Source organism: Pseudoalteromonas luteoviolacea (genome assembly GCF_001750165.1).
Lineage (GTDB): Bacteria > Pseudomonadota > Gammaproteobacteria > Enterobacterales > Alteromonadaceae > Pseudoalteromonas > Pseudoalteromonas luteoviolacea_G.
The window spans coordinates 2,634,271-2,864,956 of the sequence record NZ_CP015411.1 but is presented as its reverse complement, the minus strand read 5'-3'; the positions used below and the strand labels follow the sequence as shown (position 1 = coordinate 2,864,956).

Below are 230,686 nucleotides of genomic sequence, written 5' to 3'. Positions count from 1 at the left end.
GTTTGGTTATAACGTTACTTATGTAATGAGCTATGACGAAGAGCTGATCCAAAATGATGCGAATGGCAATCCGATTACTGTTATAGAAGATGAAAATGGCGAGTACCAGCACCCAGATATGCGTTGGAATGCCCGAATAGATTGGGCATTAGATGACTGGGTGGCTAATTTTAGTGTGAATTACATTGATTCATATAATGATTTAGCTGATAGCGATGGCAATAAATTTAAAATTGATTCTTGGACAACGATAGACACCAGTGTCACATATATTGGTTATGAACAATTAACCTTGACCGTGGGTGCCTCCAACCTGACTAATGAAGAAGCACCATTTGCACCGTCTGAAACAATGGGTGTAGATAATAAAACCCACAGCGTACTCGGACGTCAGGCTTATTTAAAGTTTGCTTATAAGTTCTAATACACGTTAAGTTTTTATTTTAAGGCCCAGTCGTATTGGGCCTTTATTTTACTTTCTGTTAGAAGTTAAAAACGCTCGATAACCATTCTTTCAGTTCAATTACTTCAATAAACCGCGCATTGATTCTATCCTTTATCACATTACCTTATGGAGTTCATTCTATGAACGCTTACAAATTTATTGTAACGGGTGTTGTTCAGGGTGTTGGCTTTAGATATCACACGAAGATTAAAGCTTGCTCTTTAGGACTAACAGGGTTTGCCAAAAATTTACCAGATAGAAGTGTGGAAGTAGTCGCAATAGGGCAGGAAAAAGACATTTTATCGCTCGAAGCGTGGTTAAAAAAAGGGCCTGTTATGGCAAGAGTTGAGTCCGTAAGCAAAGAAAGTGCCGATGAAGCCTTAGTAAATGGCTTTGAAATATTTTAAATAGTGAAAAATTTTGGATAATTACACAAGAATATTGCTGTAAACTAAATCTTACAGAACAGGAGTGTTTTTAAAAAAATACAAAATTTGACATAAAAAAAGAGGCTATTTAGCCTCTTTTTTCAAATAAAGTGAGCAATTAACGCTCACCTTGATCTTGGTAATCACGCGCCGTGTAGCCAGTGTAAAGCTGACGAGGGCGACCGATTTTGTGACCTGCTTGAGAAAGCATTTCATTCCAGTGAGAAATCCAACCAACTGTACGAGACATAGCAAAAATTACTGTGAACATGCTAGTTGGAATACCGATTGCTTTAAGAATAATACCAGAGTAGAAGTCTACATTCGGGTAAAGCTTCTTCTCGATGAAATACGGGTCTTCTAGTGCTATTTGCTCTAGTTTCATTGCAACATCAAGAAGAGGATCTTGGATATTCAATTCTTTAAGCACTTCGTGACAAGTTTGACGCATTACTGTAGCACGCGGGTCGAAGTTCTTGTAAACACGGTGTCCGAAGCCCATAAGACGGAACGGATCGTTCTTGTCTTTTGCTTTCGCTACATACTCGTCGATACGGTCAACAGAACCGATTTCTTCTAGCATTGTAAGACATGCTTCGTTTGCACCACCGTGTGCAGGGCCCCATAAAGACGCAATACCAGCAGCGATACATGCGTAAGGGTTTGCACCTGAAGAACCAGCTAAACGTACCGTTGACGTCGAAGCGTTTTGCTCGTGGTCAGCATGAAGCATGAAAATACGGTCCATTGCTTTTGCAAGCACAGGACTTACTTTGTATTCTTCTGCTGGTACAGAGAACATCATGTGTAAGAAGTTTTCTGCATAGCTTAGGTCATTACGCGGGTATACAAAAGGTTGGCCTACATTGTATTTGTATGCCATTGCAGCGATAGTTGGCAGTTTAGCAACTAGTTTAGTTGCACAACGCATACGCTGTTCTGAGTCTGAAATATCTAAATCATCGTGGTAGAAAGATGATAGTGCGCCTACTACACCACACAGCATTGCCATTGGGTGTGAATCAACACGGAAGCCTTGGAAGAAAGCAGCAATCTTCTCATGCATCATAGTGTTGCGTGTGATCTCATCAGAGAACGTATGAAGTTGCTCTGCGTTTGGTAGTTCACCGTTTAGTAGTAAGTAGCAAAGCTCGATGTAGTTTGAGTTTTCTGCTAATTGTTCAATCGGGTAGCCGCGGTGAAGAAGCACACCTTTTGCACCATCAATGTAAGTAATAGATGATTCACAAGAGCCAGTCGACATGAAACCAGGGTCATATGTGAAGAAGCCGTGAGCACCTAAAGTACGAACGTCGATAACGTCTTGGCCTGCTGTGCCAGAGTGGATCGGTAGTTCGATTGGATCGTGCCCATCGATATGGACTGTGGCTTTCTTATCTGCCATCTATCTTATCTCCTATGAAATAACAACATTCTGATTGTTATGTTGTGATACTAATGTTAAGCAAATTCAGATCATTGTAACTTATAAATGGGGTGAAAAGTCAATTTTTCTAAGAATTATGCAAAAATGTATAATAAGTATTCTAACCAGATTAAATATTATACCATTGGCTAATTCGCAAGCGTACGAAACTAAACAAGAATTGTAAAAACACGCACAGCCTTATATACTGTCAACGGTTTTATACCGTGTCGTCTGTGGGTAAACCTATTTTTACATCGAAGTTTTACAGGCAAGTGATCTTTTAAGTGTTTAAACAGGTTTATCTAGAGTGTGCCATTTGTGCATGTCGTGCAAGTGGGTTGATAAAAACAAGTAGATGAAGCTCTTATCGAGCAAAGATGGGCAAGTAACTGTGAAAAAGCAAAGACCTGTAAATCTAGATCTTACGACTATATCTATGCCAGCAACGGCAAAGGCGTCGATCTTACATCGTGTCACTGGTGTCGCGTTGTTCTTCGCGCTGACATTTGTCATTTGGGCGTGGTCTGAATCTCTCTCTTCTCCTGAAGGTTTTGAATTTGTTAAAGAGCTTATGACTGGCTTTGTTGCAAAATTCATTGCGTGGGGCACCTTGGCTGTATTGTCTTACCACATCATTGGCGGTATCCGTCACATGATTCAAGACATGGGCCACTGGGAAGAGTTAGAGTCGGGCAATGCAAGTGCTAAAATTGCAATCGCCATTTGGGTAATCGTTGCGATTCTTGGTGGAGTGTGGATATGGTCTTAAATCAAGCAACTCTGAAACGTGATGGTGTACAAGATTATGTATCACTTCGCGCAACAGCATTAATCATTGCAGCATACGCTGTATTTATCGTGGGCTACTTAGCGTTAACTCCTGAATTAACGTATGAAGCATGGACTGGGTTGTTTGACAACTTGGCTATGAAAGCTGCAACTATTATTACACTTGTTTGTATAATGGTTCATACTCGTATTGGTCTTTGGCAAGTTCTTACTGACTACGTCAAGTGTTCAACAATGCGTTCAGTTTTAGGCTTTGTATTAAATCTAATGGCACTTGCATATGTTGCTGTTGGTTTGTTTGTTCTGTGGGGTGTTTAAGTGAAATATAATGTCCGTGAATTTGATGCTGTAGTTGTTGGAGCCGGTGGTGCGGGTATGCGTGCTGCACTTGCTATTTCTGAGTCAGGCAAGACATGTGCTCTTATCTCTAAAGTATTCCCAACTCGTTCTCACACAGTATCTGCGCAAGGTGGTATTACAGTAGCACTTGGCAACTCTCATGAAGATAACTGGGAATGGCACATGTACGATACTGTTAAAGGTTCTGATTACATCGGTGACCAAGACGCTATCGAATATATGACTAAAACGGGTCCTGAAGCTATTACTGAATTAGAAAACATGGGTTTACCATTTTCTCGTTTTGAAAATGGCCGTGTTTATCAACGTCCTTTTGGTGGTCAATCTAAGCATTTTGGCGGCGAGCAGGCTGCACGTACAGCAGCTGCAGCTGACCGTACTGGTCACGCACTTCTTCATTGTTTGTACCAGCAAAACGTTAAAAACAAGACGAACGTTTTTTCTGAATGGTATGCACTAGACCTTGTTAAAAATGACAAAGGCGACGTAGTTGGTGTTACAGCGATCGAGATCGAGACAGGTGAAGTTGTTTACTTCAAGTCTAAAGCTGTTGTACTTGCAACTGGTGGTGCTGGACGTATTTATGCGTCAACAACGAATGCACACATCAACACTGGTGATGGTGTTGGTATGGCTGTACGTGCTGGTATCGGCATGCAAGACATGGAAATGTGGCAGTTCCACCCAACAGGTATTGCAGGCGCTGGTACACTGGTAACTGAAGGTTGTCGTGGTGAAGGTGGTTACCTTCTAAATAAAGACGGCGAGCGCTTCATGGAGCGTTATGCACCTAACGCCAAAGACTTAGCCGGTCGTGATGTTGTTGCACGTGCAATGATGACAGAGATCCGTGAAGGTCGTGGTTGTGAAGGTCCTTGGGGCATTCACATTAAGCTGAAGCTTGACCACTTAGGTGAAGAGATGCTTAACCTACGTCTACCTGGCGTTTGTGACTTATCTAAAACGTTCGCACACGTAGATCCTGCAAAAGAGCCAATCCCAGTAATCCCAACATGTCACTACATGATGGGTGGTGTACCGACAAATGTAAATGGTCAGGTACTAGACGTAGATAACAATGGTAATGAACGTATCGTTGAAGGTCTGTTTGCGGTAGGTGAGATTGCTTGTGTATCTGTACACGGTGCAAATCGCCTAGGTGGCAACTCGCTACTTGACTTAGTTGTATTTGGACGTGCAGCAGGTAACTTCTTAGGTTCTTACTTGAAAGACTTTGAATCAACTGGTGAAGCGTCGAAAGATGACGTTGATCAAGCGTTTGCTCGTTACAATCGCTGGGAAACGTCTGAAGTTGGTAAGGGTGAAGACCCTGTTCAAATCAAAAAAGACTTACAAGAGTGTATGCAGCTTAACTTCTCGGTATTCCGTGAAGGTGATTCAATGGCTGATGGCCTTAAACAGCTTAAAGAAATCCGTGAACGTCTTCAGTATGCACGTCTTGACGACAAGTCAACTGAATTCAACACGCAACGTATTGAGTGTCTAGAACTAGATAACTTGATGGAAACAGCATACTCAACAGCAGTTGCTGCAAACTTCCGTACAGAAAGCCGTGGTGCACACTCAAGATTTGACTTCCCTGAGCGTGATGACGAGAACTGGTTATGCCACTCGATGTATCACCCACAAAGTGAGTCAATGACAAAGCGTGATGTTAACTTTGCGCCGACCACGCGTGAAGCATTCCCACCTAAAGCTCGTACGTACTAGGAGTTAAACGATGGCAACAGCAACTTTAGAATTATCTGTTTATCGTTACAACCCAGATGTTGATACTGCACCTCGTATGCAGGAATACAAACTTGAGGTTGAAGAAGGTCGTGACATGATGGTGCTTGATGCACTACTTATGTTAAAAGAGCAGGACTCGACATTGTCTTTCCGTCGTTCATGTCGTGAAGGTGTATGTGGTTCTGATGGTCTAAACATGAATGGTAAAAATGGCCTTGCATGTATTACTCCATTGTCTGCTCTACAAAAGAATGGCAAAGGTAAAATTATCGTACGTCCACTTCCTGGCTTGCCAGTAATTCGTGACTTGGTAATTGACATGAGTCAGTTCTACACTCAATACGAGAAAGTAAAACCTTTCTTGATCAATGATAAGCCAACTGGTGGTGAAGAGCGTCTTCAATCTGTTGAAGATCGTGAAAAGCTAGATGGCCTTTACGAGTGTATTTTATGTGCATGTTGTTCTACTTCATGCCCATCATTCTGGTGGAACCCAGATAAATTTATCGGTCCTGCTGGACTTCTTCATGCTTATCGTTTCTTGGCGGATAGCCGCGATACAGCAACTGAAGAGCGTTTAGCTGGTCTTGATGACGCGTTCAGCGTATTCCGTTGTCACAGTATCATGAACTGTGTTAGCGTTTGTCCGAAAGGTTTGAATCCAACCAAAGCGATTGGACATATTAAATCTATGCTGTTAAACCGTTCGGTTTAAAGCATATTATTATCTTAAGATGGCATGCTGAGCATGCCATCTTGTTTTCGTTTAAGTTTAAGTTTCTGCGCTAGAGAAAAGGGCTAATAAATGCACGAAGGTGTGATGAAAGCATGGCTGGAATCTTCTCACTTATACGGCGGCAACGTTGCATATGTAGAAGATTTATATGAGGCGTATCTTGACGATGCGGCTTCAGTGCCAGAAGAATGGCGAGAAGTGTTTGATCAACTGCCTAAAGTAGAAGGTGTTGATGTTGATATTAAACATTCCGATGTAAGAACACAATTTGCTGAGCTTGCTAAGAACAAACACAGAGAAGTAGTAGTTTCTGCAGAAGGTGCGGCAGATGCAAAACAAGTGCGTGTGTTGCAGCTTATTAATGCATTTAGATTTAGGGGCCACCAAAATGCCAATTTAGACCCGTTGGGTTTATGGCAACGTGATCGAGTGAGAGAGCTCGAGTTGGCTTACCACGATTTAGATGATGTGGATCACGATAAAGAATTCAACGTTGGCTCTTTTGCCTGTGGCAAAGAGACAATGAAATTAAAAGACTTGTACGCTGCGTTAAAGTCTACCTACTGTGGTTCAGTTGGTGCAGAGTACATGCACATCACATCAACCGAAGAAAAGCGCTGGTTACAACAACGCTTAGAAGCCGGTTTCTCCAAGCCTCAATTTAGCAAAGAAAACAAACTACGTTTATTGCAAGGCTTAATCGCTGCAGATGGTCTTGAAAAATATCTTGGTGCTAAGTTCCCAGGTGCAAAACGTTTCTCACTAGAAGGTGGTGATGCACTAGTACCGATGCTTAAAGAGCTGGTACACAGAGCTGGTGAAAGCGGCCAAGAAGAAGTTGTTATCGGTATGGCTCACCGTGGTCGTCTTAACGTGCTAGTTAACGTCCTTGGTAAGAACCCTCAAGAACTATTCGATGAATTCGCTGGTAAATATGGTGAGTCTGCAGGTTCTGGTGATGTTAAGTACCACATGGGCTTCTCTTCTGATTTCGCGACGCAGGGCGGCGATGTTCACATGGCATTGGCGTTTAACCCGTCTCACTTAGAAATCGTTAACCCAGTGGTAATGGGTTCAGTTAGAGCTCGTCTTGACCGTTTAGATTGCGCAAGTGGCTCTAAGGCACTACCAATCACTATCCATGGTGACTCGGCGATTGCAGGCCAAGGTGTTGTACAAGAGACATTTAACTTATCAAAGACACGTGCATACGGTGTTGGCGGTACTGTTCGTATCGTTGTAAACAACCAAGTTGGTTTCACAACGTCTAAACCAGAAGATACGCGTTCTACAGAATATTGTACTGACATCGCTAAGATGGTTCAGGCGCCAATCTTCCACGTTAACTCTGACGACCCTGAAGCAGTTGCATTTGTAACGCAGGTTGCGCTTGATTTCCGTAACAAGTTTAAGCGTGATGTTGTTATTGATTTAGTGTGTTACCGTCGCCATGGTCACAACGAAGCTGATGAGCCAAATGCAACTCAGCCTCTAATGTATCAAAAGATCAAAAAGCACCCAGTACCGCGTCAGCTATACTCTGACAAGCTTGTAGCTGAAGGGGTATTGTCTGCACAAGAAGCAAAACAGCTTGCTGATGACTACCGAAATGGCTTAGACAATGGTGTGTGTGTGGTTTCTGAAATTCAGCCAGAGACGAAGCATTCATCTGAGTGGTCTAAGTACGTTGGTCATGACTGGGATACACCTTACGAGACAGAAGTTTCTGTTGATAAGCTCAAGGAGCTTGGTGAAAAGGTTGCTAGCTACCCAGAAGATCACAAAGCACAGTCTCGTGTTAAAAAAATATACGATGACCGTAAAGCGATGGCAAAAGGTGATAAGCCGCTCGATTGGGGTATGGCCGAGACACTTGCATACGCGACTATGGTTGACCAAGGCACTGACATTCGTTTAACTGGTCAAGACTCTGGCCGTGGTACTTTCTTCCACCGCCACGCAGTTGTTCATAACCAAAACGATGCTTCTACTTATTTACCACTGCAAAACATCAGCCCAGAGCAGGGTACTTTTGAGGTATATGACTCAGTACTTTCTGAAGAAGCTGTTTTAGCATTTGAATACGGTTACGCGACTGCAGAGCCTACTTCACTGGTTCTTTGGGAAGCACAATTTGGTGACTTCGCGAACGGTGCACAGGTTGTATTTGACCAATTCTTAAGTTCTGGTGAACAAAAGTGGGGCCGTTTGTGTGGCTTGACTTTATTGCTTCCGCACGGTTACGAAGGTCAAGGCCCAGAGCACAGCTCTTCTCGTATGGAGCGTTACCTTCAGCTTTGTGCTGACCACAACATGCAAGTGTGTGTACCAACTACGCCAGCGCAAGTGTATGCAATGTTACGTCGTCAATCAGTGCGTCCATTACGTCGCCCATTGATTGTAATGACACCAAAATCATTGCTACGCCACCCATTAGCGGTTTCTAGTCTTGAAGAACTATCTGATGGTGTTTTCCACAATATGATCGATGAAATCGATGAGATTAAGCCGGAAAACGTAGAGCGCGTTGTATTCTGTAGTGGTAAAGTTTACTACGAACTACTTCAAGAGCGTCGTAAGCTAGAACTAAACAATGTCGCTATCGTTCGTGTTGAGCAGCTATATCCGTTCCCTCACAAAGAGATGGATGAGATCATGGCTCGTTACCAACATGTAAAAGATTTCGTATGGTGTCAGGAAGAACCACAGAACCAAGGCGCTTGGTACTGTTCTCAACACCATTTCTGGGAAGCAATTCCAGCAGGTGCGAACCTAACATATGCTGGTCGTAAAGCATCAGCTGCACCAGCATGTGGCTATATGTCTACCCATACTAAAGAACAAAACGCGTTGATTGCTGACGCATTAACAATTAAAAAATAAGGAATAAGAGATGACAACCGAAATTAAGGTGCCTGTTCTTCCTGAGTCAGTTGCAGACGCAACCGTTGCGACATGGCATGTAAGCGTTGGTGATACGGTAAGCCGTGACCAAAACCTAGTTGACATCGAAACGGATAAAGTCGTTTTAGAAGTTGTAGCACCTGAAGATGGTGTAATTGTTGCTATTTCTGAAGAAGAAGGCGCGACAGTATTAGGTGAGCAAGTAATTGCACAAATCGGTGCTGCGGGTGCGGCACCAGCTCAATCAAATGAACAACCAGCAGCGCCAGCAGCAGCGGCGCCAGCAGCAGAAGGTAAAGAAGTGGACATTAAAGTACCAGTACTTCCAGAGTCAGTAGCAGACGCTACAATCGCAACTTGGCACGTTCAACCAGGTGAGGCTGTAAGCCGTGACCAAAACCTAGTTGACATCGAAACAGACAAAGTTGTTTTAGAGGTTGTTGCACCTGAAGATGGTGTAATGGGTGAGCACTTGCACGCTGAAGGCGATACAGTTCTTGGCGAGCAGGTTATTGGTAAGCTTTCTGCAGGTGGCGCACCAGCAGCGCCAGCACAAGTAGACGCAGCACCAGCAGCTTCTGACGAAAATGCTGACGTACTGACTCCATCAGTTCGTCGTCTAATCGCCGAAAAAGGCCTAGATGCTTCTCAAATCAAAGGCTCTGGTAAAGGCGGTCGCATCACGAAAGAAGATGTTGACGCATTCCTAAAAGCGCCTGCAGCTAAGCCAGCAGCAGCGCCTGCAAAAGCAGCGGCAGCAGCACCAGCTGCGCCTGTAGGTGACCGTACTCAGAAGCGTGTGCCTATGACACGTCTTCGTAAGACAATTGCTAACCGTCTTCTTGAAGCGAAGAATTCAACAGCAATGTTAACCACGTTCAACGAAGTAAACATGAAGCCTATCATGGACCTTCGTAAGCAGTACAAAGATGTATTTGAAGAGCGTCATGGTATTCGTCTTGGTTTCATGTCTTTCTACGTGAAAGCAGTAACAGAAGCGCTTAAGCGATTCCCTGAAGTAAATGCATCAATCGACGGTGATGACATCGTTTATCACAACTACTTCGATATCAGCATCGCTGTTTCTACACCTCGTGGTCTAGTAACACCAGTACTTCGTGACTGTGACAAGCTATCTGTTGCAGAAATCGAAAAGGGGATCCGTGAGCTAGCACTTAAAGGCCGTGACGGTAAACTAACTGTTGATGATATGACAGGTGGTAACTTCACAATCACAAATGGTGGTGTATTCGGTTCACTACTTTCTACGCCTATCATCAACCTACCACAGTCTTCAATTCTTGGTATGCATAAGATCCAAGAACGTCCAATGGCTGTAAACGGTAAGGTAGAAATTCTACCTATGATGTACTTAGCGCTTTCATATGACCACCGCCAGATTGATGGTAAAGAGTCAGTTGGTTTCCTAGTGACAATCAAAGAATTACTAGAGGATCCAACACGTCTACTTCTAGACGTTTAATCAAAAGATTAAATCTTAAGCTGTATGCGTGCAATTAAGCAACATACAGCTTTTTTTTTGCGCCTTTGGTCTAACTGGGGTTTTATTACTACGCCGTGGGATCTATACTATGGGCGCAATTTGGGATAGCTGATTATTTGCATAAATATTCAGCATTTTTAGTATAAAAAATTGGATAAAGCATCATGAATTTGCATGAGTATCAGGCAAAACAACTTTTTGCCGAATATGGTTTACCTGTATCTGAGGGTTTCGCTTGTGACACTCCTCAGGAAGCAGTTGAAGCTGCTGGTAAGATTGGTGGCGACAAGTGGGTCGTTAAATGTCAAGTACACGCGGGTGGCCGTGGTAAAGCTGGCGGTGTTAAGCTAGCTGATAGCAAAGACGAGATCCGCGCATTTGCTGAAAACTGGTTAGGTAAAAACCTAGTAACTTACCAGACTGACGAAAAAGGTCAGCCTGTTGCTAAGATCCTAGTTGAAAGCTGCACTGATATTGCAAATGAGCTATACCTTGGTGCTGTTGTTGACCGTGCTTCACGTAAAATCGTGTTCATGGCTTCAACTGAAGGTGGTGTTGAAATCGAGCAAGTTGCTGAAGAAACTCCAGAACTAATTCACAAAGCAGAAATCGATCCACTAGTAGGCCCTCAGGCATACCAAGGTCGTGAGCTAGGCTTCAAGCTTGGTCTAAACCCAGCTCAGATCAAACAGTTCACTAAGATCTTCCTAGGTCTTGCGAACATGTTCATCGATCACGATTTCGCACTTCTAGAGATCAACCCTCTAGTAATCACTGACGAAAACAACCTACATTGCCTAGACGGCAAGATTGGTGTTGATGGCAACGCGCTATTCCGTCAGCCTAAGATCCGTGAATTCCACGATCCTTCACAAGAAGATGCACGTGAAGCTCACGCTGCAAGCTTCGAGTTAAACTACGTTGCTCTAGACGGTAACGTTGGTTGTATGGTTAACGGTGCAGGCCTAGCGATGGGTACAATGGACATCGTAAACCTACACGGTGGTAAGCCAGCTAACTTCCTAGACGTTGGTGGCGGCGCGACTAAAGAGCGTGTATCTGAAGCATTCAAGATCATCCTTTCAGATGACAACGTGAAAGCAGTACTAGTAAACATCTTCGGTGGTATCGTTCGTTGTGACATGATCGCTGAAGGTATCATTGGTGCAGTTAAAGAAGTTGGTGTAAGCGTACCAGTAGTTGTACGTCTTGAAGGTACTAACGCTGAAGCTGGCCGTGAAGTACTAGCTAACTCTGGTCTTGACATCATCGCTGCTGAATCACTAACTGATGCTGCAGAGAAAGTAGTTGCTGCTGCGGAGGGCAAATAATGTCTGTACTAATTAATAAAGATACTAAAGTAATCTGTCAGGGTTTCACTGGTGGTCAGGGTACTTTCCACTCAGAGCAAGCTATCCAGTACGGTACGCAAATGGTTGGTGGTGTTTCACCTGGTAAAGGTGGTCAAACTCACCTTGGTCTTCCAGTATTCAACACTGTACGTGAAGCTGTAGAAGCAACTGGCGCAACTGCGACAGTAATCTACGTACCAGCTGCATTCTGTAAAGACGCTATCTTAGAAGCTATCGACGGTGGCATCGAGCTAATCGTTTGTATCACTGAAGGCATCCCTACATTAGATATGGTTGATGTTAAAGTGAAGCTAGAAGAAACTGGCGTTCGTATGATCGGTCCTAACTGCCCAGGTGTTATCACTCCGGGTGAGTGTAAGATTGGTATCATGCCTGGTCACATCCACTTACCTGGTAAAGTAGGTATCGTATCTCGTTCAGGTACTCTTACTTATGAAGCAGTTAAGCAAACTACTGACGCTGGCTTCGGTCAATCAACATGTGTTGGTATCGGTGGTGACCCAATCCCAGGTACTAACTTCATCGACGTACTAGAAATGTTCCAGAACGATCCTAAGACTGAAGCAATCGTAATGATTGGTGAGATCGGTGGTACAGCTGAAGAAGAAGCAGCAGAGTACATCAAACACAACGTGACTAAGCCAGTTGTATCTTACATCGCTGGTGTTACTGCTCCTCCGGGCAAGCGTATGGGTCACGCTGGTGCAATCATCTCAGGTGGTAAAGGTACTGCTGATGAGAAGTTCGCAGCTCTAGAAGAAGCAGGCGTTAAGACTGTTCGTTCTCTAGCTGAGATCGGTGCTGCACTTAAAGAAAAAGCTGGTTGGTAATCATTTACCATTCAGGTAAAAAGGCTCCCTAGGGAGCCTTTTTTGTTCTTATTATCTGCTCTCAATAGCAGTTTATACACAGTGTTTAATTAACTTGCCAATACGGCTTGTCATTTCTGTCTACATAAAATACACATACGCTGATTGGCTAAAAACGGTACTCTCATTTTCTGAGGTTTTATAGAGCCTTATATCATAAAATAATGCGTTTATTGTGATTGCCGTGCAGACGCATTCTGTCGAGTTTTATATAGCTGTGTTCAAACTATCTAGGGGAGGCATAGGTGTTGCGTAATGAATTTTAGTCAGAAGCTATACCTATACCAGTCGCGTTTTCAGAGAATAGCTATCAGTATGCTCAGAATGGTTAATCGTATGACGTCGTCTAATGAGGTTACATGAGAGAGCATATAAACTGGTTAGATAGGTGCTATGCATCGTAATTTTCTATAGATACAGACTTTGATGTAGTGGGTAATGTACTACTGTTACTCCAAGCTATTTTAAAGGCGTTTAGTCATATGTTTGAAAATTGGTATTTTGACCAAAGGCTCATTTACTAACTAACAGGTACTAGGTGTAAGTATATGTGCCTGCTTAAATTTCATTTCAATATATTTCATCTCTTATTATTAGTTTTTATTTTAAACTAAGGCCTAATTTATCTTTTAAAGCCACTTGTAATTAAATGTGCTTGAAGTGGTACTATATTCCTTGTTATAAACATCAACTTGATGCGATTAAATATAGGTAACACTATGTCCAAGAAGGACTTTGTTAGTCATTTGCTGACTGAATGCGACGTCATGATCCGTTACGCTTCAGGCGAAGGAAAGACCATGCCAAGCTATATCCCTAATACTGTTTATCAATTACAAAATAAGCAAGAAATGAATGAGGGTGAGAATTATAGCCTGATGTTAGAGCATGAATTGACTGCCTTAACTAAGTGTCATAAAGAGTTATCTTTACTGGTTTATCCAGCTAAACCTTTGACATTAGCAATCATGGACAAAGAGTCTACCTCGGTTAGCTGGTTAAGGTTTTTAGGCCCTGTCAAACTAGTTCGTCATATGTCTTTGCTGGCTCTTTTCTTTTTAATCTCCATCATTGCACTATCTATATCACCTGAAGTAAATCAGAAAACCATAAATGAAGGTTTATTTAATTCAGAGGGTAGGGTACTTTTGTTGAATCAACTTTTCTTGCTCTGTTGCGCGGGACTTGGGGCTACATTTGCGTGTTTGCATAAATCTCGGAGTTTTATTCGGATGTGTAACTATGACCCTAAGTTTGATTCAACATACTGGTCGATGGTAATTATGGGATTTATGGCAGGCTTAATGATTGCCGAACTGATCCCAACCCAAGAAATCACGCAAAACCATTCTTCTTTAGGCGACTTTCATAAGCCGTTGGCAGCATTGCTAGGTGGTTTTTCCGCAGATGTGATATACAGCGTGTTAAGTAGATTGGTTGAAGTGGTTAACCAGCTGATGGGAAGCACAGATCAGAAAACCAAAGAAAAAGTAAAAAGCGGGCTGACACGAGCTGATCTGGCAGAGCAATTACAGCAACAAAATAAAGATATCAAAGACACTATCTCGCAAAGCCAATTATTAAATAAGCAACTCTTGTCTACGATTGGCAAAGAAAATCAAGCCTCGTTATTCAATCAAGAGCAGTTACATCAGGCTTCTCATCATGAGAGTGTAACAAGTGCAAAGCCGGCTAAAGCAACCTCGGCAGATAAGCCTAAACCGGCTTTAATGGAGTCTTAGTATCACGAGAAACAATGTATCATCGTAGCAGGTATAGAACCCGTAATTATTGTACATTTCGTAATAAAGGATTACATTTAAAGCGAGAGAAAAATTACGGGTTTTAATATTTGCTACTAATTATTGTTTTCATAGTTTCGTTGCTTTTTACTTTTCCTGCATTCGGGGTGACAACAGATCAGCTCTTAGAGTACGAGACGGCGGCTGCCACCTCACCATCTACATTGCTTTCTTCTAAAGAGCCTGACGAGTCTATTGATGAGGTTTTATGGCTCACTTTAAAAGCCCGCGCCGCTTTTTTTAGAGGAGATATTGAAACAGCTGAAGCGACTTTTGATTCTGCAAAGTTAAAAGTTCAGGCATTCCCGCTAAAGTTGTCTTCTGGGTATTGGTTTCTGTATCGTGCTTTTTTTTCCATAGAGCAAGGAGAGTTGGACAAAGCAAAGCAGTATATCAAGCAAGCGCGACTGTGTTTCACCCAAAATAAAGCGACTGACTTTCTTATTCGGACTCATGCAATGGAGGCGGTTATTTCGGTTTGGCGTGAAGAATACAGCTTTGCGCTTAAATCACTTCAGTCAGCCCAAGCGTCACTCACACGCAGTGAAAATAAATCTGACAATATTACGAGAATGATGGTTTATGATAGTTCTACGGCTTACTATTCGACATTGAAGTTTTATGTAAAAGCATTGGGCTATGCACATCAGGCATATGATTTAGCTCAGCGGTCTCAAAATTTGTTAGATGGTTTACCTATTAAGTACAATTTATGTTTGACATTGTTACGTGCTCAGCTGATCGAGAAAGCGCAGCAGTGCTATCAGAAAATGTATAATGTTTCTGAGCTACATAACTTACCTAGATATGAGTTTTGGGCTTTGTCTGGGCTGGGGAAAATTGCTCTATCAAATAAAAAATTTGCTGATGCCGTAAAATACTTGCAAGCTGCAAGACAGACACAACATAATGCGATCGTGAATCCTGCACATATCATCGTTTTGCATAACAACTTGGCTTATGCGTTTTCTCAGTTGAAATTGTTCGACTCTGCCTTGGAGCAAATTGCGTTATCAAAGCAGCTCTTAAAATCATACAATAGTGCGCTTAATAACCGATATATTCGCCAAACATTAAAGATTGAAGCTGATGTTTATCAATCTAAACAAGATTTGCCTCAAACAATTTCTACACTGCGCACATACATTCGCTTGCTAGAAGAAAGTGAGTTAAAAACTCAAAGTAAGTTAGAAAATAATACCGGTGCTTCGATTGTGCTAGAACAACCTTCAAGGGCTCTACAACAAGTGAACTCAATCGATAAAGGCAATCATTCAAAAGCGCTTAAACAAGCTCAAATTATTATAGTTTTACTCATCATCGCTCTATGTATTTCTATTATTTACTTTAGGCATTCAAAGAATAATTTGGTGCATACGCTGAATTATACAGATGTGGTGACAGGACTGTACAATCGCAGATACTTTATTGAACAGTTTGAAGGAATATCCAAGAAAAGCCTAGATTATGCGATGGCATTGATTGAAATAACGCCAGAGAAAACTGAGTCATCATATTGTTCAGATGTTGATGAAAGTATAATCAAATTTGCAGCGCACCAGCTATCAATGCAGTTTCGGGATGATGGTGATCTCGTATGTCGAGTCAGCGATCAAGAATTTGTTATTTTGTGTCAAGGCATGAAAAAGCCGATATTACAAAAACGATTAGCAATTTTACAGCATTTATTTGCGACGCATGAAAGCGCGACTTCACTGCAAATTTCAGGAGCCTTGATATGCTCCGAAGAAGGGGATTTTGGCAATATTTTTGCTGAATTAGAAAGCCGCTTAAGTCATGTTAAACGCACCGCGAAAGGGCAGGTGGTCGCATTTTGACCACCGCCATTCAGTCGCTTTTATCTCAATAGGTGTAACTGATATGTTGGAAGAATCGCATCGTTACATCTTGCTTTTCAGGGTTGATAGGCATCTGGGTAATAAATCGCCTAACCATGGTTTCGACATTGTTCATAAATTTTCCATACCCAGCGTCTTTATTATCAGCGTCGCTGGCTACGATGACAAAATGCATAACATCGCACAAATATTGCCCGTCCCATATGGTATGGGTTTGGCCATCTACCAGAGAAGTATCGAAACTTAATTTTTGTAGTTCTCTATTATGTGCAGACTTATCAATTTGACTATTTCGTATAATTGGCATTCTGCCATCGGCTACAAACCCAATATGGGACAGTTGTAGTTGATTACAGGTGGTTAAGAGCTTGTCTTCTATATGTCTATAAAACCCAGAATAGTCTCCAGGGCGTAACAAGTGCTGATATTCAGTTTTAATCGCTCTAGTTATGGGCACTGAAAAGGTGACGTAAGTGATCTCGCTATGCGCTTCTGGTAATGAACAGTTTCTAGCTTGGTAGCGAGGATATAAACTCCTAAGCTTATATCCATATGTTTCTCTGTGACCTTTTACTTTTGAAAATATATCGTAAGTTAGGTGCTGATGGTCCCTAACTTTGAAGTTCATCTTCTCTTTTTCGTATTGTGTTTGTAATGCGTCAAGCGCACGTTTTACTTTATTGTGAAACGCTGCTGCATTTGCTCTTAATTCATCACCCGTCGCTAAAAATAGTAATCTAATTTTTCTCGCTTTGTGTCCTTCATCACGATAGATTTTGTGGGCTTCATGATATTTGGGATTATAAAAGAACAGTATTTGTTTATCAGTTTGTAAGCTATAGGCTTCTTCATGATACCTTACTACTGGCAACTTATCGTTTACGATAAGTTGGACATTGTAGAGTTCATATTCGTCACACAATGCAAATAGTTTTCTCGCAAGCCTCTGATATGCGCTTTCTAAATCATCAAAATGGCTATAGAAAGAGTCTTCAGGTTTAAACTCAGCCAGAATATAGTGATTATTGCGAGCATTGGTCGGAATATAGACGCGATGTAAATTCAATGATGCCATTTTTAATCCTTAACGGTACACCTAGTTTGAGCTCATATTATTGAATTTAAGTGACGATTTTATTGCGCTGGAACAAAAGTTGTCACAAAACTCAACTGGTATTAAATAAATCGCTTAATTTCATAGTTGTGCTTGTACCACTAATTAGGATAACTCATTAGACAAGTAAATGATTCTCGTTTAAAGTTTTTGTGTATTAAACAGGAACGACATAAATGAATCTATTGCCTTTGAGTGACCGTTCACTCAATTTTTTAGCTTTAGCAGAAGCAAATAAAAAAAATGCCAATTCTTGTGACCTAGCAATTTTAGAAGGTCATTATGATATGCAAGTACTTTCAACCAGTATCGATAAAATCGCAAGTTTACACCCCATAATGCAAAGTCGAATAGTCAGAAAAGGGTTAAAGTATTATTGGAAATATGATGAGATGCTTTATCCCGAAAAGCTGGAATTGGATTGGAGCGACTGCTTTCAAGATGCAGAGCAATGGCATGCTGCATTGCGCCAGTACGTAATTGATAACCCAGTCGACCCTTATTCAGGTTCGCCAGTTAAATTCGTGTATATTCGATTTCGACAACGCAGTGCATTGTTATTTATCTCCTCACATACCGCATCCGATGCACGAAGCGGATATATTCTATTTGAACAGTTGAACTCACTCTTGCTCAACCAACCGCTTCCAAGAAAAGACAATAGCTTTTGTGAAGAGCATATGCTTTTTGATAGAGTTAAAGTCAAAGCTTTGCTAAAGGCTAGCGCTAAATTAGCTGTTGATTTATGTAAGTCAAAAAAAGCGATTGCGGTCAAAGGCTCAGAACAGTGGCGAGTTGATTATCATGACTTTGGCTTGGAGGCAACAGAAGCATTGAAAAACTGGTCTAATCAACATCAGGTCTCTGTGAATGTTGCGCTTAATTACATATTAAATAAAGCGTTAAATGATGGTCATAAATACACGGTTCTTGAAACTATGTCACTGAGGGGATTAGCAAAGAAGGATCTCGCTGCCTCATATAATAATTTAATTATGCCATTCGGTTCAGAAATCGGAGGCGAGAGCTATTGGATTAAGGCGTACCAAGCACGTTTGCAGGAGTTGAAACTTGGAGGGTATAAGGTGCACCAAGCAGAGCAGCGGATACAGTCTTATTCAATCAACCTAGTACCAAAGTGTGCACTTAAGCTACTTGTTGAAGGTTATAAAAGGTTGTTTCTAAATGGGAATGTGATTCTGTCGAATTTAGGAAAATTGGAGTTTGATTTAAATTATATTGGATCCCTTAAGATTTTGGACGTTTATAATTTTAGTGTGCCGTTGCCTCCTGCTGGTTTAGCTCTGGTGGCCAGTACATATAATGGTCGATTGCGTATCTCATTTGCTTATAGAAACAAGGCTGAACCATTATTTGTTCAGGCTATTGAACGAGAGCTAGCTGATTTGAATAATTAAATGTCAATTGCGCTTAACATACAGTGTAGTTTTAGGTATGTGTAAGCGCTCTAAAAATTGGGCCTTACATTTTTCACTCCTATGCTAAACATAAATTGATCCACCAAGTTCTATCACTACAATCCGCTTTGACTTCATTTCAAACACTGTGTAAAGCAGAATAAAGTTATACATGAAGTAAACAATGGTTTATATATTGTATTAATTTTGTTTTCACATAAATGTTAATAGTGCGTCTTTCCTCCGATATTAAATTTTTTATTGGAGAAATGATGTTACATACAGGGGAGTTGGTTGCCGTTAAACAAAGGCAGCTAAAAGGACATAGTGAATTTTGGAAAATTTGGCTTGAAAACAAAGATAAATTATTAAGTTGTTGTCATAGGTGGCTGAGAAATGACAGTGATAAGGTAGAAGATGTTCTTGCGCAAACCTGTGAAAAGGCATTTAGAGCTTATAATCAATCTAATTATACTATTGAGAATGAGTTTGCTTGGTTATGTCGTATAGCACATAACCTATGTATGGATGAGCACCGTGCTAAAGCTAAACATCAAGACATTGTCAATCACGTATCTGAATTACCTGACCACTTTTTCTTCGCCGATAATCAATCCACATCATTAGAAAGCGATCATTGGAACTCTAGCTTGTATACCAGGCTAGTAAATGAAATTTCTATCTTGCCAAAAGATTTACGTCTAGTAATGCAATATAAGTTTATATATGAAATGGAATATCCCGAAATCGCAAGACGCCTTCAGCTATCGCTAGAAAATGTCAGAAAGCGTGTCCAACTTGCAAGAAGACAACTGACAAGTTTAAAAGACGAGTACAGAAAGTATAGTTAATTGGTAGTTGAAAGTCTTTCAGTATATTAATTTAATAATATCATTTAATGGCTAATTATAAGAAAAATAAATTCACGAATATCTAAATGTTACGTTTATAACTTGATAGGTTTTTGAACATAAGCCCAACCTGTAAAGTGGTCTCATTATGTGAGGCCGCTTTTTTCAATTATAAAAATTAATTTTCACAAAAAATATCTATTCCCGTCATTTGGGTATTAAGCCAGTAATTAAAGAAGCCATTGCTTTTTATTACTATTGCCAAAAACAAATTACCGTAATGTTGCTTCATATTGGGAGTGATGTGGCGGAGCGTATCTGGGATTTAAGATGTCAACTATAAGAAACTGGTATGTCGTTTACACCAAACCGAATACAGAGAAAAAATTTGCTGAGCAGGTTTCACGTATTAAAAGTGGTTGTGAAGTTTTCTTACCCTTAGTGATTGAGAAAAAACAGTGGAGTGACCGAATTAAATCTATTGCGAAACCTTTATTTAAATCTTATGTATTTATTTATGTAGATGACTTTGAATATCACCATATAAAGCGACTTAGCGGCTTTGTCGATTATATAAAATTTAATGGAAAGCCGAGTGTCGTGAGCAGTACAGAAATTGCAAAAATTAAAACTGTTATGTCATCAGGCTATCAGTATGAGCCTGTACCTTCGCGGCTAGCCATTGGAAGTAGTGTTGAAATCACGGTAGGGGCACTTAAAGGTTATCAGGGGAAATTAATCGCACGAAAGAACGGCTCTGTTTTTGTCATTGAGATAGAAGGCTTGGATCAAAGCTTAATGATTTCAGTGCCCTCAGATTTGTTGCAGCTGAAGGAGGCATCATGACGCACAGTATATCTCGTCAGAGTATGGAGGCATTGAAAGTACAGTTAACTTGCCATGAAGGCCTTACTCTTAAACCTATCAGAAATGAAAAAGGTGTCTTGATAGTTGGAGTGGGCAGAAAAGTAGAGCATATAGGGATCAGTGAACAAGAAGCAGAATATATGCTTGAAAATGACATTGTAGAAATAGCAAATACTTTATCTCTAAAGGTGCCAATTTTTAATAAATTAAGTCAGCCTCGACAGTTAGTGCTTCTCAATATGGCATTCAGTATTGGTGTTGATGGTTTGATTCGTTTAAAAAAACTATTGGCAGCCTTGTGTGTGGAAGACTTCTCATTAGCTGCGAGTGAGGTTTGGCATTGCGGGTGGACCGATGAGGATGGAGATAGAGCCATGGAACTTGCAATTCAAATGAAGCATGGGTGACTACATGGGTATTCATGAAGACTCACTGAAACTCCAGTTTAATGCTGAAAAGCAACTTTCTTTGATGTTTTTCCAGGTAGGCTTAGGGCTTGCAAATGATGAGGAAGATATACAAGAGCGATTGAAGCTATTTGATGAAGCATTAGTAACGTTAATCAATACGCCTAGGTTTAAGTATGTAGAGCGCACTTTTGCATTGACAGAATATGAAATTAGGCTCATTGCCCTTGTTTATATTCAAACACTTGAGCCAGATATCTTGATGCCGTACATAGGATTGAGCTGGTATGAGCAAGGCCCTATGTTAAGCTTTGATAAGCTATTGTTTCTTTGTCAGCAGGGCTCTAAACGAGAGTTAATTTCGCAAGATGTATTGTGTGGCCAATTGTTCGACTGGCACTTATTGCAATGTTCAAAGCAAAAGTTGCTCACTGAAAGTATTAGCTTGCATATGGAACTTAGGCAATTTTTATATACAGGTCGTGTTACATTGAGTGATGATCATCTGGTAAAGCAGGGCACTTCAAGCACACCAGATGTTGTTTTTACATCATGTTTTAATCCTAAACTTGAATTAAGTAGCTCTGAGCTATGTAGGCTTGATACACATGATCCTCGTATAGCACGTTGGTACACTGAGCAACTTGCCTTGCTATCAGGTGGTGAGTTTGGTTATTTGTCAGATGAGCAAACGCAAAACCTGACTTTGTCAGAAGTAGTGTCTGCTTTAGTTGGTGTAATTCTGAATACCAATTCCAAAAGCCTATTCGTATTTATCGACAAACTTCAATCTACCCGTTTTTTTGCACTCAAAAAAATGATTGAGAGCAGATTGGGTGAAGAAACACGTTTGTATTTTTTTACTCTGTCGCCGCAAACTGACCAAGATAATTGCTTACTGCGTGTTTTAGAGTATCAACCTCCTTCAAACGCGTCCTTGGTAGATGCTTGGCTACGGCTGTCACCAGCACCGAACGAAGTGGATGCACAATGTATTTCCAATAGGTATCCAATACCCGTTTATCGTATGTCAGAGTTGGCTCACGCAGCCACAACAAGAGCAAAAAATAATTCAGAATTTTGGGCTGAGTTACAGTTGATATGTTTAGAAGAACTAAATCGAGGCCCCGAGGAACTGGCGAAATTGTCAGAACCGAGGTTCAAGCTGTCTGACATGGTGTTATCTGAAACTATTAACGACCAACTCTATGAGTTAGTGGGCCGAATTGATAGGCAGGTCGAATTGAAATCCTTACTCCACCGATTTACGCCAGGTTGCAAGGCAATTTTCTGGGGGCGGCCCGGTACTGGAAAATCAATGGCTGCAGAAGCTATAGCGGGTGAACTGCAGCTTCCTTTATATGTTGTCAATTTGGCAAATATAGCCAGTAAATGGATTGGAGAAACGGAAAAACACTTGGCAAAACTGTTTGACCAAGCTCAAAAACATAATGCGGTGTTAATGTTTGATGAAGCAGATGCGGTCTTTGCGAAACGCAGTAACGTTGAATCGAGCCAAGATAAAAATGCCAATATGGGGGTGAGTTATCTATTGCAAAAAATGGAGCAATACTCTGGGCTACTGCTGTTAAGTACTAACTTAAAATCGAATCTAGATGATGCTTTTTTAAGACGTTTTCACAATGTTATCGAGTTTACCATGCCTTCAGTTCAACACAGAGAAGAGATTTGGCGCAGAGTGCTCACGGGTATTTCTAACGATGCATTGGCCAAATCTATTGGGAGTTTGGCGCAAAGGTTTGAATTAAGTGCTGCACAAATTATCAACATCACAGAATCAGCGTTGCTGCAACGTTTGATAGAAGAACATAGCTGTATTGACCCAGATTCACTGGCAAGAGCGCTTAAAAGGGAGCTTGCGAAACAGCATGAAGGGTTCATGGCACAGCATGAAATTAAAGCTTGGTTGCAAGGAAATTAAGATGGACCCAAAAATAGTTTATAACACTCAACAAGCTCTGAAAACGTTTTTGACAGAGCGGATTTTATCTATGAGTAAAGGCTTAGATACAGAATTGGAAGGGGAGATTACGCTCAGCTTTGTTGCACCTGATAAGGCCTTTTATGACAAACAGGTAAATGATGAACCGACAGTAAACTGTTACCTCATAGGTGTGGCAGAAGATACGACTAGAAGACAAAGTGAGCCTCCGAGAAGTTATCTAAATACGGCACAAACCCACAGGGTTTACTACAAAGAACCTCGATTCGTGTCGTTAACATACATGCTTACAGTATGGAGCAAAGCAGAGGCGGGAAGTGCAGAGTTAGAACACATGGTTTTGAGTTATTTACTATGTGGTTTAGGGGCTTATGACTTTTTACCGGAAGAAATTCTTGCAATGTACGGCGTGGAAGATAAGCCTTATGGAATAAGAACTCAGTTGTTTGGTAATGAACATAGTGAAAAAGTCAGCGGGCATGTATGGCAAGCATTAGGGTCCACGCCTAAGCCCACATTACTACTTTCATTATCGGTGCCTGTGCCAGTATTTACACCAGATATACTGCCTGTTATTCAAGATATTGAAACGAATATGGATAATAAATCCGTTTAAATATAACTAGTTTTACCCGCAATATTTTCTTGCCACTCCACCTTCCTCCCTTCGAGTGGCAAGCCCCTTAATACACGACTAATTATCAAAGGTTAACTATGAAACACTCAGAACTGAATACCGAGTTACGCGGTTATTTTGAAAATGGAGACATTCCTACCCAAGAGGAATTTCGTAAGCTCATTGATGCTGCAACTGATAATACGACAACATATAGCTTGCTTGCTCACCTGTTTGGTACCACAGTGGATTGTGCTATTAGTGAGTCCAATCTTGATTTGCAATCTGATTTAACTGAAATTTTAGCACCTTATTCATTAGTAACAGGCGAGCGAGTCATCATATACCTTCAGCAAGATGTGACTCAAAATGGTGTGTATATTTATGATGCATCGCCAGCCGTTAATGCTAATACATTGATTAAGCAAGCAGTCAATGAGTATGAAGGCATGTTAATTAAAGCAAATAGGTCATTGGATGACAGTGCGAGTTACTACCAGTACTTAGTGCAAAATGAAACGAGCCAAAGCTTAAACTGGTATAAAGTAGAAAATTTTGATGTGCCAGAATATTACGCCGAGCATATACAAAATGCGCGTTTTCCCTCAGAAGTTGATTTAACTCAGCAAGGAGACATCGCAGATAGTAAGTTGACTGCTAACTACTTAGTTGGCGATGGTCAAGCCATTACCAACCTAAATAATGCGAACCTTCCAGTTCAGATCGATTTGACACAGGTTGCAAATGACTCAAGTATTACCGCGAAAAATATTATTGGAAATGGCAGTGCATTGACTGAATTGGACGCAGGGCAATTGGCCACCGGACAAGTACCGTCTCAGAGGTTGAACTTTGCACAATTAAACGATTTACAATCTGGGGGCGTAGACAAGATACTCAATGCAGATCATGGGCAATGGTTGAATCAAAAGATAGAGTCGTTAGGGGTGTACTCACTCAATGGTACGGTGATTACTTGTGTTGAAACAATAGCTAATATAGATATCTCAATGCCGCTCAATATGTTAGATGATATTGTATTGCAAGTGGGCGATCTGGTTTTATTAACCGCACAGTATGACCCTTCTGAAAATCAAATCTGGCAAGTTCAGCAGGACAACACATTGGCACTGCCTTCATTGAATATCCCGTTACATCAGGGCCTTGCGTTATCAATTTCAGCGGGTACAGCACACCAACATAAAGTATTTGTATTGGCGTCTCAATTTTTAAATTCTTTTGGCAATAATGAAAATCACTGGCTAGAAACGACACAAGTTGCGCTTGTTGGGGCGGGGCTAAAATCATTAAATAATCAGCTATCTGTCGACATTGCAACACCTGCTGATATCGAAGCCGGTTTGACTGACAAATTATTAGACGCAGCTCAGTTTAAAGCACAGCAGTCATCAGGTTCAGATGCGTTAAAAGCAGACTACAACACTAAAATCACTGTTCAAAAAGAGCGCATTGACAGTATTTTAGAAGCCAGTGATGCCGATGCTGATTCATTCAAAGAAATCGTAGATTTAATCAATTCCGTAGATACTGAGTCTGATCAGGCTTTCGCCAATTATGTATTGACCAATGATGCACGCAGTACACAGATAGAAACAGACCTAACTAATGAGTCCAACACTCGAAGTCAGCAAGTCGCTGCGCTACAGAGCGCTCTTCAGCAAGAGGTGACAGATCGCACAGGTGATTCCGCTAATCGCTATACCAAAACAGAATCGGATCAACGCTTTTTAAAATCAGTGAATACTCAGCTGGTTGGTTCCGTTGATATTACTCAAGCTAATTTCTCTGGCAATATGGCTGTAACGGGTGCGATAACAGCGACAGGTGACGTCACTGCATTTTCTGATGCTCGTTTAAAGTCTGAGGTTAAACCGATTGAAAATGCGTTGACAGCGGTGAACAAACTGGAGGGGGTTACTTTTGAGCGAGCAGATGTTCACTCTGGTAGACGTTATACCGGATTAATAGCACAAAATGTAGAGCAAGTTATGCCTGAAGCTGTCTACGAGCAGGACGAGTATCTGTCCGTTGCTTATGGCAATTTAGTTGGATTGTTAGTTGAAAGTATCAAGGAGCTCAATGAGAAAGTAAAAGGTCTTGAGCAAAAAGTAGTGAAATTTGAGTCTAACTAAAGGGAGTGAAGCACAATGACTTTACAAACAAGTGGACCAATATCTCTTAAAGACATCGGTGACGAATACCGTGATGAACAGCCTTTTGAACTTAGCTTTTTTAGTGAACATGTCACCAAAGTGCCTGGGGATACGATTGCAATTAGTGAGTTTTATGGCAAATCTGCTCAAACGATCCGGTTGCAAGATAAAACGTTTGAAGTATATACGCTGCGAACAGCCATCATTCCGATTGCCAATATCTTAGAGGGCAGCTTTGATGAGTATAGTAATGGCCAAGATCCGGTAAGGTTGATCGACGTACAAACCCCCCAGTTTGGCACAGTGCGCATTGACGGGGCTAACGTTGAGTTTACTTCAAACAGCGCGATAGGCAGCGCGGCGCGTTTTGATTTTGTGGTTGAAAATAGTATTGGGATCCGAAAAACACACTTTGTCACAATGTCTGTTTTAGCGGTACCGCCTATCGTGTGTAACCCTGATACGTTTAGTTTACAACAGGGGGAGTCGATATTTATTAGTAAGCAGCAACTTATTGCTAATGATGAGGATGGCTCTGGTACAGGCTTGTCTTTAGTCAGTGTATCAAATGCACAAGGTGGCACAGCTTCACATAGCGGCGATACAATTACTTTTCTCTCTACTGGTCTTGCAGAGCAACCTGCGCAGTTTAATTATAAAGTGCGTAATGGCCATGGCGTTGAGCAAACCGGAACGGTCTATATCAATATTACTCCATTACCAGAGCTAGAATCTTACGTATACCGTACTCAGCAGCAATCTGATCAAGCAAGGCAAAGCTATAGCCCACCAACGATGCAGGATATATTCAACAATTGGGCGAGGTTTAACGGTAATGAGTACTTCTTAAATAAACAAGATGCAGAAGCCCGTAACAGCTCCAATGCAAAAGCGTGGTTCTACCAAGCCTCTACAGACAGTGTTGTCATGCCGCTTAATGTTTCCCCTTCAAACGGATTTGTATCCGCTGAAAAGGTTGATAATTACACATTAGAGGCGACTCTATCTTCTGATAGTTCTGACAATGACACCATTGGTGTTGTTGCAGCGTTTGTAAGGGAAGGAAGCACCAATTACGTACTTACCATCGTGTTGAATACAGGAGGCACACCGCCTAATGCAACAGGATGTGGCGTGTATTTTGGCTATGTGGGTGTTGGCTCTGGATCGGATAAATTATTAGGGCAGTATAATATCGGAACAGGTGGTGGCTGGAGCAATAAGCGGGTACGTGTAAAGGTGCAGCGCCAAGGGGACATTTTTAAATTCTACGTGACACCCTGGAACCAAACCGGAAACTTCCAATCTGCCAGCGAAATTGTGGTTGATTTAAACGACGATACAGATTTGCATCGCTTTAAAGGTAAACAATCATATGGATATATCACTTACTCTCAACCAAATTCAACCTATCTAGATACAGAGTTACGTGGCGGTTTGGATGTGTCAAAAATATATGATGCACAAAATAACTTTGTTTGGGAATACATTGGTGGTGGTTGGCAAAAAGTGTCAGGCAGTATTCAGAGTCATTTGGGTTATATAAGAAAAGTCTTCAATCCACAAAGCCAAGAGCGCTTTTTAATATCTCAATCTACAGTTACGTACTTGGGGAGCATGGTTGCAGACAACGCTTGGGACAATACAAAAATATTGAATGAAAGCCAAAATATTCTGTCAGGGCAAACACTATCGCACAATGGAGCGCCGGCTGGTCGGCGAATGTTGGCGCTTTATACTAAGGGGAAAGAGGAAAAAAATTATCTAAAAGACAAATCCAGTGTCTCGACCATATCAGCCCATGTACACCACAATAGCAATCCTGGTTTCAATAACATAGGAAACCGTAACTGGTTTGCTGATAACCAAATTGATTTGGCAATAACGGATTTTGTTGGCGGCACTGTGGTATTCGACGGTGGAGTTGTTGGCATAATCACAAGTATTGGCAACGACAATGGCACCAGTGCATTTGTGCATTATCAAGTGACAGATTACCGTCTATTTGAATACATTTCTTAAGTTTCATTCTTAATTTCTTCATTTTTTTCAATCACTGGCTTTACCAAAAATACCCTTACCTCAGGTTTGGGTAACTTGGATAGATTCTAACCCGTTGCGTGATTTTATGCGCGCAACAATTATTAAGGAGGCCTTATGGCTCAAAAAACTCTCTCTGGCATTCTCGCAGCAATTGATGCTGAACAAATTGCGGTGAATATGACGGCAACCAAATCACTTTATCGTTACACCGGCATTATTGACCGTGTGAATAGTGTTAAAAAAGATGCGAATGTCGATTTGACTACCGCAAACAATGACAACTATCTAACCAATACGTTGAACCTTGCTGATGGCGATAAAATCTTACTGACCAAACAATCTACCCCTTCTCAAAACGGTGTATACCAACGGATAGCTGACACACTCAATCAAGTGACATATCCAAATATTGAGCTAGGTAATTTAGTAGAGCTACTTGGCACACCGCCGACGTCGTCAACTGTGTTTTATAAACTTATGGAAGGCGATCAATGGAATGAAGTCACGTTGAGTGACGGTGCGATCGTAGTTTAATCGTTAACTGGCCAAGCTACGCCCTTGGCCATTTTGTATAAAAATGAGGGATGCACATGGCTTTTAAGTACTTAAATGTCAACGCTTTACTCAAGAGAATAGATCAGCACCAGCAATACATTGAAAGGTATATCGGTTTTATCAGTATGGTCGATAGTGTATTTGAAGAACCCATATCCTTGTCACAGCCCATGCCCCCAAGCTATTGGCAATCTCTAGTCTTGTTAACAAGCCAACAGCAACAAATCGAAAATGGTCTGTACCAAATTAGCTCAATTGGAATGTGGCAGCGGCTGTCTATAGAGCTTGAACTTGGCAATATTGTGGCTTTAAAGGAGACTCAAAACAGCTCGAATCGCTATTTTAAGTTAGTTGAACATGGCCCACACAAACAAGCTTGGCAAGCGTTCAGCTTAGATGGGTATGGCGCAATCGATAAGTTTCCTGAGTAATCGTGCGACGGAGTTTACGATGGATAACTCTTTAAGAAAAACGCTTAAATCTTTTTTTAAACGCGGTGCAAAGCCGACGGAATCTCAGTTTGCTAAGTGGCTAGATGCATGTTTTTTGAATGGTGAAGATGGCCTCCAAAGGGGTACCTCATCATTGAAAGTGACAACAGATTTGAAAGTGAGTGGTGATCTCATCGTTGATGGTACATTTTGGTTGGCAAATGAAGATAAGACATCAGAGCAATTAAGTATGGTTGAAAATCGGGATTCGATGCCCGTTGGTGCAATCATATTATGGTCTGGTAAACAAATTCCGACTGGCTACGCTTTATGTGATGGTGAGTTTGGTCGCCCACACCTGAGTGCGCCACAAGAAACGATAAACTTATATTACATAATTAAAACAGTGTGAAAGCACTTAACCCTCAGCGGCTACCATATTTATCAATAATTAAATTTTGCTTCTGTTAATTTAGAAATCCTTACTGCTTGTTATGACGATAAAAAATAAATTAGAAAACATGAATGATATGCTTAATTCACCGAGTTTACAGAGGGGGCGGGTAGAGGGGGCGAAAAAACAAGACTGTTCATTTGACACATCACTGTGGCCAGACTCGCCACAGGGTGCAAATACCGTTGAGAGCTGGCTTAATCAGGCATGGTTAAATACATACACTAAAATGATTTTAGCTTGTTGCCATGACATTATTAGGGAGCAGTATCTAGATACATCAAAGTCGTTGTATATTGTTTTTCCTCATACAGCTGCTTATCAATTTGGTCTATCGTTGCTGTATAAATTGCTTGATAGTATGGATTCACAAGGGCTTAAAGAGGTTAATGTATGTTGTCTTTTTGCTTCATACAACTCTAAGTACAGTGATAAATTGTCTCAGCACCCAGATTTTAGTCATTTTTATAAAAATGGTCATGCGAAAATAATCGCGTGGGATTTTTACAGCGACAAAGAGTTTCCTCAAAAGTGTATTGAAGGGGAATTTTTGGATCTATCGGCAAATCCAGGTATTTTTATTGCAAATGGCTTGTTCTCTCAGCTTCCTCAGCATTTATGCAAATTCCATGGTCAAGCCCTGTATCAGGCCGAGTTCCAGTTATTACAGCAGGACAAAGCAATCGAAAAGAGTGAGTTTGAGAGCAAGTCAAATCCTGAGATGCCGATGTTTTGGAATATTCGTAAAGAAAATAAGGCGGCCTTAACCACTACAAACAAAGATGAGACGCAATCGATAGAGTGCAAATGGCAACTACGTGATAAAAGCGAAATAACGAATAATCTGAGTCCCGGCCTTAGTGTGTGTTTAAATGAAGCACTTGAGCAGAGAATGAACGAAGGCGCAATTAAAACATTTTCTTTGCCGCTTGAAGTTGTATCTATACTTGAAACCGTGAATTTAGCTTTTCCAAAAGGCAGCTTAAGTCTATTAAGTGATTTTGCGCAACAACGTGGATTAACATTGACATGCCCTTTGACTGAAAACACAATGGTTTTACCGTTAGATTTTGAACTTGTCGAGCAGCTTACAAGCCATATAGGCCACGGATATACAGTCCAATTCCCATTTGGTCAAAAAGCCCTGCATGTGTTATTTAGTCAAAACTATAAAAATGATGATTTTCTGTTGACTCGATACCAACTCGAGCAGTGCTGTTTATTAAAAAGCCCTGACTCGGCTGAATACGTTATTGATAGTTTGCATGGTGCGGCTAAGGTACTGACAGAGAGGCAAATACGAGCTCATATAGTACAAAGTGAATATGATCCAAAGGTACTGGCCATTTTCCTGTCACGTCTAATCAGTGAGGGGATCACGTTACAGCACCGTCTTGAGTGGTGTGATTTGCTTAACCGAGTATGGGGAAATTATATCATTTTGTTAGATCATGACGCTTTTGGCTTTGATCTCGGTTTACTTGCGATAGATGTAGGCCATTGGGCGCTGGCTAAAAGTTGTTTTTTAACCTGTATGCAAAGTTGCGGGCCAAGCACCGCCTGCTTACATAACTTTGCAGTAGCAGCGTTCGCGACAGGTGAACTTTTAACTGCGAAACAAAGTTTAGATTTGGCATTAACTTTATCTCCTACAGATAAACAATCAAAACGCCTTGCATCTGATATTGACGCTTATGAATTACGTTGGACTAACTTAGATTGGTGTGACCTGAGTGCTGAAATTGAAAAGCACAATGAAACAGTTGCACTCAAGGTGGTACCTTTGGGAGAGCATCATTTAGCTGAATATTATTTGCAGTATCGTAAGCCGGAAATCTCTGAAAGCTTGCGAGGGGATAAATTCGAGTCGTTTGAGCAGCTTCAAGCACGGTGGCTCAGTTGGCTAGAGGAAGGTAATTCAAATAAGAAAGCGCACTTTGCTATTGTACATGAAGCGGTGGGTTTTGTAGGCGGTATAGTTGTCGACTTTCTTCCCTCTAACCATGCAATACAGGACGAAAGCATTGTAAGTTATGAGCACAGCTTGCATTTATCATTTTGGATTGGATGTGACTATCAACAAAAAGGGTTTGGTAAATCAAGTGTAGCGTTAGTTATTCAATACCTTAGAAACTCGATTGTTTATCAGAATTATACGCATATTGTTACGTCTGCCTGGGCACATAATACCGCTTCTAGAAAGATCTTAAGACAGCTGGGTTTTAAAGAGCTTCAAAAAACCCAACATGAAGGCGTTAAAAGGGAAGTATTTTATTCACTGCAATTACAAAGTGAGTAGTTTATTAGTGACGCCTTTCCTATAAAAGTGTTAGTAATAAAGAGTGTTTTAATATGTTAAGCAAGCCCAAAGAAACCCCTATATCACATATGGCACCTCATCCGAAAAGAGATCAAGTTTGGTACATTGATTTGGTTGACCATTCCATCGAGACGCCAAAAAAAGGCAGTAAAAACCAGCGTGTCAAAATTAAACCGAATATGGTGAAAGTTACTCCCAGTTTTCAAAATAAAGTGGTCATTACGACACATAAAGAACGAGGAGATTTTGAGAAAGGCAAATATGCATTGGCACATAGTGACAAAGCGATTGTTGTTTCATTTCCATTTAAAAAAAATGACTCTTCCGATACTGAATTAAATATTGCCCTTAATAAGGCGAATGATATTCGCGCCATAAAGCGAAATAAAGACGTTTGGGTTGTTGGGGTACCAAATGAAGTAAGATTGCAAAAGTTGGATGGGGGGAAATTACATGAACTTGATGCCGATTTTGGAGAAGAGGAAAAGTTAGCGCAATTTAGTGACGATATGAAAAGTGTTTGGCTAAACTGGGTTCACCCAAGAATTATGCATGATCCAAGTTATGAAATTAATAACCAAAAAGTAACTAAAATTCTGAGTAAAATTGACGGCAAGAAAAACTTGGTGCTTTGGAACAATCGTGTTTCCGATAATAAGGCTGAACAAATTCAAAGGTGGAAGAATGATCTCGATAAAAAAGGTCAATTTAACCCTAAAGGTGATAATCGACACAAGACTAGTCAGAGCGTGTATAGAGAAATTTTGTCTGCTGGAGTCATTGAGAAGACTGATAGGATTGTCATTGCTGGAGATAACTCATCACTGGTCAATAAGCTTAAACAAGACAACCGTATAGAAAAGAATAGTGTTGTAGACTTAACTAGGATGCACCAGAGCGCTTTATTCAGACATATAAAAGACGTTGATGTCGACCATTCAAGACACCATGAAGGGCGCAGGCTGCAACCTCGAACTTTACAGCAAGGGTTTTGGTGGGGCTTAAGCAATCGTTCTCAAAAGGTAGTTCATGTAGGGCTACGCAGTGGCAACATAGAAAACTTAATTGTGATGCCAAACTCTGACGTTTTATCTATCGATACTGTACCTCATGAGTATTTTGGTGTGTTAGAGCTGCGAGGAGGGGCACGTGCTCAAGCGCTTCATGACACAACAAAAGGTAACCAAGATCCAGAACGTAAGAAAAAGTTCGGCCGCTTTCATCGCGATGTTTTACCTCACTCACCAACAGTTATGGGGATGGCTGAAGAGTTCATTCAGGTGATTGAACAAAAAAATTATAAACCTGATGGTGCACATAAAGATACAAATCAAGATAACGATACAAATCAAGATAACGTTTTAATAAAAGAGGTTGATCGACTCGTTAAAGGAATTGTAGAAGCTGGCTTAACAGACTTGGCTCGTTCAAAAAGTCTTAAACAGGAGTTAAAAACATTCATACTTAAAGCCTACAAAACATCTGGTGAACGAGCAGAAAACATTACACGTATTGCAAACACTATTCAGTCTTTTCTATCAGGGAAATAATTCATTCATACTGGTATAAATTGCCCAAGTATAAATTCACATCAAACCAAAAGCTTAGATTTTTTACTGAAGTTAATTCGGTTGCTCGATATTTTTACTGTCACTATTTATTGGTGATAATTCCAATTTTTATAACGCAAGTGAAGGGTTAATATGCAACAAATAAGTGATAAAAAACCTAGTGTTTCTGAACTGAAAAAAAAGAACAAAAATAACTGGGTTCATTTTAATATTCAAATGAGTGGTGACTCTAGAATGGCGATTGCCGGAACAGGCTTGGCTCTAAAAAATGAAACAGATGCTCAAGTCTACAATGGTTTGCTTATTTCTGTGCCTAAGGATACAAATGCAGATATACAAAAAATAGATGACCGACTATATGGCTTGCTTAGCACACACAATGTAAAAGGCAATACATATGTTTACGAAACCGAAGCTTCAAATGTACATGAGAGTCGTACGGAATCTATTAAAACTTGGAGCAATAAATATAAGAAAGATAAAAATCCAGGCGAGGTACCACTTAACGTTTTTCAAACGGGTAAGATTGATCCATTTGTTACCTATTATGAGGGAGCCGGAAATAAGACTTCACTAAAAGATTCATTATATGCCGATTATGGCAGAGACGCTGATGAGTCTGAGCTAGGAAAAAAATTGAAGGCGCGTAATAGTGCTGGAAACCCTGTTTTATGGTTTAAGGGGGATCCTGCAAAATCTGGTTCGAAGAACACTCTGCAAACGGCTAAAACTGAGCATTGGCTCGGTACTGGCGCAGGGAATAACATAATTTCAAAGCTAGATAAAAAACAGCATGCGATAGCTGGTTCTTTAACTACAGATCAAGAAGCTGCTCTGGGTACAAATTTATCTGCTGATACAAACTTTACAGTAAATAAACTAAAAGAAGCAGGTTACGTTTCCATGGGACGTCAGTACGCATTTTTTGGTCAATATAGTGATAAAATGACACATTTTGGTGGCCGAAGTGGCAATTTAGAACCTATTGCATCCATGGGTATTAAAACGGTTTACTTTGAAGAAGCTGGCAACAATCAGGCTGGTAGGGATGTTGGCTTAGGTAAACACCATAATATGAATAAGGTCGTAATAGACGGTGTCGGTAGCATGGCAGGAGTGATATCTAAGTCATTGGGCTGGATGGATTTTGACGGGAACTGGCGGGCGACCACCACACCTGAACAGCAGTTATACCTTGAGAACATCATAAAAACCTGGATGGAGCTTGATACGGTTTCTGTCAGCAATCGCAAAACCTTCATTGATGATTATGTAATTGGCCAAGATAAGGATAAAAGTTTAGAAGACAATAGTAAGAAATATTTACAGCAACTTAAAAAGAATAAAACGCCCCTGGCCGATTTGGAAAAACAAGTTATGTCAGACTCTGATGCGTCTAAGATAGTTGCTGCTTTATAATGTAGTAGTGTTTAATCATTCCTAGTTGTTACTCTAAAAAATCGCACTGCCTTTTCCTTACCTCGGCTATATCGATAGCAACTACATCCTTGCCTCATTTTCTATTTCCTATCCTCGGAGTAATCGAACTGTGCATGTAGTTCGATTGCTTTAGATCCATGTCGCTTTTCAATCATAAAAGGAGCTTATCGCATGCAAACTCGCGAAGCTAAAAACGCAAGCAGTTCTAAGGAACTGATGCATAAATCACTCAAGTCACCTTTACTGACAAATATAAACGGGTTACAAAGTGACCCCTCTTTTAAAAAGTCGGAAACAGCCTCCATAGTGAGTGAGGAGTTGGGAAGGCCGCAAATCACAACTCTCAGTGCTGGCGCCGTTAATGTAAACATTTTATCTTCTGGCGTTCATGTAGCTAGAGATTATGCATTGCAAATGCTCTGGAGCGAAGCAAGTATCAAGGAAACAGTCAAGCATACCATTTCAGGTTTACTGACATACGCTATTACATCAATTAAGTCTCTAAGCCCTTGGCTAGCCGCAATAGTGAAAGCAATAGATGTGATTGCATCAATTCCAAAAGGGGTTATTTCGGCGGTATTGTGGGCGTTTGGCAAAATTTGGCTTTGGGCTGCCAATAAATTATACAACGGAGGTTGGATAGCACACCTTCGAGGTGGCGATGTCACGGAGTCGTATATTTTTGGTATTTTAGAGCCTATAGAGTCAGCTCATAGCAAATTAAAAGATTTTGTTGATGCTTTAAAAAATTGGGTTGAAAGTATTCAAAATGCACTCACAAGTAAGCTGACAGGATATATTATAGGTAGTCAGAATGATGATGAGGTAGACAATCAAGGTGATGATTTATCACAAAAAGAAGAAGCACAAAGCCATGCTAACTTGGTTGAAAATCAGTTTATTTCTTTAGGGCTAAACCCGCCCAAATTAGGAGAGTGGGACGAAGTTGGTCACAGTGAAAAAAGAGCTGGCCTCAAAGCGACAGGCTTAGCGCAAGTGTCGCTTATGGGTCAAAAATTGGGCGGGGATATTGAAGTTAATTTGCCGTTTGGAAGTGGCTGGGAGCTGACTATAGCACCTGTATTTGAATCATCATCTATTGACTTATCGGACTATATTCATGTTGATAAAGTGATGGGAGACAAGCTGGTGCTTGATGATGATGGACTGTCTTTCTTTGGAGCAAGTATTCACGGCTTATCAGTTGCAAAGGGGAAAGTAAAATCAGACAAAATTGCACTTAGCTACAATAAAGGTCAAGATGAGGTTCACTTTAATGGTGACGCCCATGTACCACTATGGGCAGAAAAGCAGTTGGATGGTGAGTTTGATTTAAAAATGGATACTACTGGTAAGTTTAAATCCGGTAGAGCAAAAGTATCATCATCAAGCACTTTTAAAGTGATACCTGAGTACTTGTCAATATCCAATCCTGAAGGTGAAGTGAGTATTAAAGAAAATGCGTCTCCTGAATTTGAAATCGGGACTGATGTAAGTTTATATGGTTTGCCAAAAGGTGTTACGGCATCTTTATCAAAAGCAAAAGTCACTTATCATGATGAGCATCTCGGTGGGGAAATCGCTCAAGCTGACGTCACTATTCCTATTAGCCAGCACACTAAAATGACTTTGGCGATGACAAAAGCCAAATTTACGAAAGATAAAATTGAAGCAGAAACCGCTTTTATGGATTTAGAACATGACTCAAGCAAAGTGCTTAATGAGGATGATGTCGTTGAATCTAGTCTATTTACTGAGTCTTCTAGTTTGAAAAAAGTTTTTGATCTAAAACAGCTCACAGTTCATCAGGGATTGTCATCACTGAAGTTTGAAGGTGGTAAGTTTACTTATGAAAAGGATGAAAATAACGGCATTCAAAGCTTAAGAGCGCGAGTGCTCGGTTTAGAAGCTTACTATGACAATAAGAAGAAAAAAGGCGGGATTAGTGGTGAGTGGAAGCAAGGTGTCAGTATACCAGCATTAAACATCGATGTTCCGCTAGTTGCAGGTATAGCAGGTGTTGGCATTGAAGTCACAGGGGGATTTGAAGTCAAAGCAAATGTGGGTTTAGATGTAACTCAGTTGGAGAAAAATGAGCAGGCCTCTTTGTATGAAGTCACTGGTAAAGTGGGGGCTGGGGCATTGGCTAAAGCGAGAATAGACGGTTTTGGATTTATCGGTTTACCTTATCTTGCAAAACTTCAGGCATCTATTTTTGGAGAACTCAGCGGTGAAATTACTGGTGATGTTTCGGTTACAGGTGGGTTGAAGTATACAAATGGTAGAGATGATCAAGCATTTGGCCACTTCGGAATGAACGAAGAAAGTCCTATCGAGGGTAATTTTAAGCTCCATGGAGAAGTGAATGCCGCAGTAGGTGCAGCTTTAAAAGCCAAGGCTTTGTTTTTTGAGAAGCAATTGGCGTCTATGACGTTTGGTAATTGGAAACTTGGCGAATACACGCTAGAAGGGACAATAGAGAAAGATGAGTCAGGAAAAGGCTACCAAATTAAACGTAACGCATCTCAACAGAATGTGTTTACGCAAGCTGAAGTATCTGAATCGGAGGTTAAACCTATTGATCAACCGGTTGATAAATGGATTAGCACACATAAACAAGAGAACAATGATATTGAGTATGAGAATGAAGGGCAGGCACAACGTAAGATCTCGGAAGTTGTAAGAAAAACGTTGTTTGACGTGAACCCACGAGAGAAGAGACCTAAGCTATTGAATGATTACGGAAGCTTACTAAAAGACAAAAAACAGAAGGCCCAGTTTGATAAGTTACGAAGCATGATGGAAACTGATCAAAAAGTCGTTCAAGGAGATTCTTATATCTGGAGCCCTAAAGTTTGGGATAATGCAGTACAAAGAAGAAAGATACTCTACTTCTTTGAACAAAGTGATAGTAAGGCGAAGGTATCTGAACAAATTGAAAAGTATCATAAAACCGATTTGAGTAAAGTAAACTCGCGTCGGGCAATACTTAAAAAAATCGAAGAAATTGTCATTGAATATAAAGATAAAAAGTCTAAATCAGAGTTAAATAAGGCGATTGCAGAAGACTTTTTACAGAGCATTGAGCAGGAGAGGTTCATATATTTATAAAGCTTAAGCTACTAACGTGTATGCGATATGTTCTCGTACCAAAATTAAATAGACGTACATGAACTACTCTAATAGAGAAGACAGAAACTGGCTATTCTTGAAATTATAACAATGCGTGTAATAAAGCGTAATAGATCTTGGTGAGTGAGTTCACTATGTTGCTAGTTAGATTTGAGTGGCTGTGAATACATAACTGCTCGTATCGATACAACATGTAAAAGGAACATTGATTCATGCCAAAGCCTAATTGGCGATACACACACGCGGTCAGAGATGGCCCTTAGAGCTTTAATTCAATGAAAGCAGCCCGACGGCTGCTTTTTTTTTTGATAATTTTTTTAAAAGTGTGTGATTCCAAGATTAATATATTACCTGAAACCCTTAATAACCTTGAGTGGCTCAATTTTAGTGGAGTATAGTTTGTATTAATAACTTAATGTGGCGGTGGCTAATCAAAAAGTGAAGAGAAATATACCTAATTGAAATGCTGTGGGATAAAGTGAATTACGCCTTTATGGCCAATGAAAATAGAGAGGGGGATAGGCTTCATTGACTTTGAATGTTTACTGTAGCGCACTGGTATTAACTAGATTGTGAGAGTGATTAGAATGAAATTGAGAGTTATCCTCAATAAAATTAACGTTTAATGTGGTTAAAGGTAATTAATTAAACTTTCGTCCTTAAAGTGTAAGCCCTCCGCTCACTCTCAAAATGAAAAAATGTTTTTTAAGGTTGGCTTTTAGTAATATAAAAAGGTCAGGGCTCTATTTTTATGAAGTGATTTTTCTAAACTCTTCACAGGTCAAGTTAATTTTTTTATGGTGGGTTGAAATTAAAAAGAGGTATAAATATGGCCGTGTTACTAATTTTCCCTTTAGTAGATTCGGTACATAGTCAAGTTTTTTCTGATGGGAGTATTTCAGTGAGTATAAAACCTGTTCTGTACAACTAAATCAGGACATTTTTCTTAAGGTAGTCTGCTTATTATTTCGCAAGTGTTAAAAATACCTTTAGTACATTCAGTTTTGTCTATGTTCGCATGTTCTTGAGTTCATTTCAGGGCTTTTGACAAATGTGTACTTTATTCCAGCAAGCATTTACATCACACATACTGGCTCGAACATAATGGTTTGCCTATAAACCGTAGAAGCACTGTCTGATATATTGTAAATGCGGAATCTTAATTTTTCTTTCAAATTTTTAGAGGTTCAGCTTGCAATCCCACATGAGATTTGGCCCTGATAACTTCGCGACCAATTTTAATTTAAACTCTATAGCTGCTTATTTCATACTTCTAAAAAGAATCCCACTCTCTATTTCATTAAAGACTCTCGTCAAAGAGTAATGATTTTTCAAAAAAAGCACGCTTAATTTAATACATCTTTATAGCTGCACTTGTTGTTTGGGCACGTTTTTAACAACTCATTTTTGCAGTGCGGTTTAACTTTAACCAAAAAGCTGGGCATATGGTTTTTCATTGTTAAAAAACTAGTTATACCTTTTTGGCCACTATTTTTTATTTCAAAGTATAAGCCTTTTGGATTTCCACCAATATATTTGTGAGCCCAGTTTGGTACTTTTAATATTAAGTCTCCTGTAAAATTAATATCTCCTTCTGATTTTCTGTTCTGACCATAGTTGTAAGATTTATCTATTAGAGTAAAGCTGTAGCCATTACTAATTAAGTTGTCGCTCGGAGGTAAAATACGGGTCTCAATATTTTTTGAAAGCGCTTGTTCTGAAATTGAAAATGGAGAAAAACACTTATCAATAACAATGTTTTCACTGAAAAAGTAACAACCTTGCAGTGAAGTTAAGCTAGTAAATAAAATTATTGATTTTATAGTGCTGTATGTTTTTTTCATGATTAATGATTTCTTTTTTTAATTAATATTGATATTTAATTTTTTGGTTAATATGTTTATTTGTAATAAAAAGGAGTTGCAATATAAATGACTAAAATTATATATAGAAAAAGTTGCGTTTTTCTTATGTTGTCTTCAGTTTTAAGCGTAAATGCAAATGAAGAACCAGTAAAGCGCAATTTTTTTCAACCTGATTATATTCAGTTGGATCCCACTAATCATAATAGTGATATCGATAGTTCTTTATCCGGTCTTGAAGTTGATTCTAGCACGGAGACCGCCTATTCAAGTCGCAGTACAGAAATTAGATCAAGTAAAAAAGATGGCTCCAAGCCTCGCCGAAGAGCATTAATATATCTCAATGGTATGTTGACAGGAGAGGAGGCGCTGAATACAAACAAACCAGCTATTAGAAGTGCATTTGCCAAACATGTGGATGTTATAGATCATGCTTCAAACGAAAATGAAGAACTCATAGATCAGTTAGCAGAGGTTCTCGCTCAAAAAGCGCAAGATGAACAAGATAATTCGGAGGCGAATTTTTGGGGAGATGCTGCGTATGTGATACTAGGGGGGCTGAGTATTGAACTGCTCCAACTTTCTGCCACAATCAAAAACGAAAATACACAACCTACAGATAAAGATCTTGAGAATATGGTCAAAAAGACAATTGATCATATCAACGCAAATTATAATGTGGTGCTTTTTGCGCACTCTCAAGGGAATTTCTATGCTAATTCTGTTTATGATCAAATCTCACTAAGATACGGAAATACATTTCTTAAGCATGTCGAAATAGTTTCTGTTGCGACTCCAGCCATTACAACCAAAGGGGGAGGAGCACATACTACAAATCACAATGATCTTATCATGAATGCTATACGTGCCGTGAAGCCAGCGCATTTGGAGCCTAGGCCAGCCAATATATTAATTCCGTTTCACGGTGATTATACAGGGCACGGGCTGGGCGAAACGTATATTAGACAAGACGCAGTAACTGGACTTCATGTTAACTCAAAGAATAAAATTGTTCGTGATGTGATAAATGCATTCGAAAAAATGGAGAATCAACCAGACAATGAGGATGATGGTGGAGATAGTCCCTCTCGGCCATGTGAGTACCAAGGACGCAATTACTCTATTTCATTTTCGGGTGTTGAACAGCATAGCCCATCACATAGCAAGAATGCGGTATTTAGTGGGTTTAAGCAAACATTCCGGCCTCCACTAGGAAAAAGGTTCAAGTTGGATTTTGAAGTATGGGATGCGTGGCCGGCGAAACTTTATAATAATGTAGAGTTTAATTGGAAATTTGATAGTAGCCCCATAGTTTATAAAAAGAGCGTTTTAAACAATAGTAAGTCTAGCGATAATCAGTTTTATTATAACCCTGAATTTGATGGCAGTTTTACTATAGGTGTGAGGCATTTGGCAACAAACCATAGAGAATATTCCGTAAGATGGCGAGCAACGCTTTCGTGTATTTATTAAGGGACTATCATGAAAATTAAACTGTTATTTGTAATACTTAGCTTTCTATCTTCACAAAGCTTTGCTGTAGACATCTCTAAAATTGAAAAAGACAATGTTGGTGGAATTGCCCCTATTATATCTGGAGGGATCACTATCCCTATACCAGTCGTTTTTCGTCATAACTTACCTCCATTTCCTCAAGACAATGGTAGTTTAGGCAGTACCGACTCAGATGATGATGGCATTCGAGACGATATAGAGTGGTATATCGCAGAACAATACCCATTAGAGAGGGATAAACGGGGTTATCTTTATCATGCGGCAGCTTACGCGCGAAAAGTCATCACTGCTCCGAGCTCTCCTGCAGTCGGTGCTATTCCTGCAGGTAGGTTAACACCTCATCAAGTGTTATTTTCGTATGGTGAAATAGGTAAGGCTACATATTGTATGGATACAGAGGGACGAGACCATATAAGACGAGTGGTTGCAATGAATATGGATTCTAAGGAACGCTTTGTCTCTTATGTAAAAAATGTTGCTCAATTCACAAAGGCTTTTCAGGCCGCTCCTCAAATTGACGAGTGCGAAGTCACTAACAAAGAAGCTCTACGTTCTGATCACTCAGGGTTTCATAGCGACGGTATACTAGATTTACATGGATATGTGACCGAAGGGATTGGTATTACTGCAGTAAACAAAACTCTCTCACGAGGTATTGGTATTAATGCTCCGAAACGTTTTACCATATATAACAAGTCTGGCAGCGATGGTGATTTAACCATTAAGGTCTGGGAATCAGGTACTTTGATAGCTGAAAGGAGAGTTAATAAGGGTCAGCATTCATCTTTTACCTTCACCCACTCAATGTTAAATGACGGTCGGGTTGAGTACGAAGTTTTTAAAGAAAGTGGGGAAACCGTTCTTTTTAATATTATTATTGAGCCACATATTTAGTCTTGATACTTGATGATTTGCATAGTAATAAAATTGTAAAGGAACTTAGCATTCATACAAATAAGTATGCAGGTTGCTCCAACGTTAAGCTAACTTCTCTTTATGTAATAAGAATCCGATAAGATTATTTATCGGATTTTTACGTTTGCATTCGTGAAACATAGCTATATCGATATATGTGAAAATCACTAATCTAAAGCGTCATTAATAAATCTTTGAAAGATACTTTACGACCGAAGTTGCCTTATATATACGAGCCATAGAAAATAGTGAGTAAATATTTAGCGGTTTGTTATTTTGGTATTAATTTTATCATAATTTTTGAGTGGCTAATGGTATTTTCTTATTTGGACTAGTGAAACTATTGATGTTGATTTAAAACTTATTTATTATCCCCTCCGAAATTATATATCCTTTAATTTCGAAAATTTAACATTGCCAAATAACCAAAAATAATGGATTAAAACTCATGATAAAAAAAATCATTCCTACTCTAATGCTTGCTCTATCTCTACCAGCTTTCCAAGCTATGGCTGGTGATCAAAATGATTACAATGCAAAAGTTACGCATGCCTATATTAACTCTTCAGGTGCTTTAATCATGAGAATTGACTCGCATAATCAATGGATTACACTTGGTCAAGTTGGTGATAAGCGAGCTGAAATGATGTATTCAACAGCATTGGCGGCTAAAATTGCCAATGCGAATGTATGGGTAAGATATTGGGACCATTCAGGCGATAAATATAGTGATATCAAAATTATTTCTGTTCAGGGTCAATAATTTAGCTCTATACGATTTTTATAAAAATTGATATGGACTTAGTTAGTTTACCAGAGACTCTTTAACTTAGACTAAACAAGTTGGACAAAGTAATTTAGGTATTACTTTGTCACCTGAGTGCTATTTTCGAGTCACGGTTAAAGCATAAGCTTTTAAATGGCGACAATTTAGTAAGTCAGCGTAGGTCTTCTATTATCAATGAATAGCATGGTATGGTAGCTATGCTTTTTTTGCATGATAAATAGCCATACCTTATCTTCAGCTGATGGGTTTAGATGAGTATATAGAAATCTGAGTAGGTAATTGAAGGTTAGCGATTGAAGTAACCTTTATGATGAATTATTTATTTTAACTACTTGTTGGAAGAGTAGTGGCCATTTCTTATGATATTTGGCTGTGATAAATCTCTTTGGATATTGAGCTTATATTTTTGATCATTACGGTCGCGAATCGCTTGATTACAAGGTTGTGACTTTTTATCTACTGGTATTAGATACAAGTTAAAACTATCTAAACAAATGGCAGCTATTTTAAGCTGCCATTTTTAAACCTTTTTCCGTCACCAATTACTTAACGATAAGTTGGTCTTCGTAAGTGTAGATGCCATTTGGATCTGTTAAGTTGAATACTTTAACAGCCATTGTTTTACCTGCAGCGTTTTCACACTGAACGATTTGGTAAAGAACTGGTTGTGCAGTATCGTTAGTGTAAACTTTGTCTTGAGTGAATACATCTGAGTGGAACGTATTCGAAGTGTCACTACCGTGGAATAGACCTAGAGATAGGCCACGGTTAGCAACTGTGTAGCAGTATGACTGGCTCTTATTTTGGTTGTTTACATTTAGCGTGCTCTTAACACGGAATGCTGAATGGTAACCGAAAGAATAAGGCTGGTTTACAAATTCACCTGCTGGCTCTACTGTGATGTCCCAATTTACAATTGGTGCACCAGGTACGTTTACAAGAACGTTGTACCAAGTGTTGTCTGCATCATAACAGCTTAAATGAAGTGTCTTGTTGTGTGTAAGCTTGTCTTCAGCAATTGCGTTAGTAACACCGATAGTTGCAGCATTTGCATTTGAAGCATTCGCTTGAACGCCAACATTAACAACGTGGCTGTTGTCAACGTTTGAATATAGGTTACCGTTGTCACAACGTGCGCCGTCACGAAGTTCAATGTCCGCAGAGAAGTTATGTGCAAATTCACTGGTGATCACAACGCGACTTACTGGGCCGTATGAATATACAGTGTGACGGTCATAACCATTTGTGTCAGCAACGTTGATAGGCGCAGCAACTGCACTTACTGATGTTAATAGAGCAGCCGCAAGTGTACCTAATTTAAACAGTTTCATTTTTTTTCCTTTGGTAGTTCTTTAGTTCAGTTGTTTATCACTTGTTAGTTTTAGTGTGTTATCACTTGGGCCCAAAGTGTTAACGAGATGCAAAGTAACAAACAAAACGAGGCCTAGCAAATAGTGACAGTTTTGAAGTAAATATGCTTATTGATTAGAAATTATATGTTTTATAAACAATGTATTATGTATTTTTTTCGTGTTTTTCCTTTGCTGATAAATGTGATTGAATATGCAATTCATAAGCTAAAATCAGCTTTGCAGATAACTTCATTGTTTAAAAATAATTAACCATTTTAACTTTGTGTGAATATTTTGACTTTTTTACATCAGGATGTTTTAGATGGAGAGGAAAGAGTATAAATATATTTTATTTTCCGATGAGGTGGAAAAATGTTCTACTGATTAATGTGCTTATTGAATGGTTTTTACAGCATCTTGTAATTTTTTATCTGACCATTTCTCTGGTTCACTTGGCGGTTGTCCTTTCGTTAACGTAGTGCCGAATCCGGATGTTGAGATGTTCACTCGGCCGAATTCATTTTCAATAACAAGAGGGTGCTCACTGTCCAGCAAAATAATATCGATTGTATCTGCGCTATATAAATTTCCTCCCCAAAAGTCTGTGCCTCTAATTCCGATGGAACCCATGGGGGTTTTAATTTTAAAGTTTGGATTTGTCACCTTAGTAATTTTGCCAGTGACTACCCTAAATGCCCCTGTTAAAAAACTAAATCTGGCTTGAGAGCTGTCTTGATGTTCAAACTGGTCGACAATAAATTGCGTTTGTTCACCTAAAGTCAAAATAGTGCCATCAGAAAACCTGAGTTGTGCGCGTGCTTGTTTCCCGGTTTTTAGCGTGTCAGCAATATAAACCGGCGACTTGCGAGTCAAGTTGCGCTCAATAGAATTTGATTTTGCCGAAACTTGCTCCTTAGCAAGAATAACTTGAGCGATCTGCGTATCAGCGAAACAAGCACTTGAAAGAAGAAAGAAACTCAATTGCCGTAATTTCATTCTAAGTTTCCGTTTGTTTTCTTTAAAAGTAGAAGCTCGACGACTGGATGTCGACTTGTTTGAGCTTATCTTAACGAATCGTTCACAAATTTCATGATGATACGTCGGGTCATTGATCTAATTTGAAAGGGTAAAAATTCGTGCAAGTGAGAGCAAACCCCGTATTTACCAGTGAACCTTTGTCAGTTATGCGAGCCGGTTCTTTGCATTGGGCCACAATGCAGCTGAATAAGGCGCCTTATTTTACAAAATCACTATTAAAACAGCTCAGTTATTTCTTTTTACCAGACCCTGATACGCAAAATCGTGTAATCAAAGTACTCAGCAGTGACAAGTCAGGTGTATTTAGTCTTGGAGGAGATTTAGGTAGCTTCGTGACTTGTATGTTGGAGCAAGATGATGTTTGGCTTAAAGAATATGCGTTCATCTATATGACACTATTGCAGCGCATTTTGCACGGCGCAAAACATAACTTAACCAGCATTGCGTTGATTCAAGGTCGAGCATATGGCACTGGTATGGAAGTTGCGTTGTGTGCTGATTGTGTTGTGGCAGAGGAGCAGGCCGAATTTCTATACCCCGCAACCATGTTTAACCACGGCTTAGAACATATTTTGGTCGGCAAATTACAGCACAAATCGTCCCGTAGTGTCTTAATGGAAGTGATGTATTCAAATCGACGGTTTAGTGCCTCTGAGCTTTATGAATTGGGTCTTGTGGATGTGTTAGCCAATCCCGGGGAAGGAGAAAAGGTTGTAAGAAGTCTAGTAGGAAAAGCCCAAGCTTGTGGTATAGGACATTCAATGCTGCAAAAGTATCGATATCAAAAAAATATCAATGCATTGAATCAGCTTAATAATGTTGCTGATACATGGGTAAAAAACGCGATTAAAGTAGATGCGGCACAGCAAAAATATCTGCGCCGATTGGCGAGAATGCAATATTAAATTTTAACAGACATGGCGGTGAGGGCTGCTTTGCGCGCAAGGAAGGGGAAAGCAGCCCTATTTTTGTATGTATAAAATAGCAGTTTGAATTATGCGTCGTTTTGTTTTCGATGTTTCTTAATTGCTTTTGCAATTCGCTTTGCTGCGCGCTGCATAGTCTTTCTGTTTGGATGAAGCCCATCGTCCATTGGTTCAAACCCTTTCCAGATGTCCAAGAAAATCGCATCGGGCACTTCAGCTTTTAAACGGTTTAGTCTAAGTTCGGAAAATAGCTCATAGTTTTCTTTGCTGATTATCCATGGCCAGTTGAATCGACTTCTCAATGTTTCCCAATCAATAGCATCGTAATCAGGCGCTTTAGAAAAAATGGGTGTGATCCCTGCATTTATTGCTCGCTTGGCGACACTGACAAAGGTATCAATGTATGCATTCATTTGTTCTAAGGTGCATTCAGAAGTTTCTGACATCGGAATACCAAATGCATCAGGGTGGTTACAATCGTTACCGCGAATAATGACGATATAGTCAGCAGAAATTTCTCCGGAGAATGAGGTGACTCTGCTCAAAGCTTTGGTAAATAGCTTTTCATAACCTTCCCAGCCAGGTCCGACACATTCAGGCCCAGGAAAGCAAGTCAGTCTGTCAAATGTTGTTGCGCCAGCTTGGCCTTCGTTTATAAGGTGGCCAGACAGTAGAGGCTCTCTGATAAGTGCATTGCCAAGAGATAAGTACTTGCCAGAATTTATGGCTATACCGTTAAGTGGTGCTTGCAAGTTGTCGAAATAAGGCATTTTCGCATTGGCGAATGAGGCACCTATTAAAAGCAAAGGAGCCTCTTCAGATTTAGGGGCTGCATACCCACTTGCGGTGAGCAAAATACCAGCACTGCACAGCAGAGTTTTTAATATATTTGACGTCAACATTAGGGACCTTTTGGTTGAAAAATAAACACCTTTACGATATGACATGAAGTCAAAACAGTAAGTAGGACATTGGTCGACTTTCTAAAGGTTTGTTCGTCCGTTTTTCGAAAATAAAATTCACAAACGAGAGAGAACTCCGTTGTATTTAGAGTCACTAAAGTTTGCCTGTACATATTGGCTAAAGAACGGTGACGTTATAGAAGAGTAGATGCATAGAAGCTCTTGACGTAAATCTGGTTTATCGCACTGTGCTAGGTATTCATAATGATAAAAATTCTCAATGAAAGTACTGTATTTAATTTGCTACTAGATAAAGGCGTTCTTGTTGTTCCAACCGCAGGTCCCTTAGAAGTGGCATCTAAAGGTTTAGTTTGCCATGGCGAGATAGCGGTTCAAGATGATATCGAAAAGTTCTTAACTAAAAAAGTGAATATGTCACCGTATATAAATGGCGCATATGCGGCTGGTGGCACGGTTACATTCAGTGCAATTAACGATATTGTGTTATCTGAAGTGACGTTTAAAGGGGGGGCACCTATTGTACTCAAAGGTGATATCGTTTGCGCATTGAGTGTTATCCCGGCACTCAACCCTCAAGGAGTACCGGACCCAGGCCCTCCTACAGAGCTAACTGTGAAATATGAGCCGACTCAACCTATTGTTATATCAAAATAAAAATTATCCCAAAGTACTTTTTCACTGTTATACATATTTAAATACCGATTATTGGCAAAGAAATAAATCGAATGAATATGGTTAAGCTGTCGTATTTAATTGGCATCAGTTCTTGACTACGGCTTGGGTGTTACATAGTGGGGCAATGGTCAACTTTTGTTAATGTTTAGCTTGTAGAAAAAGTACTATGACTCATGCTTGAGTTATTATTTATGACGCAAATAGTGGGATGATTTGGCAGTCTGTTTAGTGTGAACAAAAACCTGTTTTTTACATTGAAGCCAAGACCACCAACGATACAAAGTGTTTTGTGTCGTTTTCTACGTTTTAAATGTTGCTGCCCTGAGTGATGTTAGACTATGCATTGACTCATAAGGGTCTCTACTGACAAGACTTGTGACTATTTTTAGGTTTTGCTTTTACGATCTGCGTTACCACGTAAATGAACCAGACTAAAAAACAGCAGACAACTTGAACTCAACGTCCCCTTTATTTTTTGAAAAAGCTTTTGATCATAGTAAAAACCTTCACGAGTGAGAGGAGTTTTGAGCTTAATTGTGTGTCAATCGCAACCTATATAGATCACAGGCTTCAGGTATAAGCCGTCAACAATCGTCTTTACTGTGCTTATTGTGAGTTACTTGCAAGCCACTGTGGTTTGTCGGCAAATCAAATTGTCGCGCTTGATATAAACTTATGTCATTGACTGAGAGGTGCTTATTTGACTAATTTTTCATATCACGGCTTTTTAATCTTGCCGCTCTTTCAATGTACAACATTAAAATAATTTCTTATATCAACGCCTATTTTTTAAAAAAGCGATATTTCAGCTCATTCATTTTAAGATAATAAGATCAAAAAAGTTCATATAAATTAATAGATTAAAAAAAGTTAATTTTAATTTTCACACCCTTTTAGCCTCGGCGTCATAGCAGTACAAATTAATTATTAAATACACATCAGTTGGGACTGATGTGGCGGAGCCGTGCAAAGGCTCTTTGTTTTCAGAGGCACAGAGGAAAGGGTGGGTTTGTTCCCATTGATTTGCCACCTGAACTGTTGTGACCGAGCAGCTTTGTGCCTCTTTTCCCCAAAAATTCTTGCCTAATCGGCTCTTTAGAATGTAATTATCAACGTAAGGAAAAACTATGCCTCAATATAAAACCCCAGACGTCTACGTCCAAGAGAAGTCAACTCTGCCTCCGTCAGTAGCAGAAGTGGCGACGGCTATCCCTGCCTTTATCGGTTATACGACAAAGTTAGATGATAACGGTAATGTTGCTTATCTTAATTCACCTACTCGTATAACCAGTATGGTTGAGTTTGAAGCTGTTTTTGGCGGTGCATACCAAGAGAGCTTTAAAGTTGCACCTAAGTCAACAGGTGGCTTCAACGTGACTTCTGACGGCTCAATGCTTTCAGACGCATTTTTCTTTTTACACCAGTCTGTTAGCCACTTTTTCGCTAATGGTGGTGGTGCGTGTTATATCGTTAGTATTGGTCAGGCGAGCTCATCGCTTATCACTAATAACGAGCTACAAAGTGGACAAGCTGCACACTTTACAGCTGCAATCACATTACTTAACAAAGTAGACGAAGTAACACTTATTTCTTGCCCGGAATCGATTGGCTTGAATACAGTTAAACATTACGAAGTCCAAAACAAAGCGCTGGTACATGCTGAAAAAAGAATGGATCGCTTTGCACTTGTTGACGTTCAAATGCAAGCGGATGAAAACAGCATTGACCCAATCTCTGAAGACTCGAAAGCACTTAGAGCTGGCGCGACACTAGGTCTTAAATATGGTGCAGCTTACTACCCATACTTAACAACAACAATGGCACGTACATATGATGCGAAGCAAGTTGTGCTTAGTACACCGTTGACGGCTCAAGCTTGGTGGCCAAAAGCGGCTTCCCATGAACTGGTTTGTGTGGGTGACGACGGCGCTTGGGCTGCAATTGGCCAAGATTACTTATACAACTCGGAAGGTGCGAACGACCCAACGGATGCTGAATATGACCCATCAGGCAATCGTTACTTAGTGCCAGAAACTGTATTTGCAACAGATGGCACTAATTACTATCGTCTGACTGATGGTGAGCAAGTTGACTTAGCAGGCGGTGAAGTAACAGCAACACCAGGCGGTTCTGCGATTACCATTTCGGATGATTTTGAACTCATCGACATCATGCTTCCTAAGCTACAGCTTGCTGCAATCGGTGACCCCGCTTACCCATTCTCATCTGCAGATGTTTACAATCAAGTCAAGGCTGAACTTGGTAAAAACTACCTTGATTTGCCTCCTTCACCAGCAATCGCAGGTGTGATGGCTAAAACAGATAAAGACCGTGGTGTTTGGAAAGCGCCAGCGAATGCTGCACTTGCACAAGTATTAATGCCAAAGCTTGCAATTGATAATGCGGATCAAGAAAACCTCAACGTTGATGCAACCTCAGGTAAGTCAATCAATGCTATCCGTACGTTTGTGGGTAAAGGGACTCTAGTATGGGGTGCGCGTACGCTTGCAGGTAATGATAACGAATGGCGATATGTATCTGTACGACGCCTATTCAATATGGTTGAAGAGTCAGTGCAAAAAGCGACACACTTCGCAGTATTTGAGCCAAATACACCATTCACGTGGCTAAAACTTAAAACCATGATTGAAAGTTATTTAGAGAGCCTTTGGCGCTCAGGTGCATTCTTTGGCGAAACACCAGAGCAAGCATTTTTCGTCAACGTTGGTCTTGGTCAAACAATGACAGAAGATGATATCAACAATGGCTTGATGAATATTGAGATCGGTCTTGCGGCTGTTCGTCCAGCTGAATTCATCGTTCTAACATTCTCTCATAAGAGCCTTGAAGGCTAATTAGTATCGCCTAAATGGCAATTAGCTAATCAAACATTGCTATTTGACGCTGAGCCTTGGCGTCAAATAGATATTAATTTTTACTACAGCATAGCTGTAAATACCGAATTTTTGGAGTTATTACATGGCTACTACTAAAGCAGATATCGCAGCAGAATATCCAATTCCCGTCTATCGATTTGTTGTCAGCTTCGGCGAAGAGAGCATTCCATTTTCAGAAGTGTCAGGTCTAGACATCGGCGTTGAAACAATTACTTATAAAGATGGCTATGGCAAAAAACACATGCCTGGGCAACCAACAGATGTCAACATTACATTGAAGCGTGGCTTGGTTAAGCAGAAGAGCCAATTCTACGATTGGATCTCATCCATCAGCTTAAACCTAGTGGATAAAAAAGACATCACGATTTCATTGACTAATGAAGACAGATCTCAGCCACTGGTAACTTGGAAAGTGATTAATGCGTTTCCTAAAAAGCTCACTGCACCTAGCATTAACGGCGGCTCAAATGAAGCCAGTGTTGAATCATTAGAGATGATGGCAGACGACATTAAGATTGAATTCCATTAATTTTTAAATCTCTTTTAGGGCACGTAAGTGCCCGCTTAGGTGGCTAATATGTTTCAAGACCCTAGAACCCCCATGGTCGGGTATCGATTTTTAGTTGGTATTGTGGCCGCAGGGATCCCTAACCCCATTGATATTTTGTTCAAAGAAGTCAGTGGCCTCAAAATGAACCGAAGTATCGAATATACCAATAACCGTGTCAGTATTGCTAACCAAAAGCAAGCGAAAACATTAACCTTAAAACGTGGCGTTTTCCAAGGCGGTAGCCCTCTAATGTTACAAAACCTTGTATTTGGCGATGCTTGGAATACCTATTTGGTTAAAAATCAGATTTTGATCACCACCTTAGATGATAACTACATACCATCGCAAGCTTGGCTTGTTCAAGATGCATTTTTAGAAAGCTGGGAATGGGAGGGGATTGATGCGAGTAGAAATGATGTACTTATTGAGTCTCTTAGCTTTAGTTATCGCGATTTGGTGGCAGTGCCTATTCCAGGTGTGCCAGTGTAAGGAGCTCAATAGATGGAAGTTAAGTGTAACAATGTTCGAGTTAAAGCACGGATCCGTGCTGATCAACCTTCCCAGTCAACGGTGGCAAACACTGGCGATATGTCCAGCGAAGAGACGCAGCAATCATCACAGTCTGAGTATTATAGCAACACAGTAAGCTGGTCCGAACTACAAGACTTATTACACCAATTAGAGTCAGATTTAAAACGACACATCGAATTTAGATTTGCACGTCAAGGCAAGGAAAAGAGGCCCTAATTATGAATAAAGCAGACGGCATTAACGCAAGTGGCTTACCACTTTGCAAAGTGACTTTTTATAAAAAAATTGAGCGTGGCGATGGCAATAAGTTGGGTGAGTTAACGCTTCCATATGATCCAAAATCACTCAATGTTACTCATCAAAATTGTTTAAAAGATTCAAAGGCCATTGGCTCTGAGAGCGGCTCTGCACGTTATCAAAAATCACCCCCGTCCGTTTTAACGATTACGTTTTTACTCGATAACACGATTATTGAAACACCATCACAGTATGCAATGACTATGAGCGGTGAGACATCGACAGAAGACAGTATCCAGGAAATGCTAAAATATGGCCTCGCTGTTCAAGGTGAAACTCACTTACCTGCATTTGTCACTATTATGCCTTTGAACATGGTACTGAACCATGGTGCTGATGGCGGCTTCCATGGCATGTTTAGCGATATTAATGTAATTACTGAACTGGTTAATTCTAAAGGTAATCGGGTCAAAGCTCAGGTAGTCTGTAATATTTCAGAGTGTCTATCTAGTAAAGAAATTAAGCTTAGAACAGGTAAAAGCTCTCCAGATCTCACGCACGAATTGCAATTTATGGATGGAGACAGCCTAGTATCAAAAGTTACTTCCATATATGGCAAAGCCAATTATGTTCATCAAGTTGCCAGTGTAAATAGAATGCCCTCAATTCGCAGTGCATCGGTGGGTGAATATATTACCTACCCACCATTGGAGCGATGACATGGATATTCGTTATACGATATTAGTTGATGGCAGTGAGAAGAAACTTGAAGTCGGCGTTCGAGAAGTGGTTACTCATCGGGGACTAAATCAGGTTTCTGAGTTGTCTATTATATTCGAAGATGGTGATATGGCAGAAGAAAGCTTTACACTGGATCTGAATAAAGACTTTCAGCCTGGTAAGTCCATCGAAATTAAAGCAGGTTTCGGCGAAGACACACAAATGACATTGTTTGTTGGCGTGATAACAGGTGGCAAGGTTGGCTATTGTAGTGAGCCTTACCTTGCAGTATTCGCTAAAGGTGAAGCGAATAAACTTTGTCAGTCCAAAATAAGTAAGCTCTACAAGTCCGACTCTACTGATACAGATATTATCAACGATTTGCTCAAGCCGTGTGGCGGTAAAAAAACAGTCGCAGATAGCAAAGTCAAACACTATCAATATCTCATGGTTGAGAAAAAACCGTGGGAAGTAATCATGAACCGTATACTGACCAATGGGTTTGCCCTTTATGAAGAGGAGGGGATCCAAGTTGTTGATCTGACGACGCACAAACCTGCTGTGACCGAGTTTAATGTTGCGATGGATGGGTGTACCGAATTTGAGCTTATTATGGACAATAGTTCTTATGCCCAAAAAGTAGATCACAGTGCTTGGGACATAAAAACTCAAGCGATGTTGCTTGAAAACTACGATTCTGGCGAGAAAAAAGAAGGGGCGGCAGAAGACGTTGTGATCAAATCACAGGTGCCCATTGATAAAGTTGAACTTGCGGCAAAAGCAAAAGCGGAGCAAGTATATCGGTTGCTAGATACCAGCCAAGGCCGCATTCAAGTAGATATGTCTGAAGCTACCACTTTACATAACTTGAAATTACTAGATGCGATTAAAGTGTCGGGTGCTGGCGAGAGTAACAAAGCCGATTATATCGTGACAGAAATTCACCACCACTTAAGCAATCAAGGCTGGTTTTGTGAATTTACCTTGGGTCTCTCTCTAACCAAAAGTGGCTGGTCTAAATGGGCTGAATTACCTGCCACTCCGATGCTAGTTGCCACAGTTGCACCGTTTAAAGCAGATAAAGAAAAATTACATCGTATTCCGATCACATTGAATACATTAACCACAGAGCCTATTTGGGCAAGGCTTTTGACAACGTATGTTGGCAAAGAGGAAGGACTGTTTTTACCTCCTAACCCTGACACAGAGGTTTTGATCGATTTTATTGGTGGAGATGCAAGACATCCTGTGATTGTTGGTGCATGCCATAACCCTGTGGCGATCCCACCTCTGGGCGGTTACAAAAAAGAGTATGATGTTCGAGGGTTGCTTTTTAAAGAGCAAGCTACGGCACTTAAGTTCACCTTTAAAAAACCACATATCATCATGGAAGGCAGTAAAGACCACTCAATCTCCTTAGGTGAGAGCTCGGGTTATGCCTTATCTCAAAAAGACAAAGCGGGCATGACAGCAAAAACAGATGTGGTGATTAAAACCCCTGATGATAGTCAGATAAAAATGGACAGTAACATCACTATTGAAAGTGCAAAAGTGGTGGTTGCAACAGACAAGATGGAAATAGGATAACGAGGAGGCAGTTATGAATAATTCTTTTCTAGGAACAGGGTGGGGCTTTCCGCCGAAGTTTACTAGCCCAGATTCAGGCCCTGATATGGAGGAGGGTGAGATGCTGGTAAAGCAGGCTATTTCTATCGCATTAAATACGCTCAAAGGCGAACGCCCTTTCTGGAGTGAGTTGGGCTCTGGTTTATCGAATTTTGTCTTTGAGGATGTTAGTGAATCTGCACTGGTCACGCTTAAGCAAGAAGTTTCTGCGGTGCTTTTAAATTATGAGCCAAGAATTATCTTAGAGGATATTTCTTTTGATATGTCAGATGTGTATGAAGGCGCCTTGTTGATTGAACTGACATATTTGATCAGAAAAACCAACAGTCGCAGCAATATGGTGTTTCCGTTTTATCTCGCCGAGCAATCTGTTTAAACACGCATTGCAAACATTTGGTATTACCCACTGAACCACCTATTTCGTCTTTGCTCGCCAAGCAATATGCAGACCCGCACCGCTTTTTACCTGTTACCAAGGTTTCATTGACCTAGTAGTGCATTGGTATGCTCATAAATAACATTAATAAGGTAATCTCATGACTTTTAAGTCTCGTAGTCAATCACTTATCTCTGGCAATGGTGAAGGGTTAAGTCAAACCGCACGACAGATCCCCGAGCTTTCCAGTGATTTTTTTAGTATCGAACCGCGTACGATTGAGCAATGGCTGTCTTACTTATCATCTGTAGCTCAACACACTCAATTTATCGGTCAAGCAACTTGGCAGCCAGTACAAACTTGGCACAAAGTGTTACCTGAACCAGATAAATTTGCTGCACTGGCAAAATTGATAATGATAGGCAGCGGTGATGAACTGATAGCACGGTTGGCGAGCCGACCAGACCTGTCATTGCTGCTCACCTTTGTTGATTTGTTACAGCACACTCAGCAGCAGTTTAACGACTTTGTTCAACGTCATCTTGATCATTATTACCGCGATGTACTGGGTTTTGAGCAACTCAGTGCCACGCCCGACTCAGCCCATGTTTTAATTACACTTAATGAAGTTGAATCGCTTACTTTGCAACCCGGTACGGAGTTTGATGGTGGTAAAGATGACGATGGCATAGACCGAGTTTATCGATTAGCTGAACCGAGTGCGATTAATCGTGCAGTGGTAGATACGGTGACAACGGTCAATAAAGCTAATTTTGCGGGTGGTGTGAAGGTCTGTCGCAATGTCTTACTTGATACGGAGTTGGGTATTGAGCTTGAAAGCAGTGCACTTACTTTTGGTGACAAACATACGTCAGAAACTCAATTACCGGTTGAGATTGGGTTTAAAGTTGCCTCACAAGACCTGTTTTTGAGTAGTGGCAAACGTATTATTTCACTGCGTTTTTCAACCGATGAATTTGGTGAAACCCCGATTGATTTATCACTTTGGATAGAGAGCTTTGATATTTGGCTAAGTACGGAAGAAGAAGCCGTACTTTTAAGCTCAGATCAGCTGACCCTTAATGGTCAGAATGAGCTGGTGATTCATGTTGATGAGCTATTTGCGCCAATAGTACCTGTGGCCGATTTAATGATCGGCAAGGATATGGTGTTGCCTTATATTGCATTTGTTTTGAAGCAATCAAAGTATGACGCAATGTATGCGTTGGATCCCAATAAAAGGGAAGAAGCGCTGGCGAACTTAGCTGTCAGTGAAATTCAAGAAGTACGTATGACGATTACAGTTCTGGGAGCTGGTGGTCTGGTGGCGAATAATGGCACTGGCTTTTTAGACACCACTAAGCCCTTTGAGCCCTTTGGTTTTGCACCGCAATTGGCTGAAAAATTTGAGTTCACTCACCCAGAACTACTAAGTAAAAGAGTGACAAGGGCAAGTATTGAATTTAACTGGGTTGGTAGACCAGAAGATTTTGATGCGCATTATCAAACATATATGGCTTATCAAAGTGTGATTACGCCACCGACAGACTCGGTGCAGCCGACTAGCGAATCTTGGCCAAGAAACCAAGTATTGATATCGCAATCAGATAGAACTTATACCAGTGAGCAAAGCAAAGTTGTTGCGGATTTATTTTATAATGACTCTGTATGGCAAGCGTCTGATAATGAGTTAACGCCAGATGAACTTATGCTGATAGCACAAGAAAATACTGCCGCATTACCCGATGTTGTTAATAATATTTCGACAAACCGTTTAGTTTTTACCTATGATGACGACAATGGTGATGCTGATTATCTCTCATTGCCATTTAATTTAACCCAAGCGAAACTGTGGCCAAAATGGTACACATTGGCGTTATCAAACCAAGACTTTGGCCATCCACAATATACCAAAGTAACTGAATACTATGCATTTCAAAACAGTGTTAAATTAGCGAATTGGAATCCTGTAGATGGCGACTTTATGCCAACACAGGTACCTGAGCCATATACGCCATTATTGGATTCAATAAAATTACACTACCGAACTCAAAGTATTTCTCGGGCGCAAAGGGCTGCTATAGGAAACTCTATTTGGATTGAGCATATTTCACCTATAGGTAGGCAACTGCAACTATTAGAAAATCAAAATACCGTCCATTTACTACCGCAAATAGACGATTTAGGATATTTGTACATTGCACTTGGAGAGTTAACAACGCCAGGCCAGTGCAGTGTACTTTTCCAATTAGAAGCGGTGGATGGTTACAACTTTGTTGATCCTCCACAGTTTAAGTGGGAATACTATAATCAGGGACAATGGCATCATTTTAGCCGAGAAGATTCACAAGGCAGTGGTGAAGAAGGGCGTATTTTACAAGACAATACCTATGACTTACTTGATTCGGGCATCATCATTTTCTCTTTACCAGAATTTGATCTAGAGGATCAATTTAATCAAGATGGTAAAGTATGGATAAGAGCGGCCATAGATGCAGACGTGTTACATGATGAGTACGTAAACCCCATCTATTCAAAGCTAAAAGGTGTATATGCTCAGGCTGTGCAAGTCACGCTGAACTCTACTGAGCATGCTCAATCTCATTATTTGAAACCGCTGGAAGCCGGCACTATTAATAAATTAACGGTGACTGATCCATCAATTACTTCAATTGAGCAACCGTTTGATAGCTTTGGTGCCAAGGTAAAAGAAGATGATAGCCGATTATATCGTCGCGTAAGTGAGCGCTTAAGGCATCGAGATAGGCTACAAACGGGCTGGGATTATGAACATTTTACATTGCAAACCTTCCCTGAATTACATTCAGTAAATGCATATCAAAATGGAGATGGCGTGAACATAACCGTCATTCCGCTTAATCATGATTTGGATATTTTGCAGCCTAAAGTTCCTCGCTATTTGATGCGTAAAATTCAGGATGAGGTTGAAGCACGATGTGCGCCTTACCTCAATGTAAAAGTTGAAGATCCAACGTATATCGAAGTGCAGTTAGAAATCATTATTCAGATTGATCCCAGGTTTGATATTCAGACGACTGTAGTTGAATTGAATGACTTAATTGTGGACACCTTAACTCCTTGGAATAAGCCAGATGCGGAGTTATCGCAAACCATATATTTGGCGGATGTGGCACAGGCATTAGAGGTTCACCAAGCGGTTAATATGGTGCAGGTAATAAGGGGTAAGCGTATGGATGACCTAGTCCGACAATACTCCCAAATTGCGCCAAATAAAAGCAGCGAGATCTTAGTCCCTACACGCAATCATAAAATCTCTTTAACCAATGTAGATGGCGACGTTTTTGAAGGGATTGGTAAATGGAAAATTCAGCATAACTTCGTTGTGCAATAGGTTATCTACATTCAAATTGACGCTAAATGAATAAAGCGTTTCACAACCTTAATGGTTTGGCGTCATCTCCCATATCGACTTACTTTCCAAAGGAAAATCATGGAAACCAACGCACTGAAAATTGCTTCAGATGCTTCGCTAAACCCTGGGCAAGATCTAGATGGTTTGCGAGCACAGGGGGTTGCAAAGTTACAAAAGCTCGCCCCCGACACTTGGAGTGACCACAATGTATTTGATCCAGGCATTACCTTGCTTGAAGTACTGGCATATGTGCTATCGGACTTAAGCTACAAGCTCAACTATTCCGTTGAGGACCTGATTACTGTTGAGCCAGGCGAGTCGCTTGCACCAACGCAGTTTTTAAACTCAGAGCAGGTGATGTTTAGTCACTGTGTGACGCTTGCTGACTATAGACGCTTGTTCTTGGATATCCCTGAGATTAAGAACATCACTATTTCTGTTCGTGATGAAAGGAGCACAGGTGCAACAGTGTTTGACGTAATAGCACTGGCCTCCCCAGATTCACAGATATCAGAAGACAGCTTGCGTGAAATAATCCACAGTACGTTTGCAGCGTCTCGTTGTGTGACACATCAACTCGGTCATATTGAGTTTTACAAGTCGGTCCCCGTGCACTTAGGTATGCATTTAGTGCTTAAAAATGCCCAAGACTTAGTACAGGTGATGACAGATATTTTAAGTAAAGTTGCGCTTGAAATATCGCCAAATTTGACACGCTATAGTGCCCAAGAGCTATTAGGTAAAGGGATGTATGTAGAGGATATCTACGTTGGTCCTTCATTGCATAACGGTTTCATTTTAGATGAAGACTTAGATAGCACGCCAGTTAAAAAGCACCTGTATAGCTCGGATATTTTAGATGCACTGCGAGTTCATCCGAACATTGAACAGATTGAAGAGTTTAGATTTATCATTGAGCAAGGTGCTCAGCCAGGTTATGAATACTGGCAAGTTGAAGTGCAAGAGTTGGATCCCAATTCAGTTAATCTTGCACCAGAGCTGGGCTTTTTGAGTGAGCAGTTTTTTGATGCCATTTCTTTAGTCATCGAAGGGCAAAGTTATGTGCTTGATGAAGATGAAATTGCGCTGATTAAGTTAGCAATTAGCGAACGAATAGCAGAGCAAACTTTAGAATTGCAAGAACAAGCAGAGCAAGCGCCACTGGCTTTCTTACCTTTAAGTCAATATCGTTCGCTTCAGCATGAACTGCCAAACGTTTATGCGCTAACTGAGCAGTCTTTAAATCGAGACATCGACTCAGAGCAAAAAGCACAATTATTGCAATTTAAAGGGTATTTGCACCTTTTTGATCAAATATTGGCTGATCAACATAAGCAGCTTGATGTACTGCCCCATATTTTGGCTTTGCCCCAATATACGCACTTCGAACGTTTGGGTCAGATTATGGACCGAATGTTATCCAGTGAAGCGCTCTCGCAAGGGCTGCTAGATGAGTTTTGGCACAGAGTAAAAGCGTTACCACATACACAATTGAGCCAGGCCGTCACAGGTATTAGTGGCGTTAATCATTTAGTCAAATTGGCATTGGAAGCGTATCAGCAACAAGGGTTACAGCAGCAATTGGAGAGTGACTTTTCGGTTGCTCAGTTGACGCGCTTAAACGACAGCATCGCACACCTGCTGGCACGTTTTGCCATCAAACTACCCAATGCAAACTTACTTAAATACCGTGAAGTATTTGGCTTTTATATCAATGTGGTTGGCGCCTGTCACAATGATCCTAGCGAACATGAGGATTTACTATTACGTCTGGTATTGCTACGTCAGTATATTGATAAATGTCGATTACTCAATGAAATTGGTTCATTGGGAGAAAACCGTTGTCGCGGGTTCGATTATTTATCGAAAGAGCCGAAAACAGCACATATGGCGAGTTTGAGTCGATTAGTTATGCGCAGCCTAGGTTTTTCGCATCATGGTCAAATGCCGTTGGCGACCCACAACAGAGAGAGCTTGTATTTATTGGAAAGCGACCTACTGGGGAATGACTCGACGGGTAATTTATTCTGCGTTTTACCCAATTGGACGACCCGATTACAAAACACGGCTTTTAGGGTGTTAGTTGAAAGCCAAATAGATAAGCTTAGGCCTCTGCACCTATCTGCTCAATGTGTCTGGTTAACGCGAGAGCAGATGAGTTTATTTGAGCGCTTATATTTTGGTTGGTTGAACTTTTACGGTCAGGCACAGCGTGAGAGGTTTGCAGAAGGTCAAGCTCATATTGCTAATGTCGCAGCAGATATCGGTGGTTTGTTGGAAACTTTGCTGGTATCAGAGCCAGATACCATGATTGAAAACATCATTAATTACGTGCTCGCAAAGCCTCAGGGGATGGAAGTACTCGAAGCATATCTCGTACAAATTTTGTCTGAATACGCCAGTGAACCTTTACCAAATGAAATTGAAATTGATGAACAAAGTTATACGCAAGTACGTAGCGCTGTAACGCAAATTATCAATGAACACAGTGCGCTTTACCCAGAGGGGTTCAGTGAAGACCAAGTGTTGTATTTGGCAACACAATTGTGTATCGACCACATTTGTACACCTAATGCGTTTGCACAATCAAGCAGTACCCGGTTTACAGTTGGATACTCTCCACTGCCATTTCTTAAACCAATATTACCTGTGTCTTTTTCACAAATTAACTCAAATACCGCGGTGGTTTCGAAATTTATCGTGGCAACCAGCGTGCCAAATCGTATAGATCCTGAAGGAAACGAAGAATGAACAAAGTCAGTGACCAAGAAGTGTTAGTCGAATGTGACCAAACATCTATAGTAACTAAGCGCAGCCGCGCAGAATTGATTGAAAAGTTTGACGATCTCAAAACGCCTACTGGGGATGATTTTGAATCTCTAATTCGTTCAGGCTTTAATCAAATAGACGACCCAATTGCGGTAGAGAGAGTCGGAGAAACACAAGAGATTGCGGTCACATCGCCACTTACGGTTAGCCCTGACGGTGAAACACAACGCTTACGTGTTGATACTGACGCTGTCAAAATTGATCATGAAGTGATTATCTCTGCGACTGATACGCAAAGAGAGGTTTTTAGTGCAGATGGGCAAAGTGTTTCTGTTTATGACAAAGTTGAAGTATTACCTGATGCTGAAGAAGTTTTGCGTGTAACAGGCAGTGCTAAGTTGACAGAAGGCTTGAAGTCACAAACTGCGGATATCAATCAGCATTTAAGAGCGGGTGAATTGTCTGTAAGTAAAGGGACGATAAAAACCTTAGAAGCAGGGCTGAATGATGAAGATGCACCGCACGTTACAGTATATGGTGATGTTGAAGCTAAAGAAAATTTGACAGTTGAAGGTTATGCTAACGTAGATTCAATCACCGTGAATAATAACGCCTCTTTTAATGGCGATACATCTGCACATATGTTATCGGTTGAAGAACGCACTATGCTACAAGGTGAGCTCAGTGCGCAAAGTGCTATCTTCGAAGGACACGTAGAAGCACCAATGCTAGGTGTTGGTATTGATCAAAGCAGTACTTTGGCCAAGTTGCATATCGGCAAGCGCTCATCCGATACCAGTGATTTATTTAGGGTTGATGACCTAAACCAAGATAACACGCCGTTTATTATTAACCCTGAAGGGAAGGTGGGTGTGGGCACAAGTGTGCCTAAGGCCAAATTTCATGTCGCTGACGCTATATTAGTTGGTCAGGATAAGGACACTCAACACATATTGTTGAACAATGATGGCGGTGCAAAATTCACAGGCTCAGTGGATATTGAGCAAGAAGCTGACATTGCAGGTAACTTGAGTGTAGGCAGTGATGCCTTCGTAGATGGTAAGCTGTCAGTAGGTGCTCAAACGCCGAGTGCAAAAGTGGATATTCAGGCTGGCAGCGGTGATTTACTCAATATTGGTGATGGTAATATGCCTTTGATGAAAGTGACTAATATGCCACTTTCAGGCGAGCAATCTATTAGTATGTTTGCAGATACACTGGTATCAGAAAACTTAACGGTTGCTAAGCAAGTCCACACAGATTCAGCTCAAGTGGCTCAGACATTAGATGCAGGTAGCACGACGGTTGCAGATCTTACTGTTAGTCAAGATGCCCAAGTTAGCGGTCAAACGCGCACGCGCCAGCTACAAGTCGGTGAAACACCTAGCACACCTGTACAAACCGATGTGGGCGCACTTATTAATACCACCCTTGATGTAACTGCACATGCTACGTTTAAATCATTGCATGCAAGTGAAGATATTTCGACTGATACACTAGTCAAAGCAACAGACGGTGTGGTGAAGCACAACCTTACTGTGGGCGAGCAGGTGGGTAATCAGGAAGCGACGCTCACGGTAAAGAGTACAGCGGCAAATCACCCCTCATTACTGGTCGCTGACAAAGCAGGTAACCCGTTACTGCGTATTGACAATGATCAAGCTGTGATGGGCAGTGCAGGTCAAGCTCAATCTTTGATTGTTAAAGGTGATATCACCACGCCTGATTTAGATGTATCTCATGAGGCGACTATTTACCAGGCGGATTTCAGCGAGCATGTGGTTATTGCATCGAACACGGTTCAAAGTGATTGGACAACGAACGCAAAGTTGGCAGTGCTGGCGCATAATGGCCAACCGCAAAGTGTGGATGTCAGTTTCTTTGATGGTTTGAATACAACGTCTGTCATTAATGCGACGGGTAAGCAAATTGGTTTGTTCCAAAATAACCCGCAACAGAGCTTACATGTAGGTGAAGCTGCATTATTTGATAAAGATATCACGGCCCTTAAAGGGGTTTATGTTGCCAATGAGAGTAGTGAGTTTGGTGGATTTAGTGCGTCATTGACACAGACGCTGGTGGGTACCGAACAGAAGTCGGCAGATTTGCATGTGTATGGTAATACATACTTATTCGATGAGTTTAACATTGTTGAAAACGAACACGTTGCAGTCAACTTTGCTGATAGCCAATTTGGGCTGATGCAGTTATCAGAAAGCCCTGTATTGAGAATAACTAACCAAGCGCAAGACGCCGAAGTTTTGGCTGCTGCTGGCCAGCTAGCAATTAATCAATCTATTCCTGAGGATGGCGTTAACCTAGCGGTTACTGGTTTGGCAGACATCACCGGCCAGTTAAACATTAAAGATACGGGTGTTGCATTAAACGTTGATGGCAAATCCAAGTTAATGGGCCATGCAGAGTTAAAAAATGGCATGCACGTTAGTGTCACTAATAACTCAGGAGATGCGCAAAGAGCTGCTGTGACCGTATCTGGGGAGACTATTTTAGATGGTGAGTTGCATACAACAGGGAATGTACAATTTGATGCTGATCATACCGTTGATGGTAATAGCGAAATTAAATCTAACCTGGAAGTGGGACGCAATGCGCTAATTGGGGAGAACTTAACGGTATCAGGTGAGCATTATGCTGGTGGCAGTGTAGAGATCGAAGGGACTGAAGGCCGCGATGCACTGACAGTAAACAATGATGCGAGCTTTAGAGCCGACGTCAATATCTCGGGTAACCTGTCTTTGGCACCATATCAAGCAACAGCCCGCGTACATATTTGCGAAACTGATCAACAAGCCCTTCGCATTGATGACCCAAGTGGAAAGGCCCAGTTGGTATTTAGCCACGGTAATTTGGGGTTAGGGGTTGAGCGTCCTGACTACATACTTGATGTAGGTGAAGATGCGTGCTTTAGAAGAGATTTGACCGTCAACGGTCGAGTGGAAATTGATGATAGTCTGCATGTCAATGAGTATGCCAGTTTCAGAAGTAATGTGAATATTTATGGTACGTCGGAGTTACAGGGCGAAACCAGAATTGGTCTGGCAATGCACACTCAAGATGAGGAGGCATCTTCAATTCGCCGTAATGCTCAGCTCAGTGTAGATCAAAATCATTTTGAATATGGTTTAGCGGTTTACCATAAAGGGGTTAATCCCATTGTATTCCAAGATGGTAAAGTGGGGATCCGCAATGCACAGCCTGAAGCTGAACTTGATATTCTAGGTGATATTAAAGTTGAAGGAGACATTGAACTCAATGGCGTATTGCGTGGGACAGGTCAGCTTGAGTGTTTAGATGGCGCGAAGATTTTAGGTGACGTAGAGCTGCGTTCTGATTTAACCGTATATGATGATGCATTATTTAAAGACACGGTCACAATTGAAGGCTTAACAACCATTGAGCGTAAATTAAATCTTCTGGCAGATGCTGATTTTGCGAAAAGTTTACATTTAGGTGAAGAGCTTACAGTAAGAGGCAATGCGTTCTTTAAAGAAGCGGTTCATTTTGACAAAGACACAACAGTGCGTGGCAGCTTAGTCGTTGAAGGTTTAGATGCAGCAAATCAGGTGGTGTTTAAACCGCATGTAGATATTCATAGTCATTTAGCTGTGCAAGGTGAAACAAACTTTGGCAATGACACGCATGTGAAAGGGGACTCGTATATTAGCGGTGCAGTCAGTGCTGCAAACTTGGCTATCGAACACGGTGTTAAAGTTGGTACTTCGCACAATGACAGCGCGATGGTGTCGATTAATACCAGTGAAGGTGAGACTGCACTCGATGTCGCTGTACGAGGCCGCTCTGAGTTGGTGGTTGATGGCAACGCGAATGTTGGTATTGGTTGTAAAGCGCCTGAATTCAAGCTAGATGTGCGAGGAGATGCGCGCGTATCAGACATGTTGACTGTTGAAGGTGAGTTAGTACTTGAAAATAGGCTTAACCTACAGCAAGGTGCTGAAATTATTGGTGATTGTGATATTCAAGGCCAGGTTGCACCTCAGCAACTTCAATTACCAGAAGGGCCTCAAATTGACGCAATATCATCAGACTGTGAATTGGGCGGTGAGATGGCATCAGACCATGTACTAGCCACGCAAGCTGCTGTGAAAGCGTATGTAGATGAGCATGCATGGCGCTTTGGTCGCGGTAAAAAGGTTGTTGCTATCCACAATCAAGAAGAGTTTGACGAGATATTCTCGAGAGATTGCTTGAATAATATGACGATCTTACTGTTCCCTCACAATGGCCACCGTCAGGTTTCTAGAGCGTATAAACTGAAAAATGCTGTTGAAGTGGGTTCAAACCTAAGCATCGTAGGCTTTAATGAGCGTGAAACACGTATCGTCAAAGCACACGCAGGGTGTCGCTTTCTGATCCGTGGTGACAGAGATGCCATGGTTAAGCATGTCGAAATGCATGGTTTCACATTTGATGGAGCGATCCACGAAGTCTCTAGAGAGCTAAGTGCCTATGAAGGGAATGGAGGTGCATTTAACTTACGCTATGCTGATCAAATACAGCTTAATTGTGTGATTGAGAATCATGCAGTCAGTGGTGATGGTGGTGCGATTTACGGTGAAGATGTAACTAACATCACCGCGAACAATATCCGCAATTGTCGAGCAGGTCGTCAAGGTGGCGCAGCTTATGGACTAAGGTATGCAAACTTGCAAGCACAGAACTGTCAGGCGGAGCGGGGTGGGGCTGTTGCGCATTGTGATGACAGTGAAGTGGTCGCAATTAATAATACGGCACAGTTACATGGTGGTGGCGCTTACAAATGCCAAAACTTGATCTGTAAAGGGTTCTGGCGACGTAATACAGCACAGCAAGGTGAGGGCGATCATATCTTTAGCATGGGTTGCTACCACCTTGAAGAGCAAGAAGAGCACCATGGTGATTTCTTATGGCATGCTTTGTATTTAGATAAGCCAATGAATCACTCTCGTTTCTTCTGGCGTAATGACCACGTTTAGTCATGAAGTTAGCACTTGGTCAAATAGGGGCTGAATTAGAAGCCCCTGCACATTTAGTGAACTCTGGTCAGCATAGTGTTGCTGAACTGGAGTCACTATTTAAAAACTGGTTGTATAAGGAAATAAATAGACTCGAAATAAGCTGGCCAATACCTGTATCAGATATGGCCCCTGTGATTTTAGATGATATTGAAATAGAGTTGCCAGATGTTGATCTCAACGCTTTAAAGCGTGACCCAAGCAATTACTTTAAAACAGTATTTAGTCCTGCTTTTTACACTGCCGTGGAGCGGCAGCTAATAAAGCATTTGAGTCTCTCGCAAAAACATAATTACCTTTTGGCACCTTGGTTGTTAAGCAATGAGTTACAACTAGAAAAGAGTGAACTAAGGGCGTATGTTTGGCAAAAAGTGATGAAAGCTTGCTGGCATAGTTTGCAGTATCGTCCTGCTCTTTTTTTGAAAATGCTCAAAAGTGCTGAATGGCCAAGTATGCGAGTGCGGTTTATAGAGGCGATATATCAAGATCAAGAATACTTGGTTGCGTCGCTTGCTGTTGTCAGTGATGGGTTTATTTCCAAGCGCTCAGAATCGTTTTTGTCTAAATTATCCAAATCAGAATGTATTGATCTATGGACGGACATAGAAATACTTCAAAGCGTTTATTCATCTGATGTGCATGCAAGACAGCAAAGCTTATCTCTACTGTCAAAAAGCTATCAGCTATATGTTGAGCAATCGGCATTCACAGAGCAGGTAAGAAGATCTGTGATTGCGGCGATAAAAAACAAGGATATCCCTCTTGGCTATTTAACCACTTGGTTTACAGTAAAAGGCGCGTCTGAATTGACACATTCGGACAGTCGATCTCTAGTGCAAATGGTCAGAAAGCTAAGTTCTAAGGTCGGGTGGTTGCAAAGCAAGCACAATTTTGTAGCACAATATCAGCCGAGCGTGCTGTCTAAACTATTGGATAATTACCACGATGCTTATGAACCAGAAACGACATCCATTCAGGCGAGTAAAAAAGAAACCTATTTGCTATTAGCTCAGCTCCATGGAGAGCTTGGTAGCGGTTGTAGAAAGAGTATTCGTGCTTTAGAAGGATTACTGAAGCTTATCCATACACAGGTTACTATTGGTGAGTTGCCTTTTTATAGCCAGATGTTTTGGCGCGAGTTCTTTGCCAAACATGACGTTGAGCAGTGCTTACCAGCACCTCTGCTCTTTTCTTTGAAGCGCCTGTTTAATACACAGCTAAGTGATCAATATACGTTGTCGTCTAAACAACGGTTTGTGGATTACGCGCTGACCTTGAGCACTCGTGAACGTCACTGGATAAAGCATGAAAAATCATCACAAGTGAAACCAGTCTATGCACGCCGTTTGTATGTAGTGCTATGCCATATCAAAAATATACCATGGGAATATATTCAACAGTTTAAGCACCTGTTTGGATCTTCAATACAAGGTTCAACTGACTTTATGACGCCAGTTGACATTCCTACTTATCAGGCGTTGTTACACTCTCTTGAGTGTTGGTTGAGCGATGAACTGATACAGATTAAGCAAAGTTTAATCAGTGAAAGTGATGAGGGAAGCTCGCTGACTTTATCTCCACAAAGCATTCGTCCAAGCGTAAGTGACGCCATTGAAAAAATAGCACCAGCACAAGCTCTTGAGGCATCAGTCACAACACGACTGGCACTTTGCAATGTAACTACTCTTGAGCCTTCACTGCAAGTTATATTTGATAACGCATCTACAAATTATTTTGAGCAGGTTGAAGCTGCGCAGCTTAGGCTAACTTTGTCGGTGTTATCTCAACCATTGAATGATGTCACAAAAACCGTATTGAAAAGGCAAGTGGCAGGTGCGAAATTAGAAAAATTACAGTCACTTTTACGCAAATCTACTGAAGCATTAATTTCACCTATCTGTGAAACAAAACACGATATAGATCCGATTGTCGAGAACGCTCTTTCTCATATTGCTAAAGGCCAATCGTCAGTATTAAGTCTACTTGCTATTAGTGAGCAACTGATTGAAGCGCTAGAGCAGGTGATTTGCCAGAGTCGACTTACTCAAAAATTAAATGTTGAGTCAGCTGGTAAAGCATTATCTCAATTAGATAATACTCTGCGCACTGAGAGGAAAGCAGAGCGCAGACAGAGTGTTGAAGCAGAGTCAGGCATTGTTGAAAAGTTACCTGATGAGGCTAGCCTGCAACATAGACCGTCACAGCTTGAATTAGCAAGAGTGTTGCTCATCGCGACGCAATTGCGGCGTTACTGCGAGGCACTTAACCACACAATTAAGCTTAACCAAGCGAGTATCCAATTACATGATGGGCATGAACTGGTTGTCCACGTGATGACATATCTGCAAAGCTGGCAAAATGTGCTCGTGGTTCATCGTATATCGCCAAGTACGCCATTATTCAGTGATGCCGTGCGTTCAGCAATTTTTAAATTGAACAAATTGCGAGAGGACATCTACCAGTTAAACCCTTATATAAACACTCAAGCACAAAAAGAGCATATGTGGTGGCTAGAGTTGTTGGATATATCGGTAATACCAGATAGCCGCTTGGTTAAGAACGGTTCGAAATCCACTAAAAACGACAGCAATGATAGAACATCAGAAGTATCTCTAAATGAAGTCAAGAATCAACAAGCTCCGCAAGTACGCGCTAAAGATACGCTTATTGCTATTAATGACATGAGTGAGTTTGTTGAAGCTCGAAGTTTTACTGAAGTAGCTAGGCTGCTAGAAAGTCGTAAAGAACAACTTCAAGCCGCTAAAAAGGGCCTAGAGGCTTTGCAGGAGTTGCCTAATTCGGCAGATAACATAGCCGTGAAGCGGATAAGTTCAGCGCCAATTGAAGATATAGAAAACTTACCTCTTGGCACTCACTTGAGTGTGCAGAGCAAGCAAGTAACAGAAGGCGAAATTGATGATGATGCAAGGTTAAGAGTGAATGAAGCATCGCTGTTGCAGCAAGAACAGCATCGAGTTAAACGTATCTCTACGCGTCTTTTAGGACAAGTCAAAGCACACCAAAACAAGCTATCACGCGCAGGCATCGAAAAATTAAAGGCTCACTGTGAACAAGTGTTGACTGAATTGCGACATCAATATCAGCAATCAGTAGAGCACTTAATCAGTATGGATGCTGGCGTGGTATTAGTATGGCCATTTTTAGAAATCTTATTTAATAAGTTAGAGCTACTCATTACTACCGAGGACGGCCAGGTTATGTTTGTAGATTTAACTGCTCAGCAAAAGGCACATTCCTTAATGTGTAGGTTGGTAGGAATCGATGCAGAAAGCGAAGAAACTTACGTGATTAATGCTTTGCTAGGCTTAGAACTTGACCATAAATTTGATGGTGAACCTATTGCCCTAGATAGCGTAGAGCAAGATGAATTAAATACACTCATTGGTGCTGTGATTCATCGCTGGGAGGCTTTGAAAGCTATGCCTATTGATGCGTTCAGAAGTATGTTTTTACAAAGAAGCGGTGAAGTAAAGTTGACCGCCAATGGTGTAAGCATTGTTGTCGAGAGTAAACCTCAAGATGTTCTACTTATGAAACTTCCATGGGGGCTAGGAATAGTTCAGCTACCTTGGTTAGACACAGATCTTATCAATATCGAGTGGGATTACGGCTTTTAGCAAACTGTAGTCACATCTTAACTCTAAATTCACAATAAAACTTAAAAATGAAAGCGCATCTAATGAATAGTGCGCTTCAACGCCCAAAACCAATTATCTAATGGACTTGCAAACAATGAGCTAGTCCCAATTCAATATGGAGAAGTGTATGCCTGTAAATAACCATTCAAATCTACGTGCCTTAATAGAGGAACATCAGGTGCGCCAACAGCAGTATCAAGTTGCAGAAAATAAAGTACAAGCCTATTTGGAGTACAACCGTCGGTATTTACTCCAACATTTGAATAACTTATTTACAAGCAGGGTATTACCACATCTTGAGTTAGTAAAAACATTACTGATTGAGCAGGGGTATACTGCAGATATTGAAATAGAAAAACAAACGTTATACGAAGAAAGTTCAGCGATTGAAGTGATCACCCAAGTCTCTTTATTATTCTCGGGTAATAAAGACGATCAAGATATTGGTCTGACGCAAAATAGGCTGCTGATATTTACAAGACCAAATCATGCGTTTATATATGCAAAATATATTACAGAGCTTGTTACGAGTCAGACTCAACCTTTATTTTTTGCTGATGATTATTATTATCAGAATATGCCTTCAGCAGATTTACAGTTTCCTCATTTACCATTCCCGCCTAATTTTGAGGAACATAGTGAGTTTAAATCTATGGCAACGGACTTTTTAAGCCTTGTTTTCTTACAGATAAGAGGGAAGCTTAGCTAGCGAGGTAAAACGGTTTATCTTGGTTTTTTGTCACAAAACTTAATTGTTCGCGTCAGTGTTTAAACAAACTAAGGAGAGTCATTGTGGCAAATTATCAAGAGGCGTTTGACTATGCCTTTTCTGAAAAAGGCGAAAAATATCGGTGTCTTCACCGTTCAGATGAATTAATTTGTGGGCAAAGTCTACGTAGCCAGGGATTTAGTGAGGTGGAAACTCGGCGGCTATTTAAACAAGTTTATGCATTTGAACTTTGGTTAGAGCTTAAAGGTGAGCAGATCCTTAATCAACAAGCAGCAGGGTTGTTATTATTGCTTAATGCAAGAGGCTACTTGTCAGTGATGCTCAATGAAATGCAAAATTATTTCAATATAAATCTCAGTAGCAAGATGTGCGAGTGCACATTGAATCGAATAAATGCACTGCCTGAAAAGAGGCTAAACGAGTGGCTGGTTGCAGGTTTAGACTATTTTTCACTTGTCGAAAATAAACAACTACAAAGCATGAATCACAATATTAAAGCTTGAATTTTAACAATATTACCCAATATAGGTAGTCACTGTTATACAGTTGATTTAAGCAACCAATCGGAACCATTAAGGAAAGTTCAATGACAATACAAAAACCGCGTGTGGGACAATTTACCTTTGAACAAGAAGGGCAAGAAGGTGGCCGTTACCATAGTCGTGTGTTACATGTTCCTTCCAAATATTCTGGCCTGACAATTGGCCGAGGATTTGATCTTAAACATCGTAGTTCAGAACAGATCCTTAAGGCCCTCAGTGAAGCTGGTGTGGCCTTTGGCGATGCAGAGGTATTGGCAAAAGCATCAGGGTTATATGGTTCTCAGGCGCAGCAATTTATAAAAAAGCATGGTCTTGAAGGCTTTGAAGTGAGTCCAAAAGAGCAAGTGATTTTATTCGAGCAAACGTATGAAGTCATGTCTAAAGACGTAAAGCGAATATGTGATAAAGCAGATTGTGTTGAAGTATATGGACCTGTAGATTGGGAAAACTTACACCCTAAGATTAAGGACATTTTAATTGATTTACGCTACCGAGGTGATTACACCCCAGCAACGCGTAGGCGAATTCAGCGCTATGTAGTACAAAATGACCTTGAAGCGTTTAGTAAGGAGATGTCTGATAGAGAGCTGTGGAATACGGTGCCAAGTGAGCGATTTAAGCAGCGTTTAGCCTATTTGATCACAACATAATAAAAAAGCTGCTTAGGCCGCTTTTTTATTATGTTGTTTTTTTGTTGCGCGTCGTAGGTGTGCGCCATGACCATCGATTTCTGGTGTTGAGAGCAAGTATGCATGGAAAGTAATAATTCCGAGGCCTCGACGAGTTCGCTCTGCCCAGTATAAGCCAACCAACAACCCCAGTAATAAGCAACCTACTATTAAAATTGAAGCAGTAAAGTGGTCAAAATGTAAATATGCAATGGTTCCAAGCAAACCCATAAAGAATATTGGCACAATCACAATTTGTAAATATAAGAGTAGGAATACAAGGTACCCTAAAAAGTATAAATGCCACTCAAATATTTTTTCAAAAAATAATGTGCTGATTTTTAGCAATTAACTTCCTTTGTTTTTAATGAAATATTTATAATTATCAGAGGAAAATATTAACATGAGGTGGGCAAAAAGGGTGGCTTTCCTAAATATTAAAGCCAAGAGTTTATTGGCCAGACTAACTTATCCTACGTATCTGGCCCATTCAAAATGATTTAATTATCCGCCAATATCAACAACTGTAACATGATTTACTCTTTGCTCTTCTATAAAATCAATCATGCCCGGGCGCTTATAGAGAAGGGTTTTTGAGTCATATGAAATTGCCCAAATGGTGTTATCGCGATCGACGTCAATATTATAAAAATGTCCAAACTTTTCTAGCTCATCACCATTGAGTTTGTAAACTTGTTGTGAACCGTGTGTATTTTTAAATATATGTGCGGTGACATAGACTTCACCACCACCAACCGCGACATCTTTGAGCGTGCATGTTTGTAGGCAGCTTAAGTGAATTTGATGCCAATTCCCGTTGATCCGCTGGTAGAGTTCATTGTCATCTGTGATGGCCCAGACAGATCCAGATTCATTCACATCAATTTTTACAATGCGCTTATTGTGGATCCCATAGTTTCCACCAAACTGTTCAGCTACCAAGTTGAATTTCTTCAAATCGCCGGTTTGTGTGACGCAATAAGCATGTTTAGGACTATACGTTGAAACATCTACGGCACCTAAACAACCGAATACATGTTGCCACGTATCGTTTTGATACCTAAAGACCATGCCATACTCTCCAACTGCAAACGTAGCGCCTTCATTGTAAGCGTATCCAGGGGAGCTTTCACTGCTAGGGCGATAATGAAAGTATCCTCCAGAGGCTGCAATCGTTTTTTGGTAGTATGGTAGTGGCATTGCTTGCCATGTGTCACTGCTGTCATCTTGGTGTAGGTAGGGTGTACCTTGCTGATCTATCATTACTCGAATAGCCGAATTTTCATGGCTTTGAGCATAAACCGGCGAAGTGCCTAGTATGGTGATTAAGGCAAAAATATCCATCATTTTGTTTGTATGCTTCATATTAGTTTTCCTTTACATGTGTGTATGTCAAAAAAGTGTAAGCATATTCAGGGAAAAAAAAGCGTACTAAAGTCGCGATATATAATACTATTTAAGCTATTTTTATATTCTGTAAATTCAAAAAATAATGAAATGGTATGGTTTTTTGGTGAGTTACTGACGTGTTTTGAGAAACATAAAATTGTGTAATTAGCGGAATTTTATATTTAACTGTATCGAATGCAAAAACTAATTTAGATGAGCCTTAATGGTATGTAGTATAAAGGTAAATATACACACCAACAGGCTTTTGACCCTTAGATTTAGAAATAGTCCAGCTCATTGGACAATTTTGCCAAGTATACCTTTTTTTTCTTTCCCACAAAGGATATGACAATGCAGTTTTCGCGGCAGTCAGTTTGTAGTGGCAGACTTTATATCTAGCGTTCTGGTTCTCTTTCTCATTACCATGAGCTACAGCACTCAAAAACGCACTGACAAACACAGATACTACGAGTAGGTTTTTCATCATCATACCTCCTTGACCATATATAAATGATTTAATAACCTAAACTATTCCATTTTAGTTCGATTAGACCCTATAACTAGAACACACTATGAATGAGAAGTGAATCATAAATAAAAGGTTTATTTTAATCATTGCACAAATCGTTTCATTTGGGGCTCTCCCTGAGCGTGAGATAAGCGTTTTCGTTTTAATATAACCATATGGGTGGTCGTAATATCGATTGCCTAACATTTGTGTCTTGTATGCGGTGCCTTTACTGTAATTAAAGCTTCATTAATAAATATAGGGAGTCACGAATGATAGGCACACGGTGCTTGCTAAAGTTACCATGCATAATGGGCTATGGCATATGATACGGCTTTTGGTTAAATAGATTGTTTGCAACTCTTTAGCTACATAAGTGGATCAAGATGCAAAGAAGGTAGGGCAGTACATGCCTTTTAAAGTGGTGGTAATGTATACCACTGTACTTTTTCCTCTTGAAAAAGTGATTGAACGACACAACTATTTATGCTGTATGTAATTTGTTCAGCATGCAAAAAACATCAAATAAATCGACTTTAAGGGTCGATAAGCGCTGTAAGTTACCTGATTAATTTGTAATAATGCGTCAGTTAACAAGCTACAAATTCAGAGGAAAGACCTCCTATGGCGGATACAGAGAATCGCCCAACAAACTTCATCAGAAACATCATTGACGGAGATCTGGCAAGTGGCAAACACGCATCGACACATACGCGTTTCCCGCCAGAACCAAATGGTTTTTTACACATTGGTCATGCTAAGTCTATCTGTCTAAATTTCGGCATTGCACAGGACTATAAAGGCCTTTGTAATTTACGTTTCGACGACACTAACCCAGAAAAAGAAGACATCGATTACGTAAACTCAATTCAAGAAGATGTTAAATGGCTAGGCTTTGATTGGGATGGCGAAATTTGCTATTCATCAAACTATTTCGACAAGCTATATGGCTATGCTGTAGAGCTGATTGAAAAAGGCTTAGCTTATGTGTGTTTCTTGTCTCCTGAGCAAGCACGTGAATATCGCGGTACATTGACTGAGCCAGGTAAAAATAGTCCACACAGAGATACATCTCCTGAGGAAAACTTAGCGCTTTTTGAAAAAATGAAAAACGGCGAGTTTAAAGAAGGTGAGTGTGTACTTAGAGCAAAGATCGATATGGCTAGCTCTTTCATGGTACTTCGTGACCCGATTATTTACCGTATCCGTTTTGTTCATCATCACCAGACTGGTGACAAATGGTGTATTTACCCAATGTATGACTTCACGCACTGTATTTCAGATGCGCTAGAAGGGATCACGCATTCATTGTGTACGCTTGAATTCCAAGATAACCGTCGTTTATATGATTGGGTACTTGAGAACATCAGCATTGAGTGTCAACCGCAGCAGATCGAGTTTTCTCGTTTAAATCTAGAATATACTGTGATGTCAAAGCGTAAGCTTAATGACTTAGTCGTTAATGGTCAGGTCGAAGGTTGGGATGACCCTCGTATGCCGACAATTGCAGGTTTACGTCGCCGAGGTTATACACCGGCTTCAATTCGTGAGTTTTGTAAGCGCATTGGTATCACAAAACAAGATAATATGGTTGAAATGGGCATGCTTGAAGCATGTATCCGTGATGACCTAAACGAAAATGCGCCTCGTGCGATGGCTGTGTTAGATCCAGTGAAGATTGTGATCGAAAACTATGACGCAGATAAAGTAGAAATGTTGTCTGCACCAAATCATCCAACATTAGAAATGGGTGAACGTGAACTGCCATTCACTCGTGAAATTTTCATTGAGCGTGAAGATTTCCGCGTTGAAGCGAACAAAAAGTTCAAGCGTTTAGTTTTGGGTAAAGAAGTACGTTTACGTAATGCTTATGTAATTAAAGCTGAGCGCATTGAAGAAGATAGTGCGGGTAATATTACCACTATTTATTGTACATATGATGCCGACACGCTTGGTAAAAACCCAGCAGATGGCCGTAAAGTTAAAGGCGTAATTCATTGGGTTTCAGCGTCACATTGTATCGAAGCGGAAGTACGTCAGTATGACCGTCTATTCAATGTACCAAACCCAGCTGCCGCAGAAGATTTTGCGACGACGCTAAACCCAGAGTCACTAGTAGTGATTGCAAACGCTAAACTTGAGCCTTCACTTGCTAACGCAAATGCTGAACAAGGTTTTCAATTTGAGCGCTTAGGCTACTACAGTCGAGATAACAAGTCTGAGGCTTTAACGTTTAACCAAACGGTAGGTCTGCGTGACTCATGGGCCAAAATTGAAAAAGCATAAAGCCTTTTAATTTAGTGCTATTTTTTATCAAAAAAGGTCGACATTTGTCGGCCTTTTTTTCAATATATTCATCAAATTAGTTTTATTAAGTCGCGCCGTGAGCAAACAGTCAATTCACAATTTCTACATTAATGAACAGCAATCGATTTATTTGCTATCTCACCATGATGCAAAAAAGCATCGTCAATGGCTAAACATATGTAAAAAGCAATTGTCGCTGCTTGGATATCAAGATGTGGAATTAATTGGATCTGGTGCATTTGGGTTTGTCTTTGCGGGAGTTGAGGACAGCGGTGCGCAATGGGTATTTAAATTCTCTCGAATCACGTTGGCACAGAGTGTAAGAGATCGGCTTGAAGATGAAGCCTATATGTTGTCTCAAATTAATAATCCTATGGTGCCTGAGTTTTTTGCATTTGAGCGTGTAAAAAAGCAGGGGATATTAATGATGGCTCGGGCCCAAGGTGAAGACCTTGAGCAAATTTCTTTAAAACAAGGGCGGCTAAAACCACGCGTTTTGGTCCATTTGGCATTGAAGCTTCGCAATGTATTATTAGATTTGAGAGAGCGCAAAAACGGGATGTCGTTGCAGCCTGTCGTTCATGGAGATATCAAGCCCTCAAATATTGTGTGGGATCAGCAATCTGATGCCTTCTCATTGGTCGATTGGGGCAGTTCTGTTTACGCACAAATAGATGTGCATGGAGAACCCGTAGCGAGCAATATCATGGATTTAATGTCTTCTGACATAGCCAGTACCAATGCTCGAATGGGCGATGTATATTTTATTGGGGATGAACAAATGTCAGGTTCGCGTTCTTCTCCGCGCTTTGATGAACAGGGAGTTGCCTCGACTATCTATGCATTGGCAAGTGCGCAATCTTGCCGTTTCGGCGCGCAAGTTATTCCAGCAACCAGCCTAGGGTTACCAATAGAGTTTTCCAGAGTAATAGATGGTATGTTGAGTAAAGATAAAGCAGAGCGTGACGCTGCCGGTGATTACTTTATGCGCAATATGCCTGCAATGGCTAAGGTGTACCTACCCGATATTGAATCACCTCAACTTAAAGCGAATATACCCTTTTGGACTTCTTCACAAATTGATTTACCAGATACAGTGGTGTATAGCTCGAGAAAGCAGTTTCTGCGCCGCGCCGATCACAATCAACAGTTGCTTGATGTGAATGATGCACAGTTAGATCGGTATTATAAAGAGTTCCTATTTGATACGGGTGATACTGAAAAAGCATTTTTAGCTTCTATTAGTCGATTGGCAAAGTATCCAGTCGTTGGGGGGTTGAGTTTCCATTGGCAGCAGGAGTCGTTATTTGTTGAGTCAAGTTTGATGCTGCATGATGACAGTTTACAAAGTGCGTTCACAGATGCTGTAAATGCAACTGTAATGCTAGCACAAGGGATTGAGCAAAAAGGTCTTTTCAAATGTTGTTTATTTGATGCGAGGCAAACCATTCAATTAGAGCGTGACGAAACCGGAGCTTATATCTTTGAGCAACTACCTGAATTACAGTATAGCGTGAGTCATGTAGCGGCCTCAGAAGTGACTCGGCCCCACTCTTATTTTGAAGATGGCAAAGACCCTGATGAGCAGCTTCAACTACCAAAAAAAATCATCCAGTGTGTATTTGAGCTGAATAAAATTCATCACACAGGCTGTATTATTTTCGAGTCACTGAGCGATCGCTTGAAAATCCACTATTACTATCGATTACTCGATGCTGAGCAAGAGTCGGCTTTTGCAGCCCTCTTAAAAGAGATTATTCAGTATACGGTGAGTATTCAAGACTATGGCGTAGCTGGGTTTATGAAACTGCCATATAAAAATACACGTGAATTTGAATTGTGTCCTAAGCAACCGGACAATTACTTTCCTAAAAACCCAAAGTCCTAGGTATTTAAGTTTCTCTGAGTAAAAAAGCCTTTAATCGCAAGTAAAATTTGGACTAGCATATGACGAATTGTCAATTGAAATTTGGCTGAGTCTATAGCAACCTTATGGTTGAGGAGGGAACTATGGACAAACAGAAAAGACAGGAGATCTTAACCTTGAGTTGGGGGATCCATGATGAAGTTGAGCAAGCAATAGTTCATCACACTGCCGTTGAAGGAGATGATAACTGGTCTGAAAAGCAACGATTATTGATAGCCGATATGTCTTTGCATTTACTGCAAACAGCGCTTAAGCCTGAACCAATGTGTAATGAGAAGTTAAAGAATAACCTAAATGCTATCTTAACTTTATCCGATGACTTTGTAAGTGAAGTTGATCTTAAGCGTGTCGCCGATGCACTGTATGGGCTTGAAAAAGCATGAGAAAATAACGACATTAACCTGTACTAGCTCAGACTTGATCTGACAGTTACCCGTTTTTATCGGTGACTGTCAGCTTAGATTTGAGCTAAATTCTTTTCTGCCCAAATACGTTTTCCATCTTCCATGGTCTCAAGTGGCGTTCTACCACAGCACATTTTTCCCTGATGTGTTCGGTCATTATTGTAATAAACCATCCATTCGTCCAGATCCTTTTGCAATTCTTCTAGTGAGCTATACAGCTTCTTACGGAATGTAATCTGATAAAACTCGTTAAGTATCGTTTTGTGGAATCGCTCACAGATACCGTTGGTTTGAGGCGACATGGCTTTAGTTTTCGTATGGTCTATATCGTTAATTGCGAGATAAAGTTGGTAGTCATGATGTTCAACCTTGCCGCAATACTCTGTACCTCGGTCAGTCAGAATTCGTAGCATTGGCAGCTCATGCTGTTCGAAATAAGGTAAAACCTTATCATTGAGTATGTCAGCCGCTGTAATCGGTGTTTTCGTGGTGTACAGCTTTGCAAACGCCACTTTGCTATAGGTATCAACAAATGTCTGCTGATAAATACGGCCTACACCTTTCAGGTTGCCAACATAGAATGTATCTTGTGAGCCTAGATAACCTGGATGCGCTGTTTCAATTTCACCACACGCTTCATCATCACTTTTCTTTTTCTCAAGCGCAGCGATTTGACTGTCAGTTAGGATAATACCTTCGCTAGCTACTTTGTCTTCCAAAGCTTTCAGACGCTTCTTAAAGTTCTCTAAGTCATGGCGTAGCCATATCGAACGAACACCGCTGCCTGATACAAATACACCTTGCTTCCTAAGTTCGTTGCTTGTCCTATGCTGGCCGTGAGCTGGGTAGTCAATAGCGTACTTAACCACTGCTTGTTCAGTTTCTTCATCGACTCTGTTTTTGATGTTTGGAGACCTGCGACTTTTATCAATTAATGCATCCAAGCCACCGTCTTCAACAAGCTCTTGGTATCGATAAAAAGTGTCTCTGGAAACGCCCATGACTTTACAGGCTTTAGAAACATTACCTAATTCTTCAGCAAGATTAAGTAAACCAGTTTTATGTTTAATGATTGGGTTGTTAGTATGTAACATGAGAGTTACCACCTTTTGGTTGTTTTGATTAAAAGATTCGACACCTTTATCAAAACGGGTAACTCTCAATTTTTCAAATCGAAATGTCAGATCAAGTCGAGACTAATTCAATTAACCAAATGTTTTTATGTGAGTTAGACATAAAAAAGCCAGCAAAATGCGCTGGCTTACTGTTAACAAATGAGCTTGTCATTAAGATTCATCAGATTCTGTAAATCTTCTGCACTCTTCTTCATCAACACACTCACCATATAAGTAAAGGGAGTGGTTGGTTAACTTAATACCATTGCTCGTTGCAATTTCCACTTGGCGAGTTTCAATCACTTCGTCTTCGAATTCGATAACTTTACCACACTTCAAACACACTAAGTGGTCATGGTGAGTGCTACCTGATAATTCAAACACTGACTTGCCGCCTTCAAAATGGTGACGTGTCACAATACCGGCGTCGTCAAACTGGTTAAGTACACGGTATACTGTAGCTAAGCCAATTTCTTCGCCTTTATCGAGCAAAATTTTATAAACATCTTCTGCACTGATATGTTGGTTTTCAGGAGATTGCAGAATCTCTAGAATTTTTATACGCGGTAAGGTGACTTTTAAGCCCGCCTTTTTAAGCTCTAAGTTGTGATCAGTCATTTAATCTGTCTCAATCTATTATCTTTTTACTTCAACTCTTAAGAATAAGCACGACCATTTTCTTAAGAATAACGTGCACGGGCAACAAGTCAAAGCTTGTTTGATTAATTCAATGAATTAATCTTCTAACTCGCTTAGACACATTTCGTCATATACCTGTGCACACCAAGCTTTAATACGCTGCTCAGTAAGCTCTGGTTGACGGTCTTCATCAATACCTAAACCAACAAAGTGGTTATCATCTACAAGCGCTTTTGATGCTTCGAACTCGTAGCCTTCAGTTGACCAGTGGCCAACAACAATTGCACCACGCTCTGCTACGATGTCATTTACCATGCCCATCGCATCTAAGAAGTATTCAGCATAGTCTTCTTGGTCACCACAACCAAAGATAGCGACTAGCTTGCCTTCAAAGTTAATTTCTTCAAGCTCAGGGAAAAAGTCATCCCAGTCACATTGTGCTTCACCGTAGTACCAAGTAGGGATACCAAATAGGATAAGATCAAACTCTTCGATGTCTGCTTTGCTACTTTTAGCGATGTCTTTTACATCGATTAGCTTTTTACCTAGCTCTTTTTGGATCTGTTTAGCAACGTGTTCGGTGTTACCCGTATCACTGCCGAAAAAAATACCTACGCTTGCCATTAATTACTTACCTTTATCTATTAATCGCTAATTTCTCTTGCAAAATGGTTTCTATAAGTGCACTACGGCTAATGTTTTGCTCTTCAGCCATATCACTTAACGCTTGGTAAAGTTCAGAAGACACTTTGAACTCTACGCGTTTTAAACCTCTTGCTCTATCTCTTTTAATTTGATTACGCTTGTTGATCTTTAGCTGCATCTCCCTAGGTAAGGGATTTGTTTTGGGCCGACCTGGGCGTTTTTCATTTTCAAATAAGTCGATAGTTGTTCTATCTAATTCAGACTTGGCCATTAACCAACACCCGCACCTTGCCAAAACACTTGTATTACACCTTTGGCTATGAAACCTGAACAACCTAAAAACAACACCAGCCAAACGATGTATCGACCAAATTTAGGCACGTCACCTTTCTTTAGAACATCCTGTATGGCCATTCCAATAAGAAAGAAAATACATGCGAGCGCAAAGTAAAAACCAAGAGTTTCAAACTCATTTATGTATTGACTGATCATCTTTGCACTACTAAAACCTTAAACGGCGGCTACTATAGCATACCTAACTATAATAAATTAAGTTTCGCTATGTAAAAATCTCCGACAATTATTGAATAAAATCAATAATTGAACGATTGACAGCATCTGGCTTTTCAGCGTGTAGCCAATGTCCAGCACCTTGAATGACTTTTGCACGGGCTTTTGAAAATGCGCTCACGATAGCATTTTTGTGCTCTGGCAAAATGTAATCAGAGTTATTACCTTTAATGAATAGCGTATCACACAAACAGGTACGAGGTGTATCTATGTTGGAGATAATCTTAGAATAATTTTTTTCTATAACGGATAAATTGAACCGCCATTCAAGCTTTCCTAGATCATTTTTTGCTAGGCTTTTTAATAAAAACTGTCTAACACCAAGTTCGTTTATCTTTTCAGCCATCACTTTATCGGCTTCACTACGACTAGTCGGTTCATGGAGAGAGACTTGATTTAATGCAGCAATAATTGAGTCATGCCTTGGATGGTAGGCCACTGGTGCTATGTCAAGTACAACCAGTTTATCAACTTTTTGTTCTTCAAGCATTGCCACTTGCATTGCAACCTTGCCACCCATAGAGTGCCCAATAAGCGTGACACTTTCTAATCCTAAGTGGTCAATCAGATTAATAATATCTTGTGCCATGAATTGGTAGTCCATATCGTCACTTTTAAAAGAACGTCCATGGTTTCGCAGATCTACATTGATGACATGAAAATTTGTTTCTAGTGCTCTGGCGATGACATTTAGATTTTCCAATGAACCAAAAAGTCCATGAATTAAGAAGACTGTTTTGGCGTTTTTTTGGTCTAAACCACTTTGTTTAAAATTGAGTAACATACTACCTCCAAGTTTGCGACGCTATTCTGCCAGTCTTAATTCAAAATTCAAAGCCGTAGAGGAAGAAGAAAAATTTAGATATAATCCCCCCAAATGCAGTATATGTATAAAATGACAGGACAAGCATGAAAACAATAGAAATAGATGACGAACTATATCAGTACATTGCAAGCAATACGCAAAGTATTGGTGAGAGCGCCTCACAGATCCTGCGTCGTTTACTAGAGTTAGAGCCAGTTCAGGGCGCTTCGATCGCTGTAAAGGTCGAAGAAAAACAAGTTGAGCCAGTTCAAGCTCAAAGCACGGTTGAAGAGAAAGTAGAGCCAGTACGAGAGTCAGCGAATGTGTTTAACATTCTAAATAAAGAAGAGCTAGCTATGCAAAAAGGTGTAGTAGGGCGCTTTTTATTTATTTTAGCTGCATTCCATCGCACCCATAAAGCTCAATTTAACAAGGTGCTTGACATTAAAGGGCGAGACCGAATTTACTTTGCAACAAGTAAAGAAGCGTTGCTTGAAAGCGGGAGCAGTATGAACCCAAAAAATATTACAGACAGTGAATATTGGGTCATGACGAATTCAAACACCACGCGTAAAAAGATGATGTTGCACGAGGTAGCTTTGATTTTAGGCTACACTCAGCAGCAGGCAGAAACAGTTCGAGACTACCTATAAGGAAATGTGATGGCAAACCATCCAAACGCAGGCAAAAAAGCTCCTAAATCACAGCTCGCAAATATTCCGAAGCTGGTGTCAGCATATTATTTGAATGAACCAGATCTTGAAACAAACCCAGAGCACTGTGTGGCATTTGGAACCTCTGGACACCGTGGTTGTTCATATAATGTCAAGTTTAACGAGTCACATATTTTAGCAATCACACAAGCTATTTGTGATTATCGAAAAGCAAACAATATTTTTGGTCCTCTATATTTAGGTAAAGATACGCATGCGCTGTCTGAAGCCGCCTTTAATTCTGCGATAGAGGTCCTGGTCGCCAACGAAGTTCAAGTGATCACTCAAGACAATGATGATTACACACCGACTCCAGTTGTAAGCCATGCCATCGTATGTCACAACCGAATTAACCCAAATGAGCTTGCAGATGGTATTGTCGTTACACCGTCTCATAACCCACCGGAAGATGGCGGTTTTAAATACAACCCACCAAATGGTGGTCCGGCCGATACAGATGTAACTAATTGGATAGAGCAACGTGCAAATCAGTTGTTGCGTGAAGATTTAGTTGAAGTTCAATTATTCCCTTATGCCAAGGCTAAGCGTTCTGGTTTTATCAAGTATGAAGATTTAATCACGCCATATGTGGAAGATTTAGCAAACGTGATAGATTTGGATGCAATCGCAAAAGCTGGCGTTTCTATCGGTATTGATCCATTGGGTGGTTCAGGTATTAATTTCTGGCCTGTGATCGCTGACAAGTTTGGCCTGAATATGACGGTTGTAAACGATGAAGTGGATCCAAGATTTGCATTCATGCCCCTTGATAAAGATGGCAAAATTAGAATGGACTGTTCTTCACCGTTTGCCATGGCAAATTTAATTGAAATTAAAGATGATTTCGATATTGGTATCGGTAACGACCCAGATTACGATCGCCACGGTATCGTTACAAAAGATGGTTTAATGAATCCGAACCACTTTTTAGCCGTTGCTATTGATTACCTGTTAAAGCACCGAGATTGGGCAAAAGACATCAAAGTCGGTAAAACACTTGTATCAAGCGGCATGATTGACAAAGTCGTTCAAAGCCATGGCAATGAAGTATATGAAGTGCCAGTGGGTTTCAAATGGTTTGTTGAAGGTTTAAGCGATAAGTGGCTTGCATTTGGTGGTGAAGAAAGTGCAGGTGCGTCATTTTTGAGGAAAAATGGTGATGTTTGGAACACCGACAAAGATGGCTTTATTCTTGGCTTACTCGCAGCCGAAATTCTAGCTGTAACAGGCAAAACGCCGTCTGAGCGATACAAAGAGCTTGAGCAGGAGTTTGGTGCGCCAAGTTATAAACGTATAGATGCACCAGCAAATGATGCGCAAAAGGCTAGGCTAAAAGCGCTAAGTGTTGATGATGTAAAAGCGACAACACTTGCTGGTGATGAAATTACCGACATTTTGACGCATGCACCTGGTAATGGTGCAGCTATAGGTGGCTTAAAAGTAGTCACTGCTTCTGGTTGGTTTGCAGCGAGACCGTCTGGCACAGAAGATATCTATAAAATTTACTTAGAATCTTTCAAAGGTGAATCACACCTTGCAGAGCTTGAAAGTGCCGCGAAAGCGTTAGTTGACAGTGTGATCAGCTAATATATCAAATATGAAAGGCCATTTTTTAATGGCCTTTTTCTTTTTTACATCTCTCATAAGGTGACAGTATGTACCTTGATACATTAAAAGCAACAGGGGACTTTTTAACCATTACTCGTGAAAATGAGTTTGAATTAGCACCGAGCCAATTTACATTGGAAAACGGTACTGAGGTTAAAGTAATTGATACCGGTGTAATTCAATTCACCCCAGCGTGTGAAACACAAAAAGATTTTGTCTTTTCAAGTGCAGTACACGGTAACGAAACCGCGCCAATCGAAATCTGTGATGAGCTTATTCAGAAAATCATCACAGGTAAGCTTGAGTTGAAGCAACGTGTTCTGTTTATCTATGGCAATCCAAAATCAATCAATATTGGAAAGCGCTTTGTAGACGAAAACCTAAATCGTTTATTCAATGGCGCACATGAAAACAAAGCCGATAACCCTGAGCAAGTGCGCGCGGCAAACCTTGAAGGCTATGTGCGTGAATTTTTTACCAGTGTTGAGGCTGGTCGTTATCGCGCTCATTATGATCTTCACACTGCGATCCGAGGTTCTAAAAACGAAAAATTTGCAGTTTATCCTTTCTTACATGGTAAACCTTGGAAAAAATCACAGCTACAGTTTTTACTATCTTGTGGCGTCAATACTGTGCTGATGATGCGCTCGTCCGCAACGACTTTCAGCTATTTTTCTTCAAAGCAGTTTGAGGCGGATGCATTTACAGTAGAGCTTGGTCAAGTAAAGCCGTTTGGTGAAAATAACATGGCAAGCTTTGAGGCAACAAAACAAACGCTTAGTGCATTAATTAGCCAAAAAGAAGTGGAATATAAAGAATTCGATGCAACAGACTTTGAGCTGTTTACAGTACATAGAACGATTAATCGTACTTGCGAAGAATTTTCATTTCCATTTCCAGATTCGGCTGTTAACTTTACTGGATTCGCTAAAGGAGAGCTACTTGCTAAAGATGGAGACACTGAGATTTTTGCTGAAGTAGAAGGTGAAGCAATTATCTTCCCAAATGCTAAAGTTGCGCTTGGCCAACGTGCATTATTAACCGTGATACCAATGGAAATAAACGACAGCTTCATTTAACTACCTGAAATAACAGTTCTTTTGTAACCGTATCGAAATCTTTCCAGAATAAAAATGCAAATTACCGGTTATTCATCTAGGATTAGTTGAATAACCGTTTACGTTAACGTAAAGTGGCAAAAGCTTTAATTTAAGTAATTTGCATTTACCGCACTAATTATTCAAAACTCAACTCGCGGGCTTTATGTCAATGCTATTGGCTTCAAGTATTGCAAATTGGCGATGACAACAAGAGAAGGTAGGTTATGACTAACCCCAATAACATATCGTTAAACATAAGCCATGCACTCGAATTTATCGATGGCCATGCGCTTAACATCCCAACATTGAAAATTTTAAGTGAGCAAGGAGACATCTTAGACGGCGCAACTAAGTCTGAGCTAGATAAAGAAACTGCGCTTAAAATATATAGCACGATGAGATTTATCCGTTTGTTGGATGAACGTATGCAAGCTGCTCAGCGCCAAGGTCGTATTAGTTTCTATATGCAATGTTTGGGTGAAGAGGCTGCTATTACGGCAAGTGCTGCAGCGTTGAAGCAAGATGATATGATCATGGCTCAGTACCGTGAGCAAGCTGCGCTTCATTATCGTGGATTTACGCTAGAACAATTCATGAACCAGCTTTTTTCAAACGAAAAAGACTTGGGTAAAGGTCGCCAAATGCCAGTGCATTATGGCTCTAATGAATTACATTACCTCACGATTTCTTCCCCGCTTGGTACACAGATCCCTCAAGCAACAGGGTATGCCTATGGGCAAAAGCTTAAACATATTGATAAAGAGTCAGGAGAATTGAACTCTGAAATCGATAACGTGACTATCTGTTATTTTGGTGAAGGTGCTGCATCAGAAGGTGATTTCCATGCCGGCCTTAACATGGCAGCTGTACACAAAGCGCCTGTTATCTTTTTTGCACGTAATAATGGTTATGCAATCTCTACACCCGCAGATGAGCAGTTTAAAGGCGATGGTATTGCTGCACGTGGCGTTGGTTATGGAATTAAAACTATCCGTGTAGATGGCGCTGACACGTTAGCTGTGTATGAAGCGACTAAAAAAGCACGTGAAATTGCGGTTACAACAGGTGAACCTGTGTTGATTGAATCAATTGCATATCGTCTAGGTGCTCACTCAACCTCAGATGATCCATCAGGGTACCGTACTAAAGATGAAGAGGCAGAATTTAAGAATAACTGTCCAGTTGCCAGATTTAAAGCATGGTTATTGAAGCAAAACTGGCTAGATGAAAAAGAAGACGAAGCAATTAAAGACAAGATCCGCGAAGAGATTTTGGCTGCATTAAAAGTTGCAGAAAAGGTACAAAAACCAGCTCTAGAAGAACTTGTTTCTGATGTTTATGATACACCAATTCCAGCGCTACAAAAACAATACGAAGAATTAAAAGAGCATATCAAACAATATCCAGATGCCTATCCAATTACAGCAGGGAGAATCAAATAATGGCTAAGATGAATATGTTACACGCCATTAATTCGGCGCTTGATATTAGTATGGCGGAGCACCCTCAAGCTTGTATCTTTGGTGAAGATGTGGGTTATTTTGGTGGCGTATTCCGTGCAACATCAGGGTTACAAGAAAAATATGGTAAGCATCGTGTATTTAATACGCCATTGACAGAGCAAGGTATTCTTGGTTTTGCCAATGGTCTTGCGGCATTTGGCGCGCCAGCGCTAGCTGAGATTCAGTTTGCGGATTATATCTTCCCAGCGTTTGACCAAATCGTAAACGAGTCAGCTAAATTCCGCTACCGTTCTGGTAACGAGTTTAATGTTGGTAATTTGACTATTCGTACTCCTTACGGTGGTGGTATTGCAGGAGGTTTGTATCACTCACAATCTCCAGAAGCGTATTTTGCTCACACACCAGGTCTGAAGTTGGTTGTACCGCGTAACCCTTACCAAGCGAAAGGCTTACTAAGAGCTTGCATCAAAGATGATAACCCTGTGATCTTCTTTGAACCCAAACGTTTATACCGCGCATCAGTTGGTGAAGTACCTGAAGAAGATTACACAATCGAAATTGGTAAAGCTGAAGTGGTTAAAGAAGGTTCTGATATCACTTTGCTAGCTTGGGGCGCGCAAATGGAGATCATCGAACAGGCGGCTGTAAAAGCAGAAGAGGCTGGCATTAGTTGTGAAATTATCGATCTTCGTTCAATTTTACCTTGGGATGCTGAAACACTGATTAAGTCTGTAACTAAGACCGGTCGATTAGTTGTCAGTCACGAAGCGCCAATTACAAATGGTTTTGGTGCTGAAATTGCAGCTACCATTCAAAAAGAGTGCTTCTTACATTTAGAATCACCCATTGAACGTGTTTGCGGCCTTGATACGCCATATCCTTTAGCACTTGAAAAAGAATATGTACCAGATGCTTTAAAAGTGTTTGAAGCAATTAAGAAGTCAGTGGAATTTTAAGGATAAGTCATGTCTAAAGAGTTTATTTTACCAGATATCGGCGAAGGTATTGTTGAGTGTGAAGTTGTAGAATGGCTAGTTGCTGTTGGTGATACAGTAAAAGAAGATCAGCCAATCTGTGATGTGATGACAGACAAAGCTTTGGTACAAATCCCAGCGGTACATGACGGTGTTATCACTCAATTACATTATCAAAAAGGTGATATTGCGAAAGTGCATGAGCCTTTATTTGCAATGAATGTAGAAGGCGAAGCGCCAGTACAAGAAGAAGCTGTGACAGCGTCTGCATCTCAAGAGCAACCTGTAGCGACGCAAGGTGAGCATTTAGAGGAATTTATCCTCCCAGATATTGGTGAAGGTATTGTTGAATGTGAAATTGTTGAATGGTTGGTAAGCGAAGGTGAGTCAATCAAAGAAGATCAAGCTGTTTGTGATGTGATGACAGACAAAGCGCTCGTTCAAATTCCAGCAAAGTATGATGGTGTAGTTGAAAAACTGTATTACCAAAAAGGGGATATAGCACAAGTACATAGCCCATTGTTCCAAGTGCGCTTAGCACAGTCAAATGCTGTTCAAACTACACCTGCTAAATCAGTTGAAGAAGAGCTTGCAATCCACAAGCCCCAGCCTGTGTCATCTTCAACGATTTCTTCAGCAGTTACTCAACCAGTCATTAACGGTAAAGCGGTAGCTTCACCTGCTGTAAGACGACGTGCGCGCGAAATGGATATTGATATCCGCCAAGTGCCTGGAAGTGGTAAGAATGGCCGCGTGTATAAAGAAGATCTTGAAAAGTTCTTAAGCGCTGGAGCGAGTCCAGTAGCTCCAGTTGTTAACGAAGCTGTTTCTCAACCTTCAGCAACCTCCGTTAGCACTGTGACTGGTGGCGCAAGAGTTGAGCCAATTCGTGGCATGAAAGCTGCTATGGCCAAGCAAATGGTTGCGTCTGTGTCTACAATTCCTCACTTTACTTACAGTGATGAAATTGACTTGACAGACTTAATTGCACTGCGACTGTCTTTGAAAGAGCAATATGCAAAGCAAGGTATTAAACTTACTATGATGCCTTTCTTTATTAAAGCGCTGTCTTTGGCAATTAAAGAATTCCCAATCTTAAACTCTCAAGTTAATGAAGAGTGTACCGAGCTTACTTATTTTGATGACCATAACATAGGTATGGCTGTTGATAGTAAGTTAGGTCTATTGGTGCCAAATATCAAAGGCTGTCAGAATAAGTCGATTGTTGATGTTGCTGAAGCGGTCACTAAGCTTACGGATGCTGCAAGAGAAGGGCGTGTCTCTCCAGATGATCTGAAAGGTGGCACCATTTCAATTTCTAACATTGGGGCTATTGGCGGGACGACTGCAACACCAATTATCAATAAGCCCGAAGTTGCTATTGTGGCACTTGGTAAGTTGCAACATTTACCGAGGTTTGATGCTGAGGGCAATGTTGTATCGCGATCTATAATGCAAGTGAGTTGGTCAGGTGACCACCGAGTTATTGATGGTGGCACGATTGCTAGATTTAATAATTTGTGGAAATCTTACCTAGAAGAGCCTGCGAAAATGATGATGGCAATGCGCTAAGCATCAATTTGTAAAGGACCTTTACATGCCCCAGAAGCTAGAGCTTTTGGGGTTTTTTTATTTGGATTGAGATTTTTCACATTGTAAATTTTTTATCTACACAGATATATTCCAACCTTGTTTAAAAATCCGTATAATTCACACCTCAAAATTTTTACCCGTAGCAATTAAAAAGCCATCCGTTTTAGGCTTGAGAAGTCGTGATGAACCAAAAAGACGATAGAAAAGAAGTACTTGAATTCAATAAGTTGCAGAAAAAACTGCGCAGAAATGTTGGTAATGCAATCAAAGACTACAACATGATCGAAGAAGGTGATGTTGTTATGGCTTGTATCAGTGGTGGTAAAGACTCTTTTGCTATGCTTGATATATTATTGAACTTGCAAAAAGCTGCACCGATTCAGTTTGAAGTGATCGCAGTAAACTTAGATCAGAAGCAACCCGGTTTTCCAGAGCACATTTTGCCTGAATACTTCGAGAGCTTAAATATTCCTTATTATATCGTTGATAAAGATACTTACTCAGTTGTTCGGGAAAAAGTACCGGAGGGTAAAACAACTTGTGGGTTGTGCTCTCGTTTGAGGCGCGGCACATTATATTCTTTTGCAGAAAAAATTGGCGCCACAAAGCTAGCTTTAGGGCATCATATGGATGATATTGTTGAGACTATGTTCTTAAATATGTTCCATGGTTCTCGCTTGAAAGCTATGCCACCTAAACTAAGATCTGATGACGGTCGTAACGTGGTGATCCGTCCACTCACTTACTGCCGAGAAAAAGATTTAATAAAATATGCAGAGCACAAAGACTTTCCAATCATTCCTTGTAACTTGTGTGGTTCACAGGAAAACTTGCAAAGACAAAATATTAAAGCAATGTTGGTTGACTGGGATAAGAAAACACCAGGGCGTGTTGATAGCATTTTTAAGTCACTTCAAAATGTCAGCCCAAGTCAGCTAGCAGATACAAACTTATTTGATTTTGAAAATTTACCAATTGATAGAGAAAACGAGCGTGATGAGTATCAGTTCAGCGAAGCGACGGTTTCATCTACTAACATCGACGAGTCATTATTTATTGATGTCACAAACATCTAATTGATATTTTACCAAGTATCGCAGCTGCGATACTTGGTGTCTTACTATCTGGCTTCTTTTTTTTTCATTAATTTACTGAGCTTTATTTCCAAATAGCTCGGCAACCATTTTTGCATTACGATTTTAAATTCTTGACTGTTAACCACGGTATGAGCGACAGAATCTATTTCTGTGATGATTTCTCTTCCAAGTTCATTATCAGTGCAGCCAACATAGCCATGTACTATCGGGTCAACGTCTTTAAGTATAAGCTGTACTACTTCTTTAGTGTTGGTTTGTTTATGAAGGTAGAAATGTTCGCTAGGGTATCCAATGACTGCATCGACACGACCTTTTTTGAGCATATAAGTCAAACTTTCAAGCGCATCTTGACCTGGCCGAATAACCACCTGATTTTTTGGAATTGAAGTGATAGCTTGGTCCAACACTCTGCCATATGAGCGCTGCATGACAACACCAAGCACCAACTTATTTTCCTCGATAAAAGGCTTTAATTGTATTTTAGCCGTGTCTTCTAAACCTAACGCTTGAAGTGTTTTAGTTGTGGTTGCGATCGTGGGTGACAAACCTATGGTGGTATAGTTTTGACTAAACCGTATGAATTTTTGTCGCTGAGGCGTTTTATATAATGAAAGCATACAAAACGTATTACGTTTATCGCTGAGGGCTCTAATAGCGCGACTAGCCGGAAAGTAGACTTTATTATTTTCATAGGCAGGTAAATGCTGGTGAAACAAATCAATGATTAATTCATCTCTGCCAGTACCTTCGTCTGCATCATTAATCATGTAGTAAGGAGGGAAGTCAGTGATGATCCAGTCGATACTTTTGCTTTCAGCCACACTGGTTAACAATATTAATAGTAGCAATGCTTTGCGCACACTTACACCTCTTCTAATTGTCACTCTTAAAGCTTAGCAAAGAACGTCAAATTGCCAATGTATGAAGCAGTAAATAAGTTAAAATTGTTGTTTAATAATTGTAATTCATTTTACAATTTATTTCTTTTTGCTACATTGAAATACGAACACCAGCCTTTAAACGAGTAAAGTGGTGGCCAATGTAGTTGAAACAAGGATTGGTCTTTTATCTGTAATTAAAAGTGTTTTAAAGTCGTGCTTGGTATAGTATGCAAGGTTGGCGAGTTAAGTTAATTTCAATAACAAGAGAAAATTATGAATACGCTTATCGTCAGTGATATTTTTGGGCAAACTAAATGCTTGGAAAGTTTCGTCAATGAACTAGACGGAAACACTTCTATTTGTTCTCCCTATCCGTTTAGACAAGGGCATTTAAATCGAGATGAAGATACTGCGTATAAGCAGTATATGGACTCCGTAGGCCATGATAAATACTTCCGAAAAGTAGTTGAAGCGATTTCTGATAAGCAACCTGATTTGATCATTGGGTTTTCAGCCGGCGCGGTCGCTAGTTGGAGAGCGCTTGCGGCGATGCCGATTAAGAGCACTACCAAGCTGATTGCGTTTTATCCAGGTCAGATTAGAAATCATCTACATTTACACCCTCGATGTGATGTTGATATTTATTTCCCATATCAAGAAAGGCACTTTGATATAAAGCCCGTTATACAACATTTATCAGGAGTCGCGGGAGTGAAATGTTACCGTACAAGGTATGAACACGGGTTTATGAACTCACTCTCGGCACACTTTAATGCTTCTGCTTTGCAACATTTTACTGCGTTAATCCAGTTTAATATTGAGGAAGCAATTAAGTTGAAAATAGCCAACCGAAGGATAAAAAGTGGACTAGAATTGACTATGTAAATCATAATGAAAAGGAGTTATGTATGTCAGATCAGCCTCGTATTCCTTATAGACACTTCCCCGGTAACCCAATAGCCAAACCGCCATGCAGAATGCTGAACGCTATGATGTATGGCTTTTTTGTAAAAGGGGAGCTGGATACCATCCAAAAGTACGTTGACTCGACCTTAAATAGTGTTCCCAGTGAATCTATCGCATTTAGAGCTTTATCGTCGTATTGCCTTTTAACCTTCACAGACATCGAGAATATTGCATCTAAAGTACCACCGTTTAGTAACTACGGTTACATGCAAGAAACCGATATTATTGTATGGCTCCCTATTGCACAGATCAGTAAGCAAGAGAATAAGATGACCCATTTGTATTGGTATCCGGCTTTTATTACGGTTAACAATATTAATGCGTTAGTTAATGGACGTGAGACGTGGGGCTATAACAAATACCTATGTCAGTATCAAATGCCCGACAATCAACATAGAGCCGATCACTTCTCGCTCAGTTTAGAGACGTTCCAGCCATTTGAAGCTGATAAAAAAATGGCGTGGTACGAGTTACTATCAATTGATCGTGTTGCAGATGATGACACTTGGTTTGAAGAAGCGATTGAAATAGGTAAAGAAGTTGCCGAACTTATACATGGCAGCGTTCATGACTTAGGAGTCAGCATCGACTTCTTCAAGCAGCTTTTTAGTGGGTTTACTAATCCACAACTTGCGCAAATATTGTTTAAACAGTTTCCTGATGGTTATGCTGAAAATAGTGTATACAGTGCCGTTGTGCATTCGCCCTCTACTGTTAAAAAGGTGCACAAGCTTGGGTTTTTAAAAGATGAATATAAAGTGACCTTTAATCAAGTAGATGCATTTCCATTGGAGGAGATGTTTGGGATTAAGGTGGGTGAGCAGTTCGCTAAATTACCTTACTTTTTATGTATGGATTTTGATCAAGACGGGGCGAAAGAGATCGTCACGGCCGATTTATAAACCGAGTAAGGAAATCACATGACTAAAGAGCGTATTGCTATTTTAGGTGGTGGTGTGTCTGCGATGACGGCTGCCGTCTACTTAACTGAAAAAGAAAATTGGCAAGATCTATATGATATTACTGTATATCAGTTAGGGTGGAGGTTAGGGGGAAAAGGGGCAAGTGGAAGAAACCCTTACTTTGGAGAACGTATTGAAGAGCATGGTTTACATGTTTGGTTTGGCGCATATGTTAATTCATTTCGTGCGATAGAGACGGTGTATGACAAGCTAAATAGACCATCTACTGTACCAATTCACACATGGCAACAAGCGTTAAAGCCACATAGCTTCGTTGTATTGCAAGAGTTTATAGATAATCAATGGGAGACATGGCCTGTTGATTTCCCTTTGATTGATGGTAACCCCGCGGATGGAACCTTAGATTTACACTTTTGGCAATTGATTGAATTAGTCGTTGCGTGGTTGCACAAATGGATTGATGAGTTGGAAGAGGCCATTGAAGTAGCTAACAAAAAAACGCAACTACAAACCACTAAACAGCGAGATCGGAGCTTGTTACAGCATTTAGCCGGTGAAATTTCGGATGCGTTTGATACCGTTGAAGATTCTGTAAAGTCTTTTTTTGATAGTGCCGTCGATGAAGCGCAAGACATATTATCAACACCAAAACTTCTGATTTCGCAACTGCATGATTTAATGAGCTTGCGTGCGACTGATAAAAAGCTATCAAATTCAAAAGATAGACTTGTTACTTGGTATATCGTTAGAAAGCTCAAGCGTTGGCTTCGTTCAGAGGCAATAGAGTTGATTGATGACAACCCGGCAGTTAGACGTGCTTATATTTGCGCAGATCTCGCTATTGCAATGACCGTTGGGATGATCAGAGACAGGGTGCATGCAAATGGTTTTGGGGTACTGAATAAATATGACTTTAAGTTTTGGCTGGCTAGAAATGGTGCGGATAAAGAATACGCAGTAGAGTCGGCTCCTGTGCGCGGATTTTATGATCTCGTTTTTGGTTTTGTGGACGGTGACTTTAAAGAAGGTGATGTTGAAGCTGGGGTAGCTTCGTTAGCGATGTTACGTATTATGCTGTGCTATAAGGGTGGCGTGATGTGGAAGATGCAAGCAGGCATGGGCGATATAATCTTCTCACCGATATATGAACTGCTCAGTCAGCGAGGCGTTCAATTCGAATTTTTCAATCAAGTTGAGTCTCTTAAACCTGGCCAAGATGAAAATGGAAATTATGTGGTAGAAGAGATTAATATCATCGAGCAGGTTGAGCTTAAAAATGATGAATATCGGCCTTTTGTAGATGTTAAAGGTTTGCCTTGTTGGCCTTCACAGCCAAACTTAGACCAAATTGTAGATGAGCAAGCTGAACTAATTAGACAACACAAAGTGAACTTAGAATCATTTTGGACTGATTGGCCAAATATCTATGAGCAGCATTATCAAAAGCCACTGCCTACAAAGACTCTGAAAAGAATGCGAGATTTTGACAAAGTCATATTTGGTATATCGGTTGGATCACTTGAGCATTTATGCCCAGAGTTATTGGCATTAGATTATGGTTTTGAGCAGCAAAGCAACAAAGTAAAAACAGTGGCAACACAGGCGTTTCAGGTTTGGTTGAACAAAACAGATGAGCAGCTTGGATTTAACTATACACCTGCGAGTGAAGAGCGACCTATATTGAGTGCATTTTCTCAGCCGTTTGATACATGGGCAGCCATGTCAAACTTATTAGGCGTAGAGGATTGGCCATCATCTGGTCCATGTAACATCGCGTACTTCTGTAGTGCGTTTACTTGTGATCATTACCCGCCTCCTTCTGAGCATTCATTTCCAATTGAACAAACTGCTAAAGTTAAGGTGAATTCACTTAATAAACTCAATCATGAAATGAAGCCTTTATGGTCGTCCGCTTATAATGAAGCTGAACAGTTTGATTGGAGCGTTGTGTATGATCCTAGCTCTGCACCAACAGAAGAAAGGTTTGATGCCCAATATTGGCGAGTTAATGTTGATCCTAGTGAACGATATGTTCTTTCAGTTACTGGGAGTAGTGCTTTTAGGCTACCGACAGATGGAACTTTGTTCAAAAACTTATTTATAACAGGTGATTGGATTAAAACGGGTGTTAATGCAGGCTGTGTAGAAGCAGCTGTTATGGCTGGTATGCAAACCTCACGTGCCATTTGCGGTTTACCAGAAGAAATAAGTGGTGAAAATGGCTTTGAGCCAGATGGTACATGATAGATAATATTAGGTAAGTAACAGAAAAGACCTGCAATTTTATTGGAGGTCTTTTCTTTTGGACTATACTCAGTAGTGCAAAATGAATACTGCAAACACAATCGAGAACGGACATGTTTAAACTCTCTGCCATTTCAATATCTATATTACCAATAATGTTTAGTCCAACTCTGTCATTTGCCGCGGATGAACCCATGGAGGTCATTGAGGTGTATGCACAGAAACGAAAGCAAAACATTGAGGATGTAAGTGTTTCTATTTCCACAATTGGGGCTAATCGTATTGCTCAGCAAGGTATTAAAGATGCGACTGAACTTGGGCACTTCGTTGCCAACTTAAAGATCAGCCAAAATGCTGCTGAGGGAACGCCACCAGCTATTAATATTCGTGGTATTGGTTTGCTGGATTACAACACGGCGAATACATCTCCTGTTGCCATGTATGTTGATGGACTCTCAGTAGGATCTGCAAATAATCAAATCGCTAACTTGTTTGATATTGAACAAGTAGAGGTTCTAAAAGGGCCGCAAGGTACTTTATTTGGCCGAAATAGCACAGGTGGTGCACTGCTGATAAGGACTAAGCGACCTGATGCGGGTAATTATGGCTATGTTAAGCTTGGCGTTGGCACAGATGATTGGCATAGGGCGCAAGGCGCTTACAATGCCACTATTAATGAAGAGAGTGCGGTCAGGTTCGCGTTCAATCATACTGACTACGAATATACGAGTTACAATTTACTTGAAACCTCCCCAGAGGCAGGATTAACACAAAGTGATCTTAGGCTCAGTTACTTGGGAGAGTGGGACAATTGGAGTGCTTTTGTTAAAGGGTATTATGGTCATTGGGATGGCATCGTTCAGCCGGTTGGAAATATTGGTATTTTTAAAGATCCGAACCCCGCAAGCCCTGTAACGTGCTCTGCCAACGAAGCTGGGAGCTTGGGCTGTGTTGACAGCTTTGGCTTTAACGATGGAAGTGATGATTTTTGGGCTGTGAGTGTTAACAACGACTCTCCGCATTTGAGTATTTATAAGGGATGGGGGCTTGAGCTTCAGTGGGAAGTGCAAGAGGGCGCTTATTTGACCTATTTAAATGGATTTAATCGGTTGGATAGAGATCATGCATTTAATTGTGATGGTAGTCCTGCGAGGTTGTGTGAAGGTGAGCTAGGTTTAAAAAGTGAACTTGTCACTAATGAACTTAGGTATCAAAGCCAGTTTGGTGATGATTACTGGACTGTGGGCGTATTTCAACTTGAAGAGCGCATATTTCAAAACAATCACAATGATATCTTGAGGGATTTAAGAGGTGTATTGGCCCCAGAACTGACAACCACTTTCTTCTACGATAATGAAATTGTAACTAAATCGATTGCATTGTTTTCTCAGTACGAATGGCGCTTAAATGATCAGCATATGATCACAATTGGTGCACGCTATTCGGATGAGTCTGTGAAATACGATTCAATATCAAGACTGAACTTTATTACCACGCCAGGTGAACTCGACGGCACGATTATTCCGTTTTATACCGTAAGTGGAGAAGTGAAAGACGACAGAGTATCAGGTAAACTTGCATGGAATTATACACCAAATGATGAATTGCTCATTTATTATTCGCTTGCAAGCGGCACAAAAAGCGGAGGATATAATGGAGGGTTGCTGTCGTCTCCAGAGCAAGCTGAGCTTGCTGATTATGAGCCTGAAGAAACGTTAGCACATGAGGTTGGATTTAAATTGTCAAACGACGATGCTTATTTTTTATCTGGTGCTATTTTCTACTATGACTATAAAGAGCAGCAAGTTTTCATGAATCAGGCATCATCAACGCCGAATGCTCCGCCACTCCAGCTCTTGGAAAATGTCGGTAAGTCAACAATTTATGGCGCTGAGTTGGAGCTTGTGTACCTGCTAAGTCATAATTTATCCTCACGTTTGGCGATAGGGTATATTCCCGAGGCTAATTTTGAAGAGTTTATAGACCCTGTAGGTGTTACGCTCACCGACAATCGCTTACCTTTTACATCTGAGTGGAATATAGCCGCAGAGCTTACATATACATATTCTTTATATGAAGGTGAATTGAGTTCAGTTGTGGGTGTTGACTATCAGTCAGAGTATTACTTTGATCAAAACCAAAACCCATATGCCATGCAGTCAGGCTATGCTTTGTGGCGAGCAAATATTACTTACGAGTATAAGCAATGGCAATTAGGCGTATGGGGCAAAAACCTTTTCGAAAAAGAGTATAGCCATTTAAAGTTTGATTTAAGTTCGTTTCTTGGCATGTTAGAGGACTTTAAAGGAGAAGGGCAAAGAATTGGCGTTGATATTACGTATAACTTTTAGTGCTTTATTAGCATATAAATATAGGCTCCTAGGTCAACAATGTATCTGATTAGATTCACTTTCGGCTTTATTGTGTTGTGTTTTTCGCTATCTGTGAGCGCTCAACAATATGTGTATAACGGTATAGAAACGGGTGTTAACCTACATGACAAGGGATTGGTCCTTGCTGCAAAAGATGACACTCGTTTCCCCGTTTCATTTGGTGACGTTGAAAGTTGGGCAAGTAAATTAACCCCTCAAAAAGAGCGAGCGTTATTTTCTGGCCGATATTGGCTCGTTACTAAGATTAAAAACATTTCCAACTATGAGCAGTTAGTGCTGTACCCATACAACACGGTCTTATCTAATATAGAAACAAGAATATACTCACCAACGGACGTGAAGCGGTATTATTCAGGCGGTATGGTTCAGAATGAATTCGCTTTTCACTATGGCAATACCATCGAGCTGTTACCAAAACAGGACTATTACGTAGTAACTCTATTTGAGAGTGATTATTTCTACACACCTATCAAACTAGAGCTTGTGCCAGTTAAAGACTTCAAAGAACAGGTCGTGATTGATAATTTAATTATGATCATTTGCTTTAGCGTTGGCATAGTTTTGGGTTTATACAATTTGCTTATCTATATTGGCTCAAAAGACCTAACACATCTATATTACGCAATTTTTGCTGCTACCATGGTTTTTGCATGGAGTCATTTCTTTCATATATCTGACCAGCTTTTTGGGTTTTATTCGGCGCATTTACACTGGCTTGGCTTTACTTTGTCACCAATTAGCAATGCGTTGTTTTACAATTGCTTGCTTAAGCTTAAAGAGGAACACCCAAACTTATCCTCAGCATCTATATGGGTTGGTGTGATTGCGGCGATAGGCACCCCATTTAGTATTTTATTTCCTGGCTTCGGTTTCTTATGGGCAACATTATCAACCGGTGTGGCCTTATGCCTTGGTTTGTATATCGGCATTCTACGGATCTCTGAAGGATTTAAGCCTGCTAGGTATTTTATACTTGCTTATGTCTGTATGGCTGTACCAAACATGATTGGTAATTTTACTAACCTTGGACTCTTGCCGCCCATAGCGGTTAATTTGTATTTGATTGGGTTAGTTGGGGTCGCTTTAGATGCCATGTTCTTAGCTTTTGCAGTCGCTGACAAGGTGAGGTTAACCAGCGAAGAAAATATAGAACTGAATAAGAACTTAGAAGCAAAAGTTTTGAAACGTACTTATGAGCTTGAACAGCTCGCTTCTGAATTACGTGATGCAAGTGAGGCCAAAAGTCGTTTTTTAGCAAATATGAGCCACGAGATAAGAACGCCAATGACTTCAATTATTGGTTATGCAGATGGGATAATTTTAGGAGACATAAAGCCACATGAGCGCAATCATGCGATTACGGTAATACTGCAGAATTCTCGTCATGTTTTGGGTCTTATCAATGACATACTTGATATGTCCAAAATTGAAGCAAACCGGCTTGAAGTCGAATTAATAGAAGCCAACCTGTTTCAGTCAATTGCCCATGTTGAGTCTTTGTTGGGTAAGCAAATACGCGACAAAGGTCTTGAGTTTGACTTGAACTACCAATTCCCCTTACCTGATTTTGTTGTCATTGATCCGACCAGACTGCGCCAAATATTATTAAACTTAACATCAAATGCATTGAAGTTTACTTCAGTGGGTAAAATCTCTATAGAGGTCAGCTGCAAGGGGGATAGGCTATATATTAGCGTTAAAGATACTGGCATAGGGATGACGACCGAAGAGCAGAAAGAGCTATTCAGTGCATTTTATCAAGCTGATTCTTCGACCACGCGAAAATATGGGGGGACGGGTCTTGGCCTAAACATTTCAAAAAGCTTAGCGCAAAAGTTAGATGGTGATATTGAAGTTGAGAGTGAAGTTGGGTCGGGTACATCCTTTACATTGTCACTAAGCTTATTTACCACTGAACGCACTAAGTGGGTCAACTCGTTTGAAGAAATTCATCATCAGCATGACACTTACGTTCAAGCAGACTCTGAGCTAGATTCTGAAGCGTTGAAAGGGGAAGTTTTACTTGCTGAAGACCACAGTGACAACTGTAGATTAATCACCAGAATTTTAGAACGGATGGGACTGAATGTGACTGCGGTTGAGAATGGCCAGCTGGCAGTGCAAGCTGTGTTAGACAATGAATTTGATTTGATCCTCATGGATATTCAAATGCCCGTTATGGATGGGGAGCAGGCGTTTAACTTTATTCAAGCAACTGGCTGTACGGCGCCTGTAATCGCACTGACTGCAAATACAATGAGTCATGAAGTAGAAAGATATATAAAGCTTGGTTTTACAGATCACTTGGCAAAACCAATCGATAGGGCACAGTTTGCAAAGAAAATTTCACATTATTTAAATATCACTGTTGACGATGATTTGAACTTACCGGATGAAGAATTTAAACAGCTGAAAATGCAGTATATTGACGGGTTGCACGAGCAGCTAGTTCAATTGCAAAATCAGCTCAAGTACAAGGATTATGAAGGGCTGGCACGTTCTATCCATGCTTTAAAAGGTACCTCAGCGATGTTTGATTGCCATGATATTTATCAAACGGTTTCGCAGATTGATACTTTGTTAAAACAAGACAATTTTCATGATGTTGAAAAAGCACTATCAAGATTGTTTGACTTAATTAATAAAGTGATAGACGAATCTGATTGCGGCGAAGCTGTATAGCTCAACTTGAAGATTACGCGTTTGTATTTCGAACTTTCAAAACTTTATAATCATGTAAAATAACTAAAATTAAATAGGGATAGGTTATGAAGTATTTATCGATATTGTGTGCATTAGCTAGCCCACTTACCTTAGCTAATCCGTTAATAGGCACTTGGGAGTTTGTTAGTGGAGAATATGCTACGGAAGGCGGACGGGTCAAAGCCTCAGCGCCTGAAGTCACCTCGACTAAAATAATTAATAAAACTCACTTTAGCTATATAACGAGTAGCAATGATAAGTTTCATTATGCCGGTGGCGGGACTTATGTTGTAAAAGATAATCACTTTATTGAGACAGTAACATTGGGCAATGTAGAAAGCTTGATAGGTCGAAAAATGGCATTTACTTATGAAGTTAAGGGTGATCTTTGGCACCATAAGCTTGTTGAAGATGGTAAATTTATTGAATATGAGGTTTGGAAGCGAGTTAAATAAGCTCGTACGTTAACTGCAATATTTAATCTCGATAAAGAGTTTGTTCCATATATAGGTTAGGTTCAGGCTGCAAAGTCTGACTTAGCTCATTAAATACTGCCCACCAACGAAATGTTCTCTACAAAAGTTCACTTTTTGATGTAAGAAATTGTATAAAGCGTGTATTCATGAACTAACATTTAAGACAATTGGAAAGTGTCGTTAATTCTGTGCGTTAGGTATTTTCTTTAACTGATTATCACTTTTTATGAATAATTATTCTCATTTTCTGATTTAAAACTCATTCTAAAGTGGGTGGTTTTTAAACAGTTATTGACAGGTGTTAACACTCACTGTTTTGTCCAATTGTATTTTTTCGCATAAGTTATTTGTACAGGTTAGGCAAAGAAGGTATGCAATTATGAAATCTTACATCCCATTAATTATGGCATCTCTAGTGATAGGTTGCTCATCATCTGAAAGCGACAACTCAAATCAGTTAAACACAGAAACTCAGCAAGATACATCAGCTCAACAATCTGACAGCTCAGATGCAGATAATAGCGCTGACTCTAATATGAATAATGATTCATCTAGTACTGACGATTCAACGGATCAAGATAGTGGTGGAACCAATGATAGTGATGACACTGTGGATAGAGGGGTATATTTTCCCCAGTCCTTGGCAGTGGCCTCTCCATTCTCTGACAGTAGTGATGAACAAGATAGGCAATATACATACAGAGCCCTTGAGTCAAGAGGCCCTGCTTCTCCGACATATTTTTGGGCAACCAGAAGAATTAATGCGCTTTTAAGTGGTGAGACACCTTTGAGAGATGTATTCAGAGTTGGCTCTTTTTATAGAAATAGTTCTAACGCGGATTGTTTTGGTCCGCAAGTAAGCTATCAAGGACACCCTGATGCATCAAGCTCGGCAACGAGTGCTGGTACATTACCAACAGGGGATTTGGGCTTGTGGCTTGCGAGTGCGAGCAATGGCAATGCATGTGCTGTTGCGCAAACAAATGCGCAATTGCGGGCTGTCAGAGAGCGTTCAAGAATGGCATTGATGACCTTGGCGAGCATGGTTTCTGCTGCCATTGATGATGGAACGGGGTTACCTGCAGAGGGCAGCTCAATTGACCTAACCTCACAAATGAATAGCAAAGGGTTGGCTGATATTAGTTTTAATAGTGCGACAATTGAATTGGCATCAGGCGTATGGCAATACAGTGTGAGTTTAGCTTACACGGTATCAGGGTCGGACTATGATATTACTATGTCAATGATGCATACACCTGGCACTGATGCTGTGAACTATACAGGCTTACTGAATTTCACGGTAGAGGGTGAGGTTGGCGTATTAGGCATAGAATTTCCAGGAGGAAATTGCAGTCAAAATGACCGTACTTTAGTGGGTTCTCTCGCATATGAGCGCAGTGGAGAACAAATGTCTTTACAGTCTAGATCTGCGACTAATTGTGGTCATGGCGTTGCGAGTGTATTTAATAGCGACCAGCAAGTGGATGTGGATAACAAATATCATGCTACTGATAACCCGGATGGTTGGAGTGAAAACTTTGCAATTTTTGGTGCTAACTTTAATTTAACCAGCTTAGCAGGCGATTATGCTTATGTATGGCAAGCGGGTGTTAATGATTCCAATAGTCGTATATTAAATATTGGGTTTAATGATGCGTCGTTGGAAAATGGCGAAGCCCACTTTGGCTATGGCACGGATATAGATGAAACAAACGGTTTAGTCCAAGGGTTTATTTGTAATTGGGCTGGGCCTGGCAACAATCATACTCTTCAAGATTATACTCAAAGACAGTTTTTCGAATTCGATTCATCGACGAATGTTTATTTAGGCACTGAGCATCGCGCAAATATTGAATATGCACCGACAAATTCTTGTGACTATGATGGATCGGGCACGTTTATTTTCGATATTGATGCAAGTGGTGTGTTAGGTGATATTGCGAGTGAGTCTGCTTCTGAAGTATTCAACACTGATCTATGGTCTCCTACAGACCCTAGCTTAACTGTTGCCGAGTCAGTATTAGCGAGAGGATTGTCAGTGCCAGTAGTGCCGTTCTCTTGGCCGAGTAATGAATAATAAAGAGAAAGAGAAGGCAATGCCTTCTCTTTTTAAATACATTTAGCGGGTTTAGGGAGTCCCGCAATCTTGGTCGCTTGTTTAGCAGGACCTTTAGGGAAAAGCTTATATAAATAAATACTTTTTCCTTTATCCTCACCAAGCTTTTTAGCAATGGCTTTGACTAACATTCTAATGGCAGGGCTTGTGCCGTACTCTTCATAAAAACTACGAACAAACCGGATAACTTCCCAGTGCGCATCTGTCAAAGTAATATTTTCTTGAGATGCAATAACTGACGCTAGACTCTCCTCCCAATCTAAATGATTTAAAAGGTAGCCTTCTTTGTCTGTTTCAATTGTTTTATCGTTTACTTCTAACATAATTACCACGTTATAGATTTGTCACTGCTTGCAATAAGGTCGACCCAACTTAAATCATCTATCAGTGTAATTGATTCAATAGGTGAAATGCCACGTGCTAGGGCGCATGTCTCCAGCATGAAAAGTGGTGCTGGGCAATTTACCACAAACTTTGATTGATCATAGCAGGCATCTTGTTGCAGCAATACCTTATCGTCTTGGCTAATTAAACCCATATCAAAATTGCGATAGTAACTACTCGGTTTAGAGAAGATATGTATTATTGAACTCATAACTTAACCACATGATCTTGTTTTTTAAGTAAAGCTTGTTGCTGTTTAATATTGACTGTTTCGGTATCAATCGTAAGCTCTTCAGACGACATCGAAAATTCTGCAAGGGCATTTTCGCAAACAAAAATACGATCAATATCGTAAATTTCTAATGTTTTTAGCTGCTTAAAAAAGTCTTTAATACCCAGTTGATTTGGATGTTGAGCCGTTTTTAACGCAAGGACAGATGCGCCTCTAAATAGCCAACTGACTTCTTGATCAACAGCTGCAAAAATGAGAGCCATGTCTAGGCTATCTCGAATAATTTGCGCATCAAATGGCGCGGCGTCACAGACAACTAAAATCTTTTTGGTCATTTGAATTGCACCCACTTGTCAGCTTTACAGGTTTCCATGGCAAACTCAGCAAGTCCTGCAACGGTGAATAAACCTGTATTGGATGTGTCAATACCGCGCTTTTCTGCGGCGGTAACACATAGTTTAATGGGGATCCCCAGATCGTGAAGCCTTTGCCAAACTGCACTGACTTGCAGTTCGTCACTGGCAAGAGAAAAGTGCTGGTTGGCATGCAAAACCGCGTCTTGGTATAAAAAAATACACTTAATTGAATGCTTTTGCTGAAGCACGGCACGTGCGAAGCGCTCTATACATTGCAAAGAATCATGGTCAGCAGGACCCGAGTGTACGGAAATAATAAATTGGCTCAAAGAAAACCCATAAAAAAAGCCCCTAATGGGGCTTATTTTATCAGAATGATAAGATTAGTCATCACTTGACATGACACCTAGTAGCATCAATAAAGAAGTGAATAGGTTGTAGATAGCAACGAAAAGGCCAACAGTCGCTAATACATAATTAGTTTCACCACCATTAACGATTCTGCTTGTTTCAAACAAGATCATTGCTGACATAAGTAATACAAATACAGCGTTAATAGCAATAAACACAATTGGACTACCGATGAAGATATTTACGATAGAAATACCAACAGTCACTAAAATACCAATCGTTAAGAAACCACCCATGAAAGAAAAGTCTTTCTTAGTTGTTAATGCGTAAGCAGATAAACCGAAGAAAATCAACGCAGTTGAACCAAGAGCTTGTGCAATCAGTAACCCACCATTTGGCAAGTTTAGGTATGAGTTAAGCATTGGGCCTAAGCCAAAACCAAGAATACCAGTGAATAAGAATACCAGACCGATTGCTGAAGAAGAGTTTGCCTTCTTTTGGATAACAAAAATTAGACCCATAGCAACAAGAGAGCAGACAAGGCCTGTGAATCTAGGCAATGCCATAGTCATTGAAATTGCAGCAGTTAAGGCACTAAATGCCAAAGTCATTGCTAAAAGAAAGTAAGTGCTTTTAAGCACTTTATTTGTTTCAGTCGTTGACATTACTGCTTTTTCAGTAGTGTACGAATGATTGAACGCCATATTATAGCTCCTTAATAGAAACACGATGTTCCGATAATTAAACTTTCCAAAGATTACCAAGAGTTACATAGTTGAGCAAACCTTTCTCGAATAGTAGACCATTTTTTGTGGTAAATAGTTCAAAGATAACAAAAGATTGTTAAAAAAATCGCCAGACTAGCTGGATTTGTCGTCAAACAAGCTGAATTTTGGACAAATGATAAAAAAAGCAAAAAAAAAGCTTCACATTCTAAAAAGGTTTCCCTATTATTCGCCCCGCTGCGGAGAGATGGCTGAGTGGTTGAAAGCACCGGTCTTGAAAACCGGCATACGTTAATAGCGTATCTAGGGTTCAAATCCCTATCTCTCCGCCACTAATTTCTATGCTTTGCATAGGCAAGTTTCGGAGAGATGGCTGAGTGGTTGAAAGCACCGGTCTTGAAAACCGGCATACGTTAATAGCGTATCTAGGGTTCAAATCCCTATCTCTCCGCCACTAAAACAAACAAAGTGCATTTAATAGTAAGACATTTTGTTTTAAAATTTGGAGAGATGGCTGAGTGGTTGAAAGCACCGGTCTTGAAAACCGGCATACGTTAATAGCGTATCTAGGGTTCAAATCCCTATCTCTCCGCCACTACAATAAGCAATGTGCACTTTATTCATTAAGTCATTTTGTTTTAAAATTTGGAGAGATGGCTGAGTGGTTGAAAGCACCGGTCTTGAAAACCGGCATACGTTAATAGCGTATCTAGGGTTCAAATCCCTATCTCTCCGCCATAATTAAGCCCAAGCTATTATCTAGCTTGGGCTTTTTTATTGGGTTAGAAAATATTTGTTTCAAAAACATGCTAATCAAGTTGAGACTAAAGTCTCATTGATGTGATTTAGCTTAAGCCGAAGACTTGTTTACTGACACAGTTTTGTAAGGTAATTGAAATGAAAAAAGTAGCAACAGCCATTGGGGTCTCAATGTTTTCACCGTTGATAGTTGGTAGTGTCCTAGGTGCTTACTTCTATTTGGTGACAGGACAAGGGCAAGTGTTTTTGCAATTGTTGACTACTGCGATATCAAATGCGCACATAGTTGGCATCGTAATGGCGCTATGTGTGTTACCTACATATCTTTTTTTATATAAATGCAATAAGCTGTCGTATGCCGCACTTACTACAGCTGCTATGTTAGGTGGAGCGATATTTACGTTTCTCTTTTCTGTTCCTGGTGGTCCGATACTTATTGCAAATGCAGTAATGTGCGCATTAGCGTCTGCGCTTTTTTTATACAGCTTGCGTCTCCCGTGATATAACGGCTGCGCGCAAAATGAGCAGTTTGAGTTGTATTGAAGACAAATTGGGACTTTTTGCTCGTAAAAGGTTTCATTTATTTGCATGAAAGAGTACCTTTACTGTTTATATGTAAGAATGTTCAGTATCAACAATGCAAAAGCAAAAATTTTATGAACTGTTGAATCAACAGGCAAAAGGACTAATTGATGGTGAGCGCAATCATGTTGCTAACATGGCTAACTTGAGTGCTTTGCTATTCACCAATATGGAAGACATTAACTGGTCCGGTTTTTATTTAATGGATGGAGACAATGAACTTGTACTTGGTCCATTTCAAGGCAATCCTGCGTGTATCCGCATCCCTGTAGGCAAAGGTGTCTGTGGGACTGCTGTGTCTGAAGAAAAAACACAGCTTGTTGAAGATGTACACGCGTTTGAAGGCCATATTGCCTGTGATGCAGCTTCAAATTCTGAAATTGTGATACCTGTATTTAAGAAAGGTAAAATTTTTGCAGTATTGGACATCGATAGTCCCAGTTTGGCAAGGTTTGACGAACAAGATAAACTGGGCTTAGAAGCGCTGGTTAAAAGCTTCGAGGAAACACTTTAAAATGAAAGATATGCTTAATGTACAAGACTACTTATTTTCTAATTTCGATGTTGGGGATTGGGAAGGCGATGAGGAGCAAGTCGCTGAGACTCTTAACGAGTTGATTCATTTTGCTTGGGAAAAGTTGCCCGAAGATCTTGGAAGTGAGCAAATTGATCAAATTATTAATGGTATTTGGGAACATCTGCGCGGTGATATGGCATTAATTGATACCGAGCTAGATGAACTCTTAGACTGGGTTACACACTATATTAATTCATCTCTTGATGAAGATATTTAAATAGGTTTAGACATGGAAACCACAAACAAGCTAAAAGATATTAACGAGGTATTGGAGTTTTTATACTCAGAATTTCCTCAGTGTTTTAAACAAAAGGATGGTATAAAGCCACTAAAAGTTGGCATCTTCAAAGATATTGCTGAGAAGATTGAAGGCTCTGAAAAAGTAAGTAAAACGCAAGTTAGACAAGCTTTAAGAAAATACACTTCAAGCTGGCGTTATTTAGAAGCCGTAACAAAAAATGAGTTCCGTGTTGATTTGGAAGGTGGTCAAGCTGAAAAGGTTGAGCAGGAGCACGTAGAGCATGCTCAAAAAGCATTGGAAGAAAGTCGTGCGAAAATGGCAAAACGCAAGAAGCCACAAAGACCTCGCAATGACGGCGACACAAAATCTTACAAATCAAAAGGGCAAGGTCACCCACGCCATGCCAATAAAAAGCCTAGAGTTAATAAGAAGCCTGAGCAACAGCAACAACGCAGAAGTTCAGGAAAAGTTGAACCTCTTCCAGCAAATGAGGTCAAGGTAAATAACAAAGTTAAAGTTAAGCTTGGCCAAGCGCTCGTAAACGCAACAATTACTGAAGTTAATAAAGACGAAGTACATGTTGAACTTGTAACGGGTATGCAGGTTAAGACAAAGGCTGAAAGCCTATTTATTCTATAAGGAGTAGTGTATGAGTAAAAATTTACCACTCATAGGGGCCGTTGCATTATTTGTTGCAAATACATGTTTTGCAGCAACTAGCGTTGTAACAGAAAAAGATATACCAGTGCTTAAACCTGAATTACAGCACGCAACAGCTACGAAAAGAGTGACTAGTAAATTTACTCGTGACCACTACAAACGTTTTAAGCTCAACGAGACCCTGTCTGAGGAAATTTTTGATAGATATGTAGAGACGTTAGACTACAACAAATCTGTTTTTCTTCAGTCAGATGTTGACGCATTTAAACAACATAAAGCAAAGTTTGATGAAGCACTTATGAGTGGTAAGTTAGACTTTGCTTTTGAAATGTTCAATATCAGCTTGCAAAGGCGATTTGAACGTTTCCAATATGCTATTTCCTTATTAAACGAAGAAATGAAGTTTGATACTCCCGATGCTTTTTATTACGACCGAGAAGAAGCTGCGTTTGCAAAAAACCAAGCTGAACTTGATGAGTTTTGGCGTCAAAGGGTTAAGTCTGATGCCCTACGGTTGAAGCTAACAGGTAAAGACTGGGAAGGCATTAAAGAAATTCTGACTAAGCGCTACAAGAATGCTCAGAAGCGTTTAGTTCAAACAAATAGCGAAGACGCGTATCAAATTGTAATGAATGCATACGCTAGAAGTATAGAGGCACATACTTCCTACTTATCACCCCGTCGAGCTGAACAATTCAAGATGGATATGGATCTTGAGTTAGAAGGTATCGGTGCCGTTTTAAGCTACGATGAAGATTATACAGTTATCCGTAGTTTAGTACCGGGTGGTCCAGCTGATAAAACTGAAAAAATAAAAGCAGACGATAAAATCATTGGCGTAGCGCAAGACGGCAAAGATTTTGTTGATGTCATTGGCTGGCGATTGGATGATGTAGTAGACCTAATTAAGGGTCCAAAAGGGACCAAAGTTAGACTTCAATACTTAAAAGGAAGCGACTCTCACGGTACGCCCAAGGTCGTGGAAATTGTTCGTGATAAAATTCGACTTGAAGATCGTGCAGCCAAGTCATCTGTATTTAAAGCACAGTACTCAGACTTAACAAGCAAAATCGGTATTATAGAAATACCGAGCTTTTACAACAATTTATCTGAAGACGTATTAAAAGAGATAAATGCACTTAAAGCTGAAAAAGTCGATGGTATCATTATTGACCTTAGACAGAATGGCGGTGGCTCGTTGTATGAGGCTAAAAAGCTGTCAGGTTTATTTATAGATAAAGGCCCGATTGTACAAATTCATACTGCTAAAAATCGTATTGATGTGCAAAAAGACCAAGATGGTAAGACATATTACAGCGGACCGTTAACTGTTTTGGTTGACCGCTACAGTGCTTCTGCATCAGAGATATTTGCAGCTGCAATGCAAGATTATGGCAGAGCGGTTGTTGTCGGTGAGCAAACATTTGGTAAAGGCACTGTTCAGCAGCACAGAGGTTTGAGACGAACCTATGACTTATTCGAAAACCCGCTTGGTAGCATTACTTATACAATAGCAAAGTTTTATCGTATCAATGGTGGAAGCACACAGAATAAAGGTGTTATCCCAGATATCTTGCTGCCTTCTTTCATTGAGCCTGAAGAATGGGGCGAAAGCCAAGAAGATAATGCCCTTCCATGGGATAGTATCGCTAGAGCACAGTACAATACGATTGATGATTTATCGCCTGTAATAGGGCACCTTAATACTAAGCATAACAAACGCGTTGCCTCAGAGCCTGAGTTTTCCTATGTTTACAGTGATATCAAACGTTACAAAGAGCAAGAGAGTGAAACATCCATCTCATTGGTTGAAGCTGAGCGAGAAAAGGAGCGTGAGGAAAGAGACCAAAGAGCACTTGTTCGTACAAACGAAAGATTAAAGCGCCTAGGGTTGGAAGCAATCGAAAACTTAGATGATGTCCCAGATGTAATATCTGATCTAGATCCTTACTTAGAGGAAACTGCGTTGATAACTCAGGATATGATCAATTTTGGCAGGCTCGTTAAAAACGATATTTAGTGTAAGCAAGATAATTAAACTCAGTGGAAAAAAGGCGCGATAGCGCCTTTTTTCGTTACTACTGTGAGCAAATTTGTTATTATCGTCAGCCGCAACAAGACAACATAGACTATGTTTATCAATCCGTTTTGATAATTGAAACAGCCTTTTGGTTCAATCTAATACTGCATCGCAGTATAAAATGAGCCTAGTTTGTCAGGTTTAACTATTGATAATTATCAAACCGGATTGGTAAAAGGGTAGTGATACTCGGTCAAATAATAATACGCACCGAAATGAGTGCGAGGGGTACATGAATTTGAAACAACCAAAAACTGCATCTTCATGGGATGCTTTCATACCAATTATAGTATTAGTGAGTTTATTGGGTGCAGCTGTATATCTGTACGGTGATAGCTCTTCTTCTGGTCCGAACCAAATCGCATTATTATTTGCAACTTTTACAGCTGCTTTAATTGGTTTAAAAAATGGCTTCACATGGAAAACTCTTGAAGAAGCAATGATTAAAGGTATCACAATTTCCTTAGGTGCGATTTTGATCTTACTCATGGTTGGTGCATTAATCGGAACGTGGTTATTGTCCGGCACTGTGCCAACACTCATTTATTATGGGCTACAGATAATCAACCCAGCTTGGTTCTACGCTGCCAGTTGTTTAATCTGCGGTATTGTGGCTATGAGTATAGGCAGTTCTTGGACGACGGCTGCGACTATTGGTGTGGCTTTGTTGGGTGTCGCTAATGGATTAGGTCTGGATCCTGTAGTTACCGCTGGTGCGGTTATTTCGGGTGCATATTTTGGTGATAAGCTAAGTCCATTGTCCGAGACTACGAATTTGGCACCAGCAGTAGCTGGCAGTGATTTGTTTGACCACATACAACATATGCTATGGACAACAGTGCCTAGTTTTGTCATTGCACTGATTATTTTTATTATTATGGGTTTCAACGCAGATGTTGCCAGTGACGCGAGTAAAATTGACGCCATTAGCGCTATTTTGCAAGACAACTTCAATATCAATATTTTTATGCTAGTGCCACTGATTATTCTATTAGGGCTGGCAATTAAGAAAATGCCAGCTTTTCCTGCGATTTCTATTGGTGCTGTCGTCGGCGCTGTATGGGCACTACTTTTCCAAGGAGATTTGATAGCGAGCCAAATAGATGCTTCTCAAGGTGAGCTTGTAGGTCAGTTTAAGCTTATTTGGGCAACGTTCTTTGATGGGTTCAGTGTTCAAACTGGTGATGCGAAAATGGATGATCTGCTAAGTGGTGGCGGTATGTCTAGTATGTTGACAACAACGTGGCTAATTATGACCGCCTTGATGTTTGGGGCCATTATGGAAAAAACGGGTCTGTTAGAAGTGTTTGTGCGCAGTATTTTGCGCATAGCAAAGAGCACAGGTTCGTTAATTGCCTCTACAATTGCTACGTGTTTTGGTACCAATCTTGTTGCCGCGGATCAATATATCGCCATTGTAGTTCCTGGTAGAATGTTCAAAGAGGAATATAAAAAACGTGGCCTGCAGAGCGTAAACTTATCAAGAACGCTTGAAGATGGTGGGACTATTACCAGCCCATTAATCCCGTGGAATACTTGTGGTGCGTATATGCAAAGCGTACTATTAATAAACCCTCTAGACTATGCTGTTTATGCATTTTTCAACCTGATAAATCCACTTTTAGCGATTGTTTATGGTTACCTTGGCGTAAAAGTTTTAAAACTTAAACCAAGAGAGCAAGAATAAAAAACAGGGCCTCAACTGATTGAGGCCTTTTTATTTTTAAACAGTGAGATAACTCGTCTAATCTTATTTGAAAGCTACATTTCCCTAATTTAATATTATAAAATCCTGTCTTATAGAGATACGTGCTTGAATGATCGTTTAATTAAACGTATTGACATTAGCATTTAATAGGCAGCATAAGCTGGTCGACGGGCGTTATTCATCTTATTTGATCATCTTGTGCGACGAAGGAACTTAAATGACTCAAAAACCGCAAGCTAAATTATTAGCAAATTATCAGCCACCAAGCCACCAAGTTGAGCACATAGACTTAGTTTTTGATTTGTCACCTCAACAAACGCGCGTAATAGCGAAATACAATTTAAAAGCCAATATGGACCAATCATATATTGAGTTAGATGGTGTTGATTTAAAACTAATAACATTAAAAGTCGATGGTCAAGTACATACTGATTTTACACTATTAGTCGATGGCATTAAGATTAACTCACTGCCAGAGTCATTTTCCCTTGAAATTGAAACAGAAATATCCCCTGAGCTAAATACCTCGTTAGAGGGCCTATATCTTTCTGATGGCGCTTACTGTACGCAGTGTGAAGCTGAAGGGTTCAGAAAAATAACTTACTTTTTTGATAGGCCTGATGTTTTAGCGACATATAAAGTCACGGTGATAGGAGATAAAAGCTTTCCATTTTTACTGTCTAATGGCAACCAAATAGACGCTGGTGAACTAGCAGAAGGTCGTCATTTTGTAACCTGGGAAGACCCATTCAAAAAACCGTCGTATTTATTCGCGTTGGTTGCAGGAGACTTTGACAAGCTAGAAGATAAGTTTGTGACCAAAAGCGGCAGAGAAGTTAAGTTACAGTTGTTTGTAGATAAAGGTAATTTATCCAAAGCGCCTCATGCAATGACATCATTGCAAAAATCAATGAAGTGGGATGAAGAGCGTTTTAGTTTAGAGTATGACCTAGATATTTATATGATTGTGGCTGTTGATTTTTTCAATATGGGCGCGATGGAAAATAAAGGTCTTAATATTTTCAACAGTGCTTGTGTACTTGCCAACCAAGAAACTGCGACAGATAGAGACTACCACGTCATTGAATCTATTGTGGGCCACGAGTATTTTCATAATTGGACGGGTAATCGTGTTACTTGTCGAGACTGGTTTCAATTGAGTTTAAAAGAAGGATTGACCGTTTTCCGAGATCAGGAGTTTAGCAGTGATTTAGGTTCTAGAGCACTAAACCGTATTGATGCAGTAAATGCGATGAGGACTCATCAGTTTGTTGAAGATGCTGGACCTATGGCGCATCCAATTCGACCTGAAGAAGTAATCGAAATGAATAACTTCTACACCGTGACGGTGTATAACAAAGGTGCAGAAGTGATCCGTATGATGCACACACTGCTTGGCGAGCAAGGCTTCCAAAAGGGGATGCAATTATATTTTGAACGTCATGACGGCCAAGCTGTAACATGCGATGATTTTGTCAATGCGATGGCTGACGCTACACAAACGGATTTAAATCAGTTTAAACTGTGGTATAGCCAATTTGGTACTCCTACAGTGCATGTGAATACTGAGTATGACGCTCAAGCAAGAACTTATCAGCTTGATATTCAGCAAACGCATGCTGAAAATGACCCAGTCAGTGAACCACTTCATATACCCGTTGCAATTGAATTACTTAACGAGCAGGGTCAAACTATTACACTTGAAGGTGTAAAGTTAAAACATGGCAGAGTACTTGAACTGACAGAAGAGAAGCAGAGTTTTGTATTTAGTAATGTCGAATCAGAGCCGACGCCTGTATTGTTGGAAGACTTTTCTGCCCCGTGCCTGTTGGAATACGATTATTCTCTAACTCAGCTTAGCCACATTGCCAAGTATGCAACGAGTTACTATGCAAGGTGGGAAGCGATCCAGATATTATTTACTCAACAAATACGCGCCTATGTAAAAGCTGAAGACCAAAGCGGTGACATGTTCAGCGAGCTATCTTCAGTACTTGAGAGTTTGTTTGTTAATAAACCAGATGACCTCGCTATTTTGGCTGAATATATATCTGTACCGAACTTTGATACTTTATCAAGCGGGTATGAGGTTGTACCTGTTGATGCGTTGTGCCAAGCAATTGAACGTTTAGAGTTACAAATAGCGCAATTGTTAGAAGGTTATTTAACAGAGTTCTATACACTTACCAAAGACTGTGGTGGGCTGAGCGCGCAAGATGTCGCAATTCGCGCATTACGTAACAAAAGCCTTTACTATCTTTCATTAACTCAAGTTGATGTATCTGGCTGGTTGCGAGAGCAAGCTGCTTCATCAAATATGACTACAAAACTTGGTGCGCTAAAAAGTGCATTGAATGCACAGCACAAACTTGCAGGTGCTTTAATGCAAGAGTTTGATGTGCAATGGAATCATGATTTATTGGTTATGGACAAGTGGTTTGCGCTACAAGCGACGAGTCAAACAGACAAGTGTATTGACATTGTTCTGTCCCTATATAAGCATCCTTGTTTCGATAAATCTAACCCAAATAGGGTGAGGGCTTTAGTCGGTACTTTTACAAGGTTAAACCCACAGCAATTCCATAGACGTGATGGTAGAGGTTATGAATTGTTAGGTGACTTAATTGCTGAGCTTAATGAGTTAAATCCGCAAAATGCTTCACGCATAATAACTCCGTTACTTTCATTCAAACGTTTCGATGATGATAGGCAATCAAAAATGCGTGTCCAGTTAGAACGGTTAGCTGCGATTTCGAATTTAAGCGATGATCTATATGAGAAAATTGACAGAGCATTAAACTGATACATGCAAGAATATTACTTTTTTTTAAGACTTACTCACGATCAATGTCTTGCTTACTATGAAGGAGATATTGAATATATTCAGGTAGTGGAAGATGGTGGAAAGCGGATCCGCTTTCCAGCTACCCATATCCGTAGGTTTGTGTCTAGTATCGGCGTGAGTGGTCGATTTCGACTGCAACTTGACGATAGCAATAAATTTATCGCACTTGAAAAGGTGGCTTAACGGTCAAAAAATGCTTTGTGAGATAAAGTATTTTTGTTAATTCGGTTTGTTTTAAACTTAAATTACGTGTTATAACTATTCTGGTAAGACGTCTTACCAAGGTTAAAAGACAGGCTAAAAAGTTAAAAATGCATCGAACGAACGCGTAAAATTTGTAATTTTCGATTTTCGCTTCTATCGTTACGACAACAAAAAACAATAACTTGATTAGATTTACCCGCCAGAGGGGGGAGAAATAATGATAAAAAAAGCGCGCTTTACTAAGAACAAGATCATGCTTGGGCTTGGAGCAGCCATTTTTGGAACTGTTGGTATGCATGCGCAAGCTGCTAATTTCCAAGTCGGTGATTTTGAGATAACGTTTGATTCGACGTTCTCATATGGTCAAAGTATCCGAGTAGAAGACCGAGACTTCGGAATTATCGGTAAGAGTAACCATCCAAGGTTTGACTGGACTGGATACAACGCGTCTACAGGCAATACTTTGTATTCTTCTTCTCAGGTGTGGAGCCAAGAGGGCGCATATTCGAATAATGGTGACGCTGGTAATTTAAATTTTGACTCTGGCGACACTTTTTCTCAGCAGCTAAAAGGCACGCACGAATTTGCAATCACGAAAGACAACTACGGTTTCTTCTCTCGCTTCATGTATTTTTATGACTTTGCCATGGAAGATGGGGATTTTGCATACAGTAACCCAGTCTCTGGTCAAAAAGTTGACCCGTGCGCAGATGATGATACTAAAGAGCAAGTGTGTTCCGATGCGAGACTGCTAGATGCATTTATATGGGCAGATTTTGATTTAAATGACGGGAATAATCCGCTGTCTATTCGTTTGGGCCAGCAAGTTATAAACTGGGGTGAGAGTACCCTTATCTCTCACGGGATAAACGTAAACCCAGTTGATATTGATCGATTGAAAGCGCCTGGTTCTGAGCTTAAAGAAGCATTTATCCCTGTTGGCATGCTTTGGGCTTCTTTGGGAATTACTGAAAATGTAACTTTAGAAGCATTTTATCAGTATCAGTGGCACGAGACCCGCTTACCTGCAACTGGTAGCTACTTCTCTACTAACGATTTTGCATCGGCAAATGGCTATGCACAAAATGTACAGCTTGGCTTTACTTCAAACCCGGATATTGACCTGTATCATTTAACTGAAGCGTTAAACTCACTTCAGACAAATTGGGTTGGTGCACTCGCAGCTCAGGGTTTAGATGTCACTGATGAAAGTGTATTAAGCAGCCCTGATGCGTTACAAATGCTGTCGTCTATGTATCTTGCATATCCAACACGTGTTGCGCTGAAAGGCAAAGGTGATGCTGGTAAAACAGATGCGGATGACAGTGGTCAATTTGGTATTCGTTTAGGTATGTTTGTACCTGAACTGAATGATACTGAGATTGCACTTTATCATATTAACTATCATAGCCGTAGACCACTAATTTCAGGTAAAGCATCTAACTTTACTACGGCTGCAATTATGCAGGATCTTAATTATATCCAAACAAATAAGATCACAGAAGACAATATCACGAACTTGAATGCCTTTACACAAGCTGTAATTGTGTACCCTGAGGACATCAAACTGTACGGTCTGAGTTTTAATACAGCCATTGGTGAGACTGCATTCTCAGGCGAGTTTACCTATCGCCAAGATGAGCCTTTACAAATCGATGACGTGGAGCTGCTATACGCAGGTATGGTTGAGCAATTGGCTGCTGCAGGTATTCGTGAAGATTTTGAAGGGTTCTCTCAGTTAAGCCAAGGCAATGACATAGCGTACGTTGAGCCTGGTGAAGTTGCACAAGGTTTTGTTTTAAAAGATACGATGCAACTACAATTCACAGCAACGCATTTGTTTGGACCATCATTGGGTGCAGATAGTTGGGCAGTTGTGGGTGAAGTCGGCGCTGTAACGATTAAAGATATGCCGTCTTATGATGAATTACGTTTGAATGTTGCTGGTACTGGCCGAAGTGGCACAATCGAGGGGATAGAGGGTCGTAATTACGACTTGATCCACCAGGCAGTTTCGAATGGCCCTGAAGTTAACCCGTTCCCAACGGCTTCTTCATGGGGTTACCGTTTAATCGCTAAAGGTGAATACAACAATTTGTTCTCTGGTGTGAACTTCTCACCACGAGTTGTGTTTTCTCATGACGTAAACGGCACAACACCAGACCCAATGTTCTTATTCGTCGAAGATAGAAAGTCTATGGGTGTCAACCTTAACTTTAGCTATCAGAATGCATGGTCATTCGATTTAGGCTACAACACTTTCTGGGGCGGTGGCGCAACAAACACATTCTCTGATCGTGATTTTGTATCATTTAATATTAAGTATTCAATTTAAGGGCTTTCGATATGTTTAGAAAACCTACACTACTTGCAGCATCAATAATGACAATAATGGCTGCACCAATTGCTTTCGCAAAAATGACGCCTGAGGAAGTGGCTCGTTTAGGGAAGGATTTGTCACCAATCGGCGCTGAGGTTGCAGGCAATGCGGATGGCTCTATTCCAGCATGGACTGGCGGCATCACTAAGCCACCTGCGAACTTTAAACCAGGTATGCATCACCCAGACCCTTATGCTGATGATAAAATTTTATTCACCATCGATAAGAGTAACCTTGATAAGTACAAAGATAACTTGAGCCCTGGTCAGATAGCATTGTTCGAGACTTATCCAGAAACGTTTAAAATGAATGTTTACCAAACTCGACGCAGTGCGGCTTATCCTCAGTTTGTATACGACGCAACAAAAAAATATGCATCGACAGCTGAACTTATTGAGGGCGGTAACGGTATCAAGAATACTGCAATTGGTATCCCGTTTCCGATCCCTGAAAATGGCCTAGAGGCAATTTGGAACCATTTATTACGTTATCGTGGCTTGTCTATTGCTCGTAACGGCGGCCAGGCAATGCCAACCGCTTCTGGTTCTTATAACATTATCGGTTTTGATGAAAAGCTACTGGTTAAGTATTCAGATCCGAGCGCCACGCCAGAAGAGTTACAAAAATCGAATGTTCTATTTAAGTTCAAGCAAAAAGTGACCGAGCCTGCGCGATTAGCGGGTACCGCATTACTTGTGCACGAAACAATGGACCAAATTTTAACACCTCGACAAGCATGGACGTACAACACAGGCCAGCGTCGAGTTCGTCGTGCACCTAACGTTGCGTACGATGCTCCGGGAACTGCGTCTGATAGCTTACGTACAACAGATGACTTTGATATGTTCAACGGTTCTCCTAACCGTTATAACTGGACATTAAAAGGCAAAAAAGAGATGTACATTCCGTACAACAGCTATAAATTACATAGCGATTCTTTGAAGTATGAAGATATTTTGAAAGCCGGTCATATTAACCCAGAGCACGTTCGCTATGAAAAGCACCGTGTATGGGTTGTTGAAGCGAACCTTAAAGAAGGCACACGTCATATTTATAAAAAGCGTGTCTTCTTCATTGATGAAGATAGCTGGCAAATTCATGTAGCGGACTTATATGACAACCGTGACCAAATGTACCGCGTTGCGATGGCACATGGTATTAACTATTACGACGTACCGACACATTGGAGTACACTAGACGTATACCACGACTTAAACTCTCGTCGTTATCTAGCAATCGGCCTAGACAACGAGGAAAAAATGTATGACTTTACACAGTCATTCCAAGACAATGAGTTTACTCAAAGTGCACTTCGTCGAGAGGGAAGACGTTAATATAGCGTCTTTCGGGATCAATTAATTTGATCTTTCTACACTCTATTAAAACTGGACATCACTGTGTCCAGTTTTATCCCCCCAGTCATTCACGACATTTTTATTTGAGTATTCATAATGATTAAGAAGTTAATTGCAACCTCGATTGCAGTGCTCGTTATGCAAAGTGAAGCTATTGGCAGCGCCTCAGAAGCGTTGAGAGTTGCACACCCAGAGAAGACCTTGCTAACTGATATCACCAACAGCGGAAAGAAACTTGTTGCCGTAGGGAAGCATGGGACAATAGTGTACAGTGATGATGGTTCAAATTGGGAGCAAGCGCATGTACCAATCCAATCTCTCTTAACTGCTGTGGAATTTAAATCGGCGAAAAGAGGTTGGGCGTGTGGTCATGACGCTTCGATTTTAAATACCACCGATGGTGGCGTCTCTTGGCAAATCCAACAGTACTTGCCTGATCTAGAAAAACCTTGTTTAGATATTGAGTTTGTAAGTGATAAGCAAGGTTTCGCAATTGGTGCATACGGCATGATGTATCAAACACAAGATGGCGGTAAAAGCTGGACTAAACGCTTTTTAAATGAGTTTGTACACCCTGATGACGTTGAGTATTTAGCTGAACTAAAGCAAGACGATCCGCAAGCATATGAAGAAGAAACGCAATTTATTTTACCTCACTTCAATCGAATGCTGATTGATGGCAACGATATTTTTCTTGTTGGTGAGATGGGTTTATTTGCGGTAAGCCGTGATTTAGGCACAACATGGACAAGAATTGACGAATTTTATTCAGGTTCACTGTTTGCTGTAAACAAAAACAAACAAGAACAGCTTATTGCAGCAGGCTTACGTGGCAACACATTTATTTCTGATAGTAAAGACGTGTCTTTTTCACCTATCAATGTGGACAAGGCCGCGACGATTAACAGTATTGTTTCAACTGATACTGCACAAATTATGCTGGCGAACAGCGGTTTCGTTTTTACTGTAGAGGGTGAAAATGTGAAAACAAAACAGCTGAAAAACGGTAAATCTATTCTTTCAGGTGTGCTTCACAACGGTCAACTGGTGCTGGCTACAGAAGAGGGTATTCAAACAATTGAGGTTGATCGCTAATGCAGTCTATTTTAAATCAACTAGTGTATGTCGTTTTTAGGCATCGTTTTATGGTGATAGCGCTATTTGCGCTAGCGACAGTCTTTTTAGGTTATAAGTCTACACATATCCAGCTTGATGCATCTTTCAATAAAAATATACCTTTAAACCATGATTACATGAAGGTGTATTTAAAGCATGAAAAACAATTTGGTGGTGCGAACAGTATTTTAATATCTGTATGTGATGCGGATGGTGATATTTTTAATCCTGAATTCTTTACACAGTTAAAAGCCGTTCACGACCAACTTTACTTTATCCCGGGCGTGAATCGTCCATTGGTAAACTCTATTTTTGCACCGAGTGCACGATTTGTTGAAGTCGTTGAAGATGGCTTTGCAGGTGGCCCAATCATTCCAGCGAATTTTACCGCTGATACCGCAGGCTTGGCTGTCGTAAAACAAAATATTGAAAAAGCCAAAGTCGTTGGCCGCATGGTTGCAAGTGACTATTCTTGCGCCATGGTATCTGCTCAGCTTATGGAGACAGATCCGCAAACACAGCAAAAGTTGGACACGCTCGCATTTGCAAAAAAATTAGAGTCAGAGATCCGCGAACCTTTAAGCACAGATAAAGTATCAATTCATATCATTGGTTTTGCCAAGATGGCAGGAGATATTGCTGATGGTGCAAAAGATGTTGTGTTCTTTTTCGCGATTGCGATTTTATTTACCTTCATTATGGTATGGCTTTTCTGCAAAAGCTTTAAGCTAACATTGCTCCCAATCGCGTGTTCATTGATCGCTGTTGTATGGCAAATGGGCTTGCTTTCAGTGCTTGGTTTTGGCCTTGATCCAATGTCTATTCTTGTGCCATTTTTAGTGTTCGCTATTGGTGTGAGCCACGGCGTGCAAATGATCAATGCTATTGGTAAAAAAGTATCAGAAGGTGTAAGTAGTAAAGTAGCCGCTGAGGCAAGCTTCAAAGCACTGCTTATTCCTGGCGGCATTGCGTTACTCTCTGACACGATTGGATTCATGACGTTGCTTGCTATTGATATCGGTATCATTCGAGAACTTGCAATCACGGCAAGTTTAGGTGTGGCGGTTATCATTTTTACGAACTTGATTTTATTGCCAGTCCTTGCGTCTTATTATAAGTCGTCAAAAATGCATCGTGTTGATGATGGCAAAGCCAAAGCCAATAATGCGTTCACTAAGCTCAGAGAAAGCCTAGTACTGGCAACAGATAGACGCTACGCAGCAGTTATTCTGCTGGTATCTGCTGGTTTATTTGCGTTTGGTTATTGGCAATCGAAAGATATGCGCATTGGTGACTTACATGCCGGTGCCCCCGCGCTGCATGAGGACGCCCGTTATAATTTAGATACGTTCCTTATTTCAGACCGCTATGAAATATCATCTGACATTTTAAAAGTATTGGTTGAAGCTTATCCAGCTGCTTGTACAGAGCATGACACGATGGATAGGGTAAGCCGATTCCAGTGGCGAATAGAAAATTTAGTAGGGGTACAATCTGCGGTTTCTTTGAGCTCAGTGGCCCAAGCTGTGAATGCCGGCTACAACGAAGGAAATTTAAAATGGCAAACTCTGCCGAGAAATGGCGCTTCTCTTGTTCAAGCAACATCACGCGTTGAGACCAGCACCGGTCTATTAAATGGTGATTGCTCAGTTATGCCGATCATCATTTTTATGGACGATCACAAAGCTGAAACCATTGATCATGTTGTGTCGCAAATTAAGCTGTTTGCTAAAGAAGAAGGGACAGATCGTGTAAGCTTTAAGTTGGCGTCTGGCCCAATCGGTGTAATGGCCGCAACAAATGAATCTGTCGCTGCTGCACAATTGCCAATGATGATCTATGTTTATGGAGCGGTGATTATTCTGTGCCTTATTAGCTTCAGAAGCATACGAGCGACAATCGCAGTTGTATTACCTCTGTACATTGTTTCTACTTTGGCACAAGCGCTGATGGTTAAGCTTGAGATTGGTTTGACTGTATCTACTCTACCAGTCATTGCTCTAGGCGTTGGTATTGGTGTTGACTACGGCATTTATATCTTGTCTTCAATGATGAACCAGTTGAAACAAGGTATGCCATTATCGGCTGCATATCGTAATGCATTAGCTGAACGAGGGAGTGCAGTATTGTTTACTGGAATCACATTAGCTATCGGCGTCAGCACGTGGATTTTTTCTGCGTTAAAGTTCCAAGTAGACATGGGAATACTACTGACATTTATGTTCTTGGTGAATATGCTCGGTGCTGTGTTGCTGTTACCTGCGATAGGTACTTTTATCTGGCCTGACCAGAAAAAAAAGTGTGAATAATTGTGCTCTTAAATGGCCTTAATTGGCCATTTATATCTACAATTTGTGAATATATGACCAACTGGCTGAAAAGCCTCAAATGTTTTTGTCAAAAAAGCTTTTTATTAGCGCCAGAAAGGTTAAAATCCTCTGGACTCCACGCTAATAATTGGCTGTACAAATAATCTACCGTTCAAAGGTGGTATAGATTAAGGAACACATAATGACACAAAGTGAAGGTCCAGCATCGGTTATCCTTGATAACGTTTGCAAGTTGATCCAGAAAAAAGTTCATGCCGATAACGTGTCGCTCGTTGAAACATTTGCCAAAGCCTTGTACAGCAACATGTCTAAAGAGGACTTGGCTCACCGTAACGACAGCGACTTGTACGGCGCTGCTTTAAGTTTATGGAATTCTCTAGAGAAGAATACCTCAGATGAAGCAGTGATCCGTGTATTCAACCCTGAAGTTGCAAAAGATGGCTGGCAATCGTCTCACACGATTGTTGAAATCATTTCAGATGATATGCCATTTTTGGTCGATTCAGTACGTATGGCGCTAAGCCGTAAGAATATTGCTTCGCATTTACTTTTACACTGTCCTCTCAAGATCAACCGCGACCAAGAAGATAAAATCTCAGCTGTTTCAGGTTTAAAAACTGAACAAGAATCTTCATCTACTAAAACTGTTTTCTTTATTGAGATTGACCGTCAAACAGACGAGTCTGTCATTGCGGACTTTACGCAAGAACTAGAATCAGTGTTAAAGGATGTTTCTGTAGCGGTTGAAGACTGGTTGCTTGTCAGAGATAAACTGGTTGCAGTTGGTGAAGATATTCCTAATCGCAAGCACAACTCTTCTGAACAAGAACTCAGTGAAGCGGTTGAATTCCTTGATTGGCTTGCGCGTGATAACTTCACGTTCATGGGATACCGTCAGTATGACCTTGTACCAGTTCAAGGCGACTATGAACTTAAGCCTGTTGCAGGTTCAAGTTTAGGCCTAATGAAAAACTCTTCTGAAAGCAGCCGTCTGCTATCAGAGCTACCAGAAGTTGCTCGCCTTGAAGCACGCAGTAAAAACTTATTAATTTTAACTAAGACAAATTCTCAGTCACGCGTTCATCGCCCAGCGCATATCGATTACGTTGGAATTAAACGCTTTGATGCTGAAGGGAATGTAATTGGTGAAGACCGCTTCATTGGTTTATTTTCATCAAGTTTTTACAACAACAGCGCATCTGATGTTCCAGTATTAAAGAGCAAAATAGCTCGTATCATGGAGCAGTGTGATTTTGCGAAAGGAACACATGCTTATAAAGCTGTCTTAAATATCTTAGAAACGTATCCACGTGACGAGCTAGTGCAGGCTCGTGAATCTGAGCTATTAGATGTTGCTATGGGTGTATTACAAACCCAAGAGCGTGATATGTGTCGTCTATTCGTTAGAAGAGACGTATATGGACGTTTCTTCTCTTGTATGGTCTATGTACCGCGTGAGAGATATAACACCGCGCTTCGTCGCGAAACTCAAAAACTGTTAGGCGATGCCTTTGGGTCTAACGAAAAAGTTGAGTTCACTACATTTTTCTCAGAGTCTACATTAGCAAGAACGCATTACATTGTTCGTGTAGCTGACAACAACATTAAGTACAACGTGAAAGAAATCGAAAATAATTTAGTAGAAGCTGCCCGTACTTGGGAAGATAAACTACAAACAGCTTTACTTGCGGGTGAAGGTGAAGCGCGCGGTAATGACTTAAACCGCAAATATGCTACGGCTTTCCCTCGTGCTTACAAAGACGAAGTACTGCCAAGTGCAGCTGTCGTTGATATCTCAAAACTTGAAAAGTTGAGCGATGAAAATAAACTTGAGATGCTGTTCTACAGACCTCAAGAAGAAGCAAATTCACAAATTGTGCGTTTGAGCTTATTCCACAAAGACGAGCCAATTCATCTATCAGATGTGATGCCAATGCTTGAAAACTTTGGTTTACGTGTAATTGGTGAAACACCTTATGCCGTTAAGACAAGTGATGGTCAAGTAAACTGGATCATGGACTTCTCTATGCTGTTAGACAGCAAAGGGTTAGCAGATTTTGATAAAGTATCAGCGCGTTTCCGTGCTGCACTTATCAACGTTTGGAACAACCGTCTTGAGAATGACGGCTTCAACCGTTTAGTTTTAAAAGCGGGCTCTACTGGCCGTGAAGCATCTATCCTTCGTGCATACGCTAAATACATGCGCCAGATTGGTGTGACTTTCTCACAGTCTTACATCGAAAATACGTTCGAGCATTATCCTCACATCGCAAACCAATTGGTTGAGCTGTTTGAGAAGAAATTCTGCCCACAGAAGAAAGTGGCGCAAAAGTCACTTGATAAGCTAGTGGAGAAAATCTACCACGAGCTGGAAAGTGTAGCGAACCTTGATGATGACCGTATCATTCGCCTTTACGTAGCAATGATTGATGCGACGCTAAGAACGAACTTCTACCAAAAAGAAGCGGATGGTTCTAACAAATCATACGTTTCATTCAAAATTCAGCCAAGCGCAATTCCAGAAATGCCGTTGCCATTACCTGCATTTGAAATCTTCGTATACTCTCCGCGTATCGAAGGTGTTCACTTACGTGGTGGTAAGGTTGCACGTGGTGGTTTACGTTGGTCTGACCGTCGTGAAGACTTCCGCACAGAAGTGTTGGGGTTAGTTAAAGCACAGCAGGTTAAGAACACTGTAATTGTACCTGTTGGCTCTAAAGGCGGCTTCGTATGTAAACAGCTACCAAATGACCGTGAAGGTTTCTTCCGCGAAGGTCAAGAGTGCTACAAGATCTTCATCCGTGGTTTGTTAGACATTACTGATAACATCATTCACGGTGACATTGTGCCGCCTGTAAATGTAGTTCGTCATGATGAAGATGACCCATACCTTGTAGTTGCCGCCGATAAAGGCACAGCGACATTCTCAGATATCGCCAACGGTATTGCTGATGAATACAACTTCTGGCTAGGTGATGCATTTGCATCTGGTGGTTCAATTGGTTATGACCACAAGAAGATGGGTATCACAGCTAAAGGTGCTTGGGAGTCAGTTAAGCGTCACTTCCGTGAAATGGATATTGACTGTCAAACAACTGAATTCACAGCGGTTGCAATCGGTGATATGGCAGGTGACGTATTCGGTAACGGTATGTTACTTTCTGAGCACACGCGCTTAGTTGCTGCATTTAACCACATGCACATCTTCATCGATCCAAACCCAGAGGCAGCGAGCTCTTACAAAGAGCGTGCACGTATGTTTGAATTGCCACGTTCATCTTGGGAAGACTATGATGCAAGCTTAATTTCTCAAGGTGGTGGTATCTTCTCTCGTGCAGCGAAGTCAATCACACTCACACCAGAAATTAAGAAAATGCTTGGTACTAAGAAAGCAAGCATGACGCCAAATGAGTTGATTAAAGCGCTTCTAATGATGCCTGTTGATCTACTTTGGAATGGTGGTATCGGTACTTACATTAAGGCGAAAAACGAAAGTGACGCGGATGTAGGTGACAGAGCGAATGATGCACTACGTATCAATGGCTCTGAGCTTGGTGCTAAGATCTTTGGCGAAGGCGGCAACCTAGGTGCTACGCAACTTGGTCGTATCGAGTTTGCAGCTAAAGGCGGTCGCATTAACACTGACTTTATCGATAACGTTGGTGGTGTTGCGTGTTCAGATAACGAAGTAAACATTAAGATTTTACTTAATGGTCTAGTTGCTGAAGGTGACCTTACGAAGAAACAACGTGACGAATTGCTATATGCAATGACTGACGAAGTGTCTGAACTTGTACTAGCTGATTGCTACCGTCAAACACATACATTGTCTGTAACTAAGTCTAAAGGCCCTGCGACACTTAAAGAAAAGATCCGTTTCATCCATGCACTTGAAAAAGACGGCAAGCTTGATCGAAACATTGAGTTTTTACCAAGTGATGAAGAGCTAGCTGAGCGCGCTGCAGCTGGTCTTGATTTAACTCGTCCAGAATTGTCTGTACTAGTTTCTTACTCTAAGATGGTACTTAAAGAAACATTAGTGGTTGATGAAATCACTGAAAACCCTTATTACCGTCAGTTGCTAGTAAATTCATTCCCAGTGCCTCTACGTGACCGCTTTAATGCGGCAATGGATGAGCACCCACTGAGAAAAGAGATCATTGCGACCAAGCTTGCTAACAATATCGTCAACGATATGGGCTTGAACTTCATGATCCGCATGCATGAAGAAACAGGTGCAACAGAAGCTGAAATTGCACTTTGTTATTCAATCGCATGTGCGACATTCCAAATGTCAGAAACATGGGCCGAAATTTCGTCACTTGATAACAAGATCCCGTCAGCGGTTCAAACAGAGATGTTGTATCAATTACGTCGTACCGTTCGCCGTGTTACTCGTTGGTTCCTACGCCACCGTAACAAAGCTCTGAGCATTGAAGAAACAATTGAGTTCTTCGCACCAACATTTGCTGATTTAAGCACTAACCTGACAACGTATATGGTTGAAGAGGAAAGTGCACGTCTTGCAGAGAAGGCTGCTGAACTAACATCAGAAGGTGTTCCACAAGCGCTAGCGGATCGTATTGTATCGCTATCTAGCTTATTCTCTGTGATGGATCTTGCAGAAGTTGCAAACAACGCGAAGCGTGATATCTCCGTAGTATCTAATACGTACTTCAAGTTAGGTGCAAACATGGGGCTACATTGGTTCCTAGACCAAATCACTGCGCAACCAGTGGCTAACCACTGGCAGGCACTAGCACGTGCTTCATACCGTGAAGAGCTAGACTGGCAGCAGCGTGCATTGTCTGAAGTTGTTCTTAACAGCTTTGAAGGAGACGGTGAAGTTGACGCACTTATCAATCAGTGGATGGATAATCAGTCTTCACTTCTACACCGTTGGCAGCAAATGCTAGCGGAGTTTAAGACTTCTCAGAACCATGACTTTGCGAAGTTCTCAGTAGCGTTAAGAGAATTAATGTTACTAAGTCACAACTGTGACACTTCCAAATAAAAATTAACACGTTAAAATACCCCGGCAATTGCTGGGGTATTTTTTTGCCTCAAACAGTTACCAGGAACTTAAGGAGTCTCGATGTTTTACGATTTAGCACGTCGTTATATGTTTAATAAAGATGCGGAATGGGCCCACGATTTTGCTTTAGGCAACTTGCGCCGTTTCAAAAATACCCCATTAAGTCTTGCTTGGTCACAGTCTCTTCCTAAAAAGCCAGTTAACTTTTTAGGTTTAGAATTTGATAACCCAGTGGGATTGGCGGCTGGTTTAGACAAAAATGCTGAATGTATTGACGCATTTGGCCAAATGGGTTTTGGATTTATTGAAGTAGGTACTGTTACACCAAGGCCTCAAGCTGGTAATGATAAGCCTCGTATTTTCCGTCTACCGGAAGCACATGCTGTGATAAACAGAATGGGCTTTAACAATAAAGGCGTAGATAATTTAGTTGCTAACGTAAAAGCTTCAAATTATACCGGGATCCTTGGGATCAATATTGGTAAAAACAAAGATACACCAAACGAGCAAGGCAAAGATGATTACATTCATTGTATGCGCAAGGTTTTTGAGCATGCATCGTACATCACAGTAAACATCTCTTCACCGAATACCCCTGGTCTTCGTGATCTACAGTATGGTGAAGCGTTAGATGACTTATTACAAAGCCTTAAAAATGAGCAGGTAGACTTGATTGAAAAGCACAAAAAGTCAGTCCCAATGCTTGTTAAAATTGCACCAGATGTCGATGCTGTGCAATTAACGCAAATTGCTGAATCACTTGTAAATAATCGTATCGATGGCGTAATAGCTACGAATACTACGTTGGCAAGAGAAGCTGTGCAAGGTCTAGAGTTTGCTAATGAAGCAGGGGGCTTGTCTGGACGTCCTGTACGTGAAAAGTCAACGCATGTTGTTCAAGAGCTAAAGCGTCTTACAGAAGGCAAGTTACCTATTATTGGCGTGGGTGGAATTGACAGCGCTGAAGCTGCGCAAGAAAAGCTCGATGCGGGCGCAGATCTTGTACAATTGTATACTGGGTTCATCTACGAAGGGCCACAATTGATCAAAAGGATCGTAAATTCTTTATAAGGATCAGTCATATTACGAAATGATCCTAAACAAATTGTTATTATAAATATTTTTACACTTGCAAAAATCGCGATATACTTCGCGTTACTATATGAATTAATTTAATAGTATTGTGGAGGGCGATTTTGCAAGCATCAAAAGAGTGGCGTTGGCTTCAATGTCGTACACAAAACCGTTTGCTTGTTGATTTGGGAGATGAGCTTCAGCTTTGTACGCCATATCGTCTTCGACAGCTTACAGCTGACTCTGATTCTAGCCCCACATTTAGCGTAGAAGAAGCTGCATTTTATCAAAATGTATTTGATTACTTGTGCACCTATTCTGTTTGGTCAGAAGCGCAATGTTGTCAAATCGCATTAAATGCTACCGCTGCTAAATTCCATTTATTGCCAGTACAAGCCAAAAGTTGGTTTTTCCAAGCGTATGTTGGTAATGAAGTACTGTGTAATGCAGTAATTAGTCTTAAATCCAAAGTCATGACAGGTGAATGCTTAATCGTTGATCATGAGCGCGACGCAAGTCTGTGTATCAACCTAACAGCAAACTTCCAATTAGATGAAAACATCAGCTTAGAGCAGTTTCAGGCTATTAAAGTTTTAAACGATCGTATCCACCCGGTATTGATAAATAATAAAGTCAGTAGAAGGGCTTAATCCAATCCCAGTCTTTACGTAGCTGTGTTATACTCGCGTCAATTGAAATTACAGGGTTATCACATTGCAGTTTATTGCGCTTACATCGATTGGCATCGAAAATTTACTAGTCGAAGAACTTCAATCTTTCGAAATTAAAGTTACTAAGCAAAGCATTGGTTCGGTTCGTTTTGAGGCCGACAATCTTACCGCTCAGAAGTTTTGTATGATGACGCGATATTCAACGCGCGTCATGTTGTTAATTGATGAGCATGAAGATATTAAAAATAAAGATGACCTGTATAAGTTTGCTCGTTTTCAAGGTTGGCAAGAGTGGTTTGGTCCGTCGCAAACCTTTGCCGTCGAGTTTAATGGCACGAACAAAGAATTAAAAAATACACAGTTCTCAGGCCTGGTTATTAAAGATGCTGTGGTTGATTATTTCCAAGATCTTTATGAGCAACGTCCCTCTGTAGATAAGCAAGATGCGAATGTACGTATCATTGCTAAGCTTAACAAACAAAAAATAGCACTATATCTTGATTATTCTGGTCCAAGGCTGTCTGACCGAGGTTATAGGACTAAACAGGGTAAAGCCCCAATCCGTGAGCACCTTGCAGCTGCGCTTGTTACTCGAAGTGGCTGGTTAAACGACACATCAAAGCCGCTGTTTGATCCGTGCTGTGGTTCAGGTACATTGTTGATTGAAGCTGCGAGTATGGCTTTAAATTTACCTACAAACTTACATAAAGCATTTGCTTTTAAGCGCCTTCCTAGCTTTAGAGAAGCAAAGTTCAAAGAAATCCAAAAAGAGCTAAAAGCTGAAAAAGTAGACGCTAAACTTTGGTTAATTGGCCATGATATTGATGCAAGAGTGCTAGACACCGCTAAGTCTAACGCAAATCGTGCAGGTGTTGGCGAACTAATTCAGTTTAAAGAAGCTGATGCAGGCAAGTTGCTGTCTGTAGCGAAACGCCCTGGTACAATTCTAAGTAACTTGCCGTATGGTGAACGCTTGGGTTCAATGGCTGAATTAATTAATCTTTATCGTAATATGGGTGTGAGCTTCAAGAAGCATTATCGTGATTGGAATGCGGCACTGCTCGGGACCGACGATGAGCTATTTAGGTTGCTTAAGCTTGCGTCTAAAAAACGCTATAAGTTTAAGAATGGTCCAATTGACGTCACATTGTATATGTATGAGCTGAATGAGAAGCAAGTTGCACAAAATCAACAAACTTCAGAGTTACATTTTGAACAGTCTCGTGCATTTGCGAACAGACTTAAAAAGAATAAGCAGGGCCTAAAAAGCTGGTTGAAGAAAGAGTCTGTTGAAGCCTATCGCTTGTATGATGCAGACATTCCAGAATATAACGTGGCTGTTGATGTATATGGCGACAATGCAGTTATCTTTGAATATGCAGCACCAAAAGAAATCAACGCCGACGTAGCGGATAAACGTTTACAAGATGTGATTTCCCTGACTGCAGAGACCTTAGATATTTCACCAAGTAATTTAGCGGTTAAGGTGCGTAAAAAGCAGCGCGGTGACGAGCAATATACTTCGTACGAGAAGCAAAACCGTTATCAAGTTATTGAAGAGTTTGGCGCAAAATTTAAAGTTAATCTATATGACTATTTAGATACTGGCCTGTTTCTAGATCACCGTCTTGCGCGTCGTTTTATTCAGCAAAATGCGCAAGATAAGCGAGTGTTAAACTTGTTTGCTTATACAGGTTCTGCATCGGTTCACGCGGCGATTGGTGGTGCCAAGTCGGTTACAACCGTTGACATGTCAAAGACTTATCTTAAGTGGGCAGAGGAAAACTTCGCACTTAACAACCTTAAAAATCCACGCTTTAGATTTGAACAAGCGGATTGCTTAAAATGGTTAGAGCATGCTAACGGTCAATATGATTTGATTTTCTTAGATCCGCCTACCTTTTCAAACTCTAAGAGAATGAAAAATGTGTTTGATGTTCAAAGGGACCATATCCAGTTATTAACTTGGGTTAAGAACATTTTAAGTCCAGATGGCGTACTACTGTTCTCTAACAATAAGCGTGGTTTCAAAATGGATGAAGTGGCACTGATGGGATTGGGTTTGAAAGCGGAAAATATCTCAACAGAAACATTATCCCCAGACTTTAAACGCAACAAACAGATCCACAACAGCTGGCTTATTACACATGGCTAGAGTGGTTTTATATCACACAGATGGGTGTCATTTATGTGAGCAGGCGCACGATTTAGCCGTGACAGTCCTTGCACTCGATGACATTCATCATCAAGATATCTTGGATGATGAGCGTTTGATGGCACAATTTCAAACCTCTATTCCAGTACTTAAAAATATAAAGACGGGTAAATTGCTGAATTGGCCATTTACTCAACAACAAATTCAAGAGTTTATACAAGAAGATGGATTTAATAAGAATTGCTAAAGCACAACTTGCTTTTGGTTCTCATCCGTTACTAGACAATGCTGATGCCCTCATCGAAGCTGGCGAACGTGTGTGTATTGTTGGACGAAACGGAGCTGGTAAGTCAACTTTATTAAAAGTACTTGATGGACAGGTAATACTGGATGATGGTGAAATAAACCGTTTAACAGGCCTAAAAGTATCACGCCTTGAGCAAGATCCACCAAAGGGTGCACAGGGTAGTGTTTTTGATTATGTTGCACAGGGCCTACCAGACGTCGCAAGTCTATTAATTGAATACAATCATGTTAGCGAAGCGCTACAGACGGATCAGTCAAATAGTTTGCTAAATAAACTTGAGCGTCTATCTGCCGAAATTGAGGCTGCTGACGCTTGGCGTTTTGAAAGTCGAATTAATTTGGTACTAAGCCAGCTCCAGCTGACTGCGCAAATGCGTTTGGAAAAGCTCTCTGGTGGGTGGCTTAGAAAGGTTGCGCTAGCAAAAGCGCTTGTAAGCGATCCAGACTTATTATTACTTGATGAACCGACTAACCATTTGGATATGGCAAGTGTGGAGTGGTTAGAGTCATTTTTGAAAGATTTCAAAGGTGGCATCGTGTTTATTTCTCACGACCGTGCGTTCATCAGAGCCGTTGCTACACGTATTTTAGATTTAGATAGGGGCAAGTTGGTCTCTTATCCTGGTAATTATGCTAAGTATCTCGAGCAAAAAGCGCATGATTTAAAAGTTGAAGAAGCTCAAAACGCGTTGTTTGATAAAAAACTCGCTGAAGAAGAGACTTGGATAAGACAGGGTATTAAAGCGCGCAGAACACGCAACGAAGGCCGTGTCCGTGCGTTAAAAGCGTTACGTGTTGAGCGAAAACAGCGTATTGAGCAAGTTGGCAAAGCGGACTTTAACATTGAATCTGCTGAACGCTCTGGCAAGTTGGTATTTGAAGCAAACTTCGTAAATCATGCATTCAAAGATAAGCCCATTGTGAAAGATTTTTCTACGTTGGTTATGCGTGGTGATAGAGTTGGCTTAATAGGTCCTAACGGAATAGGTAAAACAACGTTATTAAAGCTGCTTTTCGGTAAGTTGTCTGCAGACAGTGGCAAAATAAAGCAAGGCGTTAACCTAGAAGTTGCCTATTTTGACCAATATCGCGAAAAACTTGATGAAGAGATGACTGTTCAAGACAACGTTGCTGAAGGTAAGCAAGAAGTGTCTATTGGTGGTAGAAGCAGACACGTATTGGGCTATTTGCAAGACTTCTTATTTCCACCAGCACGTGCTCGTACACCGGTTAAGGCGTTATCAGGTGGTGAGAAAAACCGACTACTTTTAGCGAAGCTGTTTTTAAAGCCGTCAAATGTATTGGTACTGGATGAGCCAACCAATGATTTGGATATTGAAACGTTAGAATTGTTAGAGGAAATCATTACTCAATATCAAGGCACAATATTAATTGTTAGCCATGATAGGGAGTTTATTGATAACACTTGTAATAGCGTTTGGGCTTTTGAAGGCGATGGTGTGGTAACTGAGATTGTTGGTGGTTACAGTGATTTTGAGGCGTATCGAGATAACAAACTGGCTCAACAAAAAGAGCTGGAAAAATTAGACAAAGAAAAGTCTGCTGCCACACCCGCTAAACGCGATACAAGCAAAAACAAATCAAGCAAGCTCAGTTACAAATTAAAACTTGAATTAGAGGCCTTGCCAAGTAAAGTAGAGGAACTTGAAACCGCGCTTGAAGAGCAGCAGGCTTTGGTTAACTCCCCCGAGTTTTTCAAACAAGAATCTGATGTAACACAACAAGCATTGAACCAACTAGCGGAATTGGAGTCCAAGCTCGAAACCGCGTTTGAGCGTTGGGAAGAATTAGAAGCTTTACAGAATCAGCAGTAAGGATTGAAATGAGATATACACTTTTAGCCGCCAGTATTGGCTTGTGCTTTTCAGGGCAGCTTTTTGCTGCGACATACCAGCTAACTGAATTGCCATCATTTAGTGCTTCGACAGATAGCACAGTCGTTGATGCAAACGAATCTGGCGACGTAGTTGGTAGAGCAACCGGGTTATTCAATTTAAAAATTGACACTACTTATATTGATTTTAATGACGACAATTTAAAGGCTGATTATAACAACTTTAAAGAGGCGCAAGAAAAAATCGATGACCCAATAGAGTTTACTTTGGATGACATCGAAAATAATAATGCGACAGCAACAGATGTTGATGCACACGATTTTATGCGTGCTTACCTTAATCAACGAAGTGGAAACGCAGAATTTCAGAAACTGAATTCGAGTGCGGGCTTAATATATTCAACGACAACTGCAGACGAGAAAGTCATTTTTGATGTTGAGCGAGCATATACCAACAATGAATTATCGCGTTCAGTGGTAACTTATATCAATGGTGTTGCCTCAGATGGTTCGATGGTCGGCTGGGGCAGTGCGCCTTATTCAAAAAGAACTGACTTCGTTAAAAATGATGAAAGTGAGCCAACGGTATTTTTTGAAAGAGCGTTTTCATCACGCGGTGTATTCATCTCCCCAGGTGGTGAGGTTATCGAGCTGCCACCAGCCTTTGTCGGTGAATACGGTGGTTTCAGTGTTGCGAATCATGTTGAAAGACTTGATGATGGCACGTATTTAGTTGTTGGACAAAGTTCAATAGATGTTGCGATAGATGGTCAACAGCGTTTTGACGATTTGTGTAAAGGAGAGAATGAGCCGGTCAATGTGTGTGTATGGGAGTTGCAAAATGGCTCGATATACTACAACCGCCATGCATATCAATGGAAGCTAGACGCTAATTTCAATATCATTGAAGGCGAGTCAAAATTATTAGGCTTGGGTATTGAGCGAGAAGAAAATGAAGAGAGAGTTCATTTAGGTACTGCTTTGGCGGTTAATCAATCAGGATATGCGGTAGGCCACTCTCAGACTCGCAAAGACGGTAATTTCATCAGTCGACAAAGAGCTGGTTACTACAAAGATGACAAGTTCACACAAATTATTGAACATAATGAGGGCTATGAAGCGAGCCGAAGTCTTGATATCAACAACAATAATATTGTTATTGGTTATAGATTTAATGAACTTAGTACGTTTCAGCAAGTAAAAGGCTATTACTATAATATCGACAGCAAGACTGTAACTGAAATGGAGTCTTTCTCTAACGGTTCTGGTATGTATCCTCGTGATATTAACGATGCGGGTTATATTGTTGGCCAAGCAGAAGTCGAAGACATTGGAGATTCTCCAAGAAGAGAAGCTTTTATATATAACACGGCGAATGCTGAATTACTTAATCTGAATGACCTTATCCCTTGTAAAAGGGATGACTTCACATATCGTGTCGGGGACGCTGTTAAAATTACTGAAGACAACAGAATTTATGCAGTCGCTACAAAGACAGTCAAACGCAGAGACAGTTTGGGTAATGTAACAAAAAATAGTGCGGGTGAAGATGAATTTGAGTCTGTGTCAGTACCAGTACTGTTAACGCCAATAAATGGAGAGCCAGAGCAGTGCCCAGCAGAAGAAGCAGAGACTTATGAACGAAGCTCGGCATCTTTCGGTATGTTAGGCTTTTTAGCATTGCCATTATTAATGCTTAGAAGACGCAGAAAATAAACATTAAAAAAGGGCCGAAAGGCCCTTTTTTAATTACACATTGACGACTTATTTATTGGTTCCTTGCTTGCCACGCTTTGTTTACTGAGCGGCGCCAGAGGTAGTCGATACCAAAAAAGCCAATAACAGCGGCAATAGATGCACAAATTAATGAGCCAACGATAAAAGCAGGACCAATTGTTGATATGCTCTGTGTGAGCCACTCCCAAGTGGGCTCAAACTGGAATGGCTGAATTTCTTGACCAAGTGCGAAAACCCCGACAAGATAAGAACAATAAAATATAGGTGGCATTGTTAATGGGTTGGTGATCCACACCAATGCAATAGATAACGGTAGGTTGACTCGAAAAGGGATTGCGAGTGCAGCTGCTAATACCATTTGAAAAGGGACAGGGATGAACGCAAAAAATAGTCCAACGGAAAAGGCACCTCTGGCTGAACGCCGATTAAGATGCCAAAGATTTGCATCGTGCAGTAAACTTCCAAAAATTCTTAACGATTTTTGTTCTTTGATCTTATTGTGATCGGGTAAAAAGCGTTGGATCGTTTTTTTTGCCATATAGAGCAACCATTTACTTCAATATTGATTTGCTGCGGCATCATTTTAGGAAGCCTAATATCCGTATTCTTCATGGATACATGGCAGTTACCCGTCAGTTTTGCCTTGCTCGTTTTTGTTAGTTGCTATTTTAAGCTTTTTTCGAACGTTTTGGCAGGTTTTATTTTAGGTATTTTTGTTACAAGTCTTAATTACATGCTGTTCTATCAACTTTCATGGAAAAGTTTGGTTATTGATAAGCCGGTTCAGATTACCGCCAAGGTTGTTCAAATTATTAAAAAGGGCGATAGGCCTTACATCCAAGTAAAAATAAATGCACTCGATCAATTTCAAGTAAACCCATGGCAAACTGTGCACGCTAATTTATCAGTTGCAGAAGGGGGAAGCTTGCTTCGTGAGGGAGATATCATTAACGGGGTTGTTACGCTTAAAACATTCCGCTCACGAAAAAATCAATATGTTTTTGATAGTGAGTTGTATGCATTTCGTAATCATATCTTCTTCAAAGGAAAGCTAAAAGTCGGCACAGTAAGTCGATATAACGCATCTTGGCGTCATAGTTATCAACTTTATATATTAGATGCCTTTCAAGACTATCATTTTGGTTGGCTTTACTATGTTTTGATGACAGGAGACAAATCAAAAATCCCAAAAAGCGAAAAAGAACAATTTCGTGTGCTAGGTTTGAGCCATTTATTGGCTATTTCAGGCTTACACATCGCAATCTTCTTTTCATTGAGTCTGGTGGTGACAAAGATAATCCTTTTTCCATTCAGAACCCTCTTAAAGCAAGGTGTAAATATACATTCAGTAGGGCTCATCGTCGCACTAGTGTGTGCTGGCTTGTATGTTGTTATGAGCGGTATGCAGATATCGGCTCAACGAGCGTGGCTGATGGCATGTGCAGGTGTTTGCTGCTATTTGATAGGAACACGGCTGAGCTTCATTCGGTTGTTACTTTACACGTTAACCATAGTGACGGTGATATCCCCATTTGCACTTTTAAACTTAGGACTGTATTTTTCTTTTACGGCTGTGGCTGGTATTTTTTGGTTAGTTTCGAAGCGTCAATTACGTCAAAAAATCAAACTAACTTGGTTAGACAAATGTGTTTGGCTGGGCAAAATACAAGTTTTGCTGTTCATCGTGTTATGCCCATTGGGGATTTATTCATTTCATGGTGTTAGTGTCAGCAGCCTAATTGTAAACTTAATTTTTATTCCTTTGTTATCTTTGGTCATTTTTCCACTTATGTTGGTGCAGAGTGTTTTGCACGCAGTAAGTGAATTCAATTTGATGACGGGTTTAGATAACTTGCTCGCAAGTTCCTACAAAACATTAACGTCTTATCACTTCCATTGGTTAGATGTGCAACCAATTTCAATCAGCCAACTGTGTCTAGTTATGCTATCAATTATGTTGTTGGCACATGCTTTAACACGGATCTATGCGCTTATACCGTTAACTTTATTATTCATACATTGGTTGTGGTTACCCAAACCCATATGGCAAATCAACGTATTCGATGTGGGTCATGGCAGTGCAGTACTTATTTCACAAGGCAAGAAAGCTTTTTTATACGATTTAGGCGCGAATTATTTTGGCACATACTCCATGTTTAAGTATGTTGTGTTGCCATACTTGAAGGCACAAAATCTTGAGTTAATACATACTATTGTAAGTCATGATGATGGAGATCATGCCGGTGGGCTATCGGACCTGCAAAGTTTGGGGTTTGGTGATTCATTAAAAACTTTTCACCGCAGTGATTATGCTCAGCCCTGTTTATTAAAAGATATTGTAATGGGTAAACTCACAATCAGCGCTATATGGCCTAACGAATTACAAAATAATGATAATAATAGTTCCTGTGTGGTTTTGGTTAGCGACGGTAAATTCAAGCTTTTACTACCTGGAGATATTGAAGCTGATGTGGAGTCTGAGGTTGTGTCAAAGTATAGGGATTCATTGAGAGCAAATTTTTTGTTGGCTCCACATCATGGAAGCCGGACTTCTTCAAGTACAGAATTTATAAAAGCGGTGTCTGGCGAAGTTACCGTTTTTTCCAGAAGTCGAAATACGGCTTGGCAACTGCCTCATGATGCAGTTTTACAGCGTTATTTAAAGTCTGGTTATAAAGCATACGACACCGCACTGGATGGACAGGTTGAAATTCGAATTTTTAGTGATCACTTTGAGGTGTACACAGCAAGAAACGCGAAAAATCTATGGTTTTTAAGATAATGCATTCAGTTTTTGCTTGATGGCAGATACAATAAAGGGGTTTTGAAGTTTTAGAGTAATACTATGCAACAGTCTGGAAAGCAAATATATAAAAGGCTTTTGACTTACACGTACGAATTTAAGGCAGCTGCAGCATTTGCGATTATCGGTATGCTCGGCTATGCGGCAATGGACGCGTTATTCATTCAGCTGATGAAACCCTTTATGGATGAAGGTCTTTCACAAGGCAACCAAGATGTACTTGCGATGGCGCCGATTGTGGTTATTTTATTGGTCTTGGGTCGAGGCATATTTAATTATATGTCTTCTTATTGTCTGAGTTATGTTGGCTCTCAAGTTGTAAGAAAGCTAAGGCAACAACTATTCGAGCATATGTTGTTGATGCCAGTGTCTTTCCATGACAAACATTCTAATGGTGAGCTGGTTTCAAAAATTACTTTTGATACTGAACAAGTCCAGCAGGCGGTGACTCGTGCACTTCAAGTGGCAATTAGAGAAGGGGCGTTTGTGGTCTTTTTGCTATGGGGCATGTTTGCGATCAGTTGGAAGCTGTCACTTTTGTTTCTAGTAATCGTGCCATTTGTCGCCATTGTTGTCAGTATCGTATCTAAGCGTTTCAGAAAAATATCAAAAAATATTCAGGATGCGATGGGTGCGGTGACAAGAGGTTCAGAGCAAATGCTGTCTGGTCACAAAGAAATTCATGGTTTTGGTGGTCAGGATAAAGAAATTACGCAATTTGCTAAAGTAAACAACCACAATCGTCAGCAACGAGTGAAAATGGATGCGACAAGAGCGCTGAGTGTATCTGTCATTCAGCTGATTGCTGCTAGTGCGATGGCCGTGGTTTTGGCCATTATTGCTATGCCAGAAGTACATGAATCTCTGACGCCAGGTGTAGTTGCTTCGTTGATCACTGCAATGGTGATGATGCTGCGCCCTTTGAAACAATTGGCAAACGTCAATAGTGACTTCCAGCGCGGTATTGCCGCAGCTAAGAGCATTTTTCAAGTGCTTGATGAAGAGAAAGAAAAAGATACCGGTACATATTCTGCAAATACGGTAACCGGCGCAATTTCTATCAAGGGTGCAACATTTACATATCCAACAAAGGATGAGCCTGTGATTGAAAATTTGTCTATTGAGATCCCAGCAGGTAAAAATATTGCGCTAGTGGGTAGAAGTGGGTCAGGCAAATCGACACTGTCTAGCTTATTACCTAGGTTTTACGATTTGGATAGTGGCTCAATCACATTAGATGGTGTCGAGTTAAGTGAATACACTTTAGCTAGCCTCAGAAATCAATTTGCGCTTGTGTCGCAGCACGTTACTTTATTTAACGACACCATAGCGAACAACATTATGTACGGTTTGGATGAAAAACTCACCGAAGATGAACTCATAGAAGTTGCTAAAAAAGCGCATGTTTGGGAGTTCGTCAAAGATCTGCCGCAAGGGCTGAATACTGAAGTTGGTGAAAATGGTGTCATGCTTTCTGGTGGGCAAAGGCAGCGTATCGCGATAGCCCGAGCGATTGTTAAAGACGCACCAGTATTGATATTAGATGAAGCAACCTCGGCATTAGACACTGAGTCTGAACGGTTAATCCAAGAAGAATTAGACAAGCTGATGGTCAACAAAACTTCTATTGTCATTGCACATCGTTTATCAACTATTGAAAAGTCAGATCAAATTTACGTAATGGAAAAAGGCCGAGTACTTGAGCAGGGTAAACATGAAGAGTTACTTGCTAATGATGGAGCGTATTCTGCACTGTGCAAGATGCAATATGGTGAATGACAATGAATAAAGTAGAACAAAGTTGGTATAAGCCAATTAGTCTAATTAATATTGTACTATTACCATTAAGCGCTCTTTTTTGGTTGGTGAGTACTGTTAGACGTTTACTGTTTCGTGTCGGCATAAAGTCATCATATAAGGCGTCTGTACCGGTTATGATCGTGGGTAACATTGGTATTGGTGGTAACGGCAAAACACCATTTGTACTTTGGCTTGTCCCTTATTTACAATCACTGGGGCTGAAAGTCGGTGTTATTAGCAGGGGGTACGGTGCAAAGCCGCCGCATACGCCTTATCAAGTTACAAATGAAAGCACCGCAGAGCTGGCTGGTGATGAGCCGTTATTGATTTATAAACGATTAGGCTGTGACGTCGTTATCGGTGGCGATCGCAAGGCGAGTATTGAATACCTAATCTCGCATAATGAACCTGATATCATTGTAAGTGATGACGGTTTGCAACATTACCAGCTTGATAGAGATATTGAGATCTGTATTGTTGATAACGAACGTCGATTTGGTAACGGGTTTTTGTTACCAGCAGGGCCACTGAGAGAAACTCCAAAGCGTTTAAAGTCAGTTGACCTTACTGTGTTTAATGGCTCTATCAAAGAAGATGGTTACTCACTTAATACAACAGGTATTTACAGTGTGAAAACCGGTGAGCGAGTCACCAGCTTTGAGCCAAGAGGCATTGCAGTGAGTGCGATTGGTAACCCATCACGGTTTGAGAAATCGCTGGCGGCAAACGGGGTGACTATCACGCAAAGTAAACACTTTGTAGACCATCATATGTTTACTGCACAAGATTTTGAAATATACAACAAAAGCAATGTATTTATGACAGAAAAAGACGCGGTAAAGTGCCAGTCTTTTGCAAAAGATAACTGGTACTTCTTACGCGTAGATGCTGTTCCGTCAGAGGGGCTTGTAAGCAAGCTTCACAACTTATTAGATAAAAAGGGGATAATCACCCATGGCGTTTGATACTAAACTACTTGAAATTATTGCGTGTCCAGTATGCAAAGGCAAATTGGCGTATGACAAGGATAACAAAGAGCTCATTAGCACAGCAGCTAAGCTTGCGTATCCAGTGAGAGATGATATTCCTGTTTTGTTAGAAAATGAGGCACGAGAGCTGTCTCTTGAAGAGGTAGAAAAGTGGAATTCATAGTTGTCATACCAGCGAGGTATGCATCCACACGTTTGCCTGGCAAGCCTTTGGTTGATATCTGCGGTAAAACGATGATCCAGAGAGTATTTGAGCAAGCTCAGAAGTCAGGTGCAAAAGCGGTTTATATCGCCACTGATCACCAATTGGTTTTCGATGAAGCAAAGCGTTTTACAGACAATGTCTTAATGACCCGTGAAGATCATCAGTCAGGCACAGAGCGCCTTGCTGAAGTAGTGGAATTGCTCAATTTAGATGATGATACTTTGATGGTGAATGTGCAGGGTGATGAGCCACTACTCGAGCCAGAAAATATCACGCAGGTTGCGGAATTACTTTTTGACTCATCGGCACCTATGGCGACATTGAGTGTTGATATTGAAGATGTGGAAGAAGTGCTCAACCCGAATGCAGTAAAAGTTGTCAGTGACATCAAGAATAATGCACTTTATTTTTCGCGCTCGCCAATTCCATTTCAGCGTGACAGTATGATGACGATGGACAAAGCGCTTATTCCATTGACGCATTTTAAGCGTCATGTCGGTATTTATGCTTATCGCGCAGGGTTTATTAAAACCTATTTGGATCTCAGTGTGTCTCCGTTGGAGGTGCAAGAGTCTTTGGAGCAGCTTCGAGTGTTATATCACGGTCATTCAATAAAAGTGACCAAGGCGTGTAAACCTGTACATGCAGGTGTTGATACACCTGAAGATTTAGATAGAGTGATTGAGTTTCTTAATGGCTGATATTAAAGTCATTACACAGCATGAAGATTTTGTTGTTGCTTACAAACCCTGTGGTATGAGCTTCCATAGTGAAGAGCAAGCGGGGTTTGTCGCTTTGTTGGAGCAGCAGCTGGAAGTGAGCTTATTTCCAGTACATCGATTGGATAAGGTCACATCCGGTTTATTGGTGCTTGCCAAATCTAGTCAAGCTGCAGCAAAACTGACTGAGCTATTCACAAGTCGTGAGGTAAATAAATTTTATCTTGCGTTGATAACGGATAAACCCAAGAAAAAGCAAGGGTGGGTAAAAGGGGATATGGCCAAGTCTCGACGTGGCACATATAAACTTTTAAAAAGCCAAGATAGCCCAGCGATAACCCGGTTTTATTCTGCCAGCATTGAATCTGGATTGAGAGCCTGTTTACTTAAACCTTATAGTGGTAAGACTCATCAATTGCGAGTTGCCATGAAAAGTTTATCGGCACCCATATTAGGTGACGATAGCTATGGTGGTAAGCAGTCCGATAGAGTGTACTTACATGCGTACTATCTCTCGTTTAATTGGAATGACGAGTGTGTGGCCTTTAGTATTGAGCCTGAAGAGGGCAGCAAATTCATGCAGTTAATTGAGCATGAAGTATTTTTATCATGGCGTCAGCCTGAGCAGTTAGAGTGGTAATATGACAGATCAAGATACATCACTTCGATTTGGTGGCATCGGTAGATTATATGGTGACCAACAATTAGCGTGGTTAAGTGAAGCGCATTTTTGCGTTATAGGCATTGGCGGTGTGGGCAGTTGGGCTGCTGAAGCATTGGCAAGAACTGGTATCGGACATATTACACTGATAGATCTTGATGATATTTGTGTGACGAATGTCAACCGTCAATTACATGCAGTGACGCAAACGGTAGGTGAGATTAAAGCTGAGGCAATGAAGTCTCGCCTTGAAAACATTAATCCAAATTGCCAGGTTACTGTTATAGATGACTTTATAACGCAACAGAATATCAGAGAGTACATTCAAGGCTTTGATTATGTCATTGACTGTATTGATGCAGTAAAAGAAAAAGCGGCCCTGATAGCCCATTGTAAGCGCAATAAAATACCTGTGATTACTACAGGTGGAGCAGGTGGCCAAACTGACCCAAGTCAAATAAGCTTTGGTGATGTTGCTAAAACGACTCATGATCCGTTACTTGCAAAAGTTCGATATTTATTGCGTAAGCAATATAATTTCACTGCTAATCCAAAACGTAAATTTGCGGTAGATTGTGTGTATTCCACAGAGCAACTTGTTTACCCAACAGGGGATGGTGAAGTCTGTAAAGCGAAACAACAAGCCGGTGGGAGTAAGAATATGGACTGCGCCACGGGCTTTGGCTCTGCAACCATGGTGACTGGCAGTTTTGGTTTTTTTGCTGCTGCAAAGTCTATTCGGAAGTACCTAGATAAAAAGGGACGAGATAGTAAGTAGCTCCAATTACTGGAGCATATTTACTTGTTGTTGAATACGCTCAACAATTGCTTTGACACCATTTCCTCTCGAAGGGCTTAAATGTTTGATTAGGCCCATATCTTCAAATAATTGATAAGCGTCGATGTTTTTTGCATCGTTTGGCAGCTGGTGGTTGTAGCAAGCCAAAATAATTGCCAATAATCCTTTTACGATACGTGTATCTGAGTCAGCGATAAGCACAAGACGTTGCCTAGACTCGTCAAGGTCGATGTGGAGCCATACATTGCTCTCGCAGCCCTTTACAAGCGCTTCTGAGGTTTTTAGAGGCTCCGGCAGGCTCGGCAGTTGCTTACCAAGTAGCATAATTTCACGATATTTTGCTTGCCAGCCATTTAAACTGTTTATTTTTTCTTGGATTTGATTGATATCCATTATTCTTCCAACATCTCAATGGTTTCTATAAGTGCACTGATAAAAGTGTCTATGTCTTTTTGATTATTATAAAACGCAAGACTTACACGAATTGTGCCGGGAATATTTAAATGTGCCATTAAAGGCTGAGTGCAATGATGGCCACTTCTGACTGCTACGCCATAGGTGTTTAGTAGCGTAGCGATGTCAAAATGGTGTTCGTTTTTATAAGTAAAACTGACAACACCAATATTGTGTATTGTGTCGCCCCAAATTTTAACGCCTGCGATTTTTTGCAGATTTGATACCAGATATTGATACAAAGCATGCTCATGTTCAATTAACGCATCTTGTTCAATATTATTGAGGTAATCAAGTGCCGCTCCAAAGCCGAGTACACCGCTTATATTAGGTGTACCAGGCTCAAACTTTTCAGGTGCTTGTCTAAATGTAGTGCCTGAGAAGCTAACAGTGTCAATCATTTCACCACCGGTCTGGTAGACAGGCAGGCTATTGAGTAGTTCAAAACGACCAAATAGACCGCCAAGGCCAGTTGGCCCAAGTGCTTTATGAGCCGAAAACACGAAAAAATCACAATTAAGTTGTGTTAAGTCTGGTTTTAAATGCATAAATGACTGGGCACCATCAACGACAGTGATTGTTGAATAGGCTTTTGAGGCATCAATAAGCGACTTGATATCATGAATATTGCCAAGTGCATTGGACGCATGACAAATGCTTAAAATTGTTGGTTTGAGCTGGTGTATGAGTTCAATTGACGCATGGTGGTCCAGTACACCTTCATCTGAAGCGGGTAAAACGACAATTTGTGCACCTGTTTTAGCTGCCGCTTGTTGCCAAGGCACGATATTAGCGTGATGCTCAAAAGGGGAGAGCATAATTACGTCATCTTGAGTTAATTTTTCTGATAGACCGTGGGCGACTAAATTGAGAGAGTCAGTGGCACCTTTGGTCCAAACGATTTCATTGCGCTGAACATTTAAGTATTGAGCAAGTTTGTCGCGCACAGCTTCATATTTTGTGGTTGCATCAGCGCTAAGCGTATGTGCACCGCGGTGTACATTGGCATTCTCGAGCTGATAAAAATGGTTTACTGCATCAATTACACTCTGTGGCTTTTGTGTTGTAGCAGCAGAATCAAAATAACAAAGTGGTTGCTCATCCACTAATTGGTGTAATAAAGGAAAATCTTTACGAAGTTGCTCAATCAAGATAGTTGCTCATTAAGAACCGGAAACCGCCGAATTTTACCTAATTGAGCTTGCCTTGCAAGTATGAACATTTAATTCAGTGTGGGTAAGTTAAAAAAGCAGCGTGTTGCTGCCTTTTTTAATATTTAGTGCTCGACCTTTGGTGGAAAGTTGGCCAGAATCTCTTTGACGGTATTGTTAACCGATTCAGTGCGTTTTTCCGGTGATTGCTTTTTGCGTAAGCGACCTTCTTTTGCGCCACGCCAAACTAGTTGATTTGATGCACTGTCGATGATGTCAATCACTAGAGTACCGACTTCATATTCGCGCGCTTGCGTTTGTGTATGCCAACCTAGACCCCAATAGTTCCAACGAGCTGAGTAGCTGGTATTAAATGTATCGACGTCTAATTTCGTATCTACCGCTGCGTGGAAGTTTACCATTACATCTGCTTTAGTACCTTCAACTAGGGTGATGCCATGCTGTGCCATCTCTGTAATAATTGCATTGCGAACACGCTTTTCCATCAGCTCACTGATTTGATAATTGTCCGCACCTTTATCAAAATTGGCAGTATCGGGAGACCATGAAAAGGTTTTGTAATTGGCGAACTCGACAGATTTGTCATAGTCCCAATCTGGCGTGTTAGAACAAGCACTTAATACAATTAAACTTAGCGCTACAAGCAGGTTACGAGTCATTTTTTACTCCTTAATTAAGGCCTCCGGCCTTGAAATACTAACTGGACCAAAGTTGATAAGCAAAGTTGCAAATATACTTTAAGATCCAGTTATTAAGACCATTTTTAGCTACGAATGTTCCACTTCAATCCAGTCTTTTTCGTCTACCCAGTTTTGGCTGCCTTTATTCACACTGCGAATTGGCACCAGGTAATCACAACTGATCTGTGGCTTAACTGAAGCAAAAATCGGCACAAATCCAAAGCTTAATGCGGTTTCTATAATTGCTTTTTGGTTTTGCGGGTCGATATCTGCTGCTTCATCAATATAAATAGGTATACGATACAACGCTTGCTCTTGATCAGAGAGCAGGTAGCGAATAAACAACATACCACACAGTAGTTTAATGGTGATACGCGTACCGTTTGAACCCGCAGAGTCTATTTTATCAAAGTGCTCGGTTTCACCAGCGCGATTGACTACCTCAAAGCGGATGTCGAATAAATCTGTTAGCGTCAGGCCTGCTTTTTCACTCGCCAGCTTGATAATATGATCTTTTGCTTCGTTAACCGCATTTTCATCGGCTTTTGCTTCACTGAGTAAATCAAAGCTTTCCCCTTGCTCGTAGACTTCAGAGGTACTGATGATGGTATCAATACTGTCAACTAGCATTTTGCGAGGAATAACATTTATCTTAAACGCTTTTAAATTAGAAATACGATGTTGGCTAATCCCACGGTTAAAGCTGTTCATTTCGCGGCGTAAGCGATCTAAATCTTCTCTCAAACCTTTAATGGTTGCCGCAACCTCAGTAAGTGCAACACGCGCTTGACGCTCTACCGCATCACGCTCGTTATCAATATTATGATAGGCGCTGATCAATTTAGCGTATTTTGTTGACTCATCGGTTTCGTTATCAAACTTTGTGATGCCCGCATTGTATATGTGCAAATAGGTGTTGCGGACATTCACATCGAGGTTTCTCAGCTCTTGGCAATCTTTATTAAACTGATGCACAATTTCTGAAAGGTTATCATAATCAATTTTAACATCGATAGGGTAAGGGGTTTGCTTACCTTCATAAATCGCCAATGTATGGTCGATACGTTCAGACTTAACTTGCTTTAAACGATCGCTTTGTCTCAGAATAAGATCTTGTTTGCTCTTGATGATCGAGCGACGATCTGAAATAGATCCAGCATTGCGCTGTACATCTTGCAAATAGTCATCAACTTGCTCACGCTCAGCCGTTAATTGATCTTTAAGGGCGAGCTGTGCTTCAGCTGATTGCTGCATTGTTTGGAACTGCTCGAAGCGCTTTAATGCTTCTTCTGTTGCCATCAGCTCTTGATACAGCGCATCGCGTTCCTGCTGCTTGTCGGCGACGTTTGCTGCAACTTCTCTTTGTTGCATAAGCTCTGTAAGTGAGCGTTGTAGGGCTTCAAGCTGAGCTTGCAGCTGTGCCTTGTTTTCTCCACTTTGCATTTGCACAGGGGCGAGTTTTTTCAGCTTAATGCTGACACCCGGTAATTTAAGCTCGCCACCTTTTACAGCGTTTGATAAGAGCGCTAAGAAGTCTGCAAATGCATCTTCATCGTCAATAGTGACTTCACCCTGCGAAGTCGTGGCAAAAGACAGCAGATCTGGATTTAAAATTCGTGAGATCTCTTCAACTTCTTTTAGAGAAAGATCCTCACGCATACGCGTGAATAAGTTAAATTCTAAGTTTTTAAGTTGAAGCTTTAAGCTCTTGATTTGCTTTTGAGTTTCGCCAATACGGTAGTCTAGCGTGTGTAAACTTTGACCCTGCGCGCTGTTAATTGAAAACGACAGTTGCTCATACTCTTTTTTCAATAGTGTGAGGTTGGTTTTCAAAGTAGCATGATTGGTCAGCTCAAACTCAGATTTAAGGGCTTGGTAGTCTGTAAACCATTGCTCAATCTGCGTTTGCTTACGCTCGATGTCACGAGATTGCTGAACAAAAAGCTGCTGTTTTTGCTCAAAATCACGCTTTTCTTGTTCGATGTTTTCAAGTTGCTCGTTGAGCTCATCAATCCGTGTCGTTTGATATTCATCAAATGAGATAATGGCTTGGTCAATCTTAGGCGCATAGGCAGCAAGCTTACCTTTAATGGTTGCTTCGCTCTCGATCATTTGCTCAAGTGCTGCAATAGGCTCTTGCATTGACTCCAGAGCATTCAATTCACGTTTAGAGCGGTTAACCTTGTCAAATGCACGTCGCCATACTTCATAAAAGTCGACTTTTGAATTTGACATATGACGTTCAAAAACACGTAACATAAAGCGTTTAACATCATGAGCACCAAGTTTGTGCAGGTTGAGGATGCGTCGAAAGATCTCTTTGTAGATCGCGGCATCTTGCACATTGTTAAGTGGGATCATTTTAAGGTTAATGTCACCGTCATATGGTGTCGCGCCACCGGTTAATAATGCATTTAATTCAGCGGCTTTGAGTTCAATTGGTTTAAAACCTTTTTCACCAAGGTGGTTAAATAACTTGGTGTATTTGATGATGCTCTTACCTTCTGTAAAGTCATCAAGATTCAACTTACCGTTGTAGCAAAAGAACTGATGCGCATATCCTGCGATTTTACCAAGGCCAGCAACGCCGATCACGACATCACCGTGAGGCAGATTTGCTTCGAGTAAAATATAAGATTGATCACTAGAGAAGTAGAATTTCCTGGTTTCTTCTAAATCGTGGCCATCCCATTCAGTCAAACGTAAGTCATTGACGAGCGGGAATTGTAGCGCGTTGATAACTGAGCTTTTACCCGTGTTGTTTGGCGCACAGATTGAAGCACTTTTATCAAGTGGGATAACACACTTGGCATAGCCTGCTGTGTTTAAAAGTGCCAGTTTGCTTAGTCCATATAATTCGTTCATACTTCTTCCTCTAGCACTTCAAAATTATCTTCATTGACTTCCATTAGGGCGTCAATATATCTGTAAATTGGTGCTAACAATACAAAACCACGCTCGGTTTCTTTGCAAAGCCCTAATCGCAACATTCTTAAAAAGACATCTTTTCTTAGATCTGATCCTGAGAAGATCTCTAACTGATCAAATAGGTGTTTGTTAAGTTGGACGAGAGTTTGCATTAGTTCTAAATCGATTTGCTCATCAAACAACGCACGCAAAGGATCTTTACCTTGGTTTGCGTAATGCTCTATAAGGATAAACACCGTTAGTGCGATGGCGCGGCTGATTTTACCCATGTTAGGTGTGCTTTCGTCACTGGCAAGATAATAAAAGCCGCGAGCATCATGCTGAAGGTCATGACCAAGTGCAGCAAACAGCGCCTGATAAGCTTCAATGTGTTGATCAAGCTCTTGCCAGAGCGTCGTGTCTTGTTCACTAATGTGGTAACCACCAGCAAGCTTTTTATTGATAGCTTGCAACTGGGATAAGTCGTCTAGATTAATTTGTGTCATGATGTTGTACTTATTGCTTTACTTTTTCAGCATCAGATTCAGTGTGCTCTGAAGCGCTAAATGGATACAATTTAATTTTGGTATTTGCCAACTGCATTGATTCTTGAGATTCAGATTGCGTGACCGAGAGGTCAGGGTCGCTAATAAGCTTTTGGTATAAAAACAGCATTTCATCAGCTTCAAGCTTCGGGTAACTATCACTTAAGAAGCTAAGTAGAGCGGTGCGCTTTTTACCAGTACTGGCAAATGATCTTCTAACATCTTGATAATCTGGGATGTTAGGGCTTTGGTATGCGGGTACATCGTCGTGATCAGGCAATTGGTATTCTTCATGTTCAAATTCTGCCAAGCTTGCCATGTAAGCAACCATGTGGCGTTTTTGGCCAAGGTTAAAGCGCTGTATATCAGATACAAAGTCGGGTTGCACGGGACTTAGCATACGGTCAACACCATTTTTACGAATAAGCCCCAAGACTTTGGCCGCTTGACGTGTGATTAAGGTATTGCGTCTAAGTTCTTCACGCAGCGGCATGAGCATATCTGCACTCTTACCTAAGCTTTCTCGACCGATTAGATGCATATCTAAAATACGCGTTCTTAATTGCTCTAACATACGTTTGTCGTGTGCACCACGTCCAAGCTGTTCAATTTGGCTTATCTGCTCACTTATCTGTAATTCAATTTGGCTAAAGCACGCTTGAAAAGGGCCGTGAATGTCGACCATTTCAAGCATTGGCTCAATGTATTCGTCAAAGGCCTCAATGACAGCTTGATAACGTCGTTTGAGTGATAAATTACTATGATCAGACTTTGCTTGCTCAACCAAGTTGAGGATTGCGCTTTCGTTGTGTTGATAAAGCTTTACAATTTTTCTGACGCGCTCGTCCATTATGCGACTGAATCGTCTCAACTCACTGTGGTCACCTTCATTGCCTGCTTGAGAAAGGCGCTCGCCCAAGCGTTGCAAATCTTTCACTAGTACAGTGATTTCTTCAGCCAAACCTAAGTGTTCTTCTTGTAGTAGAAAGCTTGCAAAATCAGCGACTGCACGATTGATCTCAAGTTGAGAAGACTTGGCTAATGGAATAATAATTTCCTGATTTAATAATCTATTGGTCTCTTTATAAACCCGTTCACTGGACCAATTTGGGTTTTTTAATTTTATTAAGTTTTGTACATCTTTTATACTGAAATCGGCCATTTTAAAGCGTTTAAATAACAGCTCTAAAACACTCCAATGTTCATTTAATGTATTAAGAACTTTTTTAGCTGGGATCATAACTTTCCAGTTTGTATCATTTTTGTGACATCACTAGTTCACTAATTTGTCATAAAGTGTAATTAGCGATAGCAGTCACTTGCCCATAGTGTTAGACTCCGCGGCGATTTACATCACCCTTTACAAAAATTACATTTTATTACAGGTTGTTTACGCGTATGGTCACTTCCATAATCCTAACCCTAATAGCGCTAGCTTTTGTGCTTATCGTTATAGAGGATATTATCCATGTAAACAAGGCCAAAACGACGCTTTTTTTTGGCACTTTATGTTGGATTATCGCTTTTATATCTCCAATTCATGGTGAAAGCTCAGAAACTATACAACATCAGCTCGATCACAACATTTTAGAAATCGCGACCTTATGGCTTTTTTTAATGGCTGCAATGACCTTTGTGGCTTATTTAAACTCCAAAGGTTTTATTCAAAATATTGTACATCGGATCATGCCTGAGCAAATCAGCGAGAGAAAGTTAATGTTTCTTGTCGGTGCATTTGCGTTTGTGTTTTCTTCGATTTCAGACAATATTACAGCGACTTTAATTTCGCTAGCGGTTGTCATGTCGTTGAAATTGGATGCTAAAAAGCTTGTTAAGTATGCCACATTAATTATATTTAGCGTAAATTCTGGCGGCGTCTCTTTGATCACCGGTGATGTAACGACCTTAATGATATTTTTGGCTGGTAAAGTTACAATTCCTGATTTGCTGTTATTGGTATTGCCTGCGATTGTGAGTGTATTTGCATTGGCTGCGATGTTATCAATTGGTATGAATGAACAACTTCACTTTGCAAGGCAGGAAGTCAGAAGAATTGAAAAAACAGATATTACAATTGCCGTTATTTTCATGTCGACTGTGCTCGCTACATTATTTTTAAGTGTGCAATATCAAGTGCCGCCGATGCTGACATTTTTGTTTGGTTTGTCTTTTATGTTTTTAGTCGCACAGTTTCTGATGCGTAAAAAAGACGTCAATAAGAAAATTATCGATTACATACGAGAGATAGAATACGACACGTTACTGTTTTTTGTTGGTGTACTTTTACTCGTAGGCGCGCTCAAGGAAGTGGGCGTATTGAACATGTTTACTGAATTGTATCAATTTTTGGCGCCAGAATACGCGAATTACTTAGTTGGGTTGTTGAGTGCAGCGGTGGATAATGTGCCACTTACAGCCGCCTTACTTAAAGCGCAGATAGAAATGACACCTCAACAATGGCTAACGTTTACGTATGCAACGGGAGTCGGTGGTTCGATGCTCATTATTGGCTCGGCAGCAGGGATCATCGCTATGAGTAAAGTCAAGGCACTGACTTTTATGAGCTATTTAAAAATGGTGTTATATTTACTCGTAGCTTACACCATTGGTTATGCAGGTTCATTTTATATGGGACAGCTTATTTAAGTAAATTTTTTAATGTCTAGGTACAAAATTGCTTGACACCTAGACGTCTAAAAGATAGTTTTTAAAAGCCTGCTCCAGTAGCAGGCTTTTATTTTGCTATTGTTCAGCTTAGAACACGCAAAATAGACAGAAGAGGTGCGATGCTTAGGTAGCTTGTTTGAGGACACGACATCCAACGACAGCAAGTGAGGGAAGTATTCGCCGAGGAAAGTGATTGGTCGTCACAATGACTTTTCGGTTTACGGGGTTGAATCCCTGGAACTGTCACCGATTATTGGTGGAGAGCTTCTGGCAGTGGTTTTTCAATGTATTCCTATATCCTCTTGCCAATGAGTTCTCCTTATTTTTTGACAGCACCAATGTTGTCACAAGGAGATAAAATGAATTCCCAGTATGTAGTTGCTAAGTTTGGTGGTACCAGTGTTGCCGACTTCACAGCGATGCATCGTTGCGCGCAAATCATAAATGATGACCCAAATGTTCGAGTAGTCGTAGTGAGTGCTAGTGCAGGCGTCACTAATCACTTAGTTGAGCTGGTGCAACAAAAAGCAAATGAAACTCAGCGACAAGCTTTGGTTGAGGCTGTGATGCAAATTCAGCAACGTATATTGGACCATGTGAAACTCGATGATGATTTGCAGTCTGGGTTTGATGATACAAATGATGAGTTTAGAGAGATAGCATCATTGCCTGCGTTAAATGCCCAGCAGTGCGATGAGGTATTAAGTTTTGGGGAGCGATTTTCATCGTTTATTTTCACTCAAGTGTTGCGTAATTTGGGTGTGAGCTCGGTGCGTTTTGACGTTCGTAAAGTATTAAAAACGGATGGTAATTTTTCTAAAGCAACACCAGACATTAGGTCGACAGAAACGGCGGCTTTAGAGCATTTACAGCCACTACTTGAAAATCATGTTGTTGTGACCCAAGGATTTATTGGTAGTGATAAATATGGCCAAACGACTACGCTTGGTCGCGGTGGTTCTGATTACAGTGCTGCACTGATTGCTGAAGCAATTAATGCACAAAGTGTGCATATTTGGACAGATGTAGTTGGTATCTTTAGCACCGATCCTAGGCTATGCGATAAAGCAAAACCGATAGCGAGGCTGAGTTTTGACGAAGCTGCCGAAATGGCTACTTTTGGGGCAAAGGTATTGCACCCAGCAACTATTTTGCCCGCAAGCCGTAAAGGTATTTCGGTCTTTGTTGGTTCTAGTAAAGCCCCTGATCAGGGTGGAACTTGGATCGAAAAAGAAACGCAGTCGCAATCTGGTATCCGAGCCGTTACACAGCGTAAAAATCAAATATTACTGACGTTGAAGAGCCCTGAAATGCTGCTTGCAAGTGGTTTTTTAGCGAGAATCTTTACCATACTCAGTAACTATAATATCTCCGTTGACCTTGTGACCACGTCTGAAATCAGTGTTGCCCTTACTTTGGACAATGCACCTAATGCATCACGACCTGAGCTTGAACAGGCATGCCTTGATGAATTGGGCGAGTTTTGTCATGTGTCAGTTGAAAATAACCTAACGCTCGTCGCCATGATTGGTTCTGAAATTCAGCTTAAGGGTGGGGATGATTGTTTGGTTGACGTATTGTCTGAGTTTGATATTCGTTTGATTTGTCACGGAGCAAGTCGTCACAATTTATGTTTTCTAGTCGAGCAGTCACATTCAGATTCGGTTGTAAAAGCAATCCATCAAAAGTTACTAGAAGTGGCTTAAATATATTTTTATGGGGAGAGCATCATCATATTCGATATGTTCTCTTCATGTCTCGTAGTAATGAAATAACTTTATAACAAATATTAATGATAAAGTTGCAATAAAAAGCGTAAAGTGACAAGCTTAAGTAAGTGGAGAATATTTACACTAAGGGTTACTTATGCAGTATCAAGATATTTACGAGTTTTGGTTTGTTACATGCTCCGAGCAAGATTGGTGGCAAAAATCTTCGGCATTTGATCAGAAAGTAAAAAGTCAATTTTCTATACTCCATAAAATGGCTTACAACGGTGAGCTAGAAAAGTGGCGTGAAACTCCTGTTGGTTCTTTGTGCGAAATAATCGTGTTAGACCAATTCCCTAGAAATATGTATCGTGATACGCCGCAAGCTTTTGCTAGTGATGCGTTAGCTTTGAGTCTTTCACAGCAGGCTATAGACAAAGGGTTTGATAAAGCACTCAATGATACTGAAGTAGGTTTTTTGTATATGCCCTTTATGCATAGTGAAAGTGCTGTGATCCATCGACAAGCAGAAGTGTTGTTTAGAGATCTGCCAGGTTATGAGTTTGAATTGGCACATAAACGGATCATTGATAGATTTGGACGCTACCCACACAGAAACAATATTCTTGGTCGCGTTTCAACAGATGAAGAGCTGGAATTTTTGCAGCAGCCTGGTTCGAGCTTTTAACTATTGTTTTTAAGTCATCAATTAGCTTTAGGAGTTCCTGTATCAGGGTTGTAGTGCTCGCATTCTTCGTCTAAAAAGGTATAATCGCTGGCCACAACAATAATTATATTTGTGTTCAATTATGGCTCAGGTACGTGATGGTTTTCAAAGCCGACTTGGCTTTGTTCTAGCGGCGGCAGGTGCTGCTGTTGGTTTAGGTAATATTTGGGGCTTCCCTACGCAAGCTGCCAATCATGGTGGTGGTGCATTCTTACTCGCATATTTTATTGTCATCTTTTTGTTGGCGTTGCCAGCTCTATATACCGAGCTTTATCTCGGTCATCAAGCGCAAGCAAATCCTGTGAAAGCACTAAAACAAGCATGGCAAGAGAAACAACCAAGTGTCGGCGCTGCAGCTGGCTATGTTGGTTTAGCTGGCGCGATTGTGATGCTGAGTTTTTATTCTATTGTAGCTGGGTGGATGCTCGCACATTCTATTGAGCCAGTCACATCTATGTTAGGCTTTGACGAAGCGAGCCAATTTTTAACTGGTGATTCTACCCATAGAAACTTTATATTTACGCCTTTAATGCTGTTATTAACTGCGGCTATTATTCTAAAAGGTGTGAAATCGGGCATTGAGACGTGGTCACGTCGTTTAATGCCTTTGTTACTGTTATTGTTATGTTGCTTGATTGCATACATGGCGACCCTAGAAGGCGCTGAAGAAGGCTTTAAAGCATACTTAGTTCCTGATTTTAGTAAAATCACTGACCCTGACTTAATCATCGCGGCAATGGGCCAAGCGTTTTTCTCTTTATCGCTTGGTGTCGGCTGTATGATGATTTACGGCTCATATTTGAAACCCAATGAAAATCTACCAAAACTAACTTTTAGCGTGGCTATGCTAGACACCGGTGTGGCATTTTTAGCAGGCTTATTGATTATCCCAGCTATTTTTGTGGCACAGCAAAATGGCGTAGAAGTTTTTCAAGATGGCAAACTCGCTGGAGAAGGGCGACTCATTTTTGCAATTTTACCTGAACTATTTTCTAGCATGGGACAAATTGGCATTTGGGTTGGATTAACATTTTTCGTATTAATGTCAATTGCCTCTCTGACCTCGACAATTTCGTCGACAGAAATTCCCGTTTCATTTTTAGTTGAAAACCATGGTATGGATAGAAAGCGCGCAACTTGGGTGGTTACCTTGGTTATTTTACTTTGCTCTAGCCTCATCATTATGAATTTTGACTGGTTGTTTGGTTTAGTCATTTCGGTATTTACTCGTTACCAGCTACCCCTTATGGGCTTGTTCTATTTTGTGACAGTTGGCTGGATGTGGAAACGTGGTAACAAACTGATCGAAAATGCAACAGGGCTTCAATATTGGTTTGCGCAATACCTTCGTTTTGTCTGTCCTGTCTTAATGACGGCAGTGTTTGTCAATGTTGTGGTGAACAAATAAATTAAGTTGAAGAAAAAAGCGCAGCCATGCTGCGCTTTTTTATGGCTTGATTCACACAATATTGGGTGTGTGAGTTTTATGTTTTAGTGCGTATAAATTTTTGACTGTTGTCATAGCAATTTCGGTTAGCGCTTCTTGAGTAAAGAAGCCTTGGTGACCTGTAATCAACACATTAGGAAAACCACTAAGTCTCACAAACGTATCATCCTGAATGATTTCTTCACTGCGGTCTTTGAAGAAAAGCTCTGATTCTTGCTCGTACACATCAAGGCCTAAATAACCAATTTTTCTTGCTTTAAGTGCGTTAATGCAAGCTTGTGTATTGATTAACGCACCTCGACTGGTGTTGATCAACATAACACCAGGTTTCATGCTATTGAAGGCTGCTTCATCGATTAAATGGTGTGTCGATTCAGTCAAAGGGCAGTGCAAGGAAATAATGTCGCTTTGTGCTAGCAGCATCTCCAAAGAAACCTGTGTATAAGAGCCTTCCCCAATATTTGGGTCATATACAAGGGGGTGCGCCCCGAACCCATTTAATATAGAAACAAGTGCTTGGCCTATTTTTCCGCATCCAATTAGGCCAACCGTTTTGTTATGGATATTGAACCCCAGCAAACCATTGAGGTCAAAGTTTTCCTCTCTTACACGGTTGTAGGCCTTATGCGTTTTTCTGGATAATGTTAGAATAAGTGCCATACAATGCTCGGCAACCGCTTCAGGGCTATATGAAGGGACTCTGACTACTTGAATCCCCAGAGCGTGTGCCGATTCAATATCAATATTGTTATAACCTGCACACCTTAACGCGACAAACTTAACCCCTAGCTCTGCTAAGTCACCTAATACACAGGCATTGAGATCATCATTCACAAAGACGCACACAGCGTCATAGCCTGATGCCAAAAATACCGTATCTCTATTTAAACTATTTTCAATATACGCTATTTCTATGCCACTGAACTTGGATATAGCGTTTGAAAAAAATGGCTGTTCATACTTTTGCGAACTGAAGAGTGCTACTTTCATCTTGCAACTGACCCTCGATGATCTGCTTTAAAGACTCTGGTTTAGTACGAGGCGCATAGCGAGATAGCAGTTCACCATCCGTACCAATTAAAAACTTGGTGTAATTCCACTTTATCGCACGATTTTGTGCAATGCCACGAGTATGTGACTTAAGATAATTAAATAAAGGGTGGGCATCAGGTCCATTTACTAGGGTTTTTTCAGCAATTTTAAAGCTTAAGTTAAAGTGTGATTGGTAAAACTCTTTTAGCATTTCGTTTTCTAGCGGCTCATTTTTACCAAACTGATTACAGGGGAATGCGATTATCTCTAACCCTTTTTTATTATATTTACGATACATTTTCTCGAGGGCGGTGAGCTGAGGTGTAAAACTGCATTTGCTAGCGATGTTCACCAAAATAACTGGCTGGTCTTTTAACGACTTTAAAGAAAGCGTTTCGCCTGTAAGTAATTTAACACTGTATCTGTAAATATTTTCCATGCTGCAAGGTTCCGTGCATATAAATAGTTTTATTAATCTTCTTCATGTGGCGTTTTTGTAAAGCCCACTGACTGCTTTTGAGGTGAAATCCCCTCCATTCTTAAAGCATAGCAGTGATTTTGGTCAATTTTATGTCAAGTCAGTTTAAAATTAACGGAAAGTACACAATTTTAGGTAGGTATGAGTTTTGGTATAGGGTAATAAGTGCCACGAGCGTGGCACAGAGACTGGTTAAACTAGGCGTTTGAGCAAACTCGAGGTATCCCAGCGGTTTCCTCCCATCTTTTGTACATCGGCATAGAATTGATCAACTAATGCTGTGAGGGGTAGAGTAGAGCCGTTCTTTTTCGCTTCATCTAGCGCAATAGCCAAGTCTTTGCGCATCCAGTCGACTGCAAAGCCATGCTCGTAATGGTCGTCTAACATACTTTTATGACGGTTTTCCATTTGCCAGCTACCTGCTGCCCCTTTTGAAATGACTTCTACGACCGCTTCGCAATCGATATTGGCATTTTGACCAAATTGAAGTGCTTCTGCGAGGCCTTGAACAACACCTGCTATACAAATCTGATTCATCATTTTTGCAATTTGACCAGACCCCACCTCTCCGAGCAGCTTTGAAAAGCGTGCGTATGCAGCCATAACAGGCTCTACCTGCTCGTATGTTTCTGTGTTGCCACCACACATAATGGTGAGCTGGCCATTAACTGCGCCAGCTTCTCCACCAGAGACAGGAGCATCAATAAAGCCAATATTTTGAGCTTTACAAGCTGCAAAAAGTTCTCGGGCAACATCTGCAGATGCTGTGGTGTGGTCAACTAAAATTGTATTGTCTTTCATCGATTTTAGGACACCGTCTGCACCTGAAGTGACTTCTCGTAGGTCATCGTCATTGCCTACACACACAAATACAATATCTGCGTTGATAGCGGCAAGTGCCGGTGTAGTTGCAAGTTGACCTGAGTATGTGTCTAACCAAGCTTGTGCTTTGCTCGTAGTACGGTTATAGACGGTGACGTTATATCCTTGATTTGCTAAGTGCCCAGCCATTGGGAACCCCATTACACCAAGGCCAACAAAAGCAACGTTTTTTTTATTTGAAGTCATATTTTACAATCCAGTTGTGGCGAATGACTCGATTGTAACTTAAGTAGAGGATTTGTGGCTGAATATTTTGCATGAAGATGTGAATTGGTCAAGCTTTTAAATAGAAAAGATAATGCAGAGTGGCTCCAAAAATAAGCTACTCTGCAAGTTTTAGAATTAAGACTTGGTTGTACTTAAACTTTCCTCAAGCTCTTTAGCTGCATCTGGGTCGTTAAACACAGTGTGGTCTAATTCACCTTCAGACTTGGCTACTACACAAGTTACCATACAGTCACCGGTGACATTCACAGCGGTACGGGTCATATCTAATAATCTATCTACGCCCATGATGATCGCAATACCTTCAACAGGTAGGCCAACTTGGTTTAATACCATAGCCAGCATGATCAACCCAACACCAGGGACACCTGCGGTGCCAACAGATGCTAATGTAGCAGTTAAAATAACCATGAGGTAGTCACTTAAAGTTAAGTCCACCGCGAATACCTGCGCAATAAATACAGTTGCCACACCTTGCATAATCGCAGTGCCATCCATATTAATAGTTGCTCCGAGAGGAACGGTGAAAGAAGCAACTGTATTATTCGCCCCGAGTTTCTTCGTTGCTGTTTCTAATGTGACAGGCATAGTTGCACTTGAACTCGAAGTGCTGAACGCAAACATGCAAGCATCCTTCATTTTTGTCAAGAAAATGAGAGGGTTTAGACCAGTTAAGGTTTTAAGTAGAACAGTGTAATTTACAAGTGCATGGAAAAACAGTGCCGCAACAACCACTAAGAAGTACTTACCTAGCTCGACAATTAAACCCATTTGAATATCGGTAAATAGCTTAGCCATTAAACAAAATACACCGTACGGTGCTAAGTTCATGAGTAAAGTAACCAGCTTAAGAATAACCGTGTTTAAGTCATCAAAGATGGCTGCAACACGTTTACCAGGCTCACCACTTAAGGCCATGGCAATACCAAATAATAGTGCAAACACAATGACTTGCAACATATTGCCACTTGCCATCGCGTCAATTGGGTTGGTTGGGAACATCCCAATAATGACTTGGGCAAGCGTAGGAGCTTCTTTAGCATCAAAGCTGCTTGTCGTTGGCATATCAATACCTGCCCCAGGGCTGACAAGCAGTGCTAATGATATTGCAACTGTGATGGCAATTGCTGTGGTCGTTAGATAAAGCAGAATTGATTTTCCACCTAAACGGCCTAATTTTTTTGGATCGCTGAGACTACACGTTCCGCATACCAGTGATATAAATACCAAAGGCACTACAAGCATCTTTAAACTTGCTATAAAAATCTGTCCGCCAACGTGGAATATCCCATCGACGAAAAAGCCTCTGACAGGAAATTCTGCAAACCCTAATGGGATTAGAAACTCCGGTTCACCTGCAAGGATTTGCTGCAGAATTATACCGACACCAATACCCGCGATCATGGCTATCATGATACGGGTTGTGAGGCTAAATTTATTATTATCAGTCATTGTTTTGGAGACGCCCTAAAACTTCTTGTTGTTAAAATGGTTATAGCCTAACAGGATGGCTCAAAATGAACAAAAAAAATTGTCTTCTACTACGAAAAAATTGTGATGTTTTGTCTGGTTTTGAGTTAACATTGTGCAAATAACTCTAATTTTAAATTGTGCGAGGGAGAACTGCGGATGTTTTCAATGCGTTGGTTTAGCACCATATTTATGATATTCCTTCTAACAGCCTGTGGCGGAGGTGGCTCAATTGAGAAAAGCTCCTCTGGTGACGGCGGTACTGATACAGACGATTATGCACTGGCATTAAGTCTTAACTCTCCAAGTGGTTCTTCCGAGCTAAGTGTTTCAAATCCGATTCAAGTTCAGGCCAAAGTAACTAAAGATGGTCAAGCGCAAGCTGATAGGTTAGTCAAATTTGTTGGGGATGAATTCTCTGAATTTAATGGCTCGTCATCAGTTTTAACCAATAGTGAAGGTATTGCTATTGTTGGTATTGTTGCAAACAGTAACCAAGGGGCGGGTGCCATAACTGCATCTTTTGATGTGAATAGTCAAACTCTTACTCAAAGTATCGAATACGCAGCGATGGGCGATGGGGGCATTCAAATTGCACTTGAGTTCAAAGATGCCAGTGGTAATGAAATCAATACTGAAAACAAACTGGCCGGAGAAGATGCGGCAACAGTAATGGCGACTTTGACAAATAATGGTGTCGCTCTATCTAACCAGTTATTAACCTTCACATTTGACGAACTGATAAGCACATCCAGTAATGGTAAAATCGTCACGAATGCCAATGGTCAAGCCAGTGTGCAAGTGAATGCCACGCAGCAAGTCGGTGCGGGGACTATTTCTGTCACTTATGAAGATGCGTCAACAGCCTTAAATTTTGCGTCTGAAGGTTATGAGTTCTTCAATCGTCAAGTTTATGATTTGTCTGTTGTGGGATTAGACGCGCAAGGCCAAGAAACCAGTGAGCTATCGCTTAATACACCAATCGCAATTCGTGCCACGTTGACACTTAATGGTAAGCCTGTAGCTGATGAGCCACTCACGTTTAGTGTTGATAAAGCACTTATCGGCACTGTGACAAACGTATTGAAGACTGACAGTAACGGTTCTGTGACATTCAACTTAATTGATAACAATGAATCTGGTGTAGGGATATTAAATGTATCCTTTGATGCGCCTGGCGATGTTGAAGATGTGTCTTCTGCATTTAGCTTTGAAAGTGAAGGGGATGGCGGTTTACAGCTGAGTGTATCTATTGCAGATTCAACCGGTGCGCTTATCTCTGATCAAAACAGGCTTGGTACAGGAAAAAATGGTTCTGTAACAATCTTGCTTGAAGATAACGGCCAGCCTTTGTCCGATGTGATAGTGACTGTAAATGGAGGCACTAAAGCGGTAACAATTCCTTCAGATGGCAAAGTGGCGACTAATCAACAGGGGCAAGCGATTTTGACACTTGTGCCTAATACGTTGTCTGGCGTTGATACACTGACTGTAACTTATGCGACTGAGTCAGAAACGGTGACTCGTACTGTAAATTATCATTCTAATGGTGATGAATTTTTCGGTATAGAAAAGTATGAAATTGCACTTACTGGTGAAACCGCAAGCGGTGCAACTTCAAATCAGTTGTCATTTTCGAATCCACTTACAGTCCGTGCTTTATTGACGCTCAACGGCTCACCTGTATCTGGTCAAAACATCAATTTCACGGTTAATGATAAAGGCTTGTTATCGAGCAGTGTTTTGGAAACTGGTACGGACGGCTTTGCTGCGGTGGTTTTAAGTGAAAACAATGTTGATGGTGCGGGGGTTGTCACTGCAACTTATACGACAGAAGATAATGTCGTTATCACGAAGGCGTTTAATTTTATCAGCGCCGGTGACGGTGGACTGCAAATGACGTTGACGGTTAACGACCAAACCACTGATAAAAACCCGATAAGTCAACAAAATCCGCTTAACGGCACGACTCGAGGAATGATTGAAGTTACGCTTTCTAATAATGGCACTTTGGTGAGCGGTGCAATTGTCAACGTTTCCGCTGGTGGAAAAGCAGTAACGGTACCTTCAGATGGGCAAGCCGTGACCCAATCCAATGGGCAAGCATCGTTAGAGCTTGTTGCTAATAAAGAGACTGGTATAGGTCAACTGTCTGCGACTTATACAGATCCTGTTACCTCGGAGACTGTAACTGAGCAGTATATCTACTATTCAGAGGGGGATCCTGACTTCAGCGACTCTGAGTTCGAGTTATCAATTGTTGCACGTAACGCCTCGGGCATTGAATCTAACGAGCTATCAGGTGACTCTGAATTGACGCTAAGTGCGACTCTATTACAAAACGGTTCTGCGTTTGAAAATCAGCTCATCCAATTTTCAGTCAATGAATTTGGTACTTTAGACCCTCAATCTGGCTCTGTTTTAACAAATTCATCTGGCGTTGCTGTTATTAAGTTAAAAGACAACTCGGTACAAGGGGCGGGCAGAGTAACTGCCACGTTTACCTCAAGCAGTGGCGTGAATGTATCGCGCAGTTTCAACTTTAATAGTCAAGGCGATGGCGGCTTACTATTGGTTATTGAGTCAATCATAGGTAGTAACGGCCAGGCAATTTCACAAGATAATGTGATTAGTAAAGACCAAATAGGCGTAGTCACAGCACGGTTGACTGAAGATGGGCAACCGGTGACCAAGTCATTGGTTACGTTCACGGTAGATGACGTTGCAACTATGGATCCGGAAAGTGGACGTGCAGAGACTGATAGTGAAGGTAGGGCTCAGGTTAATTTATTGACAACACGTGTTGCGGGTGTCGGTGAAGTCTTTGCCGAGTATGAAGGACTTAGAACGAACAATGCCTTGTTCCACTCTAAAGGTGATGCTGAAACGATAGATGGCAATTACAGTTTTGATATTCAGTTGCTGACAGGTTGTAACGACGATTGGGATTCGGTTCGAAATGATATCAATAACCCGATAGATCCCATTACTGGCGGTTGTACTATTGTGACAAGTGTAGATTCCAGTGTGATCCCTGAGTTATTTATCCGTATAACACCTGTAACAGATGATGCAGAAGACGTTGACAATCAAATCATTGAAATCACCACTGATAAAGGGCAGGTGTTGCCTAGTTCAGGTAAAGTACTTACAGATGTCAATGGAATTGCATTACTGAAATTGCAGCCCGGTGACAGTGACGGTGCTGGGACAATTAGTGTGAGTTTTGATAATGAAACAGCTACGGAGAACTTCTCTGTGGGTATACAAGAATTGTATTTGCAGCTGACAGCAGAATTACCATCTTCACCAACGTCTGAGCAACCTCTGCCTGAATTAGATTCAGGTGACAGTTTCATTATTACGGCGCAAGTTTATACGGATGAAGCATTGACTGAACTTTATCAACAACCTGTTGATATTGGCTTTTCGTCAATTTGTGCAAGCCAACAGCCAGCCGGCACATTAGCTACTATTGACAGTCCAGTTCGTTCGCAAGCAGGTGTAGCAACTTCAACGTACAGAGCAAGTGGTTGTAATGGTAATGATACAATCACAGCGAGTATCTCAGCTGCTGATCCAGCCAGTTATGCATTCTTCGTTAATACCGCGCCAGTGCAGTCATTGAAGTTTATAAGTGCAAGTAACCGCTTTATCGGCCTACCACCTGCAACAGGCGGTGTACCGGTAACATCTACGATTACATTCCAGTTGATTGATACTGACGATAACCCGTTGCGTCAAAAGCAAATTGAATTTAGATTTGCAGATTTGACTGGGGAAGCGACTTTAAATACGTATAAAGGCAACACCGATAGCAATGGTGAAGCAAAGACCTTAATCGAAGGCGGTGTGGTCCCTGGTGGGCTGGTTGTTGAAGCGTGTTACCTGCCAGATGATGCTATCGAAGCCGCAGCGCAAAACCTGCAATTTCCTACCTGCTGGCAGTCGAAGATTGACCAATGTACAGCCAATCCTAGCTTAGAGTTTTGTGAGCTACCAGATAACTTATCTAACGGGTTTACGCTTATCCCAGCTGGAGATCAAGTCAATGCGGTTTCTTCTGGTGTTATATTATCGTCGGGTGTGCCTGACCAAGATAGTTTTGATGCAGCGCCGGAGAAGTTTATTCTTAATACTCAAAACTATATAGGTGTCACGGCAAATATTAGCGTTTTCTTTGGCGATCAGTTTAATCAACTATCTAAAGATGACCTAGTTGCGAATGTGCAAGCTGAAGCAGGGGTTATCGGCAATATTGACGGTTCAGGTGGTGATGAATCTTATCAATGCTTTGCGGATAAAGGGCGTTGCCAAGTACAATGGCGCTCTCAAGGTGAATTGCCATTTACGGACCCTAAATGGCTTAACCGAATCGGTGATGTATGTGACACTTATAAAGGTGCCCCTGTGCCATGTATAGGAGACTATCCAGAGACGGTGACCGACGGTGGTGTAACTAGAACAGTGGTGCGCGGTGCCCGTGTGACGATACTTGCGACAGCAAAAGGGCAGGAAAATTTCCACGATAAGCCGTCTACAGATACGATACAACGCAAGAATGGCCTATTTGATATTGGTGAGTTTCAGCCGCTGAATGATGATTTACCAGAAGCGTTTGCTGACTTTAATGGTAATAACCAATTTGATGCGGTTGACTGTGTAGCAAATAATGACGACCCAGCTACAGATCCTTGTGAGCCAACACTCAGTAACGGTGGGCACAACGAATTTTATTTAGATGCCAACAATAATGGCGTGTACGATGGGCTCCCAGATGATCCTACAACGGGCATATACAATGGTTTACTGTGTGGTCAGGCTGCAGAAGAAGCTGGACAGTGCAGTAAGGATTTAGTCGATATTAGGAAACAATTTGAAATTGTTGCGTCAAGCGATGTGGTTTATACGCGTTTTGTCGTTAATAAATCTCATATTAACGGTGGAACCTGTAGCAACGATGTCGGTAGAATTGATCCTGGAGATCTAGATTCAGACATTGTGACTTTCCCTAAGGAAGGTTTATTTGGGCTAGAGGACACTGAAAATGCCGATTACTGTGATATTGATGGCATTATGCTCGGCGACTTTGATAATGATAATGAAAATGAAACTGACTCAGTCATGGTTGAAATTTACTTTTCAGATTTATATGGCAACTCATTGCCTGAAGGAACTGAAATTAACATCGCTACAACCAACGGCGTAGTAAATATCATTGAATTATCTAGTACTGTTTACTTTAGTGGCGGTTTTGATCGCGGTAAAGCGGTTGTTCAAGTGACGCCAGAGACGTCAGCGAATAGCCAAGATACTGGTAACTTAACTATCACGTTTGAAATTCCCAGTCCATCGGATGATGGAGAAACTATCACAAGAACCAAGTCAATAATTATCCAAGACAACGGTTAAGATTGTGAGTGAAAAGGGCCTTTTTTAAGGCCCTTTTTTATTAACGCTTGAATTTCCTCATATATCCGCTATATTCGCCTTTTTAATGAGTCCAGAGATGCAATTGAGCAAAATAGCAGCAAATATTGCTTAATAAATCGCTGTTCAGATAAAAGTTAGAATGAAAAGCTTGTAACAATAGGTGTTTGTGGATATACCTATAAATAATAACGCCCAATGGGGCACAACAGACAGAATTAGTCAAAATAGGCAAATATGGGCAAATCGCTAGTAATCGTAGAGTCTCCCGCAAAGGCCAAAACTATTAATAAGTATTTGGGAAAAGACTACATTGTGAAATCCAGTGTGGGTCATGTTCGTGATCTACCAACGTCAGGTGCGGGCAAAACTAAAGGTGTTGCTACTAAGTCTCCGGCTGAAGTACGTAAAATGTCACCTGAAGAAAAGGCGGCATATCGCAAACAAAAGGACTACGCTAATTTAGTTGCAAGAATGGGTATAGACCCAGAGAAAGGCTGGGAACCGCACTATGAAGTGTTACCAGGCAAAGAAAAAGTTGTTCAAGAGCTCACTAAGCTTGCACAGGATGCTGACCATATCTATCTCGCAACCGATTTGGATAGAGAGGGAGAAGCAATTGCATGGCACCTTGAAGAGATCATTGGTGGTGATGCATCAAAGTATAAGCGTGTGGTATTCAATGAGATAACAAAAAATGCTATTCAGCAGGCGTTTGAAGCACCAGGACAACTCAATACTGATATGGTTTATGCACAACAGGCGCGTCGATTCTTAGACCGTGTTGTTGGTTTCATGGTTTCACCATTGCTGTGGCAAAAAGTTGCAAGAGGCTTATCTGCGGGCCGTGTACAGTCAGTTGCTGTTCGTTTGTTGGTTGAGCGTGAGCGCGAAATTAAAGCATTTATTCCTGAAGAGTTCTGGGATATCCATGCAGATACTAAGTTGGCGGCGACGGATGTAAGATTTGCTGTTACTAAATACCAAGGCCAAGCATTTAAGCCTGTAAACGAGAAAGAAGCGCTCAAAGCGGTTTCAGAAATTGAAAACGCGAGCCTGTCTGTTGTTAAAGTAGAAGAAAAGCCAAGTAAAAGTAAGCCGAGTGCGCCTTTTATTACTTCAACAATGCAGCAAGCAGCAAGTACACGTTTAGGTTATGGCGTAAAGAAAACCATGATGTTGGCTCAGCGCTTGTACGAAGCCGGCTTCATAACGTATATGCGTACTGACTCAACAAACTTGTCTAATGACGCTGTTGAAATGTGTCGTGATTATATTCAGGGCAACTTTGGCGATAAGTATTTACCAAAGACACCAATTAAGTACAGTGCGAAAGGCAATGCACAAGAAGCGCACGAAGCAATTCGTCCTTCTGATGTTAATGTGTTGTCTGGACATGTTGAAGGTGTAGATGCCGACGCTAAAAAGCTATATGAATTAATCTGGCGTCAGTTTGTTGCTTGTCAAATGACACCTGCGGAATATGATCTAACCAACATTACATTAGGTGCCAATGATTACACGTTAAAAGCGCGTGGTCGTGTACTTAGATTTGATGGTTGGACAAAGGTACAACCGGCTGTTCGTAAGAAGAGTGAAGAGGAACAAGCTCTGCCAGCTGTGGCTGTTGGTGACAGCGTTGACCTTGTAAACCTTGATCCAAAACAGCACTTTACGAAGCCACCAGCGAGATACAGCGAAGCAAGTTTAGTTAAAGAGTTAGAAAAGCGTGGTATCGGTCGTCCATCGACTTACGCTGCTATTATTTCGACAATTCAAGAGCGCGGCTATGTGCGTGTTGAGAATAGACGATTCTTTGCAGAAAAAATGGGTGAGATTGTCACAGATCGGTTAGTCGAGAATTTTAACGATCTAATGAACTTTGACTTTACCGCAAAAATGGAGGGTCGCCTTGATGATATCGCTGAGGGTGAGCGAGAGTGGACACAAGTATTAGATAAGTTTTATGCGGACTTTTCAAATCAACTTGAGTTAGCTGGTCAAGATGAAGCCGACGGCGGCATGCGTCAAAATGTGATGGTTGAAACAGATATTGACTGTACTACCTGTGGTAGAAAAATGGGTATTCGTACCGCGTCTACAGGGGTATTCCTAGGGTGTACTGGTTATAGCTTGCCGCCCAAAGAGCGCTGTACGACAACCATGAATCTGATTTCTGGTGATGAAGCAATCGATGCTGATGTGGAAGACGCTGAAACAGAAAGCCTTAGACAAAAGAAACGTTGCCCAATCTGCGAAACAGCGATGGACTCATATTTAATTGATGAAACTCGCAAGATCCATGTTTGTGGTAATAACCCTGCATGTGGTGGTTATGTCGTAGAGCAAGGTACATTCAAGATTAAAGGCTATGATGGCCCGGTCATTGAGTGTGACAAGTGCGGTGCGGATATGCAGCTTAAGTCAGGCCGTTTTGGTAAATACTTTGGTTGTACAAAAGAAGATTGTAAAAACACGCGTAAATTACTGAAAAATGGTGAGCCTGCGCCACCGAAAGAAGATCCGGTTCCATTACCTGAACTAGAGTGTGAGAAGTCGGATGCACATTTTGTGCTTCGTGATGGCGCTTCTGGTATTTTCTTAGCGGCACATACTTTCCCTAAATCAAGGGAGACACGTGCACCTAAAGTTGCTGAGCTGAAGAGATTTAGAGATAGAATTTCTCCTAAGTTTTATTATTTAGCTGATGCACCAGAAAAAGATGGGGATGGTAATTTAGCGGTCGTGAGATATTCTCGCAAAACGAAAACTCAGTATGTTATGACGGAAGTTGAAGGGAAAGCCACTGGCTGGAAGGCAACTTTTGTTGAAGGCAAGTGGGTTGAAGAAGAGAAAAAGCGCAAAAAGTAAATAGAAAAGGCCAGCAAATGCTGGCCTTTTATTTTATATCTGATTTGTTCTAAATAGCGTTGATACTTTTCAAACTCACTTTGGTGAGTGTCGCAATCAATAGTAAAGCGTCAGCAGCGCGATTATTGCTTAGCCTTTGAATTAGCCGCAATGTAGACACACCTCAATATATCTAAATTGGAAACGCTTCCAGTTGACTTGCTAATGCCTGCCCTCTATCCTAACGCCGACTGTATTAATCGGTTAATGCAGGAAGTTATCAGCAAAATTATAACAATACTTGCTGATTAGAATAAGGAAAACAGTAATGAATAAGTACGGCAATCATTTTGTTAAGTTGATTGGTCAAAGCTTAACATCCCTTGCCATTGTCTATTCTGGGATATCCTTCGCACAACAAAACAGCACGCTTGAAGCGTGTTATGTGGAAGGCCTTGCAGATCGCTTAATGTGTGGCTCTGTGAGCCAACCACTGTCGAATAAGTCACCTTCCGAGAATATTGATATCCATTTTGCTGTCATCCCAGCGATAAAACAATTACACCCCAAAGAGGCGGTTCTTGCGTTCGCTGGTGGTCCTGGGCAGTCAGCTATTGAAGTTGCAGCAATTTTTGCTCGAAATTTAAAATATGTTCGAGAGAATCGAGATATTATTCTCGTAGATCAACGAGGGACAGGAAAATCACAACTCCTGCAATGTGACACAGGGACAATTGAAGAGCAATTTGCGTTTAACGATCAAGCATTGTCATTTGTATCATTCACAAAAGAAGAAACCAGCGCATGTAAAGCGCAGTTAGCAGTGGATCTGTCACACTTTACTACTGTAGCCGCGGCCAGCGACTTTGAAGCAGTCAGGGTTGCATTAGGCTATGATAAATTGCATTTATACGGCGCATCATATGGCACCCGTATCGCGCAGGAGTATTTGCGTCAATATCCGAACTCTGTATTGAGTGCAACATTAGATGGGGTTGTACCTATGCAACAAAGCCTTGTTGCGATAGGTGATGCAATAGACAGTGCACTTAACGAAGTGTTCTTAGATTGTATGGCGAATAAAGCGTGCTTAAAACAATTCCCCACTTTGGCTGATGATTATCAAGATCTGTTGGTAAAACTAAAAAATGAGCCAATAAAGCTAACGGTTAGGCATCCGAGAACGCATGAAGAGATCACACTTGTGCTCACAGAAAGTAAATTACGTGGCGCTATTAGAATGGCTTTATATGGTCATACATCTCGTTCTCTGATCCCGTTAGTCATTGATTCTGCCAAAAAAGGGAACTACAGCCCTTTAGTCGGTTTACTTGGCAATGAGCAAACCATAGGCAACATTGCCATGGGTATGCACAGTGCGATTACTTGTGGTGAGGACTGGCCAGTTTTAACCCAGTCTGACAGGCAGAAATATAGCCAATCTTACTTTGGTAAGATGATGATCGAATCACTTGATATGGTCTGTCCCATTTGGCAAGTGGAGCCTGTTGAACACGATTTTTACAAACCAGTGAAGACTAATATTCCTATTCTATTGTTATCCGGTGGGCTTGACCCTGCAACGCCTCCTAGCTGGGCGGATCTTGCGATGGTGAGCTTTAGTAATGCAAAACATTTGGTTGCGCCTTCTGCGACACATGGGGTTGCGTCACAGACATGCGCCAATAAAGTCATTGGACAATTCATTAATACTTTGGCGTTTTCTGAACTCACCACTGATTGTCTCGATAAGGATAACAGGAAACAGTATTTCTTGAATATTAATGGACCTGTAGCTAACCATAGCCATGAGCAAAAATAATGATTGAAGTATTCGAATTAGAAAAGAAAATCGGCTCAGTACAAGCGCTCAATAAACTAAGCTTTCGTGCTGAAGATGGCAAAATCACTGGCCTACTGGGTCCAAACGGGGCGGGGAAAACAACTTGCCTTAGAACGGTCTTTGGGCTACTTCAAGCTGATAGCGGTTATGCAAAAATAGACGATATTAATGTGGTTAAAGACCCTATGGCTGCAAAGCAGCAGCTCGGGTTATTTCCTGATCCATGTGGGTTATATGAACGTCTGACGCCTAGAGAGTATGTACAGTTTTTTGCTGAGTTAAGTGGTTTGGGAAAACAAGCTGCTGCAGATGCAACTCAAAGTGTGCTTGAAAAGCTGCAAATGATAGATATTGCTGATAGGAAATGTAAGGGGTTTTCGCAAGGTCAGCGGATGAAGACAGCATTGGCACAAGCGATTGTGCACCAGCCTACCAATATAATTTTGGATGAGCCAACTCGTGGGCTTGATGTCATGAGTACTCGTATCCTACGAGATTTACTTCTTATGCTCAAAGAGCAGGGGCACTGTGTATTGTTCTCCAGCCATGTGATGCAAGAAGTAGCAGCACTGTGTGATCATGTTGTGGTCATGGCAAATGGTAAAGTAGTGGCAGAAGGTTCCCCTCAGGCTTTGTGTGAACAGACTCAAAAGGACACGTTAGAGGAAGCTTTTATCACATTGATAGGCTCAGATGAGGGGCTTGCAGCATGATGAGGCTAGTACAGGTTTTATACAAAAAAGAGATGCTAGATGCGAGCCGTGATAAACGCTCGGTGATGGCGGGTTTATATTATGCTATTGGTGCTCCCATAGTAATGTGTTTGCTGTTTACGATTTTACTTAAACAGTTGAGCTCTCCAGACGCGCTAAAAATTAGCATTGAAAACGCAGACGCTGCGCCTAATCTCGTCGCTTACTTAGATGGACTCGATATAAGTCATGGTGATGGTGAAAATGTTAAGCCGATTGAACTGGTTATAGATTTAAATTACACAGAAGATATGTCTGAGGGGCGAAGTGCATTAGTCACAATAATTGCAGATAAGTCTGACAATAAGCTCATTAAATCAGTGCGTAGGCTAGAGAGGGCACTTGCTCGATATAACTCAGAAATCGCAGGATTGCGACTCATCAGTCGCGGAATTGATCCCAGTATTATGCGTGCGGTTAATGTACAAACTCAAGATCAAGCAACGCCTGACTCAAAAGGGGGCATGTTTCTTGGCATTGCGACTTTATCTATAATTATTGCGTTATTTTACTCTGCTATGAATTTGGCGATTGATACAAGTGCTGGAGAAAGAGAGCGAAACTCACTGGCACTGCTACTAAGCCACCCTTTGAGTAGCACGCAGATTGTACTAGCAAAAGTTGCTGCGATTGCAAGCTATTCAATGATAGGTCTTGTGTTAGTGCTTATCGTGTCAAAATTTGCTTATAGTATGGTGCCATGGGAACAGCTTGGTTTTAGTATTAACTTGGATGTGATGTTCATTCTCTTCTGCACGCTTATTGGTCTTCCAATTGCTTTAATGTCCGCCAGTTTATTGGTTTTTGTGTCATTTATGGCGAAGTCATTTAAAGAAGCACAGTCGTACGTCGCGTTTGTACTATTTGTACCAATTGGCTTGAGTATGATGACGACCTATGACATCGCTACCGAATATGTTCAATGGGCACCTATTGCGGCTCAGCAGTACGCCATGATTGAAGTGATAAAAGGGAATGAATTACCGCTCTTACAAGTGCTTTTATCATCGTTCAGTACTTTAGGGCTATTTGTGGTATTCACAATGCTGAGCAGTAAGATGCTGAAAAGTGAGAAGGTTGTTTTTGGGCTTTAAGGGCGCTTTGGTTGGGCATAGTTTATGCTCAACCAGCTTTGCAAAAAAACAAATCGCATGGCTTTACTACAACTTCGTACTGTCTTCCCATAAAGCTTAAAATACTATCAAACAGCACATACCACTCGATTTCTGCCTGACTTTTTGGCTTGGTATAGTGCGACATCTAACTTGCTGTATATTTTATCTAGGCTTTGTGGCGATGTTTTATAGTAATAAGTTGAGAAGCTTGCGGTAATATGAATCGTTTCTCCTGACTCTGTTTCAATCGGAAGCTTGCTTAGTTCTACTCTGAATTTCTCAATCACGTTTTCATTGTTTGATTGCATTAAATTGGGTAAAAACAACATAAACTCTTCGCCACCAAAGCGTGATAAAAGGGCGCTTTTACCGAAAAAGTGCTTGGCGAGCAATGCTGCTTGTTTTAATGCTATATCACCAGTAGGATGGCCATATACATCGTTAACTTGTTTGAAATGATCTAAGTCAAACAACACCAAGCAATGTTGTTTTCCTATTGCAGGGACCGCGGTTCTTGAAACAACCTTGAGAAAAGTACTTCTCGTAAGCGCACCAGTTAAATTGTCATGCTGAGCCCGATATTTGTGTTTAGAATAACCTCTAAGACTGATGAATAGCAGCAGCAATGAGAAGAGTATAATGATGGCTTGAAACTGTTGTCGCTCTTCAAGCTGGGAAATGTGGGCAAGCTGTTTGTTGTTATGTTTTTCCAAGCGAATGTTTTCTAATTGTTGCGCGGTGACTTCAAGTTCAGATTCGAGTGCCAACATCGCTTGCATGGTTTTATGAGTATTGAACTGCTCTTTTTGTGCAACTAACTCGCTTTGCAATTTATAAGCTTGCTCATAGTTAGATCGCATCGCGTAAAGTTCAGATAGTAGCTCTAAGCTGTGAATTAAGTGAGTTTTATCACTGACGTTGCTCGATAGGTTATAGGCCAAAGTTGCTTGGCTAATGGCATCCTCATATTGGCCAATAGCACGCATATTTTCAGCCGCTTGCAGGCGAATGTCTGTGATCAAATTAATATTATTCGTTAAACTTATTTTAGATAAAGCGCGTTCAAGAGCGATCGTTGCAAGATCTATCTTTTGTGTATTGGTATACACTTTTGCTTTTTGCACTAGAGTGTACGCTTGGCGATAAGTGTTATCGAATTTAACATAGTATTGATGTGCTTGATTAAGCCATTGTAGAGCCGTGTCATATTTCTCAGCTTTGTTGGCAACTATACCCAGATTTAACATGGTCAGTGCCACCTTAAACTCATTATTTTGTACTTTTCTCAAGGCCAAAGATTTTTCTAGGTATTTGACTGCATCGGTGTAATTACCAATTTCTAAATATGTCAGTGCTAAATTATTATAATAAGGCGCTTTGTTACCTTCATATTGTGAGTTGGCGATGGCTTGTTTGTACGTTTCAATAGCCTGAGCATGATCTCCTAAAAAGTTAGCATTCAAAGCTTTGGCATTGTGTAAAGAGTTTAGACCCCAAAATGGTTTTTTAAGGATATTTGCGTTGCGCTCTACTTCTTTAATATGGTGATCGAGTTGTATGTAATTTGCTAAAGTGATTTTGGCATTAATGAAAAATAACTCAACGGTTGCTGTTAAAGCCGGATCTTCGATGGTATAAGCAAGCGTAATGGCCTGTTTAAAGCCTTGCATCGTTTGTTCATACTCATTGTTATGCGCACTGTTTAAAGCGCTAACAAGGTTTTTTAAAATTTTGTCATACTCGCTGTTATCGTAATTTATTAATGCGCTTAAATTGTGCTCTTTATTCAATGCAAGCGCAGTTCTTACTAGCGTAGCACCAATATAGACACGTTTGGCACTGGGTTGTGTCGATTCAACTTCTTTAATTAAAAATTCAAATGCATCATGTGTATCTTGCGCGCGTAACATGTCATAGGTTTGCTGCCATGAATTCTGTGTGCTACTAAATACGGGAAAATTGATTACTAATGCGAGTGCAAGTACGACAAATAAACGCAAAGATTTAGCCTTTGTAGGAAAATAATTGCAAATAGTAACATAATGGCTTGGTGCTTTTACAGCCAAAACCTTGTTATCATTTGTAACTGATGAGTCGTAAAACAATAAACGCCAGTTTACTGGCGTTTATTGTGCAGCGTTAAGCTAGATCTTCTGGTGTATCTGTGTGGTCATGCTTATGATGTTCTGCAATTTCTTTTGCCAGCTCTTGTTTTGAGCGTTTCTCGGTAAACTTTCTTGTAGTTAACCAATAGAAAAACAGGGGTACGAAAAATACCGCTAAGAATGTTGCAGCCATCATGCCGCCCATCACACCAGTGCCAACGCTGTGCCTTGCGCCAGCTCCAGCTCCAGAGCTGAGAACGAGCGGCACGACGCCTAAAATAAACGCCAGTGATGTCATTATGATAGGTCGGAACCTCAATCTGGCAGCCTCAAGCGCCGCAGTACTTGCACTCCAGCCTTGTTGGTGTTTCATCAAAGCGTATTCAACAATTAAAATTGCATTTTTACTTGCAAGACCGAGCAGGGTAACCAGACCAATTTGGAAATATACGTCATTGGTAAGGCCTGCTATCCAAATTGAGACAAGCGCGCCAAAAGTGCCAAAAGGCAGTGCTAGTAAAACTGATACTGGTAAAGACCATCGTTCATACAAAGCGGCAAGGATCAAAAACACCATCACAACAGCTAGTCCAAGAGCAAGTCCGGTGGTGCCAGAACTGCGCTTTTCTTGGAATGCAGAAGCAGTCCATTCGAACGTCATATCTGGTGGAAGAACTTCAGCTGCAATACGTTCGATTTCTGCAATTGCTTGCCCTGAACTATAACCTGGCGCTGCATTGCCCATCAATTTGACTGCTGATAGGTTGTTGTATCGATGCAAGCTTTCAGGGCCGCGAGAAAACTCTATGTCTGTAAACGCAGAGATAGGTACCATATCTCCTTGGTTGTTCTTTACATAAATACGGCCTACATCTTGTGGAGACATTCTAAATTGAGCTTCTGCAGACATAATAACCTGCCAAGAGCGACCAAATTTATTAAAATCATTCACATAGTAATTACCCAGATTTGCAGCAAGGGCGTTAAATGCAGAGTTAATATTGACGCCCATTGCTCTGGCTTGTTCTCTATCCATATGAACTTGAAGTTGCGGTGCGTCAGGTCGCCATAGAGTCTGTAACCCCCCCAATATAGGGCTTTGCTGCGCAGCATTCATCATTAACTGCATACCTTGTTTTAGCTTTTCAGGGTCTGCACCAGTTTTGTTTTGTAGGTAAAATTCAAATCCGCCAGTAGAACCTAACCCGAAGATAGCTGGGGGGTTGAAAGCGAGAACCAATGCTTCTTTGATGTGTGCTGTTTTCATAAACAGTTCTCCAACAAGGGCTTTTGAGTCAACTTCACGTTCATCCCAATGCTTCTGCGTGATAAATAAGGTCGCTGCGTTGTTTTTATAGCCACCTCCTAAAAAGTCAAAACCGGTGAAAGCAACAACATTTTCGTTTGCGGGGTTGGATTGAGCAGCTTCAATAACTTGGTTTGTCACTTCTGTTGTTCGCTCTAGAGATGTCCCATCCGGTAAGAAAACAGCACTGATGTAGAATCCTTGGTCTTCATCTGGCACGAGTGAGCCCGGTGTTTTTTGCCACATAAAGATGGTTGTCGCGACCATTGCTGACATAAGTACAAAACCTAGCGCACCACGGCGGATCATAAAGCTCACTGAGCCAACATATTTACCTGTGATGCGGGTAAACCAATCGTTAAACCACAAGAAAAAGCGTGCGGTCTGTTTATCTTCATGTTTTAAAATTAAGACGCATAGGGCAGGGGTCATTGTTAACGCGACTACACCCGATAAACTAACTGAGATTGAGATGGTAATCGCAAATTGTCGGAAAAGTTCGCCTGTTAACCCACCTAAAAAGGCAATAGGAATAAACACTGAGCATAACACGAGTACAATTGCGACAACTGGCCCACTGACTTCTTCCATTGCTTTATAAGCAGCTTCTCTAGCGCTGACATGCTGCTCATGCATAATACGTTCGACATTTTCCAAAACAACGATAGCGTCGTCAACGACAATACCTATTGAGAGCACCATACCAAATAGAGTTAAAGTATTAATTGAATAACCTAACATATAAAGGCCTGCAAAGGTCCCAAGTAAAGATACAGGTACTGCGAGCGTTGGAATTAAAGTTGCGCGCCAATTTTGTAAAAATAGGTATACCACTAAAAAAACCAGCACCATGGCTTCACCAAGTGTGATCAATACTTCACGTATAGAAACCTCAACAAATCGCGTTGTATCGTAAGAGTTTAAATGTGCTAGGCCTTGCGGAAATTGCACTTTTAGCTTTTCAATTTCAGCTTCAACTTCATTAGCGACATCTAACGCATTTGCACCGGGTTGCAAGAAGATACCCAGTAGTACGGCATCTTTTCCATTGATTGTACCGTTGAAGTTATAATCTTTTGAACCGAGTTCAACACGGGCAATGTCTTTGAGTCTTAACGTTGAGCCATCAGCATTCGCACGAATGATGATATTGTCAAATTCTTCAGGGGTAGAGAGTCGACCTTGAGCGGTGACACTGTAAACCAATTCTTGTGGGCTGGTTGATGTTGGTGTCGCGCCAATACTACCCGCTGCATATTGTGAGTTTTGCTCTCGGATCGCATTGGTGACTTCTTCTACCGTGACTTTGAGTTGGCTCATAATGTCAGGTCTCAGCCATATTCGCATCGCGTAATCGCGCGCGCCGAATATCTGAACATTGGTCGTCCCAGGAATACGCTTAATATTGTCCAATATATTCATTGTGACATAGTTAGACGTCCATAAACTTGAACGACTGTTATCAGGCGAGTAGAAGGCGTGAACCTGTAAAAAGCTTGATGAACCTTTTGCAACAACAACGCCTTGACGCCGGGTTTCTTCAGGTAGCCGGGCTTCTACTTGCTTTACCCTGTTATTCACATCAACCGCGGCTTGGTCAACGTCGGTCCCAATCTCAAAGGTCACAGTGATGGTTGTTGCACCTGCGCTACTGCTAATTGACTCCATATACATCATGCCTTCAACACCGGTGATAGCGTTTTCAATGGGCGCAGCAACGGTTTGTTCTAGTACGTCAGCGGACGCCCCAGGGTATACAGCGGTGACTTGCACTTGAGGTGGTGATATTTCTGGATATTGGGCAACTGGCAATGTCCGCATGGCGGCAAGGCCTGCAAGCACTATTACAATTGAGATCACGAAGGCAAAAATAGGCCTATCAATAAAATATTTAGAAAACATAGGGCTTATTCTCCTTGAGCCGCTACGTTAACGGGCATACCTGGGAAGAAAATACGTGCCATGCCTTCAACTATCACGGGTTGATTTGGCGCAAGCCCTGAACGAATGACCCACATATTTTGACCATTTAATTGTACCCATTCACCAACAGTGACCGGTGCAGGTAAAGCAACGGTCATACCTTGTTCGTTCTCCGTTGCGACATAAACGAATTTTCCGGTACCGCTATCTAAAACAGCCCGTTGAGGCACAACGATTGCTTGGTTTCTAACTGCGCCACTTAGCTGCACACGCACAAATTGACCAGGCCTTAACTCACCATTGGAGTTTGCTATACGAGCTTGCAACTCAGAGGTACCTGTAAAGCGATTAACTCGAACATCTGAGAAGTTCACTTTTCCTTGCTCAGAATAGACCGAACCATCTTGTAAAATGATGGTGGCATCAAACTCGTTATTTTTTGGTAGGGTTAATGTGCCAAGTTCGACGTCTTTTCGCATGGCCAATTGTTCACGCTCAGAGAAACCAAAGCGAGCTCGCATGACACTGGTGTCTGTGAGCTCAGTTAACAGCACTGTTGGACCTGAGATATAACTGCCTTGAGATTCTTTCTCTCGGCCAATAATACCAGATACAGGTGCTTTCACTTGCGCGTACTCTAAATCGAGTTTAGCCTCACTTAACGCTACTTTGGCTGACTCTAAGTTTGCCAATGAAATATCGTATGCCGAAACGGCATTGTCGAAATCACGCTTTGAAACTGAGCGTTCGTCTTTGAGCTTTTCTAATCGATCTCGTTCGCGTTTCGCTTGTGCTACATTTGCTTCTGCGGCGTGCAAATCAGCTTGCGCTTTTTCAAGTTCAAGTTCAAATGGTTTTAATTCGATGGTAAATAATGAATGGCCTGCTTTTACGTATTGTCCTTCGTCGAAATTTCTTGACTCAATTAACCCTGACACACGGGCGCGAATTTCTACTTCTTTGTCGCCAAGTAGAGTAGCAGGCAATTCGATTTTAAATGGTACGCTTTGTGTTGTAACGTGAGTTACACTGACTTGAGCAGGTTGCATACCAAACCCTGCTTGTTGTTGTGGTGCTTCTGAGCAAGCACTTAAAGTACCTACTGCAAAAAGAGCTAGAGAAAGGTGTTTAACTTTGCTTTTGAATGATGCCGGATACATGAACACTCCAAATCCTATTTACTATCGCGCTTTCCAAACTGCCGCAGCAATCGCTAATAACAGTTTAGCTTACTACCTTGTATAAATTATTCCGAAGAGGGAATTATTGGGCATATTGTCATTTGATACCTTCCTCACACCAAAGTAAAGGTTATAAACTCGACAATTATACAAGTAAACGCTAGTGTATACTTGTTTTCTTGAAAGGTAAACGATGTCGTGTACTTTTATTTATTGTGAATAAACGTAACCGTATACTTTTTATTGTCCCGATTATTGATTAAACTTATGTTAATTGTTAAAAGCGAGAGAAATTGATGACACAATTGTCAGCCAAACAGCAAGCAATCGTTAGCGCAGCGATTGAGCAATTTGCATTAAATGGGTTGCAAGCCACAACGATGGAGGCGATTTGCCAAAAGGCTGAAGTATCTAAAAGGACATTATATAAACATTATCCAAATAAAGAGGCATTGTTTGATGCAGTTGTTATTTTACTCATCGAGCGCATTGAACCTTTGACTGCAATTCAGTTTATTCCGAATTATGATTTTGAAGTTCAGTTAAAGCATTTGGCTTCTAGTGTGGTGAGTTTATTGTCTGATCCTGATTACATCAGGTTATCTCGTATTGTGATGATTGAGTCAATGCGCAGTGAAGCCCAGGCACAACGTCTAAACGAAAAGTTTAGCCATTGTGAGCAGTCTATGGTCGTATGGTTTGAGGAAGCCGCTCACGCTGGGTGTCTCGGCGATCACGATGCACACTTTGCTGCGGCTTTCTTTTGGGGAGGATTAAAAAGGCTGACATTTTGGGAAATGGCCATCAGGTGGCAACCTCCCGTCGATGAAGAACAACTTGAGTCATTTATTGAACAAGCTTGTAGGCTGTTTTGCAATGGTGTCAGTCCACACCAATAAAACCGCCCGTTTGGTGCGCCCATAGTTTTGCATAAATACCATTTTGTTCGAGTAATTGTTGATGTGTGCCTTGTTCGACAATGGCGCCTCTTTCAAGGACAATCAAACGGTCCATTTGCGCAATGGTTGATAATCTATGGGCTATCGCAATGACCGTTTTATCGTGCATTAACTCATCTAAACTGGCTTGGATTGCTTGCTCTGATTCAGAGTCGAGGGCCGATGTCGCTTCATCAAGTACCAAAATGGGAGCGTCTTTTAGCAAAACACGGGCAATGGCAATGCGCTGCCTCTGACCACCAGAAAGCTTAACGCCTCGCTCACCAACTTGAGCATCTAATCCTTGATTTCCATGGCTGTCCTCTAGGTCCCATATAAATGAACTCGCTTGTGCTTTATTGATCGCTAGTAGTAACTCTTCTTCACTTGCTTCAGGTCGGCCGTACAGGACATTATCTCGGATACTGCGGTGTAACAAAGCGGTATCTTGAGTAACCATAGCAATCTGTTTTCTTAGGCTCTCTTGTGTTACATGGCCAATATTTTGTCCATCTATTGAAATATCGCCTTGCTGAATATCGTAAAATCTAAGCAACAGATTCACCAGTGTTGATTTCCCAGAGCCGGAACGTCCTACAATGCCTATTTTTTCACCGCTCTTTATGTCTAAAGATAATCCATCAAACACGGGGGGAGATAGATTTTTATCCATACGCTTGTAAGCAAAAGTGACATCTTTAAAGTTGATACGTCCACTGGTTACTATGAGGTCGTTTGCATTGGGCGTGTCGGCGACTTCGACGGGCTTCGATAGTGTATTCATACCATCCACGACAGTGCCAATATTTTCAAATAAACTGCTTATTTCCCACATAATCCATTGGGACATACCATTGAGTCTTAATGAAAGACTGATGGCGATAGCTATTTCACCTGCTGAAATCACATTCTTTGACCAAAGGAATAGGGATAGGGCGGCAACGGAGAACACCAACAGGTAATTTAAGACTTGGATACTCACATTCAGGCTGGTGACTAGTCGCATTTGTTTGTAAACGGGTTGCATAAACACATTCATACTGCTTCTAGCATATTCTTCTTCGCGCTTGGTGTAAGAGAAGAGTTTTACGGTGGATATATTGGTGTAGCTATCTACGATGCGCCCTGTCATTTCTGAACGAGCATTGGCTTGTTCTGAAGACACTTGCTTAAGCCTAGGCAAAAAATAAACTTGCACGCAAACGTAGAAGAATAACCAGACAAATAACGGAATGAGTAAACGTATATCACTGCTACCAATCAGAATCAGTGTGGCACTAAAGTAGACAACGATGTAGACCAATACATCGAGCAGCTTCATCACGGCTTCTCTAATCGCTAATGACGTCTGCATTAATTTAGTTGAAATTCTGCCGGCATAATCGTCTTGATAAAAAGACATACTTTGTTTGAGCAAGTACCTGTGTGCTAGCCAGCGAATTGACATAGGGTAGTTGCCTAGCAAACTTTGATGTAAAAATGCGCTATGTACAAAGACTAATATTGGAATTGCTATTACGGTAATTGCAGCCATGGTCATTAAAGTTTGGCTTTTGCTATCGAAAAGCTGTTCAGGGCTCATGGTTTGCATCCAATCAACCAAGGTACCCATAAAGCTAAATAAGATAACTTCTAGAGTCGCAAGAGAAGCGGCACATATTGACATGATAATGAGTGGGTATTCCATACCACGACTATAATGTCGACAAAAAGCATAGAGGGAGTTAGGAGGTTGCTTTGCGTCTCTTGTGGGAAAAGCATCAGTGAGTTTTTCAAACAGCTTGTACATTAATACATCCTTTTTAATTCCAACATGCGCGAAAAATTTGTTCGAGTTTTCGAGATTAGCAGAAAATGAAGTGTATAAGTTAGCGTTTATATAAATAGTATTGAAGAGAGAAAAATTAGAATAGGGTGACAGTAAAGGTGAGTGATGTGACTCACCTTACAATAAGTGTGCAAAAGAAGCGTATTAAGCTTGTTCGTCTTCTACATCATGTCCATACGTTTTGCGCATGATCAGTACATAAGCATTTGTGAATGCTTGTTCTTGGTACTTTCTTAATCCAGTGTCGGCATAATCTACAGGAACCGGATTGCGTTTTAGTTGTTCTTTCACTTCGGTTGCATTGAGTAAGTGTACCTCAGTGTTCGGGATCAGCTGAAAAGCAGCTTCCATTTTAAAGCCCGCAGCACTACCCGAAAACTTTCCTTTATGCGCTCTTTGACGAATTGCAATGGTATCGATTTGATAATCTTCTACCAGTTTTGATACATCAAAGTGAAACTTGCGCATTGCTTCTTGATCTTGGCCGATGTTTGCCAATGTGAAGCGAGTTTGTCGAATATCCCTAATGTCGAATACGTCGTTCTCTTTTGATAAAAGACAAAGCATCGCTTCGCTACCAGTAATTTCAACACCTAATGTTCTCATTATATTTTCCAATTTATACCTAATGGCTGGGATAATAGCATAGCTTGTTTATTAAATTGTAATTTCTATCGCAATTGCCGCATGATCTGAATATCTTATGTCCTCTTCGTCCCTTTTAGGGTCCAAATGGCTTGCATAATTATGATAAGTTAACGAGTTAACACGTGTATTAGGGTCTCGAGGTGTAAATTCTTTAGACGCCAAAATATAATCTAATACATTACCCTCACCGTGGTAATAATGGGTAGGAGGCTTTACTCCTAACTCGGGTTGATTGTCTGCAATAGCAAAGCTTTCAAATAAACCAACGCTGCCCAATTGAGAGGACTCACTGATAATTGGAAATTGTTCTGTCATAAACGACAGAGCAGGGCTGGTAATGTGGGCATTGAAGTCACCCATCACGAGTGTTGCGGAGTTCTTCTCTCTTTGTGTTTTCAAAGCGTCGTAATACACAATGGACGCTTCTAAAGAGCGGGAAATTTGAGACTGCATTGTGCCTACCGTTTGATTGAGCATGACTAGAAATGGATCTTCTTGGTCTGGATCTCCAAGTAATGGTGCCATTGAATGGACACGTTGAGATTTGAAGTGTACGGCGTAAATCGTTAATAAGCCGAATTCATCTAGGTCAAACGTGCATTTGATTGGGGTGCGATTAAACTTGAAATGCGCGAGGTTATTTAAATATTCTAATAATTCATGGCAAGGTTCTAGCGGCTTGCATTGCTTAAATGGGATTTTTGAAGCGATGGCCACTACTGGGTTAAATAGTACGTTTGGGTAAACGGTATCCTGTTTGGGTGAGTCTACTGTTGCAAAGTAACTTAGGCCTAAGTCTTCGCACAATGAGGCTAATACATCTGGGTTGAACACTTCTTGGAATACGATGACAGTTGGATCAATGTGTTGGATAAGGCCTGTAATAAACTGCGTTTTTGTGGCCCACTGTGTGTCATTGTAAGTTTCTTCAGGCTGATAAAATGCATAAGGAGGCGATGCAAAATTCAAAAGATTGAAAGACGCAAATTTGAAAGTTTTTCGCTGCTCCATAAAAATCCCTCTGTTTTCCATTAAGAATGACTATTTTATCTTAGTCTTTTCCTTGCAACTCGTCACGCATCAGGTCACAATAGCCGCAGGATTGAAAGACCCCAGTCAAATTTAGCATACCACTGAATAACCAATGCTTATTCGTAAAAGCGTTGATGGGCAACACTAACACTTAAAATTGATTATAGATACATGTGACGCGGCGTAGGTGTCACCACTGTAAATAGGATTAAAAATGCCAGTAATTACTCTTCCTGACGGCAGTCAGCGTATTTTCGAAAACCCTGTTTCTACTCTTGATGTTGCTAAAGACATCGGCCCTGGTCTTGCTAAAGCGACCATTGCTGGTCGTGTCAATGGCGAGCGTGTAGATGCATGCGACATCATTGAACAAGATGCCAATCTTGAAATCATTACCGCAAAAGACGAAGACGGTTTAGAGATCATTCGTCACTCATGTGCGCACTTAATTGGCCACGCGGTAAAACAGCTCTTCCCAGAAGCTAAGATGGCGATAGGTCCAACCATCGATAATGGTTTCTACTATGATATCGACATGGAGCATTCATTAACTCAAGAAGATCTTGATGCAATTGAAAAGCGCATGTTGCAGCTTGCTAAAACAAACTATGATGTTGTTAAAAAGAAAGTAAGCTGGCAAGAAGCGAGAGACACGTTTGAATCTCGTGGTGAAACTTACAAGATGGAAATCCTTGACGAAAACGTTGCTAAAGATGATCGTCCAGGCCTATACCACCACGAAGAATACATTGATATGTGTCGTGGTCCTCACGTGCCAAACATGAAATTCTGTCAACACTTCAAAATTATGAAGGTTGCAGGCGCATATTGGCGTGGTAATGCAGATAACAAAATGCTTCAACGTATCTATGGTACAGCTTGGGCAGATAAAAAGCAGTTAAAGGCTTACCTAAAGCGTTTAGAAGAAGCTGAAAAACGTGACCACCGTAAAATTGGTAAAGCGCTAGATTTATGGCATTGGCAAGAAGAAGCGCCAGGCATGGTATTTTGGCATAACGACGGTTGGAGTATTTATCGCGAGCTAGAAGACTTTGTTCGTGAAAAATTACGTGAATACGACTACGAAGAAGTAAAGGGTCCATTGATGATGGACAGAGGGCTTTGGGAAAAGTCTGGTCACTGGGATAAGTATTCAGATGCAATGTTCACAACTGAATCTGAGAAGCGTGAATATGCAATCAAACCAATGAACTGCCCAGGTCACGTACAAATCTTCAACCAAGGCTTGAAATCATACCGTGATCTACCACTGCGTATGGCTGAGTTCGGTTGTTGTCACCGTAATGAGCCGTCAGGCGCTCTACACGGCCTAATGCGTGTCCGTGGATTTACTCAAGATGACGCCCATGTATTCTGTACAGAAGAGCAGATCATGGATGAAGTTTCATCTTGTATTAAAATGGTCTACGATACGTATGAAACATTTGGTTTTGAAAAGATAGTTGTAAAACTGTCTACTCGTCCAGAAAAACGTATCGGTGAAGACGAAATGTGGGACAAAGCTGAAGCTGCACTTGCTGAAGCGCTTAAGTCTAACGACATTGAGTTTGAATACCTGCCGGGCGAAGGTGCGTTCTATGGACCTAAGATTGAGTTCACATTGTACGATTGCCTAGAGCGAGCTTGGCAATGTGGTACAGTACAGCTAGACTTTGCGTTACCGGGTCGTTTGGGCGCGACATATGTCGCTGAAAACAACGAGCGTAAAACGCCTGTTATGATCCACCGTGCGATTTTGGGTTCAATTGAACGTTTCATCGGTATTTTAACTGAAGAGTATGCAGGTTTCTTCCCAACATGGTTAGCACCAAAGCAGGTTGTGATCATGAATATCACGGATAAACAGGCAGATTATGTCCAAGAAGTTGTGCAAAAGCTAAATAAACTTGGAATAAGAGCTTGTGCTGACTTGAGAAATGAGAAGATTGGCTTTAAAATTCGCGAGCATACTTTAAAACGTATACCTTATTTACTTGTTGTAGGCGATAAAGAAGTCGAACAACAAGAGCTAGCAGTAAGAACACGCAAGGGTGAAGACCTTGGCAAATTCTCTGTAGATGATTTTGTTGCTAAAATTAGCGAAGAAATTAAAAACAGAGTTTAATTTTTGAAACCCGTGCGGCAAACATATCTACAATAGTGCCGCACGTTTAATTTTGGATTTTTTGGAGGAACGTACCATTAGAGGCGGCAAAAAAGGGCAAACTACTGCTCAAAAGAATCGTATCAATGATGAAATCACAGCGAAAGAAGTTCGCTTAATCGATGCTGAAGGTGAGCAAGCGGGCATTGTCTCTACGAGAGATGCGCTAGCGCAAGCAGAAAGCGCAGGTTTAGACCTTGTTGAAATCAGTCCAAACGCTGAGCCACCAGTGGCTAAGGTAATGGACTATGGTAAGTTCGTTTTTGAAAAAGCAAAATTACAAAAAGAACAGAAGAAAAAGCAAAAACAGATCCAGGTTAAAGAGATTAAATTCCGCCCTGGCACTGACGAAGGTGACTATCAAGTTAAACTTCGTAACTTGCGCAAGTTCTTAGAAGGTGGCGACAAGGCGAAAATCACCATCCGTTTCCGTGGTCGTGAAATGGCTCACCAAGAAATCGCAATCAGCATGCTTAATCGCTTAAAAGCAGATTTGGAAGAAATCGCTCAAGTTGAGTCTTTCCCAAATCGTGTTGAAGGTCGCCAGATGGTTATGATGATGGCACCTATTGCAAAAAAAGCATAAGTCAGGCATAATTCGCGCCGATTTTTGAAAGAATTTGGCACAGGTATAAAAAAGTACTTAGATTTTCAATCTAAAGTCACCTGTGTTGACCGGTAATAAGTAGGCTGTATGTTTACATTCAGCTTCGCCGGAATAGGGTGTAAGTTGGGCCTTAAAAGTGATGTTCGCATCCGCCTACTTGCATATATTAAACGCAATATCATTTGGAGTTATTGCAATGGCTTATAAGCTAAAAACACACAGAGGTGCTGCAAAGCGCTTCAAAAAGACTGCTTCAGGCGGTTACAAGCGTAAACAGTCGCATCTTCGTCACATCCTGACTAAGAAGTCTTCTAAGCGTAAACTACACCTACGTGCTAAGTCTATGGTTCATAAGAATGACCTAGGCCTTATCGATCGTATGTTACCATTCGCTTAATAGAGGATATCAGAAATGGCAAGAGTTAAACGCGGTGTTATCGCACGTGCACGTCACAAAAAAGTATTAAAGCAAGCTAAAGGTTACTACGGAGCACGTTCACGTGTTTACCGCGTAGCGTTCCAAGCTGTAACTAAAGCTGGTCAATATGCATACCGTGACCGTCGCGCTAAGAAACGTACTTTCCGTCAACTATGGATTGCACGTATCAATGCTGCAGCACGTCAAAACGGCCTATCTTACAGCCGCTTCATTAACGGCCTTAAAAAGTCGTCAATTGAAATCGATCGTAAGATCCTAGCTGATATCGCAGTATACGACCAAGTAGCTTTCACTGCTCTAGTAGAGAAAGCAAAAGAAGGTCTTGCAGCTTAATTTTTTTGATTAAGTAAAGCGATGTTAAAAAGGAGCCTATGGCTCCTTTTTTAGTTTTTGCTTGTTAAGTTTATCCCATCGTAGAAACTTATTATTATACACGCCATCATCAGGGATTTTTCAGCAGTAATTTGTCTAACCAATTTGTACTTAAAATGCGTTTCAAGTAACCCATCAAATAAGTTGGAAAAGTAACGTAATATCTTGCTTTAGCATTTGGCGCTTCAATGGCATGTATCAATTTATCGTAAACAGCCTCAGGACCCAGCGTAAATTTTTGCGGCGCGGTTTGCGCTTTGAGCCTGGTTAATTGCGCTTGATATTCATCTTTATGATGACTGGATTCAATATCAATATGTTGTTCAAATGCCTGTCGGGCATTTTTTCTAAAGTCAGATAAGATAGGTCCTGGCTCAATGAGACTAATTTGTATATTGGTATCTACAAGCTCCATTCTGAGGGTGTCGGTAAGGCCTTCCAATGCGAATTTACTGGCGTTGTATGCACCGCGATAAGGCAGCGCAACTAAGCCTAAAACAGAAGAGTTTTGGATGATCCTACCTTGTCCTTGTACTCTCATATGCGCGACAGCGAGGCGGGTTAGAGTATGCCAACCAAAAAAATTAACTTCAAATTGTTGCCTTAACACCTCTGTTGGTAAGTCTTCTACCGCACCCGGTTGACCATATGCTCCGTTGTTAAACAGTATATCGAGTTTTCCGTCACATAAGTCAAGTGCCTGTTGGAATCCTTGGTTTATTGACGCATCGTCAGCTAAATCGAGTAAAATACATGGTATGTTGAGCTTTTCAAATTGTGAGCGGTGTTTTGGGTCTCTAACAGAGGCGATAACTTTGTACCCGGATTTATACAGTGTTTTTGCACAATACAATCCTATACCTGTCGAGCATCCTGTGATTAAAATACTTTTACTCATTGGTTTCGTTAAACTTTCCTTAAGTTGATCGCATTTTAGTGCGTTTAACTGTGAATTTTTGTTGAATCACCGCACATTGTAAGCTGTTAAATAAAATATTGATATAATCATCTTTATACAAAAAAGACACAAAGAATGTTTATGAGTTTAGGTATTGTTCTGCTTTCCGCAACGCTTAATTTGAATAGTCATCTCCCTCCATTGCAACTTTGGCAAGGTCAAAGTGAAAATTTAATGCAACAAGAAGGACCTCTGACAACAGACTTTGAGTTAAGTGGTGGATTGTCGTCTCCGAATTATCAACAAACAAATGCATTTATAAAGCGTTTAGTCGCATCTAACCCTACGCAGTTCAAGTCGGTAAAAATTGGTGTGAGCGATCAGGGCAGAAATATTAATATGCTGTTAGCTGTTGAAGATAGCCAATTTTCACCAGCGATGATGAAAAATAATAATAAACCGACATTATTGATCCAAGCGGGCATCCACGCTGGTGAAATTGACGGTAAAGATGCCATGTTTATGCTACTTAGAGATATTGCTACAGGAAAGCGCCGTGATATCTTGAGTAAAGTAAACATTTTGTTTATTCCAATATTGAACGTAGATGGTCACGAAAGAAGTAGTGAGTTTAATCGTATAAACCAACGTGGCCCCGTGACCATGGGCTTTAGAACAAACTCGAAAAACTTAAATTTAAACCGTGACTACACCAAGCTAGACACACCAGGTGTACGTTCAGTACTACAAGTAATTAATGATTACTCCCCAGCGTTGTACGTAGATGTGCACGTCACAGATGGTGCTGATTACCAGTATGACGTAACCTATGGATTCAATCCGAGTTTTGCCAGTGAATCACCTGCAATAGCACAAGTTTTAGAAGAACAATTTACGCCAACTATTGATCAAAAGCTGACAAAAAATGGTCATATTCCTGGTCCGCTTATATTTGTGATGGATAAACGTGATCTTGAGAAAGGTTTGGCGGGGTGGGTTGCGTCACCGAGATTTTCAAATGGTTGGGGAGATATCAAAGGGTTACCAACTATTTTGGTTGAAAACCACTCCTTGAAGCCATATAAACAGCGTGTATTAGGCACTTATGTCTTTATAGATGGTGTGATTGATGCGCTAGCACATCATCATAAAGATTTACATAACGCAGTGGAAACTGAAAAGCAGTCTCACCCTAAAGAGCTTGTTGTTTCAAGATCTTATAGCCAACAGCCTGATTATGTAAATTTCAAGGGCATTAAGTATAAAAGCTTTGAAAGTGCGCTGTCTGGGCATAAAGAAGTAAAATATCTTGGCGAGCCAATTAACTATGATAAGTTGCCTGTTTATTGGCAGAAAGACGTCAAAACGACTGTGCAAGTTCCTGAGGCGTTTTACATTCCTCCACAATATACTGATTTAGTGGATAAACTAAAACTACATGGTGTCGAGGTTGAAACACTTGCAACAGGCACATCATTAGCCGCTTTAACACAGCTGACGGTCGATAAACACAGCTTCGCTAAAACGCCATTTGAAGGGCGTTTTAGAGTAGAAGCAACATTCAAATCTAGCGTGTTAGATGAAGAAGTTTCTCTTTCTGGGTGGACTAAAGTTTCTACAAAACAAGCATACTCTGAATTAGTAACACATTTGCTTTACCCTGCGGCCCCAGACTCATTTTTCGCATGGGGAGACTTCCATAGTATTTTCCAGCGTACAGAATATGTTGAAAATTATGCACTTGAGCCATATGCTAGGAAGATGTTAAAAGAGAGTCCTAAGCTTGCTTTGGCATTTGATAAAAAGATCCGTGAGGATAAAAACTTTGCTAAAAGTGATAAACAAAGGCTTGAATGGCTGTATGAAAAAACACCATACTATGATAAAGCATATTTGAAGTATCCGATTTTAATGTCGTATACGGGGCAGTAACATGAAAGTTTTAACAATACCTGTAACGCCGTTTATGCAAAACTGTCGAGTTATCGCTTGCGAGTCTACGGGAAAAGCTGCCATAGTAGATCCCGGTGGTGATGCTGACAAAATTATTGCAGTTGTGAAGCAGCATAACCTTGATGTAGATCTAGTTTTGCTTACACATGGTCACTTGGATCATGTGGGTGTCAGTGAGGCACTTGCCAAACAATTTAATGTAGACATTGTTGGCCCTCATATCGATGATACGTTTTGGCTAGATGGTTTACCTATGCAGGCGCAGATGTTTGGATTCGCGCCACATGACTCATTTTTGCCTCACCATTGGTTAAACGAAGGTGATGTTGTTGAGCTTGGCGAGTTGAGATTGCAAGTGCGGCATTGTCCAGGCCATACACCCGGACATGTTGTTTTTTATGAACCTGCAAGTGCGACAGTACTGGTTGGTGATGTGCTGTTTAAAGGTTCAGTGGGGCGTACTGATTTTCCTAAAGGAGATGCCTCACAACTTAAGCACGCTATTAAAACAAAGCTTTTTACCTTGGATGATGAAACTCGGGTATTGAGTGGTCACGGAGAAGATACCACTATAGGGTACGAGAAGCGTAATAACCCATTTATGAGCGGTCGCTTTGGGTAGCGCTACGTGAATAGCGTAAAATTTAACATTAAAATATAAAGAAAAATATGTCATTAAATCAAGTTGATCGTCAGATACTAGCGTTGTTACAGCAAGATGCAAGTTTGTCTACTGCAGAAATTGCAGACAAAGTAGGATTATCACAATCTCCTTGTTGGAGACGCATCGCTAAATTGGAACAAGATGGGTTCATAAAAGGGAAAGTTGCGCTGTTGGACGAAAAGCAACTTGGCTTCGATATGTTAGTGTATGCCCATGTAAAGTTATCGAACCATGGTCGCAGCAATCTTGCTGAATTTGAAAAATTGATCATGAGTTATGATGAAGTCACTGAGTGCTACACTATGGCTGGCACAATGGACTTCATGCTTAGGATCGTTTCTAAGGGAATCGAAGGGTATGAACTATTTGTTCGTGACAATTTATTGAATCTAGAATATGTACAAGAAGTTCACTCTAATGTGACCATGACGTGCGTTAAGCGTTCAACTGCCTTACCAATTATATAGTGTCATACAGGCATCTCAATTTAACACTATAATGTATCATGTTTGTTAAAAGCGCTGGATTTTGATAGGATCCAGCGCTTTTCTGTCGTAGTAAAAACACTTGGGGATATAAATGTTTAATCTTATAGGCAAAGCACCAAGCTCTGCTAAGAACGACGTGCTTTCTGGTTTAACTGTTGCGTTAGCATTGGTACCAGAAGCGGTCGCATTCGCATTTGTTGCACAAGTCGACCCATTGGTTGGTTTGTATGCAGCATTTATCGTTGGATTGATCACGTCGATTTTTGGTGGTCGTCCAGGAATGATTTCAGGTGCAACCGGTGCACTTGCAGTAGTTATGGTAAGCCTTGTGGTTGAACATGGCGTTGAATACCTCTTCGCCACTGTATTATTGATGGGTATTTTACAGATATTAGCGGGTATCTTTAAGTTAGGTAAGTTTATCCGAATGGTTCCGCATCCCGTTATGCTTGGCTTTGTCAATGGCTTGGCTATTGTCATTTTCTTAGCCCAGTTAGGTCAATTCAAGGTTATGGATGAGTCAGGGACACTTCAGTGGATGCAAGGCTCTGAGCTGTATATCATGGCGGGTTTAGTGGCTTTAACTATGGCAATTATTCATTTCCTTCCAAAGCTGACAACGGCCGTGCCGTCAAGCTTAGCGGCTATTCTAGTGGTGACGGGTATTGTAATTGGCTTTGATTTAGATGCACGTAACGTACTTGATTACCTAAAAGATATGAGCGGCAATGCAGATGCAACAATCGCTGGTGGTTTCCCTGCATTCCATATCCCTGATGTACCATGGAATCTTGAGACGCTTAAAATTATCTTTCCGTATGCACTGATCTTGGCTGCCATTGGTCTAATTGAATCACTACTGACATTAACACTGATTGATGAAATCACAGAAACACGCGGTAACAGTAACCGTGAATGTGTTGGCCAAGGTGCTGCAAACGTAACATGTGGTGTGTTTGGTGCAATGGGTGGTTGTGCGATGATTGGTCAATCTATGATTAACATTAATTCTGGTGGTCGTAGCAGACTGTCTGGCATTACCGCAGCATTATTATTACTAGGCTTCATTTTATTTGCGGCAAGTTTAATTGAGATGATCCCACTTGCTGCACTTGTCGGTGTGATGTTTATGGTTGTACTTGGCACATTTGAATGGTCAAGCTTTCGTTTAATGAAGCGTATTCCCAAGAGTGACGCGTTTGTGATTGTATTGGTATCAGGTGTGACTGTGATCACTGACCTGGCCATTGCGGTATGTGTGGGTGTAATTGTCTCAGCGCTTGTATTTGCTTGGGAGCATGCGAAGCACATTTACACTAATAACTATATTGATGATGAAGGTTCTAAAGTATACGAACTACACGGCCCATTATTCTTCGGTTCAGTGAAAAACTTCACAGAATTGTTTGATGTTCCAAACGATCCAGACGACGTAATTGTTGAGTTTAAACATAGCCGCGTTGCGGATCACAGTGCCATTGAGGCCATTGATGCGCTAGCTGAGAAATACACTAAAGCAGGTAAAAAACTGCACTTACGTCACTTAAGTGAGGACTGTAAGCAGTTACTTGATAATGCATCAGACTTGGTTGAAATCAACGTGATTGAAGACCCTAAATACAAAGTGGCTTCAGACAAACTAGCCTAAGTATTAATGGATTAGACTAGCCCGCTATATGCGGGCTTTTTTATTGTTGTTACTTACTATATCGACATTGTTTTGGCAGTTGATAGTAGTTATTACACGTATACATGCTTGAAGCTATGGTCTACAGTAGCGTCTAATCGAATAATAAAAAAGCTCAAGTTATGAAAACGAAACTCACACTCTGTATTTTTGCTTTGACGTGTTTGCTCAGTGGTAATGCCATTGCTGATAGTAACGAAGTGACAGTAAAAACGTTAACTAAAACATCGCAAAGCTGGGATGGCACACCTTTACCCGCATATCCTCAAGGCAAGCCTGAAATTACATTGCTAGACATTCATATTCCATCAGGTACAGAGTTGCCGCTACATCTTCACCCAGTCATTAACGCAGGAGTTGTGTTATCTGGGGAATTACATGTCACCAAAAAAAGTGGTGAGCAGCTCATTCTTAAGTCAGGTGATCCGATCGTTGAGCTTGTAAACCAATGGCATAAGGGTAAAGCTGTGGGCGAAGAAGATGTCCGTATTATCGTATTTTATGCCGGTGAGCAGGGTAAAGAAATCACTGTGAAAAAACACTAACCAACTACATTTGATGGAAGACGAAGCACTCATTCTACGGATAAGTGCTGAGTGTGCGCAACCAAGTACTCATAAAGTGCACGTATTTTAGCATTTTGCTTGAGATCTTTGTGGTAGGTATACCAAAGTGCGCCAACGTTCTCAGTACAAAGGAGTGGGCAACCATCTAATCTCACTAAATTTGGGTACTTGATTGCGTCATTTTCAGATAGCGGCCCTATGCCCATACCGCTGACAACTGCTGATTGTATATCCGAAAATTGATTGCTGGTGTACACAATGCTGTCATTTTTTAAGCGTTTGATCACTTGGTTGATAAACGGAATATGATGTTTTGAGCTATCAGGCATGAGCCAATGAAATTGATTAAACTCATCTTCACATTGTGGCAAGCCATATTCTGACATGTACTCTTTTGATGCAAAGTAAGAAATTTTCAAAGAGATCACATGCTTAGCAATTAAATCAGGCTCTTTTGGCTCAGGGCCTGCCCGTAATGAAACATGAATATTGCCACTTTGCGGCGGGATCACCTCATCGGTGGCCAGGAGTTCTATCCTGACTTTGGGGTATTGTTTTCTGAACTGTTGCATTGCTGGTGCCAACAGTGCAGAGTAAGAAGTCACCGTTGTGATGCGAATTTTGCCGCTAAAGTCTTGCTGAATGCTCTGGAGTTTGTCTTCTAAAGCAATAAACTGGATGTCGAGATCATCGAGTGTTTCACTCATTATTTGGCCTGCGTCAGTAAGCTGATATCCTCTTTGATGGCGGATAAACAAAGTTACATTGAGTGCGTCTTCCAAGCGATTGATATGTCGCAATACGGTAGTATGGTTGCATTTTAAGATAGTCGCAGCCTTTGCAAGTGAGCCTGCTTTGGCAACGGTATGAGCGACTTTAAAATCGTCCCAATTCAATTTCTGCATAAATATAATATTTTTCACTTCGTCTAGATCTTGAGTATATATTTTTTTGCACAATAGTTCTTTAATTTGTGCACTACTCAATGTCACTTAGGCACGGTAACCTAGTCTCAGTTTTTCAAAGGTGTGATTTGTATATGCTAAAAAATAGCGTTCAGGGTTATGGTTGGGTAAGCATCGCCGTGCATTGGCTCATGGCCGTGGCCATCTTTTTTATGTTTGGTCTTGGATTGTATATGGTGGAGCTAACCTATTATGACGCTTGGTATAAAGGGTCATTAGATTTACATAAATCGATGGGTATCATATTGATGGGAGTGTGGTTCTTCAGATTGGTGTGGCGACAGCTAAATACAAAACCAAAAGCGTTACCCGGACCAAAGTTAGAACAGATTGCTGCGAGAGTAGGGCATCAGTTTTTATACATTTTGATGTTACTTCTATTACTCAGTGGTTACTTTATCTCAACCGCAGATGGCAGGCCGATAAGTGTATTTGAATTGTTTGAAATCCCAGCGCTGCCTTGGTCTTTTGACAACCAAGAGGACATTGTAGGTGACATACACTTTTGGTTGGCGTGGAGTTTAATCGGATTTGTGGCAGTGCACGTGTTAGCTGCATTGAAACACCAATTTATCAATAAAGACGGCGGCTTAAGTCGTATTTTAAAAGTATCAAAATAACGTATTTTAAATTATTAATAGAATATTTAAGGGCAAATTATGAAAAAGGGTATCGTGAGTGCGGTGTTAGCGACAGGTCTACTTATGGCTGGAACAGCGAATGCTGCCGAGTACAAAGTAGATAAAGCTGGTGCACATGCATTCATCAATTTTAAAATTAAGCACCTAGGCTACAGCTGGCTAACAGGCAGATTCAATGACTTTGATGGTAAATTTAGCTATGACAAAAATAAGCCAAATGAGTCTAAAATCGATATTGTGATAAACACGGCAAGTATTGACTCAAACCATGCTGAGCGAGATAAGCACCTACGTGGTAAAGACTTTTTAAACGTAAAGAAATTCCCACAAGCAACGTTTGAAAGCACCAAGTATGAGCAAGTAAACGACAAAGAAGCCAAGCTTACAGGCTTATTAGAGTTGAACGGTGTAAAAAGAACCATTACATTCCCAGTTGAAAAAATTGGCGAAGGGCAAGATCCTTGGGGCGGCTACCGTGTTGGTTTTTCTGGTGAAACATCTTTAAAACTGAAAGACTTTGGTATCGACTATAACTTAGGGCCTGCATCGACACACGTCACGCTTGAATTGCATATTGAAGGCATTCGCCTTTAAGTCTAACTTAAGCGCATTAAATAATTTGGATCTGCTGATTTTGACAAGTAGTCACATTTGGTCCCAAAAGTGAGAGAGCCTCAGCAAAAGCTGAGGCTTTTTTGTGCGTTTTTATAGGGGGAGTGAAGTTTATAGACAGTTAAACGATAAGTACAAATATGGCTACGGATATCATCATAATGCGCAGTCACTATCACTTGGCTGTTAAAGTGAATAGATAAGATGCACTGAATTGGTCAGATAACGAGGTAATATCTAAATGGTAAAAGTTCTACAAGGGTAGCCCAATCATTGATAGGAAGCTAAACGGTGATATTCTTAGTGAGGTAGAGCTGTTACTTGTATCTGAATTAATAGAAAAGTGGCGGGTTAAGTTGTACGGCATCGGTTGGTATATGAAAAGCCTCAATGAGTTCATTGCAAAAGCAGCCAATACAGAAGACAACTGCACAGGTAAATACTGGGAAGGACGATATAAATCACAGGCCTTGCTAGATGAAACAGCATTGCTTAGCTGCATGGCCTATGTAGATTTAAACCCAATCAGATCAAACGTGACAAATACGCGAGAAGATAGAGACTTTACATCGATTCAAGAGTGCTTAATACACCTTAAAGACACCAAAAAATCAAGTTTAAATAGGGTAAAGAGCCACACCAAACAGCTCAAATCACTTAAATCGTTTGGCGCAAAAGAGCTTGGAAATACAATCCCCTTTTCGTTATTGGACTACTTTGAATTAATCGATTCATGTTAAACCCAAAAAGAAAGGGTGCATATCAAAGCATATGCCCAGTATCCAAGTATTATTGAAGATTGAATAAGGGAATTGGCTGAATAGGGTGCAAAATCATGGCAACCTCTATGGCAGCTTTGCTGGCCCGCAAAAGGGATTAAGAACGTATACGCGAGAAATGATGTGGGCCGGTATAAGGGGGTCGGTTAGTAAAAATTAGTTTTAGTCTTTCTTTACAACTTAAAGATTACTAGTTTATTAAAATGAAAATATTACTACTTAAAATTGATATTCACTCTAAGGTACTTTTTGATATTTATTAAGACGAGCATAAGCTCATTTTGAAATAATTACATTAATTTGATTTGCCGTTTTAGAGTGTGCCTGTCTTTTTCTCTTCCTTTTCTCTTTTCCCAAACAGAGTATTCTGACCCGCAGTAAACTTCTCAGATGTGTATAAATCGATTGTAAACTTCGATTTAGAGCATGCGGTAATAAAGTGTAATAGTGTTTGTCTCACTTCTTGCTAATAATTCTAGGCGTATCATCACTCAAGATAAGTTATTTACATTTAGTTAAGAATATTACATCAAAACAGAATAAGGATAAGAGAACATGACAAAGGTGCACGACAATAATTTTACCTTCAATCTTGAAGGGCTTTCTAGTGTTTCTTTCGAAGTTAAAGATTACAACATCACTCAAGGGCAACCATTTGATGGTGTTACTTGTGACGGCAGAACGCTTACCGTAAAGGCTGGACGCCATAATTCAAGTGAGGTAGCAGATTGGTTTAAAGCAAGAATCAACATCGGAGGCATAGCTAAAACCTATAGTAGCCACTCGCCATCAAGTCTTAACTTCGCTGTAACAGGTACTTTAACACTTAATATGAAAAATGGAGTCACCTATACTTTTGATGACTTCGTTTTAGGCCAAGGGCATTTTGCAAGTAGTAATAACTGGTGGATTGGATCCAAATACATGGTCGGCGTAACATGGAGTAATGTAGATCAACAGTACGCTATAGACTTAGTCTCGGATACATTAAGTCTTGAGGCTGATATCATTACAGAAGACCCTGTAGGGGCAGTTTTAGACAGCGCCAAGCTTATAGTTGATATTTTAAATAACCGCCAAGTTGGCTCAGGTTCAATCACGGCGAGAACAAGTGAATCAACAACTGCTGTCGAGCTGTTCTTATTCCAGATGGATAATTCTGACACGAATATCAATATGACAGGCCTTTACAAACGGCCATGAATTTTGTCCTCAAAAAAGTCAGTCAGTGAAGTGGGCAACTCAACGTCCGCTTGACTCCCTATTTCAGTTAAAAAATATCATTTTTTTAGATAATTACTTTTCAAACAACTCTTTTTGGACAGCGAGGGTAGAACGTTTATGGCATCTGTAAGCACAAAAAATTGGATGAGTACTCTTAGTGATGATTTAACATTAGATAAAATTTCTATACCAGGTACACATGATTCGGGAACTCAAAAAGCTCCCCCTGGAGCCGCAAGAACACAAAATTTTAATATTTACACTCAGCTAAATGATGGTATTCGGTTTCTTGATATCCGTGTAAAAACAAACAACTCAGAAGAAGAACCCTTGCGAATTTACCATGGAGACGTTACATGTAACCTTTCATTTGGCGCCGTCCTTAATGAATGCAAAAGTTTTCTTTTAGAGAATACGGATGAAACCATTGTCATGTTAATGAATGCAGCGACGAGTAGGGTTAAAAATGTACAAGAAAAGTTTGATTTTTATCTACAAAAAGAAGCTTTTAAAAACTTATTCTACTTGAAAACCAAAATACCAACATTACAAGAGTCGCGAGGAAAAATTATTTTGTTAAGGCGATTTGATGGCGATCTAGGTATAGATTTATCTAATGGTTGGCAAGATAATGCAACTTTTACCTTAATTACACCAGAATGCCAAAAATTTAGGATCGAGGATCAATATAACGAACATAATACGCATAAGAAAATGTCAGCTGTTCAATCCTTGATTGACAGTGCGGTTATGGATCCAGACGATGGTGATATGTATATTACTTACAATAGTATCGCATTTGCATCACATACCCCTTATCAATATGCATGGGGTGGAGGAGTTGGTAAAGTTGACCCGAAAATGAACCCTGGGCTAACAAGCTATCTAAGAGACAAACAAAAGGGCAGTAGGCTAGGTATTGTTGTGTTTGATTTTTATAATAACGAGGTTGGTAAGATTGATAACAAAAATATAGAGCTTATTATCAATAAAAATCATGATGTTTGTCTAAGTTGAGTGCTTGATATGTAAGGGGAAATTAATTAGGGGTAGACAGAAATAGTTTGTTTTTGGGTTTTTTTAACTTTAACTGATATAGGCTTTTATAATATGCCTGTCCCTTTTTATTTTTTGAACTCATAAATAATATAGATTTTTACTAAAATGTTATTTATGAATCTAGGTTTTAAGTTTTTTATCAATCGGGTTTATCATAATATAAAAATTTAATCTGTATTTTTTAATTTTATACATGCGATCCAGAATATTAGCTTAATAGATAAAAATATAAAGAAAACGTAGAGTTATAAAAATGCCCCAATCAGCTCATTTGTTACCTTCGTCAATTATTCACTTAAACGAAAGAGGCGAGCTTTGATTAAATCACAATCAAGTACAATAGAAATTAATTTATGACTAAAATACGTATTGTAGCATCCTGCTACAATACGTATGGGCTAATCGTACAATGCGATCACATCATACTAGTAATAATTACTGTAATAGCTATGTCAATTTCTTTTTTATTAATTTGGTAAAGCAAAGAACTTCGATGGTAAGTAAAGTCAGTATGCGACAAGTTTTTACCGTTGACCGCATAGATTCTATCAAAAGGTGTTGCTACATTTGACAAGTCAAATGCCACATCAGCGTCATTAACGTCTAGCGCCAAAGCACTTTCAGTGGTAATGAAAGTAGGTGTTTTGTTCCATGTCAGTAAATTTGTATGCTTAATAGTTACATTGTCTTTCTCCGACCCATCTGTTTTCCTTAAGAATGAGTTGACCATATGACCATCTATAGCATAAGAACCAGGTGCATTCTCCAATACATAACTAGTATAGTAGAAAGGCGCCTTATAATTCGGTGACGTTGTAGATGCCTTTAAGTCTTGTATCTCAAACGTATATTCTCTTTTCCCATATACTATGTAATTATTTTCAAACTTGGCCATCTCAGTGCCAAGGGGTAGCCCCTGAGAGGTACCTGTATAACTACCGTTTGAAAACGCAACGTTATAAGTGGACGGCATGCCTTGCCTATCTAGATCATTAAGGTAAGTATTGGCGTTGTCGCCAGTAACCAATAGGCTTTTAGCAACACCATCAGTCATATCCTTCAGTAATGCGTCCATCTCCTTTCTTCTTTTACTTACATCACAAGCTAAATCTACAGTCGTACTGCATAAATGATTTACGTCATCTAGACGACTTTTTATACGTGCAACTGTATGTATGAAAGAAGGTGGGATTATGGCCCCTTTATGTGGAGAATCAATAGAAATATAGTTAGCAAATTCGTGCTGATATGTTGAATCTTCAAAACGGTTAAGTGCTTTACGGCCTAAAATTCCCCCGTAACTGTAACCTATCATTGTACTATGGTAGTCACCCTGTTTATGTTGTGTTTCAACATAATGTATTAGCTGGCTTATGGCGTTTTCGATATTTTCATTGTATGTATTATAACCGATAAAGACAATGTCTTTACCTGCTTCTAATAGTGGCTTGAAGACATCTTTAAGTTTGAAAGTGGACCAGTATTTTTCGAGTTCATAAACGCTACTATTAATTCCTCCTGCTGACACACTCAGGCCGGAAATAAAGTATACAGGCTTGTCGAACTTACCATCTTTTGACTTTATTATATTTGCATGGGCAATAGGGTCGGTATCACATATAAGAGTTCCAAAACCACTAATTGGCTGGCAGATCTTTCTGTCAGAAATGTACCACTACATTATTCTCTTTTCCTTTTTATTTTGAATGTGATAAAAATGTTAAAAATAAAATGTGGGCGCCTGGCGTATAGTGCATAGGCTTATGCTCAGCTTATTTTTAGGGGGGTGATGTATCACAAAAGAGCTTTTGGGTTGTTAGTCAATTCATAGTTGCAATTCGAAATTAATACAGGAGGTCAAGGTGGAAAATGTAAATTGGATAGCTATTTCGATAAGTCTTTTATCATCAATGGCAAGCATAGCTATTGCTATTGCTGCTTTGAGAAACTCAAGGATATCTGAAAAGAACAATGAATTAGCAAGAAGTAGTTTCGAGCTCGCTCAGAAAAGCAATGAGCTTGCTAAAAGAAGTAATGACGCAAAAATTTACTTAGATATGATGGATATATACATGTCAAAAGAGTTTAAATATGCGTTAAAGGCCATTAGGACGGCTCAGGAAAAAGAAATTGATACATTCCCAGCTGAATGGTTTAAGTCGCATCAATCCGGTGAGCAATGGGCGAAAGATGTAGATGATGCAAGAAGGAAAGTTAAGTATTTTTATAGGAATGTTGCTCAATTATATAATGAAAACCTAATCAGCTTTGATTTGGTAAAAGCTATTTGTAAACCTCAAGGGTGGCGGGTTCTGATCGAGCTAATTGAGCCTATGGAGCAGATTAGTAACAGTCATTATAATCGAAGTACGTATGAGATAATTAAGCAAGCTGGAGCTGAAAATGAAGCCGAAGGCCTTAAACCACCTTCTAGAATTGGTAAATAAAGATTTTGGTTAAGAAAAACGTTTTATGTTTTTATTTATGTTCATTTTAAATTCATTATTTGTAATTGAATTGGTTTAAAGGGTTTGTTATTAAATTAACAGATTTTTAGTTGTTATAAAGTAATTTTAATTGACATCAAAGAATCTTTGGTTATAGGTTTTTTGGTTGTGTTCTGATAGTTTATTGTTCAATACAAGAATTTTCTGTGACGTAATGCCCTTTAAGGTTAAGGAGAACCATGGATTATATTCGCTTAAAACAAGCCGCAGCAAAAGTAGTTGGGCCTATTTATTCAGAAAACTTAGTTAACTACGTCAGATACCCATATTCACCTTGGGAAGATAAGTATCAATGTATATTTATTCATGTTCCTAAAACTGCTGGTAAATCAGTTGCAAAATGTCTTTTAGGTGCGCCAAACGGTACTGGACATACGAAGCTTAAGTGTTACGAAAGGGATAAAGTTAAGTACCATAGGTATGCAAAAGTGGCTTTTGTTAGAAACCCTTGGGATAGACTTGTATCAGCATTTTTTTATCTGAAACTCAATAAAAGAAAGGATAATGACAGGAAGTTTTTTGATTTTTATATTGGTAAGAACTTAAACTTTAATGATTTCCTTAAATTGCTTGAGGATAAAAAAAGTAGACGCACTGTCTTACGTTGGCAACATTTTACACCGCAAAGAAGGTTTCTCATAAATTCTTCAGGAATGATGGATATTGATTATTTATGTCGTTTTGAAAATATTAGTAATGATTATAATAGTATTAAGAGTGTTATAAACCCTCTGGCACTTGACTTGATAAAAGTGAATGCGACACCAAGGTCAGAGTACAGGAAATATTATAATATAGAACAAGCGAATCTTGTTGGAAATATATATGAAGAAGATGTAAGTGAGTTCCATTATGTTTTTTGAAAAAGTGCTTGCATATAAGGGTAATTCTCCACCTCTATAGATTTTTATATAATACATGTTTTTGTTGGAAGAAGATTAAAGGTTGCAAAATTAGTAAACTTAAAGGTTGAATTTGTATTGGTGATCACCAATATCACCCATTGAATATTGGATTCATTGAGTTGAGGGGAGGAAGGGTTAGAACATCAATCTTTCTTGAATTTTGATTTTGTTCGTAATTAATGCATACTTTTCTAGCTATATGGCACTCAATAAATTAGCTTCATTTTTAAATTTTCGCGTGTATTTTTAAAATTACATATAAGATACTGGCGTTTGTTTTACATTAATTTCCAAAATAGATAAAATAAGTGAAATTTAAGTTTATAGTTTTTGTGTTTTAATCAACATATTTTCTATAAAAATTTGAAGTAGGACCTTGAAGCATGTTTGCAAGATTAATAACAGTTACAACAGCACTCGTAACGTTAAGTGGTTGCGTATCTCACGTATATCAGCCATACAATATTTTAAGTGGAGGCTTTTCGGAAAAAAAAGTTAGTGAGAAGCACTATTCAGTTCAATATAAAGGGAACTCGAATTTAAAACTCCAAGAGACACTCGATTTTACTTTGCTGCGTGCCGCAGTTATAGCGCATAAATCAAGTGCACCAAGCTTTATGTCCAGTCAAGTCAATGCAAAAACGACTTATGTTCATAGCCAATATGGCACCTCAGAAATAACGGATGCAACTCTCGATATTGAGTTATTAAGTAACAGTGTTCGTTCGTCAAAGTTAGGTTGTTGGATAAAGCCTCCTAAAGCAGAACAAAACCGCAGGTATCCAAGGTTTATACATGATACGGCTTCGTGTATTGAAGAGTTGAAAGATAAGTTAGATTTGACTGATGACCAAATTTTCAGGGAAGAGTAAAAGCTGGGTGCTATTGCCTGTATAAAAGAAGAAAACGAGGCCAGATTGAATTATAAACAAAATTGGTTTTAATATTTAATAGTTGGCCATTATCAATGGAGGTAATTTTAAGAACGAATGATAGCTAAATTTTAATATTATAATTTTATTATTAATAATTTAATTTTGTATTTTTATAATTTCATACGTTGTTGTAAATGTTGTTTTTAACTGGTAGGTTATAAAAATTAATGACTTTTGATTTTTACTGAACAGTGTTTCGGGACTTTTTAAAATATTTAATATGAGTTGTTAGCGAAAAGGTCAAGTTTTTGGTTTGAAGTGAAATTATTTTTCTCAGATAAAGAGGGAGTGATATTTTTAAATATTGACTTGTAATTTGTCGGAGTTTTTATAAATAATCGATATGCCATATGTATTCGGTTTTCTGAGGTATTACTATTTCTATAAATAGTATAGTCAGTTGAAAACGATAAGAAGTTCAGGGCCACTCTGTGGCAAACGCATAGGTGGAAATAAGCTAATGAGTGTAATATTTTTTTGAAAAACTGTAGAGGTGTAAAGGTAGCGAAGTACAAGTAATAAAAGCGCTTTAGAAAAAATAATAAAAATATGTCCCATATTTAGTAGGGGGGATGTGTGTAGCTTACAGTAGTCGTCACATTTTTGTACTTCTAACAGCCTGTATCGCTAATAAAGACACAACAATATTACTCCACCGTAATTGCAAATATTATGTTTACAAGGAAGGATTATGAAAAAGTTAACATCAATTATTTTAGCCGGGTTATTTGGACTCAGTGGGTGTGTAGTAACTCAAGAGAATCCAGAAAATTTAAATAAATTTAGCCAAACGACCAAGGTCGCCTTTTTGTCATATAAAAAAGCTGCCAACACACACAAAGCTTTTGCCGTTGCGCGCTTTAGTCTTCGAGATTATTATGGGTTAGGTTATGCATACTCAACTATTGAGGGCGCGGAAAAACGAGCGCTTAAGGAGTGTCATTACCATGCTCATAAAGTGAATAAAAATATAAAGTGCTTTATCTATCATAGTGAGTAGCTTGCTTAACTAAACGTAGTTAAAAATATGATTGGAATGGTTTCACTCATTTCAGTTCCACTAATTATCTGAAATCAGGCTTAAAGTGGAGTATGTTATTCCTAACATCGTTGTAGACCCTAAACTTTGATTCATTCAATTTTTTGATAAAAGCCCAATCAATATGGGCTTTTAAATTCAATAGTTATTGACACATACTTATAAATTGCCAAACTTGCCATTTACCAGAGTATTGCACAGGATGTTGGTTATTTGTGTACCATTTAGCTTCATATAATCGATTTTCTATATGTACTTGGTCGCCGTTTAGATAGACTTCTTCAGCTCGCCATTTGGCAATACCTTTACATGCACCAACGCCGTCGCCAGGGGTCGAGTTTCCAAGCCATTGGTTTCCGACGCCGTAATTCATGGCACTGAGAATGTCGCCATTATCTTGTGCATATTCCCAAGCAAAAATACCACCTAAATTGTTGCTAAGTACATACTGCGCTTTTTTAATGACGCTGGTTGGGTGATCAAACCCGACAAATGCAGCATCACTTTCTCGCCATGCATAGTGGCAATTGCAATCTGTATCATAACGTATGGTAAAGCCATTTATTCCTTGACCATTTTGGCCTATCACTTCGTCTACAATGCGTCGATATGTGCCAACACCTTCCTCATCCCAAGGCTGAACAGCTTTAGGAAATAGCCCTGTTGCATTGCCTCCGATATGAGTGCCTGAGGCACTCGGACTGACCCCGTCAAAGCCGCGAGCATATTTGGCTACACCAACAACCAATTTATTCGCTGGAACGTTTTTATTAAGCAGGTTTTGAACACCTTGAATAACGCCATGCGCCGCAATATTTTCACTGTGTGCATCCAACGAAGTGTGATGACCAATATTGCTTTTTGACCATCCGCCAAAAAAGTCGTAAGTCATCAGAAAAATGTAATCAAGGTAGGGGGCTGCACGCTCGTAGTCTATGTTTTTAACATTATTAGTATGCGTACCTATTGCACTCGTGATTGAGTATTTTCTACCTAACTCTACCTCCAACACATCGAATGCAGATCTCAAATCTTGCATTAGATCGGCATAATGACTGCCTTCTGCTGGTGTATTTGGCCACTCCCAATCTATATCAATACCGTCAAAAGCTCGGTGCGCCCGTAGGTAATCTACAACAGATTGAACAAACACCTGCCTCGCTTGCGGATCTTTAGCCATTGGAGGAAATGTGTCTGAGCCGCCCCAGCCACCCACTGAAGGGAGGATTGTAAGGTGAGGGTGTTTTTGCTTTAGCTGTAGAAATTTTGCCGCAAATTCTTTATCGATTGTGGTGCTGTCTTCTGCAAGTACATAATCAGGTTTATTTGCACATACAGCTTGATCATGGGGAAGTTGGCCCGGCCCACATGCTCTTAAAAATGCGTATAAAATGTGGGTTAAATTATCTCCAGGTACGTCATCAATGGAATTTGGGTTGGACCAATTGGCAATGTATGTGCCTACCACTTTGTTACTGGTTTGCTTAAATGCTTGATGTGTACCTGTAAACTCCTGATACTGGTCTTGAGCCAAAGAGGCATGAGTCGCTGACATCAGCATAAGGCCAAATAGGCCAGTGTTATTAAATTTATTTACTTTCATAATGATCCCTTTACATGTTTTTCTTGGCAGGTCACGTAGTATAAAAGTACGCAACGCCAAGTCGTTGTAGATTCACTTTGCTGACATTAACCGCTCATGAAATCAGCTTTTTGAGAATATTTTATACGCTTTAGTTTGCCAAGTTGAACTATGGTCGAATAAATTATTCCTTAAAGGGACAGGGCCGATATATCTATTAGCAAAATAATGGTGTAGAAATGATGTTGTAGTTACGTTTAACGTAAAAAAATTTAGAGAGAGCGAAGCATGTGAATTATAACGTTAGGCTAGTATGGTTATTAAAATAATATCTTTTAAGTACCCTGGTTTTACTCATGTACTGAAAAGGTATAAGTGTTAACAACACAGCGGTCTGCGGTTTTAAAGCCCGTTTTTAAGGAGTGTAAACATGGATGGTTTAAGATATATTTTTGAAATTATCTGTGTTTCTATGGGGCTATTGGCTTTATCTTAGGTATCCATTTATCTATAGATACTAAAAAGTAAATGGTGGCATTGTTGATATCGTAAGAAAAGTACCATGAAGTTTTAATTTAAAATATATGCTTTCACTGCATCCTAGTAAAGTCAATGTATAGCGGTGGCGTGGTTTGTGCAGTAAGTAATAGAAAGCCCATAAAATTCGTTAACAGGTAGTGAGAATCATGAAAATTATTTCAAAAATATCAGATCCGATCGAAAAAGCAGATTTATACTTTGGTATTAGACCGGATAATTTGTAAAGGCCGTTTGTATTTGGTGCTGAGTGCAATAATCGCAGTATGCCATCGATAGCACGCTGGGGCGCGTCTTCAACATTTGGTCTGGATAACTTGAATAGCATTGATGGAAGTTTTTGGCATGATTGGCGAGCGTCTATGCGTCAACTTAATTGTCACTGGGCTATTCCGATTATTGAGGATGCTCAAAAGACTAAAAACATAAAGGCTGCTATTGCTGAAATAGTACAAAGGTCGAATGATGGCAGAGTGTGAGTGGTAAATTTGATCTCTAGGTGACATATTGCTTTTCATTCAGTTACGTAATCTAAATGGTTTGACAAAAGGAGTTGCGTTCATGTTGAAAATTATTGGTTTAGTTATACTCTTGAGTTTTGCTTTTCACACACAGGCACAGACAACAAGATGTGATTCATTGGGGGCTTTATCTTGGCTGGTCGGTGATTGGAGTTCAAAAAGTAGCAAACTGAAAATAAATGAGTCTTGGAAAAAAATAAGCAATCAAACGTATGAAGGCCATGGCGAAACGTATTCAATAAAAACAGATAGAGTTGTGAGCGCTGAGACGTTGAGGCTCGTGGAAATGTCTGGTGAAGTTTTTTACTTTGCTAAAGTCGCCAGTAACGAACTACCTATCGCTTTTAAATTAATTAGCTGCACGACTGATACCGTCGTTTTTGAAAATTCAAAACATGACTTTCCGAAAAAGCTGCACTATCAACGTTTTGCAAGCAATAAGATGACCGTTACTGTATCTGGGGAGCAGGATAAAGGGTTCTCTATAGACTTCATTACAGAGTAATATATTGAAGTGCGGTAGGACTATTTTTCTCTAAGTATCGGTAAAACAGCATCGTTTAATTAGGCAAAGTTATTTTTAAGTAGGGGTGTAAGCTGTGCACAGGGGCACAGCTTATGACATTGGAGTATGGTCGTATTTAATATTGTATTCTCAGTGTCGTGCCCCATAATCTTGGTGCGTCGATAAATGATTGAGTTGCACCCATTCTAAGTGGGACGTCAAATGTCATACTGCTTGTTTGCTTATCGAACAGGTTGTTTGCCCAAATAGAGATCTCCCAGCCACCGTCATCGGCACTTAAGCCAATACTCAAGTTTGCTTTTGTATTTGCTTCTTGCTGGTTAATCGGCATGAAGTTACCGCTTTGACTATAAGCTTGCACGCTAGTGCGCCTTTTGCTTTCATAGCGAAGTGAACTTCTTACGAAGTAAGATAAGTTTGTATTTTCGAGGGCATATTTATAGTTCATGCCCAATATTGCTGTAAACTTTGGTGCGTTTGTAAGTGGATTTCCACATAGACGAGAGACAGGCTCAAATTGAGTATTCCCGCCATCACATTTATCTGGATATCGCGCATCCAAAAGCGTGGTTGCGAGGTGCCATTGCAGATCATCAGATGCATTGAACGTTAACTCTGTTTCTAAGCCAGAGCTATAGACTGTAGGCACATTAAATGTCTTCATTTGCAGGCCGGTAAATTCTAACACCTGAAAGTCATCTAATTGCTGATGAAATAGGGCGATGTTTAGATTCAGTTTGTCGTCAAAATGGTAGGCTTTGTATCCAAGCTCGAAGGCATGGGTTGTCTCAGCGTCAAATGATGGATCTGCGCCTGCAGCCGCAGCGGAAGGGTCTAAATTGAAACCGCCAGATTTATAACCGCGTGTATATCCCCCATACACGTGTTTGTTTTCATTTAATTCGTACACGGCCTTAAGCGCAAAGGTTAGGTTCTCATCTTCAAAAAATTCGTCAAAGGTTCGTGGAAACAGTGCGCCTTCAATATCTGCTGGAATTGTGTAGGACACACAAGAAAAAGCAACTGCAAAGTTACCAAAATCAGATGGAAGCATTTGGTTTCCAACTTTCTTAGCGGTGTTTAAGCAAGCGCCACTGTTACTGTCACTTTGCATATAACGACCCTCTTTTTGCTCTTTACTCCACCTAAAACCAGCAATTAAATCAAGTGAATTGGTGACAGAGTAAATATTATGCGTGAAGAGTGAAAAAGTTTTACCTTGTTGTTCAAAATCATTACTGGCGAATGAGCCTGCAAAGAGCTCACCGGCAAAGGTTTGAGCCGGATCTGCTGATGAAATGACATCAAACAAAGTGGTGCCGTCATCTGCTACGATAAACCCTCGCAACTGCTCTTCGGAAAACTTTGCTGTAAGTTCAGGTATGATCATCGGATACCATAAACTCGCATTCTGATATGCGCTGAAATCACTTCCAAGTTGCATGGTCCAAGCCGTTTCGATGGTTTCATCAACCATGTACGTCCCAATCATCCAGTCTAACTTATCTGTTTGACCTTGTAATCTGAGCTCTATACTGGCTGTATCAAACGTATTGAAATTCCGCGGGTCAAATGTGTTAAAAACGTCCATGGCAACATAATCGAGGTCGAGTTTGGTATGTGCTTTGTAATCTCTGTAAGACATGACAACACTAAAATCTGCCCACCCGAGATCCCACTCTAAATGCGATGAAATACCACTTTGTTCGGCATCATTATTACTATGTGAGCCATTGGTCTCACGGTTTTTTAATGCATTTTTCCCAAAACTTTTTACACCACCGTCAGCTGGGAGGCCTGCAAGTGCGTATACTCCAGAGGCAGCCAGTGGCGACTCTTCAAGAATGACAGCATCGCAACATTGCTCTTCGCTGTTTGCAAAGTCGGCTGTAAATTTAACTTTAATATCATCATTTACCAACCAAAGCAGTTGACTGCGAAAAGCGTATCTATCTCTTGTAAAGTTGTCGCTGCCTGATGTCTGGCTGATCGTGTAACCATCTCTCTTTCTTGAGGCATAGCTCAGCCTTATGCCAAGTTCATCTTCTATAACAGGAAAGGTGCCACCCATTTGAAGGCTTTTTGCATTGTAGTTCCCAAGGGTAATGTTTGACCAAAACTCAGACCCGTCTACGCTTGGGGCTTTTGTCACAATACTGAGCGCTCCGGCACTGGTATTACGGCCAAATACAGTGCCTTGCGGGCCTCTCAACACCTCGATGCGTTCTACATCCATTAAATCGTTAAGCGCAACGCTTGGGCGGCTTAAATATATGCCATCCAAAAAGACTCCAACTGAACTTTCCATCCCTAAGTTGTCCCCAGTTGTACCAATACCTCGAATACGAAGTGTTGTACCACCTGTTTCACTGTTGGATGAGCTACTATTAAAGCTGCTTGAAAGGTTGCTCAATTCTTTGAGTTCCTGTGTGTTACTTTGTGCCAGTTTATCGCCGGATATTGCGCTTACAGCAATTGCTGTTTCCTGAACAGTAGCCTGGCGTTTTGTCGCAGAAATTTCTATCCGTTCAATTTGAGCTGCGGCGAGTGTAGGTTGTATTAATATTAAACTGGCCAGTGATGGAGTAATCACATTTTTCAAACAATATCTCCTTGAGATGATTTATATTTAATTTTACACTCTGCACATGTAATTTATATTTCCTGAATTATCATAAATTTGAATGTAACAAAATCATGATTACATGTGGTGTATTTTCATCTTAATATATTCACAGGATCATATAAAAGGATTAAATTTTCTATGATGAAAATGAGTTTAGTTATTATTGTATCGGTTGTCTCGCTAGTACCATTGTCAGGTAAAACACAACAATCAAATGATATAATATTTGACTATCCAAGTGAACCCGTAAGTATGCTTGGCCATGCTCCATCAGGGTATATTTCAAATGACATCAAGCTCGTAGGTCGAGACGATGACTTGCCATACCTTGTTATCAGTAATGGAATCGATCTCGTTGCTCAAGACAATATGGTTATCGATATAAGTAATCCAAGTTATCCACTTTGGTTATCTGGCCCATCTGAGCGAAATTTTAACATGGCATTGGGCGATATAGATCTGGATGGTAGGCTTGATATGGCGTCCAGCATAAGTCGGGGGCGTTACGGTCAACAGTATGAAGGTGGGGCGTCTGTTACCTATAATTTCTTATCGTTTGCAGCGCCAAAAAATAATAAAAGTAATATTTCACCAACTTGGAAAACGAGTGATCAATATAATGGTTATGGGATCACGCTAGCAGATATTGATGCAGATGGCGACCTAGATTTAATTACAGGCTCTGTAGTTTATTCGATTGAAGGTCAGCCAGCCCCGAAGGGGCAAGGGTATTCCAGAATTTATTTAAATGAGAGTGGCGCCTTGAATACCAAACCTGTTTGGACATCAGCCGAAGTTTTAAATGCCAATGATATTATCGCCAGAGATATTAACCAAGATGGTTGGATTGATTTAGTATTTGCTGGTGACAATGTGTCTGTATTTTATGGAAGTCAGCCTGATGATAATAAAGTGCCATTCAAACAATCTCCAGATTGGCAGACTAACTACGAAGGTAAATATATCAGGGATGTTGATGCTGGTTTATTTAATGGTTTTGAAACACTGAGCATCGCTGCGTCTATTGGATGTGATTATGCAGTTGATTCACATATCACACCTTGTAAAGATGCAGGATTTGCGATATTCCAGCCAGAAAAATCAACGAAACCTGTTTGGGTGAGCGACACTAATTTTATTCCATCTGGCGTGACCTTAGCTGATTTAAATACTGATGGACATCTTGATTTGGCTGGTGTGAATTGGTTTGTGCCTTCACGCTTAAATCAGGGTGACATGAAACTGCATAGTAACTTATATATGTTTAAAGGATTAGACAAAGGTTGGTTAGATAAAAAGCCCAGCTACACGTCAAAATTAAGTAAGGGTATGCACAATATTTTGGAAGATGTAGCCATAGGGAATTTTCATATAGCGCCAGACTTTACGAAAAATGTCTGTACGCAATCTTTTAGTGTTAACGATGATTGGAGTATTTTTACGCTTCAACATCAACTAATAGAGAAAATTATTTCGGTGCGGGTTAACGACAAGCCTATAACACCTACAACAAAAGTATCCCTATCAGAACCCAAAAATAGACACACATGGCTAACGACGGTAGGCACAAATTGGATCACTATTTCCCCCGCAGTTAAAAAGGGAGATCATGTTGAGGTTAAATACACAACACCGCTATACCAAGACATTGTGATAACCAACTCGAACCCAGGAAGCTATCCAATATTTAAATTTAAAACAGGTTCGCAATCGAATTTTTGCGACAATTAATAAGTAAAGTATGATCATATAAATATTACTTATCCATGTTTTGAAGTGGGTGGGTACTTTTTTTTGAATAAAGATATAATTGCTTAATTGTCATTATTAATAATATAAACATGAAGGAAACACAAAATGATTTCTAAATTTATCTCAGATTACTTAACAGACACACAAGTAGCGACTGAGTTCTCCGCAAATCCTGGCGAGGTAATTGAAAGATACAAACTAACTGATGCTGAGGTTGCTGTTTTACAGTCAAAAGATTTAGATAAAATCTCTGAGCTTGTGGACGACAATGTGAAAGAACTAATTGCTCAATACAAAAGTAACAGTAATGCAGGTACGATAGTGACAGGTTGGACAGATATCAAGCCATTTAATCTAGCGATTAACCCTTCACAGTTAACGACAGGTGGCGCCACTTTTGAAATTGTTGGAGAAAGCCTACCTTCTAAGGCACACATCACATTTGTGAAAGGTGCAAGTGTTGCAGTGAAAGCGACAGATGTGAAAGTTGAAAGTGATAAGCTCATTACGGGTAAAGTCAACTTAGACGCAACCGGTTTGTACGATGTAAAACTGTTTAACGAGTTTGATAAACACGTTGGCACCATTGAGAATGTTGAAGTAGTTTAAAACGTTAGGTATAAAAATGGTTCACGACACATGTGAAGTTATTTCACTCATTCGAGCCCATTATAACGGGGATCTCATAACGCAAGCGGCATGGGATAGGGTGGAGGAGGTATTAAATACCTTACCTACACGTTGGTCCTATGGCTTTCTTGAGTGCCGTTTGTCGTCTCAAAAAAAGGATGTAGATTTACTTCTTAATATTAGGCGGGACAACTTAGAGTGGTTACACACGCCCCAGCTAGTTGAACAGTCGCCCCTGCATTTTTCGAAATCCAGTGAAATACTCCATATGTGGTCAGATGGGCTTTCTGCATTAGCAGATTGCCCAGCATTTTGGTTTGAGTGGGATTTGCCTGAAAGCATGGCAACTCAATGTGAGAACCAGATCCCACCTCCAATGATCTTAACTTGTCTTGACCCAGAGTTATGTGGTGATGAAACGCGGCGACTTTCACGATCAGATAAATTGCGTGTGATGGCAGAGTCAGTAAGCGTAACCACTGGAGCACAAATAAATCATTTTGATTTAGAACGTATTTTAAACGATGTAAATGTGTTTGATGGTATAGTAAAACTTTGCCACATAAGCTCGTTACAAACGCGTGGTTTGGCGCAAATTAAGCTTACCTATATTATTAATCGACATGCGATTTTGTCGTGGCTAGAGCATATTGAGTGGCCAGGTGCAATGCAACAAGTTGAAGATATATTGGCTTTGTTAAGCGACGATATTCATAAATTGGCGATTCAACTGCATTTTGGGGAAAGCTTTTCAAGTTACATCTCCATTGAGTTACCTTTGTGTGACTACGCAAATGTACGAGCTGAAAGCGAACAGCTACTAACTAAACTCTGTGACATTACCCAAGGCGATATAGAGCGATTTTCACAAATGCTGGATTGGTCTGGGGTTATGGAAGTGGTGCCAGAAGGTAAGCGGTGGCCAATTAGAGTGGAGCGAACAAGTTATTGTAAAGCTGTTTTGTCAGATGCCGATAGCCAAATAGAAGTGAAAGGCTACCTTGGATTTCACTCCCGAGCAGCCTCATTTTAACTTGCTTATGAGAAGCCTGGAGTAAATAGTTCGCAGGTTCTCTCAATTGAAACGACGCCTTGTGCCAAAAGTAGCTCGTCCGCTTCTTGAACTAACTTATCATCGGACGTCAGTAAGCCTTTGCGACGTTTTGTATGGGCTAGATAAAGCCCAATATTATTTTTTTCAAATATCTCGATGGCCTCTTCGATATATTTGATTGCATTAGTTAGACTGTCTTCTTTGAATGCCATGGCTGCATAAATTAATTTGGCATGTCCTTGGCAGTCAGTTCTAACTTCTTTCTCTAGTGATTTGGCGATCGCTGGTGCTTGTCGAATAGTTGAATGCTTCGGTATGTCATCCCACAAGGTTACTCTCAGTCGCGCTTCAGCAATCGTCAAATCGATTCTAGATATTGGCGCTCGGTGAGCACCATGGCGCTTTGCTTCAGGTATTAATTTTTCTATTTCGTTGAGTGCCTTAGAGTAGTCACCGTCTAAGTAATGTGCGGTCGACAAATAAATCCCATTATAGAAATGTTGAATTGTAAAATGCTTGAGCCAATTATCTTCTATCCAAGCAACATTATGATATATTTCATCTACTTTCCCTTGAGCAAGCTGACAAAAGCAAATGCTTTGCAAGAACAATACTTGTGAGTATAAATCGCCTCCTCGCCTTGCTTCGCGAAGTTGTGTGTAAGAACTATTGATGGTCTCAGGAAGTAATCCAAGCCATTGGCTGAAATAAGCAGACATAGCTTGTGCTATTTGTCTTTCCCATGGGGTTCCGACTGTGTGCTCGACAAAAAACGAGATAGCTTCGTCGGTCTGTTTTTTAACATGCTTGAAGTTACCACTATATGATTCAGAAAAAGCTTGCCAAACCATAGTCACACCCTTCAAGTAATTATCATCATGTTTTTCTGCAAGTGACTTAGCTTGTACTAAGTATCTTTGACCTACTTTTTCAAGAGGCTTTATCTGAGAAAACATCCCAGCTCCCATCGCAGCTAAACTGCGTCCAACCTGAATTGGATCACCAGATTTAAGTGCATAATGCAGGCTTCGTAACATTAAGTCAGCGCCTTGGAGTGGTTGGACATACAACAACCCTTTACATCCAGCCCAGCATAAATCCGCTTTTTGGCCTGCTAATGACAGCTGTGAGGAAGTAGGTTGACGCTGCAGTTTGCTCCCTTTAATCAATAATAAGACGAGGTTTTTTACGAAACTTAGGCCGGCTGCTAAATTTGTGCCTTTATAGTTAACATTGAGCTGTTTTAGCGCTTGTCGAAGTGCAAAAATGCCTTGTTCGACATTACCACTCACTAATAACGCTTCGATATGGCGCGTGAAAAGTTTATGGCGCTCTGCCACGCTTTTTTCAGGTGTGTTTTGTTGGTCAATGAGTGTTGCCGACTCTAAAAATAGCGGGGCTGCTTTTTGGCATCGACCGGCATTAAAATAGGCATTGGCTTGTGCGCCTATCAACTCACGTACTTTATCCTTTTCAAATGAGCCCCAATCAAGCGCTTTCTCATAGTGAATAGCGGCTTGATCGAATGCCATCGACTTCTCAGCCCGCCGAGCGGCATCGATGGCGTAGTCGGCAGCTTTGGCAAGTTTGTCACCAAGGTGATAATGATAAGCCAACAGATCCGGTTCTGGAAATTGTTGTTCCAGTACTTCGGCCCAGCGCAAATTGAGCTGTTTGGTTTCAGAGGTGTTCATCAAATCTAATACCGCAGTTCTAATACGATCGTGATAGGGCTCAATTATCATGCCTGGACGCGCACCGTATGACCTTACAAGTCTTGCTGATTGAAGTGATGAGAGTAGCTTTTGAGCATCTGAATTGGCATCCACCACGGCTAGCACTAACTTTTTTGATAGAGGTCTGCTTGCTGCGCATATGACCTCCATTAGGCTTTTTGCATCTTTTGACAGTTGATCAAGCCGCATTCCGATTACTGTTTTCGTTGGGATTTTGCCTGAATAGGTATTTTCGCTATAAAAACGGGCAATTTCGGTTGCGAAGAAGGGGTGGCATTGAGCACTTTCAGTAATGGCTTTTATGGTTTCAGAAGGTGTTGTATCTGGAAAATAGCTTGATACCAATTGTTCAGTTTCTGTTTCGGAGAGTTTTGATACTGGCTCATCAATGTATGTGAGATGTTTGAGGTTACCTACATATTGCTTCCAGGTAGATAAAAAAGGGCTATCTAAAGACGCTTTTCTATAACTCACGATACAAAAAATATTGACAGGGTTAGGTGGCGAGAGCAGCTCAGCCAGTAACTCAGCACTATCAACATCTCCCCAGTGAATATCATCAATAAATAAGACAATTTTGACTTTTTGACTCAAATTGTTCAGCAGTGTCTTTAATTCATTAAACGCGGCAATTCGAAGCTCTGTTGGGTTTTTGACTTTCATATGAGCATGCTGCTCATATGAATCAGTTTTTTTGACAAGCGGCTTTAAAATTGGAAATAGCTGAGCAGCAAGACCCAATGACGAGGTAAATATTGATGTCTGCTGTTGTTCGCTCATTTCACGAATATATTGAAATAGCTGATCTACTATCATATCCAATGCGTTAAAGGGAAGCTGATCTGCAGCGAAACAGCGCCCTTGAAAGACCATGACATTGGGTTCATCATAAAGCTGGTGTATGAACTCATTAACAATTGTTGTTTTACCGATGCCTGCTTCGCCGTGTAAGGCAAAGCATACTGGTTGATGGTTTAACCTGGTTTTGTAAGCTTTGAAGAGTTTAGCTAGTAGGTCGTCATGTCCGACGAATTCATTTTTATTTTGTGTTAGCAGTCGCTGCCACTTTTGTAACTGTGGTATGGCCGAAAAATTATCGTTTAACCATTGCTTTAAATCCTGCTCTGTAGCTCGTTGAGCGGGGTCGGTGCATAATAGGCTGCGGCACAAATTGTCATATTGAATATCGATATCACAAATACGACTGGGTAACGTATCTTGCTCATCGATACAATATTCTGCGTTTCGAATGGGGACTTTGCCAGTTAACAATTCAAATATAATGACGCCTAAGGAAAAGTAGTCACTGGCTTTTGAAACCAACTGTGATTGATGATGCTCTGGGGCCATGTAACCCAAAGTGCCGCTGGTCTGTTTTGCAATGTCTGTTTGGCTGCGAGTTAAAGAGAGGGCAATACCAAAATCAAGTACTTTAACTTGGTTTAAATGGTCAACTAAGATATTACTGGGCTTTAAATCGCAGTGAAGCAACGAGTTGCGATGTAATACTGACGTCGCTTCAATAAGTTGCGGTAATACCGTTTGTAGTTTAGTAAGGCCTTCTTTGGTGAGAGGTTGTCCTCTTTTTAACCCTTGTCTCACATAAGTTAGTAGGTCAACGCCATCAACATACTCCATAACAATAAACTGGACCATGTTACCATTAAGGTCTTTGTCGACTCTAAGTTCATGAATATTTACTATATTTTCGTGATATACATAACTTATTTCACGAAATTCTCTTTTCAAATTATATAAATAAGTAGACTCCATTTGACCGATGGTTTTGATGACAACATAGTTGTTGGTCTCTGTATCCCATGCTTGGTATGCACTTCCCATTGCGCCTTTGCCAAGAAGTCTGAGCAAAATAAATGGCCCAAGGTGATCATTATGTTGCAGTGAGCTTGTGGCACTTGAGCGCTTATTGGCCGAAGTCAGCGCTGAAATTGTCACAGTTTTAGTAATATCGGTCACGGGTATACTCGTTAAAAAATGGGTTCAACTTATTCTTATAAATCAGCTGATGCACAGCTAGTAAGATTATATAATATAAACTTATTAAGCTTATATTATTGTAATTTTTACATTTAAGCATCTAATCCCATCAACTTTATTTTTTCACTGGCTTTAAAGCCGAAAGTGATGACCAGTGTTAACTATCTATGTTTTTGTTTTATATGTTTTTTAGGGGGTGAAATCATAGTTTATGATGGATAGCTGCAGTCAAAAAATTAGCTCACCTCAAATTTATCGTCAATTTGTGTGAGCTTTTAGAGCTTACTCTGTGCATTAATCGCCCGCTATTTGGCCATAAATGCATAGTGAGGCTTATTTTTTAGATCGCGTTCAAGGTTTTGACAGGGCAGCAACACCCTGCCAGTCTTCTAAATCTTGGTCTGGTTTCTCCTTTCTAAATTGAGCATATTGATTTACGCCCATTTCGTCCTCAAGTATATCGACTACCAGACCCTTTTCTTTCAATAAGGTTTCATTGCCACTCGCATTGGTTATATCACCTACCACCACTCTATGAAATCCGCGCATATACAGTAAGGTTGCGCAGACATCACATGGACTGAGGCTGGTATATAAAGTCGTGTGAGAAAAGTCGGCTCTACCAGCATCTCGAATGGCAGATGTTTCACCGTGGTTGTATGGGTGGGACTCTTGAACAAGTGTATTGTGGCCTTTGCCAACGATTTTCTTTGTTTTGTCATTGACAATCACAGCTCCAATTGGACAACCGCCTTCGTCATAGCTTTTCTTAGCTAAAAGAGCTGCGACTCTCATGTAGTCTTTGTCAGTTAGTTTTTGATTAAACTCGTCGCTAAGAAGTGCGGGTAAACTGAGCGTGGGCATATGAGCGATGACATTAAGCGTTGTGTCATTGACTTCAGTATCACGATTGAACAGTGGAGATATCATATTTTTATCCAAAAAAGTACAACTGTCTCTTATATAAAAGAACATTAAGGAGCAATTGTGAAGCTTGGAGAAGAATTAATTGTTTTAAATCTCAAATCCATACTTTGCAATAAATAACGGAACGATTAGGTTTGTACTTATAAGGAATCTATTTCAATATGGCCTCACTAATAAAAAGGAGTACGTTATGTCAAAATATGAAATGCTAGTTGGCTTAGAGGTCATTAACGATGATGTTTACAGCGAGTACCGTGCAGCAATGAAGCCTATTTTATCCGCTATGGGCGGAGAGTTTGGGTATGATTTTCGTGTTTCAGAGGTTCTTAAGAGCGAAGTCGAGGACAATATTAATCGGGTATTTACTATACGGTTTCCAAATGAAAGTGTCATGAGTGCATTTTTTGATGATCCAGAATATCAAGCTATCAAAGCTCAGTATTTCTCGCCTTCTGTTGGGAGTTTTACAATTATAAGAGGCTACGATATTTAACAGCTAGCGTAAATATCGTTACTGAGCAATGCATGCTCGATAATATAACAAACGGCCATTTTTTATATTTAGTAAGTAAATAATGAGTGGTTGACAATAGCGCGTTCATCGCTATTTGAGCTTAACGGAAAATGGACCTGTATGGCTTTTGGTCACTTCAACCTTACGAATAGGTATATGAAAACACCCAAAAGATTCGGTTGTTATCAATACAATCGTCTATTGATGAAAGATAGATTAAGTACTGAGCGCTATAAACCCGATATCCATAGGGCTGTTTGTTGTCTAATTACGATGTTTTATCGTGCCTAAATCTTGTTGAGATACAAATGTAGGGTTTTCTTTGCTTTTATTAATATATTGTGCAATGAACGGGTGATTGAAACTTAGCTTCTCATTTACTTTTGTTCAAGTAAAGGTGAAGTTTGCCCTTTTTTGTTTAAGAGTTTAATTGTATCTTACCCACAACTTTAATCGTGCTGATTTACAAGGATAAAAGATGAAAAGATTGGTGTTGTGTATGGATGGAACTTGGAATAAACCTGCGCAATATGATCGAGGAAAAAGAAAGCCAACCAATGTTGTTAAACTGGCTAGAGGGGTAGACCCTGTTTGCCCTGACGGAGTACATCAAGTTGTTTATTACAGTGAAGGCGTTGGAACACATTGGGGGGTGGACAAAATCTTAGGTGGTGGCTTTGGATTTGGTTTGTCGCAAAATGTATTACGTGCTTATCAGTTTTTAGTTTTAAACTATCAGCCTGGTGATGAGATATATGGTTTTGGATTTAGTCGTGGCGCTTATACAATCCGCAGCGTGATTGGACTTATCAATAAAATAGGGTTATTGCCCAAGGACCATGCTTTTTATATGCCTGAAGCTTATAGGCTTTACCGAAATACGGCATCAGATAGCGAGGTTGAGGCATTTAAAGCTGAACATAACTGCACTGATGTATCCATTAAGTTTGTAGGCGTTTGGGATACGGTCGGTGCGTTAGGCGTACCTTTCGATTTTGACTTTATCAATGGTCGATATCGTTTTCACGATGTGAGTTTGACTGAAAATATAGAGCACGCATATCATGCTTTGGCGATTGATGAAAAACGAGGTCCGTTCAAACCTGCTATTTGGACTTTACCTAAAGGCTCTAATCAAACTTTAGAACAGAAGTGGTTTGCGGGCAGTCATAGCAATGTGGGTGGAGGATACTCACAAGATGGATTGGCTAATATTTCTTTGCATTGGATAAAAGATCGCGCAAAAGACCACGGGTTGATCTTCAATGAGAAGTTTTTGTCATATTATCGACCTTATCACTTGGATGAGTACCGAGACTCTATGAGTTGGCTATATAAAATTACCGAACGTGTGCGAAAGCTAGGCATCGGAAAACATACCAATGAGTCTTTACATGAGAGTGTTTATAAACGAATTACAGACAGTGACAACTATCAACCACAAAATGCCATGGAGTTTATGGAAAAGCTTGAAGAAAAGCGGATTGAAAATCCCAACTAGTTAATTTGGATTTTTATCATGCCATGTAGTCTTTAAGCTGCATCAGGCGAACAGTCAGGTTTTTTAGTAAACACCTGACTTTTCGTCAGAACTTAATGTGTTTTCGGAAATAAAAGAAATTGCGCTAGCTCATCTAAATGAACTGAGTAACACGATTTCTTATGTTTGAGCTTGAGTATATTGGTGTTTTGCTCCTCGTCTCCTATAACAATGCAGTAGTTACATTTTTGTTTGTAAGATGCTTTGACTCGATAGCTGATGCTATTATCTGAGTTATCAATGTTACATGCGATACCTATTGAGCGGAGCTTATCGTGTACTGAGTAGCAGTAATTTAGGTGGTCCTTACTGATTGGCAGAAAAATAATTGCATTGGGGTTAAACTGTACGGGTAATCTTCCACTGTAATGCTCTAATAAAATAGCAATGAAACGCTCTATTGAGCCAAGAACAGCTCTGTGTAAAATAACTGGATACTCAGGCGATGCAGATTCATTCTGGTATGTACAGCCAAACTTTTCAGCTAAGAAAAAGTCCAATTGAAACGTACCGCATTGCCATTCTCTTTTTAGTGAATCTTCTAGCGCAAACTCAACTTTTGCACCGTAAAATGCTCCATCTCCATTGATAAGTTGATAGTGTAATCCAAGTTCGTCTAAGCCTGTTTTTAGATACTCTTCTAGTTTGTCCCAAAGGATATCAGAGCCGATTTTGTTATCTGGGCGTAGTGAGATTTTTATTTTTATCTTTTCTTTTTGAAATCCAAAATGTGCATACATTTCAAACAACATATTACAAAACAGCTTGAGCTCACTTTTTATCTGACTTTTTCGACAAAATATATGCCCATCATCTTGGTTAAAAGCGCGCAGTCGGAAAAGGCCGTTGAGTGAACCTGATGTCTCGTTGCGGTGGCAAAGACCAAACTCGGCAATGCGGTAGGGGAGTTGCTTGTATGATTGTACAAGGTTATTGAATATGTTGATGTGAAAGGGGCAGCTCATTGGTCTCACCGCTAAGTTATGTTCTTGCAGGTGAAACATGTTTTGTTGGTATTTATCACTATGACCAGAAGTGTGCCAAATATCGTGGTTGGCAAGAACGGGACTATTGACCTCATGATATCCGTACTTTAACTGCATAGTACGAATATAAGATTGTATACGACGATAGAGCTTGTATCCTTGAGGGTACCAGTCGACCATACCTGATGCACTGTTCGACATATCAAAAAGCTGCAATTGCTTACCTATTTTTCTATGCTCATTTATCATTTTTATCTCACTTTCCTTAATTTAAATGTGTGACATGAGCTGAGCAAAAAAAAAGCTGACAGTTCATGCCAGCTTTTTTCAATCAAATGAATGCCAACACGACAATTAGGTGGTTGTCGTGGTGGTGGTTACTTGTAAAACGAATAGAGTAATTTTCATTTGATAGATAATTTATATTGCCTGTTTTATTGAGTCTATTCTGTTTAAGTTTTAAATGTCAATAGGTAAAAAATTTTAAATAATGCTCGATTTTTAATGTGTGTAATACAATTTATTGTAATTAATAGTGTGTAGAAAATTGCTTTTTCTAAGGTGTTCCACCGAGTTGAAGGGATGTAATAGTACTTTCATAAAAAACGTTCATCTATCATAAAAACTAAAAATTGCTGTTGTACACCTGGTTGTTATGCTTTTAGTGGGGTTGGTTTTTTGATTTTATATCAATGGTTTATTTATATTTGTGTAGGTTTCTAATCACAGGAGCAGAGAAGGTCAGAGCGCTAAACCCGGTAATCACTGTTATAGATAAATGAATTCTGACATTGAAATTTTCATGATGATATTTTTGCATATAAGGCATTAATAATTTTGTTTATTAAAATTTTTATAATATGAATATAGTAATTATGGTTTTAGGCCACATAGGTGTTTATGACACCTTGTTTAACACAACAAAAAGGAAAATAGTTATGTTAAATAAAGTACTAATTACATCTCTTGCTATATTGTCTATTGGAAATATAGAGGTTCTTCATGCTCTGCCTAGTATTACAGCTGATCATGCACGGGTTTCATGTCATAACCCAAGGTATGGAAAGAATTGGAGTGTTTTTGTATCAGGTAACGATCAAATTAACCTGTATGCAAGAAAGTGCATCTATGAAGGCGGCGCCCCAAGCGTTACTAGATACTAAGCTTTTTATTTTTGTACATAAATGAACTCAAATTGTGCAATGTGAGTTTAATAAACATGGCATTACATGTTGCACAATCTATACAGACTCACTCTACTCATAGCTCAGTCCCATAATTGACGAATCTTTCCCAAAAACGGGAATATCAACAAGCGTCTAAAAATATAAAGTTAATTTAAATCAATGACTTAATTTTGGCATGTATTTGGCCTTAGTAATTGAAATAATTATTGAGACTGAATATGAATATTAAAGATTCGCTTGCTAAAAACAAAAAAACTCAGTTTTCGTTAAAAAAAATTGTTCTCGGTATAGGTGGTTGCGCTGTATTTATGGCTATTGTATTGGGAAGTTTTGATGACGATAGGCTAGATATACAAAACTTAGTGATCGCGGAGGTTCAATCTGGCCAACTGAAACTGGCAGTATCTGGGTTCGGTAAATTACGTTCGAAACAAAGCCGATTTATTACGGCAAGCCATCGCTCCCAAGTGGAACAAATTTATCATTTGCCTGGAAGTCGCGTTCAATCAGATACCATCATCATGTTGCTCTCAAACCCCGAATTAGTGCAACTTTTAAATCGTAGCCGCCTTGCGTTGGCCAGGCAAAAAGCCAGCTTTGAAGCGCTCAAACTTAGTCAACATAATGCGCTTTTAACTCAGCAAGGCATGCTGACATTACTAAAAAGTGAGCTTGCCAATGCACAAAACCGTGCAGAAGCCGAGGGTAAATTAATTGAGACAGGGATCGTGTCAGCACTTGATCACAAACGTTCGCAACTCGAAGTTAGTCAGCTTAACGAACGAGTTAAACTGGCAGAGTTGCAGCTAACGCAAACCAAAGCTCTACATGCACAGCGGTTACAAATAGAACAAGAATTAATGCGTGAAGTAGAGCTAAGTTATAGAGCTGCTAAAGACGATGTGGACAATCTACAAGTACGGGCAGGCATCAAAGGCATGCTTCAAGAAGTCAATGTAGAACAGGGGCAATCTGTTCAAATCGGCGCACCTTTGGCATTAGTTGGTAGTGAGTCTTCTTTATTGGCAGATCTTCAGGTGCCTGAAAAACAAGCGAGTAGGGTGCAAGAGGGTCAGACAGGTATTATTAATACATTTAATGGTGAGGTTGAAGCGCGTGTAAATCGTATTGACCCTGTCGTTAGAGATGGGCGCATTGCCATCGAGCTTGAGCTCACAGGAACTCTACCGGATAACGCAAGGCCCGCACTTTCTATCGAAGGTAGAGTCATAACTGAAACAAAGCAAGCAGCCCTTTCTTTACAAAAACCAAGCTATATCGCAGAGCGCAGTATTGCGTCCTTATTTGTTCTCAATTTAAAAACAAATCAACTAGTTAAAACACCCATTGAGTTTGGTACACTCGCAGGCAACGCCATTGAAATTCGATCAGGTGTAAAAGCCGGCGAGCAAGTTGTGATCTCTGATATGTCAGATTTCAAACACCTCGCACAAATAACAATAACGCAATAATAAGGAAAAACATCATGGCTAATACACCCGTTATCGAACTGGTAAATGTCTCGAAAGTATATGTGAGTGAAAATGTAGAGACTCACGCACTTACCGATATTAATTTGAGCATTAACAAAGGTGAGTATATTTCTATAAGTGGCCCTTCAGGTTGCGGAAAATCTACACTCCTTAGCTTAATGGGATTGCTAGATGATATAACTGATGGCACCTATAAAATAGAGGGTGTGGACACGCAGAGCCTAGATGCTGATACACTTGCAGAGCTCAGAAACTTACATATCGGTTTTATTTTTCAGTCATTTAATTTAATTGATGAACTCTCTGTATTTGACAATGTTGCATTGCCACTTATTTATCGAGAGCAACCTTTGAGTCAAGAGGATATCAATACGCGAGTCACCCGCGCTTTGAGTCAAGTGGAAATTGAGCATAGAGCAAATCATAAACCTAACCAGCTATCAGGTGGGCAACAACAGCGTGTCGCGATCGCTCGTGCATTGGCAGGCGAGCCGAGTATTTTATTGGTTGATGAACCTACGGGAAACTTAGACTCCAAAAATGGGGACGCGGTTATGGCCATCCTAGAATCTTTGAATCAACAAGGCACAACAATTTGCATGGTGACCCACGATCCACGATACGCTGGGTATGCAAAAAAACAAATTAAGTTATTTGATGGTTCAGTATTAAATACAAGTGAATTAGGACATGAAGCGTCGAGGAAGATGGCATGAATATAGTTCGCTCTATTAATCAGTTAAAGTTAGCTGTCAATTCTCTTGGTCAAGCAAAAGGGTTCTCCGCTTCCATAATATTAACTTTGTCACTGACGTTAGCATGTTTTTTCGTGGTAATGAGCCTTTTTAGCAGTTACTTTATAAAGCCCCTCAAAGTTGAAAATGAATCACGATTAGTGATTGTCGAACAAGATAATATTTATGAGGATAAAAACAGTTCAGGCTATCAGAGCTTTCAATCGATCGAGCATTGGTATAATACTCAGCAAGTGTTTCAAAAAGCGGCTGCAGTCAGTACCGCACAACGAATTATTACCAGTCTACCAGGACAGCCTAAAATTCATGTGACGTACGCGACAAGTGAATACTACGAGCTATTTAAAGTCCCATTGGTATTGGGCCGCCATATAACCCCTGTTTTTAAACTTGAGGAAAAAGTGCAAGAGGTCGTTATTTCTTATACTTTTTGGCAACGGTATTTTGATGGCGATGACTCTGTTATTGGCCAAACTTTACAAACTGACGGTTTGCGAGAGAATTCATTTAAAGTCGTTGGTGTTGCAGCAAAAGAATTTGTCGACCCATTTATGTTTAACGATGGAAAAGCGCAAGTATGGTTTAACTTTTCTTCAGACGTACGTTATTTCCGTGAAGAAAATCGCAGCCCTTGGTCAAGTTTATACGGCACACTTAAATTAGTGGGGATTTTAAAACACGGGGAAACACACAACAGCGCACAAACGCATCTGTATCAATCTATTCAGCAAGTGAAAGCACAGTGGAAAGAAGACTTTCCTAGCTTAGTAGACTTGAAACCCATTATAACGAGTTTTCGTGAGGCGGAACTGGGTAATAATGATAATTTAGCAATTTTGTTACTGGCTGGAGTCACAGGGTTACTGTGTATCGCATTATTAAATGTGAGTAATTTGTTTATCTCCAGAGCGGTTGTTAAACATAAGCAATTAGCGCTTCAAGCTGTATTGGGAGCTAAACGGCGAATATTGTTTCAGAGTATTTTATTAGAAACAAGTTTGTTAATGGCAGCATCCGTGCTGGTGGCATTGTTTTTAGCTGCATGGGGAATTAAACTTTTTGTCTCTGTAAGTGAAGGGTTTTTACCCTTAATCTCTGATCTTTCTCTTGATATCGCAGTGCTTATAAGTGCATTGGTTGTTTGTCTGTTGCTGTCTTTTTTATTTGCTTCAATAACCAGTCGATTAATTGACTTTGGTAAGCTTCGTAAGCAAATCCAGTCTTCTGGAAAAGGGGCGATTAGTCAGGTGAGTGCTCGCACAATAAAGTGGATGGTCGGGGGGCAGTTATTTTTAGCTACAGTCTTAGTCATCAGTGCAACTATGGTATTAAGCAAAAGTCTAGAAACACTTAACCGGCCACTTGGTAGTGAAACAGAGAATCTGTATACAGTTCAGTTTTTTATACAAGGTATCGAAGAAAGTGTCCCCGAACGTTATCACTATATCGACACTTTTAAGAATGCACTTCTGAATATTGATGGAGTTGAGAAAGTGGCGCATGGAGCAAGCCCTGTTGAAATGAATGTGCTTGCAAGCACAGTGACCGATATGGCAGGGAAAGAGAGTGTGTTTATTCCGCAAGCGTGGGTTGGTCGAGATTATTTTGATGTCACAGGTCTCAAAATCATTGAGGGAAGAACATTTAGTGAGGCAGCAATCCGTGGTGAAAAACATGAGTTTTTGGTTTCAAAAGCGGTTAATGATTTACTTAAACCAAACGGCAGTTTAGTTGGAGAGACTTTTGTTAGCTTTGACCCTGATAATCCCGTAGAGGTAGTGGGTATCACGGAAAACTTTAATCATCCAAAATCTTTTGGTAGGCACCAGGGGCGCCAATTCTGGTGGGCAGCTCAGCCGTATTCTTTTCCTTATATTGTAAAAATGGAAGAAGGAAAAAGCTTAAATCGTGAACTGGTATTTCAAGCTGGGAGGGATATCGATCCCCGTACAGGCGTGTGGAGGCTGACAGATATGCACCATGAGTATGACATGATGACGCATATGGAGCGTATGACGCGGAATATAACTATCTTACTGGCGACATTTACATTATTACTTGCTGGGATCGGTATTTATGGGGTGTTAAGTTACAATTTAGGCTTACGTCGTTATGAGCTTGGGATCCGAATGGCCTTGGGAGCAAAAAGTAAAAGCTTGTATAAACAGTTGGCTAAAGACACTATATTGCCTTTAGTGAGTGCATTTATATTGGCAATATTCATGTGTTTATCAAGCTACCGAATGTTTAGTGAACACGTGAGAGACTATATGTTGCTTAACTCCATTTGGTTAACGGCTGTGTGTACGGGAATTGTATTATTTGCATTGTTTGCGACTTTATATCCAATGAGCAAAATACTAGGCTCGAAGCCGATGGCTTCACTTCGCCAAAATTAGATAGGGTGGTGGGCTAAAGCATCAATGTTTTAGCCCAAAATAAGAATTAGAAAGGCAATATGAAAACAGTATTAGTTGTTGATGATCTTATCGACGTGCGTTTAAGTGCGCGTATTGTGCTAGAAAGTCATGGGTTTCAATGCCTAGAGGCGGATCATCCCAATACAGCTTTGGCTTGCTTGGCTAAAGATAAAGTTGATTTGATTTTATTGGATATGAACTTTAGTCAGGATACGACTTCGGGGCATGAAGGACTGGCTTTTTTATCTCGTTTAACAGCACTTGATTTGGATATTCCAGTTATTGTAATAACGGGGTGGGCGAAAATTGATCTTGCTGTTCAAGCAATGCAAAAGGGGGCGTGTGACTTTATTGAAAAGCCTTGGAAAAATAATAGGCTAATAGAGGCTGTAAAAAATAGTGTGGAGCAGCCCATATCTCCTTCAAGTACTGAAAAACAAGATGTATTTGGTGCCTTTAGCACAAGCAGTCATTTGTTAATTGAAAAAGCCAAGCGTATTGCTAAAACTGATGCAAATATATTGATAACCGGTGAAAACGGCACTGGTAAAAGTATGTTAGCGAAATTCATTCACCAACACAGTCATCGCGCGACTAAAGATATGGTAAGTGTGAATATGGCTGCGATCCCTGACAATTTATTTGAAAGCGAGTTGTTTGGCCATAAAAAAGGCGCATTCACAGATGCAAAGGAACATAGAATAGGTCGGTTTACGTTAGCCAATGACTCTAGTTTGTTTTTAGATGAGGTTGGGTGCTTAACTTTACCGTTGCAAGCTAAACTTTTGCGTGTGTTGGAGAGCGGGGAGTACGAGGAAGTTGGTTGCTCTAAATCTAAGCGCAGTAATGCTCGGGTTATTTCTGCTACAAATGCTGATTTGGATGAGCTTATTGAGGAAGGGAAATTTAGAAGAGATCTCCTATTTCGCCTCAATACGCTCGTTATTGAGCTGCCGCCTCTGAGATCGCGTTTGGATGAGCTTGCGGAGTTTGCAAATCACTTTTTATATCATCATGCAAAGAAGTATGGTCAAGACCCACTGACTTTAACGCAACGTGCCTTCAACAAGCTTAAAGAATACCATTGGCCTGGCAATATCCGCGAGCTTTCCCATGTTTTAGAACGTGCAGTAATTATGGCGCAAGGCAATGTTATAGAAGCTGATGACATTCAAATTACGCAAAGCAGTAAAAAAGAAGTGAACCATGTACCCCTGATGTCTTTAGAGGAAGCTGAACAAAGGCTAATTACCCAAGCGATAAATCATTTTGATGGCAATGTGATAAAAGCGGGAGAATTCTTAGGTCTGAGTAAATCAGCTATTTATCGACGAATTGATAAATTTAGTATTCAGGTGAAAGAGACGCAATGAATGTAAAACCAACCTCGTTAGAACGCAGCTTAGTTTGGCTTTTCAGTGTGCCTCTTTGTTCCTTAGTACTGATGATATCCATTATTTCAACATATTTAGAGTTAGGCTTTCTGGAGACTTTGACTTTATTTTTGGCGGTTATGTTACCGAGCATCATCGCGATCTATAAAATATACGATCGCGTATTTTCCTGTTTAGATGGTATTTCTGTCCAGATCGAAAGCTTGGTACATGAGGAGTTTACTATATGGCAATTAGCCCACTATCGGCAAGGGCGTGTTGCTCAAGTAAAGGCTGATTTGAAGTCTATTGCTTGGCGAATGAGGCATAAGCGCCAAGAATATGCTCAAAATGAGTCATTTATTTTTGACTTTATTAACGAGCTTGATTTACCTATTGTGGTGCTCGATCATCATTTACAAGTTTATCACTACAACATAGCAGCTGGACGCTTTTATCAAGGCGCGCACATTACAGGGTTTAATGTGACACAATTAGCGCTTGAGAAAGTAAATGGCCGCTGGCAAACAACCTCTAGTAGCCAGCGTTATAAAGTCGTTGAGCATGCGCTATTAAGGGGACAAAGACAATATAAATTGATGGTTTACGTGTCAATTGAGCAGCAGCTTCGAAAAAATGAGCAGCAAGCTTGGCAAAAGCTGGTTAGAGTGTTAAACCACGAAGTGAGAAATTCACTCACGCCGATTTATTCAATGGCGCAATCATTAAAAACGCTGCCGGGTAATATAAATAGTGACTTAACACATACCATGTTGGGTGTGATAGAAAAGCGCGCTGAGCATTTACTGGATTTTGTATCTAGTTATTCCAAGTTATCTCAATTGCCTGAGCCTAAAAAACACTTTATTGCAGCGAATGAATTGCATCAGCGGTTACAAGCTTTATTCCCCAACATATTTATAAAACTGATATCTGGACATTATCTTAACGCCTATTGTGATGTAGAACAGGTAGAACAAGCACTAATTAATTTAGTTAAAAATGCTGAGCAAGCCAATGAAACAACTGGCGCGACTGAAATTGTATTAGCGATAAAGCTATCTGAAGTACAAAGTTGTTTTGAGGTAATAGATGGAGGAGAAGGTGTTTCGAATACAGATAATTTGTTCACGCCCTTTTATTCTACAAAAGAGCAGGGTAATGGTATTGGACTAGTACTAAGCCGAGAAATTATTCGAGCGCAAGGTGGCGAGCTTACGTTAAAAAGCAGAGCTGATAGTAATGGCGCTATCGCAACGATTGAGTTACCTAATTTGTCCAAAGATCCAGACTACAATTCGTCTTCTTAGTGAGCGAAACTACATATACAATTTAGCCATTCGGAGCACAAAAGAAGCTTGCAGCCATTAGAATACCTAGCAAAAATCGTCAAAGACGCAGAGACTTTTTATGTAGATAAATTAGGACTCATTACAGCATTCAGCTCGTTATCTGAAGGCTATATCGGCGTGCAATTGCAAAATGCTCAATTAATTTTGGAGCTAGAAGATGAAAGAGAATATGAGTGTGGTAGATATCTGGAATTTAGTATTGCTGTAGAAGACATCAATACCTTTTATCAGCTACGCAGTAAGATTGCGAGTTGATGGCTGCTATATAAATGGGGCATTTTTGCGCCCCATTTATTATATGAGTAAGTGGCATTTCGAGACGATTTTCTATTGAATTATATTGAAGATTTTTATGTGTTTTGCTGTGATTTTAAAGTCAGAACTTTAACTTAATGAAGAGGTCATTTATTTAGAGTTGATATATCGTTTTTACACATCAATTATGTAAAATAAAGTTAAACGACAATATCCCCAATATTGAAGGCTGAAGTGACATAGCTTTGTCGATATTTTCAATATTAAAAAGTATAACAATAAAATGAAGGACAAGTGACAAATGATCATCGAAATTCGACACTACACACTTAAACCGGGAAAAAAGAGAAGCATTTATTCAATTTTTTGAGAGTAAAAACCGTCAAGCACTTCGCGACGCTGGCATGTTGGTATTTGGCCCAATGCGTGACTTGGAAAATCAAGATAAAGTACATTGGATGCGTGCATTTTCATCACTTGAAGAGCAAACTCAGCTAAAAAAAGACTTCTATGAAGGGCCTGTTTGGAATAAGGAAGTTGAACCAGTTGCCATGTCGATGATTGAAGAGTTTTGCGCCGAATTCACTGAAACTACGGATGGATTTGAAGGATTTCAGTCAGAAGCCTTATAAAAAGCGTTTATATTCATTGAAGTAGCTGAATGCTGAATGCTGAATTCCTGTAAATAGAACTGAGAGTACCGAGAGCCAAAGGCAAGGTTATTGCTGGAGGTTTGTCAGCATATAGTTTGCATTTTTAGAAATAACTAGAGGTTGTCCACAAGACAACCTCTTAATAGGTGAGTTACGATAAAGCAACTTAGTAATTACAGCTACAATTTATTCAATTCAAATGAGCCGCTTATCGTTTATAGCGTTGGCGTTGCTTCTATAAATGCTCTCAATTTTGTCGCGACTTCACCTAAGCCGTCATTAATCGCTTTTACTTCGGCGTTTTTGATGGTTTCATGGAAGCTCAATTCATTGTCACTGCGATTGGCTGTATATTTTTTCGTAGATGTGATTGTAAATGGCACGATGCCTGTTCTGGTATCTATTAGAACTGCTTCTGTGTTGCAGGATGCGCGTGCACGGTCTTTTTCAAATACATTCCATTGTTTGAAATTATCACAACTATTTTTGTACACTAAAATAAGATCTGCTTGGTAACGCGCGGCGGCTTCTCTTAAGAATGGCACTGTTTTTTGTTCTGGTAATAACAGGGTGGGCATAAATGAAGCGTCGTATACTCTATGGGAACCAGTGAGCTTACCAATAAAATGAACCAATATATCACTGTTGATTTGAACCAAGTCACTTTTGCTCGAGTTACCTTTATTTGTTAAGTTAACGATAGCGATACGATTAACTTTCGAAAAAGCAACTTTGTGTGCGAGTGCACGTTCGATATCTTCATCACTCATGACCGGTGCGTCACTTGAAAATAGGCTGCTGATAGCTTGTGGCGTACTGGTTTTAACTTGATAGTCAGCAGGCCTGTGGTTTGAGGTCGTGTTGCACCCTGATAACAGCAGTGCACTTAAAAAAGCGGCTAAATATTTCATGTTTGTCCCAAGATTATAATTATCTAAAATAGTGTGCCAAATGCCAGTTTAATATTAAATTAATCAGTAAGTTATATAGGGGTAAATCAGGTGGTTTTATGGCCGTTGTTCTCAATGAGGAAAATGACAGAGCCCCCAATACTGGGATCATAGGGCTCTAGTTATCTCAGCTTTCGTTAATAGTGATTTTATTACTCGATTGATTATCCGAGGATTTTGACGAGTACCTTGTCTTGTTTATCAAATAAATAATGTTTTAATGCACCTAAAATATGTGCACCCAGCACTAGGTAGATTAAATACGGTAATAAGTATTTATGCACCACCCCCCAAATAACTACACCATGTTCACTTGGCTGCCAAAATGGTTGTACTTCCCAACCAAATAGGTAGGTTGGGGCCCCAAAATAACTGGTCATGATGAATCCAGATACAGGTATAGCAAGCAATAAAAAATACAGCACAGTATGCACAGCTTTTGAAAGTAAACGCTCAAAGGCGCTTAGCCCTGATGTTGGTTTTGGCTGGTGGCTGTAGAGCTTCCACGCAAGTCGAACAATGACCAGTATAAAAATTAATGCCCCTATGGTTTTGTGTACGACGTAATACTCAATACGATAGGGCGTTCCTTCAGGGATTATGGTGGCGAAAATGCCCAGAGGTATCATTAAAATAAATAAAAAGGCTGTTGTCCAATGCAGTACTCTTGCAACTAGTCCATATTTGGTGTCGTCATTTGTATTGTTTAAAGGTAAAGGTGTACATGAGCGGCTCTGTTTGTAGGCGATACAAAGTAAGCCTATCCCAACCGCAAGAGCTACTATGGATTGGAACCATAAAAGCGTCGGTTTGAAAGCATCTAGTGGCGTATCATAGGGTTTTGGGTTGGTAAGAAAACCTGTGTTGATAATAAATAAGAAAAACC

General features: G+C 40.5%; 179 protein-coding genes, 4 tRNA genes and 1 riboswitch (2 of these 184 running past the window's edge). Of the genes, 135 read left to right on the top strand and 48 right to left on the bottom strand.

Annotated features, from left to right (window positions below; all coding sequences use genetic code 11):
• Both S4054249_RS12105 and yccX read left to right on the top strand, forming a co-directional pair.
• A protein-coding gene (locus S4054249_RS12105) for a TonB-dependent receptor plug domain-containing protein (protein WP_046356219.1) crosses the window boundary here: on the top strand, window positions 1–424 show its 3' end. The gene continues 2,243 nt to the left of window position 1, outside the view; only the last 424 of its 2,667 coding nucleotides appear in the window; the start codon falls outside the window, past its left edge; the stop codon is at window positions 422–424.
• Between the two features lie 161 nt (window positions 425–585).
• Window positions 586–852, top strand: coding sequence for an acylphosphatase (yccX, locus tag S4054249_RS12100; RefSeq protein WP_046356220.1), 267 nt, complete (start codon window positions 586–588; stop codon window positions 850–852).
• Between the two features lie 139 nt (window positions 853–991).
• On the opposite strand, the gene S4054249_RS12095 is transcribed toward yccX, so the two are convergent.
• Window positions 992–2,278 (bottom strand): citrate synthase, encoded by a 1,287-nt coding sequence (locus S4054249_RS12095; protein WP_046356221.1) that lies wholly within the window; start codon window positions 2,276–2,278, stop codon window positions 992–994.
• Window positions 2,279–2,693: 415 nt separating this feature from the next.
• On the opposite strand from S4054249_RS12095, the gene sdhC reads away from it, so the two are divergent.
• The 10 genes from sdhC to S4054249_RS12045 all read left to right on the top strand — a co-directional run bounded on the left by sdhC (window position 2,694) and on the right by S4054249_RS12045 (window position 16,229).
• Window positions 2,694–3,071 carry a succinate dehydrogenase, cytochrome b556 subunit gene (gene sdhC, locus S4054249_RS12090; RefSeq protein WP_145925080.1) on the top strand — a complete coding sequence of 126 codons (378 nt, stop codon included), beginning with the start codon at window positions 2,694–2,696 and terminating at the stop codon, window positions 3,069–3,071.
• On the top strand, window positions 3,062–3,409 hold the full coding sequence (gene sdhD / locus S4054249_RS12085) for a succinate dehydrogenase, hydrophobic membrane anchor protein (protein ID WP_039609795.1): 348 nt from the start codon (window positions 3,062–3,064) through the stop codon (window positions 3,407–3,409). Before sdhC ends, sdhD begins: the two co-directional genes overlap by 10 nt.
• Window positions 3,410–5,182: a succinate dehydrogenase flavoprotein subunit gene (gene sdhA / locus S4054249_RS12080; RefSeq protein WP_046356222.1), complete on the top strand. Its 1,773-nt coding sequence runs from the start codon at window positions 3,410–3,412 to the stop codon at window positions 5,180–5,182. It begins immediately after the preceding gene.
• A 10-nt stretch (window positions 5,183–5,192) separates the two neighbouring features.
• Complete coding sequence (locus tag S4054249_RS12075) at window positions 5,193–5,918, top strand: succinate dehydrogenase iron-sulfur subunit (protein ID WP_046356223.1); 726 nt, start codon at window positions 5,193–5,195, stop codon at window positions 5,916–5,918.
• A gap of 90 nt (window positions 5,919–6,008) precedes the next feature.
• The gene (gene sucA / locus S4054249_RS12070) at window positions 6,009–8,822 is read left to right on the top strand and encodes a 2-oxoglutarate dehydrogenase E1 component (RefSeq protein ID WP_046356224.1); all 2,814 of its coding nucleotides are present in this window, start codon (window positions 6,009–6,011) and stop codon (window positions 8,820–8,822) included.
• Window positions 8,823–8,832: 10 nt separating this feature from the next.
• Window positions 8,833–10,326, top strand: coding sequence for a 2-oxoglutarate dehydrogenase complex dihydrolipoyllysine-residue succinyltransferase (gene odhB / locus S4054249_RS12065; RefSeq protein WP_046356225.1), 1,494 nt, complete (start codon window positions 8,833–8,835; stop codon window positions 10,324–10,326).
• Between the two features lie 185 nt (window positions 10,327–10,511).
• Window positions 10,512–11,678 carry an ADP-forming succinate--CoA ligase subunit beta gene (gene sucC / locus S4054249_RS12060; RefSeq protein WP_046356226.1) on the top strand — a complete coding sequence of 389 codons (1,167 nt, stop codon included), beginning with the start codon at window positions 10,512–10,514 and terminating at the stop codon, window positions 11,676–11,678.
• Window positions 11,678–12,550, top strand: a complete 873-nt coding sequence (gene sucD / locus S4054249_RS12055) for a succinate--CoA ligase subunit alpha (RefSeq protein WP_046356227.1) — start codon at window positions 11,678–11,680, stop codon at window positions 12,548–12,550. Before sucC ends, sucD begins: the two co-directional genes overlap by 1 nt.
• 758 nt (window positions 12,551–13,308) lie before the next feature.
• Entirely contained in the window at window positions 13,309–14,331 is a 1,023-nt protein-coding gene (locus tag S4054249_RS12050) for a hypothetical protein (RefSeq protein ID WP_145925017.1), read from the top strand.
• A 167-nt stretch (window positions 14,332–14,498) separates the two neighbouring features.
• On the top strand, window positions 14,499–16,229 hold the full coding sequence (locus tag S4054249_RS12045; RefSeq protein WP_145925016.1) for a GGDEF domain-containing protein: 1,731 nt from the start codon (window positions 14,499–14,501) through the stop codon (window positions 16,227–16,229).
• Between the two features lie 25 nt (window positions 16,230–16,254).
• Here the strand turns inward: S4054249_RS12045 and S4054249_RS12040 are convergent, their stop codons facing one another.
• The gene (locus S4054249_RS12040) at window positions 16,255–17,325 is read right to left on the bottom strand and encodes a DUF3083 family protein (RefSeq protein ID WP_046356229.1); all 1,071 of its coding nucleotides are present in this window, start codon (window positions 17,323–17,325) and stop codon (window positions 16,255–16,257) included.
• Window positions 17,326–17,540: 215 nt separating this feature from the next.
• Here S4054249_RS12040 and S4054249_RS12035 point away from each other — a divergent pair, with 215 nt between their 5' ends.
• The 15 genes from S4054249_RS12035 to S4054249_RS11965 all read left to right on the top strand — a co-directional run bounded on the left by S4054249_RS12035 (window position 17,541) and on the right by S4054249_RS11965 (window position 37,585).
• Entirely contained in the window at window positions 17,541–18,782 is a 1,242-nt protein-coding gene (locus tag S4054249_RS12035) for a hypothetical protein (RefSeq protein ID WP_046356230.1), read from the top strand.
• Window positions 18,783–19,051: 269 nt separating this feature from the next.
• Entirely contained in the window at window positions 19,052–19,633 is a 582-nt protein-coding gene (locus S4054249_RS12030; protein ID WP_046356231.1) for an RNA polymerase sigma factor, read from the top strand.
• Between the two features lie 330 nt (window positions 19,634–19,963).
• Window positions 19,964–20,479: a UpxY family transcription antiterminator gene (locus tag S4054249_RS12025; RefSeq protein WP_046356232.1), complete on the top strand. Its 516-nt coding sequence runs from the start codon at window positions 19,964–19,966 to the stop codon at window positions 20,477–20,479.
• Window positions 20,476–20,907, top strand: a complete 432-nt coding sequence (locus tag S4054249_RS12020; RefSeq protein ID WP_052960970.1) for a glycoside hydrolase family protein — start codon at window positions 20,476–20,478, stop codon at window positions 20,905–20,907. Before S4054249_RS12025 ends, S4054249_RS12020 begins: the two co-directional genes overlap by 4 nt.
• 4 nt (window positions 20,908–20,911) lie before the next feature.
• The gene (locus S4054249_RS12015; protein ID WP_046356298.1) at window positions 20,912–22,849 is read left to right on the top strand and encodes an ATP-binding protein; all 1,938 of its coding nucleotides are present in this window, start codon (window positions 20,912–20,914) and stop codon (window positions 22,847–22,849) included.
• Between the two features lies 1 nt (window position 22,850).
• Window positions 22,851–23,486 carry a Pvc16 family protein gene (locus S4054249_RS12010; RefSeq protein ID WP_046356233.1) on the top strand — a complete coding sequence of 212 codons (636 nt, stop codon included), beginning with the start codon at window positions 22,851–22,853 and terminating at the stop codon, window positions 23,484–23,486.
• Window positions 23,487–23,584: 98 nt separating this feature from the next.
• Window positions 23,585–25,639, top strand: coding sequence for a tail fiber domain-containing protein (locus tag S4054249_RS12005; RefSeq protein WP_052960971.1), 2,055 nt, complete (start codon window positions 23,585–23,587; stop codon window positions 25,637–25,639).
• Between the two features lie 15 nt (window positions 25,640–25,654).
• Window positions 25,655–27,682 (top strand): Ig-like domain-containing protein, encoded by a 2,028-nt coding sequence (locus tag S4054249_RS12000; RefSeq protein ID WP_046356234.1) that lies wholly within the window; start codon window positions 25,655–25,657, stop codon window positions 27,680–27,682.
• Between the two features lie 135 nt (window positions 27,683–27,817).
• Window positions 27,818–28,237, top strand: a complete 420-nt coding sequence (locus S4054249_RS11995) for a hypothetical protein (RefSeq protein ID WP_046356235.1) — start codon at window positions 27,818–27,820, stop codon at window positions 28,235–28,237.
• 56 nt (window positions 28,238–28,293) lie between these two features.
• A complete protein-coding gene (locus tag S4054249_RS11990) occupies window positions 28,294–28,689 on the top strand; it encodes a hypothetical protein (RefSeq protein ID WP_046356236.1) in 396 nt (131 codons plus the stop codon).
• Between the two features lie 19 nt (window positions 28,690–28,708).
• The gene (locus S4054249_RS11985) at window positions 28,709–29,101 is read left to right on the top strand and encodes a tail fiber protein (RefSeq protein WP_046356237.1); all 393 of its coding nucleotides are present in this window, start codon (window positions 28,709–28,711) and stop codon (window positions 29,099–29,101) included.
• Between the two features lie 82 nt (window positions 29,102–29,183).
• Window positions 29,184–31,442: a GNAT family N-acetyltransferase gene (locus S4054249_RS11980; protein WP_046356238.1), complete on the top strand. Its 2,259-nt coding sequence runs from the start codon at window positions 29,184–29,186 to the stop codon at window positions 31,440–31,442.
• 53 nt (window positions 31,443–31,495) lie between these two features.
• Window positions 31,496–33,013 carry a hypothetical protein gene (locus S4054249_RS11975; protein WP_046356239.1) on the top strand — a complete coding sequence of 506 codons (1,518 nt, stop codon included), beginning with the start codon at window positions 31,496–31,498 and terminating at the stop codon, window positions 33,011–33,013.
• A 153-nt stretch (window positions 33,014–33,166) separates the two neighbouring features.
• Window positions 33,167–34,453 carry a hypothetical protein gene (locus S4054249_RS11970; protein ID WP_046356240.1) on the top strand — a complete coding sequence of 429 codons (1,287 nt, stop codon included), beginning with the start codon at window positions 33,167–33,169 and terminating at the stop codon, window positions 34,451–34,453.
• A gap of 192 nt (window positions 34,454–34,645) precedes the next feature.
• Window positions 34,646–37,585, top strand: a complete 2,940-nt coding sequence (locus tag S4054249_RS11965) for a hypothetical protein (protein ID WP_046356241.1) — start codon at window positions 34,646–34,648, stop codon at window positions 37,583–37,585.
• Window positions 37,586–38,952: 1,367 nt separating this feature from the next.
• On the opposite strand, the gene S4054249_RS11960 is transcribed toward S4054249_RS11965, so the two are convergent.
• On the bottom strand, window positions 38,953–39,450 hold the full coding sequence (locus S4054249_RS11960; protein ID WP_046356242.1) for a hypothetical protein: 498 nt from the start codon (window positions 39,448–39,450) through the stop codon (window positions 38,953–38,955).
• Between the two features lie 87 nt (window positions 39,451–39,537).
• On the opposite strand from S4054249_RS11960, the gene S4054249_RS11955 reads away from it, so the two are divergent.
• The 3 genes from S4054249_RS11955 (at window position 39,538) to S4054249_RS11945 (ending at window position 42,661) form a co-directional block, all read left to right on the top strand.
• Window positions 39,538–40,941, top strand: a complete 1,404-nt coding sequence (locus S4054249_RS11955; RefSeq protein ID WP_046356243.1) for a hypothetical protein — start codon at window positions 39,538–39,540, stop codon at window positions 40,939–40,941.
• Window positions 40,942–40,950: 9 nt separating this feature from the next.
• Window positions 40,951–41,877 carry a hypothetical protein gene (locus S4054249_RS11950; protein WP_046356244.1) on the top strand — a complete coding sequence of 309 codons (927 nt, stop codon included), beginning with the start codon at window positions 40,951–40,953 and terminating at the stop codon, window positions 41,875–41,877.
• A gap of 469 nt (window positions 41,878–42,346) precedes the next feature.
• On the top strand, window positions 42,347–42,661 hold the full coding sequence (locus S4054249_RS11945) for a hypothetical protein (protein ID WP_046356245.1): 315 nt from the start codon (window positions 42,347–42,349) through the stop codon (window positions 42,659–42,661).
• 566 nt (window positions 42,662–43,227) lie between these two features.
• Here the strand turns inward: S4054249_RS11945 and S4054249_RS11940 are convergent.
• Together S4054249_RS11940 and S4054249_RS11935 are read right to left on the bottom strand one after the other, a co-directional pair.
• Window positions 43,228–44,016: a hypothetical protein gene (locus S4054249_RS11940; RefSeq protein WP_046356246.1), complete on the bottom strand. Its 789-nt coding sequence runs from the start codon at window positions 44,014–44,016 to the stop codon at window positions 43,228–43,230.
• A 414-nt stretch (window positions 44,017–44,430) separates the two neighbouring features.
• Complete coding sequence (locus tag S4054249_RS11935) at window positions 44,431–45,033, bottom strand: FecR family protein (RefSeq protein WP_046356247.1); 603 nt, start codon at window positions 45,031–45,033, stop codon at window positions 44,431–44,433.
• Window positions 45,034–45,173: 140 nt separating this feature from the next.
• Between S4054249_RS11935 and S4054249_RS11930 the strand changes: the two genes are divergently transcribed.
• Window positions 45,174–45,980, top strand: a complete 807-nt coding sequence (locus S4054249_RS11930; RefSeq protein WP_046356248.1) for an enoyl-CoA hydratase-related protein — start codon at window positions 45,174–45,176, stop codon at window positions 45,978–45,980.
• Between the two features lie 89 nt (window positions 45,981–46,069).
• On the opposite strand, the gene S4054249_RS11925 is transcribed toward S4054249_RS11930, so the two are convergent.
• Window positions 46,070–46,903, bottom strand: coding sequence for an SGNH/GDSL hydrolase family protein (locus S4054249_RS11925; RefSeq protein ID WP_046356249.1), 834 nt, complete (start codon window positions 46,901–46,903; stop codon window positions 46,070–46,072).
• A 264-nt stretch (window positions 46,904–47,167) separates the two neighbouring features.
• On the opposite strand from S4054249_RS11925, the gene S4054249_RS11920 reads away from it, so the two are divergent.
• The 15 genes from S4054249_RS11920 to S4054249_RS11850 all read left to right on the top strand — a co-directional run bounded on the left by S4054249_RS11920 (window position 47,168) and on the right by S4054249_RS11850 (window position 71,313).
• Window positions 47,168–47,578 carry a hypothetical protein gene (locus S4054249_RS11920; protein ID WP_046356250.1) on the top strand — a complete coding sequence of 137 codons (411 nt, stop codon included), beginning with the start codon at window positions 47,168–47,170 and terminating at the stop codon, window positions 47,576–47,578.
• Window positions 47,579–48,726: 1,148 nt separating this feature from the next.
• The gene (locus S4054249_RS11915) at window positions 48,727–50,454 is read left to right on the top strand and encodes a phage tail sheath family protein (protein ID WP_046356251.1); all 1,728 of its coding nucleotides are present in this window, start codon (window positions 48,727–48,729) and stop codon (window positions 50,452–50,454) included.
• 124 nt (window positions 50,455–50,578) lie between these two features.
• Entirely contained in the window at window positions 50,579–51,025 is a 447-nt protein-coding gene (locus tag S4054249_RS11910) for a phage tail protein (protein WP_039609825.1), read from the top strand.
• A 48-nt stretch (window positions 51,026–51,073) separates the two neighbouring features.
• Complete coding sequence (locus S4054249_RS11905) at window positions 51,074–51,535, top strand: phage tail protein (protein WP_046356252.1); 462 nt, start codon at window positions 51,074–51,076, stop codon at window positions 51,533–51,535.
• Window positions 51,536–51,547: 12 nt separating this feature from the next.
• Window positions 51,548–51,793 carry a hypothetical protein gene (locus S4054249_RS11900; RefSeq protein ID WP_046356253.1) on the top strand — a complete coding sequence of 82 codons (246 nt, stop codon included), beginning with the start codon at window positions 51,548–51,550 and terminating at the stop codon, window positions 51,791–51,793.
• A 2-nt stretch (window positions 51,794–51,795) separates the two neighbouring features.
• Window positions 51,796–52,533, top strand: a complete 738-nt coding sequence (locus S4054249_RS11895; RefSeq protein WP_046356254.1) for a hypothetical protein — start codon at window positions 51,796–51,798, stop codon at window positions 52,531–52,533.
• Window position 52,534: 1 nt separating this feature from the next.
• Window positions 52,535–54,121 carry a phage baseplate assembly protein V gene (locus tag S4054249_RS11890; RefSeq protein WP_052960972.1) on the top strand — a complete coding sequence of 529 codons (1,587 nt, stop codon included), beginning with the start codon at window positions 52,535–52,537 and terminating at the stop codon, window positions 54,119–54,121.
• A gap of 13 nt (window positions 54,122–54,134) precedes the next feature.
• A complete protein-coding gene (locus S4054249_RS11885; protein ID WP_046356255.1) occupies window positions 54,135–54,536 on the top strand; it encodes a GPW/gp25 family protein in 402 nt (133 codons plus the stop codon).
• 160 nt (window positions 54,537–54,696) lie between these two features.
• Window positions 54,697–57,909 (top strand): hypothetical protein, encoded by a 3,213-nt coding sequence (locus S4054249_RS11880; protein ID WP_046356256.1) that lies wholly within the window; start codon window positions 54,697–54,699, stop codon window positions 57,907–57,909.
• Window positions 57,910–58,008: 99 nt separating this feature from the next.
• Window positions 58,009–60,681, top strand: a complete 2,673-nt coding sequence (locus S4054249_RS11875) for a hypothetical protein (RefSeq protein ID WP_046356257.1) — start codon at window positions 58,009–58,011, stop codon at window positions 60,679–60,681.
• Window positions 60,678–65,693: a hypothetical protein gene (locus S4054249_RS11870; protein ID WP_046356258.1), complete on the top strand. Its 5,016-nt coding sequence runs from the start codon at window positions 60,678–60,680 to the stop codon at window positions 65,691–65,693. The genes S4054249_RS11875 and S4054249_RS11870 overlap by 4 nt, the downstream gene beginning before the upstream one ends.
• A 2-nt stretch (window positions 65,694–65,695) precedes the next feature.
• A complete protein-coding gene (locus S4054249_RS11865) occupies window positions 65,696–69,370 on the top strand; it encodes a contractile injection system tape measure protein (protein ID WP_046356259.1) in 3,675 nt (1,224 codons plus the stop codon).
• Between the two features lie 148 nt (window positions 69,371–69,518).
• Entirely contained in the window at window positions 69,519–70,100 is a 582-nt protein-coding gene (locus tag S4054249_RS11860; protein WP_046356260.1) for a hypothetical protein, read from the top strand.
• Window positions 70,101–70,183: 83 nt separating this feature from the next.
• Complete coding sequence (locus tag S4054249_RS11855; protein WP_046356261.1) at window positions 70,184–70,624, top strand: hypothetical protein; 441 nt, start codon at window positions 70,184–70,186, stop codon at window positions 70,622–70,624.
• Window positions 70,625–70,707: 83 nt separating this feature from the next.
• Window positions 70,708–71,313, top strand: a complete 606-nt coding sequence (locus S4054249_RS11850) for a hypothetical protein (RefSeq protein WP_052960973.1) — start codon at window positions 70,708–70,710, stop codon at window positions 71,311–71,313.
• A 12-nt stretch (window positions 71,314–71,325) separates the two neighbouring features.
• Here S4054249_RS11850 and S4054249_RS11845 read toward each other — a convergent pair whose 3' ends face one another.
• The 3 genes from S4054249_RS11845 to S4054249_RS11835 all read right to left on the bottom strand — a co-directional run bounded on the left by S4054249_RS11845 (window position 71,326) and on the right by S4054249_RS11835 (window position 73,207).
• Window positions 71,326–71,679: a hypothetical protein gene (locus S4054249_RS11845; protein ID WP_046356262.1), complete on the bottom strand. Its 354-nt coding sequence runs from the start codon at window positions 71,677–71,679 to the stop codon at window positions 71,326–71,328.
• Between the two features lie 156 nt (window positions 71,680–71,835).
• Window positions 71,836–72,696 (bottom strand): tectonin domain-containing protein, encoded by an 861-nt coding sequence (locus tag S4054249_RS11840; RefSeq protein WP_046356263.1) that lies wholly within the window; start codon window positions 72,694–72,696, stop codon window positions 71,836–71,838.
• A 244-nt stretch (window positions 72,697–72,940) separates the two neighbouring features.
• Complete coding sequence (locus S4054249_RS11835) at window positions 72,941–73,207, bottom strand: hypothetical protein (protein WP_046356264.1); 267 nt, start codon at window positions 73,205–73,207, stop codon at window positions 72,941–72,943.
• Between the two features lie 645 nt (window positions 73,208–73,852).
• Between S4054249_RS11835 and glnS the strand changes: the two genes are divergently transcribed.
• From glnS to S4054249_RS11820, 3 genes are all read left to right on the top strand, one after another.
• Window positions 73,853–75,514, top strand: coding sequence for a glutamine--tRNA ligase (gene glnS / locus S4054249_RS11830; RefSeq protein ID WP_046356265.1), 1,662 nt, complete (start codon window positions 73,853–73,855; stop codon window positions 75,512–75,514).
• A 97-nt stretch (window positions 75,515–75,611) separates the two neighbouring features.
• Window positions 75,612–77,423 (top strand): protein kinase domain-containing protein, encoded by a 1,812-nt coding sequence (locus S4054249_RS11825; RefSeq protein WP_046356266.1) that lies wholly within the window; start codon window positions 75,612–75,614, stop codon window positions 77,421–77,423.
• A gap of 122 nt (window positions 77,424–77,545) precedes the next feature.
• Window positions 77,546–77,845, top strand: a complete 300-nt coding sequence (locus S4054249_RS11820; RefSeq protein WP_046356267.1) for a hypothetical protein — start codon at window positions 77,546–77,548, stop codon at window positions 77,843–77,845.
• Between the two features lie 74 nt (window positions 77,846–77,919).
• Here the strand turns inward: S4054249_RS11820 and S4054249_RS11815 are convergent, their stop codons facing one another.
• From S4054249_RS11815 to S4054249_RS11790, 6 genes are all read right to left on the bottom strand, one after another.
• Window positions 77,920–78,960: an IS481 family transposase gene (locus tag S4054249_RS11815; protein WP_046356268.1), complete on the bottom strand. Its 1,041-nt coding sequence runs from the start codon at window positions 78,958–78,960 to the stop codon at window positions 77,920–77,922.
• 192 nt (window positions 78,961–79,152) lie between these two features.
• Complete coding sequence (gene fur / locus S4054249_RS11810) at window positions 79,153–79,599, bottom strand: ferric iron uptake transcriptional regulator (protein WP_046356269.1); 447 nt, start codon at window positions 79,597–79,599, stop codon at window positions 79,153–79,155.
• Window positions 79,600–79,716: 117 nt separating this feature from the next.
• Window positions 79,717–80,244, bottom strand: coding sequence for a flavodoxin FldA (fldA, locus tag S4054249_RS11805; protein ID WP_046356270.1), 528 nt, complete (start codon window positions 80,242–80,244; stop codon window positions 79,717–79,719).
• Window positions 80,245–80,257: 13 nt separating this feature from the next.
• A complete protein-coding gene (ybfE, locus tag S4054249_RS11800) occupies window positions 80,258–80,536 on the bottom strand; it encodes a LexA regulated protein (RefSeq protein ID WP_023399385.1) in 279 nt (92 codons plus the stop codon).
• On the bottom strand, window positions 80,536–80,757 hold the full coding sequence (locus S4054249_RS11795; protein WP_023399386.1) for a DUF2788 domain-containing protein: 222 nt from the start codon (window positions 80,755–80,757) through the stop codon (window positions 80,536–80,538). The genes ybfE and S4054249_RS11795 overlap by 1 nt, the downstream gene beginning before the upstream one ends.
• A gap of 88 nt (window positions 80,758–80,845) precedes the next feature.
• Window positions 80,846–81,619 carry an alpha/beta fold hydrolase gene (locus S4054249_RS11790; RefSeq protein WP_046356271.1) on the bottom strand — a complete coding sequence of 258 codons (774 nt, stop codon included), beginning with the start codon at window positions 81,617–81,619 and terminating at the stop codon, window positions 80,846–80,848.
• Between the two features lie 125 nt (window positions 81,620–81,744).
• Here S4054249_RS11790 and seqA point away from each other — a divergent pair, with 125 nt between their 5' ends.
• From seqA to ttcA, 7 genes are all read left to right on the top strand, one after another.
• On the top strand, window positions 81,745–82,293 hold the full coding sequence (gene seqA / locus S4054249_RS11785) for a replication initiation negative regulator SeqA (protein WP_046356272.1): 549 nt from the start codon (window positions 81,745–81,747) through the stop codon (window positions 82,291–82,293).
• Between the two features lie 9 nt (window positions 82,294–82,302).
• Window positions 82,303–83,940 carry a phosphoglucomutase (alpha-D-glucose-1,6-bisphosphate-dependent) gene (gene pgm, locus S4054249_RS11780; RefSeq protein ID WP_046356273.1) on the top strand — a complete coding sequence of 546 codons (1,638 nt, stop codon included), beginning with the start codon at window positions 82,303–82,305 and terminating at the stop codon, window positions 83,938–83,940.
• A 68-nt stretch (window positions 83,941–84,008) separates the two neighbouring features.
• On the top strand, window positions 84,009–85,040 hold the full coding sequence (gene astE / locus S4054249_RS11775; RefSeq protein WP_046356274.1) for a succinylglutamate desuccinylase: 1,032 nt from the start codon (window positions 84,009–84,011) through the stop codon (window positions 85,038–85,040).
• Between the two features lie 245 nt (window positions 85,041–85,285).
• Window positions 85,286–86,503, top strand: a complete 1,218-nt coding sequence (locus S4054249_RS11770; protein WP_046356275.1) for a thiamine pyrophosphate-dependent dehydrogenase E1 component subunit alpha — start codon at window positions 85,286–85,288, stop codon at window positions 86,501–86,503.
• The gene (locus S4054249_RS11765) at window positions 86,503–87,480 is read left to right on the top strand and encodes an alpha-ketoacid dehydrogenase subunit beta (RefSeq protein ID WP_046356276.1); all 978 of its coding nucleotides are present in this window, start codon (window positions 86,503–86,505) and stop codon (window positions 87,478–87,480) included. Before S4054249_RS11770 ends, S4054249_RS11765 begins: the two co-directional genes overlap by 1 nt.
• 9 nt (window positions 87,481–87,489) lie before the next feature.
• Window positions 87,490–89,070: a dihydrolipoyllysine-residue acetyltransferase gene (locus tag S4054249_RS11760; protein WP_046356277.1), complete on the top strand. Its 1,581-nt coding sequence runs from the start codon at window positions 87,490–87,492 to the stop codon at window positions 89,068–89,070.
• Between the two features lie 203 nt (window positions 89,071–89,273).
• The gene (gene ttcA / locus S4054249_RS11755; protein WP_046356278.1) at window positions 89,274–90,167 is read left to right on the top strand and encodes a tRNA 2-thiocytidine(32) synthetase TtcA; all 894 of its coding nucleotides are present in this window, start codon (window positions 89,274–89,276) and stop codon (window positions 90,165–90,167) included.
• 44 nt (window positions 90,168–90,211) lie between these two features.
• On the opposite strand, the gene S4054249_RS11750 is transcribed toward ttcA, so the two are convergent.
• On the bottom strand, window positions 90,212–91,048 hold the full coding sequence (locus tag S4054249_RS11750; RefSeq protein ID WP_046356279.1) for a TIGR02285 family protein: 837 nt from the start codon (window positions 91,046–91,048) through the stop codon (window positions 90,212–90,214).
• Between the two features lie 294 nt (window positions 91,049–91,342).
• Between S4054249_RS11750 and S4054249_RS11745 the strand changes: the two genes are divergently transcribed.
• From S4054249_RS11745 to S4054249_RS11715, 7 genes are all read left to right on the top strand, one after another.
• Window positions 91,343–91,954 carry a hypothetical protein gene (locus S4054249_RS11745; RefSeq protein WP_052960974.1) on the top strand — a complete coding sequence of 204 codons (612 nt, stop codon included), beginning with the start codon at window positions 91,343–91,345 and terminating at the stop codon, window positions 91,952–91,954.
• A 23-nt stretch (window positions 91,955–91,977) separates the two neighbouring features.
• Window positions 91,978–92,937, top strand: coding sequence for a hypothetical protein (locus S4054249_RS11740; RefSeq protein ID WP_046356280.1), 960 nt, complete (start codon window positions 91,978–91,980; stop codon window positions 92,935–92,937).
• A gap of 18 nt (window positions 92,938–92,955) precedes the next feature.
• Window positions 92,956–95,202, top strand: coding sequence for an NAD(P)-binding protein (locus S4054249_RS11735; protein ID WP_046356281.1), 2,247 nt, complete (start codon window positions 92,956–92,958; stop codon window positions 95,200–95,202).
• 113 nt (window positions 95,203–95,315) lie between these two features.
• The gene (locus tag S4054249_RS11730; protein ID WP_046356282.1) at window positions 95,316–97,553 is read left to right on the top strand and encodes a TonB-dependent receptor; all 2,238 of its coding nucleotides are present in this window, start codon (window positions 95,316–95,318) and stop codon (window positions 97,551–97,553) included.
• 39 nt (window positions 97,554–97,592) lie between these two features.
• Window positions 97,593–100,277 carry an ATP-binding protein gene (locus S4054249_RS11725; protein ID WP_046356283.1) on the top strand — a complete coding sequence of 895 codons (2,685 nt, stop codon included), beginning with the start codon at window positions 97,593–97,595 and terminating at the stop codon, window positions 100,275–100,277.
• An 86-nt stretch (window positions 100,278–100,363) separates the two neighbouring features.
• On the top strand, window positions 100,364–100,753 hold the full coding sequence (locus S4054249_RS11720; protein ID WP_046356284.1) for a hypothetical protein: 390 nt from the start codon (window positions 100,364–100,366) through the stop codon (window positions 100,751–100,753).
• Between the two features lie 400 nt (window positions 100,754–101,153).
• Complete coding sequence (locus tag S4054249_RS11715; RefSeq protein WP_046356285.1) at window positions 101,154–102,851, top strand: hypothetical protein; 1,698 nt, start codon at window positions 101,154–101,156, stop codon at window positions 102,849–102,851.
• A 32-nt stretch (window positions 102,852–102,883) separates the two neighbouring features.
• Here S4054249_RS11715 and S4054249_RS11710 read toward each other — a convergent pair whose 3' ends face one another.
• Genes S4054249_RS11710 through S4054249_RS11690 form a run of 5 tightly spaced genes read right to left on the bottom strand, consistent with a single transcriptional unit; the run spans window position 102,884 to window position 104,917 of the window.
• Window positions 102,884–103,213, bottom strand: a complete 330-nt coding sequence (locus tag S4054249_RS11710) for a TusE/DsrC/DsvC family sulfur relay protein (protein WP_046356286.1) — start codon at window positions 103,211–103,213, stop codon at window positions 102,884–102,886.
• 2 nt (window positions 103,214–103,215) lie between these two features.
• A complete protein-coding gene (locus tag S4054249_RS11705; protein ID WP_052960975.1) occupies window positions 103,216–103,485 on the bottom strand; it encodes a DsrH/TusB family sulfur metabolism protein in 270 nt (89 codons plus the stop codon).
• The gene (locus S4054249_RS11700) at window positions 103,482–103,841 is read right to left on the bottom strand and encodes a DsrE family protein (protein ID WP_046356287.1); all 360 of its coding nucleotides are present in this window, start codon (window positions 103,839–103,841) and stop codon (window positions 103,482–103,484) included. The genes S4054249_RS11705 and S4054249_RS11700 overlap by 4 nt, the downstream gene beginning before the upstream one ends.
• Window positions 103,838–104,191 (bottom strand): sulfurtransferase complex subunit TusD, encoded by a 354-nt coding sequence (tusD, locus tag S4054249_RS11695; RefSeq protein ID WP_046356288.1) that lies wholly within the window; start codon window positions 104,189–104,191, stop codon window positions 103,838–103,840. The genes S4054249_RS11700 and tusD overlap by 4 nt, the downstream gene beginning before the upstream one ends.
• Before the next feature lie 54 nt (window positions 104,192–104,245).
• Entirely contained in the window at window positions 104,246–104,917 is a 672-nt protein-coding gene (locus tag S4054249_RS11690) for a Bax inhibitor-1/YccA family protein (RefSeq protein WP_039609861.1), read from the bottom strand.
• Window positions 104,918–105,179: 262 nt separating this feature from the next.
• Between S4054249_RS11690 and S4054249_RS11685 the strand changes: the two genes are divergently transcribed.
• The 23 genes from S4054249_RS11685 to S4054249_RS11575 all read left to right on the top strand — a co-directional run bounded on the left by S4054249_RS11685 (window position 105,180) and on the right by S4054249_RS11575 (window position 134,587).
• Window positions 105,180–105,270: transfer RNA gene (locus S4054249_RS11685), tRNA-Ser, on the top strand.
• A gap of 31 nt (window positions 105,271–105,301) precedes the next feature.
• A tRNA-Ser gene (locus S4054249_RS11680) sits at window positions 105,302–105,392 on the top strand.
• 50 nt (window positions 105,393–105,442) lie between these two features.
• Window positions 105,443–105,533 (top strand) — tRNA-Ser (locus tag S4054249_RS11675).
• Window positions 105,534–105,585: 52 nt separating this feature from the next.
• Window positions 105,586–105,676: transfer RNA gene (locus S4054249_RS11670), tRNA-Ser, on the top strand.
• Between the two features lie 159 nt (window positions 105,677–105,835).
• Window positions 105,836–106,198 (top strand): hypothetical protein, encoded by a 363-nt coding sequence (locus S4054249_RS11665; RefSeq protein WP_046355008.1) that lies wholly within the window; start codon window positions 105,836–105,838, stop codon window positions 106,196–106,198.
• Window positions 106,199–106,334: 136 nt separating this feature from the next.
• Window positions 106,335–106,793 (top strand): GAF domain-containing protein, encoded by a 459-nt coding sequence (locus tag S4054249_RS11660; protein ID WP_046355009.1) that lies wholly within the window; start codon window positions 106,335–106,337, stop codon window positions 106,791–106,793.
• 1 nt (window position 106,794) lies between these two features.
• Window positions 106,795–107,073 carry a hypothetical protein gene (locus S4054249_RS11655; RefSeq protein WP_039609864.1) on the top strand — a complete coding sequence of 93 codons (279 nt, stop codon included), beginning with the start codon at window positions 106,795–106,797 and terminating at the stop codon, window positions 107,071–107,073.
• Between the two features lie 12 nt (window positions 107,074–107,085).
• Entirely contained in the window at window positions 107,086–107,736 is a 651-nt protein-coding gene (proQ, locus tag S4054249_RS11650) for an RNA chaperone ProQ (protein ID WP_046355010.1), read from the top strand.
• A 10-nt stretch (window positions 107,737–107,746) separates the two neighbouring features.
• Complete coding sequence (gene prc, locus S4054249_RS11645; protein WP_046355011.1) at window positions 107,747–109,777, top strand: carboxy terminal-processing peptidase; 2,031 nt, start codon at window positions 107,747–107,749, stop codon at window positions 109,775–109,777.
• A 292-nt stretch (window positions 109,778–110,069) separates the two neighbouring features.
• Window positions 110,070–111,524 (top strand): Na+/H+ antiporter NhaC, encoded by a 1,455-nt coding sequence (nhaC, locus tag S4054249_RS11640; RefSeq protein ID WP_046355012.1) that lies wholly within the window; start codon window positions 110,070–110,072, stop codon window positions 111,522–111,524.
• 238 nt (window positions 111,525–111,762) lie between these two features.
• Window positions 111,763–114,348: an aminopeptidase N gene (gene pepN, locus S4054249_RS11635; RefSeq protein ID WP_046355013.1), complete on the top strand. Its 2,586-nt coding sequence runs from the start codon at window positions 111,763–111,765 to the stop codon at window positions 114,346–114,348.
• A gap of 3 nt (window positions 114,349–114,351) precedes the next feature.
• The gene (locus S4054249_RS11630) at window positions 114,352–114,573 is read left to right on the top strand and encodes a DUF2835 family protein (protein ID WP_046355014.1); all 222 of its coding nucleotides are present in this window, start codon (window positions 114,352–114,354) and stop codon (window positions 114,571–114,573) included.
• 238 nt (window positions 114,574–114,811) lie between these two features.
• Window positions 114,812–116,929, top strand: a complete 2,118-nt coding sequence (locus S4054249_RS11625) for a DUF1302 domain-containing protein (protein ID WP_046355015.1) — start codon at window positions 114,812–114,814, stop codon at window positions 116,927–116,929.
• 11 nt (window positions 116,930–116,940) lie between these two features.
• Entirely contained in the window at window positions 116,941–118,308 is a 1,368-nt protein-coding gene (locus tag S4054249_RS11620) for a DUF1329 domain-containing protein (protein ID WP_046355016.1), read from the top strand.
• Between the two features lie 117 nt (window positions 118,309–118,425).
• Window positions 118,426–119,424, top strand: coding sequence for a YCF48-related protein (locus tag S4054249_RS11615; RefSeq protein WP_046355017.1), 999 nt, complete (start codon window positions 118,426–118,428; stop codon window positions 119,422–119,424).
• Window positions 119,424–121,754 (top strand): efflux RND transporter permease subunit, encoded by a 2,331-nt coding sequence (locus S4054249_RS11610; protein WP_046355018.1) that lies wholly within the window; start codon window positions 119,424–119,426, stop codon window positions 121,752–121,754. Before S4054249_RS11615 ends, S4054249_RS11610 begins: the two co-directional genes overlap by 1 nt.
• Before the next feature lie 202 nt (window positions 121,755–121,956).
• Entirely contained in the window at window positions 121,957–126,789 is a 4,833-nt protein-coding gene (locus S4054249_RS11605; protein ID WP_046355019.1) for an NAD-glutamate dehydrogenase, read from the top strand.
• An 81-nt stretch (window positions 126,790–126,870) separates the two neighbouring features.
• On the top strand, window positions 126,871–127,881 hold the full coding sequence (gene pyrD, locus S4054249_RS11600; RefSeq protein WP_046355020.1) for a quinone-dependent dihydroorotate dehydrogenase: 1,011 nt from the start codon (window positions 126,871–126,873) through the stop codon (window positions 127,879–127,881).
• Between the two features lie 122 nt (window positions 127,882–128,003).
• Window positions 128,004–128,534, top strand: coding sequence for a cell division protein ZapC domain-containing protein (locus tag S4054249_RS11595; RefSeq protein ID WP_046355069.1), 531 nt, complete (start codon window positions 128,004–128,006; stop codon window positions 128,532–128,534).
• A 64-nt stretch (window positions 128,535–128,598) separates the two neighbouring features.
• Window positions 128,599–130,710, top strand: a complete 2,112-nt coding sequence (rlmKL, locus tag S4054249_RS11590) for a bifunctional 23S rRNA (guanine(2069)-N(7))-methyltransferase RlmK/23S rRNA (guanine(2445)-N(2))-methyltransferase RlmL (RefSeq protein ID WP_046355021.1) — start codon at window positions 128,599–128,601, stop codon at window positions 130,708–130,710.
• Window positions 130,703–130,957 (top strand): glutaredoxin family protein, encoded by a 255-nt coding sequence (locus S4054249_RS11585; RefSeq protein WP_046355022.1) that lies wholly within the window; start codon window positions 130,703–130,705, stop codon window positions 130,955–130,957. The genes rlmKL and S4054249_RS11585 overlap by 8 nt, the downstream gene beginning before the upstream one ends.
• On the top strand, window positions 130,935–132,851 hold the full coding sequence (uup, locus tag S4054249_RS11580) for an ATP-binding cassette ATPase Uup (protein ID WP_046355023.1): 1,917 nt from the start codon (window positions 130,935–130,937) through the stop codon (window positions 132,849–132,851). The genes S4054249_RS11585 and uup overlap by 23 nt, the downstream gene beginning before the upstream one ends.
• A gap of 8 nt (window positions 132,852–132,859) precedes the next feature.
• Window positions 132,860–134,587: a DUF3466 family protein gene (locus S4054249_RS11575; protein WP_046355024.1), complete on the top strand. Its 1,728-nt coding sequence runs from the start codon at window positions 132,860–132,862 to the stop codon at window positions 134,585–134,587.
• A 52-nt stretch (window positions 134,588–134,639) separates the two neighbouring features.
• Here S4054249_RS11575 and S4054249_RS11570 read toward each other — a convergent pair whose 3' ends face one another.
• Window positions 134,640–135,146 carry a DUF2062 domain-containing protein gene (locus S4054249_RS11570; protein ID WP_046355025.1) on the bottom strand — a complete coding sequence of 169 codons (507 nt, stop codon included), beginning with the start codon at window positions 135,144–135,146 and terminating at the stop codon, window positions 134,640–134,642.
• Window positions 135,147–135,218: 72 nt separating this feature from the next.
• Between S4054249_RS11570 and S4054249_RS11565 the strand changes: the two genes are divergently transcribed.
• From S4054249_RS11565 to tcdA, 7 genes are all read left to right on the top strand, one after another.
• Window positions 135,219–137,390, top strand: coding sequence for a DNA internalization-related competence protein ComEC/Rec2 (locus S4054249_RS11565; RefSeq protein ID WP_046355026.1), 2,172 nt, complete (start codon window positions 135,219–135,221; stop codon window positions 137,388–137,390).
• 63 nt (window positions 137,391–137,453) lie between these two features.
• Entirely contained in the window at window positions 137,454–139,190 is a 1,737-nt protein-coding gene (msbA, locus tag S4054249_RS11560) for a lipid A export permease/ATP-binding protein MsbA (RefSeq protein ID WP_046355027.1), read from the top strand.
• A gap of 2 nt (window positions 139,191–139,192) precedes the next feature.
• Entirely contained in the window at window positions 139,193–140,176 is a 984-nt protein-coding gene (lpxK, locus tag S4054249_RS11555) for a tetraacyldisaccharide 4'-kinase (RefSeq protein ID WP_046355028.1), read from the top strand.
• Window positions 140,166–140,363, top strand: a complete 198-nt coding sequence (locus S4054249_RS11550) for a Trm112 family protein (RefSeq protein ID WP_046355029.1) — start codon at window positions 140,166–140,168, stop codon at window positions 140,361–140,363. Before lpxK ends, S4054249_RS11550 begins: the two co-directional genes overlap by 11 nt.
• The gene (gene kdsB / locus S4054249_RS11545; protein ID WP_046355030.1) at window positions 140,351–141,106 is read left to right on the top strand and encodes a 3-deoxy-manno-octulosonate cytidylyltransferase; all 756 of its coding nucleotides are present in this window, start codon (window positions 140,351–140,353) and stop codon (window positions 141,104–141,106) included. The genes S4054249_RS11550 and kdsB overlap by 13 nt, the downstream gene beginning before the upstream one ends.
• The gene (locus S4054249_RS11540) at window positions 141,099–141,764 is read left to right on the top strand and encodes a TIGR01621 family pseudouridine synthase (RefSeq protein WP_046355031.1); all 666 of its coding nucleotides are present in this window, start codon (window positions 141,099–141,101) and stop codon (window positions 141,762–141,764) included. The genes kdsB and S4054249_RS11540 overlap by 8 nt, the downstream gene beginning before the upstream one ends.
• A 1-nt stretch (window position 141,765) precedes the next feature.
• Entirely contained in the window at window positions 141,766–142,563 is a 798-nt protein-coding gene (gene tcdA / locus S4054249_RS11535; protein WP_046355032.1) for a tRNA cyclic N6-threonylcarbamoyladenosine(37) synthase TcdA, read from the top strand.
• Between the two features lie 6 nt (window positions 142,564–142,569).
• Here tcdA and S4054249_RS11530 read toward each other — a convergent pair whose 3' ends face one another.
• The 6 genes from S4054249_RS11530 to S4054249_RS11505 all read right to left on the bottom strand — a co-directional run bounded on the left by S4054249_RS11530 (window position 142,570) and on the right by S4054249_RS11505 (window position 149,581).
• On the bottom strand, window positions 142,570–142,977 hold the full coding sequence (locus S4054249_RS11530) for a SufE family protein (RefSeq protein ID WP_046355033.1): 408 nt from the start codon (window positions 142,975–142,977) through the stop codon (window positions 142,570–142,572).
• Entirely contained in the window at window positions 142,977–144,188 is a 1,212-nt protein-coding gene (locus S4054249_RS11525) for an aminotransferase class V-fold PLP-dependent enzyme (protein ID WP_230851847.1), read from the bottom strand. Before S4054249_RS11525 ends, S4054249_RS11530 begins: the two co-directional genes overlap by 1 nt.
• A 125-nt stretch (window positions 144,189–144,313) precedes the next feature.
• On the bottom strand, window positions 144,314–144,868 hold the full coding sequence (locus tag S4054249_RS11520) for a DUF4136 domain-containing protein (RefSeq protein WP_046355035.1): 555 nt from the start codon (window positions 144,866–144,868) through the stop codon (window positions 144,314–144,316).
• 108 nt (window positions 144,869–144,976) lie between these two features.
• Window positions 144,977–147,754 carry a hypothetical protein gene (locus tag S4054249_RS11515; protein WP_046355036.1) on the bottom strand — a complete coding sequence of 926 codons (2,778 nt, stop codon included), beginning with the start codon at window positions 147,752–147,754 and terminating at the stop codon, window positions 144,977–144,979.
• Entirely contained in the window at window positions 147,751–148,302 is a 552-nt protein-coding gene (locus S4054249_RS11510; RefSeq protein ID WP_046355037.1) for a condensin complex protein MksE, read from the bottom strand. The genes S4054249_RS11515 and S4054249_RS11510 overlap by 4 nt, the downstream gene beginning before the upstream one ends.
• Window positions 148,303–148,312: 10 nt before the next feature.
• A complete protein-coding gene (locus tag S4054249_RS11505; RefSeq protein ID WP_046355038.1) occupies window positions 148,313–149,581 on the bottom strand; it encodes a hypothetical protein in 1,269 nt (422 codons plus the stop codon).
• A gap of 158 nt (window positions 149,582–149,739) precedes the next feature.
• Between S4054249_RS11505 and nhaD the strand changes: the two genes are divergently transcribed.
• The 4 genes from nhaD to S4054249_RS11485 all read left to right on the top strand — a co-directional run bounded on the left by nhaD (window position 149,740) and on the right by S4054249_RS11485 (window position 154,852).
• On the top strand, window positions 149,740–150,987 hold the full coding sequence (gene nhaD / locus S4054249_RS11500) for a sodium:proton antiporter NhaD (RefSeq protein ID WP_046355039.1): 1,248 nt from the start codon (window positions 149,740–149,742) through the stop codon (window positions 150,985–150,987).
• Window positions 150,988–151,109: 122 nt separating this feature from the next.
• Window positions 151,110–151,283, top strand: a riboswitch (Lysine riboswitch).
• A gap of 84 nt (window positions 151,284–151,367) precedes the next feature.
• Window positions 151,368–152,714, top strand: coding sequence for a lysine-sensitive aspartokinase 3 (gene lysC / locus S4054249_RS11495; RefSeq protein WP_046355040.1), 1,347 nt, complete (start codon window positions 151,368–151,370; stop codon window positions 152,712–152,714).
• A gap of 160 nt (window positions 152,715–152,874) precedes the next feature.
• Window positions 152,875–153,405 (top strand): DUF924 family protein, encoded by a 531-nt coding sequence (locus S4054249_RS11490; protein WP_046355041.1) that lies wholly within the window; start codon window positions 152,875–152,877, stop codon window positions 153,403–153,405.
• A gap of 121 nt (window positions 153,406–153,526) precedes the next feature.
• Entirely contained in the window at window positions 153,527–154,852 is a 1,326-nt protein-coding gene (locus S4054249_RS11485) for a sodium-dependent transporter (RefSeq protein WP_046355042.1), read from the top strand.
• A gap of 51 nt (window positions 154,853–154,903) precedes the next feature.
• Here the strand turns inward: S4054249_RS11485 and S4054249_RS11480 are convergent, their stop codons facing one another.
• From S4054249_RS11480 to S4054249_RS11465, 4 genes are all read right to left on the bottom strand, one after another.
• The gene (locus S4054249_RS11480) at window positions 154,904–155,881 is read right to left on the bottom strand and encodes a 2-hydroxyacid dehydrogenase (protein ID WP_046355043.1); all 978 of its coding nucleotides are present in this window, start codon (window positions 155,879–155,881) and stop codon (window positions 154,904–154,906) included.
• Window positions 155,847–156,362 carry a glutathione peroxidase gene (locus S4054249_RS11475; RefSeq protein ID WP_046355044.1) on the bottom strand — a complete coding sequence of 172 codons (516 nt, stop codon included), beginning with the start codon at window positions 156,360–156,362 and terminating at the stop codon, window positions 155,847–155,849. The genes S4054249_RS11480 and S4054249_RS11475 overlap by 35 nt, the downstream gene beginning before the upstream one ends.
• 231 nt (window positions 156,363–156,593) lie before the next feature.
• Window positions 156,594–157,469, bottom strand: a complete 876-nt coding sequence (locus tag S4054249_RS11470) for an NAD(P)-dependent oxidoreductase (RefSeq protein ID WP_046355045.1) — start codon at window positions 157,467–157,469, stop codon at window positions 156,594–156,596.
• Between the two features lie 156 nt (window positions 157,470–157,625).
• Window positions 157,626–158,960, bottom strand: coding sequence for a dicarboxylate/amino acid:cation symporter (locus tag S4054249_RS11465; protein ID WP_046355046.1), 1,335 nt, complete (start codon window positions 158,958–158,960; stop codon window positions 157,626–157,628).
• A gap of 177 nt (window positions 158,961–159,137) precedes the next feature.
• On the opposite strand from S4054249_RS11465, the gene S4054249_RS11460 reads away from it, so the two are divergent.
• From S4054249_RS11460 to S4054249_RS11440, 5 genes are all read left to right on the top strand, one after another.
• A complete protein-coding gene (locus S4054249_RS11460; RefSeq protein ID WP_046355047.1) occupies window positions 159,138–164,390 on the top strand; it encodes an Ig-like domain-containing protein in 5,253 nt (1,750 codons plus the stop codon).
• Window positions 164,391–164,645: 255 nt separating this feature from the next.
• Window positions 164,646–167,279, top strand: a complete 2,634-nt coding sequence (topA, locus tag S4054249_RS11455) for a type I DNA topoisomerase (RefSeq protein WP_046355048.1) — start codon at window positions 164,646–164,648, stop codon at window positions 167,277–167,279.
• Between the two features lie 307 nt (window positions 167,280–167,586).
• The gene (locus tag S4054249_RS11450) at window positions 167,587–169,080 is read left to right on the top strand and encodes an alpha/beta hydrolase (protein ID WP_052960887.1); all 1,494 of its coding nucleotides are present in this window, start codon (window positions 167,587–167,589) and stop codon (window positions 169,078–169,080) included.
• The gene (locus S4054249_RS11445; RefSeq protein WP_046355049.1) at window positions 169,080–169,814 is read left to right on the top strand and encodes an ATP-binding cassette domain-containing protein; all 735 of its coding nucleotides are present in this window, start codon (window positions 169,080–169,082) and stop codon (window positions 169,812–169,814) included. Before S4054249_RS11450 ends, S4054249_RS11445 begins: the two co-directional genes overlap by 1 nt.
• Window positions 169,811–170,947: an ABC transporter permease gene (locus S4054249_RS11440; RefSeq protein WP_080928295.1), complete on the top strand. Its 1,137-nt coding sequence runs from the start codon at window positions 169,811–169,813 to the stop codon at window positions 170,945–170,947. Before S4054249_RS11445 ends, S4054249_RS11440 begins: the two co-directional genes overlap by 4 nt.
• 107 nt (window positions 170,948–171,054) lie before the next feature.
• On the opposite strand, the gene S4054249_RS11435 is transcribed toward S4054249_RS11440, so the two are convergent.
• The 3 genes from S4054249_RS11435 to S4054249_RS11425 form a co-directional block, all read right to left on the bottom strand.
• Window positions 171,055–172,968 carry a tetratricopeptide repeat-containing diguanylate cyclase gene (locus tag S4054249_RS11435; RefSeq protein WP_145925013.1) on the bottom strand — a complete coding sequence of 638 codons (1,914 nt, stop codon included), beginning with the start codon at window positions 172,966–172,968 and terminating at the stop codon, window positions 171,055–171,057.
• Window positions 172,969–173,107: 139 nt separating this feature from the next.
• On the bottom strand, window positions 173,108–176,281 hold the full coding sequence (locus tag S4054249_RS11430; protein WP_046355051.1) for an efflux RND transporter permease subunit: 3,174 nt from the start codon (window positions 176,279–176,281) through the stop codon (window positions 173,108–173,110).
• A 5-nt stretch (window positions 176,282–176,286) separates the two neighbouring features.
• The gene (locus S4054249_RS11425) at window positions 176,287–177,462 is read right to left on the bottom strand and encodes an efflux RND transporter periplasmic adaptor subunit (RefSeq protein WP_046355052.1); all 1,176 of its coding nucleotides are present in this window, start codon (window positions 177,460–177,462) and stop codon (window positions 176,287–176,289) included.
• Window positions 177,463–177,779: 317 nt separating this feature from the next.
• Here S4054249_RS11425 and S4054249_RS11420 point away from each other — a divergent pair, with 317 nt between their 5' ends.
• Window positions 177,780–178,382 carry a TetR/AcrR family transcriptional regulator gene (locus S4054249_RS11420; protein ID WP_046355053.1) on the top strand — a complete coding sequence of 201 codons (603 nt, stop codon included), beginning with the start codon at window positions 177,780–177,782 and terminating at the stop codon, window positions 178,380–178,382.
• On the opposite strand, the gene S4054249_RS11415 is transcribed toward S4054249_RS11420, so the two are convergent.
• From S4054249_RS11415 to S4054249_RS11405, 3 genes are all read right to left on the bottom strand, one after another.
• Window positions 178,366–180,210 carry an ABC transporter ATP-binding protein gene (locus S4054249_RS11415; protein WP_046355054.1) on the bottom strand — a complete coding sequence of 615 codons (1,845 nt, stop codon included), beginning with the start codon at window positions 180,208–180,210 and terminating at the stop codon, window positions 178,366–178,368. The two genes, S4054249_RS11420 and S4054249_RS11415, sit on opposite strands and share 17 nt — an antisense overlap.
• A 183-nt stretch (window positions 180,211–180,393) precedes the next feature.
• Window positions 180,394–180,855 carry a DUF3010 family protein gene (locus S4054249_RS11410; protein ID WP_046355055.1) on the bottom strand — a complete coding sequence of 154 codons (462 nt, stop codon included), beginning with the start codon at window positions 180,853–180,855 and terminating at the stop codon, window positions 180,394–180,396.
• Between the two features lie 51 nt (window positions 180,856–180,906).
• Window positions 180,907–181,908, bottom strand: coding sequence for an endonuclease/exonuclease/phosphatase family protein (locus S4054249_RS11405; RefSeq protein WP_046355072.1), 1,002 nt, complete (start codon window positions 181,906–181,908; stop codon window positions 180,907–180,909).
• 235 nt (window positions 181,909–182,143) lie between these two features.
• On the opposite strand from S4054249_RS11405, the gene thrS (S4054249_RS11400) reads away from it, so the two are divergent.
• The 4 genes from thrS (S4054249_RS11400) (at window position 182,144) to rplT (ending at window position 185,472) form a co-directional block, all read left to right on the top strand.
• On the top strand, window positions 182,144–184,054 hold the full coding sequence (thrS, locus tag S4054249_RS11400) for a threonine--tRNA ligase (RefSeq protein WP_039609951.1): 1,911 nt from the start codon (window positions 182,144–182,146) through the stop codon (window positions 184,052–184,054).
• Between the two features lie 61 nt (window positions 184,055–184,115).
• Complete coding sequence (gene infC, locus S4054249_RS11395) at window positions 184,116–184,679, top strand: translation initiation factor IF-3 (protein WP_080928296.1); 564 nt, start codon at window positions 184,116–184,118, stop codon at window positions 184,677–184,679.
• 217 nt (window positions 184,680–184,896) lie between these two features.
• Window positions 184,897–185,097 (top strand): 50S ribosomal protein L35, encoded by a 201-nt coding sequence (rpmI, locus tag S4054249_RS11390; protein ID WP_023398350.1) that lies wholly within the window; start codon window positions 184,897–184,899, stop codon window positions 185,095–185,097.
• Window positions 185,098–185,112: 15 nt separating this feature from the next.
• Window positions 185,113–185,472 carry a 50S ribosomal protein L20 gene (rplT, locus tag S4054249_RS11385; protein WP_023398349.1) on the top strand — a complete coding sequence of 120 codons (360 nt, stop codon included), beginning with the start codon at window positions 185,113–185,115 and terminating at the stop codon, window positions 185,470–185,472.
• A 109-nt stretch (window positions 185,473–185,581) separates the two neighbouring features.
• Here the strand turns inward: rplT and S4054249_RS11380 are convergent, their stop codons facing one another.
• A complete protein-coding gene (locus tag S4054249_RS11380; protein ID WP_046355056.1) occupies window positions 185,582–186,409 on the bottom strand; it encodes an SDR family oxidoreductase in 828 nt (275 codons plus the stop codon).
• Window positions 186,410–186,550: 141 nt separating this feature from the next.
• Between S4054249_RS11380 and S4054249_RS11375 the strand changes: the two genes are divergently transcribed.
• The 5 genes from S4054249_RS11375 (at window position 186,551) to S4054249_RS11355 (ending at window position 191,746) form a co-directional block, all read left to right on the top strand.
• Window positions 186,551–188,341: a M14 family metallopeptidase gene (locus S4054249_RS11375; protein WP_419555180.1), complete on the top strand. Its 1,791-nt coding sequence runs from the start codon at window positions 186,551–186,553 to the stop codon at window positions 188,339–188,341.
• A 1-nt stretch (window position 188,342) separates the two neighbouring features.
• Window positions 188,343–188,984 carry an MBL fold metallo-hydrolase gene (locus tag S4054249_RS11370; protein ID WP_046355058.1) on the top strand — a complete coding sequence of 214 codons (642 nt, stop codon included), beginning with the start codon at window positions 188,343–188,345 and terminating at the stop codon, window positions 188,982–188,984.
• Between the two features lie 47 nt (window positions 188,985–189,031).
• On the top strand, window positions 189,032–189,493 hold the full coding sequence (locus S4054249_RS11365) for an Lrp/AsnC family transcriptional regulator (RefSeq protein ID WP_023398345.1): 462 nt from the start codon (window positions 189,032–189,034) through the stop codon (window positions 189,491–189,493).
• Between the two features lie 112 nt (window positions 189,494–189,605).
• Window positions 189,606–191,162: a SulP family inorganic anion transporter gene (locus S4054249_RS11360; protein WP_046355059.1), complete on the top strand. Its 1,557-nt coding sequence runs from the start codon at window positions 189,606–189,608 to the stop codon at window positions 191,160–191,162.
• A 161-nt stretch (window positions 191,163–191,323) separates the two neighbouring features.
• A complete protein-coding gene (locus S4054249_RS11355; protein ID WP_046355060.1) occupies window positions 191,324–191,746 on the top strand; it encodes a cupin domain-containing protein in 423 nt (140 codons plus the stop codon).
• A 29-nt stretch (window positions 191,747–191,775) separates the two neighbouring features.
• On the opposite strand, the gene S4054249_RS11350 is transcribed toward S4054249_RS11355, so the two are convergent.
• Window positions 191,776–192,672 (bottom strand): LysR family transcriptional regulator, encoded by an 897-nt coding sequence (locus S4054249_RS11350; RefSeq protein ID WP_046355074.1) that lies wholly within the window; start codon window positions 192,670–192,672, stop codon window positions 191,776–191,778.
• A 134-nt stretch (window positions 192,673–192,806) separates the two neighbouring features.
• Here S4054249_RS11350 and S4054249_RS11345 point away from each other — a divergent pair, with 134 nt between their 5' ends.
• The 5 genes from S4054249_RS11345 to S4054249_RS11325 all read left to right on the top strand — a co-directional run bounded on the left by S4054249_RS11345 (window position 192,807) and on the right by S4054249_RS11325 (window position 197,005).
• Window positions 192,807–193,352: a cytochrome b gene (locus S4054249_RS11345; RefSeq protein WP_046355061.1), complete on the top strand. Its 546-nt coding sequence runs from the start codon at window positions 192,807–192,809 to the stop codon at window positions 193,350–193,352.
• A gap of 39 nt (window positions 193,353–193,391) precedes the next feature.
• Entirely contained in the window at window positions 193,392–193,967 is a 576-nt protein-coding gene (locus S4054249_RS11340; protein WP_046355062.1) for a YceI family protein, read from the top strand.
• Between the two features lie 395 nt (window positions 193,968–194,362).
• On the top strand, window positions 194,363–194,725 hold the full coding sequence (locus S4054249_RS11335) for a hypothetical protein (protein WP_052960889.1): 363 nt from the start codon (window positions 194,363–194,365) through the stop codon (window positions 194,723–194,725).
• A gap of 594 nt (window positions 194,726–195,319) precedes the next feature.
• On the top strand, window positions 195,320–195,967 hold the full coding sequence (locus S4054249_RS11330; RefSeq protein ID WP_046355063.1) for a hypothetical protein: 648 nt from the start codon (window positions 195,320–195,322) through the stop codon (window positions 195,965–195,967).
• A 138-nt stretch (window positions 195,968–196,105) separates the two neighbouring features.
• Window positions 196,106–197,005 (top strand): phosphatidylinositol-specific phospholipase C, encoded by a 900-nt coding sequence (locus S4054249_RS11325; protein ID WP_046355064.1) that lies wholly within the window; start codon window positions 196,106–196,108, stop codon window positions 197,003–197,005.
• A gap of 457 nt (window positions 197,006–197,462) precedes the next feature.
• On the opposite strand, the gene S4054249_RS11320 is transcribed toward S4054249_RS11325, so the two are convergent.
• Entirely contained in the window at window positions 197,463–198,575 is a 1,113-nt protein-coding gene (locus S4054249_RS11320; RefSeq protein WP_046355065.1) for a hypothetical protein, read from the bottom strand.
• A gap of 334 nt (window positions 198,576–198,909) precedes the next feature.
• Between S4054249_RS11320 and S4054249_RS11315 the strand changes: the two genes are divergently transcribed.
• The 4 genes from S4054249_RS11315 (at window position 198,910) to S4054249_RS11300 (ending at window position 202,394) form a co-directional block, all read left to right on the top strand.
• On the top strand, window positions 198,910–199,494 hold the full coding sequence (locus S4054249_RS11315) for a hypothetical protein (RefSeq protein ID WP_046355066.1): 585 nt from the start codon (window positions 198,910–198,912) through the stop codon (window positions 199,492–199,494).
• A 239-nt stretch (window positions 199,495–199,733) separates the two neighbouring features.
• The gene (locus S4054249_RS11310; RefSeq protein WP_046355067.1) at window positions 199,734–200,417 is read left to right on the top strand and encodes a sulfotransferase family 2 domain-containing protein; all 684 of its coding nucleotides are present in this window, start codon (window positions 199,734–199,736) and stop codon (window positions 200,415–200,417) included.
• A gap of 425 nt (window positions 200,418–200,842) precedes the next feature.
• Window positions 200,843–201,331 (top strand): CC0125/CC1285 family lipoprotein, encoded by a 489-nt coding sequence (locus S4054249_RS11305; RefSeq protein ID WP_046355068.1) that lies wholly within the window; start codon window positions 200,843–200,845, stop codon window positions 201,329–201,331.
• 754 nt (window positions 201,332–202,085) lie between these two features.
• Window positions 202,086–202,394 (top strand): hypothetical protein, encoded by a 309-nt coding sequence (locus tag S4054249_RS11300; protein ID WP_046355591.1) that lies wholly within the window; start codon window positions 202,086–202,088, stop codon window positions 202,392–202,394.
• Between the two features lie 184 nt (window positions 202,395–202,578).
• Here S4054249_RS11300 and S4054249_RS11295 read toward each other — a convergent pair whose 3' ends face one another.
• Window positions 202,579–204,036 carry a glycosyl hydrolase family 18 protein gene (locus S4054249_RS11295; protein WP_052960933.1) on the bottom strand — a complete coding sequence of 486 codons (1,458 nt, stop codon included), beginning with the start codon at window positions 204,034–204,036 and terminating at the stop codon, window positions 202,579–202,581.
• Window positions 204,037–204,818: 782 nt separating this feature from the next.
• Between S4054249_RS11295 and S4054249_RS25885 the strand changes: the two genes are divergently transcribed.
• Complete coding sequence (locus tag S4054249_RS25885) at window positions 204,819–205,031, top strand: hypothetical protein (RefSeq protein WP_052960932.1); 213 nt, start codon at window positions 204,819–204,821, stop codon at window positions 205,029–205,031.
• Between the two features lie 82 nt (window positions 205,032–205,113).
• Window positions 205,114–205,578 (top strand): DUF6265 family protein, encoded by a 465-nt coding sequence (locus S4054249_RS11285; RefSeq protein WP_046355590.1) that lies wholly within the window; start codon window positions 205,114–205,116, stop codon window positions 205,576–205,578.
• 136 nt (window positions 205,579–205,714) lie between these two features.
• On the opposite strand, the gene S4054249_RS11280 is transcribed toward S4054249_RS11285, so the two are convergent.
• Complete coding sequence (locus S4054249_RS11280; protein ID WP_230851917.1) at window positions 205,715–208,192, bottom strand: TonB-dependent receptor; 2,478 nt, start codon at window positions 208,190–208,192, stop codon at window positions 205,715–205,717.
• A 171-nt stretch (window positions 208,193–208,363) separates the two neighbouring features.
• Here S4054249_RS11280 and S4054249_RS11275 point away from each other — a divergent pair, with 171 nt between their 5' ends.
• The 3 genes from S4054249_RS11275 to S4054249_RS11265 all read left to right on the top strand — a co-directional run bounded on the left by S4054249_RS11275 (window position 208,364) and on the right by S4054249_RS11265 (window position 211,640).
• Window positions 208,364–209,956: an FG-GAP repeat domain-containing protein gene (locus tag S4054249_RS11275; protein WP_046355588.1), complete on the top strand. Its 1,593-nt coding sequence runs from the start codon at window positions 208,364–208,366 to the stop codon at window positions 209,954–209,956.
• A gap of 126 nt (window positions 209,957–210,082) precedes the next feature.
• Complete coding sequence (locus S4054249_RS11270) at window positions 210,083–210,586, top strand: hypothetical protein (protein WP_046355587.1); 504 nt, start codon at window positions 210,083–210,085, stop codon at window positions 210,584–210,586.
• A gap of 16 nt (window positions 210,587–210,602) precedes the next feature.
• A complete protein-coding gene (locus S4054249_RS11265; protein ID WP_069949067.1) occupies window positions 210,603–211,640 on the top strand; it encodes a hypothetical protein in 1,038 nt (345 codons plus the stop codon).
• Window positions 211,641–211,645: 5 nt separating this feature from the next.
• Here the strand turns inward: S4054249_RS11265 and S4054249_RS11260 are convergent, their stop codons facing one another.
• Both S4054249_RS11260 and S4054249_RS11255 read right to left on the bottom strand, forming a co-directional pair.
• The gene (locus S4054249_RS11260) at window positions 211,646–215,374 is read right to left on the bottom strand and encodes a serine/threonine-protein kinase PknK (protein WP_046355585.1); all 3,729 of its coding nucleotides are present in this window, start codon (window positions 215,372–215,374) and stop codon (window positions 211,646–211,648) included.
• A gap of 372 nt (window positions 215,375–215,746) precedes the next feature.
• Window positions 215,747–216,325 carry a nucleoside deaminase gene (locus tag S4054249_RS11255; protein WP_419555181.1) on the bottom strand — a complete coding sequence of 193 codons (579 nt, stop codon included), beginning with the start codon at window positions 216,323–216,325 and terminating at the stop codon, window positions 215,747–215,749.
• 187 nt (window positions 216,326–216,512) lie between these two features.
• Here S4054249_RS11255 and S4054249_RS11250 point away from each other — a divergent pair, with 187 nt between their 5' ends.
• Together S4054249_RS11250 and S4054249_RS11245 are read left to right on the top strand one after the other, a co-directional pair.
• A complete protein-coding gene (locus S4054249_RS11250) occupies window positions 216,513–216,815 on the top strand; it encodes a DUF1330 domain-containing protein (protein ID WP_046355584.1) in 303 nt (100 codons plus the stop codon).
• Between the two features lie 499 nt (window positions 216,816–217,314).
• Window positions 217,315–218,337, top strand: coding sequence for a DUF2235 domain-containing protein (locus tag S4054249_RS11245; RefSeq protein WP_046355583.1), 1,023 nt, complete (start codon window positions 217,315–217,317; stop codon window positions 218,335–218,337).
• A gap of 92 nt (window positions 218,338–218,429) precedes the next feature.
• Here the strand turns inward: S4054249_RS11245 and thrS (S4054249_RS11240) are convergent, their stop codons facing one another.
• The gene (gene thrS, locus S4054249_RS11240) at window positions 218,430–219,611 is read right to left on the bottom strand and encodes a threonine--tRNA ligase (protein ID WP_052960931.1); all 1,182 of its coding nucleotides are present in this window, start codon (window positions 219,609–219,611) and stop codon (window positions 218,430–218,432) included.
• A 1,156-nt stretch (window positions 219,612–220,767) separates the two neighbouring features.
• Here thrS (S4054249_RS11240) and S4054249_RS11230 point away from each other — a divergent pair.
• The 7 genes from S4054249_RS11230 (at window position 220,768) to S4054249_RS26815 (ending at window position 228,829) form a co-directional block, all read left to right on the top strand.
• On the top strand, window positions 220,768–222,021 hold the full coding sequence (locus S4054249_RS11230; protein WP_046355581.1) for an efflux RND transporter periplasmic adaptor subunit: 1,254 nt from the start codon (window positions 220,768–220,770) through the stop codon (window positions 222,019–222,021).
• 14 nt (window positions 222,022–222,035) lie between these two features.
• Window positions 222,036–222,758 (top strand): ABC transporter ATP-binding protein, encoded by a 723-nt coding sequence (locus S4054249_RS11225; protein WP_046355580.1) that lies wholly within the window; start codon window positions 222,036–222,038, stop codon window positions 222,756–222,758.
• The gene (locus S4054249_RS11220; protein ID WP_046355579.1) at window positions 222,755–225,196 is read left to right on the top strand and encodes an ABC transporter permease; all 2,442 of its coding nucleotides are present in this window, start codon (window positions 222,755–222,757) and stop codon (window positions 225,194–225,196) included. The genes S4054249_RS11225 and S4054249_RS11220 overlap by 4 nt, the downstream gene beginning before the upstream one ends.
• A gap of 59 nt (window positions 225,197–225,255) precedes the next feature.
• Window positions 225,256–226,590 (top strand): sigma-54-dependent transcriptional regulator, encoded by a 1,335-nt coding sequence (locus S4054249_RS11215; RefSeq protein WP_046355578.1) that lies wholly within the window; start codon window positions 225,256–225,258, stop codon window positions 226,588–226,590.
• Window positions 226,587–227,900 carry a sensor histidine kinase gene (locus S4054249_RS11210; RefSeq protein WP_046355577.1) on the top strand — a complete coding sequence of 438 codons (1,314 nt, stop codon included), beginning with the start codon at window positions 226,587–226,589 and terminating at the stop codon, window positions 227,898–227,900. The genes S4054249_RS11215 and S4054249_RS11210 overlap by 4 nt, the downstream gene beginning before the upstream one ends.
• A gap of 48 nt (window positions 227,901–227,948) precedes the next feature.
• Window positions 227,949–228,197: a hypothetical protein gene (locus S4054249_RS11205; protein WP_052960930.1), complete on the top strand. Its 249-nt coding sequence runs from the start codon at window positions 227,949–227,951 to the stop codon at window positions 228,195–228,197.
• A gap of 404 nt (window positions 228,198–228,601) precedes the next feature.
• The gene (locus S4054249_RS26815) at window positions 228,602–228,829 is read left to right on the top strand and encodes a hypothetical protein (RefSeq protein ID WP_235611250.1); all 228 of its coding nucleotides are present in this window, start codon (window positions 228,602–228,604) and stop codon (window positions 228,827–228,829) included.
• A 236-nt stretch (window positions 228,830–229,065) separates the two neighbouring features.
• Here S4054249_RS26815 and S4054249_RS11195 read toward each other — a convergent pair whose 3' ends face one another.
• Window positions 229,066–229,761 carry a hypothetical protein gene (locus S4054249_RS11195; RefSeq protein WP_046355576.1) on the bottom strand — a complete coding sequence of 232 codons (696 nt, stop codon included), beginning with the start codon at window positions 229,759–229,761 and terminating at the stop codon, window positions 229,066–229,068.
• A 203-nt stretch (window positions 229,762–229,964) separates the two neighbouring features.
• Window positions 229,965–230,686 carry the 3' portion of a cytochrome b gene (locus S4054249_RS11190; protein ID WP_046355575.1) on the bottom strand. 238 nt of this gene lie beyond the right edge of the window, so 722 of the gene's 960 nt are visible here — the last part of the coding sequence; its start codon lies off the right edge, out of view; its stop codon occupies window positions 229,965–229,967.

Excerpts from the sequence above, each read along its gene's own strand:
- yccX (WP_046356220.1), top strand. The coding sequence starts at position 586 with ATGAACGCTTACAAATTTATTGTAACGGGTGTTGTTCAGGGTGTTGGC.
- S4054249_RS12095 (WP_046356221.1), bottom strand. The coding sequence starts at position 2,278 with ATGGCAGATAAGAAAGCCACAGTCCATATCGATGGGCACGATCCAATC.
- sdhD (WP_039609795.1), top strand. The coding sequence starts at position 3,062 with ATGGTCTTAAATCAAGCAACTCTGAAACGTGATGGTGTACAAGATTAT.
- S4054249_RS12075 (WP_046356223.1), top strand. The coding sequence starts at position 5,193 with ATGGCAACAGCAACTTTAGAATTATCTGTTTATCGTTACAACCCAGAT.
- sucA (WP_046356224.1), top strand. The coding sequence starts at position 6,009 with ATGCACGAAGGTGTGATGAAAGCATGGCTGGAATCTTCTCACTTATAC.
- odhB (WP_046356225.1), top strand. The coding sequence starts at position 8,833 with ATGACAACCGAAATTAAGGTGCCTGTTCTTCCTGAGTCAGTTGCAGAC.
- sucC (WP_046356226.1), top strand. The coding sequence starts at position 10,512 with ATGAATTTGCATGAGTATCAGGCAAAACAACTTTTTGCCGAATATGGT.
- sucD (WP_046356227.1), top strand. The coding sequence starts at position 11,678 with ATGTCTGTACTAATTAATAAAGATACTAAAGTAATCTGTCAGGGTTTC.
- S4054249_RS12050 (WP_145925017.1), top strand. The coding sequence starts at position 13,309 with ATGTCCAAGAAGGACTTTGTTAGTCATTTGCTGACTGAATGCGACGTC.
- S4054249_RS12040 (WP_046356229.1), bottom strand. The coding sequence starts at position 17,325 with ATGGCATCATTGAATTTACATCGCGTCTATATTCCGACCAATGCTCGC.
- S4054249_RS12035 (WP_046356230.1), top strand. The coding sequence starts at position 17,541 with ATGAATCTATTGCCTTTGAGTGACCGTTCACTCAATTTTTTAGCTTTA.
- S4054249_RS12030 (WP_046356231.1), top strand. The coding sequence starts at position 19,052 with ATGATGTTACATACAGGGGAGTTGGTTGCCGTTAAACAAAGGCAGCTA.
- S4054249_RS12025 (WP_046356232.1), top strand. The coding sequence starts at position 19,964 with ATGTCAACTATAAGAAACTGGTATGTCGTTTACACCAAACCGAATACA.
- S4054249_RS12020 (WP_052960970.1), top strand. The coding sequence starts at position 20,476 with ATGACGCACAGTATATCTCGTCAGAGTATGGAGGCATTGAAAGTACAG.
- S4054249_RS12015 (WP_046356298.1), top strand. The coding sequence starts at position 20,912 with ATGGGTATTCATGAAGACTCACTGAAACTCCAGTTTAATGCTGAAAAG.
- S4054249_RS12010 (WP_046356233.1), top strand. The coding sequence starts at position 22,851 with ATGGACCCAAAAATAGTTTATAACACTCAACAAGCTCTGAAAACGTTT.
- S4054249_RS12005 (WP_052960971.1), top strand. The coding sequence starts at position 23,585 with ATGAAACACTCAGAACTGAATACCGAGTTACGCGGTTATTTTGAAAAT.
- S4054249_RS12000 (WP_046356234.1), top strand. The coding sequence starts at position 25,655 with ATGACTTTACAAACAAGTGGACCAATATCTCTTAAAGACATCGGTGAC.
- S4054249_RS11995 (WP_046356235.1), top strand. The coding sequence starts at position 27,818 with ATGGCTCAAAAAACTCTCTCTGGCATTCTCGCAGCAATTGATGCTGAA.
- S4054249_RS11990 (WP_046356236.1), top strand. The coding sequence starts at position 28,294 with ATGGCTTTTAAGTACTTAAATGTCAACGCTTTACTCAAGAGAATAGAT.
- S4054249_RS11985 (WP_046356237.1), top strand. The coding sequence starts at position 28,709 with ATGGATAACTCTTTAAGAAAAACGCTTAAATCTTTTTTTAAACGCGGT.
- S4054249_RS11980 (WP_046356238.1), top strand. The coding sequence starts at position 29,184 with ATGACGATAAAAAATAAATTAGAAAACATGAATGATATGCTTAATTCA.
- S4054249_RS11975 (WP_046356239.1), top strand. The coding sequence starts at position 31,496 with ATGTTAAGCAAGCCCAAAGAAACCCCTATATCACATATGGCACCTCAT.
- S4054249_RS11970 (WP_046356240.1), top strand. The coding sequence starts at position 33,167 with ATGCAACAAATAAGTGATAAAAAACCTAGTGTTTCTGAACTGAAAAAA.
- S4054249_RS11965 (WP_046356241.1), top strand. The coding sequence starts at position 34,646 with ATGCAAACTCGCGAAGCTAAAAACGCAAGCAGTTCTAAGGAACTGATG.
- S4054249_RS11960 (WP_046356242.1), bottom strand. The coding sequence starts at position 39,450 with ATGAAAAAAACATACAGCACTATAAAATCAATAATTTTATTTACTAGC.
- S4054249_RS11955 (WP_046356243.1), top strand. The coding sequence starts at position 39,538 with ATGACTAAAATTATATATAGAAAAAGTTGCGTTTTTCTTATGTTGTCT.
- S4054249_RS11950 (WP_046356244.1), top strand. The coding sequence starts at position 40,951 with ATGAAAATTAAACTGTTATTTGTAATACTTAGCTTTCTATCTTCACAA.
- S4054249_RS11945 (WP_046356245.1), top strand. The coding sequence starts at position 42,347 with ATGATAAAAAAAATCATTCCTACTCTAATGCTTGCTCTATCTCTACCA.
- S4054249_RS11940 (WP_046356246.1), bottom strand. The coding sequence starts at position 44,016 with ATGAAACTGTTTAAATTAGGTACACTTGCGGCTGCTCTATTAACATCA.
- S4054249_RS11935 (WP_046356247.1), bottom strand. The coding sequence starts at position 45,033 with ATGAAATTACGGCAATTGAGTTTCTTTCTTCTTTCAAGTGCTTGTTTC.
- S4054249_RS11925 (WP_046356249.1), bottom strand. The coding sequence starts at position 46,903 with ATGTTGACGTCAAATATATTAAAAACTCTGCTGTGCAGTGCTGGTATT.
- S4054249_RS11920 (WP_046356250.1), top strand. The coding sequence starts at position 47,168 with ATGATAAAAATTCTCAATGAAAGTACTGTATTTAATTTGCTACTAGAT.
- S4054249_RS11915 (WP_046356251.1), top strand. The coding sequence starts at position 48,727 with ATGCCTCAATATAAAACCCCAGACGTCTACGTCCAAGAGAAGTCAACT.
- S4054249_RS11910 (WP_039609825.1), top strand. The coding sequence starts at position 50,579 with ATGGCTACTACTAAAGCAGATATCGCAGCAGAATATCCAATTCCCGTC.
- S4054249_RS11905 (WP_046356252.1), top strand. The coding sequence starts at position 51,074 with ATGTTTCAAGACCCTAGAACCCCCATGGTCGGGTATCGATTTTTAGTT.
- S4054249_RS11900 (WP_046356253.1), top strand. The coding sequence starts at position 51,548 with ATGGAAGTTAAGTGTAACAATGTTCGAGTTAAAGCACGGATCCGTGCT.
- S4054249_RS11895 (WP_046356254.1), top strand. The coding sequence starts at position 51,796 with ATGAATAAAGCAGACGGCATTAACGCAAGTGGCTTACCACTTTGCAAA.
- S4054249_RS11890 (WP_052960972.1), top strand. The coding sequence starts at position 52,535 with ATGGATATTCGTTATACGATATTAGTTGATGGCAGTGAGAAGAAACTT.
- S4054249_RS11885 (WP_046356255.1), top strand. The coding sequence starts at position 54,135 with ATGAATAATTCTTTTCTAGGAACAGGGTGGGGCTTTCCGCCGAAGTTT.
- S4054249_RS11880 (WP_046356256.1), top strand. The coding sequence starts at position 54,697 with ATGACTTTTAAGTCTCGTAGTCAATCACTTATCTCTGGCAATGGTGAA.
- S4054249_RS11875 (WP_046356257.1), top strand. The coding sequence starts at position 58,009 with ATGGAAACCAACGCACTGAAAATTGCTTCAGATGCTTCGCTAAACCCT.
- S4054249_RS11870 (WP_046356258.1), top strand. The coding sequence starts at position 60,678 with ATGAACAAAGTCAGTGACCAAGAAGTGTTAGTCGAATGTGACCAAACA.
- S4054249_RS11865 (WP_046356259.1), top strand. The coding sequence starts at position 65,696 with ATGAAGTTAGCACTTGGTCAAATAGGGGCTGAATTAGAAGCCCCTGCA.
- S4054249_RS11860 (WP_046356260.1), top strand. The coding sequence starts at position 69,519 with ATGCCTGTAAATAACCATTCAAATCTACGTGCCTTAATAGAGGAACAT.
- S4054249_RS11850 (WP_052960973.1), top strand. The coding sequence starts at position 70,708 with ATGACAATACAAAAACCGCGTGTGGGACAATTTACCTTTGAACAAGAA.
- S4054249_RS11840 (WP_046356263.1), bottom strand. The coding sequence starts at position 72,696 with ATGAAGCATACAAACAAAATGATGGATATTTTTGCCTTAATCACCATA.
- S4054249_RS11835 (WP_046356264.1), bottom strand. The coding sequence starts at position 73,207 with ATGATGAAAAACCTACTCGTAGTATCTGTGTTTGTCAGTGCGTTTTTG.
- glnS (WP_046356265.1), top strand. The coding sequence starts at position 73,853 with ATGGCGGATACAGAGAATCGCCCAACAAACTTCATCAGAAACATCATT.
- S4054249_RS11820 (WP_046356267.1), top strand. The coding sequence starts at position 77,546 with ATGGACAAACAGAAAAGACAGGAGATCTTAACCTTGAGTTGGGGGATC.
- S4054249_RS11815 (WP_046356268.1), bottom strand. The coding sequence starts at position 78,960 with ATGTTACATACTAACAACCCAATCATTAAACATAAAACTGGTTTACTT.
- fur (WP_046356269.1), bottom strand. The coding sequence starts at position 79,599 with ATGACTGATCACAACTTAGAGCTTAAAAAGGCGGGCTTAAAAGTCACC.
- fldA (WP_046356270.1), bottom strand. The coding sequence starts at position 80,244 with ATGGCAAGCGTAGGTATTTTTTTCGGCAGTGATACGGGTAACACCGAA.
- ybfE (WP_023399385.1), bottom strand. The coding sequence starts at position 80,536 with ATGGCCAAGTCTGAATTAGATAGAACAACTATCGACTTATTTGAAAAT.
- S4054249_RS11795 (WP_023399386.1), bottom strand. The coding sequence starts at position 80,757 with ATGATCAGTCAATACATAAATGAGTTTGAAACTCTTGGTTTTTACTTT.
- S4054249_RS11790 (WP_046356271.1), bottom strand. The coding sequence starts at position 81,619 with ATGTTACTCAATTTTAAACAAAGTGGTTTAGACCAAAAAAACGCCAAA.
- seqA (WP_046356272.1), top strand. The coding sequence starts at position 81,745 with ATGAAAACAATAGAAATAGATGACGAACTATATCAGTACATTGCAAGC.
- pgm (WP_046356273.1), top strand. The coding sequence starts at position 82,303 with ATGGCAAACCATCCAAACGCAGGCAAAAAAGCTCCTAAATCACAGCTC.
- astE (WP_046356274.1), top strand. The coding sequence starts at position 84,009 with ATGTACCTTGATACATTAAAAGCAACAGGGGACTTTTTAACCATTACT.
- S4054249_RS11770 (WP_046356275.1), top strand. The coding sequence starts at position 85,286 with ATGACTAACCCCAATAACATATCGTTAAACATAAGCCATGCACTCGAA.
- S4054249_RS11765 (WP_046356276.1), top strand. The coding sequence starts at position 86,503 with ATGGCTAAGATGAATATGTTACACGCCATTAATTCGGCGCTTGATATT.
- S4054249_RS11760 (WP_046356277.1), top strand. The coding sequence starts at position 87,490 with ATGTCTAAAGAGTTTATTTTACCAGATATCGGCGAAGGTATTGTTGAG.
- ttcA (WP_046356278.1), top strand. The coding sequence starts at position 89,274 with ATGAACCAAAAAGACGATAGAAAAGAAGTACTTGAATTCAATAAGTTG.
- S4054249_RS11745 (WP_052960974.1), top strand. The coding sequence starts at position 91,343 with ATGAATACGCTTATCGTCAGTGATATTTTTGGGCAAACTAAATGCTTG.
- S4054249_RS11740 (WP_046356280.1), top strand. The coding sequence starts at position 91,978 with ATGTCAGATCAGCCTCGTATTCCTTATAGACACTTCCCCGGTAACCCA.
- S4054249_RS11735 (WP_046356281.1), top strand. The coding sequence starts at position 92,956 with ATGACTAAAGAGCGTATTGCTATTTTAGGTGGTGGTGTGTCTGCGATG.
- S4054249_RS11730 (WP_046356282.1), top strand. The coding sequence starts at position 95,316 with ATGTTTAAACTCTCTGCCATTTCAATATCTATATTACCAATAATGTTT.
- S4054249_RS11725 (WP_046356283.1), top strand. The coding sequence starts at position 97,593 with ATGTATCTGATTAGATTCACTTTCGGCTTTATTGTGTTGTGTTTTTCG.
- S4054249_RS11720 (WP_046356284.1), top strand. The coding sequence starts at position 100,364 with ATGAAGTATTTATCGATATTGTGTGCATTAGCTAGCCCACTTACCTTA.
- S4054249_RS11715 (WP_046356285.1), top strand. The coding sequence starts at position 101,154 with ATGAAATCTTACATCCCATTAATTATGGCATCTCTAGTGATAGGTTGC.
- S4054249_RS11710 (WP_046356286.1), bottom strand. The coding sequence starts at position 103,213 with ATGTTAGAAGTAAACGATAAAACAATTGAAACAGACAAAGAAGGCTAC.
- S4054249_RS11705 (WP_052960975.1), bottom strand. The coding sequence starts at position 103,485 with ATGAGTTCAATAATACATATCTTCTCTAAACCGAGTAGTTACTATCGC.
- S4054249_RS11700 (WP_046356287.1), bottom strand. The coding sequence starts at position 103,841 with ATGACCAAAAAGATTTTAGTTGTCTGTGACGCCGCGCCATTTGATGCG.
- S4054249_RS11690 (WP_039609861.1), bottom strand. The coding sequence starts at position 104,917 with ATGGCGTTCAATCATTCGTACACTACTGAAAAAGCAGTAATGTCAACG.
- S4054249_RS11665 (WP_046355008.1), top strand. The coding sequence starts at position 105,836 with ATGAAAAAAGTAGCAACAGCCATTGGGGTCTCAATGTTTTCACCGTTG.
- S4054249_RS11660 (WP_046355009.1), top strand. The coding sequence starts at position 106,335 with ATGCAAAAGCAAAAATTTTATGAACTGTTGAATCAACAGGCAAAAGGA.
- S4054249_RS11655 (WP_039609864.1), top strand. The coding sequence starts at position 106,795 with ATGAAAGATATGCTTAATGTACAAGACTACTTATTTTCTAATTTCGAT.
- proQ (WP_046355010.1), top strand. The coding sequence starts at position 107,086 with ATGGAAACCACAAACAAGCTAAAAGATATTAACGAGGTATTGGAGTTT.
- prc (WP_046355011.1), top strand. The coding sequence starts at position 107,747 with ATGAGTAAAAATTTACCACTCATAGGGGCCGTTGCATTATTTGTTGCA.
- nhaC (WP_046355012.1), top strand. The coding sequence starts at position 110,070 with ATGAATTTGAAACAACCAAAAACTGCATCTTCATGGGATGCTTTCATA.
- pepN (WP_046355013.1), top strand. The coding sequence starts at position 111,763 with ATGACTCAAAAACCGCAAGCTAAATTATTAGCAAATTATCAGCCACCA.
- S4054249_RS11630 (WP_046355014.1), top strand. The coding sequence starts at position 114,352 with ATGCAAGAATATTACTTTTTTTTAAGACTTACTCACGATCAATGTCTT.
- S4054249_RS11625 (WP_046355015.1), top strand. The coding sequence starts at position 114,812 with ATGATAAAAAAAGCGCGCTTTACTAAGAACAAGATCATGCTTGGGCTT.
- S4054249_RS11620 (WP_046355016.1), top strand. The coding sequence starts at position 116,941 with ATGTTTAGAAAACCTACACTACTTGCAGCATCAATAATGACAATAATG.
- S4054249_RS11615 (WP_046355017.1), top strand. The coding sequence starts at position 118,426 with ATGATTAAGAAGTTAATTGCAACCTCGATTGCAGTGCTCGTTATGCAA.
- S4054249_RS11610 (WP_046355018.1), top strand. The coding sequence starts at position 119,424 with ATGCAGTCTATTTTAAATCAACTAGTGTATGTCGTTTTTAGGCATCGT.
- S4054249_RS11605 (WP_046355019.1), top strand. The coding sequence starts at position 121,957 with ATGACACAAAGTGAAGGTCCAGCATCGGTTATCCTTGATAACGTTTGC.
- pyrD (WP_046355020.1), top strand. The coding sequence starts at position 126,871 with ATGTTTTACGATTTAGCACGTCGTTATATGTTTAATAAAGATGCGGAA.
- S4054249_RS11585 (WP_046355022.1), top strand. The coding sequence starts at position 130,703 with ATGGCTAGAGTGGTTTTATATCACACAGATGGGTGTCATTTATGTGAG.
- uup (WP_046355023.1), top strand. The coding sequence starts at position 130,935 with ATGGATTTAATAAGAATTGCTAAAGCACAACTTGCTTTTGGTTCTCAT.
- S4054249_RS11575 (WP_046355024.1), top strand. The coding sequence starts at position 132,860 with ATGAGATATACACTTTTAGCCGCCAGTATTGGCTTGTGCTTTTCAGGG.
- S4054249_RS11570 (WP_046355025.1), bottom strand. The coding sequence starts at position 135,146 with ATGGCAAAAAAAACGATCCAACGCTTTTTACCCGATCACAATAAGATC.
- S4054249_RS11565 (WP_046355026.1), top strand. The coding sequence starts at position 135,219 with ATGGATACATGGCAGTTACCCGTCAGTTTTGCCTTGCTCGTTTTTGTT.
- msbA (WP_046355027.1), top strand. The coding sequence starts at position 137,454 with ATGCAACAGTCTGGAAAGCAAATATATAAAAGGCTTTTGACTTACACG.
- lpxK (WP_046355028.1), top strand. The coding sequence starts at position 139,193 with ATGAATAAAGTAGAACAAAGTTGGTATAAGCCAATTAGTCTAATTAAT.
- S4054249_RS11550 (WP_046355029.1), top strand. The coding sequence starts at position 140,166 with ATGGCGTTTGATACTAAACTACTTGAAATTATTGCGTGTCCAGTATGC.
- S4054249_RS11540 (WP_046355031.1), top strand. The coding sequence starts at position 141,099 with ATGGCTGATATTAAAGTCATTACACAGCATGAAGATTTTGTTGTTGCT.
- tcdA (WP_046355032.1), top strand. The coding sequence starts at position 141,766 with ATGACAGATCAAGATACATCACTTCGATTTGGTGGCATCGGTAGATTA.
- S4054249_RS11530 (WP_046355033.1), bottom strand. The coding sequence starts at position 142,977 with ATGGATATCAATCAAATCCAAGAAAAAATAAACAGTTTAAATGGCTGG.
- S4054249_RS11520 (WP_046355035.1), bottom strand. The coding sequence starts at position 144,868 with ATGACTCGTAACCTGCTTGTAGCGCTAAGTTTAATTGTATTAAGTGCT.
- S4054249_RS11515 (WP_046355036.1), bottom strand. The coding sequence starts at position 147,754 with ATGAACGAATTATATGGACTAAGCAAACTGGCACTTTTAAACACAGCA.
- S4054249_RS11510 (WP_046355037.1), bottom strand. The coding sequence starts at position 148,302 with ATGACACAAATTAATCTAGACGACTTATCCCAGTTGCAAGCTATCAAT.
- S4054249_RS11505 (WP_046355038.1), bottom strand. The coding sequence starts at position 149,581 with ATGATCCCAGCTAAAAAAGTTCTTAATACATTAAATGAACATTGGAGT.
- nhaD (WP_046355039.1), top strand. The coding sequence starts at position 149,740 with ATGGTCACTTCCATAATCCTAACCCTAATAGCGCTAGCTTTTGTGCTT.
- lysC (WP_046355040.1), top strand. The coding sequence starts at position 151,368 with ATGAATTCCCAGTATGTAGTTGCTAAGTTTGGTGGTACCAGTGTTGCC.
- S4054249_RS11490 (WP_046355041.1), top strand. The coding sequence starts at position 152,875 with ATGCAGTATCAAGATATTTACGAGTTTTGGTTTGTTACATGCTCCGAG.
- S4054249_RS11485 (WP_046355042.1), top strand. The coding sequence starts at position 153,527 with ATGGCTCAGGTACGTGATGGTTTTCAAAGCCGACTTGGCTTTGTTCTA.
- S4054249_RS11480 (WP_046355043.1), bottom strand. The coding sequence starts at position 155,881 with ATGAAAGTAGCACTCTTCAGTTCGCAAAAGTATGAACAGCCATTTTTT.
- S4054249_RS11475 (WP_046355044.1), bottom strand. The coding sequence starts at position 156,362 with ATGGAAAATATTTACAGATACAGTGTTAAATTACTTACAGGCGAAACG.
- S4054249_RS11470 (WP_046355045.1), bottom strand. The coding sequence starts at position 157,469 with ATGACTTCAAATAAAAAAAACGTTGCTTTTGTTGGCCTTGGTGTAATG.
- S4054249_RS11465 (WP_046355046.1), bottom strand. The coding sequence starts at position 158,960 with ATGACTGATAATAATAAATTTAGCCTCACAACCCGTATCATGATAGCC.
- S4054249_RS11460 (WP_046355047.1), top strand. The coding sequence starts at position 159,138 with ATGTTTTCAATGCGTTGGTTTAGCACCATATTTATGATATTCCTTCTA.
- topA (WP_046355048.1), top strand. The coding sequence starts at position 164,646 with ATGGGCAAATCGCTAGTAATCGTAGAGTCTCCCGCAAAGGCCAAAACT.
- S4054249_RS11450 (WP_052960887.1), top strand. The coding sequence starts at position 167,587 with ATGAATAAGTACGGCAATCATTTTGTTAAGTTGATTGGTCAAAGCTTA.
- S4054249_RS11445 (WP_046355049.1), top strand. The coding sequence starts at position 169,080 with ATGATTGAAGTATTCGAATTAGAAAAGAAAATCGGCTCAGTACAAGCG.
- S4054249_RS11440 (WP_080928295.1), top strand. The coding sequence starts at position 169,811 with ATGATGAGGCTAGTACAGGTTTTATACAAAAAAGAGATGCTAGATGCG.
- S4054249_RS11430 (WP_046355051.1), bottom strand. The coding sequence starts at position 176,281 with ATGTTTTCTAAATATTTTATTGATAGGCCTATTTTTGCCTTCGTGATC.
- S4054249_RS11425 (WP_046355052.1), bottom strand. The coding sequence starts at position 177,462 with ATGTATCCGGCATCATTCAAAAGCAAAGTTAAACACCTTTCTCTAGCT.
- S4054249_RS11420 (WP_046355053.1), top strand. The coding sequence starts at position 177,780 with ATGACACAATTGTCAGCCAAACAGCAAGCAATCGTTAGCGCAGCGATT.
- S4054249_RS11415 (WP_046355054.1), bottom strand. The coding sequence starts at position 180,210 with ATGTACAAGCTGTTTGAAAAACTCACTGATGCTTTTCCCACAAGAGAC.
- S4054249_RS11410 (WP_046355055.1), bottom strand. The coding sequence starts at position 180,855 with ATGAGAACATTAGGTGTTGAAATTACTGGTAGCGAAGCGATGCTTTGT.
- S4054249_RS11405 (WP_046355072.1), bottom strand. The coding sequence starts at position 181,908 with ATGGAGCAGCGAAAAACTTTCAAATTTGCGTCTTTCAATCTTTTGAAT.
- thrS (WP_039609951.1), top strand. The coding sequence starts at position 182,144 with ATGCCAGTAATTACTCTTCCTGACGGCAGTCAGCGTATTTTCGAAAAC.
- rpmI (WP_023398350.1), top strand. The coding sequence starts at position 184,897 with ATGGCTTATAAGCTAAAAACACACAGAGGTGCTGCAAAGCGCTTCAAA.
- rplT (WP_023398349.1), top strand. The coding sequence starts at position 185,113 with ATGGCAAGAGTTAAACGCGGTGTTATCGCACGTGCACGTCACAAAAAA.
- S4054249_RS11380 (WP_046355056.1), bottom strand. The coding sequence starts at position 186,409 with ATGAGTAAAAGTATTTTAATCACAGGATGCTCGACAGGTATAGGATTG.
- S4054249_RS11375 (WP_419555180.1), top strand. The coding sequence starts at position 186,551 with ATGAGTTTAGGTATTGTTCTGCTTTCCGCAACGCTTAATTTGAATAGT.
- S4054249_RS11370 (WP_046355058.1), top strand. The coding sequence starts at position 188,343 with ATGAAAGTTTTAACAATACCTGTAACGCCGTTTATGCAAAACTGTCGA.
- S4054249_RS11365 (WP_023398345.1), top strand. The coding sequence starts at position 189,032 with ATGTCATTAAATCAAGTTGATCGTCAGATACTAGCGTTGTTACAGCAA.
- S4054249_RS11360 (WP_046355059.1), top strand. The coding sequence starts at position 189,606 with ATGTTTAATCTTATAGGCAAAGCACCAAGCTCTGCTAAGAACGACGTG.
- S4054249_RS11355 (WP_046355060.1), top strand. The coding sequence starts at position 191,324 with ATGAAAACGAAACTCACACTCTGTATTTTTGCTTTGACGTGTTTGCTC.
- S4054249_RS11350 (WP_046355074.1), bottom strand. The coding sequence starts at position 192,672 with ATGCAGAAATTGAATTGGGACGATTTTAAAGTCGCTCATACCGTTGCC.
- S4054249_RS11345 (WP_046355061.1), top strand. The coding sequence starts at position 192,807 with ATGCTAAAAAATAGCGTTCAGGGTTATGGTTGGGTAAGCATCGCCGTG.
- S4054249_RS11340 (WP_046355062.1), top strand. The coding sequence starts at position 193,392 with ATGAAAAAGGGTATCGTGAGTGCGGTGTTAGCGACAGGTCTACTTATG.
- S4054249_RS11335 (WP_052960889.1), top strand. The coding sequence starts at position 194,363 with ATGAAAAGCCTCAATGAGTTCATTGCAAAAGCAGCCAATACAGAAGAC.
- S4054249_RS11330 (WP_046355063.1), top strand. The coding sequence starts at position 195,320 with ATGACAAAGGTGCACGACAATAATTTTACCTTCAATCTTGAAGGGCTT.
- S4054249_RS11325 (WP_046355064.1), top strand. The coding sequence starts at position 196,106 with ATGGCATCTGTAAGCACAAAAAATTGGATGAGTACTCTTAGTGATGAT.
- S4054249_RS11310 (WP_046355067.1), top strand. The coding sequence starts at position 199,734 with ATGGATTATATTCGCTTAAAACAAGCCGCAGCAAAAGTAGTTGGGCCT.
- S4054249_RS11305 (WP_046355068.1), top strand. The coding sequence starts at position 200,843 with ATGTTTGCAAGATTAATAACAGTTACAACAGCACTCGTAACGTTAAGT.
- S4054249_RS11300 (WP_046355591.1), top strand. The coding sequence starts at position 202,086 with ATGAAAAAGTTAACATCAATTATTTTAGCCGGGTTATTTGGACTCAGT.
- S4054249_RS11295 (WP_052960933.1), bottom strand. The coding sequence starts at position 204,036 with ATGAAAGTAAATAAATTTAATAACACTGGCCTATTTGGCCTTATGCTG.
- S4054249_RS25885 (WP_052960932.1), top strand. The coding sequence starts at position 204,819 with ATGCCATCGATAGCACGCTGGGGCGCGTCTTCAACATTTGGTCTGGAT.
- S4054249_RS11285 (WP_046355590.1), top strand. The coding sequence starts at position 205,114 with ATGTTGAAAATTATTGGTTTAGTTATACTCTTGAGTTTTGCTTTTCAC.
- S4054249_RS11275 (WP_046355588.1), top strand. The coding sequence starts at position 208,364 with ATGATGAAAATGAGTTTAGTTATTATTGTATCGGTTGTCTCGCTAGTA.
- S4054249_RS11270 (WP_046355587.1), top strand. The coding sequence starts at position 210,083 with ATGATTTCTAAATTTATCTCAGATTACTTAACAGACACACAAGTAGCG.
- S4054249_RS11265 (WP_069949067.1), top strand. The coding sequence starts at position 210,603 with ATGGTTCACGACACATGTGAAGTTATTTCACTCATTCGAGCCCATTAT.
- S4054249_RS11255 (WP_419555181.1), bottom strand. The coding sequence starts at position 216,325 with ATGATATCTCCACTGTTCAATCGTGATACTGAAGTCAATGACACAACG.
- S4054249_RS11250 (WP_046355584.1), top strand. The coding sequence starts at position 216,513 with ATGTCAAAATATGAAATGCTAGTTGGCTTAGAGGTCATTAACGATGAT.
- S4054249_RS11245 (WP_046355583.1), top strand. The coding sequence starts at position 217,315 with ATGAAAAGATTGGTGTTGTGTATGGATGGAACTTGGAATAAACCTGCG.
- thrS (WP_052960931.1), bottom strand. The coding sequence starts at position 219,611 with ATGATAAATGAGCATAGAAAAATAGGTAAGCAATTGCAGCTTTTTGAT.
- S4054249_RS11230 (WP_046355581.1), top strand. The coding sequence starts at position 220,768 with ATGAATATTAAAGATTCGCTTGCTAAAAACAAAAAAACTCAGTTTTCG.
- S4054249_RS11225 (WP_046355580.1), top strand. The coding sequence starts at position 222,036 with ATGGCTAATACACCCGTTATCGAACTGGTAAATGTCTCGAAAGTATAT.
- S4054249_RS11220 (WP_046355579.1), top strand. The coding sequence starts at position 222,755 with ATGAATATAGTTCGCTCTATTAATCAGTTAAAGTTAGCTGTCAATTCT.
- S4054249_RS11215 (WP_046355578.1), top strand. The coding sequence starts at position 225,256 with ATGAAAACAGTATTAGTTGTTGATGATCTTATCGACGTGCGTTTAAGT.
- S4054249_RS11210 (WP_046355577.1), top strand. The coding sequence starts at position 226,587 with ATGAATGTAAAACCAACCTCGTTAGAACGCAGCTTAGTTTGGCTTTTC.
- S4054249_RS26815 (WP_235611250.1), top strand. The coding sequence starts at position 228,602 with ATGTTGGTATTTGGCCCAATGCGTGACTTGGAAAATCAAGATAAAGTA.
- S4054249_RS11195 (WP_046355576.1), bottom strand. The coding sequence starts at position 229,761 with ATGAAATATTTAGCCGCTTTTTTAAGTGCACTGCTGTTATCAGGGTGC.